184 protein-coding genes, 4 tRNA genes, 5 pseudogenes and 2 riboswitches (1 of these 195 running past the window's edge) are annotated in these 230,686 nt (G+C 68.5%); of the genes and pseudogenes, 77 read left to right on the top strand and 116 right to left on the bottom strand.

Features of this window, described 5'->3' with window-relative positions:
- The first annotated feature begins 96 nt into the window (after window positions 1–96).
- The 5 genes from ABH915_RS07760 to fdhF all read left to right on the top strand — a co-directional run bounded on the left by ABH915_RS07760 (window position 97) and on the right by fdhF (window position 7,691).
- Window positions 97–1,278, top strand: a complete 1,182-nt coding sequence (locus ABH915_RS07760; RefSeq protein ID WP_370119612.1) for a ferritin-like domain-containing protein — start codon at window positions 97–99, stop codon at window positions 1,276–1,278.
- 79 nt (window positions 1,279–1,357) lie between these two features.
- Window positions 1,358–2,086, top strand: a complete 729-nt coding sequence (locus ABH915_RS07755) for a VIT family protein (protein ID WP_018774506.1) — start codon at window positions 1,358–1,360, stop codon at window positions 2,084–2,086.
- A 68-nt stretch (window positions 2,087–2,154) separates the two neighbouring features.
- The gene (locus ABH915_RS07750) at window positions 2,155–3,243 is read left to right on the top strand and encodes an aminoglycoside phosphotransferase family protein (RefSeq protein ID WP_370119609.1); all 1,089 of its coding nucleotides are present in this window, start codon (window positions 2,155–2,157) and stop codon (window positions 3,241–3,243) included.
- A gap of 84 nt (window positions 3,244–3,327) precedes the next feature.
- Window positions 3,328–5,028 carry an NAD(P)H-dependent oxidoreductase subunit E gene (locus ABH915_RS07745; protein ID WP_370119606.1) on the top strand — a complete coding sequence of 567 codons (1,701 nt, stop codon included), beginning with the start codon at window positions 3,328–3,330 and terminating at the stop codon, window positions 5,026–5,028.
- Window positions 5,016–7,691: a formate dehydrogenase subunit alpha gene (gene fdhF / locus ABH915_RS07740; protein WP_370119603.1), complete on the top strand. Its 2,676-nt coding sequence runs from the start codon at window positions 5,016–5,018 to the stop codon at window positions 7,689–7,691. Before ABH915_RS07745 ends, fdhF begins: the two co-directional genes overlap by 13 nt.
- Before the next feature lie 17 nt (window positions 7,692–7,708).
- Here fdhF and ABH915_RS07735 read toward each other — a convergent pair.
- From ABH915_RS07735 to dxr, 11 genes and pseudogenes are all read right to left on the bottom strand, one after another.
- Window positions 7,709–9,122 (bottom strand): annotated as a pseudogene (locus ABH915_RS07735) (aspartate aminotransferase family protein).
- A 66-nt stretch (window positions 9,123–9,188) separates the two neighbouring features.
- The gene (locus tag ABH915_RS07730) at window positions 9,189–9,983 is read right to left on the bottom strand and encodes a sulfite exporter TauE/SafE family protein (RefSeq protein ID WP_370119601.1); all 795 of its coding nucleotides are present in this window, start codon (window positions 9,981–9,983) and stop codon (window positions 9,189–9,191) included.
- Window positions 9,984–10,011: 28 nt separating this feature from the next.
- The gene (locus ABH915_RS07725) at window positions 10,012–11,823 is read right to left on the bottom strand and encodes a proline--tRNA ligase (protein ID WP_370119598.1); all 1,812 of its coding nucleotides are present in this window, start codon (window positions 11,821–11,823) and stop codon (window positions 10,012–10,014) included.
- Between the two features lie 436 nt (window positions 11,824–12,259).
- A complete protein-coding gene (locus tag ABH915_RS07720; RefSeq protein ID WP_370119595.1) occupies window positions 12,260–13,030 on the bottom strand; it encodes a hypothetical protein in 771 nt (256 codons plus the stop codon).
- A 41-nt stretch (window positions 13,031–13,071) separates the two neighbouring features.
- Complete coding sequence (locus ABH915_RS07715; RefSeq protein WP_026266620.1) at window positions 13,072–13,959, bottom strand: GNAT family N-acetyltransferase; 888 nt, start codon at window positions 13,957–13,959, stop codon at window positions 13,072–13,074.
- Entirely contained in the window at window positions 13,922–15,088 is a 1,167-nt protein-coding gene (ispG, locus tag ABH915_RS07710; RefSeq protein ID WP_026266621.1) for a flavodoxin-dependent (E)-4-hydroxy-3-methylbut-2-enyl-diphosphate synthase, read from the bottom strand. The genes ABH915_RS07715 and ispG overlap by 38 nt, the downstream gene beginning before the upstream one ends.
- A gap of 49 nt (window positions 15,089–15,137) precedes the next feature.
- Complete coding sequence (locus tag ABH915_RS07705; protein WP_018774516.1) at window positions 15,138–15,428, bottom strand: YciI family protein; 291 nt, start codon at window positions 15,426–15,428, stop codon at window positions 15,138–15,140.
- Between the two features lie 58 nt (window positions 15,429–15,486).
- On the bottom strand, window positions 15,487–16,014 hold the full coding sequence (locus ABH915_RS07700; RefSeq protein ID WP_370119591.1) for a hypothetical protein: 528 nt from the start codon (window positions 16,012–16,014) through the stop codon (window positions 15,487–15,489).
- On the bottom strand, window positions 16,011–16,700 hold the full coding sequence (locus ABH915_RS07695) for a MarR family transcriptional regulator (protein ID WP_370119588.1): 690 nt from the start codon (window positions 16,698–16,700) through the stop codon (window positions 16,011–16,013). Before ABH915_RS07695 ends, ABH915_RS07700 begins: the two co-directional genes overlap by 4 nt.
- 119 nt (window positions 16,701–16,819) lie before the next feature.
- A complete protein-coding gene (locus ABH915_RS07690; protein WP_370119585.1) occupies window positions 16,820–18,151 on the bottom strand; it encodes an RIP metalloprotease in 1,332 nt (443 codons plus the stop codon).
- An 18-nt stretch (window positions 18,152–18,169) separates the two neighbouring features.
- On the bottom strand, window positions 18,170–19,354 hold the full coding sequence (dxr, locus tag ABH915_RS07685; protein ID WP_370119582.1) for a 1-deoxy-D-xylulose-5-phosphate reductoisomerase: 1,185 nt from the start codon (window positions 19,352–19,354) through the stop codon (window positions 18,170–18,172).
- Between the two features lie 121 nt (window positions 19,355–19,475).
- Here dxr and ABH915_RS07680 point away from each other — a divergent pair, with 121 nt between their 5' ends.
- On the top strand, window positions 19,476–20,978 hold the full coding sequence (locus tag ABH915_RS07680) for a lipase maturation factor family protein (RefSeq protein ID WP_370119580.1): 1,503 nt from the start codon (window positions 19,476–19,478) through the stop codon (window positions 20,976–20,978).
- A gap of 135 nt (window positions 20,979–21,113) precedes the next feature.
- Here the strand turns inward: ABH915_RS07680 and ABH915_RS07675 are convergent, their stop codons facing one another.
- From ABH915_RS07675 to ABH915_RS07665, 3 genes are read right to left on the bottom strand one after another with little or no spacing between them, the layout of a single operon-like run.
- Complete coding sequence (locus ABH915_RS07675) at window positions 21,114–22,646, bottom strand: tripartite tricarboxylate transporter permease (protein WP_370119577.1); 1,533 nt, start codon at window positions 22,644–22,646, stop codon at window positions 21,114–21,116.
- Window positions 22,639–23,178 carry a tripartite tricarboxylate transporter TctB family protein gene (locus ABH915_RS07670; RefSeq protein WP_370119574.1) on the bottom strand — a complete coding sequence of 180 codons (540 nt, stop codon included), beginning with the start codon at window positions 23,176–23,178 and terminating at the stop codon, window positions 22,639–22,641. The genes ABH915_RS07675 and ABH915_RS07670 overlap by 8 nt, the downstream gene beginning before the upstream one ends.
- Window positions 23,179–23,180: 2 nt before the next feature.
- Window positions 23,181–24,212 (bottom strand): Bug family tripartite tricarboxylate transporter substrate binding protein, encoded by a 1,032-nt coding sequence (locus ABH915_RS07665; RefSeq protein WP_370119571.1) that lies wholly within the window; start codon window positions 24,210–24,212, stop codon window positions 23,181–23,183.
- A gap of 172 nt (window positions 24,213–24,384) precedes the next feature.
- Here ABH915_RS07665 and ABH915_RS07660 point away from each other — a divergent pair, with 172 nt between their 5' ends.
- Window positions 24,385–25,965: an ATP-binding protein gene (locus ABH915_RS07660; protein ID WP_370119568.1), complete on the top strand. Its 1,581-nt coding sequence runs from the start codon at window positions 24,385–24,387 to the stop codon at window positions 25,963–25,965.
- On the top strand, window positions 25,962–26,708 hold the full coding sequence (locus ABH915_RS07655) for a response regulator (protein ID WP_370119565.1): 747 nt from the start codon (window positions 25,962–25,964) through the stop codon (window positions 26,706–26,708). The genes ABH915_RS07660 and ABH915_RS07655 overlap by 4 nt, the downstream gene beginning before the upstream one ends.
- A 554-nt stretch (window positions 26,709–27,262) precedes the next feature.
- Here the strand turns inward: ABH915_RS07655 and ABH915_RS07650 are convergent.
- The 7 genes from ABH915_RS07650 to ABH915_RS07620 form a co-directional block, all read right to left on the bottom strand.
- Window positions 27,263–28,105 carry a CoA ester lyase gene (locus ABH915_RS07650; protein ID WP_370119562.1) on the bottom strand — a complete coding sequence of 281 codons (843 nt, stop codon included), beginning with the start codon at window positions 28,103–28,105 and terminating at the stop codon, window positions 27,263–27,265.
- Window positions 28,102–28,674, bottom strand: coding sequence for a MaoC family dehydratase (locus ABH915_RS07645; protein WP_370119559.1), 573 nt, complete (start codon window positions 28,672–28,674; stop codon window positions 28,102–28,104). Before ABH915_RS07645 ends, ABH915_RS07650 begins: the two co-directional genes overlap by 4 nt.
- Window positions 28,671–29,432, bottom strand: a complete 762-nt coding sequence (locus tag ABH915_RS07640) for a CoA transferase subunit B (RefSeq protein ID WP_370119556.1) — start codon at window positions 29,430–29,432, stop codon at window positions 28,671–28,673. Before ABH915_RS07640 ends, ABH915_RS07645 begins: the two co-directional genes overlap by 4 nt.
- A gap of 2 nt (window positions 29,433–29,434) precedes the next feature.
- Complete coding sequence (locus ABH915_RS07635; RefSeq protein WP_018774530.1) at window positions 29,435–30,235, bottom strand: CoA transferase subunit A; 801 nt, start codon at window positions 30,233–30,235, stop codon at window positions 29,435–29,437.
- A gap of 19 nt (window positions 30,236–30,254) precedes the next feature.
- Entirely contained in the window at window positions 30,255–31,418 is a 1,164-nt protein-coding gene (locus ABH915_RS07630) for an acyl-CoA dehydrogenase family protein (RefSeq protein ID WP_018774531.1), read from the bottom strand.
- Window positions 31,419–31,530: 112 nt separating this feature from the next.
- Complete coding sequence (locus tag ABH915_RS07625) at window positions 31,531–33,822, bottom strand: biotin carboxylase N-terminal domain-containing protein (RefSeq protein ID WP_370119551.1); 2,292 nt, start codon at window positions 33,820–33,822, stop codon at window positions 31,531–31,533.
- Window positions 33,823–33,829: 7 nt separating this feature from the next.
- Window positions 33,830–35,437, bottom strand: a complete 1,608-nt coding sequence (locus tag ABH915_RS07620) for a carboxyl transferase domain-containing protein (protein ID WP_370119548.1) — start codon at window positions 35,435–35,437, stop codon at window positions 33,830–33,832.
- Between the two features lie 158 nt (window positions 35,438–35,595).
- Here ABH915_RS07620 and ABH915_RS07615 point away from each other — a divergent pair, with 158 nt between their 5' ends.
- A complete protein-coding gene (locus tag ABH915_RS07615) occupies window positions 35,596–36,264 on the top strand; it encodes a TetR/AcrR family transcriptional regulator (RefSeq protein ID WP_370119545.1) in 669 nt (222 codons plus the stop codon).
- Window positions 36,265–36,500: 236 nt separating this feature from the next.
- Here ABH915_RS07615 and ABH915_RS07610 read toward each other — a convergent pair whose 3' ends face one another.
- The 3 genes from ABH915_RS07610 to pdhA are packed head-to-tail and all read right to left on the bottom strand — an operon-like array spanning window position 36,501 to window position 40,104.
- Window positions 36,501–37,919 carry a dihydrolipoamide acetyltransferase family protein gene (locus tag ABH915_RS07610; protein WP_370119542.1) on the bottom strand — a complete coding sequence of 473 codons (1,419 nt, stop codon included), beginning with the start codon at window positions 37,917–37,919 and terminating at the stop codon, window positions 36,501–36,503.
- Window positions 37,916–38,926 carry an alpha-ketoacid dehydrogenase subunit beta gene (locus ABH915_RS07605; protein ID WP_370119539.1) on the bottom strand — a complete coding sequence of 337 codons (1,011 nt, stop codon included), beginning with the start codon at window positions 38,924–38,926 and terminating at the stop codon, window positions 37,916–37,918. The genes ABH915_RS07610 and ABH915_RS07605 overlap by 4 nt, the downstream gene beginning before the upstream one ends.
- Window positions 38,926–40,104, bottom strand: coding sequence for a pyruvate dehydrogenase (acetyl-transferring) E1 component subunit alpha (gene pdhA, locus ABH915_RS07600; protein WP_370119536.1), 1,179 nt, complete (start codon window positions 40,102–40,104; stop codon window positions 38,926–38,928). The genes ABH915_RS07605 and pdhA overlap by 1 nt, the downstream gene beginning before the upstream one ends.
- 195 nt (window positions 40,105–40,299) lie before the next feature.
- Here pdhA and ABH915_RS07595 point away from each other — a divergent pair, with 195 nt between their 5' ends.
- Together ABH915_RS07595 and ABH915_RS07590 are read left to right on the top strand one after the other, a co-directional pair.
- Window positions 40,300–40,773 carry an Lrp/AsnC family transcriptional regulator gene (locus tag ABH915_RS07595; protein WP_026266622.1) on the top strand — a complete coding sequence of 158 codons (474 nt, stop codon included), beginning with the start codon at window positions 40,300–40,302 and terminating at the stop codon, window positions 40,771–40,773.
- Between the two features lie 134 nt (window positions 40,774–40,907).
- A complete protein-coding gene (locus ABH915_RS07590) occupies window positions 40,908–41,621 on the top strand; it encodes a hypothetical protein (RefSeq protein ID WP_370119533.1) in 714 nt (237 codons plus the stop codon).
- An 88-nt stretch (window positions 41,622–41,709) separates the two neighbouring features.
- Here the strand turns inward: ABH915_RS07590 and ABH915_RS07585 are convergent, their stop codons facing one another.
- Window positions 41,710–43,326 (bottom strand): cation acetate symporter, encoded by a 1,617-nt coding sequence (locus ABH915_RS07585; RefSeq protein ID WP_026266623.1) that lies wholly within the window; start codon window positions 43,324–43,326, stop codon window positions 41,710–41,712.
- Window positions 43,323–43,703 (bottom strand): DUF485 domain-containing protein, encoded by a 381-nt coding sequence (locus ABH915_RS07580; RefSeq protein WP_026538258.1) that lies wholly within the window; start codon window positions 43,701–43,703, stop codon window positions 43,323–43,325. The genes ABH915_RS07585 and ABH915_RS07580 overlap by 4 nt, the downstream gene beginning before the upstream one ends.
- Window positions 43,704–43,963: 260 nt before the next feature.
- On the opposite strand from ABH915_RS07580, the gene ABH915_RS07575 reads away from it, so the two are divergent.
- The 4 genes from ABH915_RS07575 to ABH915_RS07560 all read left to right on the top strand — a co-directional run bounded on the left by ABH915_RS07575 (window position 43,964) and on the right by ABH915_RS07560 (window position 47,889).
- A complete protein-coding gene (locus ABH915_RS07575; protein WP_370119530.1) occupies window positions 43,964–45,181 on the top strand; it encodes a sensor histidine kinase in 1,218 nt (405 codons plus the stop codon).
- A 41-nt stretch (window positions 45,182–45,222) separates the two neighbouring features.
- Entirely contained in the window at window positions 45,223–45,942 is a 720-nt protein-coding gene (locus ABH915_RS07570) for a LytR/AlgR family response regulator transcription factor (protein WP_370119527.1), read from the top strand.
- Entirely contained in the window at window positions 45,939–46,331 is a 393-nt protein-coding gene (locus tag ABH915_RS07565) for a hypothetical protein (protein ID WP_370119524.1), read from the top strand. The genes ABH915_RS07570 and ABH915_RS07565 overlap by 4 nt, the downstream gene beginning before the upstream one ends.
- A gap of 91 nt (window positions 46,332–46,422) precedes the next feature.
- The gene (locus ABH915_RS07560; RefSeq protein ID WP_370119521.1) at window positions 46,423–47,889 is read left to right on the top strand and encodes a cation acetate symporter; all 1,467 of its coding nucleotides are present in this window, start codon (window positions 46,423–46,425) and stop codon (window positions 47,887–47,889) included.
- A 60-nt stretch (window positions 47,890–47,949) separates the two neighbouring features.
- Here ABH915_RS07560 and ABH915_RS07555 read toward each other — a convergent pair whose 3' ends face one another.
- The 6 genes from ABH915_RS07555 to rpsB all read right to left on the bottom strand — a co-directional run bounded on the left by ABH915_RS07555 (window position 47,950) and on the right by rpsB (window position 53,000).
- Entirely contained in the window at window positions 47,950–48,576 is a 627-nt protein-coding gene (locus ABH915_RS07555) for a DivIVA domain-containing protein (protein WP_370119518.1), read from the bottom strand.
- A gap of 30 nt (window positions 48,577–48,606) precedes the next feature.
- The gene (locus tag ABH915_RS07550; RefSeq protein WP_018774547.1) at window positions 48,607–49,527 is read right to left on the bottom strand and encodes a phosphatidate cytidylyltransferase; all 921 of its coding nucleotides are present in this window, start codon (window positions 49,525–49,527) and stop codon (window positions 48,607–48,609) included.
- On the bottom strand, window positions 49,527–50,084 hold the full coding sequence (gene frr, locus ABH915_RS07545) for a ribosome recycling factor (protein WP_018774548.1): 558 nt from the start codon (window positions 50,082–50,084) through the stop codon (window positions 49,527–49,529). Before frr ends, ABH915_RS07550 begins: the two co-directional genes overlap by 1 nt.
- Before the next feature lie 134 nt (window positions 50,085–50,218).
- Window positions 50,219–50,956, bottom strand: coding sequence for a UMP kinase (gene pyrH / locus ABH915_RS07540; RefSeq protein WP_018774549.1), 738 nt, complete (start codon window positions 50,954–50,956; stop codon window positions 50,219–50,221).
- A gap of 174 nt (window positions 50,957–51,130) precedes the next feature.
- On the bottom strand, window positions 51,131–51,967 hold the full coding sequence (tsf, locus tag ABH915_RS07535) for a translation elongation factor Ts (RefSeq protein WP_026538253.1): 837 nt from the start codon (window positions 51,965–51,967) through the stop codon (window positions 51,131–51,133).
- Window positions 51,968–52,100: 133 nt separating this feature from the next.
- The gene (rpsB, locus tag ABH915_RS07530) at window positions 52,101–53,000 is read right to left on the bottom strand and encodes a 30S ribosomal protein S2 (protein WP_370119513.1); all 900 of its coding nucleotides are present in this window, start codon (window positions 52,998–53,000) and stop codon (window positions 52,101–52,103) included.
- Window positions 53,001–53,464: 464 nt separating this feature from the next.
- Between rpsB and ABH915_RS07525 the strand changes: the two genes are divergently transcribed.
- Window positions 53,465–54,103, top strand: coding sequence for a M23 family metallopeptidase (locus ABH915_RS07525; protein ID WP_370119510.1), 639 nt, complete (start codon window positions 53,465–53,467; stop codon window positions 54,101–54,103).
- Window positions 54,104–54,180: 77 nt separating this feature from the next.
- Here the strand turns inward: ABH915_RS07525 and ABH915_RS07520 are convergent, their stop codons facing one another.
- The 6 genes from ABH915_RS07520 to ABH915_RS07495 form a co-directional block, all read right to left on the bottom strand.
- Window positions 54,181–55,371, bottom strand: coding sequence for an acyl-CoA dehydrogenase family protein (locus ABH915_RS07520; protein ID WP_370119507.1), 1,191 nt, complete (start codon window positions 55,369–55,371; stop codon window positions 54,181–54,183).
- A gap of 214 nt (window positions 55,372–55,585) precedes the next feature.
- Window positions 55,586–55,659 (bottom strand) — tRNA-Ile (locus ABH915_RS07515).
- 195 nt (window positions 55,660–55,854) lie between these two features.
- A complete protein-coding gene (locus tag ABH915_RS07510) occupies window positions 55,855–57,051 on the bottom strand; it encodes a glycosyltransferase (protein ID WP_370119504.1) in 1,197 nt (398 codons plus the stop codon).
- A gap of 106 nt (window positions 57,052–57,157) precedes the next feature.
- Window positions 57,158–58,060: a DMT family transporter gene (locus tag ABH915_RS07505; protein ID WP_018774555.1), complete on the bottom strand. Its 903-nt coding sequence runs from the start codon at window positions 58,058–58,060 to the stop codon at window positions 57,158–57,160.
- A complete protein-coding gene (locus ABH915_RS07500) occupies window positions 58,060–58,683 on the bottom strand; it encodes a CDP-alcohol phosphatidyltransferase family protein (protein ID WP_370119501.1) in 624 nt (207 codons plus the stop codon). Before ABH915_RS07500 ends, ABH915_RS07505 begins: the two co-directional genes overlap by 1 nt.
- A gap of 55 nt (window positions 58,684–58,738) precedes the next feature.
- Window positions 58,739–59,617: a phage holin family protein gene (locus ABH915_RS07495; protein WP_370119499.1), complete on the bottom strand. Its 879-nt coding sequence runs from the start codon at window positions 59,615–59,617 to the stop codon at window positions 58,739–58,741.
- A 184-nt stretch (window positions 59,618–59,801) separates the two neighbouring features.
- On the opposite strand from ABH915_RS07495, the gene ABH915_RS07490 reads away from it, so the two are divergent.
- Window positions 59,802–61,025, top strand: a complete 1,224-nt coding sequence (locus ABH915_RS07490; protein ID WP_370119496.1) for a multidrug effflux MFS transporter — start codon at window positions 59,802–59,804, stop codon at window positions 61,023–61,025.
- Between the two features lie 474 nt (window positions 61,026–61,499).
- A complete protein-coding gene (locus tag ABH915_RS07485) occupies window positions 61,500–61,907 on the top strand; it encodes a hypothetical protein (RefSeq protein WP_026266625.1) in 408 nt (135 codons plus the stop codon).
- A 122-nt stretch (window positions 61,908–62,029) separates the two neighbouring features.
- On the opposite strand, the gene ABH915_RS07480 is transcribed toward ABH915_RS07485, so the two are convergent.
- The 7 genes from ABH915_RS07480 to ABH915_RS07450 form a co-directional block, all read right to left on the bottom strand.
- Window positions 62,030–62,102, bottom strand: a tRNA-Asn gene (locus tag ABH915_RS07480).
- A gap of 135 nt (window positions 62,103–62,237) precedes the next feature.
- Window positions 62,238–62,310 (bottom strand) — tRNA-Asn (locus ABH915_RS07475).
- Window positions 62,311–62,363: 53 nt separating this feature from the next.
- Window positions 62,364–64,322, bottom strand: a complete 1,959-nt coding sequence (dnaG, locus tag ABH915_RS07470; RefSeq protein WP_370119493.1) for a DNA primase — start codon at window positions 64,320–64,322, stop codon at window positions 62,364–62,366.
- 52 nt (window positions 64,323–64,374) lie between these two features.
- The gene (locus ABH915_RS07465) at window positions 64,375–65,664 is read right to left on the bottom strand and encodes a deoxyguanosinetriphosphate triphosphohydrolase (RefSeq protein WP_370119490.1); all 1,290 of its coding nucleotides are present in this window, start codon (window positions 65,662–65,664) and stop codon (window positions 64,375–64,377) included.
- Window positions 65,657–66,835, bottom strand: a complete 1,179-nt coding sequence (dusB, locus tag ABH915_RS07460) for a tRNA dihydrouridine synthase DusB (RefSeq protein WP_370119488.1) — start codon at window positions 66,833–66,835, stop codon at window positions 65,657–65,659. The genes ABH915_RS07465 and dusB overlap by 8 nt, the downstream gene beginning before the upstream one ends.
- Window positions 66,836–66,932: 97 nt before the next feature.
- Window positions 66,933–68,426, bottom strand: coding sequence for a YibE/F family protein (locus ABH915_RS07455; RefSeq protein WP_370119485.1), 1,494 nt, complete (start codon window positions 68,424–68,426; stop codon window positions 66,933–66,935).
- A gap of 69 nt (window positions 68,427–68,495) precedes the next feature.
- Window positions 68,496–69,869, bottom strand: coding sequence for an FAD-binding oxidoreductase (locus ABH915_RS07450; protein WP_370119483.1), 1,374 nt, complete (start codon window positions 69,867–69,869; stop codon window positions 68,496–68,498).
- Window positions 69,870–70,126: 257 nt separating this feature from the next.
- On the opposite strand from ABH915_RS07450, the gene ABH915_RS07445 reads away from it, so the two are divergent.
- The 4 genes from ABH915_RS07445 (at window position 70,127) to ABH915_RS07430 (ending at window position 74,117) form a co-directional block, all read left to right on the top strand.
- Window positions 70,127–70,891, top strand: coding sequence for an alpha/beta hydrolase (locus ABH915_RS07445; protein WP_370124963.1), 765 nt, complete (start codon window positions 70,127–70,129; stop codon window positions 70,889–70,891).
- A complete protein-coding gene (locus tag ABH915_RS07440; RefSeq protein WP_370119480.1) occupies window positions 70,891–71,703 on the top strand; it encodes a DUF1295 domain-containing protein in 813 nt (270 codons plus the stop codon). The genes ABH915_RS07445 and ABH915_RS07440 overlap by 1 nt, the downstream gene beginning before the upstream one ends.
- A gap of 46 nt (window positions 71,704–71,749) precedes the next feature.
- Window positions 71,750–72,607 carry a lysophospholipid acyltransferase family protein gene (locus ABH915_RS07435; RefSeq protein WP_370119477.1) on the top strand — a complete coding sequence of 286 codons (858 nt, stop codon included), beginning with the start codon at window positions 71,750–71,752 and terminating at the stop codon, window positions 72,605–72,607.
- A 70-nt stretch (window positions 72,608–72,677) separates the two neighbouring features.
- A complete protein-coding gene (locus ABH915_RS07430; protein WP_370119474.1) occupies window positions 72,678–74,117 on the top strand; it encodes a short-chain fatty acid transporter in 1,440 nt (479 codons plus the stop codon).
- Between the two features lie 99 nt (window positions 74,118–74,216).
- Here the strand turns inward: ABH915_RS07430 and ABH915_RS07425 are convergent, their stop codons facing one another.
- From ABH915_RS07425 to ABH915_RS07415, 3 genes are all read right to left on the bottom strand, one after another.
- Complete coding sequence (locus tag ABH915_RS07425; protein ID WP_370119471.1) at window positions 74,217–75,233, bottom strand: GNAT family N-acetyltransferase; 1,017 nt, start codon at window positions 75,231–75,233, stop codon at window positions 74,217–74,219.
- A gap of 2 nt (window positions 75,234–75,235) precedes the next feature.
- Window positions 75,236–76,621, bottom strand: coding sequence for a glycine--tRNA ligase (locus ABH915_RS07420; protein WP_018774570.1), 1,386 nt, complete (start codon window positions 76,619–76,621; stop codon window positions 75,236–75,238).
- 192 nt (window positions 76,622–76,813) lie between these two features.
- Window positions 76,814–77,779 (bottom strand): DMT family transporter, encoded by a 966-nt coding sequence (locus ABH915_RS07415; RefSeq protein WP_370119468.1) that lies wholly within the window; start codon window positions 77,777–77,779, stop codon window positions 76,814–76,816.
- Window positions 77,780–77,812: 33 nt separating this feature from the next.
- Here ABH915_RS07415 and ABH915_RS07410 point away from each other — a divergent pair, with 33 nt between their 5' ends.
- On the top strand, window positions 77,813–78,049 hold the full coding sequence (locus ABH915_RS07410) for an RNA-binding S4 domain-containing protein (RefSeq protein WP_370119465.1): 237 nt from the start codon (window positions 77,813–77,815) through the stop codon (window positions 78,047–78,049).
- 59 nt (window positions 78,050–78,108) lie between these two features.
- Here ABH915_RS07410 and ABH915_RS07405 read toward each other — a convergent pair whose 3' ends face one another.
- A complete protein-coding gene (locus ABH915_RS07405; RefSeq protein ID WP_018774573.1) occupies window positions 78,109–78,765 on the bottom strand; it encodes an alpha/beta hydrolase in 657 nt (218 codons plus the stop codon).
- Between the two features lie 94 nt (window positions 78,766–78,859).
- Between ABH915_RS07405 and ABH915_RS07400 the strand changes: the two genes are divergently transcribed.
- The gene (locus ABH915_RS07400; RefSeq protein WP_370124962.1) at window positions 78,860–79,729 is read left to right on the top strand and encodes an SGNH/GDSL hydrolase family protein; all 870 of its coding nucleotides are present in this window, start codon (window positions 78,860–78,862) and stop codon (window positions 79,727–79,729) included.
- A 113-nt stretch (window positions 79,730–79,842) separates the two neighbouring features.
- Window positions 79,843–80,451 (top strand): hypothetical protein, encoded by a 609-nt coding sequence (locus tag ABH915_RS07395; protein WP_370124961.1) that lies wholly within the window; start codon window positions 79,843–79,845, stop codon window positions 80,449–80,451.
- 2 nt (window positions 80,452–80,453) lie between these two features.
- Here ABH915_RS07395 and ABH915_RS07390 read toward each other — a convergent pair whose 3' ends face one another.
- The 3 genes from ABH915_RS07390 to mmsB form a co-directional block, all read right to left on the bottom strand.
- Window positions 80,454–81,014 carry an isochorismatase family protein gene (locus ABH915_RS07390; RefSeq protein WP_370119461.1) on the bottom strand — a complete coding sequence of 187 codons (561 nt, stop codon included), beginning with the start codon at window positions 81,012–81,014 and terminating at the stop codon, window positions 80,454–80,456.
- A 138-nt stretch (window positions 81,015–81,152) separates the two neighbouring features.
- On the bottom strand, window positions 81,153–82,637 hold the full coding sequence (locus ABH915_RS07385) for a CoA-acylating methylmalonate-semialdehyde dehydrogenase (protein ID WP_018774576.1): 1,485 nt from the start codon (window positions 82,635–82,637) through the stop codon (window positions 81,153–81,155).
- 38 nt (window positions 82,638–82,675) lie between these two features.
- Window positions 82,676–83,578: a 3-hydroxyisobutyrate dehydrogenase gene (gene mmsB / locus ABH915_RS07380; RefSeq protein WP_018774577.1), complete on the bottom strand. Its 903-nt coding sequence runs from the start codon at window positions 83,576–83,578 to the stop codon at window positions 82,676–82,678.
- Between the two features lie 205 nt (window positions 83,579–83,783).
- On the opposite strand from mmsB, the gene ABH915_RS07375 reads away from it, so the two are divergent.
- Window positions 83,784–84,683: a LysR substrate-binding domain-containing protein gene (locus ABH915_RS07375; RefSeq protein WP_018774578.1), complete on the top strand. Its 900-nt coding sequence runs from the start codon at window positions 83,784–83,786 to the stop codon at window positions 84,681–84,683.
- 217 nt (window positions 84,684–84,900) lie between these two features.
- Here ABH915_RS07375 and ABH915_RS07370 read toward each other — a convergent pair whose 3' ends face one another.
- The 3 genes from ABH915_RS07370 to ABH915_RS07360 form a co-directional block, all read right to left on the bottom strand.
- Complete coding sequence (locus tag ABH915_RS07370; RefSeq protein WP_370119457.1) at window positions 84,901–86,283, bottom strand: MFS transporter; 1,383 nt, start codon at window positions 86,281–86,283, stop codon at window positions 84,901–84,903.
- Window positions 86,284–86,449: 166 nt separating this feature from the next.
- Window positions 86,450–87,589 (bottom strand): homoserine O-acetyltransferase, encoded by a 1,140-nt coding sequence (locus ABH915_RS07365; RefSeq protein WP_370119454.1) that lies wholly within the window; start codon window positions 87,587–87,589, stop codon window positions 86,450–86,452.
- 11 nt (window positions 87,590–87,600) lie between these two features.
- Window positions 87,601–87,716, bottom strand: a riboswitch (SAM riboswitch).
- 103 nt (window positions 87,717–87,819) lie between these two features.
- A complete protein-coding gene (locus ABH915_RS07360) occupies window positions 87,820–89,136 on the bottom strand; it encodes a bifunctional o-acetylhomoserine/o-acetylserine sulfhydrylase (protein WP_026537684.1) in 1,317 nt (438 codons plus the stop codon).
- 63 nt (window positions 89,137–89,199) lie between these two features.
- Window positions 89,200–89,315, bottom strand: a riboswitch (SAM riboswitch).
- A gap of 170 nt (window positions 89,316–89,485) precedes the next feature.
- Between ABH915_RS07360 and ABH915_RS07355 the strand changes: the two genes are divergently transcribed.
- Window positions 89,486–90,124 carry a VOC family protein gene (locus tag ABH915_RS07355; protein WP_026266630.1) on the top strand — a complete coding sequence of 213 codons (639 nt, stop codon included), beginning with the start codon at window positions 89,486–89,488 and terminating at the stop codon, window positions 90,122–90,124.
- A gap of 184 nt (window positions 90,125–90,308) precedes the next feature.
- Here ABH915_RS07355 and ABH915_RS07350 read toward each other — a convergent pair whose 3' ends face one another.
- Window positions 90,309–91,076: a CPBP family intramembrane glutamic endopeptidase gene (locus tag ABH915_RS07350; RefSeq protein WP_018774584.1), complete on the bottom strand. Its 768-nt coding sequence runs from the start codon at window positions 91,074–91,076 to the stop codon at window positions 90,309–90,311.
- A gap of 110 nt (window positions 91,077–91,186) precedes the next feature.
- Here ABH915_RS07350 and ABH915_RS07345 point away from each other — a divergent pair, with 110 nt between their 5' ends.
- Complete coding sequence (locus ABH915_RS07345) at window positions 91,187–91,867, top strand: histidine phosphatase family protein (protein ID WP_026266631.1); 681 nt, start codon at window positions 91,187–91,189, stop codon at window positions 91,865–91,867.
- A 22-nt stretch (window positions 91,868–91,889) separates the two neighbouring features.
- Here the strand turns inward: ABH915_RS07345 and hutI are convergent, their stop codons facing one another.
- The 5 genes from hutI to tdh form a co-directional block, all read right to left on the bottom strand.
- The gene (hutI, locus tag ABH915_RS07340; protein ID WP_370119448.1) at window positions 91,890–93,107 is read right to left on the bottom strand and encodes an imidazolonepropionase; all 1,218 of its coding nucleotides are present in this window, start codon (window positions 93,105–93,107) and stop codon (window positions 91,890–91,892) included.
- A gap of 11 nt (window positions 93,108–93,118) precedes the next feature.
- Window positions 93,119–94,258 carry an NAD(P)/FAD-dependent oxidoreductase gene (locus ABH915_RS07335; RefSeq protein ID WP_370119445.1) on the bottom strand — a complete coding sequence of 380 codons (1,140 nt, stop codon included), beginning with the start codon at window positions 94,256–94,258 and terminating at the stop codon, window positions 93,119–93,121.
- Between the two features lie 25 nt (window positions 94,259–94,283).
- Entirely contained in the window at window positions 94,284–96,647 is a 2,364-nt protein-coding gene (locus ABH915_RS07330; protein ID WP_370119443.1) for a SulP family inorganic anion transporter, read from the bottom strand.
- A gap of 658 nt (window positions 96,648–97,305) precedes the next feature.
- A complete protein-coding gene (locus ABH915_RS07325; protein ID WP_370119440.1) occupies window positions 97,306–98,520 on the bottom strand; it encodes a glycine C-acetyltransferase in 1,215 nt (404 codons plus the stop codon).
- Window positions 98,521–98,617: 97 nt separating this feature from the next.
- Window positions 98,618–99,664, bottom strand: coding sequence for an L-threonine 3-dehydrogenase (tdh, locus tag ABH915_RS07320; RefSeq protein WP_370119437.1), 1,047 nt, complete (start codon window positions 99,662–99,664; stop codon window positions 98,618–98,620).
- Window positions 99,665–99,831: 167 nt separating this feature from the next.
- On the opposite strand from tdh, the gene ABH915_RS07315 reads away from it, so the two are divergent.
- Window positions 99,832–100,740, top strand: coding sequence for a LysR family transcriptional regulator (locus ABH915_RS07315; protein ID WP_018774590.1), 909 nt, complete (start codon window positions 99,832–99,834; stop codon window positions 100,738–100,740).
- A gap of 3 nt (window positions 100,741–100,743) precedes the next feature.
- On the opposite strand, the gene gatB is transcribed toward ABH915_RS07315, so the two are convergent.
- The 4 genes from gatB to ABH915_RS07295 form a co-directional block, all read right to left on the bottom strand.
- Window positions 100,744–102,249, bottom strand: a complete 1,506-nt coding sequence (gatB, locus tag ABH915_RS07310; RefSeq protein WP_370119435.1) for an Asp-tRNA(Asn)/Glu-tRNA(Gln) amidotransferase subunit GatB — start codon at window positions 102,247–102,249, stop codon at window positions 100,744–100,746.
- Complete coding sequence (gene gatA / locus ABH915_RS07305) at window positions 102,249–103,802, bottom strand: Asp-tRNA(Asn)/Glu-tRNA(Gln) amidotransferase subunit GatA (RefSeq protein ID WP_018774592.1); 1,554 nt, start codon at window positions 103,800–103,802, stop codon at window positions 102,249–102,251. Before gatA ends, gatB begins: the two co-directional genes overlap by 1 nt.
- Before the next feature lie 4 nt (window positions 103,803–103,806).
- Window positions 103,807–104,103 carry an Asp-tRNA(Asn)/Glu-tRNA(Gln) amidotransferase subunit GatC gene (gatC, locus tag ABH915_RS07300; protein ID WP_026537696.1) on the bottom strand — a complete coding sequence of 99 codons (297 nt, stop codon included), beginning with the start codon at window positions 104,101–104,103 and terminating at the stop codon, window positions 103,807–103,809.
- Between the two features lie 177 nt (window positions 104,104–104,280).
- Window positions 104,281–105,753 carry a CitMHS family transporter gene (locus ABH915_RS07295; RefSeq protein WP_370119430.1) on the bottom strand — a complete coding sequence of 491 codons (1,473 nt, stop codon included), beginning with the start codon at window positions 105,751–105,753 and terminating at the stop codon, window positions 104,281–104,283.
- 168 nt (window positions 105,754–105,921) lie between these two features.
- Between ABH915_RS07295 and ABH915_RS07290 the strand changes: the two genes are divergently transcribed.
- The gene (locus ABH915_RS07290) at window positions 105,922–107,721 is read left to right on the top strand and encodes an ATP-binding protein (protein ID WP_370119427.1); all 1,800 of its coding nucleotides are present in this window, start codon (window positions 105,922–105,924) and stop codon (window positions 107,719–107,721) included.
- On the top strand, window positions 107,714–108,385 hold the full coding sequence (locus tag ABH915_RS07285) for a response regulator (RefSeq protein WP_018774596.1): 672 nt from the start codon (window positions 107,714–107,716) through the stop codon (window positions 108,383–108,385). The genes ABH915_RS07290 and ABH915_RS07285 overlap by 8 nt, the downstream gene beginning before the upstream one ends.
- Before the next feature lie 93 nt (window positions 108,386–108,478).
- Here the strand turns inward: ABH915_RS07285 and ABH915_RS07280 are convergent, their stop codons facing one another.
- The 10 genes and pseudogenes from ABH915_RS07280 to ABH915_RS07235 form a co-directional block, all read right to left on the bottom strand.
- The gene (locus ABH915_RS07280) at window positions 108,479–110,194 is read right to left on the bottom strand and encodes a SulP family inorganic anion transporter (protein WP_370119424.1); all 1,716 of its coding nucleotides are present in this window, start codon (window positions 110,192–110,194) and stop codon (window positions 108,479–108,481) included.
- 61 nt (window positions 110,195–110,255) lie between these two features.
- Window positions 110,256–110,639 carry a RidA family protein gene (locus ABH915_RS07275; protein ID WP_026537701.1) on the bottom strand — a complete coding sequence of 128 codons (384 nt, stop codon included), beginning with the start codon at window positions 110,637–110,639 and terminating at the stop codon, window positions 110,256–110,258.
- Between the two features lie 114 nt (window positions 110,640–110,753).
- Complete coding sequence (locus tag ABH915_RS07270) at window positions 110,754–111,257, bottom strand: GNAT family N-acetyltransferase (RefSeq protein WP_370119421.1); 504 nt, start codon at window positions 111,255–111,257, stop codon at window positions 110,754–110,756.
- A 123-nt stretch (window positions 111,258–111,380) separates the two neighbouring features.
- Window positions 111,381–112,217, bottom strand: a complete 837-nt coding sequence (locus ABH915_RS07265; RefSeq protein WP_370119418.1) for an inositol monophosphatase — start codon at window positions 112,215–112,217, stop codon at window positions 111,381–111,383.
- Window positions 112,214–114,458, bottom strand: a pseudogene (gene ligA / locus ABH915_RS07260) (NAD-dependent DNA ligase LigA). Before ligA ends, ABH915_RS07265 begins: the two are co-directional and overlap by 4 nt.
- Before the next feature lie 180 nt (window positions 114,459–114,638).
- Entirely contained in the window at window positions 114,639–115,427 is a 789-nt protein-coding gene (locus ABH915_RS07255) for a PP2C family serine/threonine-protein phosphatase (protein ID WP_370119415.1), read from the bottom strand.
- Window positions 115,428–115,580: 153 nt separating this feature from the next.
- Window positions 115,581–116,840 (bottom strand): adenylate/guanylate cyclase domain-containing protein, encoded by a 1,260-nt coding sequence (locus ABH915_RS07250; RefSeq protein WP_370119412.1) that lies wholly within the window; start codon window positions 116,838–116,840, stop codon window positions 115,581–115,583.
- Window positions 116,830–117,429, bottom strand: a complete 600-nt coding sequence (locus ABH915_RS07245; RefSeq protein ID WP_018774605.1) for a PH domain-containing protein — start codon at window positions 117,427–117,429, stop codon at window positions 116,830–116,832. The genes ABH915_RS07250 and ABH915_RS07245 overlap by 11 nt, the downstream gene beginning before the upstream one ends.
- Window positions 117,422–118,360 carry a biotin--[acetyl-CoA-carboxylase] ligase gene (locus ABH915_RS07240; RefSeq protein WP_370119408.1) on the bottom strand — a complete coding sequence of 313 codons (939 nt, stop codon included), beginning with the start codon at window positions 118,358–118,360 and terminating at the stop codon, window positions 117,422–117,424. The genes ABH915_RS07245 and ABH915_RS07240 overlap by 8 nt, the downstream gene beginning before the upstream one ends.
- 185 nt (window positions 118,361–118,545) lie before the next feature.
- Complete coding sequence (locus tag ABH915_RS07235; RefSeq protein ID WP_370119405.1) at window positions 118,546–119,436, bottom strand: SDR family oxidoreductase; 891 nt, start codon at window positions 119,434–119,436, stop codon at window positions 118,546–118,548.
- A 204-nt stretch (window positions 119,437–119,640) separates the two neighbouring features.
- Here ABH915_RS07235 and ABH915_RS07230 point away from each other — a divergent pair, with 204 nt between their 5' ends.
- The 5 genes from ABH915_RS07230 (at window position 119,641) to ABH915_RS07210 (ending at window position 127,082) form a co-directional block, all read left to right on the top strand.
- Window positions 119,641–121,224 (top strand): acyl-CoA carboxylase subunit beta, encoded by a 1,584-nt coding sequence (locus ABH915_RS07230; RefSeq protein ID WP_018774608.1) that lies wholly within the window; start codon window positions 119,641–119,643, stop codon window positions 121,222–121,224.
- Window positions 121,221–121,436, top strand: a complete 216-nt coding sequence (locus ABH915_RS07225) for an acyl-CoA carboxylase subunit epsilon (protein ID WP_026537708.1) — start codon at window positions 121,221–121,223, stop codon at window positions 121,434–121,436. The genes ABH915_RS07230 and ABH915_RS07225 overlap by 4 nt, the downstream gene beginning before the upstream one ends.
- Window positions 121,437–121,557: 121 nt before the next feature.
- Complete coding sequence (locus tag ABH915_RS07220; RefSeq protein ID WP_370119400.1) at window positions 121,558–123,258, top strand: DUF885 domain-containing protein; 1,701 nt, start codon at window positions 121,558–121,560, stop codon at window positions 123,256–123,258.
- 544 nt (window positions 123,259–123,802) lie between these two features.
- Window positions 123,803–125,359 carry a glycoside hydrolase family 71 protein gene (locus tag ABH915_RS07215; RefSeq protein WP_370119398.1) on the top strand — a complete coding sequence of 519 codons (1,557 nt, stop codon included), beginning with the start codon at window positions 123,803–123,805 and terminating at the stop codon, window positions 125,357–125,359.
- A gap of 256 nt (window positions 125,360–125,615) precedes the next feature.
- Complete coding sequence (locus ABH915_RS07210; RefSeq protein ID WP_370119396.1) at window positions 125,616–127,082, top strand: dicarboxylate/amino acid:cation symporter; 1,467 nt, start codon at window positions 125,616–125,618, stop codon at window positions 127,080–127,082.
- A 103-nt stretch (window positions 127,083–127,185) separates the two neighbouring features.
- On the opposite strand, the gene ABH915_RS07205 is transcribed toward ABH915_RS07210, so the two are convergent.
- Window positions 127,186–127,752 carry a hypothetical protein gene (locus ABH915_RS07205; protein ID WP_370119393.1) on the bottom strand — a complete coding sequence of 189 codons (567 nt, stop codon included), beginning with the start codon at window positions 127,750–127,752 and terminating at the stop codon, window positions 127,186–127,188.
- A gap of 204 nt (window positions 127,753–127,956) precedes the next feature.
- Between ABH915_RS07205 and ABH915_RS07200 the strand changes: the two are divergent.
- The 7 genes and pseudogenes from ABH915_RS07200 to ABH915_RS07170 form a co-directional block, all read left to right on the top strand.
- Window positions 127,957–128,052 (top strand): annotated as a pseudogene (locus tag ABH915_RS07200) (heavy metal-binding domain-containing protein); the annotation flags it as partial.
- An 88-nt stretch (window positions 128,053–128,140) separates the two neighbouring features.
- Entirely contained in the window at window positions 128,141–128,356 is a 216-nt protein-coding gene (locus tag ABH915_RS07195) for a heavy metal-binding domain-containing protein (RefSeq protein WP_370119390.1), read from the top strand.
- A gap of 82 nt (window positions 128,357–128,438) precedes the next feature.
- Window positions 128,439–129,140, top strand: coding sequence for a TetR/AcrR family transcriptional regulator (locus ABH915_RS07190; RefSeq protein ID WP_370119387.1), 702 nt, complete (start codon window positions 128,439–128,441; stop codon window positions 129,138–129,140).
- A gap of 1 nt (window position 129,141) precedes the next feature.
- Window positions 129,142–131,688 carry an MMPL family transporter gene (locus ABH915_RS07185; protein WP_370119384.1) on the top strand — a complete coding sequence of 849 codons (2,547 nt, stop codon included), beginning with the start codon at window positions 129,142–129,144 and terminating at the stop codon, window positions 131,686–131,688.
- Between the two features lie 112 nt (window positions 131,689–131,800).
- Window positions 131,801–132,487: a nucleoside triphosphate pyrophosphatase gene (locus ABH915_RS07180; RefSeq protein ID WP_370119381.1), complete on the top strand. Its 687-nt coding sequence runs from the start codon at window positions 131,801–131,803 to the stop codon at window positions 132,485–132,487.
- Window positions 132,488–132,655: 168 nt separating this feature from the next.
- Window positions 132,656–134,509 carry a biotin carboxylase N-terminal domain-containing protein gene (locus ABH915_RS07175; protein ID WP_370119378.1) on the top strand — a complete coding sequence of 618 codons (1,854 nt, stop codon included), beginning with the start codon at window positions 132,656–132,658 and terminating at the stop codon, window positions 134,507–134,509.
- A 96-nt stretch (window positions 134,510–134,605) separates the two neighbouring features.
- Entirely contained in the window at window positions 134,606–135,337 is a 732-nt protein-coding gene (locus ABH915_RS07170; protein ID WP_018774622.1) for a glutamine amidotransferase, read from the top strand.
- Window positions 135,338–135,438: 101 nt separating this feature from the next.
- Here ABH915_RS07170 and ABH915_RS07165 read toward each other — a convergent pair whose 3' ends face one another.
- Window positions 135,439–136,851: an MFS transporter gene (locus ABH915_RS07165; RefSeq protein ID WP_370119374.1), complete on the bottom strand. Its 1,413-nt coding sequence runs from the start codon at window positions 136,849–136,851 to the stop codon at window positions 135,439–135,441.
- Window positions 136,852–137,168: 317 nt separating this feature from the next.
- On the opposite strand from ABH915_RS07165, the gene ABH915_RS07160 reads away from it, so the two are divergent.
- Genes ABH915_RS07160 through ABH915_RS07150 form a run of 3 tightly spaced genes read left to right on the top strand, consistent with a single transcriptional unit; the run spans window position 137,169 to window position 142,409 of the window.
- Window positions 137,169–138,560, top strand: coding sequence for an MFS transporter (locus ABH915_RS07160; RefSeq protein WP_370124960.1), 1,392 nt, complete (start codon window positions 137,169–137,171; stop codon window positions 138,558–138,560).
- Between the two features lies 1 nt (window position 138,561).
- Window positions 138,562–140,853, top strand: a complete 2,292-nt coding sequence (locus ABH915_RS07155) for a molybdopterin oxidoreductase family protein (RefSeq protein ID WP_370119371.1) — start codon at window positions 138,562–138,564, stop codon at window positions 140,851–140,853.
- Window positions 140,850–142,409, top strand: coding sequence for an FAD-dependent oxidoreductase (locus ABH915_RS07150; protein ID WP_370119368.1), 1,560 nt, complete (start codon window positions 140,850–140,852; stop codon window positions 142,407–142,409). The genes ABH915_RS07155 and ABH915_RS07150 overlap by 4 nt, the downstream gene beginning before the upstream one ends.
- Window positions 142,410–142,412: 3 nt before the next feature.
- Here the strand turns inward: ABH915_RS07150 and ABH915_RS07145 are convergent, their stop codons facing one another.
- Window positions 142,413–142,565, bottom strand: a complete 153-nt coding sequence (locus tag ABH915_RS07145; RefSeq protein WP_370119365.1) for a hypothetical protein — start codon at window positions 142,563–142,565, stop codon at window positions 142,413–142,415.
- 483 nt (window positions 142,566–143,048) lie between these two features.
- On the opposite strand from ABH915_RS07145, the gene ABH915_RS07140 reads away from it, so the two are divergent.
- Together ABH915_RS07140 and ABH915_RS07135 are read left to right on the top strand one after the other, a co-directional pair.
- The gene (locus tag ABH915_RS07140) at window positions 143,049–143,687 is read left to right on the top strand and encodes a hypothetical protein (RefSeq protein WP_370119362.1); all 639 of its coding nucleotides are present in this window, start codon (window positions 143,049–143,051) and stop codon (window positions 143,685–143,687) included.
- 76 nt (window positions 143,688–143,763) lie between these two features.
- Entirely contained in the window at window positions 143,764–144,471 is a 708-nt protein-coding gene (locus ABH915_RS07135; RefSeq protein WP_370119359.1) for a hypothetical protein, read from the top strand.
- Window positions 144,472–144,487: 16 nt separating this feature from the next.
- Here the strand turns inward: ABH915_RS07135 and ABH915_RS07130 are convergent, their stop codons facing one another.
- From ABH915_RS07130 to ABH915_RS07120, 3 genes are all read right to left on the bottom strand, one after another.
- Entirely contained in the window at window positions 144,488–145,033 is a 546-nt protein-coding gene (locus ABH915_RS07130) for a flavodoxin domain-containing protein (protein WP_370119356.1), read from the bottom strand.
- Window positions 145,034–145,241: 208 nt separating this feature from the next.
- Window positions 145,242–145,940, bottom strand: coding sequence for a hypothetical protein (locus ABH915_RS07125; RefSeq protein ID WP_370119354.1), 699 nt, complete (start codon window positions 145,938–145,940; stop codon window positions 145,242–145,244).
- Between the two features lie 28 nt (window positions 145,941–145,968).
- Window positions 145,969–147,384, bottom strand: coding sequence for an NAD(P)H-quinone dehydrogenase (locus ABH915_RS07120; RefSeq protein WP_370119351.1), 1,416 nt, complete (start codon window positions 147,382–147,384; stop codon window positions 145,969–145,971).
- Window positions 147,385–147,491: 107 nt separating this feature from the next.
- On the opposite strand from ABH915_RS07120, the gene ABH915_RS07115 reads away from it, so the two are divergent.
- The gene (locus tag ABH915_RS07115; protein ID WP_370119348.1) at window positions 147,492–148,310 is read left to right on the top strand and encodes a purine-nucleoside phosphorylase; all 819 of its coding nucleotides are present in this window, start codon (window positions 147,492–147,494) and stop codon (window positions 148,308–148,310) included.
- A gap of 67 nt (window positions 148,311–148,377) precedes the next feature.
- Here the strand turns inward: ABH915_RS07115 and ABH915_RS07110 are convergent, their stop codons facing one another.
- Window positions 148,378–148,857, bottom strand: a complete 480-nt coding sequence (locus ABH915_RS07110) for an Rrf2 family transcriptional regulator (protein WP_018774638.1) — start codon at window positions 148,855–148,857, stop codon at window positions 148,378–148,380.
- Between the two features lie 127 nt (window positions 148,858–148,984).
- Between ABH915_RS07110 and ABH915_RS07105 the strand changes: the two genes are divergently transcribed.
- Window positions 148,985–150,724 carry a phospho-sugar mutase gene (locus tag ABH915_RS07105; RefSeq protein ID WP_370119345.1) on the top strand — a complete coding sequence of 580 codons (1,740 nt, stop codon included), beginning with the start codon at window positions 148,985–148,987 and terminating at the stop codon, window positions 150,722–150,724.
- Here the strand turns inward: ABH915_RS07105 and nirD are convergent.
- Window positions 150,721–151,101, bottom strand: coding sequence for a nitrite reductase small subunit NirD (gene nirD, locus ABH915_RS07100; protein ID WP_370119342.1), 381 nt, complete (start codon window positions 151,099–151,101; stop codon window positions 150,721–150,723). The genes ABH915_RS07105 and nirD overlap by 4 nt on opposite strands.
- 256 nt (window positions 151,102–151,357) lie before the next feature.
- Here nirD and nirB point away from each other — a divergent pair.
- The 7 genes and pseudogenes from nirB (at window position 151,358) to ABH915_RS07065 (ending at window position 158,540) form a co-directional block, all read left to right on the top strand.
- A pseudogene (gene nirB / locus ABH915_RS07095) lies at window positions 151,358–154,040 on the top strand (nitrite reductase large subunit NirB).
- A 2-nt stretch (window positions 154,041–154,042) separates the two neighbouring features.
- Window positions 154,043–155,077, top strand: a complete 1,035-nt coding sequence (cobA, locus tag ABH915_RS07090; protein WP_018774642.1) for a uroporphyrinogen-III C-methyltransferase — start codon at window positions 154,043–154,045, stop codon at window positions 155,075–155,077.
- 8 nt (window positions 155,078–155,085) lie between these two features.
- A pseudogene (locus ABH915_RS07085) lies at window positions 155,086–156,126 on the top strand (uroporphyrinogen-III synthase); the annotation flags it as partial.
- Between the two features lie 37 nt (window positions 156,127–156,163).
- Window positions 156,164–156,313 carry a hypothetical protein gene (locus tag ABH915_RS07080; protein ID WP_370124959.1) on the top strand — a complete coding sequence of 50 codons (150 nt, stop codon included), beginning with the start codon at window positions 156,164–156,166 and terminating at the stop codon, window positions 156,311–156,313.
- A 196-nt stretch (window positions 156,314–156,509) separates the two neighbouring features.
- On the top strand, window positions 156,510–157,409 hold the full coding sequence (locus tag ABH915_RS07075; protein WP_370119339.1) for an FAD-dependent oxidoreductase: 900 nt from the start codon (window positions 156,510–156,512) through the stop codon (window positions 157,407–157,409).
- Window positions 157,410–157,569: 160 nt separating this feature from the next.
- A complete protein-coding gene (gene deoC, locus ABH915_RS07070) occupies window positions 157,570–158,268 on the top strand; it encodes a deoxyribose-phosphate aldolase (RefSeq protein WP_018774645.1) in 699 nt (232 codons plus the stop codon).
- Window positions 158,269–158,321: 53 nt separating this feature from the next.
- Entirely contained in the window at window positions 158,322–158,540 is a 219-nt protein-coding gene (locus ABH915_RS07065) for a hypothetical protein (protein WP_018774646.1), read from the top strand.
- A 73-nt stretch (window positions 158,541–158,613) separates the two neighbouring features.
- Here ABH915_RS07065 and ABH915_RS07060 read toward each other — a convergent pair whose 3' ends face one another.
- The 3 genes from ABH915_RS07060 to mfd form a co-directional block, all read right to left on the bottom strand.
- Complete coding sequence (locus tag ABH915_RS07060) at window positions 158,614–159,126, bottom strand: TspO/MBR family protein (protein ID WP_370119336.1); 513 nt, start codon at window positions 159,124–159,126, stop codon at window positions 158,614–158,616.
- A 227-nt stretch (window positions 159,127–159,353) separates the two neighbouring features.
- Window positions 159,354–160,184, bottom strand: coding sequence for a metal-dependent hydrolase (locus tag ABH915_RS07055; RefSeq protein WP_370119333.1), 831 nt, complete (start codon window positions 160,182–160,184; stop codon window positions 159,354–159,356).
- Window positions 160,185–160,188: 4 nt separating this feature from the next.
- On the bottom strand, window positions 160,189–163,905 hold the full coding sequence (mfd, locus tag ABH915_RS07050; protein ID WP_370119330.1) for a transcription-repair coupling factor: 3,717 nt from the start codon (window positions 163,903–163,905) through the stop codon (window positions 160,189–160,191).
- Between the two features lie 274 nt (window positions 163,906–164,179).
- Between mfd and ABH915_RS07045 the strand changes: the two genes are divergently transcribed.
- From ABH915_RS07045 to ABH915_RS07025, 5 genes are all read left to right on the top strand, one after another.
- Window positions 164,180–165,745 carry an SDR family oxidoreductase gene (locus ABH915_RS07045; protein WP_370119327.1) on the top strand — a complete coding sequence of 522 codons (1,566 nt, stop codon included), beginning with the start codon at window positions 164,180–164,182 and terminating at the stop codon, window positions 165,743–165,745.
- Window positions 165,746–165,793: 48 nt separating this feature from the next.
- Window positions 165,794–166,291, top strand: a complete 498-nt coding sequence (locus ABH915_RS07040) for a DUF2505 domain-containing protein (protein ID WP_026537737.1) — start codon at window positions 165,794–165,796, stop codon at window positions 166,289–166,291.
- A gap of 4 nt (window positions 166,292–166,295) precedes the next feature.
- Complete coding sequence (locus tag ABH915_RS07035; RefSeq protein WP_018774651.1) at window positions 166,296–166,517, top strand: SCO4848 family membrane protein; 222 nt, start codon at window positions 166,296–166,298, stop codon at window positions 166,515–166,517.
- Between the two features lie 110 nt (window positions 166,518–166,627).
- Window positions 166,628–167,071, top strand: coding sequence for a VanZ family protein (locus ABH915_RS07030; protein WP_370119323.1), 444 nt, complete (start codon window positions 166,628–166,630; stop codon window positions 167,069–167,071).
- A gap of 29 nt (window positions 167,072–167,100) precedes the next feature.
- Window positions 167,101–168,414 carry a UDP-glucose/GDP-mannose dehydrogenase family protein gene (locus ABH915_RS07025; protein WP_370119320.1) on the top strand — a complete coding sequence of 438 codons (1,314 nt, stop codon included), beginning with the start codon at window positions 167,101–167,103 and terminating at the stop codon, window positions 168,412–168,414.
- A 10-nt stretch (window positions 168,415–168,424) separates the two neighbouring features.
- Here the strand turns inward: ABH915_RS07025 and sufU are convergent, their stop codons facing one another.
- The 16 genes from sufU to ABH915_RS06945 all read right to left on the bottom strand — a co-directional run bounded on the left by sufU (window position 168,425) and on the right by ABH915_RS06945 (window position 193,872).
- A complete protein-coding gene (sufU, locus tag ABH915_RS07020; RefSeq protein WP_370119317.1) occupies window positions 168,425–168,880 on the bottom strand; it encodes a Fe-S cluster assembly sulfur transfer protein SufU in 456 nt (151 codons plus the stop codon).
- Window positions 168,881–168,891: 11 nt separating this feature from the next.
- Window positions 168,892–170,199 carry a SufS family cysteine desulfurase gene (locus ABH915_RS07015; protein ID WP_018774655.1) on the bottom strand — a complete coding sequence of 436 codons (1,308 nt, stop codon included), beginning with the start codon at window positions 170,197–170,199 and terminating at the stop codon, window positions 168,892–168,894.
- A gap of 889 nt (window positions 170,200–171,088) precedes the next feature.
- Entirely contained in the window at window positions 171,089–173,812 is a 2,724-nt protein-coding gene (locus tag ABH915_RS07010; protein ID WP_370119314.1) for a LuxR C-terminal-related transcriptional regulator, read from the bottom strand.
- Between the two features lie 71 nt (window positions 173,813–173,883).
- On the bottom strand, window positions 173,884–176,625 hold the full coding sequence (locus ABH915_RS07005; RefSeq protein ID WP_370119311.1) for a LuxR C-terminal-related transcriptional regulator: 2,742 nt from the start codon (window positions 176,623–176,625) through the stop codon (window positions 173,884–173,886).
- Window positions 176,626–176,911: 286 nt separating this feature from the next.
- A complete protein-coding gene (locus tag ABH915_RS07000) occupies window positions 176,912–179,587 on the bottom strand; it encodes a LuxR C-terminal-related transcriptional regulator (protein ID WP_370124958.1) in 2,676 nt (891 codons plus the stop codon).
- A 25-nt stretch (window positions 179,588–179,612) separates the two neighbouring features.
- On the bottom strand, window positions 179,613–182,357 hold the full coding sequence (locus ABH915_RS06995; protein WP_370119308.1) for a LuxR C-terminal-related transcriptional regulator: 2,745 nt from the start codon (window positions 182,355–182,357) through the stop codon (window positions 179,613–179,615).
- Between the two features lie 239 nt (window positions 182,358–182,596).
- Window positions 182,597–183,184, bottom strand: a complete 588-nt coding sequence (gene pth, locus ABH915_RS06990; RefSeq protein WP_370119305.1) for an aminoacyl-tRNA hydrolase — start codon at window positions 183,182–183,184, stop codon at window positions 182,597–182,599.
- A 138-nt stretch (window positions 183,185–183,322) separates the two neighbouring features.
- Window positions 183,323–183,922: a 50S ribosomal protein L25/general stress protein Ctc gene (locus tag ABH915_RS06985; RefSeq protein ID WP_018774661.1), complete on the bottom strand. Its 600-nt coding sequence runs from the start codon at window positions 183,920–183,922 to the stop codon at window positions 183,323–183,325.
- Between the two features lie 277 nt (window positions 183,923–184,199).
- Window positions 184,200–185,180, bottom strand: coding sequence for a ribose-phosphate diphosphokinase (locus ABH915_RS06980; protein WP_018774662.1), 981 nt, complete (start codon window positions 185,178–185,180; stop codon window positions 184,200–184,202).
- A 5-nt stretch (window positions 185,181–185,185) separates the two neighbouring features.
- The gene (gene glmU, locus ABH915_RS06975) at window positions 185,186–186,730 is read right to left on the bottom strand and encodes a bifunctional UDP-N-acetylglucosamine diphosphorylase/glucosamine-1-phosphate N-acetyltransferase GlmU (RefSeq protein ID WP_370119300.1); all 1,545 of its coding nucleotides are present in this window, start codon (window positions 186,728–186,730) and stop codon (window positions 185,186–185,188) included.
- A gap of 43 nt (window positions 186,731–186,773) precedes the next feature.
- A tRNA-Gln gene (locus tag ABH915_RS06970) sits at window positions 186,774–186,845 on the bottom strand.
- A 709-nt stretch (window positions 186,846–187,554) separates the two neighbouring features.
- Window positions 187,555–189,384 (bottom strand): ABC-F family ATP-binding cassette domain-containing protein, encoded by a 1,830-nt coding sequence (locus ABH915_RS06965; RefSeq protein ID WP_026537750.1) that lies wholly within the window; start codon window positions 189,382–189,384, stop codon window positions 187,555–187,557.
- A gap of 72 nt (window positions 189,385–189,456) precedes the next feature.
- The gene (locus ABH915_RS06960) at window positions 189,457–190,419 is read right to left on the bottom strand and encodes a 4-(cytidine 5'-diphospho)-2-C-methyl-D-erythritol kinase (protein ID WP_370119296.1); all 963 of its coding nucleotides are present in this window, start codon (window positions 190,417–190,419) and stop codon (window positions 189,457–189,459) included.
- A 70-nt stretch (window positions 190,420–190,489) separates the two neighbouring features.
- A complete protein-coding gene (gene rsmA / locus ABH915_RS06955; protein ID WP_370124957.1) occupies window positions 190,490–191,329 on the bottom strand; it encodes a 16S rRNA (adenine(1518)-N(6)/adenine(1519)-N(6))-dimethyltransferase RsmA in 840 nt (279 codons plus the stop codon).
- A gap of 204 nt (window positions 191,330–191,533) precedes the next feature.
- Window positions 191,534–192,679 carry a ubiquitin-like domain-containing protein gene (locus ABH915_RS06950; RefSeq protein ID WP_370119293.1) on the bottom strand — a complete coding sequence of 382 codons (1,146 nt, stop codon included), beginning with the start codon at window positions 192,677–192,679 and terminating at the stop codon, window positions 191,534–191,536.
- 305 nt (window positions 192,680–192,984) lie between these two features.
- Window positions 192,985–193,872, bottom strand: coding sequence for a TatD family hydrolase (locus tag ABH915_RS06945; RefSeq protein ID WP_370119291.1), 888 nt, complete (start codon window positions 193,870–193,872; stop codon window positions 192,985–192,987).
- Window positions 193,873–194,049: 177 nt separating this feature from the next.
- Between ABH915_RS06945 and ABH915_RS06940 the strand changes: the two genes are divergently transcribed.
- Genes ABH915_RS06940 through ABH915_RS06930 form a run of 3 tightly spaced genes read left to right on the top strand, consistent with a single transcriptional unit; the run spans window position 194,050 to window position 199,294 of the window.
- A complete protein-coding gene (locus tag ABH915_RS06940) occupies window positions 194,050–195,204 on the top strand; it encodes an AAA family ATPase (RefSeq protein ID WP_370119288.1) in 1,155 nt (384 codons plus the stop codon).
- 14 nt (window positions 195,205–195,218) lie between these two features.
- Window positions 195,219–196,748, top strand: coding sequence for a DUF58 domain-containing protein (locus tag ABH915_RS06935; protein WP_370119285.1), 1,530 nt, complete (start codon window positions 195,219–195,221; stop codon window positions 196,746–196,748).
- Entirely contained in the window at window positions 196,745–199,294 is a 2,550-nt protein-coding gene (locus ABH915_RS06930; RefSeq protein ID WP_370119282.1) for a DUF3488 and DUF4129 domain-containing transglutaminase family protein, read from the top strand. The genes ABH915_RS06935 and ABH915_RS06930 overlap by 4 nt, the downstream gene beginning before the upstream one ends.
- Before the next feature lie 9 nt (window positions 199,295–199,303).
- On the opposite strand, the gene ABH915_RS06925 is transcribed toward ABH915_RS06930, so the two are convergent.
- On the bottom strand, window positions 199,304–200,803 hold the full coding sequence (locus tag ABH915_RS06925; protein ID WP_370119275.1) for an NAD-dependent succinate-semialdehyde dehydrogenase: 1,500 nt from the start codon (window positions 200,801–200,803) through the stop codon (window positions 199,304–199,306).
- A gap of 319 nt (window positions 200,804–201,122) precedes the next feature.
- The gene (rsmI, locus tag ABH915_RS06920) at window positions 201,123–201,944 is read right to left on the bottom strand and encodes a 16S rRNA (cytidine(1402)-2'-O)-methyltransferase (RefSeq protein WP_370124956.1); all 822 of its coding nucleotides are present in this window, start codon (window positions 201,942–201,944) and stop codon (window positions 201,123–201,125) included.
- A gap of 156 nt (window positions 201,945–202,100) precedes the next feature.
- On the opposite strand from rsmI, the gene ABH915_RS06915 reads away from it, so the two are divergent.
- Both ABH915_RS06915 and ABH915_RS06910 read left to right on the top strand, forming a co-directional pair.
- Window positions 202,101–203,858, top strand: a complete 1,758-nt coding sequence (locus ABH915_RS06915; protein ID WP_370119272.1) for a dolichyl-phosphate-mannose--protein mannosyltransferase — start codon at window positions 202,101–202,103, stop codon at window positions 203,856–203,858.
- Between the two features lie 61 nt (window positions 203,859–203,919).
- Window positions 203,920–205,749 (top strand): long-chain fatty acid--CoA ligase, encoded by a 1,830-nt coding sequence (locus tag ABH915_RS06910; RefSeq protein WP_370119270.1) that lies wholly within the window; start codon window positions 203,920–203,922, stop codon window positions 205,747–205,749.
- Window positions 205,750–205,768: 19 nt separating this feature from the next.
- On the opposite strand, the gene ABH915_RS06905 is transcribed toward ABH915_RS06910, so the two are convergent.
- The 5 genes from ABH915_RS06905 to ABH915_RS06885 all read right to left on the bottom strand — a co-directional run bounded on the left by ABH915_RS06905 (window position 205,769) and on the right by ABH915_RS06885 (window position 210,907).
- On the bottom strand, window positions 205,769–207,061 hold the full coding sequence (locus ABH915_RS06905; protein WP_370119268.1) for a TIGR01906 family membrane protein: 1,293 nt from the start codon (window positions 207,059–207,061) through the stop codon (window positions 205,769–205,771).
- A 112-nt stretch (window positions 207,062–207,173) separates the two neighbouring features.
- Window positions 207,174–208,400, bottom strand: coding sequence for an Ig-like domain-containing protein (locus ABH915_RS06900; RefSeq protein WP_370119265.1), 1,227 nt, complete (start codon window positions 208,398–208,400; stop codon window positions 207,174–207,176).
- A gap of 158 nt (window positions 208,401–208,558) precedes the next feature.
- Window positions 208,559–210,046 (bottom strand): adenosylhomocysteinase, encoded by a 1,488-nt coding sequence (gene ahcY, locus ABH915_RS06895; RefSeq protein ID WP_018774678.1) that lies wholly within the window; start codon window positions 210,044–210,046, stop codon window positions 208,559–208,561.
- A 129-nt stretch (window positions 210,047–210,175) separates the two neighbouring features.
- Window positions 210,176–210,424, bottom strand: a complete 249-nt coding sequence (locus ABH915_RS06890) for a hypothetical protein (RefSeq protein WP_370119261.1) — start codon at window positions 210,422–210,424, stop codon at window positions 210,176–210,178.
- 93 nt (window positions 210,425–210,517) lie between these two features.
- Complete coding sequence (locus ABH915_RS06885) at window positions 210,518–210,907, bottom strand: DUF3499 domain-containing protein (protein ID WP_026537763.1); 390 nt, start codon at window positions 210,905–210,907, stop codon at window positions 210,518–210,520.
- A gap of 144 nt (window positions 210,908–211,051) precedes the next feature.
- On the opposite strand from ABH915_RS06885, the gene ABH915_RS06880 reads away from it, so the two are divergent.
- Window positions 211,052–211,603 (top strand): metallopeptidase family protein, encoded by a 552-nt coding sequence (locus ABH915_RS06880; protein WP_370119257.1) that lies wholly within the window; start codon window positions 211,052–211,054, stop codon window positions 211,601–211,603.
- Between the two features lie 52 nt (window positions 211,604–211,655).
- Here ABH915_RS06880 and ABH915_RS06875 read toward each other — a convergent pair whose 3' ends face one another.
- Genes ABH915_RS06875 through ABH915_RS06865 form a run of 3 tightly spaced genes read right to left on the bottom strand, consistent with a single transcriptional unit; the run spans window position 211,656 to window position 217,274 of the window.
- Complete coding sequence (locus ABH915_RS06875) at window positions 211,656–213,311, bottom strand: DUF5719 family protein (protein WP_370119254.1); 1,656 nt, start codon at window positions 213,309–213,311, stop codon at window positions 211,656–211,658.
- Window positions 213,304–216,702, bottom strand: a complete 3,399-nt coding sequence (locus ABH915_RS06870) for a glycosyltransferase family 2 protein (RefSeq protein ID WP_370119251.1) — start codon at window positions 216,700–216,702, stop codon at window positions 213,304–213,306. The genes ABH915_RS06875 and ABH915_RS06870 overlap by 8 nt, the downstream gene beginning before the upstream one ends.
- A gap of 29 nt (window positions 216,703–216,731) precedes the next feature.
- Window positions 216,732–217,274 carry a WhiB family transcriptional regulator gene (locus ABH915_RS06865; RefSeq protein ID WP_081801649.1) on the bottom strand — a complete coding sequence of 181 codons (543 nt, stop codon included), beginning with the start codon at window positions 217,272–217,274 and terminating at the stop codon, window positions 216,732–216,734.
- 359 nt (window positions 217,275–217,633) lie between these two features.
- On the opposite strand from ABH915_RS06865, the gene ABH915_RS06860 reads away from it, so the two are divergent.
- A complete protein-coding gene (locus ABH915_RS06860; RefSeq protein WP_370119248.1) occupies window positions 217,634–218,338 on the top strand; it encodes a TIGR03089 family protein in 705 nt (234 codons plus the stop codon).
- Window positions 218,339–218,415: 77 nt separating this feature from the next.
- Here the strand turns inward: ABH915_RS06860 and ABH915_RS06855 are convergent, their stop codons facing one another.
- On the bottom strand, window positions 218,416–218,982 hold the full coding sequence (locus ABH915_RS06855) for a GtrA family protein (protein WP_370119245.1): 567 nt from the start codon (window positions 218,980–218,982) through the stop codon (window positions 218,416–218,418).
- Between the two features lie 268 nt (window positions 218,983–219,250).
- Between ABH915_RS06855 and ABH915_RS06850 the strand changes: the two genes are divergently transcribed.
- The 5 genes from ABH915_RS06850 to ABH915_RS06830 all read left to right on the top strand — a co-directional run bounded on the left by ABH915_RS06850 (window position 219,251) and on the right by ABH915_RS06830 (window position 225,024).
- The gene (locus ABH915_RS06850; protein ID WP_370124955.1) at window positions 219,251–220,399 is read left to right on the top strand and encodes a 5-(carboxyamino)imidazole ribonucleotide synthase; all 1,149 of its coding nucleotides are present in this window, start codon (window positions 219,251–219,253) and stop codon (window positions 220,397–220,399) included.
- 83 nt (window positions 220,400–220,482) lie between these two features.
- Window positions 220,483–221,007, top strand: coding sequence for a 5-(carboxyamino)imidazole ribonucleotide mutase (gene purE / locus ABH915_RS06845; RefSeq protein ID WP_370124954.1), 525 nt, complete (start codon window positions 220,483–220,485; stop codon window positions 221,005–221,007).
- A 22-nt stretch (window positions 221,008–221,029) separates the two neighbouring features.
- On the top strand, window positions 221,030–222,676 hold the full coding sequence (locus ABH915_RS06840; RefSeq protein WP_370119242.1) for an LCP family protein: 1,647 nt from the start codon (window positions 221,030–221,032) through the stop codon (window positions 222,674–222,676).
- An 82-nt stretch (window positions 222,677–222,758) separates the two neighbouring features.
- On the top strand, window positions 222,759–224,048 hold the full coding sequence (gene manA, locus ABH915_RS06835) for a mannose-6-phosphate isomerase, class I (RefSeq protein WP_370119239.1): 1,290 nt from the start codon (window positions 222,759–222,761) through the stop codon (window positions 224,046–224,048).
- 4 nt (window positions 224,049–224,052) lie between these two features.
- Complete coding sequence (locus ABH915_RS06830; protein WP_370119236.1) at window positions 224,053–225,024, top strand: lipid II:glycine glycyltransferase FemX; 972 nt, start codon at window positions 224,053–224,055, stop codon at window positions 225,022–225,024.
- A gap of 81 nt (window positions 225,025–225,105) precedes the next feature.
- Here the strand turns inward: ABH915_RS06830 and galE are convergent, their stop codons facing one another.
- The gene (galE, locus tag ABH915_RS06825; RefSeq protein WP_370119233.1) at window positions 225,106–226,077 is read right to left on the bottom strand and encodes a UDP-glucose 4-epimerase GalE; all 972 of its coding nucleotides are present in this window, start codon (window positions 226,075–226,077) and stop codon (window positions 225,106–225,108) included.
- 151 nt (window positions 226,078–226,228) lie between these two features.
- Entirely contained in the window at window positions 226,229–227,251 is a 1,023-nt protein-coding gene (glpX, locus tag ABH915_RS06820; RefSeq protein ID WP_370124953.1) for a class II fructose-bisphosphatase, read from the bottom strand.
- Window positions 227,252–227,556: 305 nt separating this feature from the next.
- Here glpX and ABH915_RS06815 point away from each other — a divergent pair, with 305 nt between their 5' ends.
- From ABH915_RS06815 to ABH915_RS06805, 3 genes are all read left to right on the top strand, one after another.
- Window positions 227,557–228,192, top strand: a complete 636-nt coding sequence (locus ABH915_RS06815; RefSeq protein WP_370119230.1) for a DUF4245 domain-containing protein — start codon at window positions 227,557–227,559, stop codon at window positions 228,190–228,192.
- A 9-nt stretch (window positions 228,193–228,201) separates the two neighbouring features.
- The gene (locus ABH915_RS06810) at window positions 228,202–228,816 is read left to right on the top strand and encodes a carbonic anhydrase (RefSeq protein ID WP_018774696.1); all 615 of its coding nucleotides are present in this window, start codon (window positions 228,202–228,204) and stop codon (window positions 228,814–228,816) included.
- Window positions 228,817–228,912: 96 nt separating this feature from the next.
- The gene (locus ABH915_RS06805) at window positions 228,913–230,349 is read left to right on the top strand and encodes a class II fumarate hydratase (protein WP_018774697.1); all 1,437 of its coding nucleotides are present in this window, start codon (window positions 228,913–228,915) and stop codon (window positions 230,347–230,349) included.
- A 102-nt stretch (window positions 230,350–230,451) separates the two neighbouring features.
- Here ABH915_RS06805 and ABH915_RS06800 read toward each other — a convergent pair whose 3' ends face one another.
- On the bottom strand, window positions 230,452–230,686 hold the 3' portion of the coding sequence (locus ABH915_RS06800; protein ID WP_370119224.1) for a VWA domain-containing protein. Its footprint extends 434 nt past the window's final position; 235 of the gene's 669 nt are visible here — the last part of the coding sequence; its start codon lies beyond the right edge, outside the window — the gene reads right to left on this strand; the stop codon is at window positions 230,452–230,454.

The raw sequence follows: 230,686 nt of genomic DNA, 5'->3' as shown, positions 1-230,686 counted from the left end.
CGCCTCCCGCTAGATGATGTTGTGTGTACTAGCCTAGCGATTTTCCGGGCGGCGTGGTGCACGCAGTTCCGGGCCGGCATGACAACATGGTCTGTTGTGAAAGACGACACCAGGGAAAAGCGATGGCAGGATCACTTTCCCCGGTCGCTCCCCCGCTACGTGCTGATGGCGTGCCTCGCCCTGGTGGTGGTGAGCCTGGGGGTGGTCCTGACGCCGGCCAGGCCGCCGGAACCTGCGGAGCCGCCCTTTTCCGACCAGGCGCGCGCCGCCGCATTGGCCGAAACCCGGCAACTGCTGGACGCCAGCAGCCAGCTTGGCACCGCGGCCCGGAACGGCTCCAAAGACAACTCGGCGGAGAGCGCGGATGCCCGTTCCGCCGCCGCCGGGAATCCCGCCGTCGAGCGGACTGTGACCTTGCTGACACTTCAGGCGCAAGCGCTGCTGGCGCCGGGCGAAAGTCCTGCAGACGCGGCCAGCGCAGCGTCCGCCTCCGGCGGGGCAACGTCCCCGGCAACGTCCCCGGCAACCTCCTCCGCCGCACCCCGGCCGGCGACCGCCGCCGGGCTGGTGTTGGCTCTGGCGGACAGTGGCCGCCAGCGCCTCGCGGACGCTGCCAAAGCCGACGGCGGCATGGCACGGCTGCTGGCCGCCGTCGGCACCGCGCAGCTGCTGCAGACGTCCGCCCTCGCCGCCGAAACCGGAACCGAGGCCCCGGCGGCCGACGTGACCCCGCCACAGCTGTCCGGCACCTGCCCGTCGCCGTCCGCGTCCCCGGCGGTGCCAGCCGCTGGGGAGTCCGCAGCAGAGCCGTCTGCGGCCGCGGCCAGCCTCAGCGGTGCCCTGGCGGCGGCTGTCCGGACCGAAGCGCAGACCATCTACGGCTATCAGGTGGCGCTGACCCGGCTGGGCGGCGACGCGGCGAAATCCGCGGCCGAGGAACTCGCCCGCCACGACGCACTCCTCGACGGCGCGGAATCCCTTAGCCGGCTGCACTGTTCCGCGGTGCCGCCACGCGAGGCGGGCTACGCGCTGGGCCCGTCCTTCCTGGCCTCCCCCGCCGACGGCCTCGCCGACCTCGAAGCCGCCGCGCTGCCGGTCTATGGCGACCTCGTGGCGCTGAGCGAGGGCGGGACCCGGCAGTGGGCCATTGCGGCCCTGTTCGGGTCCGCGAAGCGGGCGGTGCGGTGGGGTGCGGATCCCGGCGCCCTGCCGGGCCTGGACAGGGCGTCGACGCCAACGCAGCCGGCCGCCGAAACGCCGTCGCAGCCCGCAGGCTGAACGCCGGAGAAAGCCTCGGCTAATTTTGGTAAGCCTTGGAATACTGGCGGGGCCCCGGCCCGGGTGGTTTGCTGTAGGCATGGACACGACCGGCCCCGCAACCCTTCATGAGAACGAGCCCCACCACAACGACCTCGCGCACCGCCTCAACTGGCTCCGCGCGGGCGTCCTGGGGGCCAACGACGGCATCGTCTCCGTCGCCGCGATCGTCGTCGGCGTCGCGGGCGCCACCACCGACACCGGGGCAATCCTGCTTGCGGGCGCCGCGGGGGTGGTGGGCGGCGCGATCTCGATGTCGCTCGGTGAATACGTCTCCGTCAGCAGCCAGAAGGACAGCCAGCATGCCCTGATCGAGAAGGAACGCCGCGAACTGCAGGAACAGCCGGAGGAAGAGCTCGAGGAACTCGCGGCGATCTACCAGGGCAAGGGCCTCAGCCCCGCGACAGCACGGACGGTGGCCAAGGAACTAACGGCCCACGATGCCCTCGGCGCCCACCTCTCTGCCGAACTCAACATTGACGAGACCGACATCGTGAGTCCATGGCACGCGGCGTTCGCCTCCGCCCTCGCGTTCCTCATCGGCGCGATCCTGCCCATGCTGGCCATCCTGCTGCCGCCGGAAAACATCAGGATCCCCCTGACGTTCGTGGCCGTGCTCGTGGCCTTGGCGGCCACCGGGGCCGTGGGCGCGTGGATTGGCGGCGGCTCAAAGCTCAAGGCAGCCATCCGCGTGGTGATTGGCGGCGCCGCGGCGCTGGTGGCCACATTCGCGATCGGCAGCGCCCTCGGCGCGAGCGGCATCGTCTAACGGCTCCCGCGGCCCACCAGGAGCCCGCCAACGCGGCGGCATCTGTTCGGGGACCTACGATAGGTCCCGTGAGCCCGATCCCAGACGTCCCCATCCCGCATGATCTCTCCCGCCGCTACGCCCGGACCCCTGCGGGACGCGCCTGGCTGGCGTCACTTCCTGGCCTGATCGGACAGTTTCTCGATCAGTGGGACCTGGAGCCGGACCTGGAACCGGGCGCCCTTCCCTGGAACGGTCACGGCGGCGTCGTCATCCCCGTGCGGCGCCGGGACGGGGACGGGTCCCCCCGCAAGGGCGACGCAGCGGTGCTGAAGCTGGCGTTTCCGCACGAGGAGGCCACCCGCGAACACCATGCCCTCACCCTGTGGGGAGGCCATGGCGCCGTCAGGCTGCTGGCCGCCGATGCCGGTTCCTGCGCCCTGCTCCTGGAGCGCCTGGACGCCTGCCGCTCCCTCCTGGATGTCCCGCTGGACACAGCGGTGACGGTGTGGGGCGGCGTGGTCCGCCAGCTCAGCGTGGTCCCGGACGGCCGGCCGGAGTGGCTGGAAATCGACCACGTGGCGGCACAGGCCGAGCGGTGGAGCGATGAATTCCCTGAGGCGTGGGAGCAACTGGGGCGGCCGTTCCCGCGATGGTTGCTCGAGGCGGCGCTGGAGGTCTGCCAGACCCGCGGTGCCGTGGGCCGGCGGTCCGGCAAGGACGTCCTGGTCCACGCGGACCTGCACTACCTGAACGTCCTGGCCCGTCCCGGCGTGCCGGACCCGGGAACCCGGAAGGAAACACCGGCGCCGCTGGAGTACGCCGCAATTGATCCCCAGCCCATGATCGGGGAGGCGGAGTTCGCGGTGGCCCCGGTGCTGTGGAACAGGCTCCGGGAACTGCCGCAGCAGGATCCCGGGCGGGCCCTGCTCGCGCGGTGCAGGGATTTCAGTGCCGCAGCCGGTCTCGACGCCGAGGCCGCCCGGCAGTGGAGCCTGGCGCGCGAGGTGGAGAACGCCCTCTGGTATGCCTCGCAGCGCCACCATGACGGCGATCTGGCCCGATCGCTGTGGGTGGCGAGCACGCTGGCGGGCCGGACGCTTCCCGGCCTGCCCGCCCCGCAGGAGCTGCCCGATCCGGGCCAGGACATCGCCCACTGGGCGGCGGACCAGCGCTAGCCGCAGCCGGCTCCTTCAGCACTTGGCGATCCGGGGACTTTTGGCTCTTCCCCGACCGGGGGTGCCGGGGAGAAGGCTGGACACATGCACGAACCCCGTGGCGGGCGCTCAGCCGCCGAACCTGCTGGGCACGAGGGTCGGGACAATGACGATCCTTTCCTCCGGTATGCCGCCCGCTTCGAGCGGCCCATCGTGGACATCAAGAATCTGCTCCGCGGCTCCGTTGCCTCCCCGGCCGAGATCGCCCGTGCGATCGGCTTGCCCGCCGCAGCGGCCGAGGGACCGGCATCGTTTTTCGCCGACTTCTCCGCGCCGCGCGGAACCCGGCACATAAGGGCCTGCGGTGCAGCCGCCTGCTTCGCGGCGTCCGGCGGCAGGCACATGGCGGAAGTGGAAGCGGCACTGGGCGTGGAGGCGGGAAGCCGAAGCGCGGACGGCGCCGTATCGCTCCAGGAAGTGCGCTGCCTGGGCTACTGCTTCGGCGGACCGGCAGCCCTCGACGGCGAGGACGCGTGTGCAGGGGCCGACCTGGCGGCCCAATTGCAGGGGTCGTCACCGCGGAAGGCTCCGCCCATCCCGGTGTCCTGCGACAGTGCGCTCCCCGTGGTGACCGCCGGACTGCTGGGAGCCTCGACGCCATGGTCGGCCTGGCCCGGCGTCGTCGCCGCAGGAACACCTGCAGATGTCCTCAGCCAGGTCGAATCCGCCCGGCTGAAGGGGCGGGGCGGAGCCGGCTTCCGCGTCGCCGCCAAATGGCGGGCCGCACTGGACCACCCTGCACCGCGGGTGGTGGTGGCCAACGGTGATGAGGGCGACCCCGGTTCCTTTGCGGACCGCTTGCTCATGGAACAGGACCCGCACCGTGTGCTCGAAGGCCTCGCCCTGGCATGCTTCGCTGTCCGCGCGGAAACCGGCGTCGTGTTTGTCCGCTCAGAGTATCCCCGCGCCGTCGCCCGCCTGCAGGAAGCGCTGCTTGAGGCACGCGCTGCCGGGCACCTCGGCCCGGACGCGGGAGGCAGCGGATTCAGCCTGGAGATCCACGTAGCTGTTGGCGCGGGCTCGTATGTCTCCGGCGAGGAAACGGCCCTGTTGAACGGGCTCGAAGGCCTGCGCGGCGTCGTGCGGCCCCGCCCGCCGTTTCCCACCGCACGGGGGCTCCACGGACGGCCCACCGTAGTCAACAACGTGGAAACACTCAGTGCGGTGCCGTGGATAATGCAGCACGGCGGAGCCGCATACGCGGCGATGGGGACCGCGGACGAGGCCGGCACGGTAATCGCCTGCCTGTCCGAACGGTTTCTCCGGCCCGGCGCCTACGAGGTGGAGATCGGCACGCCGGTACGGCGGATCGTCGAAGATCTCGGCGGCGGGCTTCGGGACGGGGCAGCGATGCGTGCACTGCAAATCGGCGGCCCCCTGGGCGGCTTCCTCGGCCCCGCCGACCTGGACGTGCCCCTGAGTGATGTCGCCCTGACCGGCCGGGGAGCGGCCCTCGGCCATGCAGGGATCGTCGCCTTCGATGACAGGCTTTCGGGCGAGCAAGTGCTGCGGAACCTGTGGGACTTTGCGGCGGCGGAGAGCTGCGGGCAGTGCTCGCCGTGCCGGGTGGGGACATGGCGCGGCCGGGCCCTGTCGGAGCGGCCTGACGGGCCGGATATCCGCCGGGAACGCGGCGAGGTGCTGCGCACGATGGCGGCGGGCAGCCTGTGCGCTTTCGGCCGCCGGGTGCCGGCCGCGGTGCTAAGCCTCGCCCGCGTCTACGGCCTGGACGGATGGCCGTCGTGAGACTCGTTGTCGACGGCCGGCTGGTCGAGGTCGCGGCCGGCGCCACGCTGCTCGATGCTGTGCGGGCGGCCGGCCTGGCCCTCCCGACGTTGTGCCACGATGACCGGCTCACCACCGTGGCCTCGTGCCGGACGTGCCTGGTCGACGTCACCGGCCGGGGCCCGGCCGCCGCCTGCAGCACCCCGGCGGAGAACGGCTTGCGCGTCGCCGTCGAGGCGTCCCGGGCGTTGCGGCGGGATGCCCTGCGGGCCATCGTCGCGGGGCTGCCGACGCGGGCGCTGGATGTCCCGGCCGACCGCAGCGAACTGGCCCGGCAATGCGCCGACTATGGGGTGACTGCCCCGTCTGGTGCCGTCACGCCGCCGGAGCGCGGACTTGACCACTCCCACCCGTACGTCAAGCTTGACCGCGATCTCTGTATTGCCTGCGGGCGGTGTGTCCGCGCCTGCGCGGAGATCCAGGGCACGTTCGCCCTGACCCTCACGGGCCGCGGAGCCGGCACGGTGGTGGCGCCGGGCACCGGTGGTCCCTGGGCGGAGTCCGACTGTGTCTCGTGCGGGGCGTGCGTGGATACGTGTCCCACCGGCGCCCTGTCCGAGCCCGGGCTGCTCAACATGCTGCCGATAGAACGGCAGACCCGGACCACCTGCGGGTACTGTGGCGTCGGCTGCAGCCTGGAGGTCTCCACCCGTGACAACGTGATCATGACCGTCCGGCCCGCCGGTGAGGGCTCAGTGAATCGCGGCCACGCGTGTGTCAAGGGACGGTTCGCCCACGGGTTCCTGGGTTCAGCAGAGCGTCTGACAACCCCGCTGATCCGCAGGAACGGAACCCTGGCGCCCGCGTCGTGGGAGGCCGCCACGGGTTACGTGGCCGCCAGGCTTGCCGGGATCCGGGACACGGACCCGGGCGGATTCGCCGTCATTTCCTCGGCCCGGGCCACCAACGAGGAGAACTATCTGGCCCAGAAATTCGCCCGGGCAGTCATGGGGACAAACAACGTGGACAACTGCGCCAGGCTCTGTCACGCCCCCTCGGCGGCGGGCCTGGCCGCCACGTTTGGCCTGGGCGGCGGCACGAATGCATTCGATGACCTCGACCGGTGCGACGTGATCCTCCTGGTTGGCGCGAATCCGACGGCGGCGCACCCCGTCGTCGGTTCACGGATCTTCCAGCGGGTCATGGACGGCGCCCGCCTGGTGGTGGTGGATCCCCGGCGCACGTTCCTGGCCCGGCACGCCGACGTCCACCTGCGGCCCCGGCCGGGAACCAACGTGGCCGTGTTCAACGGCCTGGCCCACCTCCTGGTCCGCGAGGGGCTCGTGGACACCGCCTTCCTTGAAACCCACACCAGCGGCTACGACGAGTTGCTCGGATTGCTCGAGGATTACCCGCCGGAACGCGTGGCCGAAATCTCCGGTATCCCGGCGCGCGACCTCGTGCGCGCCGCCGTGATGTACGGGCAGGCGCTGGTCCCGGCAATCTTCTACGGACTCGGCGTGACCGAACACCGGCACGGCACGGACGGTGTCCGGACCCTGTCCAACCTGGCACTCCTCCGTGGCGCTGTGGGGCCGGGTGACGGGGGCGGGGTGAACCCGCTGCGCGGGCAAAACAACGTCCAGGGTGCGTCTGACATGGGGGCTCTGCCCGACCTGCTGCCCGGCTACCAGAAGGTCATGGACCCGGCAGCGCGGACCCGCTGCGCCGAGGCCTGGCAGGCCGATGTTCCGCCGCGGCCAGGGCTTCGGATCCCGCAGATGTTCGCGGCCGCCCGGGACGGGGCGTTGCAGGCGCTGTGGGTGATCGGGGAGGACGTGCTCGCCACCGATCCTGACAGCGCTTCGGTGCGGGCGGCCCTGGAAGCCTGTCCGCTGGTGATCTGCAACGATCTGTTCCTCTCCCCCACGGCCGCCGCAGCGGACGTCGTCTTTCCCGTGGCCGCTTGGCTTGAGAAGGACGGCACGTTCGTCAATTTCGACCGGCGCTTCCAGCGGGTCAGGGCCGCCGTGGCGCCCCCGGCCGGCGTCCGCACGGACTTCGCGGTGCTGCACGCCGTCGCGGCCGGCATGGGGGTGGACCTTGGATGCCCCACACCGGAGGAGGCCATGGCGGAGTGCGCCAGCCTGGCGCCGCTGTTCGGCGGAATATCCCACGCACGCCTGGACCGGGACGGCCCGCTGCATTGGCCGTGCGGGTCCGCCGGTTCGCCCGGAACACCACGGCTCTATCAGGACCGGTTCGCCACCCCGGACGGCCTGGCACACCTGGCCGCGCGTCCGTACCTGCCGCCGGGCGAGCAGTGCGACGCGGCGTATCCGTACCTGCTCGTCACCGGGCGCCGGGCGGAGCATTACAACTCCGGCAGCATGACCCGCCGGACCGACAACCTGGTCCTGCTCACCGATGAAACGATCGACGTCGAGCCCGGGGACGCGGCGGCGCTGGGACTGAAAGACGGCGATACTGTCCGGCTGGACAGCCGGCATGGCATGGCGGTCCTGCGGCTCAGGATCACGGACGATGTGGAACCCGGCCAGGTGTTCGCGGGCTTCCACTTCCCCGGCGCAACAGTCAACAGCCTCACCTCCGCCGTGGAGGACGAGGTAACGGGGTGCCCTGAATACAAGGTGACCGCGGTCCGCATCTCCGCACACGCGTAACCGGACAACCCCCGCAGTCAGCCCCGCACGGCCGCCAAGGCGTCGCGGACGGCGTCGACGGCGACGCTGACATCGGCGTCGTCCGTGCTCCAGTTGCTCACCGAGATCCGCAGGATGTCGCGGTCCTGCCAGCGTGACCCGGACATCCAGACCCGGCCGTCGCCCATGATCGTCTCCGTCACGGCGCGGGTCACGGCGTCGTCGCCGAACGCCAGGGACACCTGGGTGTAGTCGACGTCGTTGAGCACCTCGACGCCGTCCAGCGCCGCGAGCTGTTCGGCCAGCTGCGTGGCCCGGTGCACGAGCGTGCGGACCTGGCCGGCGACGCCGTCGCGGCCCAGGGATTTCAGCGCCGCCCACACCGGCACGCCGCGTGCCCGGCGGGAGAGTTCGGGCACTCGCTCGGACGGGTCCCCGGCCCCGTCCGCGGCCTGGATCAGGTAGCTGGCGTGCAGCCCCATCGCCGAGCGCAGCGCCTGGGCGTCGCGCACGATCACGATCCCGCAGTCGTAGGGGACATTGAGGGTCTTGTGCGCGTCCGTTCCCCATGAATCGGCCAGGCCGAGTCCCGCGGTCAGGGCGGACAGTTCGGGCACCGCGGCCGCCCAGAGCCCGAACGCCCCGTCCACGTGCACCCAGGCGCCGTGCGCCTTCGCGACGGCGATGGCCTCGGCGAAGGGGTCGAAGGCACCCGAATGGAGGTTGCCGGCCTGCAGGCACACGAGGGCCGGGGCGGGGCGCCCGCCCTCCCCCGTGCTGAGCGCAAGGTCCAGGGCACAGTCCAGCTCGGCCGGGATGATGCGCCCCTGGCGGTCGGAGGGCACCACGGTGGGATGCCCGAGGCCCAGATAGCGCAGGCCGAGGTCTATGGTTTCGTGGCGCTCCTGGCCCACGAAGCAGCGGATCCGGGGCGCGCCGGCGAGGCCCGTCGCCGTCGAGGTCCCAGCCGGCATCGGCCATGAGCCGCCAGCGGGCGGCGGCGAGTCCGGTGAAGTTGGCCATGGTGGCGCCGGTGGCAAAGCCGACGTCGGACTCCTTGGGAAGACCCAGCAGCTCAAGGATCCATTTGCCGGCGGCTTCCTCGATCGCGGCGGTGGCGGGCGTGGCGAAGCGCAGCCCCGTATTTTGGTCCCAGGCGCTGAGCAGCCAGTCCGCCGCCAGGGCGGCCGGCAGTGTGCCGCCGATGACCCATCCGAAGAACCGCCCGGACGGCATGGCCATTAGCCCGGGTTCGGCCTTGGCCGCGAGATAGTCCACCACCTCCGCGGCCGGCATCCCCGTTTGGGGCAGCGGGCCGCCGAAGTCGGCCGCGAGCCCGGCCGCCGTGGCCCGCGGCCCGATCCGGCGTGTTCCCTGGCTCTCGAGCCACCGGCGTGCGTGCCCGGCCGCGGCCTCGAGGGCATCCCGGTAGCGTTCCTCACTTGCCGACATAGCTGCATGCTACGCCCGCCACCAGCGGACCGGGAGTCCCGTGCGGGTGCTGCGGGATCAGGCGGCTTAGGACAGGTTGTCCTGCCAGACGTCGGAGCCGAGCTTGATGATCAGCGCGCCCACCACCACCAGGAACACGATCCGGATGAACCTGCTCCCCTGCCGGACCGCGGTCCGGGCACCGAGGTAGCCGCCGGCCATGTTCGCCATGCCCAGCAGCAGCCCGAGCCCCCACAGCACGGCGCCGTGCGGCACGAAGAACAGCAGGGCACCGGCGTTGGTGGCCACGTTCACGATCTTGGCCTTGGCGCTGGCCTCCAGGAAGGCGTAGCCCATGGCCGAGACGAGGGCGATGATCAGGAACGAACCGGTGCCGGGACCGATCAGTCCGTCATAGAAGCCGATCACCCCGCCGATCAGGCAGGCCACCACATAGTGCCGGTGCCCCGCGTGGCGCAGTTTGGTCAGCTGACCGATGCCGGGCTGGAAGGCGGTGAAAAGCGCGACGGCGATCAGGGCCACCACGATGATCGGCTTGAACACGCTGGCCGGCAGGTTGGCGGCCAGCGCCGCCCCGCCGTAGCTGCCCGCCAACGCGATGGCGGCCGTGGGCAGGGCGGTGCGCAGATCGGGCCGGACGCGGCGGTAGTACGTGGCCGCGCTCGTACTGGTTCCGAAGATGGAGCCCATCTTGTTGGTCGCCAGCGCCTGGACCGGGCTGATGCCCGGCACCAGAAGCATGGCCGGCAGCTGGATGAGCCCGCCGCCACCGACGACGGCGTCGACCCAGCCCGCCGCCAGGCCGGCCACGACGATCAGGATGACAGTTCCGAGCTGGATCGACTCGAGTCCGGAGACCATTACCTAGTTCGGCCGGGACGGCGCGGCATCAGCTGTTGCGCACGGCGTTGACACAAAAGTCAACAGCCTTGTCAACGGCTACATTCTCGGCATTGCCGCTGCGGCGGTCCTTGATCTCCACGACGCCGTCCACGAGTCCGCGCCCGACGGCGAGGATGGTGGGGACGCCGACGAGTTCGGCGTCGCCGAACTTCACGCCGGGGGAAACCTTGGGGCGGTCGTCATAGATGACGTCCAGGCCGGCAGCCTCGAGCTCCAGGGACAGTTTTTCGGCGGCGGCGAAGATTTCCTCGCCGCGGCCCACGGCCACAACGTGGACGTCGGCCGGGGCGACGGCGCGCGGCCAGACCAGGCCCTTGTCGTCATGGTTGGACTCGGCCAGGGCGGCCACGGCACGGGTGACGCCGACGCCGTAGGAGCCCATGGTCACCACCACCTGCTTGCCATTCTGGTCCAGGACCTTCAGGTCCAGGGCAGCGGCGTACTTCCGGCCCAGCTGGAAGATGTGGCCCATTTCGATGCCGCGGGCGGTTTCGAGGGGACCGGAACCGTCGGGAGCCTCGTCGCCGGCGCGCACCTCGGTGCACTCAATGACACCGTCCCAGCCGAAGTCGCGTCCGGCGACGAGGCCGAAGACGTGCTTGCCGGCCTCATTGGCGCCGGTGACCCAGGCGGAGCCGCTGACGACGCGGGGATCCACGAGGTAGAGCAGCTTCGCGGCGCCCTCGCTGCCCAGCAGCGGCGCGTCCAGGGACATGCCGGGGCCGAGGTAGCCCTTGACGATCAGGGGCTGCTTCTTGAGGTCGTCCTCATTGGCGGCTTCCAGCGTGATCTCGCCCGCAATCGGCAGGAAGGACCCGATGTTCGCTTCGACGCGCTTGAGGTCGACGCCGCGGTCGCCGGGGAGGCCGATGACGACGATCTGGCGTTCGCCGGTCGGCAGCGTCACGGCGAGGACGACGTTCTTGAGCGTGTCGGCCGCGGTCCAGGGACCGCCGTCGGCTTCTGTGCGCGGAACCAGGACGTTGGCGGCGTCGACGAGGGTTTCGATGGTGGGGGTGTCCGGGGTGTCCCGGACTTCGGCGGCCGGGGCGTTGCTGAAGTCGATGTCCGCGGGGACCACGGTGGTGACGGCCTCGACGTTGGCGGCGTAGCCGCCGGCCGAGCGCACGAAGGTGTCCTCACCGATCTCGGTGGGGTGCAGGAATTCCTCGCTCTTGGACCCGCCCATGGCGCCGGCGGTGGCAGCAACCGGAATCACTTCAAGGCCGAGGCGTTCGAAGATCTTCAGGTACGCGCCGCGGTGGGCGGCGTAGCTGTCGTCCAGGCCGGCGTCGTCGACGTCGAAGGAGTAGGAATCCTTCATGATGAATTCGCGGCCGCGCAGCAGGCCCGCGCGGGGTCGCGCCTCGTCGCGGTACTTGTTCTGGATCTGGTAGATGCTCAGCGGCAGGTCCTTGTACGAGGAGTACAGGTCCTTGACCAGCAGGGTGAACATTTCCTCGTGCGTGGGGGCCAGCAGGTAGTCGTTGCCCTTGCGGTCCTTGAGCCGGAAGATGCCCTCGCCGTATTCGGTCCAGCGGTTCGTGGCCTCGTAGGGTTCCTTGGGCAGCAGCGCCGGGAAGTGGACTTCCTGGGCGCCGATGGCGGTCATTTCCTCGCGGATGACCTGCTCCACCTTGCGCAGCACACTCAGCCCCAGCGGCAGCCAGGTGTAGATGCCGGGCGCGGCCCGCCGGATGTAGCCGGCGCGGACCAGAAGCCGGTGGCTGGCCACCTCGGCGTCGGCGGGATCTTCGCGCAGGGTGCGCAGGAACAGCTTGGAGAGTCGAAGGACCACAGGTGGGGTATCCGTTTCTGGGGAAGTGCGGGCAAAGCCTAAGAAAAGCATCTAGGTACTAATCTACCGTCCAGAGGGCACGCCTTTGCCGCGCCGGCCCTGTCGCGGCCCCGCTGCGGTAAGGCGCGGGCGATGCGCAGCACATGGAAGAGCCACGCCATAACTGATGGAAGCCCCTGGCCGTTTCCGGCTGGTCATCCCGTCATGGCGTGGCTCCCGTGGCCCCAGCACCCCCAGATCTCAGGCTGCGAGCTACTTGGTGTCGCCTCCAGGCGTCGCCTTCCCCGGAATTTATACCGAGGTATAGACAGCAGGATGTGCGCGCCTGTGCGACACGGCTAGGTAGAACCTATGTGACATGGTGTCCGGAATCAATAGTCTGCAACCGGATATTTTCGGCATGTCGTTGCGTGTCCTCTGCGCGGCGGCAATCGGGCTACTTCCCGACGAGCGCGGCGGCCTGATCCAGTAATTTTCCGGCCCGGGAGATGGCATCGGCCTCGCTGCCGCCACCCACCGCGCTGACAGTGATGAGAACGCCGCCCTGGATCACCTGTCCGGTGATCGCGGACTGCTTCCGGCCGCCCGGCAGGGCGGTGTCTGTCCGGTACGCAACGGTGCCCGGCGTTGAGCCCAATCCGGCCAGCTTCGTCAGTTTGAGGTCCACTTTGGTGCCATTGGTCGTGAATGAAAGGGCTGAGCACTTTTTGAAGTCCTCGCCCTGGGCGAGTCCCTTCTCGAGGAGCTTGGCGTCAGCCCGGAACGCCAGAGAGACACCCGTGGAAGCTCCCGTCGCGGCATCTTGGGCCACCCCCGCCGCGACCGCTGTGCCCTCGGTCGAGGCCGCCTGACCGCCAAGGGCCAAAGCTGCGCACTCCGCGGGTTCCACCGAGATCGATGCCAGCAAGGACTTTGCCTGTTCGACCGACTTCTTGAGGTCGGCAAGCGGCATCACCGTGAGCGGCTTGCCCTGGGCATCCTTCAACTGTGCCACGAGGGCCGTCAGTTCAACGCTCGTGTAAGCCTTGGCTTGCGTCTGGGTGGGCGTAGGCGTCGTGGTCGCGCCGGGAACCGTGGTTGCGGCCTGGGCTTGGGCACTCTTGGCTGTGTCCGGCGAGCCGGTTGGGGTGCCACATGCGGCCAATCCCACGGCGCCCCAGGCAAGGAGCGCCGAGGCCCCGAAAATGCGCAGCACTGATGTCTTCATGTTTCCCCCAAAAAACTAGACCGGCAGCCGGCATTTGCCCGCTAGAAGAGCACTGTAGCGAACGTGCCCACCTGGCGAAAGCCCACCCGATCGTAGGTGGCGCGCGCCTTGGCGTTGAACCCGTTGACGTACAGGCTGGTCACCGGAGCGAGGGTCTGGGCGAGGACGACGACGGCGGCCATGTAGCCCGCGCTCAGTCCCAGTCCGCGGAACTCGGGATTCATCCAGACGCCCTGGACCTGGGTCACTTCCGGCGTGACGGCGCCGAGTTCGGCCTTGAAGACCACTTCGCCGGCGGCGTTCACGTGCACCAGGGAATGGCCCTGGCGGATGAGGCTCTTGACGCGCCGGCTGTAATACTCCCTGCCGCCAAGGTAGGGCGAATAGCCCACCTCTTCCTCGAACATCGCGGCGCAGGCGGGCAGGATCTTGTCGAAGTCGGCCAGCTGGCCGAAGCCGAGTGCGGGTTCGGGCCGGACAGCGGGCGGGCCCGAGATCGTCAGCAGGGGCTGGTGGTCCCGGACCTCGTGGGCGGTCTGGCCGAGCTGCTCCAGTGCCGCGTAGACGGCCAGGACAGTTTCGGCGGGGCCAAAGATCGAGGCGTAGCGGCGCCCGGAGCGGTGCGCGGCCATGGCAATGAGGCCGGCGAGCTCGGGCGCCAGCTCGATCGGCACCAGGTTGGCGCCGGCCCAGCAGGCACCGAGGAGGGTGCCGCCGTCGAACACGCCGAGAATGCTGGCGCCCCCGGCCGTGGGAGACGCCGTGCCGGCGGCTTCCAGGTGCGAGAGGATGAAGACGTTGGCGACGGCGTCCCGGTGCGCCAGCGCCAGCAGTTGTCCGGTGTCCGCGCCGCCAAGGACCCGGACGACGACGCCGGGAGCGGCGTCGTCCCTACGAGACGCTAACCACGGGGCTACCCTTGACAGCATCTTCGCCATCGCCGTCCCCCATCTCTTCCGCGATACGCATGGCTTCTTCGATCAGTGTCTCAACAATCTGATCCTCCGGGACAGTTTTGATGACTTCGCCCCTGACAAAGATCTGGCCCTTGCCGTTGCCGGAGGCAACGCCGAGATCGGCCTCGCGGGCCTCGCCGGGACCATTGACCACGCAGCCCATGACTGCCACGCGCAGCGGCACCTCCATGCCTTCCAGGCCAGCGGTGACCTGCTCGGCGAGCGTGTAGACGTCCACCTGGGCGCGGCCGCAGGACGGGCAGGAGACGATTTCCAGCTTGCGGGGGCGCAGGTTGAGCGACTGCAGGATCTGGTTGCCCACCTTGATTTCCTCGACCGGCGGCGCCGAGAGGGAGACGCGGATGGTGTCGCCGATCCCGCGGGAGAGCAGGGCGCCAAACGCCGTGGCGGACTTGATGGTGCCCTGGAAGGCCGGTCCGGCCTCGGTGACGCCGAGGTGCAGGGGCCAGTCGCCCTTTTCAGCCAGCATCTCGTAGGCAGCAACCATGATGACCGGGTCGTTGTGCTTGACGGAGATCTTGAAGTCGTGGAAACCGTGCTCTTCGAAGAGCGAGGCCTCCCAGACGGCGGATTCCACGAGGGCCTCCGGGGTGGCCTTGCCGTATTTCTTCATGATGCCCGGCTCCAGGGATCCGGCGTTGACGCCGATCCGGATGGAGGTGCCGTGGTCCTTTGCGGCCCGGGCGATCTCCTTGACCTGGTCATCGAACTTGCGGATGTTGCCCGGGTTCACGCGCACGGCGGCACAGCCGGCCTCGATCGCGGCGAAGACGTACTTCGGCTGGAAGTGGATGTCCGCGATCACCGGGATCTGGGACTTCCTGGCGATGATCGGCAGCGCCTCGGCGTCGTCGGCGGACGGGCAGGCGACGCGCACGATGTCGCAGCCGGAGGCCGTGAGTTCCGCGATCTGCTGCAGGGTGGCGTTGATGTCGGTCGTCGGCGTCGTGGTCATGGACTGGACGCTGATGGGCGAATCGGAGCCGACGCCCACTGATCCCACCTTGATCTGGCGCGTCTTCCGGCGGGGGGCTAGGACGGGGGGCGGTGCTGACGGCATTCCCAGGCTGACCGAGGTCACATGGACTCCCTTGTAGAATTCGAAGTTGCGAAGGTGCGGGCGGGACGGGCTAGGCGTGCCCGGCCAGAAGACCGGTCAGCGGCGCCCACACGGTGGTGCGGGTGCCCGAAATGGCACCGGCGGCTGCGAAAGGGTCCTGCCGCAGAAGGTCATTCAAGGCCGCCTCATCGGCCGCCTTGAAGATGAGCAGCGCGCCTGCGCCGTCGCCGTAGGGGCCGCTGGCCAGCAGGGCGCCCTCGCGGGCAAGTCCCGCCGTCCATTCGCGGTGTGCCGGGCGGCTGGCATCGCGGACCTCGGATGATTCGGCGTCGTACACGTACTCCACAGCAAAAACAGTCATATGGATACACTATCGCCCTGTTTGCCCGCTTCCCATCCGGAGGCGCCGGGGCACGCGGTCAGCCGAGGAAGAGGACCTTGGCCAGGGCGGCGACACCGGCTGCCCAGAGCATGGACGTGAGGGTTCCGATGATGAACCGCTCGGCGGCCACCGGCGTGGCTTTCAACTCGGCAAACCGGCCGAGGCCCTTGATGGCCACGACATAAGCGATGGCGACAGGCTGGCCGGCCAGGATTGCCAGGCACACGGCGAACCGTTCCAGGATGCCGATAATCGCCCCGCCGCGCAGGATGCGCACGCTGCTGACGGTCTCGGCGGACGGGGCGGCGGCCGCCGCTGCCGGGGTGGGCGTTGCGGTGTCCGGCCCGGCCGGCTCCGCGGCCGGCTGGATGTCGGGGTCCGTGGTGGAGTCCGCGGAGGGGTCCTCGGCCGCGTCCCCGCCGGCGGCGGCGCCGCTTGCGTCGGCGCCGCTTCCGGCGTCGGCCCGGTCATCAATGGTCCGGGCGAGGCGGAACACCCAGGCAGTGACCGGCCAGCCGACGAATCCTGCGGTGAGCAGGGCCAGCGTGATCCAGAGGGCGTTCACTTCTCTCCTTCGATGCTGTCGTGTGCGAGGGTCAGCAACAATTCTGCGGCCGGCCTCGCGGCCCATTCTTCCTGCCAGCCCGAGCGAAGGACTGCGCGGCTCACCGACTGCTCCGTGATTCCGAGCTTCTGTGCCGCTATTTTTTGGCTGCCGTGGGTTCCGTGGGTGTCGTGCCGCACCGAGCGCAGCACGTCCACCACCTTCCATTGCGCCGCGGTCCGGTCCTGGACCAGGCGGCCAATCAGCCGGAGCACCGCCTCCGCGTTGGCGCAGGCCCTGGCCGCCTGGGACCCGTTAGCGCCGTCCGCGGCCGCATTCGCTGCATGTGCCCGACGGCGGTCGCGGCCGGCGACCACGGCGAGGGGCACATGGGCGGCCGCCCCCTTGGCCCGGTCAACGGCGGCCCGGGCCGCCACGAAGGCGGGACCGGAGCCTTCGCGCGGGCTGGCGGGCAGCGGCAGGTCCACCTCCCCCACCCCGATTCCGACATACCAGCGGCCGCTGCGCAGGGCGTGCAGGGCGATCTCCACCACCTCGTCGGCCCGTTCCACGACGCCCTGGACCTCGTCGCCGACCGAACGCTCAAAGCGCCCGGCGGTGGAGAGCGCGCTGAGCCCCTTCAGGAGGCCGGGGACCCGGTCGATGTCGCCCGTGCTGCCCCGCTGGTCGATCGTCATGACGTACATGACCCCAGCCTAGGGAGGTGATCGTGAATAATCAACCATTTTCAACTGATTATTTAAAATCAGCCGAAATAGGCTTATGAATGATAGTCAGCGTGATTTGGCTGGAATGCCGGCCGGCACTATCCGAAGAGGTTGACCGGCTTGACGATGTCGGCGTAGATCAGCAGCGCACCCATGCCCATCAGCAGCACCGCCACGACATATGTCACCGGGAGCAGCTTGGCGATATCGAAGGCACCGGGATCCGGGCGGCCGAACAGCTTGGCGATCTGGCGGCGGGCCCCCTCGTACAGCGCGCCCGCGATGTGGCCGCCGTCGAGCGGCAGCAGCGGAATGAGGTTGAAGACGGCCAGGGCGAAGTTGAGTCCGGCCAGCAAACCCACCAGGGCGGCGAAGCGGGACTGCAGCGGGACCTCCTCCATCGCGGCGACCTCGCCGGCCACGCGGCCCACGCCCACCACGCTGATGGGGCCGTTGGGATCCCGGGGTTCCTCGCTGAAGGCTGCCTTGGCCACGCCGGCCACGCGCTCCGGCAGGTTCACCACGACGCCGGCAACCTGCTTGATGTTCTCCCCCGCCATGGGCAGCACGGACGACGCCGGCTGCTGCACGAGTGCCGTCTGGGCGCCGATGCCCAGGAAGCCGACGTCCTGGTACTGGAGGCTGCCGTCAGCGGCCTTGGCCTGACGGCCGTCGGGGCCGAGGACCGGGCGGGCGGAGAGCACGGGCGTGACAGTGGTGGAGACGGCGGCGCCGCCGCGCTCCACGGTGATGCTGACCTGCCGGCCCGCCGAGGCGCGGATCCAGCCGGTGAGTTCGTCCCAACTGGTGACGGCCTTGCCGTCGAAGGAGGTGATGGTGTCATTCGGCAACAGTCCCGCGGCCGCGGCGGGGGTGGGCTTGCAGTCGGCGGAGTCCGGGTCCACGGTCTCGCCGGCCTTGACCTGGCACTTGGAGACGTCCGCGATGGTGGTGGTTTGGCTGGCGGTGCCGAATCCCATCAGCAGCACCGCGGTCAACACGACGCCGATCAGCAGGTTCATCGCGGGCCCGCCGAGCATGATGATGATCTTCTTCCAGACCGGCAGCCGGTAGAAGACCCGGTTTTCGTCGTCCGGGCCGATTTCCTCGTGGGCCAGGGAGCGGGCATCGGATGCCAGCGACTGGAACATTCCGGTGCTGGAGGTGCGGACGGTGCCGTCTTCCTTGTTGGGCGGGTACATCCCGATCATGGACACGTAGCCGCCCAGCGGGATGGCCTTGAGTCCGTACTCGGTTTCGCCCCTCCTCTTGGACCAAACGGTGGGTCCGAAACCGATCATGTACTTGGTCACGCGGACCTTGAACAGCTTGGCCGGGAGCAGGTGCCCGACTTCATGCAGGGCAATGGACGCGGCGATGCCGATCGCCACGAAGACGACACCGAGGATAAAGAGGAGGACGGGGCTCATACTGTGATCTGCTGCTTCCTAGACGCTTCTGACGGCTAAACGTTCGTGGGTGCGTGCGCGTGCCCATCTTTCAGCATCCAGTACGGACTCCACCGTCAGCCCGGAGGAGCCTGTGTGTTCGCTGAGGACGGCATCGATGGTGTCCACGATGTCGGTGAACCGGATCTGCCCGGCGTGGAAGGCCATCACCGCTTCCTCGTTCGCGGCGTTGAACACGGCCGGGAAGGTGCTGCCCTGCGTGGCGGCAGCCTTGGCGAGGGCGACGGCGGGAAATGCCACGGCGTCCAGCGGCTCGAACGTCCAGCTGGTGGCCTTGCTCCAGTCGCAGGCGCTGGCGGAACCGGGCACGCGCTCCGGCCAGCCGAGGCCGAGGGCAATGGGCAGGCGCATGTCCGGCGGCGAGGCCTGGGCGATCGTGGAGCCGTCGACGAACTGGACCATGGAGTGCACCACGGACTGCGGGTGGACCACGACGTCGATCTTCTCCAAGGGGATGTCGAAGAGCAGGTGTGCCTCGATCACCTCCAGGCCCTTGTTGACCAGGCTGGCGGAGTTGGTGGTGACCATCAGGCCCATGTCCCACGTGGGGTGGGCGAGGGCGTCCTGCGGCGAGACGTCGTGCAGTTCGTCCCGGGTCTTGCCGCGGAACGGCCCGCCCGATGCCGTCAGGATCAGCCGGTCCACTTCCGCGGCGGAGCCGGAGCGCAGGCATTGGGCAATGGCCGAGTGCTCCGAATCCACAGGCACGATCTGCCCTTCGCGGGCCGCTGCCTTGACCAGGGCACCGCCGACGATCAGGGACTCCTTGTTGGCCAGCGCCAGGGTGGCACCGGATCGGAGCGCGGCCAGGGTGGGGGCAAGCCCGATGGAGCCGGTGATGCCGTTGAGGACGACGTCGGCACTGATTTCCGCGATCCGGGTGGAGGCATCCGGGCCGGTGATGATCTCGGGACGGTAGCCCGTCACTGAAGCCGCGCGGGCGGCGTCGTCGATCATGTCCCGGAGGGCGGAGGCATCCCCGGAGGCGACACCGACGGCCCAAGCCCGGGTATGGACGGCCTGCCGGGCCAGGAGTTCGAGGTTGCCGCCGCCGGCGCTGAGCGCGACGACCTCAAAAAGGTGCGGGGCGCCGTCGACGACGTCGATCGCCTGTGTGCCGATGGAACCGGTGGACCCGAGGAGGACGATTTTGCGCGGCTGCATGATTCAAGTATCCCGCACCGTTATCCCATACTGCGTTCGGTGCTCGGGTTGCCGCTTTCCCCGCGCTGGGGGGTCGCCGCCACTCGTTGACGCAGCAGAGCGGAGGCGTAACGTGGAAAACGTGGAGTGGACCGCGTGGTTCGACGCGCCGGAGTACGAGTTCGCCCGGCAGGTGCTGCAGCGCAGCACCGCCACCCTCTACTTCGTGGCCTTCCTCTCCTCGCTCAACCAGTTCCCGGCCCTCCTCGGCGAGCGCGGCCTGTTGCCGGTGCCGGCGTACCTCGACGGCTTCAACCGCCTGGGCCGGCCGAGCCTGTTCCGCTGGCGCTACTCGGACCGGCTGTTGCGGACAGTGTGCTGGAGCGGCATGGCCATTGCCGCCACGCTGGTCGCCGGGCTGCCGCAGCTCGGGCCGCCCTGGGTTCCGCTCATCGCGTTCCTGGCCCTGTGGCTGCTGTACATGTCGATCGTGAACGTGGGGCAGACGTTCTACGGCTTCGGCTGGGAGATGCTGCTGCTGGAGGCCGGGTTCACGGTGGCCTTCCTCGGCTCCGACCAGACTCCCCCGCCGCGGACCATCCTGATCCTGCTGGTCTGGCTGGTGTTCCGGCTGGAGTTCGGCGCCGGCCTGATCAAGATCCGGGGCGGCCCGGAATGGCGGGACCTGACGGCCCTGTATTACCACCACGAGACCCAGCCGATGCCGGGGCCGCTGAGCCGGCAGGCCCACCTGCTCCCCAAGGCCTGGCACCGGCTGGAGGTCCTGGGCAACCACTTCGCCCAGCTGGTGGTGCCCTTCTTCCTCTTTGCCCCGCAGCCCCTGGCCAGCGCCGCCGCCGGGATCATCATTTTCACCCAGCTGTGGCTGGTGGCGAGCGGAAACTTCGCCTGGCTGAACTGGCTGGCGATCATCCTGGCCTTCGCGGCGGTCAGCGATCCCGTGGCGCACGCCGTGATCCCGGCGATCCCGCTGGACTGGCATGCCGCAGCCGCGTCCGCAGGAACCGGGGCCGAAGGGGCCGGGGCGGGCAGCCAGGCGCCGGTTGCGTGGCTCGTGGTGGTCCTGGTTGCCACCGTGCTGCTGGTGGTGCTCAGCTACCGGCCCATCGAGAACCTCTTCTCCCACCACCAGTTGATGAACGCATCCTTCAACCGCTGGCAGCTGGTGAACACCTACGGCGCGTTCGGCAGCGTCACGAAGCGGCGGATCGAGATCGTGGTGGAGGGGACGCTCGACTCGGATCCCGGCGACGACGCGGACTGGCGGGAGTACGGGTTCAGGGGCAAGCCCGGCGACGTCCGGCGCATCCCGCGCCAGTACGCCCCGTACCACCTGCGGCTGGACTGGCTGATGTGGTTCCTGCCGCTGCGTACCGTGCATGAGGAGTGGTTCTACGCATTCCTGGCCAAACTGCTGGCGGCGGACCGGCCCACGCTGCGGCTGCTGCGCCACGACCCGTTCGACGGCGAACGGCCGCACTGGGTGCGTGCCACCAGCTACCTCTACCGTTTCTCCACCCGGGCCGAGTTCCGCGCGACAGGCCAGCGCTGGATCCGGACCCCGCTGTATGTCGTCATCCCGCCGTCGCGGCTCCCGTCGTCGCGCCCGACGCCGGAGCGCTGAGGGCCGACGGAGGCGTGCGACCGGTCGGAGCGCTGAGGCCCGGCGCGGTGCGTCCTCCTGGGCCGTTTGCCGCAAATGGCCGGAATGAGGGTCGTCATTCCGGCCATTCGCGGCAATCCAGTGGCACGCCCGCGCCTAGACGGACACCTCTTCCTTCGCCGGCGCAGCCTCCAACGTCGCCTGGCGGCGGCGCAGCCACCACGAGGCAACGAAGATCAGCGCCATGGAGACGTACACCACCAAGGCGAACGGCGAGGAGAACAGGGCCATGGGGTCGTTCTGCGAGAGCTGCAGCGAACGCCGCAACTGCACCTCGAACATCGGTCCCAGGATCATCGCCACCACCATGGGCGCCACAGGGTAGCCGTAGCGGCGCATGAAGTAGCCCAGGATGCCCACCACCAGCAGGATGCCGACGTCGCTCGGGGAGAAGTTCACCGAGAAGGCGCCCAGGGCGGCGAAGACCAGGATGCCGGCGTAGAGGTAGGGCCGCGGGATCTGCAGGATCTTCACCCACAGGCCCACCAGCGGCAGGTTCAGCACCAGCAGCATGAGGTTGCCGACATACAGCGACGCGATCAGGGTCCAGACAAGCGCCCCCTGGTTTTCAAACAGAAGCGGGCCGGGCTGGATCTGGTAGCGCTGGAACGCCGTGAGCATCATGGCCGCCGTCGCCGTCGTCGGGATTCCGAGCGTCAGCAACGGCACCAGGACACCGGCGGCCGCGGCGTTGTTGGCCGCTTCCGGTCCGGCGACGCCTTCGATCGCGCCCTTGCCGAACTGGGCCTTGTTGGCGCCCTTGGCCAGCTTCCGCTCGGCCGCGTAGGACAGGAACGTGGAGACGTCCGCGCCGCCGGCCGGGACGGTGCCGATCGGGAACCCGATGAAAGTTCCGCGCAGCCACGGCTTCCAGGACCGCTTCCAGTCCTCCTTGGACAGCCAGGCGTTCTTGCCCTTGCTGACCGGGATGAGCTCCACGGGGCCGTGCCTCAGCTTGGAAGCGACATAAAGCGCCTCGCCGAGGGCAAAGAGGCCGACGGCAACGAGGACCATGTCGACGCCATCCACCAGGGTGGGGTTGTCGAACGTGAAACGCTGCTGCGCCGTGCTGTCATCGATGCCGATCAGGCCGATGAACAGCCCGAGGGCCAGGGATGCCAGGCCGCGCAGGACGGAGGCGCCCAACAGCGCACCGACGGTCAGGAAGGCCACCACCATGAGGGCCACATAGTCCACGGGGCCGAGGCCGACGGCGAACTCGGCCACGACGGGCGCCAGGAAGGTCAACAGGACCGTGGCGATGGTGCCCGCGATGAAGGATCCGATCGCCGCCGTCGCCAGGGCTGCCGCTCCCCTGCCGGCCTTGGCCATCTTGTTTCCTTCAAGCGCCGTAACGATCGAGGAGGACTCACCCGGCGTGTTCAGCAGGATGGAGGTGGTGGAACCGCCGTACATGCCGCCGTAGTAGATCCCGGCGAACACGATCAGCGCGGCCGCGGGGTCCAGGGCGTAGGTGATGGGCATGAGCAGGGCCACGGTCATGGCGGGGCCAATGCCGGGCAGCACCCCGACGGCGGTGCCGACGAAGACCCCGCCCAGCGCGTAGAGCAGGTAGACGGGCTGCAGCGCGGTGCTGAATCCTTCGAGCAGGAGCATGAAGCTATCCATGGAAGAACGGCACCCCCTCAAGCAGCGGCCCCGGCGGCAGGGACACGCCCAGCAGGCCGCCGAAGACGTACTGCAGCACCAGCGCCAGGATCACGGACACGGCGATCGCCTTCCAGAGGGGTTTGGCGTCCAGGGACCAGGCGGCACCGCTGAAGAGCACGGCGGCGGCCACCGGCCAGCCGGCCGGCTCGATCAGGAAGATGTGCAGCACCACGAAGCCCACCAGTTTGGCCAGGGCCACCCAGTCGGTCTTGGCGGTCTCGTCCAGGTCTTCACTGTCCTCGGCCTGCCCGACCTTGCCGCGGAGGACCTGCAGGACCACCCCGGCGCCGCACAGCACCAGCAAGCCGCACACGATGTAGGGGAAGGCGCGCGGGCCGATGCCAGTCTCCGACGGCGGAATCGGAATGGATCCCGCCGTCGCCAGACCCGCGACGCCCACGCTGACGAACACCAGGGCGAACAGGATCTCCCCGGTCGGCCGTTTGGCGGGCGCCGCCGCGGAAGACGACTTTGATGCGAGGGACGACACTGCTACTTGACCAGGCCGATCTGGGTCAGGGTGGTCTTGACCTTGGCGATGTCCTCGGTCAGGAACGTCTTGAAGCCGTCGCCGGCCAGGAACGCGTCGTCCCAGTTGTTCTTGGTCAGGGTGGACTTCCAGGCCTCGGACGCGTGCAGCTTGGTGACGACGTCGGTCAGCTTCGCGCGCTGGGCGTCATCGATGGACCCGGGAGCCACCACGCCGCGCCAGTTGGTCAGCACGACGTCGATCCCCTGGTCCTTGAGCGGCTTGATCCCGGGAAGGGCCGGGGCCTCGGCCTTTCCGGAGACGGCGAGCGCCCGGACCTTGCCGGCCTTGACCTGTTCGGCGTACTCGCCCACGCCGGAGATGCCGGCCTGGACCTTGTTGCCGAGCAGCGCCGCGATGGACTCGCCGCCGCCGGAGTAGCCGATGTAGTTCAGCTTGTCCGGCTCCACGCCCTGGGATTTCAGGATCTGCCCGGCCAGGATGTGGTCCGCGCCGCCGGCCGAGCCACCGGTGATGGCGACGCCCTTGCCGTTGGCCTTGATGTCCGCGACGAGGTCGGCGACGGACTGGTACTTCGACGACGCCGGCACCACGAGGACCAGCGGCTCTTCGGTGAGCCGCGCGATCGGGGTGGTGTCTTCGAGCCGGGTCTTGGCGCCGTTGGTCTCGACCGCACCCACCATGACGTAGCCCATCACCATGAGGGTGTTGACGTCCTTCTCGGTGGCGAGCTTGGCGAGGCCGTTGGTCCCGCCGCCGCCGCCGATGTTGGTGACCTGGGCGGAGGAGACGAGCTTGTTCGTCTGCAGGTCCTGCTGCATGGCGCGACCGGTCTGGTCCCAGCCACCGCCGGGGTTGGCCGGGACGATGATGCTGAGCTTCTTGATGGGGTCGGCGCCCGCGGACGCGCCGGCAGCCGTGCCGGTCCCGCTTCCTGCGCAGGCGGACATGGCCAGGACGACTCCGGCGGCGCCGGCAATGAGGGCGGCGCGGCGGGTGTGGGTGGGCCGGGTGAAAAAGTTCTGGGCAGTCATGGTTTCTCCTTGAGCGAATGTGATGCACATCATTGGAATCACGTCACCGACCCTAGGAGCGCCCGGAGAAGGGCAACAGCATTTGGCCTTAGAGGTAGTAGTGGTCATATTGGTCACGGCCCCGGCCGCCTATTTGGCGGGCGGACCGCGCTGCCAATGGCAAACTTGTGACATGTTTCACAGGATTCCCCTTCGGTACCAGCTGGTCGCGTTGCAGCTGGGCATCGTGCTGGCCGTCCTCACGGCGGTGGGGGTGGTGACCATCCGGATGCAGGAACAACAGCTCCGGGACGCCTACAAGGGCCGGCTGATCGGCGTGGCCGAAAGTGTTGCCCAGCTGCCCTCGGTCATCAACGCCTTCGGAACGCCGTCGCCGGCCCAGACCATCCAGCCGATCGCGGAAGTCATCCGGCAGGCATCCAATGTCACCTATGTGGTGGTGACAGACCGGCACGGGGTCCGGCAGTCGCACCCCAATCCGGCGGAAATCGGCCGGCCGGTCTCCACCGATCCTTCCGTGCCCCTGTCCGGTGAGATCTACGTGGGTACCCAGACGGGCACGCTCGGTGAGTCCTGGCGGGTGAAGGTTCCCATCTTCGATGCGGCCGGCGCGGTGATCGGCTCCGCATCCGTCGGGGTGCTGGAGAGCACCCTGGCCGCCGACCTCCTTGAGGACATGCCGCAGCTGTTCGGCTGGCTGCTCGGGGCGGCCCTGCTGAGTTCCCTGGGCGCGATGTATGTCTCGAAACTGGTGTGGCGACGGATCTACAAACTCGAGCCGGAGGATATTGCTGCCCTGCTGGAAACACGCGACGCCATGCTCCACGGCCTGGGTGAAGGACTGGTGGCGGTGGACGCCGACGGCAGGATCGCGCTGGTCAATGATGAGGCACGCCGCCTGCTCGCCCTGGCAGGGGACATCACCGGGACCCCTGCAGCGGCAAACCTGGAACCGGCGGTCCTCCGCTTGCTCTCGGCCGGATCCGCCACGGAGGAACTGGTGCTCTCGGGTGAGCGGATCCTGCTGGGCAAGGTCAATGCGGCCACCGTCGACGGCCGCGAGGTCGGCAAGGTGCTGATCCTGCGCGACCGCACGGAACTGCACGCCGTCCTGCGTGACCGCGACGGCGCCGTGGACGTGACGCAGGCACTCCGTGCCCAGGCGCACGAATTCGCCAACAAACTGCACGTCATCTCCGGGCTGCTGGAGCTCGGAAAGCAGGACAAGGCCATCGAATACCTGGGCCGCAGCCACAACGACGCCGTCTTCGCGAACCGGCCGCTGGCGCCCGGAATCACCGATCACGGGGTCCAGGCTCTGCTGATCGCCAAGTCCACGGTCTGCGCCGAGCGCGGCATCGAGATCATCGTCAGCCCGGATTCGCTGTGCTCGGCCGATGACTCGGGCGACGTCATCACGGTGCTGGGCAACCTGATCGACAACGCTGTGGACGCTGCGGGTTACGACAGCACTGTTGCCATCCGGCTGGGCGAGAGCGCTGACGGCGGGCGGACCATCGTGGTGGAAGACGACGGACCCGGCGTCCCGGTTCCCGAACGCGCTAAAGTGTTCGAGCCCGGCGTGACCAGCAAGGAGGCCGAGGGAATCAACAGCCGCGGGTTTGGGCTGGCCCTGGTCCAGCGGGTTGCCCTCCGGCGCGGAGGCCGGGCGGCGGTGTCCTCATCGGCGTTGGGTGGAGCCTGCTTCTCGGTAGTGCTCAGGACAAAAGAGGCGGAACTACAGAAGCAATGAGCGCCATACGCACCCTCATCATCGACGATGACGTAGCAGTGGCCGGGATCCATCACGGGTTCCTGCTGGCACGCGGCGGATTCGACGTCGTGGCCATGGCCCACACCGGGCAGCAAGGCCTCGATCTGGCCGCGGAGCTGGGGCCGGAGCTGGTATTACTGGACATCCATTTGCCGGACATGTCCGGCCTGGACGTCCTGCAGCGGCTGCGCGGGCGCCGGCGGCCGGTGGATGTCCTCGTGATCACCGCATCGAGGGAACTTGATACCGTCCGGGGCGCGATGGCCGGCGGGGTGCTGCACTACCTGGTCAAGCCCTTCTCCTCGCAGGCATTGATCGAACGGCTGGACGAGTACGTCATGCTGCGGGAGGAACTGGCCTCCGGCGGCACCGGAGAGCTGGACCAGGCAAGCATCGACCGCCTGGTGGCCCCCTCCCGCCGGTCCGCGCTGGCGGAAACTCCGGCGCGCACCCCGGCGGGACAATCCGCCCAGCCGGAACCGGGCCAGGCTGCCCTGCGGCTGCCCAAGGGACTCTCCCGGCCCACCCTGGACGCTGTGGTCGAGGCACTGAAGGCCAGTCCGGAGGATGTCTCCGCGGCCGGCCTGGCGCTGCAGCTGGGCCTGTCCCGGGTCAGTGCCCGCCGTTACCTCGAGTACCTCGTGGTTCACGGCCATGCCCGGCTGACGCCCCGCTACGGAGCGGCGGGCCGGCCGGAGAACCGGTATCTCTGGCGCCGCTGAACATGTCTGGTTCTTCAAGGCCGCACTGAGCATGTCCAGTTCCTGAAGGCAGCACTGAACATGTCCAGTTCATGAAGGCAGCCCGGGACACGTGGCACCAATGCGGGGCACAGGGCCTCGGAGACGGGTCGAGGATTCCGAGCCACAGGGCACCCATTAGCCGCAGATGGCCGCAATAGGACCAGCCAATCCGGCCATCTGTGGCGAATGACGAAGTCCAGCCCGGCAGGGCCCGACCTCGGCACGCGCGACGATTTCCGGCCAGCCCCGGGACGCGGCAGCCGCCCAGGAACCCATCGGCACAGGGACTCGGAGACTGGTCGAGGATTCAGAGCCACAGGGCACCCATTCGCCGCAGATGGCCGCAATAGGACCAGCCAATCCGGCCATCTGTGGCGAATCGACGAGTTTCACACGGCAGAGCTTCACCCGAACCCGGCGTCCAGGACCCAACGGTCAGGACCTGGTGGGCACGGGACGGCGTCCAGGACCCAACGGTCAGGACCCGGTGGGCACGGGACGGCGTCCAGGACCCGGCGGTCAGGACCCGACGGTCAGGACCCGACGCGGCCCGCGCGGCGCAGTGTGGACGCGGCGTGCTTGAGGATGGGCCCGTCGATCATCTTGCCCTTGAACTGGAACACGCCCGCACCCGCCGCGGAAGCGGCGTCGAGCAGCTCGGCGGCCGCTGAGACGTCGGCCTCGGTGGGTGCGTAGGCTTCGCGGACCACGGCCACCTGGTCCGGGTGAATGCAGGCCTTGGACGAGAATCCGGATGCCACGGCGTCGCGGGATTCGAGGGCCAGCCCGGCCAGATCCGGGATGTTGACGTACACGGCGTCGATCGCGTCCTTGCCGAAGGCGCCGGCGGCCAGCAGGACGGACGAGCGGGCGTGCAGCGCGACGGCCCGGTAGCTGCCGTCCTCCGATCGGCTGGAGGTTCCGCCGAGCGACGCCAACAGGTCCTCCGCACCCCACATCAGGGCCACCACATTGGGCTCGGCGGCGATGGCGGCGGCGTTGAGGACGCCGGCGGCCGTCTCGCAGAGGGCAATCACGCTGTAGCCCTCGAGTTCCCTCAGCTGGGCCGCGCTCTCCGCCTTGGCCAGCATGATGTGCCGGTAGGGCGTGTGCTTGAGGCAGTGCATGTCCTTCTCGAACTCGTCCGTGCCCGCCGGGTTGACCCGGACGATCGTGCGGGAAGGATCCAGTTCCGGGACGTCGCCGGTGGCGCCGAGTTGGGCGAGGATGGCGCCGCGGGCCCGCTGTTTGTCGGCGGGGGCGACGGCGTCCTCGAGGTCCACGATCACGGTGTCGGAGCGTTCGGCGGCTTTCTGGTACCGCTCGGGGCGGTCGGCGGGGCAGAACAGCAGGGCAGGGCCCATCAGGAAACTCATGTCTCTATTGTCCCCTTTTGCGCCGCTTCCAGCTCGGCAGCGGCGTGGGCCTCGCGTGTCCACATCAGGCAGCTGCGGGCGGCGAGCGCCACGACCTCCCCACGCTGGTTCCGTCCGGTGTGCTGCATGGTCACGATGCCCTGGCCGGGGCGGGACGCGGACATTCTCTTCCCGGTCACCACCGTCTCCGTGTACAGGGTGTCCCCGTGGTACAGCGGGCGCGGAAAAGACACATCCGTCAGGCCCAGCTGGGCGATGATGGTGCCCTGGGTCAGCTGCGGCACGGACTGGCCCACCACCGTGGCAAGGGTGAACATCGAATTCATCAGCCGCTGGCCGAAGGGCTGCCCGGCGCTCCAGGCCGCGTCGAGGTGCAGGGCCTGGGTGTTCATGGTCATGGTGGTGAACAGGACGTTATCCGTCTCCGTGACCGTCCGGCCCGGCCGGTGGGCGTAGACCACGCCCTCCTGAAGCTCATCGAAATAGAGGCCGCGCTGCTCGATCACCCGGGGAGTGCCGGTACCCGGGTGTGCGCCTGTGCCCGATGAAGTCGTGTGTGCGTCGCTCATACGGTCAGTTCCTGGTCTTCCTCAAAAAGTTCGGCTCCGGTGGCCGCCACCACGTCCTCCACGGACACGTTCGGCGCCAGCTCCCGCAGCACCAGCCGGGACTTCCCGCCCTCGGTCACGACGTCGATCACGGCGAGGTCGGTGATGATCCGGTCCACGCAGCCCTTGCCGGTCAACGGCAGCGTGCAGGTTTCCACGATTTTCGGTTTGCCGTTGCGGTCCACGTGATCCATCATCACGATCACCTTCTTGGCCCCGAACACCAGGTCCATCGCGCCGCCCATGCCCTTGACCATCTTGCCCGGGATCATCCAATTGGCGAGGTCGCCGTTGGCGGCGACCTCCATGGCGCCGAGCACGGCCACATCGACGTGGCCGCCCCGGATCATGCCGAAGGAGGCGGCGGAATCGAAGAACGCCGCACCCTTGTTGACCGTGACGGTTTCCTTGCCGGCATTGATCAGGTCCGGATCGACCTGATCCTCGGCCGGGTACGGCCCGACGCCCAGGATGCCGTTTTCCGAATGCAGCACCACCTCGACGCCGGCCGGAATGTAGTTGGGTATCAGCGTCGGCATGCCGATGCCGAGGTTGACGTACTGGCCGTTGTGCAGTTCCTGCGCCACCCGGGCCGCGAGTTCGTTGCGGGTCCAGCCCTTGCCCTCAATGCCGGCGGCGTGTTCGACGGCGGAGCGCCGGTATTCGTGGCGCACGGCCTCGGGACGGGGCGGGGCCTCGGGGGCTTTGTTCGTTTCCACGGCTATGCTCCTGCCTGCTCCGGCGACAGTTCTGGTGTGCCGGAGGCGCCGGTGGCCACCGCAACGGTCCGCTTCTCAATGCGTTTCTCGCCCTGCGGGGCGAGGACCACGCGCTGGACGAAGATCCCCGGGACGTGGACGTGCTCCGGGTCCAGCTCCCCCGGCTGCACGAGTTCCTCGACCTCGGCGATGGTGATCTTCCCGGCCATGGCGCACAGCGGGTTGAAATTCATGGCCGTGGCGTGGAAGACGAGGTTGCCGTGGCGGTCACCCTTCCAGGCGTGCACCAGCCCGAAGTCGGGCGTCAGCGATTCTTCCAGCACGTAGTCGGCGCCGTGGAAGCTGCGCACTTCCTTGGCGGCGGAGGCAATCGCGACGTTGCCCTCGGCGTCGTACTTCTGCGGCAGGCCGCCGTCGGAGACCTGGGTGCCGACGCCGGCCGGGGTGTAGAACGCGGGGATGCCCGCGCCGCCGGCGCGCAGCTTTTCCGCCAGCGTGCCCTGCGGGGTGAGGACCACCTCCAGCTCGCCGGAAAGGTACTGCCGGGCGAACTCCTTGTTCTCCCCCACGTAGGAGCTGATGGTGCGCCGGATCCGGCCGTCCTTAAGCAGGATCCCGAGCCCCCAGTCGTCGACGCCGCAGTTGTTGCTGACGGTTTCCAGATCAGTGGCACCGCGCTCGTGCAGGGCCTCGATCAGCGTCACGGGGATGCCGCACAGCCCGAACCCGCCGACGGCGAGGGAGGCGCCATCGTGGATGTCGGCGACAGCCTCGGCGGCGCTGGCAACAACTTTGTTGATCATCGGTGATCCTTCCGGCCGGCTACAGTCCCAGTTCGCGGGCGATCAGCATCAGCTGGACCTCCGTGGTGCCCTCGCCGACTTCAAGGATCTTGGAGTCGCGGTAGTGGCGTGCCACGGTGAATTCGTTGATGAAGCCATAGCCGCCGAACACCTGGGTGGCGTCCCGCGCGTTGTCCATGGCTGCCTCGCCTGCGACCATCTTAGCGATGGCCGCCTGCGTCTTGAACGGCTTGCCGGCGAGCATCCGGGCGGCCGCGTCGTAGTAGGCCAGGCGGGCCGTGTGGGCGCGGGCTTCCATCCGGGCGATCTTGAAGGCGATGGCCTGGTACTTGCCGATGTTCTGACCGAACGCGCTGCGTTCCTTGGCGTATTTCACCGACTGGTCCACGCAGCCCTGCGCCGCGCCGACGGCGAGTGCCGCGATCGCGATCCGGCCTTCATCGAGGATGGAAAGGAAGTTCGCGTAGCCGCGGCCCCTGGTGCCGAGCAGGTTCTCCTCGGGGACGTGCACGTTGTCGAGGGTCAGCGGGTGCGTGTCGGAGGCGTTCCAGCCAACCTTGTTGTAGGCCTTCTCCGCTGTGAAGCCGGGCGTGTTGGTGGGCACCAGGATGGTGGAAATTTCCTTCTTGGTGCTGCCGTCCGCACGCTCCTCCTGGCCGGTGACGGCGGTGACGGTGACGAGCCTGGTGATGTCCGTGCCGGAGTTGGTGATGAACTCCTTGTTGCCGTTGATGACCCACTCTCCGCCGCCCAGCTTGGCTGTGGTCTTGGTGCCGCCGGCATCGGAGCCGGCTTCCGGCTCGGTCAGGCCGAAGCCGGCGAGCGCCTTGCCGGAGGCCAGCAGCGGCAGCCACTCCTGCTTCTGCGCCTCGTTGCCGAAGCGGTGGATCGGCATCGCGCCGAGCGAGACGCCGGCCTCAAGGGTGATGGCGACGGACTGGTCCACCCGGCCGAGCTGCTCCAGGGCCAGGGCCAGGGCGAAGTAGTCCCCGCCCATGCCGCCGAACTCTTCCGGGAACGGCAGGCCGAAGAGGCCCATGTCCGCCATCTGGGAGACCACTTCGTAGGGGAAGCTGTGCTCTTCGTCGTGCTTGGCGGAGACCGGAGCCACCACCTCGTCGGCGAATTCGCGGACGGTGTCGCTAAGGATCTGGTAGTCCTCGCTGAGTTCAAAATCTGGCATGGGGTGACTCCTTTGTCTGAGGTGCATCTGTGGTCTGTTGAAAATGGGTGTTGGCTCGGCTGGGACTGGCCGGCCCGCGGTGGATCAGTCGCGGTGGATCAGTACGGTGCAGTCATTCGGCCGCACCCATCGCGATGACGGCTTCCTCGATCGTGTCCTCCGCTGCGTTCTCCGCCGAGGGCGGCCCGGCCTGGACGGCGGGGTGGATCGTCGCCAGCACCTGGTCTGCCTTGACGAGGTCGCCGGAGCCGACGCTGATGTGGACGGTTCCGTCCAGGGGCGCCACAAGCTGGTGCTCCATCTTCATCGCTTCCACCGAGACAAGGACCTGGCCGGCCTCCACGGTGTCGCCGTTGCTGACGGACACCGACACCACGGTGCCGGGCATCGGCGAGCGCACCGCCGGGTCGGCGGCGCCTTCCTCGCGTTCGATCGCGGCCAGCACCCGGACCAGCCGGGCCTCCCGGGTGAGCACCTCGAGCCGGCAGGACCAGCCCTCGTTGCCGAGGAAGAGTGCCGATAGGACGCGGGGATCGGGAGCCATCCAGCTCTGGGCTTCAGGACCGGTGCGAACGGGTGCAAGTGCATAGCTGCTGGCCTCGCCATCGAGGGTGAGCACCGGGCGATCCCGCGCGGTGAACTCCAGGATGGCGGTGAGCTGCGGCCCTCCGTTAACGCTTACAGTGACCTGTTCCCCCGCGGCCGGGCCCCTCACTTCCACTGTGGCGACACCGCCGTCGGGGGTTCCCAGGCTGATCCGGCGCGGCGCCGGCGCACCGATCCGCCAGCCGTCGCGGCGCTGCCACGGGCCGCCTTCACGCTCTTCCTGCCTGGCTTCCTCCGCCATGGCCAAGGCGTACAGTGCGGCGACCACAAGTTCGCTGTCGCCCACCCGCCGGAAGCTGAAGTCCGGCATCTTGCGTTCGATCAGGCCGGTGTCGAGCCGGCCGGCGCGGACGTCGGCGTCGTTGACCAGCAGCCGGAGATACTCAACATTGGTGTCGACGCCCAGCACTGTGTACCCGGCGAGCGCCTCGTCCAGGTTATCGAGGGCAGTGGTTCGGCCTTGGCCCCAGGCGATGACCTTGGAAATCATCGGATCGTAGCTGGAGGAGATCTCGAGTCCGTGGATGAGGGCGGAGTCCACCCGGACGCGGCCGCGGGCCGTTTCGACTTCGTTGCGGGCCGGAGCGCTCGGGCGCTGGGCCGGGCCGGGCAATTCGTCCAGGAGCAGCACTTCACCACCTGAGGGCAGGAAGTTCTTCTCCGGCACCTCGGCATAGACGCGCGCCTCCACCGAGTGGCCGGTGAGCACGACGTCGTCCTGGGCCACGGTGAGTTCCTCGCCGGCGGCGATGCGGACCTGCCATTCGACCAGGTCGATGCCGGTGACCATCTCGGTGACCGGGTGTTCGACCTGCAGGCGGGTGTTCATCTCCATGAAGAAGAACTCGTCCGGGGCGGTGTCCGAAACCAGGAATTCCACGGTGCCGGCGCCGGAGTAGTTCACACTGCGCGCGGCCTGGCAGGCAGCCTCGCCGATCCGGGCCCGGACAGCCGCCCCATCGGGGAGGGACTCCAGCAGCGGGGACGGGGCTTCCTCGATGACCTTCTGGTGGCGGCGCTGCAGGGAACACTCACGCTCGCCGAGGTGGATGACGTTGCCGTGGTTGTCCGCGAGGACCTGGACCTCGATGTGCCGCGGGGTGGTGACGAGCCGTTCCAGGAACAAGGTGTCGTCGCCGAAAGCGCTCGCCGCGACCCGGCGGGCGGTGGCCAGGGTGGCTTCCAGGTCCTCGGCGCGTTCGACGATGTGCATGCCCTTGCCGCCGCCGCCGGCGGAGGGCTTAATCAGCAGCGGGAAGCCGACGCCGGCCGCTGCTTCGATCAGCTGCGCGTCGGTCATGCCGGGTTCGGCGATGCCCGGGACCACCGGGACACCGTAGCCGGTGACGTGGTTCTTCGAGCGGATCTTGTCGCCCATGACGTTCAGGGATTCGACGCCGGGGCCGATGAACGTGATCCCGGCTGTTTCCAGGGCGCGGGCGAAGTCGACGTTTTCGCTCAGGAAGCCGTAGCCCGGGTGCACGGCCTCGGCGCCGGTGTCGCGACAGGCCTGGATGATGGCGTCAATCTTCAGGTAGCTCTCGGTGGCGGCGGCGGGGCCGATCCGGACCGCCAAGTCGGCTTCCCGCACGTGCCGGGCACCGGCGTCGGCGTCGGAATAGACGGCCACCGAACGGATCCCGAGGGCGCGCAGGGTCCGGATGACGCGGCAGGCGATTTCGCCGCGGTTGGCGACGAGGACGGTGCCGAACAGCGGGGTGCCGGTGGTGGGGGCGGCTGGCGGGGTGGCCACGGCAGGCGTGGTGGGCGAAGAGATGGTCGACGAAGAAAGATTCATTGCTGGCTCACATCCGGAACAGGCCGAAGGAGGTCTCCGGCAGTGGGGTGCGGGAGACGACGTCGAGCGCCAGTCCCAGCACGGTGCGGGTGTTCGCGGGGTCGATCACGCCGTCGTCCCAGAGCCGGGCGGTGGAGTAGTAGGGGCTTCCCTGGTCCTCGTACTGGGCCTTGATGGGGGCCTTGAACGCGTCCTCGTCCGCGGCGGACCATTCCTCGCCGCGGGCCTCGTACTGGTCCCGCTTCACGGTCGCGAGCACGCTGGAGGCCTGGTTGCCGCCCATCACGGAGATCCGCGACGCCGGCCACATCCACAGGAAGCGCGGCGAGTAGGCCCGTCCGCACATGGAATAGTTGCCGGCGCCGAAGGACCCGCCGATCACGACGGTGAGCTTGGGGACCCGGGCGGTGGCGACGGCCGTGACCATCTTGGCGCCGTTCTTGGCGATGCCGCCCTGCTCGTAGTCCTTGCCGACCATGAAGCCGGAGAGGTTCTGCAGGAAGATCAGCGGGATGCCGCGCTGGTCGCAGAGTTCGATGAAGTGCGCGCCCTTGAGGGAGGACTCGCTGAACAGCACGCCGTTGTTCGCCACGATGCCCACCGGGTGGCCGTGCAGCTTGGCGAAGCCCGTGACCAGGGTGGTGCCGTAGTTCTTCTTGAACTCATGGAACCGGCTGCCGTCGACCAGCCGTGCGATGACCTCGCGCACGTCGTACTGGGCGTTGACGTCCGTGGGAACGGCACCGTAGAGCTCGTCCGGGTCGGCAACGGGCTCGACGACGGTGTCCACGTCCCAGACTGGTGCGGAAGGCTTCGGCAGGGTGGAGACGATGTCGCGGACGATCTGGAGGGCGTGCTGATCGTTCTCGGCCAGGTGGTCGGTGACGCCGGAGATTTTCGAGTGCACGTCGCCGCCGCCGAGTTCCTCCGCCGTGACGATCTCGCCGATCGCGGCCTTCACCAGAGGCGGGCCGCCCAGGAAGATGGTGCCCTGGTTGCGGACAATCACCGTCTCGTCGCTCATCGCGGGGACGTACGCGCCGCCGGCGGTGCAGGAGCCCATCACGGAGGCGATCTGCGGGATCTTGGCCGCGGACATCCTGGCCTGGTTGAAGAAGATCCGGCCGAAGTGTTCCTTGTCCGGGAAGACCTCGTCCTGTTTGGGCAGGAATGCCCCGCCGGAGTCCACGAGGTAGATGCAGGGCAGCCGGTTCTCCAGGGCGATCTCCTGGGCCCGGAGATGCTTCTTCACCGTCATCGGATAGTAGGTGCCGCCCTTGACGGTGGCGTCGTTGGAAATGACGAGGACCTGGCGGCCGTGCACCAGGCCGATCCCGGCGATGACGCCGGCGCCCGGGGAGTCATCGTTGTACATGCCGTTGGCCGCGAGCGGCGCGATTTCCAGGAAGGGGCTGCCGTCGTCGAGCAGCTGGTCAATGCGCTCGCGCGGAAGAAGCTTGCCGCGCGCCACGTGGCGTTCCCGGGACTTTGCCGGCCCGCCCAGTGCGGCGGTGGCGAGCCGTTCCCTCAGCTCGCCGGCCAGCCCCAGTTGGGCCTCCCGGTTCGCGGCAAAGGCGGTGCTCGTCGCATCCACCCGGCTGGCGATTGTCTCCATTGACTGCTTCCGTTCCCTGACCTGCGCGGACCTACGCGCCGGACCGGCAGCTCAGCCGCCCGGCTATTTCGGTTAGTACCGCATAACTGAGATTTAGGTTAGTCTCTATTAACTGTGATGTCCAACACAGGGATCATTTGCAACGAGGGGATGCTCCGGTGACCGAGCCCAGCCAGACTGCCCAGCTTCCGTCAGCCCAGGCAGCCTCGACACACGCAGTCTCGACCCAGCGCAGCCAGGCCAAGGCCAACAGGCGGCAGGCCCTCCTGTCCGCCGCCGCCGCGCTCTTTGCCCTGGAGGGCTTCAACCGCGTTTCCCTGGAGGATCTCGGCGCCGCTGCCGGTGTCAGCGGGCCGGCCGTCTACCGTCATTTCGCCGGCAAGCAGGCCGTCCTGGGCGCCCTGCTGCTCAGTGTCAGCCAGGACCTGCTCGAGGGCGGCCGCAAGGTGGTGGCCGATTCCGACGGCGACTTGGCGGCGCTGGGCGGGCTGGTGGCCTTCCACGTCGATTTTGCCCTCAGCAATCCGGACGTCATCCGGGTCCAGGACCAGGACTTCAGCAACCTGGCCGGCGAGGACCAGACCGAGGTCCGCACGCTCCAGCGCAACTACGTTGAGCTCTGGGTGGACGTGTTGGCCGGACTACACGAGGGCACGGAGGCCGCCGAACTGCGGATGCGCGCGCACGCCACGTTCGGCCTGATCAACTCGACCCCGCATTCGGTGCGCAGCCACGGGCGCCGGATCGGCGTCCGACGCGCCAGGCCGCTGCTGGAAAGCATGGCGATGGCCGCGCTCCTGGCACCGGCGACGCTGCCGGAAGACTGACGCCCCGCCGGACTGCACCCCTTCCGGGGCCGCGGGACCCGCCCACCACGCTCCAGCCGGCGCTCCGGGGGGACTTTGGCGCGGACACGCCGTCAACTGGGCCGCCGCCGTCGAAAATTATCCTCAATGTGCCCCCGGACGGATGCAACCCCGCGCCCAACGTAGCCCGCACACAAAAAGCTGCCGGCTGCCCCTTCCTTTCGGACCGAGCAGCCGGCAGCTGTGTACAAGGGGGCCTAAACCATCGCGAGCACCATGCCCGGATCGGCCAGCATGGCGCCGAGGTCCTGGAGGAACCGCGAGCCCTGTTCGCCGTCGACCAGCCGGTGGTCGAAGGAGAGGCTGAGGGTCATGACCTGGCGCAGGGCGACCTCGTCCTGGTACTCCCACGGCATCTTCCGGACCGCGCCGAGGGCCAGGATGGCTGCCTCGCCCGGGTTCAGGATGGGCGTGCCGGCGTCGATGCCGAAGACGCCGATGTTCGTGATGGAGATCGTGCCGCCGGAGAGCGCCTCGGGGCTTGTCTTCCCGGCCCGGGCCGTGTCCGTCAGGTCCGTCAGGGCGGTGGAGAGATCCATGAGGGACATCCGGTCCGCGTCCTTGATGTTCGGAACCGTCAGCCCCCGCGGGGTCGCGGCCGCGATGCCCAGGTTCACGTAGTTGAACTGGACGATCTCCTGGTTGGTCTCGTCCCACCGGGCGTTGAGCGTCGGGTGGTTGCGCAGCGCAATCAGCACCGCCTTGGACACGAGCGTCAGCGGGGTGAGCTTGTACCCGGCGAACGCGCGGCTGGCTTTGAGCCGTGCCAGCAGCTCCATGGTGGGCGTGACGTCGACGGTCAGGAACTCGGTGACGTGCGGTGCGGTGAAGGCACTGGCCACCATGGCGGCGGCCGTGAACTTCCGCACTCCCTTGATCGGCGTGCGGGTCTCCCGCTCGCCCCGGGCCTGGACTAGTCCTGCGGCCTGCGCTGTCGCGCCGGCGGCTTCCTGGGCCCCAAGTCCCTGCATTGTCGCGGGCAGGTCCCCGCCGCCGACGAACTTCAGCACATCGTCGCGGGTGATGAGCCCGCGCTCCCCCGAACCGGTCACGGCCTCAAGGTCGACGCCGAGATCCTTGGCCAGCTTGCGCACCGGCGGCGTGGACCGCGGGCGCTCCCCCGGCGCGGAAGCGGCCGGCTTGGTTTCGACCGGCTCTGGTGCGCGGACGGGTGCGACCGGCTCTGGTGCGCGGACGGGTGCGACCGGCTCGGCCGCGGCTGGAGAAGCCGCCGGGGCAGCGAACGTGCGGGCCCGGCGGGTGGGCCGGCCGGAGGCTTCGAGGACGGCGCCGTAGCCCACGAGGTTCGGCTCACGTTTGCCGCCGGCCTCAGCACCGCCGCCTGAGCCGTCGGCGCCGTCGTCACCCTCAATTTCGAAGGAGACGATCGGCTTCCCGACCTCCACGACGGTGCCGGGCTGTTCGTGCAGGGCCGCGACAACGCCGGCGAAAGGCGAGGGCAGCTCGACGACGGCCTTGGCCGTCTCCACCTCGGCGATGATCTGGTTGAGGGTGACGGTGTCCCCTACCGCGACCTTCCAGGCCACGATTTCCGATTCCGTCAGTCCTTCGCCGAGGTCCGGGAGCCTGAATTCCTTGATCATGGTGGCGCTCATCCTTCCAGCCCGCTGAGGGAGTTGGGGCGGCCGAGGGCACGGTCGACGCCGTCGAGAATCCTGTCAAGGCCCGGCAGGTGGTGCATTTCCAGCTTGGAGTAGGGGTAGGGAACGTCGAAGCCGGTCACGCGGACGGGAGCGGCCTCGAGGTGGTAGAAGCAGCGCTCGGTGATGCTCGCGGCGACTTCGGCGCCGAGGCCGCCGGACTGGCTGGCCTCGTGGGTGATGACCAGCCGGCCGGTCTTGCGGACCGAGGCCTCAAGGGTGGCGAAGTCCAGTGGTGCCAGTGAGCGGAGGTCGATGACCTCGACCGAGATGCCTTCGTCGGCGGCCGCCAGGGCGGCGTCGCGGGCGGTCTTGACCAGCGGGCCGTAGGCCACGAGTGTGACGTCCGTCCCTTCCGTGACCACGCGGGCCTTTTCCATGGACAGGGCAGTGTTCAGGTCGACAGTCTCGTCCACCTCGCCCTTGTCGTGGTAGCGCCGCTTGGGCTCGAAGTACAGGACGGGATCATCGGAGGCGATGGCCTGCTGGATCATGGTGTAGGCGTCCTGGGGGTTGGACACGCTGATCACGCGCAGCCCCGAGGTGTGGGTGAAGTAGGCCTCGGGCGATTCCGAGTGGTGCTCCGGCGAGCCGATGCCGCCGCCGAACGGCACGCGGATGGTGATGGGCATCTTGACCGCGCCCTGGGTGCGGTAGTGCATCTTGGCGACCTGGCTGACGATCTGGTCGAACGCCGGGTAGATGAACCCGTCGAACTGGATCTCCACCACCGGACGGTAGCCGCGGTATGCCAGGCCGACGGCGGTGCCCATGATGCCGGACTCGGCGAGCGGGGTGTCCACGACGCGGTGCTTCCCAAAGTCTTTCTGCAGCCCGTCCGTAACACGGAAGACACCGCCAAGGGCGCCGATGTCCTCCCCCATCAGGACCACCTTGGGATCGTTTTCGAGGGACTTGCGCAGGCCCGAATTGATGGCTCGGGCAAAGGTCATCTGCGTCATCAGCGTGCACCTTCTTCAGAAGCGGCTTCTGCGGGATCGCCGAAGGAAGCCAGGTAACGGGAGTAGTGCTCCTGCTGGCGGTCCAGCCAGGAGTGAGGCGTGCTGTACACGTGCTTGAAGATATCCAGCGGCTGCGGCTCGGGCATGTTGATGGTGCCGGCCCGGAGTTCCTTGGCCACGGCGTCGGCCTGCGCGGCAACGGCGGCCTCGAAGTCCGCGGTCAGCAGCCCCTTGCGCTCCAGCAGCGATTTCATCCGGCTGATCGGGTCCTTGGCGGCCCAGTCCTCGAGCTCGTTGGCATCCCGGTAGCGGGTGGGGTCATCCGCCGTCGTGTGCGGGCCCATCCGGTAGGTTACGGCCTCGATGAAGGTGGGGCCGCCGCCGCGCCGGGCGCGGTCCAGGGCGATGCGGGTGGCTGCCATGACGGCGAGGACATCGTTTCCATCGACCCGCATGCTGGGGATGCCGAAGCCGGATGCCCTGTCCGCAAGCTGGATGTGGGACTGCAGCCGGACGGGCTCGGAGATGGCCCAGTGGTTGTTCTGGCAGATGAAGACGACCGGCGCCTGGAAGCTCGCGGCGAAGACCATGGCCTCGTTGACGTCGCCTTCGCTGGTGGCGCCGTCGCCGAAGTACGCCACGGCGACGCAATCGGCGCCGTCGTTCTGGATGCCCATGGCGTAGCCCGTGGCGTGCAGGCTCTGCGCACCGATGATGATCTGCTGGGTGGCAACGTTGACGGTGAACGGGTCCCAGCCGGCGGAGGCGTTGCCACGCCACGCGCGGACGAGGTCCTCGGGCTTCACTCCCCTGCAGTAGGCGACGCCGTTGTCGCGGTAGCTCGGGAAGACAAAGTCGTCCTCGCGCAGGGCGCGGGCCGAGCCGATCTGGGATGCTTCCTGGCCGAGCAGCGGCGGCCACAGTGCCAGTTCACCCTGCCGCTGGAGGGCGGTGGCTTCGGCATCGATCCGGCGGATGACCACCATGTCCTCATAGAGCGCGCAAAGCTGCTCATCGCTGACGTCCTGGAGCCAGGGATCGAACTCGGGATGGCTGATGCGCTCGCCCGCCGGGGTGATGAGCTGGACGAGGTCGCCGCCCGTCCGCCTCATAGAATTTTCACTGTTTCCGGGGCCCCCGGCGGCAGTGCCGCCCTTGCCCGCGTCGTCGGTAAACACTGTTGTCCGCACCTTCTGACGTCGTCTGACCGGAACGCGCAGGACTCGTGATCCCGCGGCGCGCCAGCCGCCCGGGCGCCGTTGCCCCGGATAATTGTGACCCTACTCACAATGCTCATCGGGTACAACCACCCGCAAAAAAATTGAGCATTATGCACTGTTTGGCCTCCGCCAACCGTGCTAATCTTGCGCATTATGCAAACCTTGGATGGCACTGACACCCGCCTGCTTTCGGCCATGGCGCGGGACCCCCGGCGGACCGTGGTTGCCCTCGCCCAGAAGCTCGGGCTCTCGCGCAATACGGTGCAGGCCAGGATGGCCCAGCTGGAGAAGAAGCACGTGTTCCTCTCCTTCGAGCGGCGGATCAATCCGGTGTCCCTGGGGTACCCGCTGATGGCTTTCATCTCCGTCCACGTCCAGCAACAGAAGCTCGGCCCCCTCGCCGTCGAGCTCGCCGGGATTCCGGAAATCCTGGAGGGCTACGGCCTCACGGGCTCGGCCGATCTGCTCCTGCGGGTGGTGGCGCTCGACGCCGAGGACCTGTTCCGGATCAACGGCAAGATCCTGGCCTGCGACGGCGTGGACCGGACCGATACGGCACTGGCGATGGGTGAGCTGATCCCGTTCCGGATCCAGCCCCTGCTGGAGCGCGGATCCGCCGATAACTGATCCCCTTTTCATCTGTGCCGTGGGCGGCCGCGGCGCTAGGCTGTGTCCGTTGGGTCCCCCTGAGTCCTTGGTCCGCGCACGCGGCCCAGTGCAACAGGCAGTGGCTTGTCTGGACTGCCGGAAAGGCTTGAACCGTGAGCAGTCCCGAGGAACCACGCCGCCCGGTACCGCCGCAGCCCGGGCATGAGCCTGCAGCCGGCCACCCGGCGCCCGGCCAGCCGCCCGTTCCGTACTACGCGCCCCCGCCCGGGCCACCCGCCGACGCCGCGGCACCCAACTACCCGCCACCCAACAACCCGCCACCCGCCAACGGCGCGGCGCCCAACTACCCGCCACCCGGGAACGGCGCGCCTCCGTACTACGGAGGCCCGGGCCAGCCGCCGCCCTACTACGGCGGAGCCGCCCAGCCGCCGCCGAAAAGGAGCCGCAAGGCCCTGTGGATCGTCCTCGGGATCGTCGGCGGTGTGCTCCTGCTGGTGAGTGCCGGCGTCGTCGTCCTCCTCAACGTGGTGGGCGGAGCCACCAACCAGGCCCGGGGCATCGCGGACGATTTCACCAAGCTGCTCATCGCCGGCGAGGTCAGCACCGCCTACGAGAAGTACCTGGATCCGGCCCTCATGCGGAAGATTTCCCCGGAGGAGTTCGCCGCGGGGGTGCAGAGCCTGGAGCTTGACGGCAGCTGTAAACCAAACTTTTCAAGCCTCAACGTCAGCTCCAACAACGGCGCCAACGCCGCCGACGTCGCCGGAACGATCGACTGTGACACGAAGAGTGTGGAGCTGGCCTACCGCTTCGAGGGCCACGACGAGCTGAAGATGGTGAACATTCGGCTGAGGCCACAGCGCTGATCCAGGAAAACACTTTCGTAGGAGGCGCCCTTCCACGGGAGGGGCTCCCGTGCTGCTGCACGGGAGCCCCTCTGGTGGTGCGGCCTTCCTAGTGGTTGGTAGCCTTTTCGGCGCCCACCCCGGTCAGGGAACGAACCTCCATTTCGGCCTGCTTCGTGGCGTCTTCCTTCCGCTTGTCCAACACGGTGCCCAGCCAGCCCAGGAAGAACGCGAGCGGGATGGAGACGATGCCGGGGTTGCTCAGCGGGAAGATGGCGAAGTTGGCGCCGGGAATCATCGACGTCTTGGCCCCGGAAACCACCGGGGAGAGCGCAATCAAGATGATGGCCGCGGACAATCCGCCGTACATGCTCCACAGGGCTCCCTGGGTGGTGAACCGGCGCCAGAACAATGAGTAGAGGATGGTCGGAAGGTTGGCGGAGGCAGCCACGGCGAAGGCGAGCGCCACGAGGAACGCGACATTCTGTCCGTTGGCGAAGATGCCGCCGGCGATGGCCAGCAGGCCGATCACCACCACGGTGCGGCGGGCAACCTTGACCTCGGTGGCGGCGTCGGCCTTCCCCTTGGCGATGACGCTGGCGTAGATGTCGTGTGCGAAGGATGCTGCCGCGGTGATGGTGAGGCCGGCGACGACGGCCAGGATGGTCGCGAAGGCCACCGCCGAGATGAAGCCCAGGAGCAGCGGACCGCCGAGGTGGAAGGCGAGCAGCGGCGCGGCCGAGTTGACGCCGCCGGGGGCTGCCTTGATGGTGTCGGCGCCCACCAGCGCAGCTGCGCCGTAGCCCAGGACCAGGGTGAACAGGTAGAAGATGCCGATGAGCCAAATGGACCACACCACCGACTTGCGGGCTTCCTTTGCGGTCGGAACCGTGTAGAAGCGCATGAGCACGTGCGGCAGGGCTGCGGTGCCGAGCACCAGGGCCAGGCCGAGGGACAGGAAGTCGACCTTGGAGGTCTCGGTCTTGCCGTACTGCAGTCCCGGGTTGAGCAGGTTCGGGTTGCCCGAGGTTTCCACCGCGCCGCCCAGCAGGTCCGAGAGGTTGAAGCCGTAGATCGCGAGGACCCAGAAGGTCATGACGGCAGCTCCGGCGATCAGGAGCATGGCCTTGATGATCTGCACCCAGGTGGTGCCCTTCATGCCGCCGATCAGGACGTACATGATCATCAGGGCGCCGACGACGATGATCACCAGGGCTTGTCCGCCCCAGTCGCTGATGCCCAGGAGCAGTGAGATGAGGCTTCCGGCACCGGCCATCTGGGCCAGCAGGTAGAAGAAGCAGACGGCCAGCGTGGAGATGGCGGCCGCGATGCGCACGGGGCGCTGCTTGAGTCGGAAGGAGAGGACATCGGCCATGGTGAACTTGCCGGTGTTGCGGAGCAGTTCGGCGACGAGCAGCAGGGCGACGAGCCAGGCGACGAGGAAGCCGATGGAGTACATGAAGCCGTCGTAGCCGTTGATGGCGATGGCTCCGGTGATGCCGAGGAAGGACGCTGCGGAGAGGTAGTCGCCGGCGATGGCGGTGCCGTTCTGCGGACCCGTGAAGGACCGTCCGGCTGCGTAGTAGTCGGCCGCCGTCTTGTTGTTGCGGCTGGCCCTGATCACGATGACCATGGTGATCGCGACGAAGAGGGCGAAGATGCCCATGTTCAGCAGGGTGGTGTCCTTGAGATCCGCAACGTTTACTGCGGGAACCATGAGTGTCATTTTGCTGTCCCCCCAACCGGGTTGCCGTGCTTGTCGAATTCGTGCCCCTCGATTTCCTGGCGGATCTCGGAGGCAATGGGGTCCAGCTTGCGGTTCGAATAGCTGACGTACCAGCCGGTGATCGCGAACGTGGAGACAAACTGCAGCAGGCCCAGGATCAGGCCAACGTTGATGTTGCCCCAGACCTTGATCGACATGAATCCCACCGCGTAGTCGGCCAGCAGGACATAGGCGAAGTACCAGAGCAGAAAGGCAATGGACAGTGGGAAGACAAAGCTGCGGTGACGTGTGCGCAGTTCCTGGAACTGCTCCGTCGACTGGACTTCCTTGAAGTCCACGGCCGCCGCAGCGTCCGTTTCTTGGGCGTCGTGACCCATCGGTTCCTCCTCATTGAGACTGGTGAGCCCACACCGGTTGCCGTGGTCTGCGCGGGACCCGCCCTACAACCCAATCTGCCGATGTGACTGCCATCACTGTGCACCGTGGCGTGGGTTGCCTACTACGGCCGGGGCGGGGTGCGTCGCTCAGCGGTCCCGGCGTTGCGCCAAACGGCGACCGATACACCGGTTTCGCGGCCATCGGGGTCCGGGCACGTGCCAGAGCCGTCAGCCCCGGCACCGGCGGTAGGCTGGGCACCATGCCGGACTCTCCCCTGTTCACCGCCGCCGCTGTCGCGGTGATCGCCATGGCGATCGCGGTGGTCGTCGCCGTCGGGCTCCAGGTCCTCCGCTCCTTCCGCGACCTCGGCACCGATGCGGAGCGCGCCACGTACAAGACGCTCCACGCCGCCTCCCGGGCCGGCCAGTACCTGCGGACCGGCCTGAACCCTGCCGGTGCGGCCAAGGCCAGCCGGCAGCTGCGCAGCATCTTGGGCTGCGATGCCCTCGCCATCACCGACACAACCGGCGTGCTCGCGTGGGACGGCGCCGCCGAGGAGCTCAAGCCTGCCCTGATGGGGCTCGCGTCAAAAGTGTTCGACGGCGGCCACCTCGCCGTCATTCCGGCGGGCGAACTCGAGCTCCTGGCCGCTGGCGACGGCGGCGTGATGCTGGCGCCGGAGGTGGAGCGCGCCGTCGTGATCGCCCCGATCAAAACCGGCACGCGTGTGGTGGGTGTGGTGGCCGCCTTCGCGCCGGCCGCCGGGGCGGGACTGGTCCGTGCCACCGGCGAGGTGGCTGACTGGGTGGCCACGCAGGTGGAACTGGCCGAGCTCGACGCTTCCCGCACGCTCCTGATGGAAGCCGAGGTCCGCGCCCTCCGCGCCCAGATCAGTCCGCACTTCATCTACAACTCGCTCAACGCGATCGCATCCTTCATCAACACGGATCCGGTCCGGGCGCGGGAACTCGTGGTGGAGTTCGCCGATTTCACCCGCTACTCCTTCCGCCGCCACGGCGACTTCACCACCCTGGCCGAGGAACTGCGCTGCATCGACCGCTACCTGCTCCTGGAGCGCGCCCGGTTCGGGGACCGCGTCCAGGTCAGCCTGCGGATCGCTCCCGAGGTGCTCAGCACCGTGATCCCCTTCCTGAGCCTGCAGCCGCTCGTGGAAAACGCGGTCCGGCACGGGCTGGAGGCCAAGGAGGGCCCGGGCCACATCTCCATCACGGCGAACGACTCCGGCGCCTTCGCGGAAGTGACGATCGAGGACGACGGCGTGGGCATGGACCCGGACCAGCTGCGCTCTGTCCTTGCCGGGCACAGCGACGGCGACCACGTTGGGCTGCGCAACGTCGACGCCCGCCTGCGCCAGGTGTACGGCGACGACAACGGCCTCGTGATCGAGACCGCGCTCGGCGAAGGCACCCTGATCACGATGCGCGTCCCCAAGTCCCAGCCCCGGCACGACGCCTGATTCCGGTCGGGCAAGAATGCCCGCGGCAGTACGCTAGAGCCATGATTAACGTCCTCGTCGCCGACGACGAGCTCCCCGCCGTTGAGGAACTGGCCTTCCTGCTCGGCCGGGATGACCGGATCGGCGCCATCCACCGGGCCTCCTCGGGCGCCGAGGCCTTGCGTGCCCTCGAAGCCGAAGACGTCGACGCCGTGTTCCTCGACATCCACATGCCGGCGCTGTCCGGGCTGGACATTGCCCGGGTCATCGCCCGCAGCGCCCGCCCGCCCGCCGTCGTTTTCGTCACCGCGGACGAGGACTGCGCGCTGGAGGCCTTCGAGCTCGCGGCCGTGGACTACCTGCTCAAGCCCGTGCGGGCCGAAAGGCTGGCCAAGTCGATCGGACGCATCAGCGAACTGCTCAAGGACGGTGCTCCTGCACCCGAAATGATCACCGTGGACCTGGGCGGGACCACCAAGATGATCCGTCGCGAAGACGTGACCTACGTCCAGGCGCAGGGTGATTACGCCCGGCTGCACACCGCCGATGCCAGCTACCTCATCAGGGTTCCGCTGGCGGACCTCGAACAGCAGTGGGCCGACGCCGGATTCCTCCGCATCCACCGCTCCTACCTGATCGCGCTGAGTCACGTCAGCCACTTGAAGCTCGCCGCAGCGCGGCCCAGCGTCACAGTGGCCGGAGCCGAATTGCCTATCAGCCGCCGGCACCTGCCTGCTGTCCGGGAAAAGCTTGGCGCAACCCGTATCCGGCCGCAGGCATGACAAGGGTCCGGGTCACGGCGCCGCGCAGCGTCACACCAAACAGCGTGACGCCAAACGGCACCGCCCTGAACGGCGGGCGCTCCGCGGCAGCCTCCCTCGACGCGGAGGAGGAGACCGACGCCGGGCAGCTGTTCGTCCGTTCACTCATCCGGTCCCAGCTCCGGCTGGGCCTGGTGGTGGCCCTGGGATTCCTGCTGATCATGCTCGCCTTCCCGCTGATGCTGGGGCTGGTCCCGGGCCTGGCGGACTCCACGATTGCCGGCCTTCCCTTCGACTGGGTCCTGCTGGGGGCCGGGATCTATCCCGTGATCGGCCTCAGTGCCTGGCTGTACGTGCGGACCGCGGCCAGGAACGAGGCCCGCTACCGGGACCTCGCCGGCGACAAATGACCGAACAGGTGAGGGCCCACGTGAACGGCCCGGCGGGCGGCCACGTGAACGGCCCGGCGGGCGGCCACGTACGGGATCCGGCGGGCGGCCGGTGAACCCCGTCGTCGGCGTCGCGGCATTCGCCGCCGTCTCCCTCGCCACGGCTGTGATCGGTTTCTACGGGTTGCGGATCTCGCGCACCACCGGGGACTTCTACGTCGCGTCCCGGACGGTCAAGCCCTGGTGGAACGCCTCAGCAATCGGCGGGGAGTACCTCTCGGCCGCGAGCTTCCTGGGTGTCGCCGGGCTCATCCTGCTCTCCGGCACCGACGCCCTGTGGTATCCGGTGGGGTACACGGCCGGATACCTGATGCTGCTTCTATTCGTCGCCGCTCCCCTGCGCCGCTCGGGCGCCTACACGATCCCGGACTTCACCGAGGCGCGCCTCGATTCGCGTGCCGTCCGCCGCGTCACAAGCCTGGTGGTGGTCCTGGTCGGCTGGCTCTACATCGTCCCGCAACTCCACGGCGCCGCACTGGCCATCCGGATCACCACCGGGCTGCCGGCGTGGGTGGGCCCGGTGGCGGTGGTCGCCGTCGTCTGCATCACCGTGGTGGCGGGCGGGATGCGCTCCATCACATTTGTCCAGGCGTTCCAGTACTGGCTGAAGCTGACCGCGGTGGCGGTGCCCATCGTGTTCATGCTGCTGGTGCTGGGCGGCAACACCTCCCCGGCGGAGGCAGCCCCCGCGGTGAATCCGACGGCGCTGGCACCCTCGGGCCCCTATCAGGTCATTTCCCTGCTCGTGGCCCTGCTCTTCGGAACCCTCGGCCTGCCGCACGTGCTGGTCCGGTTTTACACAAATCCGGACGGACAGTCGGCCCGGCGCACCACCCTGATTGTCCTGGGCCTGCTCTCGGTCTTCTATCTGTTTCCCACGGCCTACGGCATGATCGGCCGGGCCTACGCCCCGGACCTCGCCCAAAGCGGGCCGGCCGACGCCCTGGTGCTGCTGCTGCCTGGCCGGCTGGTGGGCGGGGCGGCCGGCGACCTGCTCTCTGCGCTGGTGGTGGCCGGGGCGTTTGGGGCGTTCCTGTCGACGACGTCGGGCCTGGTGGTCTCGCTGGCCGGCGTGATCAGCCAGGACGTGTTCGGCGGCAGCGTGCGCGGCTTCCGGCTGGCAGCGCTGATCTCGGCGCTGGTGCCTCTGGGAATCGCGTCGATGACCGAATCGCTGGCTCTGGCCGGCAGCGTGGGGCTCGTGTTTGCCTTTACCGCGTCCACGATCTGCCCGGTCCTGCTGCTGGGCATCTGGTGGCGGGGACTGACGGACGCCGGGGCAATCGCGGGCATGGCGACCGGCGGCGTGCTCTGCGGCAGCGCGATGGTGGCCGGTTCGGTGCTGGGGGCGGCACAGACGCCGTCGTGGCTGGCGCAGCCGGCCGCGTGGACGGTGCCGGCCGCGTTCGCCGTCACGATCCTGGTGTCGCGGGCCACGCGGGGCCGGGTGCCGCGGACGATGACGCGCCTCATGACCCGGCTGCACACCCCGGAACGGCCGCTCGCGACGGAACGGTGACCCGGGCGGGTGGGGATCCGGGGTGAGGCTCCGGGCCGGTGGGCTCCGGGTGGCGCGTTACTAGTCGATGGCCGCCATGAGCTCGACGGCGCGCTCCAGGAACGCGTCGACCTGGCTTTCCTCGTAGCCCTCCCGGCCCACGGCGGGGCGGAACACCGCGCGCCGGACGTTGTCCACGCTCAGCGGCTGGTCCTCCTCGAGGTAGCCGATCAGCTCGTGGCAGAGGTCGTCGACGTCGGTGGTGTTGTAGCTGCGGGCCTTGGTCTTGGACGGGCGCCGGAACCGCTGGCCGTCCGGGCGGTGCAGGCGCCCCCGCAGGACGCCCGCGAGCCGGCCGATTTCGCGCAGCCAGGCTTCCTCACCGCGTTCGGCAACCAGCTCATCGCGCTCGCGCCGGGCGAGGGCGTCCTCGAGCCGGTCCAGCGCGGCATCCACGCCGGCCGCCGCGTAGCCGCCCTTCACGGGATCGAAGGACACTGCGCGGACGTCCGAGCTCTTGATGGCGCGGGAGGCCGAGGACGGAGCTTCGAATGACACCCGTGCGCGCTGCAGGAAATCGTCGACCTGCCTGGCGTTGTAGCCATACTGGTTCCGCTGCACGCGGTCAAAAGACGCAGGAATCTGCCGTTGAATGTCCACTGTTACTTTGTTCCTTTGATGCCGTTCGGCTGGTTTGCTCGGCACCATTCTAGGCGCCGGAAGTGCTGGCCTGTGCTTCTAGGCGGCCGTGAGGGCCGAGAACAGGATGAACGCCACCGGCGAGGCGAAGACAATCGAGTCCAGCCGGTCCATGACGCCTCCGTGTCCGGGGAGGATGCTGCTCATGTCCTTGATGCCGAGCTCGCGCTTGACCATCGATTCGGCCAGGTCGCCGGCGGTAGCGGCTGCCACCATGCCCACCGCGAGCACGACGCCGAACCACCACGGCTCGCCCAGCACGAAGATCATGGCGAGCACGCCCACGACGACGGCCCCGGCGATCGAGCCGGCGAAGCCTTCCCAAGTCTTCTTGGGGCTGATCTTGGGGGCCATCGGATGCTTGCCCAGGGAGGCGCCCACGAGGTAGCCAAAGGTGTCGTTGGCCACCACCAGGAGCAGCAGGGTCGCGATCTGCCATGCACCGGCCGGAATCACCCCGTCAGGCCACAGGCCTACCGGTGTCTCGCCGTCGGCGGTGTGCAGCAGCAGCGTCGCAAAGCTGATCAGGAACGGCACCCAGGACAGGGTGAAGACCCCCGCGAAGATGCTCCGCGCCGAACCGGCCGCGCCTTCCAGGGTCCGCCACAACAGCACCGCCACGCTGCTGACGAGCATCGCAAAGAGCAGGCTTTCGAGGCCGCCGAAGTAGGCGGCGATCGGCATGGCGACCGTGCCGACCATCACCGGCACGATCGGCAGGCGCGTGCCTGCGGCCTCCAGCGCACGAAAGATCTCCCAGACGCCGAAGATCGCAAAGGTGGCGGTCACCAGGACGAAGCCCAGCGGGAGGAACAGCAGGCCGCCGAGGACGCACACCAGCATGCCAACGCCCACCACGGTGGCGGCGGGCAGGTTCCGGCCCGCTTTAGGCGTCGGGTTCTCGCGTTGCTTCCCCCGCCTCCGGGCGCGCGGCCCGGAGGCCTCCTGTGCCTGACTCATCAGACCTCGAGCAACTCAGCTTCCTTGCGCTTGAGCAGCTCGTCGATCCCGTCCACGTGTGCCTTGGTCATGGCGTCCAGTTCCTTCTCGCCGCGGGCGCCTTCGTCTTCGCCGGCGTCGCCGTCCTTGACGAGCTTGTCCAGCGTCTCCTTGGCCTTGCGGCGGATGTTGCGGATGGACACCTTCGCGTCCTCACCCTTGGACTTGACGATCTTGACGTATTCCTTGCGCCGTTCGCTGGTCAGCTCGGGAATGGTGATCCGGATGACGTTGCCGTCGTTGGACGGGTTGGCGCCCACCTCGGAGTCGCTGAGGGCCCGTTCGATGTCGCGCAGGGCCGTCTTGTCGTACGGGGTTACGAGGATGGTGCGGGCGTCCGGGACCGCGAAGGAGGCCAGCTGCTGCAGCGGCGTCGGCGTGCCGTAGTACTCGACGATGACCTTGTTGTACAGGCCAGGCGTCGCGCGGCCGGTCCGGATCGAGGCGAAGTCTTCCTTGGCTACCTCAACTGCCTTGTCCATCTTGTCCCCGGCTTCGAGCAAGGTTTCTTCGATCACGGTCTCTCCTCAGAAATTGGTGCGTCCCGGGGGCCGGGGCGCGGCACGTCATCTTGGTGCGCCTGATGTATTCCGCCGGGCGCTTTTGTCTTCCGCCTGGCGGCGGAAAGGTCCTGAAAACATCCTAGCCGTTGCTAGGGGGTGACGACGGTGCCCAGGTCCTCGCCCCGGATGGCGCGGGTGACGTTGCCCTCGCCTTCCATGCCGAAGACCACCATCGTGAGGTTGTTGTCCTTGCACATGGTCATCGCGGTCTGGTCCATCACACGGATGTCGCGGCGGAGGGCGTCGTCGTAGCTGAGGCGGTGCAGCTTCTCCGCCGTCGGGTCCTTCTTCGGGTCGGCGGTGTAGACGCCGTCGACGCCGCTCTTGGCCATCAGGACGACGTCGGCGTGGACCTCCATGGCGCGCTGGGCGGCCACGGTGTCCGTGGAGAAGTACGGCAGTCCGGCGCCGGCGCCGAAGATGACAACCCGGCCCTTTTCCATGTGGCGGATGGCGCGGCGGGGAATGTAGGCCTCGGCAACCTGGCCCATGGTGATGGCGCTCTGCACGCGCGTTTCCACCCCGGCCTGCTCCAGGAAGTCCTGTAGCGCGAGGCAGTTCATGACGGTTCCGAGCATGCCCATGTAGTCGGCGCGGGAGCGGTCCATGCCGCTCTGGGACAGTTCGGCGCCGCGGAAGAAGTTGCCTCCGCCGACGACGATTGCGACCTCGACGTCGGGAACTGCGGCGGCGATCTGCTTGGCCACGCCACGGACGGTATCCGGGTCGACGCCCAGTTTCCCGCCGCCGAAGACCTCGCCGGAGAGCTTCAAGAGGACGCGGCGCCTGTTCTTCTTTGGCTGGGCTGAAGTGGTGACGGTTTCCATGGTGCCTTCCCGTTGGTGAACTCTGAGTTAGGTTATCGTGCTGGGCGCCCAGGGCGGCATTCCGGCCGTGACCGGAACCGGTGCCTCACGGGTGCATGCAAAAGGGGTGGCCACCGTGGTGACCACCCCCTTAGCGTGTCTTGCTAGTGCCTGACTGGTGTCTGGCCAGTCTGACTAGGAACCGACGCGGAAGCGCGTGAAGGCAGTTGCCTTGACGCCGGCCTCTTCGAGGACCTGGGCGACAGACTTCTTGGCATCCTTGGCGAATGCCTGGTCAACGAGGACCTCGCCCTTGTAGAAGCCGGTAACGCGGCCTTCGACGATCTTGGTCATCGCAGCTTCGGGCTTGCCCTCGGCCTTGGCCGTTTCCTCGGCGATGCGGCGCTCGGACTCGACGAGCTCGGCCGGAACGTCCTCACGGGTGAGGTAGTTCGGAGCCATGGCGGCAACGTGAACGGCGACGTCGTGGGCTGCGGTGGCAGCCGCTTCGCCTTCGCCGTCAACAGCGAACAGCACGCCAACCTGGGCCGGGAGGTCCTTGGAGGTCTTGTGCAGGTAAGCGTCGACCGTAGCGCCCTCGATGCGGGAGATGCGGCGGACAACAACCTTTTCGCCCAGAACGGCGCCCTCTTCGATGACGACCTCGGACAGCGGCTTGCCGTCGACCTCGGTGGCCAGCAGGGTCTCGAGATCGGCAGCACCGGACTCGACAGCCACGGCCAGGACCTTGTCGGCCAGCTGGATGAACTTGTCGGCCTTGGCAACGAAGTCGGTCTCGCAGTTGACTTCGATCATCACGCCGACGCCGTTGGCGACCTTGGCAGCAACCAGGCCTTCAGCGGTGGAGCGGCCTTCGCGCTTGGTGGCGCCCTTCAGGCCCTTGATGCGGATGATTTCGATGGCCTTCTCGGCGTCACCGTTGGCTTCGTCAAGAGCCTTCTTGACATCCATCATGCCGGCGCCGGTGCGCTCGCGCAGAGCCTTGATATCAGCGGCAGTGTAGTTCGCCATGTGAACCCCTCTGTCTAGAAATTTATGTGGTGTACGGACCGACAGGACGGCTGCTCACCGAGTGAGCGGCCATCCTGTCGGTACCCCCTATGCAGCTGAGCGCATGTGGGGAGATCCAGATTTACTTGTCTGACTACTTGGCTTCGTCGGCGGCCGGTGCTTCTTCAGAAGCGGGTGCCTCTTCAGCAGCCGGAGCAGCTTCAGCGGCCGGTGCCTCTTCAGCAGCCGGTGCAGCCTCAGCGGCGGGCGCTGCAGCAGCTTCAGCCTTGTTGCCTTCGAGGAGCTCGCGCTCCCACTCGGCCAGCGGCTCTTCCGGAGCTTCCGTGGTGCCGGTGGCGCGCTGGTTACGGGCGATGAGGCCCTCAGCAACGGCGTCGGCGACAACGCGGGTCAGCAGGTTGACGGAGCGGATGGCGTCGTCGTTACCCGGGATCGGGAAGTCGACTTCGTCGGGATCGCAGTTGGTGTCCAGGATGGCCACAACCGGGATGTTCAGCTTCTTGGCCTCGTCGACAGCAAGGTGTTCCTTCTTGGTGTCAACGATCCACAGCGCGGACGGCGCCTTGGTCAGGTTGCGGATACCACCGAGGTTGGTTTCCAGCTTGGTGAGTTCGCGGCGAAGGAGCAGCAGTTCCTTCTTGGTGTAAGCCGAACCGGCGACGTCGTCGAAGTCGATCTCTTCGAGTTCCTTCATGCGCTGGATGCGCTTGGAGACCGTCTGGAAGTTGGTCAGCATACCGCCGAGCCAACGCTGGTTGACGTAGGGCTGGCCAACGCGGGTGGCCTGCTCGGCGATGGATTCCTGCGCCTGCTTCTTGGTGCCGACGAAGAGAACGGTGCCGCCGTGTGCAACGGTGGCCTTCACGAACTCGTAGGCACGGTCGATGTAGGACAGCGACTGCTGCAGGTCAATGATGTAGATACCGTTGCGCTCCGTGAAGATGAAGCGCTTCATCTTCGGGTTCCAACGGCGGGTCTGGTGTCCAAAGTGGACGCCGCTGTCAAGCAGCTGGCGCATAGTTACGACGGGCATGCCGACGCTCCTTCCGGCAGGTCATTCATGAGAGAGCCCATGGCCCTCTTACCCTGCCAATAGTTGACGGTTGTTTAGCATTCGCCCGGGATGGGCGTTGCTCCTGGCATCCACTGCACTTCCCATCCGCGCCATATGGAACGGACCGCAGGAGGCGCAGTCCTCCGCAGCCGAAGTTTGTGGCTTCTTTTGAGGAGGGCTGGATACGCGTAGTCAGCTGCTGTTCCCCCGCACCCCTGAATGAGGCGTGCCGGCTTCGGCAATCACGAAGTATCGCGACTTACAAGCGTGAGGGCACAGCAAACTGCTCCACCAAGTGTACTACAGCGGCCCCGCCCCGGAGGACGGTTTTGCCACGGCAGCGGGGCGGGGTTCCGGGGCTTGGGCGGGGGTCGGCGGGCACCTTATCCACATAGCCATGGCAGGAGATTCCGTCCGGGGTGCTGCTTAGGCAGGCTGGGGCCATGAAGCTCCCCCTTGGCCTGCCGGCACCCTTCCTGGCGGCACTGTTCCTGCCGGCACTGTTCCTGCCGGCACCGTTCCTGGCGCTGTCCCCCATCGCCGCCGATGCCCATATCTCCGCCGCTGCCGATGCCGCCGCCGACATCGGCGCCGGCGCCGCCGGGGCTGCGATTTCACCCGGCCGGGGCTCCCCAAGGGCAGGCCCGGTCCCGGAACCTGCCTGGAGCTGGCCGCTTAGCCCGCGGCCGGCGGTGCTGCGCGCCTTCGATCCCCCGGCCAGGCCGTGGCTCAGCGGTCACCGCGGTGTCGATATTGAGGCGGCCTTCGATGGCGCCCCGCTCCTGTCGCCGGCCGCCGGGACGGTGAGCTTTGTCGGGACGGTGGTGGACCGGCCAGTCATCACGATCGATCACGGCAACGGGCTGCGCAGCAGTTTCGAGCCGGTGGCCAGTTCACTGACGGCTGGGGCCGCGGTGGCGGAAGGCGAGGTCCTGGGGCGGGTGCAGGCCGGCCACTGCGGCCCGGCCCCGCCCTGCCTCCACTGGGGCGTCCGCCGCGGCGAGGACTATGTCAACCCGCTGGTGTTCGTGATGGACCTGAGGCCATCCGTCCTGCTCCCGCCCCTGGAGCCTGGTCCATGATGCAGCATTTGGCGCCGCCTTTGATGCGCGGCTCCTCCGTTGAGGCACGCGGGCCTCCGCGGCGGCCGTTTGGCGCATCAGACGATCGCGGAAATGCCCGTGATCGCCCGGCCGGTGACCAAGGTGTTGATTTCGTGCGTGCCCTCGTAGGAGTAGATGGCTTCGGCGTCCGCAAAGACCTTGGCCATTTCGAAGTCCGTCACGATCCCGTTGCCGCCGAGGATGCTCCGGCCCAGTGCCACGCTTTCGCGCATGCGCGCGGTGGTGAACGCCTTGGCCAGGGCTGACTGCTCGTCCTTCGCCTCCCCCGCATCCTCCAGCTGGGACAGCCTCACCATCATGCCCATGGAGCTGACGGCATTGCCGAGGATCTGCACGAGCTGGTGCTGGATCAGCTGGAAGGAGGCAATCGGGCGGCCGAACTGGCTGCGTTCCACGGCGTAGCGCCGGGCGACGTCGAAGGCGGCGAACTGCTGCCCCACCGCTTGCCAGGCAACGGCCAGGCGGGTGACTTTCAGGACCTTGTTCGTGTCACGGAAGCTGTTGGCATTGGCGAGCTTGAAGAACTCCGGCACCACAACGTTATCGAGCGTGATGTCGGCGTTCTGAACCGTGCGCAGCGAGATCTTGTTCTCGATTTTCGAGGCACTGTACCCCTCGGCCTTGGTGTCCACGAGGAACCCTTTGACCTGGTTGTCCTCGAGATCGCGAGCGTAGATGACCACCCAGTCGGAGAAGGTTGCGTTGCCGATCCAGCGCTTGGCTCCATTGAGGATCCAGTTCCCGCCGTCGCGCCGCGCCGTGGTGCGCGTACCGCCGGCGACGTCGGAGCCGCCAAGGGGCTCGGTGAGGCCGAAGGCGCCGATCTTCTTGAGCGAGTAAATCTCGGGAAGCCACGCGTCCTGCTGCTCCTGGGAGGCAAGGGCTTCGATGGAGCCGGTGAAGAGTCCGTCATGGACGCCCATGAACGTCGCGATCGACGTGTCGGCGCGGGTGACTTCCGCGTGCAGGATGCCGGCGAAGAGGTTCGAGTAGCCCTGCCTCCGGACGGGGCTGACCAGGTCGATTTCTGCCAGCTTCGGGATCAGCTCCATGGGGAACTCCGCGCGATTCCAGCAATCGACGGCGATCGGCCGGACTTCGCGGGCAAGGAACTCGCGGACTTCGGCCAGCCTGTCCTGCTCCTTGGCGCTGAGCAGCTGCTCGAACGCAAAGAAGTCGCCATCGGCGTAGGGCAGGTTATGGATGTCGATGGCAGCTTTGGACATGGTGTTCCTTCACTCGATCAGCGGGGACCAAAGGGGCGCGGGCTTCGCGCCGACGATAAGTTACTCATGAGTAACATATCGCAGTGTCGAGACGCCTGCAAGCGTCGGACCCGACAAAGGCCCGACAAAAAGGGAGCCGTGGCCGACGTCGGACGTCAGCCACGGCTCCCGTGGTTGCGGGCCCCGGATGAGGAGGCTGCCGCAGAAATGAATGTAGGGCTACTCGGACTTGAACCGAGGACCTTAGGATTATGAGTCCCGCGCTCTAACCAGCTGAGCTATAGCCCCCTGCGCCCGGAGCCGGACCTGGCCCGCTGGGGGCCGGATTGGTTCCGGGCAAAAATACTCTAGCAATAGTAGACGCATCACGTGCGCGCGCCGCCACCGGCAGGCGGCCTGGCGCAACTGACCTGGATGCTGTTGGACTGGACGCACTGGGACTGGACGCGTTCGGAGTGGACGCATCCCTGCCAGGCGGCGTGCCTAAAGGACCAGGTCGTCGTAGCTGGCACCCCGGTAGATGTCCTCAAATGTCTGCAGAGTGCGCGCGATGCCGTGGCTTTCCACCATTTCGCGGCTGGTCTTGCCCATCGCATCACGCTCGTGGTCCGGCAGCGAGAACACGCGCGTCAGCTTGGCGGCGAGGTCGTCGCTGTCGTTGGGGATAAAGAGGTAGCCGTTTTCCCCGTCGCGGACCAGGTGCGGCAGCGCCATGGCGTTGGCCAGCAGGACTGGCGTAGACGCCGACATCGCCTCCAGGGTCACAAGGGACTGGAGCTCCGCCGTGCCGGGCATGCAGAACACGTCGGCCGTGATGTAGGCCTTGCGAAGCTCGGCGTCGCTGGCCAGGCCGAGGAACCTGACCCGGTCCGCCAGTCCGAGCCGGGCGACCTGTGCCTCGAGGGCAGGACGGACTTCGCCGCCGCCGACGATTTCGAGGTGGATGTCCAGCTCCTGGGGCGTCTTGGCGACGGCGTCGATCAGGACGTCCACGTGCTTCTCCTCCGCCAGCCGGCCGGCGAAGAGCACGGTGGGGCTGGCGTGGCGTTCCGCGGTTTCGCCGGGATGCAGCTCGTAGGCGGCGGCGTCGATGCCGTTGGAGAGGGGCAGGACCTGGCGGAGGAAGGCGTGCTGGTGCATGGCCTTGGCGGCAAGCGGTGTGGGTGTGGTCACGACGTCGGCCTGGCCCATGACCTTGCCCATGTCACGCCAGGAGATCCGGCCCACGATGTCTTTGAACCACTGCGGGAACGGCAGGAAGGGGTTCAGGTTTTCGGGCATGAAGTGGTTGGTCGCCACCACCCGGATGCCGCGCTTTACGGCCTCGTAAAGGACGTGCTCGCCGATCATGTAGTGGCTCTGGATGTGCACCACGTCCGGCTGGATGCGATCGAACAGCAGCCCGATTTCCTTCTTGATCTCCCAGGGGAAGGTGACCCGGAAATACTCGTGCGTGGGCACGGAGTGGGAGCGCAGGCGGTGGACGGTGGCCTCGTCGCTGAACTCGCTGTAGCTCGGGCCCTTGCCCGGGCGGCATGCCAGGACGTGGACCTCGTGACCGCGGGCCGTCATCCCCTTGGCCAGGCGGTAGCCGAACTGGGCGGCGCCGTTGACGTGGGGCGGGTACGTGTCAGCGGCAATCAGGATGGTCAGCGGCGGCTGGTTGTCGGACGTGGTCACGTGGAGAGCTCCTGGTGGTCGCTGTGCGGTCAGCTGGATCAACGGTGGCCGGCTGGCCATCGGCGGCACGGGCGCCGGGCCTGCAGCCGAAGTCTGGGCGGACGCCCTAGGACCTGCCCGCAGTCTTCCGCGCGTCCTTCTTGCGCTTGGTGACTTCCGGGTGGTGTCTGGAAAGGGCTATTACTCCCACGATAGCAAGTGATGCGGCCGTCCCCATGGCGATAGCCATCACAGGCTGGACGTCGGGACGCAGTTCTCCCAGAATTACGATGCCGATTGCGATGCCCACAATGGGGTCGATCACGGTCAAACCGGCGATCACGAGGTCCGGCGGTCCGCTGGAGTAGGCATTCTGTACGAACCACGATCCCAGCACGCCTGCAGCCACGATTGCCACGGCGCTGTACCACGGCACATTCAGCAGGAACTGACCGTTCGGGTCCAACAGATGCCGGCCGATGATGCGGGTCAGGACCGCCACGAAGCCGAACAGGACGCCGGCGCCGAGGATGTAGACGAAGGCGCTCATGCGGTGCTTGAACAGGACGGCGAGCGTGCCGAAGAGCCCGACCGCCAGGGCCAGGAGCAGCACGATGGTCAGTTCGTCCGAGCTGCTGACGTTGTGGTTTTCCTGGGTGACATTGACGGCCAGCACCACAAAGAGTGCTGAACCTGTCACGCAGAGCGAGATGGCCACGATGGTGGCCCGGTTCATGCTCAGGCCCTGGTCCTTGGTGTTGACCACGGTGGTGATGACCAGGGCGATCGCGCCGATCGGTTGCACCACCGTCAGCGGGGCCATGACGAGCGCGACGGCGTTCATCGCCATCCCGACGCACAGCAGCATGAACCCGAAAAGCCAGCGCGGATTGCGCGCGAGCCGAAGCAGGCCGTGGGTGCTCAGCGCCAGGCCGCCGGTATCGGCCTTGACCGCGCTGCCCTGGCGCTGGGCGCCAAAGGCCAGGCAGAAGGCACCGAGTACCGCAAGCAGTACCGCAACCCAGACCATCAGTGGGAGCCGCCGTCGTGCGCGCGAAGTTGCCTGCCCTTGCCGATGATGGCCCAGACGTAGTTGTAGGCCGCGATCCAGTGCCCGACGAGGCCCAGGCCCAGGAAGATCCACGCGACCGTGGCGTACACGTCGGCAGCGGGCACCGGAAGTTTGGACAGCACCAGCAGCGGGGTGCCCACCAGCAGCAGGCCCGTCCGGATTTTTCCGATCCGGCTCACCGGCAGATCCGGGTGGCCGTGGAAATAGAACAGTGACAGGGCCAGCAGGACCGCGTCCGGGACCAGCAGCGCGGCGAGATACCACCACTCGACGACGCCTGCGATCACGAGGGTCACGGCGACGGCGATCAGCGAGAGTCTGTCCGCAATCGGGTCCATGACCCGGCCGAGGTTGGACATTTGATTGAAGCGGCGGGCGATGTAGCCGTCCACCCAGTCGGTGCTGGCCATGATGGCGAGCACGAGGGCACCGTAGCCGTACTTGTGCTCCGAGAGAACCAGCCAGATGAACACCGGAACACCAAGGAAGCGCACCACAGTCAGGACATTGGGGACCGTGAAGACCGCGTCGCGGTGGACGAGGGGCTGCCCGGGGCGGGCGCCAGCGCCGATGAACTTCATCGATTCCCCCCTTCCGTGGACGGCAACGGTTTGGCGTTTGGGTTCAGGGATCTGCCTAGCCCTTTAGCAGCCGGCGCACAAGGACCGCGAGGGCGGCTCCCGACGCGGCGAGCACAGCCAGGGGCTTCCAGCGCTGCTTGATCGTGTCGGCCAGGCCCTGCCCGTCAGCGGATGTGGAGGACCCCGTCGAGGTGCGGACTGAGGAGCGGAAGCCTGCGATCTTGTCGCTGAGCTGCTCTTTGCCGTCCTGGAGTCGGGCCTGGGTGGCGGCCAGCAGGGTTTGGGCCTGGGTCTTGACGTCGAGTTCGCGGCCGAGGTCGTCGCGCACGCCGGTGAGATGCGTGCGCCGCTGGTCCACCCGGCGTCGGAGTTCGGCCTCTGTGGGGGGCGGCCCGAAGTCGGGCTTGGCGGCCGCTTTGGCTTCCTTCTCATCCTTCGCCTTGGCGGCGGCGGCTTCCTTGGCGGCCTTGGCGGCTTTGTACTGTTCGGAGTTCGGATCCAGGATCGCCGCGTCGAAGGCGGAGCCCTCCTTGGCGATGCCGAGGTCGTACTTGAGCCCCCGGATGGTCTCCTCGGGGACCAGCGGCATGAGCTTCTTGAACTTATTCAGACCGATGAGCGCCCCGATCGCGGCGATGACGAGGAAGACTGCGCAGACCAGCAGGGCGGCGAGCCACGCGGGCATGATCGTGGCCAGTCCCATGATTGCCGCGACGACGAGTCCGACCAGCAGGAACGCAACGAACACCAGGGCGACGGCGAAGAAGGCGCCTGCGACGCCGAGCTGGATCCCCTTGCGCTTGATTTCGGCCTTGGCCAGCGCAATCTCGTCACTGAGCTGCCGGGGCGCCAGCTTGAAGATCATCTTCAGGGTTTGCGGCAGCGCGGAAATGCGCAGCCCACCGCCTGTCCCGCCGCTGTGACGTCCGCTCATCGGTCCCGCCTAACTGGTGCCATCCGTCGATCCGCTCGCGCGGGCTTGCCGGGTCTGGACAGCTTCGCACAGACCCCGGTGTCAAAACTATCATTTAGGCTCTTGGGAGGCCCTTTCGGGCAAGGTGTGGCGCGCCTGCCCAGCCACCGGCCGGCTATCCCGGCGGGCCCTAGGATGGACCTCTGTGAGCACACCCCACAATCCCGGTGATTCCCTGAGCCGCCGTCGTAAATTCCTCTACATCCTGACGCTCGGCGCTTTGACCGCCCTCGGGCCGTTCACGGTTGACCTCTACTTGCCCGCATTCCCGGCCCTGGAAGAAAGCCTGGGCGTCTCCGCGGCCGCGGTGCAGCTGACGCTCACGGGGACGACCATAGGTTTCGCGCTGGGACAGCTGGTAGTGGGTCCGCTGAGTGACAAGTTCGGCCGGCGGCTGCCCCTGATCGTGGCGACGGCGGTTCACATCGCGGCATCCCTGGGCGCCGCGCAGTCCACGGACATCGCCACGCTGGGCTTCTTCCGCGTCCTCATGGGCGTCGGGGCTGCCGGAGGCGGTGTGGTGGCCATGGCCATGGTCCGCGACCTGTTCAGCGGCTACGCGATGGTGCGGATGTTCGCGAGGATGGCCCTTGTCAACGGTCTGGCCCCGATCCTCGCCCCGGTGATCGGCTCCCAGCTGCTGTTGCTGGTCCCCTGGCCCGGCATCTTCTTGTTCCTGGCCGCCTACGGGACCTGCGTCATCATCGCGGCCCTCTTCGTGATCCGGGAGACCCTGCCGCCGGAGCTGCGCGGCAAATCCGGGATGACCGCGGGCCAGCGTTACAAGGTGCTCTTCTCCGACCGGATCTTCGTGGGCCTGCTGCTTGTGGGCGGGATGAACTTCGCGGGCCTCTTCACTTACCTCTCGGCCTCGCCGTTCCTGTTCCAGAATGTCTACGGGTTCACGCCCCAGCAGTACGGCCTGCTCTTTGGCGTCAACTCGCTGGGCATCGTGGCAGGCGTGCAGACCAGCGCAAGGCTCATCAAGCGCGTCCCGCCGCAGTGGATCCTGGCCTGTTCCACGGCCTGGATGTTCGTCATGGCCGTCCTGATTGTCGTCTTCGACCAGCTGGGGTTGGGGCTGTGGGGCGTCCTGGTGCCGCTGTGGTTCTACATCCTCGGCGCCGGTTTCACCTTCCCCACCGTGCAGGTCCTGGCCCTGTCCAAACATGGCGCCCAGGCAGGAACCGCGGCTTCACTTCTCGGCGCGGCGACCTTCCTGATGGCGGGCCTTATCTCGCCGGTGGTCGGCTGGCTCGGCGTCAGCTCCGCAACCCCGATGGGCGCCGTCCAGGCCGTCTGCATCCTGCTGGCGGCCGCTGCGCTGTGGCTGGTTGTACGGCCCAGCACGGTGCCACCGATCCAATAGCCGGGCTCCCCCGGCGGGACATGCCCATTCTTCGCGGCTTCCCCGGCGGGACATGCCCATTCTTCGCGGCCTCCCCGGCGGGCATGCCCATTCTTGGCGCCCAGGGCTGGACATATTGGCACTATGTCCACCCGTCAGGACCACCACTGGACATGTCCCCCGGGCAGCCGCGCTGAGCGGACCACATGCGGGACATGCCCATTCTTCGCGGCCTCCCCGGCGGAACATGCCCATTCTTGGCGCCCAGGGCTGGACATACTGGCACTATGTCCACCCGCCAGGACCACGACCGGACATGTTCCCACCGGCATCCCGCCAGCACTGGACATGTCCCCCGGGCAGCCCGAATAGCGTGTACACCCCGCACAGCCGCACCCGCAGCCCTGTCACTCACCCGCAGCCCTATCCCTGGCCCGCAGCCCTGCGCCCCGTCGCACCCTGTTCGACGTCCGCGGCGGGCGATAAAGTTATTTCATGCCCGACAGGCAGGATCACCCGCCCCTTCCGGCCACTTGGCAGCGGTGCGACGCCGGAATCCTGCCCCTGTGGTGGGATCGTTTGTGCAGCCAGACCAGTCCGCAGTCGGCGGCCCTGTTCGCCGCCGGCCTGTTCACCGAAGACCGCCGGCGCCCAATTGCCCAGTGGTACAACCCTGCCTATGACTCCGCCCTCCTCGTGGCACCGGAATCTTCCCCGGAGTGGCCGGTGCAACGCTTCGGCATCTTCTATGCGCCCCCGGGCGGCGGATTCACCCAGGTGCACTCGGCGCCGCATGAATGGCACCCGCGGGAGCCCCGGAAGTCCCCCACCGAGCAGGAGGCCTTCCAGGCAGCGGTCGCCGAAGCCCAGCGCTTCCTCCAGGTGGAAATGTACTTCGTCTGATCCCGCCACCTGAACTGCCCCCTGGGACGTCCGGCTGGAAGCCCAGACCGCTGACGGAGCAACGAAACGGAGAAACAAAAAAGGCCCCGCGGCTGGTTTTCACCGGCCGCGGGACCTGTCCGCTCCTCCTGCTGGACTTGAACCAGCAACCCTTCGATTAACAGTCGAATGCTCTGCCAATTGAGCTAAGGAGGAATGAAGCAGGTACGACATTAGCAAAGGTTTTGCCGGTAGGGAAATCGGCCGCGGAGCCGGCGCCAGCCAGTCACGAAATACCCCCTCCGGGTATAAAAAAGTCCCCGTTCCGGAACCCGGAACGGGGACTGCGCGCTCCTCCTGCTGGACTTGAACCAGCAACCCTTCGATTAACAGTCGAATGCTCTGCCAATTGAGCTAAGGAGGAATGAAGCGGGTATAAGCCTAGCAAACACCAGCCCGGGAAACGAAATCGGCGGCTCAGGCGTCCGAGCGCAGGGACCGCCGCTGCATCTCAAGTTGCATGAGTTCGCGATTCAGCCGCTGGAATTCCTCGGGGTCAGCCGAGGCGTCCAGGCGCTGCAGCTGGCCCATCTTCTCGGCCTTGACCCGGGTGATCTGGAGTTCGAACAAGCGGGCGAGGATGTCCTTGCAGTAGCGCAGGACGCCTTCTGGAGTGTTGGCCGGCAGGGGCACCACGGAGAGCTCGGACACGAGCGGGCGCAGCGGTTCAGGGACCTCCTGCAGCAACTGCTCGACCCAGCGCACCGGGTCGCCGGAAAACCCGAGTCCGGTGGCCCGGATGGCCTCGTGGATGGCGAGATAGGCGGGTGTGGAGAACCGCGCTTCCGAGAAGCGCTGCCAAGTCTCGCCCTCGAGCATGCCGGGTTCCTGCAGCGCGACCTCGAGCGCCTGACGCTCCATCGCTGCCACGGGGTCCCGGGGATCAGGGCGATTGAAGGACGGGAGTACGGCCGACGGCGGCAAGGGGGCCACGCCGGGCGCGGTCCCGGCATAGCCGCGGCCGGACCCGGCATAGCCCTGCCCGCCGCCCTGCCCATGGCTCTGGGTCTGGCCGCCGCCGCCCGGCGGAGCCGATGCGGCCTGCGCGGCGCGTTTGGTCGCCGCACCGACGGCCCTGCTGACTTCCTCGACCGGCATGCCCAGCCAGCCGGCGAGCTCCCGGGCATAGGCCGGCCGGATTCCGGCGTCGCGGATCTGCGCCACCACGGGCGCGGATTCACGCAGGGCCGCGATCCGGCCCTCGACGGTGTCCAGATTGTGCCGCTTCAGGGTGGCCCGGATGGCAAACTCAAACAGCGGGCGGCGGCTCCCGATCAAGTCCCGGACGGCGGAGTCGCCCTTGGACTGGCGCAGTTCGCAGGGGTCTGCGCCATTGGGTTCGACTGCCACGAAGGTTTGCGCGACAAACCGCTGGTCCTCTTCGAAGGCGCGCAGGGCCGCTTTCTGCCCGGCGGCGTCGCCGTCGAACGTGAAGATGACCTCTCCCCCGCTGCCGTCATCGGAGAGCAGCCGGCGGGCGATCTTGATGTGCTCGGTGCCGAAGGCGGTCCCGCACGTGGCTACGGCCGTCGGAATTCCGGCCAGGTGGCAGGCCATGACGTCGGTGTAGCCTTCGACCACCACGAGCTGGCGGTCCTTGGCGATGTTGCGCTTGGCGAGGTCGATTCCGTAGAGGACCTGGGACTTCTTATAGAGCGCGGTTTCGGGGGTGTTCAGGTACTTCGGACCCTGGTCGTCCTCGTAGAGCTTGCGTGCGCCGAAGCCGATGGTGTCGCCCGCGATGTCCCGGATCGGCCAGATCAGCCGGCCGCGGAAACGGTCATAAATCCCCCGGCCACCTTCTGAAAACATGCCTGTGAGCTTGAGCTCGGCGTCCGTGTAGCCGCGGCCGCGAAGGTGTTTGAGGAGCGAGTCCCAGCCCTGCGGTGCGTAGCCCACACCAAACTGTTCGGCCGCCGCACGGTCGAAGCCGCGCCCGTAGAGGAAGTTGCGGCCCTCCGCGGCGCCGGGGGTGAGCAGCTGGGCGCGGAAGAACTCGTCGGCCACCTTGTGCGCGTCCAGGAGACGCTGGCGCCGGCCGATGTCCTCCCGGTTGGGCCCGGAGCCGCCGTCCTCGTAGTGGAGCTCGAAGCCGATCCGGTGGGCCAGCTTCTCGACGGCCTCGTGGAAGGAGATGTGGTCCAGCTTTTGGACGAAGGAGATGACGTCGCCGTCCTCGCCGCAGCCAAAGCAGTGGTACCGGCCAACCTGGGGGCGAACCGTGAAGGAGGGTGAGCGTTCGTCGTGGAAGGGGCACAGACCCTTGTAGGACCCCAGCCCGGCACCCTTGAGCGTCACATAGCCATCGACGACTTCCTTGATGTCGGTGCGCTGGCGCACTTCATCGATGTCTTCGCGTTTGATCAGGCCGGCCACAGTGCCATCCTAGTCCCCGGGTACGACGCCGACGGGCAGGTCATGGTGGTCCTCACCACAGCGACGGCAGGCTGCCCACGAGACGCTCGTACATGGCCAGCGCCGAGCCGTCCGTCAGCGACGCGACCTGGTCGATGACGACGCGCAGCCGCGCGGCGTCATCGCCCGCGTCGAGCCAGTCGGCGGCGAACATCGGCTCCAGGTGGCGCTCCCCCGTGGCGCTGAGCGCAGTGACGAGGGCATGCAGGACCTCGCGCTGGCGCTCATAGATGGGCTGCCGGTGTTCGGTGGTCATCACGAAGGTGGTGGCCAGGCCCTTCATCACCGCGATTTCCATGACGGTCTCATCCGGGACGATCAGCTCCGCGTTGTAACGGGTCAGGTTTTCCGGGCCGTAGACCGTGCGGGTGGCCTCCAGCGCGCTCTGGCAGAAGCGGCCGATGAGCTGGCTGGTCATGTCCTTGAGCGCCGCCATGGCCTTACGGCTGCCGTCGGCCTCGCGCACCCAGACGTCCGTGGCCTCCAGCCGGGCCAGCGCTGCATCGATCGCGGCGGGATCGTTGTGCGGCAGATACCACTGCTTGGCGTAGCCGACGACGCGGGCGCGGTGGTCCGGGTTGTCCATCCAGCGCAGCTGGAAATGCCCTGCCACGATCGCGTCCTCGACGTCGTGCACCGAGTAGGAGATATCGTCCGCCAGGTCCATGACCTGCGCTTCGAGGCAGGACCGGCGTTCCGGGGCGCCGTCGCGGATCCAGTCGAAAATGGGGAGGTCGTCCTCATAGGCGCCGAACTTGCTGGTCCGCTCCCCGTGGATGACCGGGGCGTTCACAGCGGACCACGGGTATTTGGCAGCGGCATCGAGGCTGGCCCGGGTCAGGTTCAGGCCGGCCGGCTGGCCGTCGGCGGCCAGGACTTTTGGCTCCAGCCGGCTCAGCAGCCGCAGCGTCTGGGCGTTGCCTTCGAAGCCCCCGATCCCGTGCGCCACCTCGTTGAGGGCCGCTTCGCCATTGTGGCCGAAAGGCGGGTGGCCGAGGTCGTGGCTGAGGCATGCGGTGTCCACGACGTCGGGGTCACAGCCCAGCGCACGGCCCAGTTCGCGGCCCACCTGGGCAACTTCGAGGCTGTGGGTGAGCCGGGTCCGGACGAAGTCGTCGGTATCCGGGGCCACCACCTGGGTCTTCGCGCCGAGCCGGCGCAGCGCCGAGGAGTGCAGGACCCGTGCACGGTCACGCTCGAAGTCAGACCGGTAGGTGCTCTTGGGCGGCTCCTCAACCCAGCGGGCCCAGTCGCGGGAGGTGTAGCCGTCCAGGACGGGGGCGGTGGTCCGGGTCTCAGCCACCGGAGACGTCCAGCTCGGCGAACGAGATGTCGCGGGTCTGCGCGTCGTCCAGCGTCCGGTTCAGCAGCCAGTCTTTCGGCAGTGCCGGTTTTTTGGGCGAGCCGGCGCGGCCGCGCGGACCCTCGGCGTCGCCTCCGGGATACGGCGAGTCGAGGTCCAGCTGGTCCAGAGTCCCGCGCAGCACCTCCAGGCTGGTGACGAGCGCCAGCTTGGTCCGCAGTTCGCTGCCGACCACGTAGCCCTTGAAGTACCAGGCAATGTGCTTGCGGATTTCGCGCAGGGCCTTGCCCTCGTCCCCGAACGTCTCGACCATGAGCTCGGCGTGCCGGTACACGCTCTCGGCCACCTGGCGCAGGTCCGGCCGGTGCCGCTGGTCGCTGCCTTCGAACGCGGCCATGAGGTCGCCGAAGAGCCAGGGCCGGCCCTGGCAGCCGCGGCCGACGACGACGCCGTCCACACCCGTTTCGCGGACCATCCGGACCGCGTCCTCCGCGGACCAGATATCTCCGTTGCCGAGGACGGGAATGTCCGGCAGCGCCTCACGCAGCCGGGCGATGGCGGACCAGTCGGCCTGGCCGGAATAGAACTGGGCGGCCGTGCGGCCGTGAAGGGCGACGGCGGCGACGCCGGAATCGCGGGCGATCCGGCCGGCATCGAGGTAGGTCAGGTGGTCCTCGTCGATGCCCTTGCGCATCTTGATGGTCAGCGGGACGTTGCCCTTGGAGGCTTCCTTCACCGCCGTCTGGACGATCGTGGTGAAGAGGTCGATCTTCCACGGCAGGGCCGATCCGCCGCCGCGCCGGGTGACCTTGGGCACGGGGCAGCCGAAGTTGAGGTCGATGTGGTCCGCCCGGTCCTCCTCGACCAGCATCCGGACGGCCTGTCCGACAGTGACGGGATCCACGCCGTACAGCTGGACGGAGCGGACTTTTTCGTCGTCGTCGTGCGAAATGATGCGCAGCGACTCCGGCGTGCGCTCGACGAGGGCGCGGGAGGTGACCATCTCCGCCACATACAGGCCGCCGCCGTATTCACGGCACAGCCTGCGGAAGGCGGAGTTGGTGATACCCGCCATGGGAGCCAGGATCACGGGGGTGTCCACCGTGATCGGGCCCAGCTTCAGGGGCGGGAGTTCCAGCTTGGGGGCGGGAGGGGTTGCTACAACAGTCACCCGACCATTGTCTCAAAGACGGGCAAATCGGCCCGGTCCGCTCCGGCTATGTGGAAATCTCCCTCTGCGGCAGCGTTCGGGAGCCGGCAGATCCCCGTCAGCCGCGCAGTGCGGCCCGCCGCCCGCGGCGCGTGGCAGCACCGGCGCCGTCGGACCCGCCCGGTTCGGACCCGCCCGATTCGTCCCCGCCCCAATCCGGTCCGCCCGCGTCTGGCCCGATCCGTTCCGGCCGGCCCCGTTCCGGTTGCGTCCGACCCGGCCCGGCCCCTTCCGGCTGAGTCCTTTCCGATGCGACCCGTGCCACCACACCGCCCCTGATGCCGGTGGCCTTGACCACCAGCACAGCGATGAGGGTGGTGACCGGCACGGCCAGGACGAGTCCCACGGAGCCGACGAGGGTGCGGATGACTTCCTCGGAGAGCTCGGCGCTGGTCAGGGCGTCCCCGAGCGGCCGCTCGTAGAGCATGACCAGGATCAGCACCGGCAGGGCCGCACCGGCGTAAGCAAACGCGATGGTGTAGACGGTGGAGGCGATGTGGTCCCGGCCGATCCGCATGGCGGACGTGAAGAGCTGCCGGGCGCTGGTTTCGGGGGCGAGTTCCCACAGTTCCCAGACGGCCGAAGACTGCGTGATGGTGACGTCGTTGAGCACGCCCAGCCCGGAAATGATCAGTCCGCACAGGATGATGCCGGAGATCGAGATGTTGTCCGAGATGTTGGTCAGTGTGGCAGCGTCGTGGCTGCCCACACCGGCGAGGTTGGCGGCGTCGGTGGCCCAGGCCGCCAGCAGCGCTGTGATGGCGAGGCCGAACATCGTCCCGAGCAGCGCCGTCGACGTGCGGGCGGAGAAGCCGTGGGCGAAGTAGAGCACCCCGATCATGATCACCGTGGATCCCACGAGCGCCAGCAGCAGCGGCGGCTTGCCCTCGACCAGCCCGGGCAGCATGAATGAGACAAGGACGACGTAGGCGCCGACAAGTCCGATCAGGGCCCGCAGGCCGCGCCAGCGCGCCACGGCGATCACGACGACGGCGTAGAGCACGGCCAGGAAGATGATGGGCAGTGTCCGGACAAAGTCGACGAAGACGTAGGCCGGCGCACCCTGGCCCGCGGCTCCCTGCACCTTCGAGAGGTTCAGGTAGCGGATGTTGTCCCCGGGCTTCACGCCGTGGGACTTCGCGACGTCAGGGTTGATGACCACCTTCACCGGGTTGCCGCCCTTGTCCGGCTCGGTGTAGGCGAACGTGCATTGCGAGCCCGCGTTCGGGGGCTGCGGCGCGGCGCCGGAACCGGGGGCGCCCTGCTGGGCCGCGGCGTCGCCGCCGGCCTGGACATCCGAACAGCTGCCGACGACGACCCGCTGGATCTTGCCGGTATCAAACGTCACACCCGGGGCCGCCGCGTACGGGCTGGCCAGCGTGATGCCTTCCTTGCTCCCGGACGGCCACATGAAGGCCATGGCCGCCAGGGTCAGCAGCGTCAGCGGGATCAGGATGGCAGCCAGGATCCAGTTGGCCTTCTTCCGCGCCGCCAGCATTTGAGGCGTGGGCTCCGGATGTTCGTTGTGGGAGTGCGAGTGTCCGGCGCCCATCAGCAGTTCAACCTCATGCCGAAAACTCTACGGCGTGGGCGGGGCAGCCCCGGACCGATGGCGCCGCGCTTACGCCGGCTCGATGTTCTGGTTGACGTGGAAGAGGTTCTGCGGATCGTACTTGGCCTTGACCTCCCTCAGCCGCTTGTAGTTCTCCCCGTAGTTCTCCGCAATCCTGGGCAGATCATCCCCGTCCATGAAGTTGATGTAGCCGCCGGGAGCCGAATAGGGCCGCAGGGCGGCCGCGTAGTCCCGTACCCACGCGATGTTTGCCTCGTTTTCCGCGGGGTCCAGCCACTGCGCCGCGATCACGGGCGAGAACTTCACGTTCCGGTTGGCGAACGCCGTGTCCGTGGCGCCCACCCGCTGGACCGCACCATCGATGGGGTAGAGGTGTACCGCGGTCTGCACACTGGGGACCTTGCTGCCGTGTTCGATGTGCGCGGCGATGGCGCCGTCGTTGAGCTCGGCCAGAAAATCCGCTTTCCAGTAGGCCTGCATGCCGGGGGGCTGCAGCGGGTCGAAAGCCGTGTTCAAGGCGGGGTACGGCATCGACCCCACCATGGATCCCGCCGCCGGCGCGGCGTCCAGGAACGGCTGCCAGCGTGCCGGACCTTCCGCCGGATCGCCGGTCCACATGCCGACGACGACGCACACCGGTTTGCCGTGCCACTCCTCGGGTAGGAACGGAACTGGCGGACCTTGGTGGAAGCCCAGGAACGCGCCAAACTCTTCGGGCGCGCTGGCCATGTGGTCCCGGTAGAACCTTGCCACCGTCTCAGCATGCTCGATGGGGTAAATGATGATGCCGGCGTGGACCATGTCCACGGGGTGCATCCTGTACTCGAACGACGTCACGACGCCGAAGTTCCCGCCGCCGCCGCGCAACGCCCAGAACAGGTCCTCGTTCTCGCTTTCGCTGGCGGTAAGGAACTTGCCCTCGGCTGTGACGACGTCGGCGGAGAGGAGGTTGTCGCAGCTGAGGCCGTACTTGCGGCTCAGGTACCCGATGCCGCCGCCGAGGGTCAGCCCGGCGATGCCGGTCGAGCCGACAATGCCGCCAGGAGTTGCCAGCCCGAAGGCATGGGTCGCGTGGTTGAAGTCGGCCCACGTCGCACCCGCCTCCGCGCGCGCCGTCGCGGCTGCGGGATCGACCCGGACGCCGGTCATGTTGGAGAAGTCGATGACCAGGGCGTCATCCCACGTGCCAAAGCCCGGGGCGCTGTGTCCTCCACCGCGGACCGCCAAGTCCAGGGAGTTGTCCCGGGCAAAGTTGACGCACGAGATGACATCGGCCACCTGGGATACCTGGGCCACCGCTGCCGGCCTCTTATCGATCATGCCGTTGAAGACCGCACGTGCCGCGTCGTAGCCGGCGTCGCCGGGCGTGATGATCTGTCCGCGGACTTGCCCGCGCAGGCTATCGAACTGTGTTCCGTTCATTTTCTATACCGTCGATTTCGTCGTGAGATTCGACCGGACGGTCCTCTGCGCTCCCAGCCGGCGTGGCGCCCGGAGGTTTACCTGCACATGCCTACTCTTACCGGATTCCCACGTCAAGGGTTCACGGCAAGCCGCACCCATCACCGGGAGCGCCGGCTCCGAATGCACACTAGGGGACCACCTGTCTTGACGGGAGAGGGCCGCAACCTATGGTTGGTAATTGACGGACGAAGGACCGGAAGGACACATACGTGGCTATGCGCAAACTCGACGACCGCGAGCCGGAGGCGGGCCGTTCCGGGCCTGCCGCCAAAGCCGTGCTGACCATCGCCGAAGCCGCCGGGGAGACCCGCGGAGTCGCGTTGATCCTGCACGGCGGGCGGGCCGACAGTTATGACGCCGTCCGCGGCCGGCACCTGAGCCCGGCCCGGATGGTGCCTTTCGCCCGGGCGCTTCACAGGCAGGGCGGCCCGCATGGGCTGGCCGTGTGGACCCTGCGCAACCGGTACCGCGGCTGGAACGGGGAGGACATGTCCCCCGTTCACGATGCCCGCTGGGCGCTCGCCCGGATCAACCAGGAACATCCCGGCGTGCCGGTGTACCTGCTGGGCCACTCCATGGGCGGTCTCACGGCGCTGTGCGTGGCCGACGCCCCGCAGGTCGAGGCCGTCGTCGCGCTCGCCCCGTGGCTCAATCACAAAACCTCGGTCCAGCCTATCGCAGGCCGCCGGGTCCTGATCGTCCACGGGACCGAGGACCGCTGGACCAGCCCGGCGAAATCCCTGGACTATGCCCGGCGCGCCGAGGGCGTCGCCGCGTCCGTTGACTACGTCTCGCTCAAGGCTGCCGGCCACTTCATGGTCCGCCGGCTGGCGCTGTGGAACGTGCTGGCGAACGGCTACGTCCTGGATGCCTTTGGCGAGGCAACGGGCGCCGAGATCTCCGGCGCCAGGGACGCATTGCGCGGCGCCCTCGGCAGCGCCCCGCCGGCAGCCGGAACACGTATGCCGGTGGTGTTGTGATGCCGCCGTTCCCGCTCGACGCTTTCCTGGCCAGCCTGCCATGGGTCATCGCGGGACTCGTGCTGCTGCTGGGAGTGACCTTCGCGGTTGCCGTGCGGCAAAACCGGCACTCGGTCATCGACACCGTCTGGGGCCTTGGCTTCGTGGTGGTGGCCGGCATCTCCTGGGGGCTTTCCGCCGGATACGGCGACGCCGGCAGGCGGCTGCTGCTGCTCGCCCTGGTCGCGGTGTGGGGCATCCGCCTCGCCGTCCACATCGGGGCACGCGCGCGCGGCGGCCACGAGGACCCGCGCTATGTGGACATGCTTTCCGCGGCGCCCGGATCACGCAACGTCTATGCCCTGCGGCGGGTTTACCTGCCCCAGGGACTGGTGATGTTCTTCGTCTCACTCACCATCCAGGTCGGCATGTTCGCCACGGGAGGCCTGGGCTGGCTGGCCGTCGCCGGCGTCCTGCTCTGGATCCTGGGCTTCGTGTTCGAGACGGTCGGCGACTGGCAACTGGCGCAGTTCAAGGCCGATCCCGCCAGGCGCGGCACCGTCCTCAACACCGGCCTGTGGCGCTACACCCGCCACCCCAACTATTTCGGCGACGCCGCCGTCTGGGCAGGGCTCTTCCTCGTGGCCGCCGATTCCTGGCCGGGGGTCCTGACCATCCTCTCCCCCGCCCTGATGATCTGGACTCTTGCCGGCAAGACCGGGAAGCCGCTGACGGAAAAGGCAATGTCCGCCCGTCCCGGTTACAGGGAATACATCGAATCCACCTCCGGCTTCCTGCCCTGGCCGCCCCGGCGGCGGGTGGGCGGGCACTGACATGCGGGGCCCGGGAGGTGCCCGGCATGGGCTGGGCTGGCGGCCCGTGAAGTGGCGGCCGGAGCCCAGCGACCGGTTCTACCGTTTCATCGTCCGCACCGGGCTGGCGCTGCGCTGGCTGTTCCGGATCCGTGTCCTCGTCACGGGCCGGGAGCATCTGCCGCCACCCGGGCCGCCCGGCGCATCACCACGCGGCGCATCCACCCGCGCCCCGTCGCGTCCGGTGGTGCCCGGCCGGGGCGCCGTCGTCGCGATCACGCATTTCGGCTACCTCGACTTTGCCTTTGCCGAGATGCTGCTGTGGTGGCACAGCCGGGCCCAGCTGCGTTTCCTCGTCACGCAGGGCGCCGCCGACCACTGGTTTGCCGGCCCCGCGGTCAGCGCCGCCGGGCATGTGGTGGTCGGTTACGGGTCGGGAGCACACGCCTACGACGCCGCCGTCGCCCGGCTGAGGGAGGGCGAATACGTCGCCGTCCTGCCCGAGGCCGGCGTGAGCCGCAGCTTCACGGTGCGCGAATGCAAGACCGGTGCGGTGCGGATGGCCGCCGAGGCCGGCGTGCCGATCATCCCGGTCTCCATCTGGGGCGCCCACCGGCTGATGACCCGCCACCATGCCTTCTCGCCGCGGCGCGCGTGGCGCGCCCCGGTCCGCATCCACGTCGGCGAGCCGATCCTTCCCGGCTCGCTCCCGGACCCGGCCGACGACGCCCGGACGGCGACGGCGTGCCTGGCCAAGACGCTGCAGGACGGGATCGACGCCGGCATTGCCGACTTCCCCCTGCAACCGGCCCCCGGGGCCTGGTGGATGCCGGCCGGTCTCGGCGGCGGCGCCCCGACGGAGGAGGAACGACGCCGGCTCGACGAGGCCGACGGCCCCCGGCGCGCGGGTGCCCGGCGCCGATAAGCCCTACTTCCGCTATCGTCTTGACTAAACTCCATGGGGTACAAAAAGCACTCAATGGAGAGGGACACCTGTGGCAAGCACAGTCGTGACCAAGAGCGAAACCGAAGAACGCGGTCTCGCCCGGATAGCCCAACGAATGGCGGCGTGGACGGAGCGGTGGTTCCCGGACGCCTACATCTTCGCCCTCGCCGGCGTCGTCATCATCGCGGTGGCCGCCTTGGCCATCGGCGCCACGCCCCAGGCGATCGCCGACTCGTTCGGCAACGGCTTCTGGGACCTGACGGCCTTTACCCTGCAGATGGCCATGGTGGTCCTCACCGGCTACGTCGTAGCCACCTCCCCGCCCGTCGCGGGGCTAATCAACAGACTGGCCCTCGTGCCGTCAACCGCTCGAAGCGCCGTGAGCTTCGTGGCCGTGCTGGCCATGTCCGTGTCCTTCCTCAACTGGGGGCTCAGCCTGATCTTTGGCGGGCTGCTGGCCCGCGCGATCGCCCGCCGCAAGGACCTGACGGTGGATTACCGCGCCCTGGGCGCGGCGGCCTTCATGGGCCTCGGCGCCGTCTGGGCCCTGGGGCTGTCCTCCTCTGCCGCGCAGCTGCAGGCCACGGCCGCGTCGCTGCCGCCGGCGCTGCTGAAAATCACGGGCATCCTGGACTTCGGCACCACGATCTTCACCTGGCAGTCGCTGCTGACGCTGGCCATCCTGATGGCCCTGACCACGGTGATTGCGCACTTCTCCGCACCCCAGGGCGGCTCGATCCGCACCGCAGAGGACCTGGGCGTGGACCTGGACGATGAGCCGGCCGAGTCCGCGCCGCGTTCCCGGCCGGGCGAATGGCTCGAATACAGCCGGGTCCTGCCGATCCTGGCCGGCGTCCTCACGCTCGGCTGGCTCGTCTCGCAGTTCCTCACCAAGCCGTTCCTCAGCGTGGTCAGCAGCCTCAACGGCTACCTGCTGGTGTTCCTCATCCTGGGCCTGGTCCTGCACGGGACGCCGCGGAACTTCCTGCAGGCCGTCACGAAGGCCGTCCCGGCCACCGCGGGCATCCTCGTGCAGTTCCCGCTGTACGCGGCGATGGCGGCCATCCTGACCAAGGCCACGGGAGCCGGCGGCATGAGCCTCTCCACGCACCTCGCGGCGTTCTTCTCGGACATCGGCAGCGGCGGCGGCTTCGCCGTCGTCATTGCCCTGTACACGGCCGTACTGGGCATCCTGGTCCCCTCCGGCGGCGGAAAATGGCTGGTGGAGGCGCCCTACGTGATGCAGTCAGCCACCGACGTGCAGATGAACCTCGGCTGGACCGTGCAGATCTACAACATCGCCGAGGCGCTGCCGAACCTGGTCAACCCGTTCTTCATGCTGCCGCTGCTTGCGGTGCTGCGCCTGCGCGCCCGGGACCTGGTGGGCTTCACCTTCCTGCAGTTCGTCTTCCACCTGCCAGTGGTCCTGCTGCTTGTCTGGCTGCTGGGCATGACCTTCGACTTCGTGCCGCCGGTGATGCCCAAATAACTGCGCCCCCAACAACTGGGTCTTAACGCAGACTGACCCGCAGCTGCGGCCGTTATCAAGCTTTATACGGCCACAGCTGCGGGTCAGTCGGGGTGAAGCCTAGGCCGGGTCGGAGACCACGAGCGTTTCCGAGCCCTGGACGTGGGCCTTGCCGCTCTCGAGCAGCGGTTCGACGACGGTGCGCAGGGCGGTCATTGCGTCGTCCAGTTCGAGCATCACCGGGTGCTGGTAAGCGATCAGGGCCAGGAGGTCCCGGACGGCGGCCCGGGCTTCGTCCGCGCCGAGCTTGGGTTCGTGCCCGAGGAAAACCTCAGTGGGCCCGGCCGAGCCGCCGGCGCCGGCGCCGGCAGCATCGGCGCCGCCGTCGGCCCCCGGAGTTGCCGCCGCGTAGCTGATGGCGAACCCCTCCAGCCGGCCCTTGCGGCTGGCCGCGATGCCGTGGCCGAAGGCGCTGGCCTTGGGCGCCCGCAGCACGATCGCTCCGTGGGCGCCGCTGAGGTCATCGAGGAACAGGCGCTGCACCGCGGCGACGCTCAACTCCCCCGGGCTGTCCCAGCCGTGCACGGCGGTGTAGTAGCGTCCCACGACGTCGCTGAGCTCCACCGAGCCTGTGGCCAGGTCTTCGACCTGGTCGGTGGCCGCGGACTCCGACCCGTCGCCGAACACCGGCAGCTTGAGCGGTGCCGGGTCAACGACGACGAGGCGAGAACGCTGGATCGGGGCCAGGCCCGCGGCCTCGGCAAACGCCGCCCCGGGGGTGCCCGGCTCCACTTTGCAGCGCAGTCTGGACACGCCCGACGGCGCCTGGGCGGCCTCGTGCCGCAGCATGGTCAGCAGCGTGGACCCGAGGCCGGCGCGGCGGTGGTCCCGGGCGACCTCGACATACGCCCAGAGCCGTTCCGGGTGCAGCGAGGCCTCGTGGACCACGGCGGCCGCCACGGGAATGGCGACACCGTCCACGACGTCCTCGGCCACGATGCAGCGGCGCCACGGCGAGTTCCCCGAGGGCGCCAGCGTGCCGCGGAACTGTCCGGCCTGGACGGTCTCAGGGCCGCCCCAGATTTCCAGCAGCGCGAGGTCGTCGCCCTCCCGCCATTCCCGGTATGCGATGGCCATGATCAGGCGCCGATCAGCCGTGCGGCCAGGTAACCCTCCACCTTGTCCAGGGAGACGCGTTCCTGGCTCATGGTGTCGCGTTCGCGGATGGTAACGGCCTGGTCCTCGAGCGTGTCGAAGTCCACGGTGATGCAGAACGGTGTGCCGATCTCGTCCTGGCGGCGGTAGCGGCGGCCGATGGCGCCGGCGTCGTCGAACTCGATGTTCCAGCTCTTGCGCAGCTGCGCTGCGAGGTCCTTGGCTTTCGGGGACAGGTCCTCGTTGCGGCTCAGCGGCAGCACGGCCGCCTTCACCGGCGCCAGGCGCGGATCGAGCTTGAGCACGGTGCGGATGTCCACCCCGCCCTTGGCGTTGGGGGCCTCGTCCTCGGTGTAGGCATCGATCATGAAGGCCATGAACGAGCGGGTGAGGCCGGCGGCGGGCTCGATCACGTACGGGGTGTAGCGTTCGTTGGTGGCCTGGTTGAAGTAGCTAAGGTCCGCGCCGGAGGCCTTGGCGTGGGTGGAGAGGTCAAAGTCGGTGCGGTTGGCGATGCCCTCGAGCTCGCCCCACTCCGAGCCCTGGAAACCGAAACGGTATTCGATGTCCGTGGTGCCCTTGGAGTAGTGGCTGAGCTTGTCCAGCGGGTGCTCGAAGAAGCGCAGGTTCTCTTCGCGGATGCCCAGGCCCGTGTACCAGGACATGCGTTCCTTCATCCAGTACTCGTGCCACTGCTCGTCGGTGCCGGGCTCGACGAAGAATTCCATCTCCATCTGCTCGAACTCACGGGTGCGGAAGATGAAGTTGCCAGGCGTGATCTCGTTGCGGAAGGACTTGCCGATCTGGCCGATGCCGAAAGGCGGCTTCTTCCGCGAGGTGGTCAGGACGTTGCCGAAGTTCACGAAGATGCCCTGGGCCGTCTCGGGCCGCAGGTAGTGCAGGCCTTCTTCGCTGGCGACGGGGCCAAGGTAGGTCTTGAGCAGCCCGGAGAATTCGTGCGGCTCAGTCCACTGGCCGCGGGTGCCGCAGTTGGCGCAGGCGATGTCCTTGAGGCCGTTCTCGGCGGGACGGCCCTTCTTCTCCTCGTACTCTTCTTCGAGGTGGTCCGCGCGGTAGCGCTTGTGGCAGGACAGGCACTCCACCAGCGGGTCGGAGAACACATCCACGTGGCCGGAGGCCTCCCAGACCTGGCGGGGAAGGATGACGGAGGAATCCAGGCCTACGACGTCTTCGCGGCCGCGGACCACGGACTGCCACCACTGGCGCTTGATGTTTTCCTTGAGCTCGGCGCCGAGCGGCCCGTAGTCCCAGGCAGAACGGGAGCCACCATAGATTTCACCGGCCTGGAAAACGAATCCCCGGCGCTTGGCGAGGGAAATGATCTGGTCGAGGACGGATTTTGCTGCCATGGGAACTCCAATTTTCTACAGGGCCGCTGGGTGCGGTCCGTGGTGTTGGCCCCGGGACGCCGGCTGGTTGCCGGCCGGGACGATACGAACAAAGCGGTACGAACAGTGCAAGACGAACAAAGCAATGCAAACAGTGCGATACGAACAAAGCGGTACGAACAGTGCGATGTAAACTCCAAGCCTACCGGCCCGCTACCGCTTCAGCGCGCCCTTGGGCCAGGGCAGGGTGGCCAGGACGATGGCGCCGAGCGTCAGGACGGTGCCGAGGACTGTCGGGAGGGTGATCACCGTTCCGGGTACCGGCAGTATCAGGTCCAGCCCGAGGGACCCCAACAGCTGGCCGGCGATCATCCCGAGGCCGGTGACCAGCACGCCCAGGCTGCGGACCAGGAGGGCGCCGATGCCGATGAAGATGCAGCCGAGCGGGCCGCCGAGGTAGTACCACCACTGCGCCGGGAGGGGGTTGCCGGCCCCGGCCACGGCAAGTTTGATCAGCCACGCCACCCACAGCAGTGCCGCCCCGGCGATGAAGTTCACCAGTGTCGCGGCGATGGGGGTGCCGTAGTGCACGGTGGCCGTGCCGTTCATGGCCTGCTGGAAACTCATCAGGAACCCGGCCAGGAGCGGAAGCAGCACGGGAACCAGCAGCTGCAGCCCGGATTCCCCGGCGCTGAACCTGGGCGACACCGCCCAGGCGACGGCGGCGACGGTGAGCCCACTGCCGAGCACCCGGATGCCGGTAATGGGCCTCTTTCCCGCCGGTCCGATCCCCATCCGGTCCACCAGCAGGCCGCTGAGGGTCTGCCCCGTCACGGCGGCCACCGTGAAGAGGGCGACGCCGAGCAGTCCCACGGTGAAGGACTGGGCGAAGACGAAGAGGGCGCCGATGCAGCCGGCCAGGACGTAGTACGGCGGAAACTGCCGTTCGCGCACGGCCGGCAGGATCCGCGCCAGCCCGGCCCGGCCCCGGGGCAATGCCAGGGAAATGGCCACCATGACGGCCAGTCCGGTGCTGAAGCTGACGACGGCGGCACCGATTCCGTCCCCCAGCGCCACCCCGAGCGCACCGTTGATCCGGCCCTGGATCGGGATGAACAGCCCGGTTGCGACGGCCATGGGCAGGCCGACGATCAGCGGGAGACGGGGGGTGTGGGTCATTGGTGTCACCTTAGGTCAGGCATCATTGCTTGTATGAGCAATCCGGAATTCGAAGACATCACCATCCGCGACAGCATGATCCGGCTGGGCCAGCTGCTGAAACTTGCGAATCTGGTGGAGGACGGCGTGGAGGCCGCGGAGCTGGTCAAGAACGGGCTGGTGAAGGTCAACGGCGAAATCGATGAGCGCCGCGGCCGCCAGCTGCACGACGGCGACACCGTCACCGTGAACGGCCGGACCGTGCGGATCAGCGCGCCCCCGGCCGCCTAGCCCGCCGCCCGCTTCTCCGGTGCGGCTGCTTCTCCGGTGCGGCTGTTTCTACGGCGCGGCTACTTCTTGGAGTTGAGCACCACGTGCGTGAGGAACTCCGAGACGTGACCGATTTCCTGCTGGTTGATGCCGTGCCACATGCCCGTGTAGAGGACTTTGGTGAGCTTCACATGCTTGCGGACCCAGCCGATGGTGTAGTCGATCTTGTCCTCGGTGATCACGGGGTCCTGCTGGTCCCGGCCCCAGAACAGCGGCACAGTGCCGTCCAGTTCGCCGTCGCGGAAGCTGGGGTCGTCACCGGCGTCGACGACAAACCCGGACAGGCCGACGACGGCGGCAAAGTCCGCCGGGCGCTGCCGCAACAACGTGGTGGCCATGGCCATGCCCATCGAGAATCCCAGCAGTGTCACCGACGGGTGGTTGGCTTTGACGCCGTCGAGCCAGTCCTGGACATACGCTGCGGCGCCCTTGACGGCGTCGAGCGAATAGTCAATGGACGCTGTCAGCGGGAACCAGGTGAAGCCCGGACCCATGGCGATCGGGGCGCGCAACGAGGCCACCGCGAAGTCCTGCGGGAGCATTTCCGCCAGGCTGAGCAGATCCTGTTCGTTGGCGCCGTAGCCATGCAGCAGGACAAGAAGCGGCTTGCCGGCCCGTTCCTGCTCCGGCTGGGACCATTGGACGACAGGGGCGGGGAAGGCGTCAGCGTGAGTCATGGAACTATTCTTACAGTTACCCGTCGGTAACAACTGACGGTGGCGCAGCTTATCGGGAACGGTGCAGGATAAGGGGGTGAGCAATACCGATCCCATGGAAAATTCACCGGGCACCTCAGCCGCCGCCGCAGACACCGTCACCCACCCCTGGACCCGCTATGTGGCGATGGGCGACTCTTTCACGGAGGGCATCGGCGACCCGGAACCAGCCAGTCCGGGCGGCCACCGGGGCTGGGCAGACCGCGTGGCCGAAGAACTCAGCCGTGGGCACAACGACTTCGCTTACGCCAACCTGGCCGTCCGCGGCCGGCTCCTGCAGCAGATCGTGGACCAGCAAATGGCGCACTGCCTGTCCCTCAAACCGGACCTCATCACGCTCTCCGCAGGCGGCAACGACCTCATCCGCCCCGGCGGCGATCCGGACGTGCTGGCCGAAAAGCTGGACTCGGTGGTGCAGATCCTCAGCCTGGGCGGCGCCACAGTCGTCCTGTTCAACGGCCCGGATACCGGCTCCACGGTGCTGGGCCGGATCCGCAGCAAGGTGGCCATCTACAACGAGAACCTGCGCACGATCGCCGCCCGCCACGACGCCGTGATCGCGGACATGTGGTCGCTGCGCCAGCTCAATGACCCGCAGATGTGGGACGTCGACCGGCTGCATTTCTCACCGCTGGGCCACCACACGATCGCGGCCATGGTGCTGGATTCGCTCAACGTCGAGCACACCCTCCAGCCCCTCTCCCCCAAACCGCTGCCACAGCGCAGTTGGCGCGAGGCGCGCAGCGGGGACCTGGTGTGGGCCAGGGAGTATTTTGTCCCCTGGGTGGTGCGGCGGCTGCGGCACCGCTCCTCCGGCGACGGCATGACGGCCAAGCGGCCGCTGGCCGGCCCGGTGTTCGGTCCCGGCGTTCCGCTTGGCTCCGGCGAAGGCCCGCCCGGCGCCGAGGACCCCGTACGATCCTGAGGCTGCGGTCCTAAGCCTGCGGGGCATAAGCTGGAGGAACACTTCTCCGGCCCTACCGATGAGCCCGCAGATGAGAAGGCCCAGCAGCTGAAAGGCCCAGTACCGTGAGCAGTATGTTCTTCTGGATCATCGTGTTGTCGTTCCTGGTTCCCGTGGCGATGCGCCTCTACCGCAGGTCTGCCCGCGGCCGGAACCAGGGCACGCCGGGACAGTTCGGCAGGTTCCCCGGCAGCCAGAACAACCCCGGCCAGAGCAACCAGCCGCGGGACGGCTACACCCAGCAGGACTACTTCGGCGGCTTTGGCCAGCTGGGCGCCCCGAAGCAGTCGGGCCCGGCCAACGAGCCGTACCCCAACCCGCAGTACCCCAACCCGCAGTACCCCAACGCGGAGTACCCGCAGCACCCCAGTCCCCGGTTCCCCGACCAGCCGTTCCCGAACCAGCCGTATCCCGGCCAGCAGTACCCGAACCCGGCCGGTTACCAGTCCCCCGTCCCGTATGAGGACAGCCCCGAGTACTTGAACAACCCGCCGCAACCGCAACGGCATGAACCGGCGCCAGGCGCGGGACAGCCGCAGGCGCCGCAGACTCCCCCGCCGCCGCCGTCGGCCGGGCAGGGCTACCGGGCCCGCAAGCTGGCCGAACTCGACCAGCAGTACACCGACGGCAAGCTGTCCATGGAGGACTACATGGCCCAGCGCGCCGAAATCATGAAGGGCTAGGATCATGCAGTGCCGGCGAAGTTGACGTCGGCCGCGTTGACCGTTCCCGCCGTCCGCCCCGGCGCTTTGTGGTATTGCCAGTACAGATTGGTGTGGGCCACCACCAGTGCCGGCGGCGGCGCGCCATAATCGGTCAGGTCCTCGGTGGTGTGGGCGTCCGCGACCAGCGTGACGTCGTAGCCGCGGGTGATCGCGCCGTGCAGGGTCGAGCGGATGCACTCGTCGGTCTGCGCGCCGGCCAGGAAGACGCGGCCGATGCCCCGCCCGGCCAGTACGGACTCCAGGTCGGTGCCCTCGAAGGCGTCGCTGTATTCCTTGGCCACGAGCGGCTCCGAACCGCGGCGCACGAGCTCCGGCACATACTGCCAGCCGTCGCTGCCGCGCGGCAGGTCCTCGCCGCTGTGCTGGACCCAGACGACCTCCACCCCGGTACCGCGCGCCTTGTCCACGAGGGCGGCGATGGTCGCGACGACGTCGTCGCGGCGGTAGGCCTCCGCGACGACGCCGACCTGCATATCGACGACGAGCAGTGCCGTGTTGGGGCGGTTGACGAGCGTGGTCATGGTGCCTCCCGGATCGTGGCTGTCCCTGCCTGCCTACTCTAATCCCCGCCCCTAAAGCAACGCGGGGTCACTTACGGCCCATGATCCGGTGTCGGATGGGCGCGAAGTGACCCCTCGTTGCTTGGAAGGGGTGAGGCGTCAGTCGACCTGGGGGAAGCCGAGGTCGATCACCGAGGTGGACGGGTCCGGCCAGCGGGTGGTGACCACCTTGCCGCGGGTGTAGAAGCGGATGCTTTCGGGCCCATACATGTGGGTGTCGCCGAAGAGCGAATTCTTCCAGCCGCCGAAGGAGAAGGTGCCCACCGGCACCGGGATGGGCACGTTGACGCCCACCATGCCGGCCTCGACGTCGAACTCGAACTGCCGGGCGGCGCCGCCGTCGCGGGTGAAGATGGCCACGCCGTTGCCGAACTCGTTGTCGTTGACCAGCTTCACGGCGTCGGCGTAGGTCTCGACGCGGACCACCGAGAGGACGGGGCCGAAGATCTCGTCGTCGTAGACCTTCATCCCGGGCTTGACGTGGTCGATCAGGCTGACGCCAATGAAGAAGCCGTTGGAGTCGAATTCGTGCTCGCGGCCGTCCACCACCACAGTCGCGCCCTCGTTGGCCGCGCCGGCAACGTAGGAGGCCACCTTGTCGCGGTGCTCGGCCGTGATGAGCGGGCCCATCTGGGAGGCCGGGTCCGTGCCCGGGCCGATCGTGAGGGCAGCCATGCGGGTGCTGATCGCCTCCACGAGGTCGTCGGCGATGCTGCCGACGGCGACGAGGACGCTGACCGCCATGCAGCGCTCCCCGGCGGAGCCGTAGGCGGCCGAGACGGCGGCGTCCGCGGCCATGTTGAGGTCCGCGTCCGGCAGGACCACCATGTGGTTCTTCGCACCTCCCAGGGCCTGGACGCGCTTGCCGTGATCGGCGGCGCGCTTGTAGATGGACTGCGCGATCGGCGTGGAGCCGACAAAGCTGACGGCCTTGACCGCCGGGTGTTCCAGCAGGACGTCCACGGCTTCCTTGTCGCCGTGGACCACGTTGAGCACGCCGGCCGGCAGGCCGGCCTCGGCGAAGACCTGGGCGATGAAGACGGCGGAGGACGGGTCCTTCTCGCTCGGCTTGAGCAGCACGGTGTTTCCGCAGGCCAGGGCGCTGCCGATCATCCACAGCGGCACCATGGCGGGGAAGTTGAACGGCGTGATGCAGGCGACGACGCCGACCGGCTGGCGGACCGAGTGGACATCGACGCCGCCGGAGACCTGCTCGGAGCGCTCGCCTTTGAGCATGTGGGAGAGCCCGGTGGCGAATTCGATGTTCTCCAGGCCTCGGGTGATTTCCCCTTCCGCGTCCGAGAGGACCTTGCCGTGCTCACTGGTAAGCAGGGCCGCGAGTTCGGGCCGGCGCTGCATGAGCAGTTCACGGACCTTGAAGAAGATGGCGGTGCGCCGGGCCAGGCTTGTGGCTCGCCAGCCGGGCAGGGCGGCGCGGGCGGCCTCGACGGCCTCCTCGACGCGGGCGGCGGAGGCCAGGGCGACCTCTTTCTCCTGCTCGCCGGTGGCCGGGTTGAACACGGGGCCGAAGCGCTCGGCGTCGGAAATCAGGGCGCCGTTGATGAAGTGCGGAATGCGTTCCATGGGTGGGTCTCTTTCGTGAAGGGGAGGGCCGTGAAGGGCTAGTTGGCGGACTCGAGGGTGCCGTCGACGAGCTTGACGATCATCGAGCAGTCCTGGCCGGACTGGCCGGAGTCGATGAGGCGCTGGAAGAGCTGCTGGACGTGCTCGCCGAGTTCCAGCGGGGTGCCGGTGTCCCGCGCGGCGCTGATGGCCAGGCCGATGTCCTTGTTGGCGAGTTCGGTGGTGAACGTCGGGGCAAAGTCGTTGTTGGATGCCGCGGTGGGCACAACGCCGGCCACGGGGTACCAGGTGCGCAGCGCCCAGCTGTCGCCGGAGGAGACCGACGCAATGTCCCAGAAGACCTGCTTGTCCAGGCCGAGGCGGTCGGCGAGGACCGCGCCCTCGGCGGTGGAGGCGAGGTTGATGAAGAGCATGAGGTTGTTGCAGATCTTCGCGGCCTGGCCGGTGGTGGCGCCGCCGGTGGGGATGATGTTCGCGGCCATGGGGCGGATATATTCGGTAGCGTCGGCGACGGCGCCGGGCTCGCCGCCGATCATGAACGTCAAAGTGGCGGCCTTCGCGCCGCTCATGCCGCCGGAGACGGGAGCGTCGACGAAGCGGAAGCCGGCGGCAGCGGCGGCGTCGTGCAGGGCCTGCGCGGAGGCGATGTCGATGGTGGAGGAATCCACCAGGAGGGTCCGGGTGTCCGCGTGGGCAAGGACGCCGTCCTCGCCGAGGTACACGGCGCGGGCGTGCTCACCCTTGGGGAGCATGGTGAAGACGACGTCGGCGCCGGCGACGGCCTCGGCGATGCTGCCGGCGGCCTTGACTCCTCCGGCCTCGGCGGCGGCGAGGGCTGCGCTGTTGAGGTCGAAGCCGCGGACCTCGTGTCCGGCGTTTGAGAGGTTGACGGACATGGATCCGCCCATGTTTCCAAGTCCGATCCAGGCGATGACTGCCATGGCTTAAGCTCCTTTGCTTGATGTGCTACCGGGCACCTAGACGCTCCGGCCTGAAAGCCGAAACCCCGACGCCCCGGTGTCCACCATCACATCCTGTTAGAGTGCAATCAAGGTAAAAAATCACAGATGCCATGTGCACAGATGCACATTCATGGCTCTGGCTTCCTCATCCGCCACACTCGCTGCAAAGGGGACATGAGTGGACTTGCGCCGGCTTCCGAGCCCCGATGACCTGCTGATCCTGCTGACCGTGGCACGGCTGGGCCGGTTCAACGCCGTGGCGGAGACGCTCGGCACCACCCACACCACCATTTCCCGCCGCGTCCTTGCCCTGGACAAGCAGCTCGGAGGCCGGACGCTCGAACGCAGCCCGCACGGCTGGGAACTGACCGAACTCGGCAGCCAGGCGGTCGCGGCGGCGGAAGCCATCGAGGGCACTCTCGGTGCCCTCTCCAGCAGCATTGCCCGCTCCGGCGATGTGGTCTCCGGCCTGGTCCGGATCAGCACACCGGACGGCTTCGGCGCCGAATTTCTGGCCCCGGCCCTCGTGCGGCTCCAGCGCGCGAATCCGCTGCTCAACGTCGAGCTGCTCAGCGCCACCCGCAAGGTAAGCCAAAACCGCTCCGGCGTGGACCTGGAAGTGGTGGTGGGCAACATGGAGGTCACCACCGCCCGCGCCATCTTCCTGAGCAACTATTTCCTCAGGCTGTACGCCAGTCCCGGCTATGCGCAGGAGCACGGCCTTCCGGCAACGCTCGACGACGTCCGGCAGCACGGCTTTGTCTCCTACGTGGAATCGGCGCTCCAGGTGGCCGAGCTGGGCCACCGTTCCACGCAGCTGCCGGTGCCGCGGTCCAGCTTCCAGGCCACAAGCGTCTTCGCCCAGCTGGAGGCCGTCCGGCGGGGCGCCGGGATAGGCCTGCTCCCCAATTTCCTCGTGGCGGGCCGGCCGGGGTTCCTGCCCGTCCTGCCGGACGACTTCCAGCGCCAGCTGCCCATCTGGGCTGTGGCCCGGCCCGAGGCGCTGCGTTCGGCCCCGGTCCGTGCCGTGCTGGAGGCGATTCGCGGCGAAATCCGGGAGCGGCAGGATGTGCTGTCCGCCTGAGGCCGCGCCAGCGCAGCCGGACGTGGGCATGCGGCGACAGCCTGCCGCGTTGGCCTGCCGCGTTGGCCTGCCGCGTTGGCCTGCCGCGTTGGCCTGCCGCGTTGGCCTGCCGCGTTGGCCTGCCGCGTTGGCCTGCCGCTTTAACGCAGACTGCCCGGTCCGCGCCGTGCGCGGATCCGGGCAGTCTGCCCCAACGGTTTGATGGGGCCGGTGAGGATTACCGCTTGCTGGCGGCGAGGAGGTCAGCGGTGCCCTGGGCGTCGGCGGCGTCGACGTCCCGGAGCGAGATGCCGCGGGTTTCCTTAAGGAAGAAGACCGCAACCAAAGTGACCACACAGGCGCCGAGGAGGTAGATGGCGACCGGGACGGAGGACTTGTACTGGCCCAGGAGGGCGACGGCGATGATCGGAGCCAGCGAACCGGCCACAATCGAAGTGACCTGGTAGCCCAGCGAGACACCGGAGTAGCGCATCCGGGTCGGGAACATTTCGGCCATGAGCGCCGGCTGGCCGGCGTACATCAGGGAGTGGAACAGCAGGCCGATGGTGATCGCAGCGAGGATGATGAAGTCGTTCTTGGTGTCCATCATCGGGAAGGCGAAGAAGCCCCACGTGCCGCCGAGGATGGCGCCGGCCATGTAGACGGGCTTGCGGCCGACGTTGTCCGAGAGCCTGCCGACCATCGGGATCACGGCGAAGTGGATGAAGTGGGCCACGAGCAGCAGCAGCAGGATCCGGGAGGTGTCTGTCTGGACGACGACCTTCAGGTACGTGATCGAGAAGGTGACCACGAGGTAGTAGAGGATGTTCTCGGCGAAGCGCAGGCCCATCGCGGTGAAGACGCCCCGCGGGTAGCGGCGGAAGACTTCGGCCACGCCGTAGCCCTTGTTCTCGACTTCGACTTCCTTTTGGGCTTCCAGGAAGATGGGGGCGTCCTGGACCTTGGTGCGGATGTAGTAGCCGACCAGCACGATCACGGCGGAGAGCCAGAAGGCGACGCGCCAGCCCCAGCTGAGGAAGTCGGCGGAGGACAGCACGGAGGACAGCGTGAACAGCACGGCGGTGGCGAGCAGGTTGCCGAGCGGAACGGCCGACTGCGGCCAGCTGGACCAGAACCCGCGGGACTTGCTGGGGCTGTGCTCGGCGACGAGCAGGACGGCGCCGCCCCATTCACCGCCGACGGCGAAGCCCTGGGCAAAGCGCAGGAAGACCAGCAGCGCCGGGGCCCAGTAGCCGATCTGCGCGAAGGTGGGCAGACAGCCCATCAGGAAGGTGGAGACGCCCACCAGGAGGATGCTGACCTGGAGCAGCTGCTTGCGGCCGAACTTGTCGCCGAAGTGGCCGAAGACGATGCCGCCGATCGGGCGGGCCACGAATCCGACGGCGTAGGTCAGGAACGCGGCGATAATGCCGTCGAGTTCCGTGCCCGAATTGGGGAAGAACGTTTTGCCGAAGACCAGCGTGGCGGCGGAGGCGTAGAGGAAGAATTCATACCACTCAACCACTGTGCCGGCCATGGAGGCCGTTACTACCTTCTTCAGTCCGGACGTTTGGACGTCCGGCTCGTCTGCGCGCGTTGTCGCGGCGTTTTCCGTGCTCATGAGAACTCCTTCGGTGTCGCCTTCGACACCCTGCGGACCATTGGACTGAGGACGCCCGTGATGTAGGGCACATGGCGTCATTCCCCATGAGTATGGACGCTCCCGCGCTGAGCCTCAACGGCCATTAGTGCAGAGCGCGTCTGCAAAAATGCACAAGCAGGCGGGCCTAGTGGCCGAAGAAGGTCTCCCGGAGCTGCCCGCTGAGCTGGCCGATTTCGGTCAGGAAGCCGTCGTGGCCGATCGGCGCTTCGATGATGTGCAGTTCCGCTCCGCCCGGCAGGGCCTCGGCCAGCTGGCGGGACTGGGCCGGGAAGTACAGGCGGTCCGAGTCCACGGCCGCCACGAGGAACTCTGCGGTGGCCGGGGCCAGGGCCTCCGCGAGGCTGCCCCGCCCGCGGCAGACATCGTGGCTCATGAGGGCTTCGGTAATGGCGATGTAGCTGTTGGCATCGAAGCGCCGGACCAGCTTGCTGCCCTGGTGGTCCAGGTAGCTTTCCACCTGGTAGCGCCCGCGTCCGGCCAGCGATCCGGCTTCCAGGGGCGTCTCGGACTCCTGGGCGTTCCGGCCAAACCGGCCGTCCAGTTCGGCCGCGGAGCGGTAGGTGATGTGCGCGATGCGGCGGGCGAGGGCGAGCCCAGCCTCGGGCTCGGGGCCGCCGTAGTAGTTCCCCCCGTTGAAGTGGGGATCCTGGCGGATGGCCAGCGTCTGGGCCTGCGCAAAGGCAATCTGTTCGGCCGTGCTGCTGGGGCCGACGGAAATCACGGCGCAGCGTCGGACCCGGCTGGGGTAGGTGACGGCCCATTCAAGGGCGCGTGCGCCGCCAAGCGAGCCGCCCACCACGGCGTACCAGCAACCGATGCCCAGGGCGTCGGCCAGCCGCGCCTCGGCAGCGGTGGTGTCGCGCAGGGTGACGAGCGGGAAGCGCGATCCCCAGGGGCGCCCGTCGGGGGCCGGGGTGGAGGGTCCCGTGGAACCGTAGCAGCCGCCCAGGATGTTGATCGAGACGACGAAATACTTGTCCGTGTCCACGGGCGCTCCGGGTCCGGCGAGCTGTTCCCACCAGCCGGGTTCCCCGCTTTCGCCGCGGGTCACATGCGTGTCGCCGGTCAGGGCGTGTTCAATGAGGACAGCGTTGGAGGCGTCAGCGTTCAGGGTCCCCCACGTCTCGTAGGCGAGGACCACATCCGGCAGCAGGATCCCGGATTCGAGCTGCAGATCACCGATCCTGACGGACTGGACGGTCCCGTCCGGGGTCCGGGATGGTTTGGTTTCGGGTACACCCGTGCGGGTGACGGCAATCGTCATGTGAGGACCTATCTTCGCGCTTGCCTGCCGTCAGCTGACCGGCAGGCCAGGTCTTCACCCGGGGCACCCCGCCGCAAAAGGAGGGTTGCCGGCCAGCAAGCCGGGGCTGTCGCTGGCACTCATGACCTGGTACGAGTCTACGAAACACGGTGCGGAAATCACGAAGATTGTGACTTCCATGTGACAGCCCCCTGGCCGGCCGCCCCTTGCGGGGAGGCCGGCCGGGGTGACTAGGCGGACTTGGCCGCGCGGAATCCGGCGTCGAGGTCCGCGAGGATGTCGTCGATGTGCTCCAGTCCCACCGACAGCCGCACCAGCCCGGGGTTCACGCCGGCGATCGTCTGCTGTTCGGGCGAGAGCTGGCTATGGGTGGTCGACGCCGGGTGGATCACCAGGGACCGGACATCACCGATGTTCGCGACGTGCGAGTGCAGTTCGAGGGCATCGACGAACCGCTTGCCGGCCTCCGCTCCCCCGGCGATGTTGAACGCCACGACGGCGCCGGTCCCCTTGGGCCCATACTTGCGGCCGCGCTCGTACCAGGGGCTGGACGGCAGCCCGGCGTAGGCGACCGATTCGACGTCGTCCCGCCCCTCCAGCCATTGCGCCACCTTGGTGGCGTTGGCCACGTGGCGCTCGACGCGCAGGCTCAGCGTTTCGATGCCCTGGGCGATGAGGAAGGCGTTGAACGGGGACACCGCGGAGCCGAGGTCGCGCAGGAGCTGGACCCGGGCCTTGAGGATGTAGGAAAGGTTCGCGCCCAGTGCGCCGTCGGCGCCGAGGTCGCGGGCGTAGACCAGGCCGTTGTAGGTGGGGTCCGGGGTGTTGAAGCCGGGGAACCGCTCCGGGTCCTTCCCGAAGTCGAAGTTGCCGGAGTCCACGATCACGCCGGCGATTGCGGCGCCGTGCCCGCCGAGGTACTTGGTGGCGGAATGGACCACGATGTCCGCGCCCCACTCGATCGGCCGGATCAGGTAGGGGGTGGAGAGCGTGTTGTCGACGACCAGCGGCACGCCGGCCTCGTGCGCCACGCGGGAGACGCCCTCGATGTCCAGCACGTCCTGGCGGGGGTTGGAGACCACTTCGCCGAAGAACAGCTTGGTGTTGGGCTGGACGGCGTCCCGCCACTGGTCCAGGTTGTCCGGGTCCGCCACGAAGGTCACGGAGATGCCGAACTTCTTCAGCGTGTGGGCGAGCAGGTTGTAGGTTCCGCCGTAGAGGCTGGGGCTGGCCACCACGTGGTCCCCGGCCTCGGCGATATTGAGGATCGCGAACGTCTCGGCGGCCTGGCCGGAGCTGAGCAGCAGGGCCGCGAGGCCGCCTTCCAGGCTGGCCACGCGCTGTTCGACGGCGTCCTGGGTGGGGTTGCCGATCCGGGTGTAGATGGGCGCGAGTTCGGCGAGCGCGAAGCGGTTCGCGGCGCTTTCGGCGCTGGGGAACACGAACGACGTCGTCTGGTAGATGGGCAGGGAACGCGCGCCGGTGGCGCTGTCCGGCTCCTGGCCGGCGTGGATCTGGCGGGTTTCAAAGGACCAGGCGTTGGACATTGATGCTCCTCGAGTCACTGGGCACAGCACCGGCCGGGGCTTTTTTGGCCCGGACCGGGACAGGCGCCGCGCTTGCCCTCCGGCGGGCGCCGGACGGCCAGGTCTTCACCCGGGGCACCCCACCGCGATACGAGGGTTGCCGGCCAGCAAGCCGGGGCTGTGCGCTGGCACTCATGACCTGGGTTAAGTGTAGGAATGGCGGCGCAGCCCTGGATAGCTTTATGACGAAGATGAAGACGGCCTCCGTGGCGGCGCGTCCCGGGCCGCCCCGATCAGCGCGCCGGGACGTCCCATGACGGTTAGGGGAGCCTAAGCTGAGAGGTCCATCACAAAGTGCCAAGATGATGGCATGCGCATGGATCACGTCTCTTACGCCTGTGAACACGATGGCTTGGCAGCCACCACTGAACGTATTGCGTCTGCCCTCGGCGTTGAAGCCGTGAAGGGTGGAGTGCACCCCCGTTTCGGGACACGCAACATGATCATCCCGCTCGCGGGACACAAGTACCTGGAAGTCGTGGAGGTCCTGAACCACCCGGCCTCCGACAAGGCCCCGTTCGGCCAGGCCGTCCGGGCACGTTCCGAGGCCGGCGGCGGCTGGATGGGCTGGTGCGTCGAGGTTGACGACCTGGCCCCGTTCGAGGAGCGGCTCGGCCGCGCCGCCGTCAACGGCAACCGGAAGTTTCCCGACGGCCGCGAACTGGTCTGGAAGCAGATCGGCATCCTGGGGCTCATCGCCGACCCCCAGGTGCCCTACATGCTCAAGTGGGAGGGTGACCCGGAACTGCACCCGTCCAACGCCTACGCGAGCGATGTCAAGATGTCCGCGCTGACCATTGCCGGTTCGGCAGCCCGCGTCACGGAGTGGCTGGGCGAACCGGTTGAAAAGCCGCTGGAAGACGTCGCCGTGAACTGGATCGCGCCGCACGGTACTCCCGGCATCCTCTCCGTCACCTTCGAGACCGCCTCCGGAGCGGTCACGATCTAACGCTCCATCTGCCCCACGCTTCGGCCGCCATCTCCTAGGTGCCAACGATGTCACCCAGGAGACGGCGGCCGAGATCATTTAAGGCCGGTCAGGGTGCCGGCCCCTAAACGCAACGCGGGGTCACTTCTGGCCCATCCGGGGGATCCGGATGGGCCAGAAGTGACCCCGCGTTGCTGTGTGAGGCTCAGCCCAGGCCCACGGCCTTGCCGAACAGGCTGAACCCCACGAACGCCACGGTGTCCAGGATGGCGTGGGCGATCACGAGCGGCATCACCCGTTTAGTCCGCGTGTACACCAGCGCGAAGACGACGCCCATCACCGCGTTGCCGATGAACGGCCCGAACCCCTGGTACAGGTGATAGCTGCCGCGGAGCAGGGCGCTGGCGGCAATGGCTGCCGGCACGCTCCAGCCCAGTTTCCCGAGCCGGTCCAGCAGGTACGCCACCACAATCACTTCCTCGACCACCCCGTGCCGGATCGCAGACAGGACCAGCACCGGCACGGTCCACCAGTACGCGTCCAGGGCGCTGGGGATGATCGCCGTCGTGATCCCCATCGCCCGGCCCGCCGCGTAGAGCCCCAGGGACGGAATGCCGATCAGCGCGGCGAGTCCCAGGCCCTGCAGCAGGTCCTTGCCGGGCCGGGCGAAGTCGAAGCCGATCCTTCGGAACGCCGAGGTCCCGCGCTGACCGGCCGGCCAGTGCTCGGTGAGGAAATAGATCACGAGGGCCACCGGCACCAGGGCGAAGACGATGTCCAGCAACTGGTACGTGAGGTCGAAGTATTCGCGCGCGCTCTGCGAACGGTTCAGGGTGGACGTCCCCTGGGCCAGCGGCGCCGTGGTCATCTTGTCCAGCAGCTGCACCAGGGAGTAGACCGCGGACTGCCCCAGCGACAACCCCAGGACAATCAACACTTCGAACCGCAGCCGACGGCGGGAGGGAACCAACATGGTTCTATCTTGCCTGCACTTGCCGATAGTTTGCTGGTGCCCGCGTGGTGCCGGCCGCGCGGGGTTCTGCCTGCGGCACCTGCCTTTTTGGAGCCCTATGCTTGGGGACTATGAGCGCGCCCCGGAAAATCATCATGATCCGGCACGGCCAGTCTGCCGCCAATGCCGACACCTCGATCTACAACCGTGTTCCGGACTACCGGATCCCGTTGACACCCCTGGGCCTGGAGCAGGCCACCGCGGCCGGGGAAGAGGTCCGGCGCCAGCTGGACGGCCGCCCGGTGTGCGTCTACGTCTCCCCGTACCTGCGCGCCTACCAGACCCTGGAGGCGCTGAATCTCGGCCCGCTCGTGGAACGGGTGATCGAGGAACCGCGCCTGCGCGAACAGGACTGGGCCAACTTTCAGATCGCCGGCGACATTGAGGACCAGAAGGAGCTCCGCAACGCCTACGGGCACTTCTTCTACCGCTTCCGCGAGGGCGAGTCCGGTTCCGATGTGTACGACAGGATTTCCTCCTTCATGGAAACCCTGCACCGGCACTGGTCCAAGCCCGGCTATGCCCCAAACGCGCTGTTCGTGACGCACGGCTTGACCATGCGGCTGTTCTGCATGCGCTGGTTCCACTGGTCGGTGGAATACTTCGAATCCTTGAACAACCCGGAGAACGCCGAGGTCCGCACCCTGCTGCGCACCGCGCGCGGGAAGTACGAGCTCGACAAGCCCTTCACGCAGTGGGAGAAGAGGCGCGTGGACGAGACCGTCCTGGACGCGCCGCCCATGATGTTCTAGGGCCCGTCAGCGGACCGGCCGGCTAACGGGTGGGCTGCGCTACACCGGCCCGCCACACCGCGTGCGTCAAGGGGATGCCGGGCCGGTAGGCCAGGTGCGTGGCGGAAGGCGCGTTGAGCAGGTGCAGGTCCGCCCGGTGTCCGACGGCGACCGAACCCACCGCGCGTTCGCCGTCGACGTCGTTCCCGGACTCCCGGCCCAGGGCCAGCGCGCCGCCGTACGTCGCGGCGCGCACCGCCTCGTGGACGCTGAGCCGCATCTGCAGCACAGCGGTGGTGACGCAGAACGCCATGGAGCTGGTGTAGGACGTGCCGGGGTTGCAGTTGGAGGCCAGCGCCAGCTGCACGCCGGCGTCGAGCAGTTCCCGGCCGGGGGCTAGCGGCTGCCGGGTGGAAAGATCGCAGGCAGGCAGGCAGGTGGCAACCGTGCCGCGCGTGCCGCTGCCGCCGGCGGCGTCCCACCCGGACCAGCTGGCGGCGAGGGCATCGACGTCCGCGGCCGAAAGGTAGTTCACGTGGTCCACGCTGGCGGCGCCGACTTCCACCGCCAGCCGGACGCCCGGGCCCTCGCCGAGCTGGTTGCCGTGGACGCGCAGCCCCAGCCCGGCGGCCTTGCAGGCCAGCAGCACCCGGCGGGACTGGTCCTCGTTGAAGGCGCCCTGCTCGCAGAAGACGTCGGCCCAGCGGACGTAGGGCCGCACTGCGGTGAGCATCGGCCCGCAGACCAGCTCCGTGTATTCCTCCGCGTCCATCCCGGCGGGCACGAGGTGCGCCCCCAGGTAGGTCACCTCGTCCGCCACGGTGGAGGCGATGCGGGCGCTGCGGGCCTCGTTCTCGAGGTCCAGGCCGTAGCCGGTTTTGGTCTCCAGGTAGGTGGTGCCCTGCGACACGGCCTCCGCGACACGGCCCATCGCCAGCCGGGTGAGGTCGAAGTCGCTCGTGCTCCGGGTGGCGCCGGTGGTGACAGCGATCCCGCCGGCGCTGTAGCTTTGTCCCGCCATCCGGGCCTCGAACTCGGCCGTGCGGTCCCCCGCGAAGATCAGGTGCGTGTGCGAGTCGACCCAGCCCGGCAGGAGCGCCCGGCCCCCGGCGTCCACCCGTTCGTCCGCGGCCGGGGCGTCGGCTGCGGGGCCGAGCCAGGAAATCCGCTCCCCCTCGATCACCACCGCCGCGTCGCGGAGGACGCGGTGTTCCGCGTCCTGGGTCATCAGTTCGGCGATATTGGTGATGAGGGTACTCATGGATCCATTCTTCAGCGCCGGATGGACCAGCGGGTCGCGGCCAGCGCCTCCGCTGTCCGGGATGCCGGACTGGCGTCGGTGGACCGGGACACAGTCGGGGTCTGGGCCGCGGCGGCGGGGCCCTGACCGGCCAGGATCAGCCCGGCGGCCAGTTCCGCGATGGCCGAGGAGGTCTGGAATCCGTACCCGCCCTGGCCGGCGAGCCAGAAGAATCCGGTGGCCTCGGCGTCGAAACCCACCACCGGGACGCCGTCGGCGGCCTCCGTCCGCAGCCCCGTCCACGCCGTGCGGACGTTCCGGATCCCGAGTGTCGTGATCGTGTTGAGCCGGGCGACGAGCCGTTCGACGTCGCCCGGGTACGGCTGTGCGTCCTCCGGACCGCTCGGGACGGATTCCGACGGCGAGATGAGGACGTGCGTTCCGTCCGGGCGGAAATAGAAGGATTCGTCGGCAGCGGCCACAAAGGGGCTGGACTCCGGGAGCGGATTCTCGACGTCGACGATCGCCGCGGTGCGCCGGTACGGCTGCAGCTGGACTTTTTCGACGCCACTGAGGACGGCGAGCTCGTCAGCCCAGGCACCGGCGGCATTGACCACGACGGCGGACTGGAAGCCTTCCTGTCCGGCGCCCAGTTCCCAGCCGGTGCCGAGGCGCTGGGCCGAATGGACCCGGGCGCCGGTGATGATGTCCACGCCTCCCGCTTCGGCACGGCGGCGGTGGTCCTCGAGCAGCACGGGGGCGTTGCAGGCGAAGGATCCGGTGTCCAGGCCGGCGGCGCTGAACGAGTCCGGGACCAGAGCCGGGCACAGGTCCAGTGCCTCGGCGTGGGTGATCCGGCGCATGTGGCCGCTGGCCTGCGCCCGGACGGTGGCGTCGTCCCCGATCAGCATGAAGCTGCGCGGGGTAAGCACCGGTTCCGGACGTTCGGCGTCCTCGGCGGCGATGAGGTCGAGCGTCCGGACGGTCAGTTCCTGGACCACGGGCGGGCCGTAGCTGGGAATCAGTTGCCGGGCCGAGCGGGCCGAGGTGTGGTAGGCCAGGGTCTGCTCGGCTTCGATCAGGGCCACGCGGCATTGCCCCGCCAGGGTGGAAGCAAGGGACAGGCCGGCGATCCCGCCGCCGACAATTACGACATCGTAATGAGCTGACATGCTCCCATCCTTGCAGATTCTCGGGTCAGCCCGTGCCGCGACCTGTGCCCGGGCGGCCGGCGCCGTCGGTGGCCCGCGGAAGCGGGTCCAGATGGCTGATGCCCGCCGGAGTCACCTGCAACACCTGGGCCGTGGCGATGTCGTAGAACAGGCCCGTCAGATGCAGCTCGCCCGAGCGCAATGCCTGCCGCAGGCTGTGATGCCGCTGCAGTTGCTCCAGCTGGATGGCGACGTTGACCATGGCCAATTGATCCGTCTCCCCATACCCGGCATTCGCCGCCTCGGCCTGCACCGTGTGACCCGCGCGGAACGCTGCCATGCTCGGCCGGGCGTGGTCCAGCCAGACGTCGACGGGGTCGCGCCCGGTCCCTGCCATGGCAGTAGAGCGCTCCGGCGCCGTTGCCGCCTCGGCCATCAGGGCGGACATCGCTCCGCAGCCAGAGTGTCCGCAGATGACCACGGACTTGACGGAGAGTTCCTTGAGCGCGAATTCGAGGGCGGCCTCCACTGACGGATCGAGGCTGTCACCGCCCCCAGCGTTACCGACAACGTTGCCCACGTTGCGAACGGTAAAGAGGTCTCCGGGGCCGCTGCTGGTGATCAGGTTCGGCACCAGCCGGGAATCCGCGCAGGTAAGGAACAGCGTGTCCGGGTCCTGCCCGGCGGAGAGTTCCTGCACGTGGGGACGGAGCAGGTGAGCGTGGCGGCGGTGGTAGTTGTCCACGCCGGCCAGCACCGGACTGAGCGGGCCTGGCACTTCGGGCGTCGGGCCGGTGTGTCCGGTCCGCCCATGCCGCTGCCAGCTGCGCCAGGGGGCAAACCCGCCGCGAAGAGCCGAGCGTGAACTGCCGCGCGCCGGCGGGCGGTCTTGGGCCTCGCGAAGGGTGGCGGTGCCGCTTTCCTCGATCTCCACGGTGCCGCCGTTGCTGACGTGGCGCCGGCGCCAGGCGTCCAGGGTGTCCTGGACCGGGTGATCAAGGAAGTCCACCTCCAGCTCGACGGTCACGTGCGATCCTGACGGCACGGACGCGAGCACGTGGCTGAGGCGGGGAAGCGCCAGGAAGCTGCAGGAGCCGTCAATGACCACACGCCAGCGCTGTTCGTCCCGCGCGCCGAGCGGTTCGGCGTGGATCCCGGCCCGGACCACGCGCCACAGCACAGCTGCCATGGCCAGGGCGAGCCCGGTGACCACCCCGGCCAGGAGGTTCACGAACACGACGGTCAAAACCGTGACAACGTAAATGGCCAGGTCTCCGGTTATGCGTGCCGTGGTGAAGTCAGCCACCTTCACCAGCCGCACGCCGATGATGATCAGCAGACCCGCCAAAACAGCCACCGGAACCAGTTCAATGACACCGGCCAGCAGAAGCGAGAAGAACAGCACCCAGACGCCGTGAAAAATAGCGGACTTGCGGGTCCGCGCCCCGGCTTCCAAGTTCGTGGCGCTGCGCACGATCACCCCGGTGATGGGAAGGCCGCCCAACATGCCGGAGGTGAGGTTTGCCGCGCCTTGGCCAACGAGTTCACGGTTGAAATCGGTGCGTTCGCCCTGGTGCATCCGGTCCACGGCCACCGCGGAAAGCAGCGACTCGACGCTGGCCACCAAGGCGATGGTCACGATTCCGACGGCGACGGCGCTCCAGTGTCCGGCCGGCAGTTGCGGCAAGGACAGCGCGTCCAGCAGGGACCCGTCGAAGGTGATTCGGTCGACATCGGACGCCAACGGGAGCGACAGCGCCGTGGCGGCGACTACCGCCACCAGCGGTGCGGGGACACGCTGCAGGGGTGCCGGCATGTACTTCCAGCCAAGCAGCAGCAGGATCACGGCGACGCCCAGAACCGCGGTCTGGGCGTCCAGCGAGGCGAAGCTGGCCGGGAGGGCTTTGACGTTCTGCCAGGCTGATTCCCCGGCCTCGGCGCCGAGCAGCACATGGGTCTGCTGCAGCACGATGATGATGCCGATTCCGGCCAGCATGGCGTGCACGACGACCGGTGCGATGGCCAGGGCGACACGGCCAACCCGGGCGAACCCGAAGAGCGCCTGCAGGACGCCTGCAGCCGCGGTGATGGCGCAGGTGGCCGGCCAGCCGAACTGTTCTATCAGGCCGGCGACAATGACGGTCAGGCCTGCGGCGGGGCCGCTCACCTGCAGGGGCGAGCCGCCCAGGGTGCCCGCCACGATCCCGCCGATGGCTGCTGCGATCAGGCCGGCCATCACCGGCGCGCCGGACGCCGCCGCGATGCCCAGCGACAGCGGGACCGCCACGAGGAACACCACAAGGGACGCCGGTAAATCCCAGCGAAGCCCGGAGGTCAGGACTGTTCGGAGGGGAATCCGGCTGCCGGTGGCAGCAGGAGTGCGTGGATCCGTGACGGCAGGTGCGGGCATGTCAGTCCTTGGCTCGTGGGGCGGGTCCTGATCCACGCTATTGACGCCGCCGCCGGGGCCGCAAGGACGTCTGTCGTGAGAAGAAACACGAGGTCAGAGCCGTAAGAATGCCAGTAACAGAGCCATATTGCCCGGTCCGGGCAGCGGCTCCGGCGCGGCCTCCGGCGGCCGCCACGGCCCCGAAGAAATCACGGACAAATCCAAGTCACATGGGAAACCGGGCGCCTTTATGGGGCCAGGCCTCAAAAAGAATTCACGTGCGCGGCGGCTGTTTACGGGAAATGAGCAGGGTGGCACACGGCGGGACACTAATCCGCGTCGTCCTTTACGAAGCACGAGCCGCCGGGACGCACTCCCTCACGACAGCGAGTCTGATCCGGTCCCGGGGGGTGACGCGCCCAGTGGCCCACGGTGGTTTCGTCCTTCCCTGGTCCGCACGACTGGACATGTCCCCCTTTGCCGCGGGCCAGCCCGGGACATGCCCGTCGTTGGTCGTCGCCATTGGACATAGTGGCATTATGTCCAGTCCTCGCTGCCGGAGCTGGGCATGTCCCGCGGACAAGGCAGTGCAGGACGCCGGGATGAACGAGTGGAGCCGGGCCCCTGGAGTGGGGCCGGACCCCGTGCTGAAAGTGGGGCCCGGCCTCAGGGATCCGGACTAGGAGGCTGCGGCCACCGCAGCGCGGCTGCGCACGAACGCCTGGACGCAGGCCTCGACGTCGTCGGCGCTGTGCGCGGCCGAAAGCTGGACGCGGATCCGGGCGGCGCCCTTGGGCACCACCGGGTAGCTGAACGCCGTGACGAAGACGCCGTTGTGGAGCATGGCGTCGGCCACCTTGGCCGCCATGACGGCGTCGCCGAACATCACCGGGACAATCGCGTGCTCGCCGGGGAGCAGGTCGAAGCCTTCCTCGGACATGCGGTTCCGGAAGAGCTCCGCGTTCGCGAAGAGCTTGCCGCGCAGTTCGCCGGAGCTTTCCACGAGGTCCAGGGCCTTGAGCGTGGCGGCGACGATCGCCGGGGCCAGCGAGTTGGAGAACAGGTACGGGCGGGCCTTCTGGCGGAGCATCGCCACGACCTCGCCGCGGCCGGACACGTAGCCGCCCGAGGCGCCGCCGAGGGCCTTGCCGAAGGTGCCGGTGTAGATGTCCACACGGTCCGAGACGCCGGCGTGCTCCGGGGTGCCCGCACCGGAGGCGCCCATGAAGCCGACGGCGTGGGAATCGTCCACCATGACCAGGGCGTCGTACTTTTCGGCGAGGTCGCAGATCGCTTCGAGCGGGGCGAGGAAGCCGTCCATCGAGAAGACGCCGTCCGTGACGATGATCTTGCGGCGGGCCGGGTTCTCCTGCGTGGTGGCTTCGATCAGCTTCGATTCGAGGTCTGCCATGTCCTGGTTGGCGTAGCGGAAGCGCTGGGCCTTGCAGAGCCGGATGCCGTCAATGATGGACGCGTGGTTCAGGGCGTCCGAGATGACGGCGTCTTCCGGGCCGAAGAGCGACTCGAACACGCCGCCGTTGGCGTCGAAGCAGCTGGAGAACAGGATGGTGTCCTCGGTGCCGAGGAACGCCGAGACGCGCTTTTCCAGTGCCAGGTGCAGGTCCTGGGTGCCGCAGATGAAGCGGACGCTGGCCATGCCGAAGCCGCGCTCGTCCATCGCGGTCTTCGCCGCCGCGATGATGTCCGGGTGGTCGGCGAGGCCCAGGTAGTTGTTGGCGCAGAAGTTCAGCACGTCGGCGCCGGACTCGCCGATCTGTCCGGCCTTGATGCGGTTGGCCTGCGGCGAGTCGATGTGCCGCTCGGTCTTGAACAGACCGGCGCTGCGGATCTCATCGAGTTCGTGCTGCAGCTGGTCCTTGATGGCTGAATACATGGGTTGGCTCCTCGGCTGGTTGGATGCGGGGGCAGAATGCTGTGCGTGGAAGACGGTGTCTGGCAGGGGCCCGGAAGCGGGCGGTCAGGAATGGGGCCTAGAAAACGGTCCAGTCGAGGACCACCTTGCCGCCGACGCCGGCGCGGGCCACCTCGAAACCCTTTTCCCAGTCGGTGGCCGGCAGCGTGTCCGTGACCACGGCCGAGATGTTCGCGTGCAGGACCGGGTTGGAGGAGAGCATGGCGCTCATCGCGTACCAGGTCTCGAACATTTCGCGGCCGTAGATGCCCTTCATGGTCAGCATGTGTGTGACCACCTTGCCCCAGTTGATGTCGATGGACTGGCTGGGCAGTCCCAGCATCGCGATCCGGCCGCCGTGGTTCATGTTGTCGATCATCTCAGGCAGCGCGGTGGGGTGTCCCGACATTTCCATGCCGATGTCGAAGCCTTCGCGCATGCCGAGTTCGCGCTGGGCGTCCTTGACCCGCATCTTCGACACGTCGATCGCGAGGTCGACCCCGAGCCGGCGGGCCAGTTCCAGCCGGGGCGCGGAGACGTCGGTGATCGCGATCTTGCGGGCGCCCGCGTGCCGGGCGACGGCGATCGCCATCAGGCCGATGGGTCCGGCGCCGGTGATCAGGACGTCCTCACCGACCAGGGGGAAACTCAGGGCCGTGTGGACGGCGTTGCCGAAGGGGTCGAAGATGGCGCCGAGCTCCGGGGTGACGGAGGGGTCCTGGTGGACCCAGACGTTGGTCTCGGGGATCACCACGTACTCGGCGAAGGCGCCGTCGCGCTGGACGCCGACGCTGACGGTGTTGATGCACATCTGCCGGCGGCCGGCGCGGCAGTTGCGGCAGATTCCGCAGACAATGTGGCCTTCGCCGGAGACCCGGTCCCCCACCTTGACGTCCAGGACGTCCTCGCCGGTCTCCACGACCTCGCCGTAGAACTCGTGGCCGGCGATCAGGGGGGCGTTGATGATGCCCTGCGCCCAGGCGTCCCAGGCCTGGATATGCAGGTCCGTGCCGCAGATGCCGGTGGTCATGACGCGGATCTTAACGTCGCCGGGGCCGGTCTTCGGCTCGGGACGGTCGACGAGCTCGAACCCTGCGTGGGCGCCGGCCTTGTAGAGAGCCTTCATGGGCCTTCCTAACTGTGCTTTTGGTGTTCTGCTCCGCGCGTTCTGTTCCGCCGTGCGGCGCGGGCGTGTGGGACAACTCACCCCATTAGACCCATCGGAAAGCATTAGCACAACCGAATTTTTCTCAATCGACGAATTAGGAATTGCTGTTGCATAGAATGGCTGGCATGGAAATCCACCAGCTGGAGATGTTGCGCGAACTCGGGGCCCTGGGCAGCGTCAAGGCCGTGGCCGAAACTCTCCTGGTGACGCCGTCGGCCGTGTCCCAGCAACTGGCCGCGCTGCAGAAGACCGTGGAGGTGCCGCTGACCCGCAAGGAGGGCCGGAACCTCGTGCTCACGGAGGCCGGGCAGGTCCTGGCGGACGCCGGGGCCGCGGTGGTCAGCGCGATGGCGGATGCGAAGATGGCGATCGGCGCCTACCACGGCTCGCCGGTGGCGCCGGTGACGCTCAGCGGTTTCCACAGTGCCGGGCAGGCGCTGTTCGCGCCGCTGGCACGGCTCTTGGATGGCCCGGGCCAGCCGCGGATCCTGCTCTCCGACGAGGACGTCGCCCAGCAGGATTTCCCCGCCCTGACGGCACGCTATGACCTGGTCCTGGCGCACCGGATGGATCACAGCCCCCGCTGGCCCGAGGAACGCGTCGCCGTGATCCCGCTCGCGCACGAGCCGCTGGACGTGGCACTGCCCGCCGGGCACCGGCTGGCCGGGCAGCGCGCGGTGACGGCCGACGACGTCGTGGGCGAACCGTGGGTGACGAGCCGCGCCGGCTACTCCCCCGCCGACGTGCTCTCCGCCGTCGCGGCGGTCTCCAGCCGTGAGCTGAACATCGTGCACCGCATCAACGACTACTCGACCGTGGCCGCGCTCGTGGCGGCCGGCGGCGTGATCGGCCTGCTGCCGCGGCACACCGCGCGGCCCGTGCTGAACCCGGACATTGTGCTGCGGCCGCTGGAGGGCATCAGCACCCGGCGCCGGATCGACGTCCTGGCCCGGCCGGAGAACCTTAAACGCACATCGGTCATGATGGTCTGCGAAGCGCTGCAGACCATCATGACCGATTTAGTGGGCGGCTAGGGGCTAGCCCTCGACGCCGAGGCGCTGCAGGATCAGCTCCTTGACGCGGCCGGCGTCGGCCTGCCCGCGGGTGGCCTTCATGACGCCGCCGACGATCGCGCCGATCGCCTGGACCTTGCCGGCGCGGATCTTGTCCGCGACGTCGGGCTGCGCGGCGAGGGCCGCGTCGATGGCTTCGAGGAGCGGTGCGTCGTCGGAGACCACGGCGAGGCCGCGCTTCTCGACGATTTCCGCCGGGGTGCCCTCGCCGGCGAGGACGCCGTCCAGGACCTCGGAGGCCATCTTGTTGTTGATCTTGCCGTCCTCCACCATCTTGTTCAGTTCCACGATGGTGGCCGGGGCGACGCCGAGCTGGCCGGGATCGACGTCGGCGTTCTTGGCACGTCCGACGATCTCGCCCATCCACCACTTGCGGGCCACGGTGGCGGTGGCGCCGGCGGCGATGGTTTCCTCGATCTCGTCCATGACGCCGGCGTTGACGACGTCGCGGAACTCCAGGTCCGAGTAGCCCCAGTCGGCCTGCAGCCGCTTGCGGCGGGCGGCCGGCGGCTCGGGCAGGGTGGCCCGGAGTTCCTCGACCCATTCGCGGGACGCGGTGATGGGGACCAGGTCCGGTTCCGGGAAGTAGCGGTAGTCGTCGGCGTCGGACTTGGCCCGGCCCGACGTCGTGGTCCGTGTGTCCTCGTGCCAGTGGCGGGTTTCCTGGATGACCGGCTCGCCGGCGTCCAGCACGGCGGCGTGCCGCTGGATCTCGTAGCGGACGGCGTGTTCGACGGCGCGCAGCGAGTTGACGTTCTTGGTCTCCGAGCGGATGCCGAAGCGTTCGCGGCCGTGCGGGCGCAGCGAGACGTTGGCGTCGCAGCGGACGTTGCCGCGTTCCATCTTCGCGTCCGAGACCCCGAGGTTCTTGACGATTTCGCGGACGGCGGCCACGTAGGCCTTGGCGAGTTCGGGGGCGCGGCTGCCGGCGCCTTCGATCGGCTTGGTGACGATCTCGACCAGCGGCACGCCGGAGCGGTTGTAGTCCACCAGGGAGTAGTCCGCGCCCTGGATGCGGCCGGTGGCGCCGCCCATGTGGGTCAGCTTGCCGGCGTCTTCCTCCATGTGCGCGCGTTCAATTTCGACGCGGAACACGGTGCCGTCGGAGAGTTCGATGTCCAGGTAGCCGTCGTACGCGATGGGCTCGTCGTACTGGGAGGTCTGGAAGTTTTTCGGGGTGTCCGGGTAGAAGTAGTTCTTCCGGGCGAAGCGGCACGTCTCGGCGATCTTGCAGTTCAGCGCCAGGCCGATCTTGATCGAGGACTCGATCGCGGTCTTGTTCACCACCGGCAGCACGCCGGGCATGCCAAGGTCGACCTCGTTGACGTTGGTGTTCGGCTCGTCGCCGAAGACGTTCGGCGCGGAGGAGAACATCTTGGTCTTGGTGTTGAGCTCCACGTGGACCTCGAAACCCAGGACGGGATCGTACTTGTCCATCGCCTCTTCGAAGCTGAGGGTTGCGTCAGTCATTAGTGTGAGCCTCCGTGGCTTGAAACGGCAGAATCAGTGAGCGAGGGGGCCTTGTCCAGCAGCGGGCCGCCCCACTGCGCCTCGAGCAGGGATTCCAGGACCGCGCCGACGCGGTACAGGCGGGCGTCCTGGCGGGCCGGTGCCAGAAGCTGGATGCCCACGGGCAGTCCGTCCTCGTCGGCCAGGCCGCCCGGCAGGGACAGGCCCGGGACGCCTGCCATGTTCGCCGGGATGGTGGCGACGTCGTTGAGGTACATCGCCAGCGGGTCGTTGAGCTTCTCGCCGAGCTTGAACGCCGTGGTCGGCGCCGTCGGGGAAATCAGCACGTCGGCCTTTTCAAACGCGGCGTCGAAGTCGCGCTGGATCAGGGTGCGCACCTTCTGGGCCGAGCCGTAGTAGGCGTCGTAGTAGCCGGCGCTCAGGGCGTAGGTGCCCAGGATGATGCGGCGCTTGACCTCATCGCCGAAGCCGGCGGCGCGGGTGGCGCCCATGACCCGCTCGATGGTCATGGGACCGTCCTTGGGCAGGACCCGCAGGCCGTACCGGACGCCGTCGAACTTGGCCAGGTTGGAGGACGCCTCCGACGGCATGATCAGGTAGTACGCGCCCAGGGCGTACTTGAAGTTGGGGCAGGAGACCTCGACGATCTCGGCGCCCGCGCCCTTGAGCAGTTCGAGGGATTCGTTGAAGCGGTTCTCGACGCCGGCCTGGTAGCCCTCGCCGTGGAGCTCCTTGATGATGCCGATCTTCATGCCCTTGACGTTGCCGGTCCGGGCCGCGGCCACGAGGTCCTCGAGCGGGTCCGGCAGCGAGGTGGAGTCGCGGGGGTCGTGCCCGCCGATCACCTGATGCAGCAGGGCCGAGTCGAGGACGGTGCGCGAGACCGGGCCGATCTGGTCCAGCGAGGAGGCCATGGCGATGGCCCCGTAGCGGGAAACGCCGCCGTAGGTGGGCTTGACGCCGACCGTGCCGGTGACGGCGCCGGGCTGGCGGATGGAGCCGCCGGTGTCCGTGCCGAGGGCCAGCGGGGCTTCGAAGGCCGCGACGGCGGCGGCGGAGCCGCCGCCGGAACCGCCGGGGATGCGCTCCAGGTCCCACGGGTTGTGCGTCGGGCCGTAGGCGGAGTGTTCGGTGGAGGAGCCCATCGCGAACTCGTCGAGGTTCGTCTTGCCCAGGATCGGCATCTTGGCGGCGCGCAGGCGCTCGACGACGGTGGCGTCGTAGGGGCTGTGCCAGCCTTCGAGGATCTTCGAGCCGGCCGTGGTGGGCTGCCCGATCGTGACGATGAGGTCCTTGACGGCGATCGGGACGCCCGCGAGGACGTGGAGCTCCTCGGCGGCGGCACCGCCGGCGGCGCGGATCGCATCCACTTCGGCGGCGACGGCAAGCGCCTCGTCGGCGTTGACGTGGAGGAAGGCGTGGACCTTGCCGTCGACGGCGGCGATGCGGTCCAGGTAGGCCTGGGTGACCTCGACGGCGGTGATCTCGCGGGCGGCCAGCTTCTCGGCGAGCGCGGCGGCGGAGAGGCGGATCAGTTCGTTGTTCTCAGTCATGGTCTTAGTCCTCATCCAGGATTGCCGGGACCTTGAAACGGCCTTCGTACGCGTCGGGGGCACCGGAGAGGGACTGCTCGGCCGTAAACGTGTGGCCCACCACGTCCTCGCGGAACACATTGGTCAGCGGAATCGGGTGGGACGTGGCCGGGACGTCATCACCGGCGGCTTCACTGACGGACTTCACTGAATCCACGATGACGGCGAGTTCGCCGGCCATCCTGTCCAGCTCTTCAGCACTCATCTCGATGTGCGCGAGTTGCGCGAGATGCGCGACGTCGTCGCGGTTGATCGCAGCCATGGATCTCCCCTGCAAGGTATGGATAATTTTCCGTCCCAGTCTACGTGGGTTGAACTGCTGTTACCGTCCGGCGCCGAGAAGGACGACGACAAACAACGCGGGGTCACTTACGGCCTATCCGGAGGTCCGGGATGGGCGGTAAGTGACCCCGCGTTGTTTGGTGCAGGGGCGGGCTGGTCAGCCGATGCCGATGGCTCCGGTGAGGACGCCAACGCCGAGCATGACCAGGGAGATCACGGCCGTGCGCCACAGGACCTTCTTGTGGTGGTCGCCCAGGTCCACCTTGGCGAGGGACACCAGAAGCAGGATCGCCGGGACCAGGGGGCTCTGGAGGTGGAAGGGCTGGCCGGTGATGGAAGCGCGGGCCATGTCGGCGGCGCTGACGCCGTAGTGCGCCGCCGTTTCGCTCAGGACCGGCAGGACGCCGAAGTAGAAGGCGTCGTTGCTCATGAAGAACGTCATCGGGATGCTCAGGACGCCGGTGATCACGGCCATCAGCGGGCCCATGTCGGACGGGATGATCTGGACCAACCATTCCGACATGGCCTTGACCATGCCCGTGCCGTTGAGGACGCCGGTCAGGACCGAGGCGGCCATGACCATGCTGACGACGGCGACAATCGAGGGAGCGTGCGCGATCAGCTGGGCGCTCTGGTCCTTGACCTTGGGGAAGTTGACCAGCAGGGCGACGGCGGAGCCGACCATGAAGACGAACGGGAGCGGAATGACGTTGGCGACGAGCGTCACCATGACCGCGACCGTCAGGCCGAGGTTGAACCAGAACAGCTTGGGCCGGAGGGTCTTGCGGTTGGGGTCCAGGGCGGTGTCGGCCATGGCGGAGTCGCGGTCGTCAACGAGGGAATCGGCGCGCTCCAGCACTGCCACGGAGGATCCTTCCGGGGAGAGCCCGGCGGGCGAGGCTCCGGGGCCCTTGCGGCCGCGGCGGATTCCGGTACCGCCGGCCGTGCTGCCGCCGGCTGAGTCGCCGTCGAACGCTGCAGCTGTATCCGGGACGCCCCAGATCTCGGGGGCAACGGCGCGGAGGCGGTTGCGTTCCTGCAGGCCGAGCAGCCAGGAGAAGACCAGCACGACGATAAGTCCGGCGATGAGGGACGGGACCATGGGCACGAAGACATCGTTGACGTCGAGCTTCAGCGCGGAGGCGGCGCGGGCGGTGGGGCCGCCCCAGGGCAGGATGTTCATGGTGCCGTTGGCCAGGCCGGCCACGCAGGTCAGGACCACGGGGCTCATCTTCAGCCGCAGGTAGACCGGCAGCATCGCCGCGGTGGTGAGGATGAAGGTGGTGGAGCCGTCGCCGTCGAGGGAGACCGCTGCCGCGAGGATGGCCGTGCCCAGGACCACCTTGGCGGGGTCGTTGCCGAGCTTGCGCAGGATGAACCGGACCAGGGGGTCGAAGAGCCCGACGTCGATCATCAGCCCGAAGTAGATGATCGCGAACATCAGCAGCGCGGCGGTGGAGGTCATCGACTTCATGGAGTCCATGACCATCGGGCCGATGCCGAGGCCCGCGCCGGCGAAAAGCCCGAAGACTGTGGGAACAATGATGAGCGCCAGCACCGGCGTCAACTTCTTCGTCATGATCAGCACCATGAATACCGCGATCATGGCGAATCCTAGTAATACCAGCACGGCCGGCTCCTTCTTCGTTGAATGACACCACTCCGGTGTGATGCGCACTACAGACGTTAGAGTGGCGCCCGTCACGACTGGGCCTTTGGCTCAATTGATTGGCATACTGCTTATTGGATGCATTTTGCGCATTTTGCTCACGTCCGTTCCAACCCAGGCAGGAGTCCGATGAAGCGCCGCACAGCTCTGCCGGTCCTGCGCTTTTCGACCCAGACACTGTTGCTGCAGCTCGGCGTCGTGGCGCTGGTGGTGCTGCTGAGCGGCGCCGTCCACGCCTGGCTGAGCTATGACCGGCTGGGCCGCGAGGCGGAGAACCAGGCGCTGACCCTGGCCCGGACGGTGGCCTCGGACCCCTCGGTGCGGGCAGAGGTCCAGTCCATCAGCGCCCTTCCCGCTGCTCCCCCGCCCGCCGAGCTGTTGGCCGGTCCGTTGATGGCTGCCGCGGAGGGTGCCCGGACCCGCACCGGGGCGCTGTTCGTGGTCATTACGGACGAGACCGGCATCCGGCTGGCGCACCCGGACGCGGAACGGCTCGGCGAAAAGGTCAGCACCGACCCCTCGGAGGCCCTCGCGGGCCGGGAGGTCACCACGCGGAACACGGGCACGCTGGGCCCGTCCGCCGGCGCCAAGGTCCCGGTGTACGCCCCGGGTTCGACGGCGGTGGTGGGTGAGGTGAGCGTGGGCTACTCCACCGAGACGATCAGCCAAAGCCTAGCCCGGGACATCATCCCCATCGCCTTCACGGCCGCCGGCGCGCTGCTGGCCGGCGTGCTGGCCTCCTTCCTGCTGCGGCGGCGGCTCCAGCGGCTGACCCTCGGGCTCGAACCCGAGGAGATCGGCACCCTGGTGCACGACCAGGTGGCCGTACTGCAGGGCGTCGACGACGGCGTGATCGGCGTTTCGGCCGACGGCAGGGTCAGCGTGTTCAACGCCGCCGCCCAGCGGCTGCTCGGTGTCCCGGACCTCGCGGGCACGGCGTGGGCCGCCGCCCCGGTGCCGGAGCAGCTCAAGGCCCTGACCCGGGCCGATGCGGCCGAGGGTGAGGCGGTGGAACTCGTGGCCGGTGGCCGGGTGCTGGTGGTGAGTGCCCGCAAGGCCCTGCACGGCCGCGAGGACCTGGGCTGGGTGGTGATGCTGCGGGACCGGACCGAGCTGCAGCAGCTGACCCGCCAGCTCGACGCCGTCGGCACCATGTCCGCGGCCCTGCGGGCGCAGCGCCACGAGTTTGCCAACCAGCTGCACACGATCGCCGGCTTCATGAGCATCGGCCAGCCCCAGCAGGCCCAGGACTACCTCGCCAAACTGGCCGGCACCGGGCCGCTGGCGTTCCCGGTGGACCAGGCCGAGCTGCTCCAGGACCCTTACCTGCAGGCCTTCCTCGGTGCCAAGGGCGTCGAGGCGGACGAGCGCGGCGTGAGCCTCCGCCTCGGCCCGGAGTCCGTGGTCCGCGGCCACGTCACCGAACCCCAGGACGTCACCACAGTCCTGGGGAACCTGATCGACAACGCCGTGAACGCCGCCGTCGCCGGTTCCGCGGCCGAGCGCTGGGTGGAAGTCGAAGTGCTGGACGAACCGGGCATCAACGGAGGCGCCGGCACACTCCACATTGTGGTGGCCGATTCCGGCGACGGCCTGGGCGCCGGTATGACGGCCGCCGAGGCCGAGGCGGTGTTCGCGGAGGGCTACACGACCTCGGTCCGGCCGGCGCGCCCTGGCGCAGGGCAGGGCCTGGGGCTGGCGCTGTCCCGGCAGCTCGCGCGCCGCCGCGGCGGAGACGTGCGGGTGCTCGAAGCGGGCTCCCCCGGCGGCCCGGGCGCCGTTTTCGTCGCCACGCTTCCGGGAACCACCGAACCGGGGCCAACGCTGCCGGGACCCGCCCAACCCGGAACCCCCGACCTGCGAACCCCCGAACTGCGAACCCCTGACCTGCTAACCCCCGAAACACGCCGAGAGGACAACGATGTCTGAGGATTTCAGGGTGCTGATTGTCGACGATGATTTCCACGTCGCCAAGCTGCATGCCGCCTACGTGGATTCGGTGGCCGGCTTCCTGGCGCTGCCGCCGGCCGGCTCGGCGTCCCAGGCGCTGCAGGCCATCCACAGCCTGCGCCCGGACCTGGTGCTGCTGGACGTCTACCTGCCGGACGCCTCGGGCCTGGACCTGCTGCACCAGCTGGACGTCGACACCGTGATCCTCAGCGCGGCCTCGGACACGGCCTCGCTGCGCCTCGCGTTCCGCCGCGGGGCACTGGGCTACCTGCTCAAGCCCTTCACGGCCGAATCCCTCTCGCAGCAGCTGCGCTCCTATGCACGCTACCGCCGGATCCTGGCCCAGCCGGGCTCCGTCAGCCAAGAGACGGTGGAGCGCGCCAAGCGCGCCCTGATCCCAGGCGACGTTGTCGCCTCGGCACGTCCCCGCTCCGCCACCGAGGCCGCGGTGCTGGAATCCCTGGTGCCCGGCGAGCAGTATTCGGCCGCCGACGTCGCCGCCCGGGTCGGCGTGTCCCGGGCCACCGCCCAGCGGTATCTGTCCGCGCTGGCGGACGACGGCGCCGTCGACATCCAGCTGCGCTACGGCACCACCGGGCGGCCCGAGCACCGCTACGGGATCCCCGCCGGAACCGGCCACTAGTCCGCCCTCCAGCCTCGCCAGCAGAAGCAACGCGGGGTCACTTACGGCCCATCAGGACCGCCGGGATGGGCCGTAAGTGACCCCGCGTTGCTTCTAGGCGCCGTCGGGCTCCTTCTGTGCCGCCGCCTGCTCCGCCTGCACGGCCCTGTGGATGTTGCCGTGGATCATGTCCGCCCCGATGCGCTCGATCACGCCGTCGCGCTCCAGGACCGCCCGGACCGCGGGCTTGAGCCGGGTCAGGCGCAGGTTGACGTCCGACTCGCGGGCGAGGTTCGCGATGTCCGCCATCTTCGTTGCCCCCTGCGAATCGACGAAATTGATCCCGCCGCAGTCGAGCACAATCCCTGTGAGCCCCGGCGTTGAATGAATGACCTCGCGCAGGCGGTCCTCCAGCGCGTCGGCCGTGGCGAAGAACAGGCCGCCGTCGAACCGGATCACGGCAATGCCGGGAACGATCTCGTCGCCGGGGTGCCCATCGGCTTCACGGAAGACCTGGGTGCCCGGTTCGCGGCCGAGGAACGGCATCTCCGGGTGGGTGGCCACCCGGACGAGCCAGAAGAGCGAGAGCACGATCCCTATCACGACGCCCGCCAGCACACCGAAGATGAGGGTGCCGATGATCGCCGCGATCGCAATCCAGAAGTCAAACTTCTGCACCCGGGCAAGCCGCCGCATCTCGGGCACGTTCATCATGCCCATGACGACGGCCTCGATGATCAGCGCCGCCAGCACGGGCTTGGGCAGGTTCGAGAACAGCGGCGCCAGGAAGAGCAGCGTGAGCAGGACGGTGACCCCGGAAGTGAGGGAGGCAAGCCCGGTCTTCGCCCCGGAGTGGTCGTTCAACGAGCTCGCCGACAGGCTCGTCGAGACGGGCATCCCCTTGAAGAGTCCTGCGGCAATGTTGGCCAGCGACTGGGCAATCGATTCCTGGTTGATGTCGATCTGGTAGCGGTGCTTGGCAGCGAACGCCCGCGCATCCCCGGCGGTCTGGGAGAAGCCGATCAGGACAACTGCCACCGCCGCGAGGGCCACGGTGCCCACGTGATCCCACATCAACTGGCCGTCCGGGACCTGAAGCGAGGGCAGGCCGCTGGGCACCTCGCCCACCAGTGCCACGCCTTTGGCCCCGAGATCGAACAGCGCCGCAGCCAGCAAGCCGCCCACCACCAGGACCAGGGCGCCGGGGACTTGGGGAGCGACAGCTTTCAGCCCGAAGACGACAGCAAGCGCGATTACCCCCACCACAACGGTGGTCGGCTGCGCCTCGCCAAGGGTCCCCAGCCATGACCACAGCTCCTGGATGGGGTTCGAGCCGGTGACCTCGGTCCCGGTGAGCTTGGGGAGCTCCCCGATCACGACGTCGATCGCCGCGCCGAAGAGGAAGCCGGTGACCACGGCCTTCGAGAGGAACTGCGCGATCCAGCCCATCTTGAGGACGGCAAGGAGCAGGAACAGGATCCCGGAAGCGAGCGTGATTCCCGCAACGAACGAGGCGACGTCCTGCTCTCCCGTGATGCCCGCCGCGAGGACGGCACTGGCAGCCACTGCCGCCAGGCCCGAGCTGGGGCCCATCGAGATCTGCCGGCAGGTGCCGAAGATCGCGTAGACGATGGCGCCGGCGGCCGCGGCATACAGGCCGTTCTGCAGCGGTATGCCGGCGATGCCTGCGTACCCGAGGTTCTTCGGAACGATCAGGGCCGCGACGGTGACCCCGGCGATCAGATCGCCGCGCAGCCACGAGCGGTCATAGGAGCGGAACTGGCCGATGAGGGGTACCCTGGTGGGCCCCTGCCCGGGCGCCTTGGTCATGCGCCAGTCATACTCCGAGTCCGGAAGTTCCGCCAGAGTCCATGTGACCCCGCGCCGGTTTCTAGGTGGCGCTCTTCTGGGCGACGAGTTCGATCTCGACGAGCATCTTGGGGTCCAGGAACGGCAGCACGTGAACGAGGGAGAGCGTGGGACGGATGTCGCCGAAGACCTCGCCGTGGGCCCGGCCGGCCTCTTCCCACTGGCTGATGTCCGTCAGGTACAGCTTGGACTGCACCACGTCCTCGAAGCCGAAGCCGGCGTCGGCCAGCACGGCGCCAAGCTTCTGCAGGATGTAGCTGGTCTGGGCATAGAAGTCCTCGCCCACGATTCCGTCCTCGCCGCTGGCGGCCGTCGCGGAGATGTAGAGGGTGTTGTCCACCTGGACAGCCCGGGAATAGCCGAGGGCCTGTTCCCAGGTGGAGCCGGTACCGAAGGTCTTGCGCATGGTGGGCCTTTCGCAGTTGCCGCAGGGATCGGCACAACTGTAGGGCGCCGGGCGCCTGGGCCGCCAAACCGGGTTGTTTTGTGTCGGCAGGACTGCGCGGGGCCTCCGCCCGGACTAGAGTTCCTGGCGGTAAACGAGCAATTTGATGTCCGTGCCCGGCACGAGCCAGTCGCGCTCCGGCGCCCGGAGGAAGCCGGTCTTCTGGTAGAGGCCGTGGGCACTTTCCCAGCTCTCGCCCGTGGTCAGGGCCACGGCGCGGATACCGGGCAGGGCCCTGGCGTGCTCGATGATGGCCCGGACCATGGCCTTGCCGGCACCGCTGCGCTGCACAGACGGGTCCACCACGAGCATGCGGAACTCGAGCTCGTCGCTGAAGGCGATGTCCGCGTAGGGCTCGCCGGCGACCGCCAGCGTCACGGAGCCGAGGATCCGGCCCTCCCGCTCCGCGACCCAAACCGTCGCGGCCGCCGCGCGCTGCCCGACATTCTGGATCTGCTGCATGTAGGGGTGGTCGGCGCTCTCAAAGTAGCCTGCCGCCAGGTAGGCGTCCCGGGTGATGCGCGCTATGGCGTCGAAGTCGGCCGGAACGGCGGGGCGAATGAGGATCTGCGAAGGCACCTGTCAATGGTACGGGCGCCCGGCCCGGGCCGTGCCCGGAAAAGCCGTTTCCGTGACTGAACTATCACTCAGGCCTATCACTCAGCCCCGGAACCGGCCCGGTGCCGGCCCGGTGAGAGGACTCTAGAGCGGGAATTTGCCGGAGAGTTCCAGCGGCCCGGCGCACGTCCATGCGGCCAGGCGCTCATCGTCGGAGGGGCCGCCGGCCAGGGGGCTGGTGAGCCGCGGCCGGCGCACCCAGCAGCCTGCCTCCTCGGCGATCAGGGCCCCGGCGGCGAAGTCGTGTTCGTTGAGCCCGCGCTCACCGTAGGCATCGTGCGTGCCGTCCGCCACGAGGCACAGGTCCAGTGCCGCGGACCCGAGCCGGCGCATGTCCGCGAAGCCGTCCATCAGGCTGCCGAGGCCCTCGGCCTGTTCCGCCCGCACGCCGGGATCGTAGCTGAAGCCCGTGGCCAGGATCTGGCCGGTCCGTCCGGGGACCGGGCCGAACAGGGCGGTGAGCTGGCCCTGTTCCTGGAGCCAGGCGCCCTCGCCGCGGGACGCGTAGTAGGTGCGTCCCAGCGCCGGTGCGCTGACGACGCCGGCCAGCCAGACGCCGTCGGCGTCGGCCACCGCCACGGAGGTGGCGTAGTAGACGATGTTGCGGATGAAATTGGTGGTGCCATCGAGCGGGTCGATCGACCAGCGGAAGCCGCTGGGCTCCGCCGGCAGGACGGTGCCTCCCTCCTCCCCCGTGATGATGTCCCACGGCCGGGCCGCGGTAATGACGTCCCGGACAGCGGCTTCGGCGGCGAGGTCGAAGGCGGTCACCCAGTCGCCGGAGTCGCCCTTGTTGCTGACATCCAGGGCGGCAGTCTTCCGGGTGGCCAGGACGGCGGCCCCCGCCGCCGCGGCCGACTTGGCCAGTTCAAGCAGCCCGGGAATGCCGGGGGCGGGAGAACCCGCGGAGTGGGAACTCATTCGACCGCCGCACCATCGGCGCCGGGAGCCTCGCCGTCGCCGGCCAGGACCGGGACACCGTCCGCGCCGGTGGTCTCGCCACCGTCCGCGCTGGCGTCCGCTCCGCCGCCGGCCGGCCCGTTCGCCAACAGGGCGCGGAAGCCGTCCTCATCCAGGACCGGGACGCCGAGCTGTTCGGCTTTGTCCAGTTTGGTGCCGGCGTTCTCGCCCGCCACCACGTAGCTGGTGTTCTTCGACACCGATCCGGCCGCCTTGCCGCCGCGGATCAGGATGGCTTCCTTGGCCTCATCGCGGCTGAAGCCCTCGAGGCTTCCGGTCACCACCACGGTCAGCCCCTCCAGCGTCCTGGGCGTCGACTCGTCGCGTTCGTCCGCCATCCGGACGCCGGCGTCCGCCCCAGCGGTCCACGATGTCGCGGTGCCAGTCCTCGGCGAACCATTCGGTCAGCGCCTGGGCGATGACCGGGCCCACGCCGTCGACGTGGGCGAGCTCCTCCTCGGAGGCCTGCCGGATGGCGTCCATGCTGCCGAACGCGGTGGCGAGGGCGCGCGAGGCCCGCGGGCCGACGTGCCGGATGGACAAGGCCACCAGGATCCGCCACAGCGGCTGGGATTTCGCTTTTTCCAGCTCCCGGAAGAGCTTCTCCGTCGTGGCCGTGGGCTTGGACGGGGTCTTGGTGGTGGCCTTGGTGAAGAAGTAGGGCACCAGCTCAAACTCCCCGGTGCCGACGCCCCTGGAGCGCTTCTCCCGGCGGACTCGGACGTCCGCGAGCTGCTCCGGGGTCAGGTCGAACAGGGTCGCCTCGGTGGTCAGCGGTGGTTCCGCGGGCTCGGCCGGCTGGGTCAGTGCGATGGCGGCTTCCCAGCCGAGGGCCTCGATGTCGAAGGCGCCGCGGCCGGCAAGGTGGAAGACGCGTTCGCGCAGCTGCGCCGGGCAGGACCGGGAGTTGGGGCAGCGGATGTCCACGTCCCCTTCCTTCCCGGGGGCCAACGGCGTGCCGCACGCGGGGCATGCGGTGGGCATGATGAAGTCGCGGACGGGAGGGTCCTGCTGGTCCCGCAGCGCCAGCACCGGGCCGACAATTTCCGGAATGACGTCTCCGGCCTTGCGCAGCACCACGATGTCGCCGATCTTCACGCCCTTGGCCTTGACCACCTCCTGGTTGTGCAGGGTGGCCATTTCCACGGTGGAGCCGGCAACCTTGACCGGTTCCATCACGCCGTACGGGGTGACCCGGCCGGTGCGGCCGACGTTGACGGCGATGTCGAGCAGCTTGGTGTGGACCTCTTCGGGCGGGTACTTGTAGGCCACGGCCCAGCGCGGCACCCGGGTGGTGTAGCCCAAGGCCCGCTGGGTGGCGAAGTCGTCCACCTTGATCACAATGCCGTCGATCTCGTGGGTGAGGCTGTGCCGCTTGTCGCCGTAGCGCTTGATGAATTCGAGCACGTCGGCCAGCCCGGCCAGGACCTCGAAATACGGGCTCGTGGGCAGTCCCCACTCGGCGAGCTTCCGGTAGGTCTCGGACTGGCTGGCAGTGTCGAGTCCCTCGCGGGCGCCGATGCCGTGGACGTACATCCGCAGCGGCCGCTTGGCCGTTTCCGCGGGGTCCTTCTGCCGCAGCGAACCTGCGGCGGCGTTGCGCGGGTTGGCCAGCGGCGCCTTGCCGGCCTCGATCAGGGCTTCGTTGAATTCCGCGAAGGCCTGCGACGGGATGAAGACTTCGCCGCGGACTTCCATCTCAGCCGGGAAGCCGGTGCCGCTGAGCTGTTGCGGGATTTCCTTGATGGTCAGGACGTTGTGCGTGATGTCCTCGCCGGTGGTGCCGTCCCCCCGGGTGGCGGCCCGGACCAGCGCCCCGTCGCGGTAGAGCAGGTTGACGGCCAGGCCGTCGATCTTCAGTTCGGTGAGCCAGGACGGCGGGTTGCCGCCGTTGCCGAGCTTGGCGATGCCCGCCTCGGCCTTGACCATCCAGGCCTCCAGCTCCTCGAGCGAGAAGACATCCTCCAGGCTGTACATGCGCTGCAGGTGTTGGACGGCGGCAAACGCCGCTGACACCTCGCCGCCGACTTCCTGCGTGGGCGAGTCGTTGGCCACCAGTTCCGGATGCAGGGCTTCGAGCGTTTCCAGCCGCCGGTAGAGCTCGTCGAACTCGGCGTCGGAGATGATCGGCGCGTCCTGCTGGTAGTAGGCAAAGCGGTGCTTGCGGACCTGCTCCACAAGGTCTTCGTACTCCGCACGGATGTCCCCGGAGGGAACCTGCTCCCCCGCGGGGCCTTGCGAATCCGTGCCATGCCGGGGGGCTGCTTCGGCTGCTTCGTCAGTCCCTGCTGCGGTCTCTGCTGCGGTCTTCCCTGTGCTCACAGACCTATCCTGCCCTAGATCACCGCCGTTGTCCGGTCAGGGGTCCGGTCAGGGGTCCGGTCAGGCGGGCGCGTCCCCGCTTGCAGTCCGGGCATCGACAACGATCGCCGTGATATTGTCCCGGCCGCCGCTGCGCAAGGCCGCCTGGATCAGCTCGTCCACGGCAGCCTGGGGGTCGGCCTCGGCCGCCAGGATGCCGGCGATCTTCTCGTCGGTCAGTTCGCCGTTGAGGCCGTCGGAGCACACCAGGATCCGGTCGCCGTCTTCAAGGGGAAGCAGCCAGAAGTCGGCCTCGGAGTCGTCCCCGGTTCCCAGCGCCCGGGTCACAACGTGCCTGCGCGGATACACGGCGGCCTCGGCCTCGGTGATCTGGCCGGTGTCCAGGAGTTCCTGTACCTCGGAATGGTCGACGCTGATCTGGGCGAGCCGGCCGTGGCTGTAACGGTAGGTGCGGGAGTCTCCGATGTTGAGGACAAGCCAGTACGGAACGTCGTGTTGTTCCACCACCACGACGCCGGACAGCGTGGTGCCGGCGCGCGATCCGGTGGCGTGACGGATGCCCGCATCAGCCATGAGCAGGTACTCCTGCAGGATGTCCGCCGTCGCGTCCCGGCTGCCGGTCTTGAACTGTGGCAGCTCGGCCAGGGTGCGCACGCAGATGCTGCTGGCAACTTCGCCGGCCTCGTGCCCGCCCATGCCGTCCGCCACGGCGAAGACGGGGTCGGCGGCAAGGAAGGCGTCCTCGTTCGCCTCGCGGCGCAGTCCCCGGTCAGTGCCGTACCCACAGCGCAGCCGCGGTCCCTGTTTGCCGTCCGATGGCGGGATGGGGGCGTCTGGCGTTGCGTTCATGGCGGTCCTCAATACAGTGGTGCGCGGCTTCAGCGGTGCGCGAGCTAACGGCGGTCACAAACCCGGCCGGATCGCAACTGCCGGTCCGACTATTGCATATGCGCCGCTCAACTGAGAAGCCCGCCACGGGCTACCGCCGGGCTGATCCGGTGCTCAGTCCAGGATCAGGCCCCGGCCGCTGCCGGGCTGCAGCTGCACCGGGTGGATTTCGCCGAACCCTCGGACGTCCTCGGCCGGGCGGGGCACCAGGACGAAGCGTTCGTCCTGCTCCAAGGCGGCCGCGGTCATCGAATCCACCAGCACGGTTCCGGGGTCCGCGAGGGCCGTGAGGCGGGCGGCGAGGTTGACGGTGGGTCCGTAGATGTCACCGAGGCGGGAGAGGATGCGGCCCCAGACCATAGCCACGCGGGCCTGGGGCAGGATCTCGTCGTCGGTGAAGGCTCGGGACAGGGCCAGGGAAATCTCGGCTCCCGCCGCCGGAGTCTCGGCAATGTACAGGACTTCGTCGCCGACGGTCTTGACCAGCCGGCCGCCGCCGACCGAGATGATTTCGGCGCACTTGTTCTCGAAGCGCTGCACCAGCTGGGCGAGCGTCTTCTCGTTCATCCGGCGGGACAGGCTGGTGTAGGAGACAAGGTCGGCGAAGCCAACGGCCCGGGCCAACGGCAGGGGCGCATCGTCCTCGTCGCCTTCGCGGCCCTCTTCGCTGGACTGCAGCCCGGCTTCGGCCCGGACGGCCAGGCGCTGCACAGCGGCGTTGAGCTGGCGGCGCCAGGAGTAGGCGAGCATCTCCTCGAGGGGGTCGATCAGGTTCGGCAACTCGCTGACGAGCCGCTTCCGGGCGACGGCGTCGCTCACGCCCTGTTCCTGGACCATGTCCTCCACGAGGGCCTCGATCTGCCACACCACCATCCGGTCGGTCATCTGGCCGATGGCCCGGGTGATGGAAATGGCGGCTTCCTCGGTGAGCTTGCCGTCGCGCACCAGGTCCACGATGGTGGACAGGGCGGCCTGGTCACGCTCGGTGAAGGCCACGTCTTCATCCCCGAGGTTGGGAAAGCCGAGGGCGCGCCAAAGTTTCCGGGCAGAGAGCAGCGAGAGCCCGGCACCGGCGGCGACTTCACGACGCCGGAGCTTGCGCTCACCGCCCAGCAGCCGCGCTTCCAGGGCCTTGGCGGCGAGCCGTTCAGCGGACATCGTGCCGGTGGGCGGGGCCACAGGTTCGGCTTCGGCGGCTTCGGATCCGGGTTCGGCGGCGGGTTCGGCGGCGGGTTCGATGAGCGCGCCTGCCTCGGTGTCGAAGGCGGTCCCGGCGTCGCTGTCGGCGGCAGCCGAACCGGCGGCGTCCTCGGCCTCCCGGGGCAAATCCGGGGCAGCGAGGTCGGTGTCCTGGTGGACGTTCTCAGCGTTCATCTCTTCCACCTTCTCTCGTCTCCCACGGCCAGGCCTCGCCTGGGTTGTAGGTCATGCCGTCGGCCCCGGACGCCTCGCCCTGGGGGAGGTCGTCGATGGCGTCCAGCAGGAAATTGCGGAATGTCGCCACCTCGGGGACATCGGGGACCACCGTTCCAAGGGGGTACCCGGTCTCCAAGGATATATTCCCGGAGTGCAATAGGCGCTGCAACAACGATTGCTCAATGGCCACATGGCGGACGGCGGCGAGGGGGATCTGTTCATCGCGCCGCCTTAACATGCCGTAGCGGGTAACTAAACGCTGGCTGGTGAGGATGTAGCGGGTGGCGTGCCATGCAATGACCCGGGGGAGGCAATAGCCCAGCAGCACCCACGCCGCCAACGCCAGGCACACGGCGACCAGCCAGGGAGTCCACTCCTTGGGGATGAGGGGAAGGAGCCGCGTCGGGCCGCCCTTGACAACCCAGGCGCAGGCGTACGCGGCCGCGGCAGGAATAACAACGAACGTCAGCGCCGGGACAATGAGCATCCTGGGCTGGGGCCGGGTCACCACAATTACTTGCTCTCCCGGCAGGAGCACTTTACGCATAACCGCTTTCTGCCCCGCCGCTGCCGTTGCCCTGGCCGCCGGTCCCGGCCGGGTTCCACGGCCTCAGGTGCACGACGTCGCCGGCGGTCACCACGTGTTCATGGCCCGCGGCATCGACCACCAGGAGCGAGCCGTATTCGTCCAGCCGCGTGGCGTGGCCAATGATCTCGTGGTCGCCCGGGAGCTGGGCCCGGACCTGCTTGCCGAGGGTCGAGAGGAAGTGCTCCACCCGTTTGTGCAGCGACGGGCCACCGGCCATGCCGGCGGTAGGGTCGCCGTCGGCGTTGCAGAAACTCCGGTAGAGGGTGGCGAAGCGGGACAGGTAGCTCTTCAGGAGCTCCGTCCGGTCCACGGTGTCCGGATTCTCCAGCAGCACGGAGGTGGCGGTGGGAACCGGGAGTTCGGGTTCTGTCAGCGTGACGTTCAGGCCGGTGCCGAGGATGACCGGCGGCGCGCCGCCGGCGCCGAGCGGGCCGAGCTGGGCCAGGATGCCGGCGATCTTCCGGCCCCGGACCAGTACGTCGTTGGGCCATTTGAGTTCCGCCGGAAGGCCTGCCGTTTCCGCCAGGGCCTCACGCAGGGCGAGGGCGGCCAGGAGGGACAGCCAGGAGTACCTGTGGGTCGGCAATGGCCGGCCGGCCCCGTTGACCGGCAGGAGCACGAGCGAGACGGAGACCGAGCTGCGGGCCGGCGCTTCCCACCGGCGGTCGAGCCGGCCGCGGGCGGCGCTCTGGTACTCGGCGGTCAGCACCGACAGGTCCGGCCACGCACGGGGATCCTCGGTCACACCGCGGAGGAGATCGGCGTTGGTGGAGCCGGTGGATTCAAGCACCGTCAGGCGCGGAATTCCGTTGGCGGACAGGAACGCCTCATCGCTGAGGGCACTCAGGTCCAGCGGCGGACGGTCCGGGGTTTCCTGCACGGCTTCCATCCTTGAATCCTACCGAGGAAAGCGCGCCGGGGCCCCGGCCGGCCGACTCATATGCCTCCGCCGAAACTCCCCACCTTTGGCCGGGACGTCCGGCGTGTCGGCCGGACACGCCGCTGATTCCGGCGTCCGGCCCTCAAACGAGGGGAAATTCCGCAGGGCAGGCGTGCGCAAAACACCCAGCAAGTTCAGAGGAAGATGTCCGGGACCAGCTGGGCCTCCGGCGCGCCGAGGCTGTACGGGCTGAAGTCCGTCACCCCTGCCGCCGCGAGAACCTGTTCATCGGTGTAGAAGTTGCCGCTCCGGCTCCCGCCGGCGGGGACCGCGTTGCCGCCGGTCAGCACGGCGTGGGCGGCGTCGGCCATGATGCCGGGGCTGCGGGCGCCCTTGACGATCATGTCGCCCCCGGGCATGTTGCGGATCGCCGCGGTGTCGATCAAGGTACGCGGCCAGAGTGAGTTCACGGCGACGCCGTCGGCCTTGAGCTCCTCGGCCAGCCCCAGCGTGGTCAGGCTCATGCCGTATTTTGCCATGGTGTAGGCCAGGTGCAGGCCGGCCCACTTCGGATCCAGGTTCAGGGGCGGGGAGAGCGTGAGGATGTGCCCGGCCGCGGAGGCGCGCAGGGCCGGCAGCGCCATCTTCGAGAGCAGGAACGTGCCGCGCACGTTGATGTCCTGCATGAGGTCGTAGCGCTTCATGTCCACGTCGTCGGTGCTGGAGAGGTCAATCGCCGACGCATTGTTGATGACGACGTCGATCCCGCCAAAGCGGTCCACGGCGGCGCCGACAGCCCCGGCGACGTCGGCGTCGTTGCGCACGTCGCCGACCAGCGGCAGGGCCCGGCCGCCGGCGGCCTCGATCTGTTCGGCGGCGGTATACACGGTTCCCTCCAGCCTGGCGTGGGGCTGACCGGTCTTGGCCATCAGGACGATGTTGGCGCCGTCCCGGGCTGCGCGGAGCGCGATGGCCAGGCCGATGCCGCGGCTGCCCCCGGAGATGAGGACAGTGCGGCCCTGGAGGGAACCGGCGGCCTGGTACGGCCCTGCGGCGGTGCCCGAAGCATCGTTGCTTGAAGTCATGCCCACACTCTAGCGGACCAATGTTACTCGCGGGTAACAAAGCGGTGCGGGAGCTTCGCGGCGGGAAAATTGTAGGTTCCCTACAGCGGCACCGGCCAATACCGTCACTAGACTTGCCAGCAGAGCCCTGCTTTTGTGGATTCCAGCCAAAGGACCCCACATAACGGGCACCGTACAACCTTGCGACAGAGCCGGAGAAACTTGATGAGCCACGATCTGACCACGACTGCGGGAAAGATTGCAGATTTCCGCGACCGCCAGGCCCGTGCCGAGCAGCCCTCCGGTCCGGAAGCGATCGCCAAGCAGCACGCGCGCGGCAAGAATACCGCCCGCGAGCGCATCGACCTGTTGCTGGACGCCGGCTCCTTCGTCGAATTCGACGCGCTGGCCGTGCACCGCTCCACCGCGTTCGGCATGGAGAAGAAGAAGCCCCTCGGCGACGGCCTCGTCTCCGGCTATGGCACGGTGGACGGCCGCCCGGTCGCGGTCTACAGCCAGGATTTCTCCGTCTATGGCGGCTCGCTGAGCCAGGTCAACGGCGAAAAAATCGTCAAGGTCCAGGAGTTCGCACTGCGCAACGGCTGCCCCGTGGTCGGCATCCTTGACGGCGGCGGTGCCCGTATCCAGGAGGGCGTCGCCTCCCTGGCGATGTTCGCGGACATCTTCCGCAACAACGTCCACGCCTCCGGCGTCGTTCCGCAGATCTCGCTGATCATGGGCCCGTCCGCCGGCGGCGCGGCCTACTCCCCCGCCCTGACCGACTACGTGGTCATGGTGGACAAGACCTCGCACATGTTCATCACCGGCCCGGACGTCATCAAGACCGTCACCGGCGAAGACGTGGACATGGAAACCCTCGGCGGCGCCCGGCAGCACAATGCCAACACCGGCACCTCGACTTACCTGGCCTCCGACGAGGCCGACGCCGTCGAGTTCGTCCGCGAACTGCTCGACTTCCTGCCCTCCAACAACCTCGCCGAGGCCCCGGTGCTGGAGCACCAGCAGGAGCTGGAAATCGACGACGACGACCTCGCCCTGGACGCGCTGATCCCGGACTCGGCCAACCAGCCGTACGACATGCGCAAGGTCATCGAGCAGATTGTCGACGACGCCCACTTCCTCGAGATGCAGTCCCTCTATGCCCCGAACGTGATCATCGGCTACGGCCGGGTCGAGGGCCACACCGTGGGCATCGTGGCCAACCAGCCCATGCAGTTCGCCGGCACCCTGGACATCGCGGCCTCGGAAAAGGCCGCCCGCTTCGTCCGGCACTGCGATGCCTTCAACATCCCCATCATCACGCTCGTGGACGTGCCGGGCTTCCTGCCCGGCAAGGACCAGGAGTTCCAGGGCATCATCCGCCGCGGCGCCAAGCTGCTCTACGCGTACGCCGAGGCCACCGTGCCCAAGCTGACCGTGATCACCCGCAAGGCCTACGGTGGGGCCTACATCGTGATGGGCTCCAAGAAGCTCGGCGCGGACCTGAACCTCGCCTGGCCCACCGCCCAGATCGGCGTCATGGGCGCCCAGGGTGCCGTGAACATCCTTTACCGCCGCGAACTCGCCGCGGTGGCGGAGGACGGCGGCGACGTCGAAGCCAAGCGCGCCGAGGTGATCCGCCAGTACGAGGAAGAGCTGCTCAACCCCTACCAGGCCGCCCAGCTCGGCTACGTGGACGCCGTCGTCGCACCGTCCGAAACCCGGGTGCAGATCATCAAGGGCCTGCGCGCCCTCCGGGACAAGCGGGCCGCCCTGCCCGCCAAAAAGCACGGGAACATCCCGCTGTGAGCCCTGAGACCCCAGACGCACCTCTGCTTGCTGTCGTGAAGGGCGAGCCGACGCCGGAAGAGCTGGCCGCGCTGACCGCCGTCGTGCTGTCCCTGGGGCAGAGCCAGCAGGCGGCACCGGAAAGCCCCGGCGTCCGGCACTGGGTCCGCCGGCAGCAGCTTCGGCTGGCGCCCAGGCCTGGTCCGGAGGCCTGGCGCCGCAGCCTGGGCTGAGACGACCTGGTTGAGCGTCCTGGCTGGGCCAGCCCGCAGGCTAAATCTGCACGGAAAAAGTTGCGCGCGAAAAAGTTCAGTGACTCTTTCATAACCACGGCGGCCGGGCTAGTCTCGTCGGGTGACTACCGAAATCATCGCCTCAGACAACACTGCCCCCGCGCGCCAGCAGACGGCTATTGACGCCGTCGCCGACGCCTACACGGACACGCTGATCCGGCTCAACCCGAGCTTCGCCACCGAACTCGGCCTGCCCGGGCACGAGACCGAGTACCAGGACTTCTCCCCCGCCGGCCACGAGAAATTCGCGGCCGCCGCCCGCGAGGCACTTGCGGCGCTGGACGGACTGGAGCCGGTTGACGACGTCGACGCCGTCACGCTCGACGCCATGCGCGAGCGGCTGGGCCTGCAGCTGGAAATCCACGAATCGGGCTGGGACACGGCCGAGCTGAACAACATCGAGTCCCCGTCCCAGCAGATCCGCGCCATCTTTGACCTCATGCCGACCGATACCGCCGGGCAGTGGGAGCACATCGCGGGCCGGGCCCACAACGTCCCTGCCGCCATCGACGGATACATCGAGTCGCTGCGTTCGGCGATGCAGGACGGCAAAGTAGCCGCGGCCCGCCAGGTGTCGATCGTGATCGAGCAGGCCACCAAGCACGCCGCGGACGACGGCTTCTTCGCGAAGCTCGCCGCCGGCGCCAAGACTGCGGACGGCCCGCTCCCGGCGGAACTGCAGGCCAGGCTCGACGCCGGCGTCGCGGACGCCCGGGTGGCCTACTCCCGGCTGGCAGGATTCCTCGAGTCCGAGCTCCTGCCGGTTGCCCCCGCTAAAGACGCTGTGGGCCGAGAGCGCTACGCCCTGGCCTCGCGCGCCTTCCTCGGTGCCACCGTCGACCTGGAAGAGACCTACGCGTGGGGCGTGGAGGAGCTCGACCGCCTCATCGCCGAACAGGAACGGGTGGCCGGCGAAATCCGCCCCGGCGCCTCGATCGAAGAAGCCAAGGAGATCCTGAACAACGATCCCGCCCGCCAGCTCAAAGGCACCGACGCCCTCCAGGCCTGGATGCAGGAACTGTCGGACAAGGCCGTGGCCGAGCTCGCCGGCGTCCACTTCGAGATCCCGGACATCATGAAAACGCTGGAGTGCCGGATCGCGCCCACCGATGAGGGCGGCATCTACTACACGGGACCCTCGGAGGACTTCAGCCGCCCCGGCCGAATGTGGTGGTCCGTGCCGGCCGGTGAAGACACCTTCACCACGTGGGCCGAAACCACCACGGTGTACCACGAGGGCGTTCCCGGCCACCACCTCCAGGTCGCCACCGCCACCTACCGCCGCGAGCTGCTGAACAAGTGGCGCCGCAGTGTGTGCTGGACCTCGGGCCACGGCGAAGGCTGGGCTCTCTACGCGGAAAAGCTCATGCAGGAACTCGGCTACCTCAACGATCCGGGCGACCACATGGGCATGCTGGACATGCAGCGCATGCGCGCGGCCCGCGTGGTGTTCGACATCGGCGTGCACCTGGAACTTGAAGTTCCCGAGCGCTGGGGCAGCGGCATCTGGACATCGGAGAAGGGCTTTGACTTCCTCCGCGCCAACCTGCCGATCAGCGAGGGGCAGCTGAAGTTCGAGTTCACCCGCTACCTGGGCTGGCCGGGACAGGCCCCGTCCTACAAGGTGGGCCAGCGGCTCTGGGAGCAGATCCGGGCGGAACTTGAATCCCGCCCCGGCTTCGACCTCAAGGCGTTCCATACGAAGGCCCTGAACATCGGCTCGGTGGGCCTGGACACCCTCAAGCGCGCGCTCCTGGGGTAATCCGGGTTTTCGGGGGCTGACCTGCACCGTCAGTGGCCAGACGGCCGGTTGGGGCGACTATTCGCGCAGCGAAGCCGCCGCAACCGGCCGTTCGCCTGTCCCGCGCCAAAATGGACCTTGGACCAATAGTCGACTATTCTCTGGGGGACACATTTAGTGGGCTTTTGACGGCCCGGGTCGGCGGCTGGGGCTGCGACGGAAGTGTCCGGTGTACTTTGCTCTCCTGCAGGGCGCCGGTCATGCAAGTACCTCCGCAACTGCGGCATGGTCTTGCTGACCGTCCAGTATGCGCGCGTCGGTCCTGCGGCACTTACGCGGGACGACGCCTATGAACCAGGCGCATGCTTAGAGGTACCAGCACCTTGGTCTCCGGTGCGAGCTATTGACAATAGAAACCCGCGTGAACGAATAGCGCCAGCATTTCGGCGCTCCCCGAGGAGCGCAGCGGAAAGCTGTGCGCTGGGCTTCTGCCGAAACCTCGCTGAGGCTTCCTGCAGCGGCTGACGATTGCCGGGCACAAACAAGACCCCATATTGGAGCCCTTATGAGGAATATCGCCTCATTCCTAAGACCACCGACCAATGACGCCGCGAAAGCGCGGACGCGGATCCGGAAGCGCACGGCGGCATCCGCGGTTGCGACGGCCGTCGTTGTGGCCGCCGCCACGATGAGCGCCCCGGCACCCCTGAACGCCGCGACGCCGACTGCCACGCCCACGGCCACGGCAACGGCCTGCAATCCGCTGCCCTTCAACCTCCCGGCGCCCGCGAACAGGCACACCTCGGCGAAGAAGGCGTGGGCCTACTACTTCCCGCCGTTCCCGCTCGCAGTCGACAGCCCCGACCCCACCCGCGACGTCTACCCGCGCTGGATGGACACCCACAACTCCATCAACGGCGCGTACGACCTCCGGGATCGTCCGGTTGCTCCTCAGCGTGCAACCCAGACCACCTGGCGACAGGCCGATTTCGAGAAGGAGGTCCGGCAGGCAGTCGGGGCAGGCCTGGACGGTTTCATCTGGGAATACAACAGCTCCACCGATATCCGCTGGCAGCAGCTGCCAGCCATGCTCGCCGCTGCCAAGGCCGTGGACCCGGGCTTCAAGATCATGCTCAGCCCGGACTTTAATACGGCCGCCGGATCCACCTCTGACAGTGTCTACAACAACGTCATGAAGGTGAAGGACGACTCGTCGATCTACCGGAACAGTGCCGGCATCGTGCTCGCCCCGTTCTTCCCGGAGCGCAAGACACCCGCATGGTGGGATGGGCTCCGGAGCCGCCTCGCCTCCTCCGGTGTCAAATCCAACCTCGTACCCATCTTCATTTCCTGGGGCGGAGGAACACAAAAGACGGACTGGAACAACTCGGTGTCCGGGTATTCGCAATGGGGCACCCGCACCGCCAGCGGCGTTCCGACCCTCGCCAAGGAAAGCGCTGAAGCCCACCGCCGCGGCAGGACCTACATGCAGCCGGTGGCGTTCGAGGATTCACGGTCCTACGACGGGCGATACTGGGAGTCATCCAACAGCTCCACCCTGCGCGATTCCCTGGCCTCGGCGGTCACCAGCAACGCCGACTCCATTGCGCTCATCGCCTGGAACGACTACACCGAGTCCTGGGTGGCACCTTCCAAGCAACGCGGCTATGCAGTGCTGGACATGGCTGCCTACTACATTTCCTGGTTCAAGAACGGGGTCAAGCCCGCGATTACCCAGGATGCCTTGTACTGGAGCCACCGCTCGCACCCCACGAACGCTCCCTACTCGATGACCCCCATCGGTCGCAACGGCAAACCCGCACCGATGTACATCCCGAACGGTGACGCGGCGAAGAACGAAGTAGAACTCGTGGCCGTGCTGAAGACGCCGGGGCGTCTGACCATCACGCAGGGAAGCAACGTCAAGACCATGGACGCGCCGGCCGGGCTGACGTCCTTCAAGGTTCCGCTCGTGGCCGGGACCACGCCGTCCTTCAAGCTCGCGCGCAGCGGAGTGACGGTCCAGACAGTCACGAGCAACACCCCGGTGCGCTCCTCCGTGGCGTACCAGGACATGATTTACCACGCAGGCGGCGGCGTCGCAGGCACCTGCGCACGCTAGGCCTTCCTGCACGAGAAGGCAGTTCGCGGCAGTGTTTCGCATGAGCATTGCCGCGAACTGTCATCTCGCGTGGCCGGAGGCGGCCTGACCCGCCCGGCGACGAGACAATCGCCACACCGCTTGCTGGAATAACTTCACAAAAGCCCCCGCCCGCGCGGAAATCCCGGGCATTCCGCGGCGCAGGGCCAGCTGTGGCGCCGTAACATTTCTCAACATCCGTTCGTCATGCTATGCGTAGCGGTCCTAGCGTGTTCCGGTGACCACTCAGACAAGCACCCCCGCACCCGCTGGAAAGACCGGGTTCCAGCTGCCCAAATGGGCCGGCTCGTTCGGCTTCCAGATCATCGCCGCCCTGATCGTCGGCCTGGGCCTCGGCCTGCTGGCCAAGTACACCGGCAGCACCAAAGCCAACCCCAACGCCCTCGGCACCACGCTGCAGACCATCGGCTCGAGCTACGTCTCGCTGCTGCAGACCGCCGTGGTCCCCCTGATCTTCACCGCCGTCGTCAGCTCCATCTCCAACCTGCGAGCCGTTTCCAATGCCGCCCGGCTGGCCTGGAACACACTGCTCTGGTTCGCGATCACCTCGCTGATCGCCGTGCTGATCGGCATCGGCCTGGGCGTGCTGCTGCAGCCCGGCGCCGGAACCGGCATCAACCAGGAAGCCAAGTACGCCGGCAAGTCCGGTGACTGGTGGGCCTTCCTGACCGGGCTGTTCCCGAAGAACTTCCTGGGCCTCGGCGCGACCACCACCGTCACTGACGGCGTCGCCACCACAGCCGTGAGCTTCAACGTCCTGCAGATCCTGGTGATCGCGATCGCCGTCGGCATCGCCGCGCTGAAAGTGGGCAAGGCCGCTGAACCGTTCCTGGCCCTGAATGCGTCCGCCCTCGCCGTCATCCAGAAGGTCCTCTGGTGGATCATCCGGATCGCGCCGCTCGGCACCGTCGGCCTGATCGGCAACGCCGTGGCCGTCTACGGCTGGGACACCATCGGCTCGCTCGGCAAATTCACCGTGGCGATCTACATCGGCCTGGCGCTTGTGCTGTTCGCGGTCTACCCCGCCCTGATCCGCAGCCACGGGCTGTCCGTCAGGCAGTACTTCTCCGGCGTGTGGCCGGCCGTGCAGCTGGCCTTCGTCTCCCGCTCCTCGATCGGCACGCTGCCGCTGACCCAGCGCGTGACCGAACGGAGCCTGGGTGTCCCCCGCGCCTACGCCTCCTTCGCGGTGCCGCTCGGCGCGACCACCAAGATGGACGGCTGCGCGGCGATCTACCCGGCCGTGGCGGCGATTTTCGTGGCCCAGTTCTTCGGCATCCAGCTCGACTTCTCCCAGTACCTGCTGATCGCGCTGGTGTCCGTGCTCGGCTCGGCCGCGACCGCCGGCACCACGGGCGCCGTCGTGATGCTGACGCTCACGCTCTCCACGCTGGGACTGCCGCTGGCCGGCGTCGGCCTGCTGCTGGCCATCGACCCGATCTTGGACATGGGACGCACCGCCGTCAACGTGGCCGGGCAGGCATTGATCCCGGCGATCGTGGCCAAGCGCCAGGGCATCCTGGACGAAACGCTGTACAACGCGCCGCGGAACGGCGATCCGTTCAGCGAGGACCGCGAAGACAGCGACAACAGCAACGACGTCGATGGCACCGTCGACCCCTCCGCCGCCGCAGCTCCCGTGGCCGGACGGGACGACCGGGACCTGGCTGACGCCAGGGCGTAACGGCTGAACGAGTGTTAACCAGAGAAGTCGCCGGCAATCCCCGGGGACTTCTCTGGTTTAACCGGCATCGGCTTCAACCTGCGTCGGCTCCAGTCCGCACGGGCTAGTGTCCGCCGATCACACCCTTTTCGGCGGCTTTGGTGACGGCGTCCGCTTCTGCCTGGGTCAGGGTGCCGTCCTTGACGGCCTGGTCCAGCCGGGGCTTCAGTGCTGCGGCGTGCTTGGTCTGTTCCGCGGTGCGCAGTTCCGCCAGGGCAGCGGTGACCCTGGCCTCATCGATGCCGAGCGATTTCGCCAGGGACGCTGCCAGGGCCTTCTCCACCGCGGCACGGTCCGGTTTCTGCCCCGCGGCAGGTGGAGTGGCCGGCGGGCTGGTCGGCCTGTTGGCTTCGCGGAAAGTCTTCAGGGCCTCGGTGACCTTGGCCTCGTCGACGCCGAGCTTGGCGGCGAGCTCTTTGGCGCGGGCGCCGGACTCCGCACCGCCGTGGCCGCGGTGCCCACCGCGCATGCCGTGGCCGTCGGCGAAGTTGTTCCCCGGGGCACTCGAGCTGGGTGTCGGGGTGGGCGTCGGCGTCGTGGTGGCGGATGCCATCCCGGCGACTCCGAGCCCTGCGCCCAGCGCCACGGCCGCGGCCCCGACGCCCAGCGCGATTTTGGTTGTGCGTGACATCTGCTGTCTCCTGGATCTGCCGCGCGGTGACGGCGCTTGAAGCTGATGGTACTTCGGGGGAAGGCTGCTCCACGAGCACCTCCAGTCTGCACCTGCCCCAGCAGAGATAGCTGTTTCCCAGCTTTCACTTTCCTGTGAATCCGGCAGGACGCCCAGAAGGGGAAAAGACGGCAGGAAGTCGACAAAAGTGGATAGGCTCTGGGCATGCTGATCGTCACCTCGAACGACATTCCGGGCCACCGGATCGACGCCGTCTTCGGCGAAGTCATGGGCCTGACCGTCCGTTCCCGGGACATCACCGCCCAGGTCATGGCGGGCTTCCGTTCCCTGGGCGGCGGCGAGGTGCTGGAAATGACGCGGGCCCCTCCACGACAGCCGGCAAGATGTCATGGCCCGGATGGTGGCCGAGGCCGAGCAGCGCGGCGCCAACGCCATCATCGCCATGCGCTTCGATACGTCAGCGATCGGGCAGAACTGGACGGAGGTCTGCGCTTACGGCACAGCCGTATTTGCCATTCCGCTCTCGCAGAACGAGCCCGGGGCCACTGGCCAGTCGATCTACCTGACCAATTCCGGCGACGGGGCAGCCCGGCTCAAGCCCTGAGCGCCGGGCCCCCTGCCAGCCCTACCGCCACCCGCTTCGAAAATACTTGCCCAGAGTGCAAACATGCACGTAGTGTAAGCGCGTGTACCCCTCGCCTCCCCCCTCCGCCGCCCAGGCCGCCGCATCCGGCGACCCCGGTGTCCCCTCGCGCCGCGAACTGAACAAGGCCGCTACCCGGCAGGCCATCACGGACGCCGCCATGGACCTGCTCCGCACGCGGGGACCCGGAAACTTCACCGTGGAGGACATCGCCGCCGCCGCCGGGATCTCCCGCCGCACCTTCTTCAACTACTTCGGCAGCACCGAGGCGGCGCTCGCCTCGGTGACGTTCGGCTTCCTGGACACGGCACTTCAGCAGTTCCGGCTCCGCCCGGCAGGCGAGCCCATCCTGGAATCTGCCCGCGCAGCCCTCGTTGAACTGGCCGATCCCATGACCGTGGCACCGGTGGCCGAGCTCTACAGCCTGGGCCAGACCAACCCCCAGCTCAGCCGCTCCGAACTGGAAGCCTGGGACCACTGCACCGAACAGATCATCGACGCCGCCCGCGAACGCTTTGCGCTGACGGCGGCCGGCGACGTCGACGAGCTTTACCTCCGCGCCCTCGCCGGCTCCGTCATCTCGTGCGGAAAAGCCGCCATGGATGTCTGGTTTGCCCGCTGCGGCGGCGACCTGACCCCCGAGTCCCTGTCCATCCTGCGCCAGCTCCTGATCGATTCCATGGGCCTTCTCGGCTCCGGATTCGCGTCCCACTCCCCCACCACCCCTTCCCAAGATCGGCACTGACATGGCCCTGTTGCTCTACCGTCTCGGCAAGTTCTCCTACCGCCACCGCTGGCTCGTCATCTCCCTCTGGCTCGCCGTCCTGGTGGCCGTCGGCGGCGCGGCTGCGGCCTTCCACGGCACCATGTCCAACAACTTCCAGATCCCCGGCACTGAAACCCAGCAGATGGCGGACAAGCTTAAGCAGGAGCTGCCCAAGTCCGCCGGCGGCTCGGCCGGCATCGTGTTCGAGTCGCAGGACGGCCAGTTCACGCAGGCCGGCAAGGACGCGGTCTCGGCTGCGCTGACCAAGTTGAAGGCCCTCCCCGACGTTCAGGGCACCGTGGACCCGTTCGCCACCCAGGCCCAGCTGGACAAGGCCGTGACGGACCTTGCCGCCGGCGAGCAGCAGGCATCCGCGGGACGGGCGCAGTTGGATGCGTCGGCCGCCCGGCTGGCTGCTGGCAAGGCCCAGCTGGGCGCGGCCGAGCAGCAGATGTCTGCGGCCGGCATGTCTGCCGAGGCCATCGACGCCCAGCTTGGCCAGCAGAAGGCTGCCCTCGCCGCGGGCCAGGAAAAGCTCGACGCCGGGACCAGGGAACTCGAGGCCGGCGCGGCCAAGCTCGCCCTGGCCAAGCGTCAGCTGGAGGCCTCGCAGGGCATGCGGTTCGTGTCCGAGGACGGCACAGCGGCAATCGCCCAGGTCCAGTTCAAGACCTCGATCAACGGGCTGGCTCCCGCTGTGCGCCAGCAGGTCCAGGACATCGCCCACGAGGTCTCCTCTGCCGGAGTGACCGCCCTGGCCAGCAAGGAAATCACGGAGGACGTCTCGGAGCTGTTCGGCATCTCCGAGATCCTCGGCATCGCCATCGCGGCGCTGGTGCTCATCGTCATGCTGGGAACCCTGATCGCAGCCGGGCTCCCCCTGCTGATGGCCCTGGTCGGTGTGGCAGTGGGCGTCGGCGGCACCTTCGCCCTCAGCGGCGCCGTCGACATGAGTTCCATCTCCCCGATGCTGGCGCTCATGCTGGGCCTCGCTGTCGGCATCGACTACTCCCTCTTCATCGTCAACCGGCACCGCGGCCAGCTCCTGGCCGGCATGGACGGCGAGGAATCCGTCGCCCTCGCGACCGGCACCTCCGGCAACGCGGTGCTGTTCGCCGGCCTGACCGTCATCATTGCCCTCGCGGCCCTTGTCATTCCGGGCCTTCCCTTCCTGGCCGTGATGGGCCTGTCCGCCGCCGCGACGGTGGCAGTCGCCGTCGTCGTCGCCCTGACCCTCACCCCTGCCGTGCTGTCCCTGATCGGACCCCGGCTGATCTCCCGCCGGGCCTGGGCGAAGGCGGAAAAGCACAACGCCGCCCCCGGCCACGAGAGCGCGGACCGTGCCCGGGACGAACGCCGCAGCCAACAGGGCTGGGGCGGACTCGTCACCCGGCACCCGGTCCTGGCACTGCTGGCCGGTGTCCTGCTGCTGGGCATCGTGGCGCTGCCGGCCAGCCAGTTGCGGCTCGCGCTGCCCGACGGTGGGTCCGAACCCGTGGAGTCGCAGGCGTTCAAGGCCTATGACGTCACCGGCCGCAGCTTCGGCGCAGGCATGACGGGCCCGATCGTGGTGGTGGGCGACTTCCCGGCCGGCCTGAGCGCGGACGAAGCCACGACCAAGCAGCTCGACGTCGCCGACATCCTCCGCGGCACGGGCAACGTCACAGCCGCCGTTCCGGTGGCCCTGAGCGAGGACCGCCGCACCGCGGTGTTCCAGGTCATCCCCCGGGAGGGCCCGGCCAGCGCGAGCACGGTCCAGGTGGTCTCCGAGCTGCGCGCCGAAAAGGACCGCATCAAGGAATCCACCGGGGTCAGCATCGGGCTCACGGGGCAGACGGCCGGCAATGTCGACGTCTCCACCAAGCTCGGCGATGCCCTTCCCCCGTACCTGGCCATCGTCGTCGGGCTGTCCCTGATCCTGCTGCTGCTCGTGTTCCGCTCCATCGTGGTGCCGCTGCTGGCCACGGGCGGGTTCCTGCTCTCGCTCGCGGCCGCCTTCGGGGCCGTCGTCGCGGTCTACCAGTGGGGCTGGATGGGGACAGTGTTCGGCGTCGAAAACCCGGGCGCCGTGCTGAGCTTCCTGCCGATCATCCTGATCGGCGTGCTCTTCGGGCTGGCCATGGACTACCAGGTGTTCATCACCTCGGGCATGCGTGAGTCCTTCATGCACGGAGAATCCGCCAGGCACGCCGTCCGCACCGGCTTCAGCCATGCCGCGTCCGTGGTCACCGCCGCCGCCATCATCATGGTCAGCGTGTTCGCCGGCTTCATCTTCTCGCACCTGAACATGGTCCGGCCGCTGGGCTTCGCGATGGCCTTCGGTGTCCTGGTGGACGCGTTTGTGGTCCGCATGACGATCGTCCCGGCCGTGATGTACCTGCTCGGCGACAAGGCGTGGTGGCTCCCCCGCTGGCTGGACCGGATCCTGCCGGACGTCGACGTCGAGGGCGCCAAGCTCCGGCCCGGGGCTTCAGCCTCAGCCTCAGCCGACAGCGAGCCCGAGCCCGAAGAGGTCGCCGCACGCTGACGCTGCCGCCGCTCACTAAACCAACGCGGGGTCACCTAGCGCCCATTAATCCCTTCCGGATGGGCGCTAAGTGACCCCGCGTTGCTTTGTTGCGGTGGATTAGGCTGGAGCCGTGACCCGCCTCATTCTTGCCTCCCAGTCCCCCGCCCGCACCAAGCTGCTCCACAACGCCGGTATCGCCCACGAGGTCCTCGTCTCGGACGTGGATGAGGACGCCGTGCAGGCCCGCTACGGCGTGACGGATCCGCATGACACGGCCCTGCTGCTTGCCCGGGCCAAGGCCGAGGCCGTGGCGTCCCTGCCCGAGGCGGACGGCGCAATCGTGATCGGCTGCGACTCGGTCTTCGAGTTCGACGGCGAGGCCCACGGCAAGCCCTACACGGCCGACATCGCCCGGGAGCGCATGCTGCGCATGAGCGGCGGGATGGGCGTCCTGCACACCGGCCACTGGCTGGTCGACTGCCGCGACACTGACACCGACACAGAAGACGGCGACGGCGACGCGCGCGGCACCGGCGCCACCCTGGGCTCGGTGTCCTCGGCCGAGGTGCACTTCATGGAAATGAGCACCGAGGAAATCGAAACCTACATCGCCACCGGCGAGCCGCTCCAGTGCGCCGGCTCCTTCACGATCGACGGCTACGGCGGGGCGTTCATCCGCAAGGTCGACGGCGATCCCCACACCGTCGTCGGGCTCTCCATCTCCACCCTGCGGGCCCTGCTCGGCCAGGCGAACGTGGGGATCACCGAGCTCTGGACCGGCGGGGCCGTGGACCCGGCGGACGTCCGCGCCGAGTAACGACGGAATGGGTGCCGCAGGAAAGACTGAGCGGGGCGGAGTGGGCCAATTCGCCGCCCTTTGTGGCAACCCTACAAAGGAAGGGCCGTATACGCGCGGAATCCGCAAGTAATATCGGCGGAACCCTCAAAACCGCGCTAGGCTCCCTGAAGGAAAGAAGGAGACGCCTTGTCAGCAAATTCGGAGCAGTCCGCACCCACCGTGCCGGGATCAACGCAGTCATCTACAGCCGCGGGCATCCGCCGGCTGACCAAGGTGCTGATCGCCAACCGCGGAGAAATCGCGGTGCGCATCATCCGCGCCGCCCGCGATGAAGGCATCGCCTCGGTGGCTGTCTACGCGGACCCCGACCGCGACGCGCTGCACGCCCGGCTCGCGGACGAGGCCTACGCGCTCGGTGGCAACACCGCCGCGGAGTCCTACCTGGTGATGGACAAAATCATCGACGTCGCCCGCCAGTCCGGCGCGGACGCCATCCACCCCGGGTACGGGTTCCTGGCCGAGAACGCCGAATTCGCCGCCAAGGTGATCGATGCCGGCATCACGTGGATCGGCCCGTCCCCCGAGGCGATCTCTGCCCTGGGCGACAAGGTCCAGGCCCGCCACATCGCCGAGAAGGTCGGCGCCCCACAGGTCCCCGGCACCGCCGACCCGGTCGAATCCGCCGAGGAAATCCTCGACTTCGTGGACAAGTTCGGCCTGCCCGTCGCCATCAAGGCGGCCTTCGGCGGCGGCGGACGCGGCATCAAGGTGGCCCGCACCCGCGAAGAGATCCCCGAACTCTTCGAATCCGCCGTGCGCGAGGCCACCGCCGCCTTCGGCCGCGGCGAGTGCTTCATCGAGCGCTTCCTGGACGCCCCGCGCCACGTCGAGACCCAGTGCCTGGCCGACGCCCACGGCAACGTCGTGGTGGTCTCCACCCGCGACTGCTCGCTCCAGCGACGGAACCAGAAACTCGTCGAGGAGGCCCCGGCCCCGTTCCTCACCGAGGAACAGAACCGCCGGCTCTACGAATCTTCCAAGGCCATCCTCAAGGAGGCCGGCTACCTCGGCGCAGGCACCTGCGAATTCCTGGTCGGCCAGGACGGCACCATCTCCTTCCTCGAGGTCAACACCCGCCTTCAGGTGGAGCACTGCGTCTCCGAGGAAGTCACCGGGATCGACCTCGTCCGCGAACAGTTCCGGCTGGCCCGCGGCGAGGAGCTCGGCTACGGCGACCCGGAAGTCCGCGGCCATTCGATCGAATTCCGCATCACCGGCGAGGACCCGGGCCGGAACTTCATGCCCGCCCCCGGCACGATCACTCGGCTGTTGAACCCCACCGGTCCCGGTATCCGCGTCGATTCGGGCGTGGAGCAGGGCGATGTCATCAGCGGCAACTTCGACTCCATGCTCTCCAAGCTGATCGTCACCGGCGCCACCCGCGCCCAGGCCCTGCAGCGCTCCCGGCGGGCGCTGGAGGAAATGGTGGTCGAAGGCATCCCCACCGTCATCCCCTTCGACCTCGCGGTGGTTTCCAATCCCGATTTCGCTCCGGCCGAGGGCCCCTTCAAGGTCCACACCCGCTGGATCGAGACGGCCTTCGTCAACGACATTCCGGCCTGGACCCCGGCCGGCACCGAGGCTGATGCGGCCGACGCCGGTGACCGCCAGCGCGTCGTCGTCGAGGTCGGCGGCAAGCGCCTGGAAGTCGTGCTGCCGGCATCGCTGGGCTCGATCAGCAACGCCGCAGGCGCCAAGCCGGCCAAGGCCAAGAAGCGCACCCGCGGCGGCGGCGCACCCGCGGCCGCAAGCGGCAACGCCCTGACCTCCCCCATGCAGGGGACCATCGTGAAGGTGGCCGTCGCCGAAGGTGACACGGTCGCGGAGGGCGATCTCGTCGTCGTGCTCGAGGCCATGAAGATGGAACAGCCACTCACCGCCCACCGCGCCGGGATCGTCATCGGCCTCGCCGCGGCGGCCGGCGAGACCGTGTCCGCCGGCGCCATCATCGCCATGATCGAGGACGGCGCCGCGGAGTAAGCGGCTCACAGTACGGCGACGGCGGACGGTAACCGCCACTGCCGGTCGCGGGCGCGCCTCTGGCGCCTCCGTGACCGGCCAGTAGAGACTTGGGGTGTGAAGCCATTCCTGCTCCTCGCCTCGCGCGCGGAAGACACCGCCGCCGAGGACGAATATCGCGCCTACCTTCGCTACTGCGGACTCCAGCCGGAGCAGCTGCACAGGATCCGGATGGAAGCCGCCCCGCTGCCCGAGCTGGAACTGTCCGACTATTCGGGCGTCATTGTGGGCGGCAGTCCGTTCACCTCCAGCGACCCTGCCGAGCACAAGAGCGCCACCCAGCACCGGGTGGAGCGCGAACTCGCCGGGCTGCTGGACAGGATCGTGGCCGAGGACTTCCCGTTCCTCGGCGCCTGCTACGGCGTCGGCACCCTTGGACTGCACCAGGGCGCCGTGATCGACCGGACCTACGGCGAGGGCCTCGGCGGCGTCACCATCAAACTGACGGCGGAGGGGCTGCAGGATCCCCTCCTGCGCGGGCTGCCGGAGAGCTTCACGGCGTTCACCGGCCACAAGGAAGCCTGCACCGTGCTGCCCTCCCATGCGGTGCTGCTGGCGAGCTCGGCCGCCTGCCCGGTGCACATGTTCCGGATCAAGACCAACTTGTACGCCACCCAGTTCCACCCCGAGCTCGATGCCGAAGGGCTCGTCACCAGGATCGACATCTACCGCCACGCCGGCTACTTCCCGCCGGAATCGGCCGAAATGCTCATGGCCGACGCCCGGCAGTTCACCGCGACGGAACCGATGAAAATCCTGCGGAACTTCGTGCAGCGCTACGCGCGCTGAGCCCCCCGCTGCCCCGCCCGCTGCCCCCGCCTGCGAACGAAGAAGCCCGGCGTGTTCACTGAACACACCGGGCTTCTCCCGTCAGGAATAGGGAACGGACGTTAGGCCACGTTGTTGGTGTAGTCGAGGTCCCGGGTTTCCTTGCTCACGAACAGGGCGATCAGCGTCAGCACCGCCATGGCGGCGAGGTAGACACCGACCAGCCCGGGGCTGCCCTTCCCCATTTCCCAGAGCCAGACGGCGATGAACGGGGCGACGGCCGCACCCAGGATGCTGGAGAAGTTGTAGCTGATGGCCGAGCCGGTGTACCGGACGTTCGTCGGGAACAGCTCCGGCAGGAGCGCACCCATGGGCCCGAAGGTCAGACCCATCAGGGAGAAGCCGATGATCAGCAGGGCCATGGTGCCCACGAACCCGGCGCTGAACAGCGGAACGAAGAGCAGGCCGAAGGCGATGATGCCGAAAGTTACAACGATCAGCATCTTGCGGCGGCCGTATTTCTCGGCCAGCGGGCCGGAGACCAGCGTGAAGATACCGAAGAATACGACGCCGGCGATCAGCATCCAGAGGAAGTCGTTGCGGGTGTAGCCCAGGCCCGGGACGAATGCGGCGGCGGCGGCCTCGGTCATCGGCTTGCCGGCCTTCTCCGCTGCGGCCTTCGCGGCGTCCAGGCTGGAGGCCCGGGTGCCGTAGGTCAGCGTGAACGTGGTCATCAGGTAGAAGAGCACGTAGGTGGCGAGCATGATGAACGTGCCCAGGATCAGCTTGCGCCAGCTGGACTTGAAGACCCGGGCGAGCGGCAGCTTGGCGACCTCGTTGGATTCGATGACCTTGGTGAAGGCCGGGGTTTCGATCAGCTTGAGCCGGACGTAGAGGCCGATGACCACCATGACGGCGCTGAGCAGGAACGGTACACGCCAGCCCCAGGCCATGAAGGCGTCCGGCGTCAGGGCGTAGCTGAAGACCAGGAAGATCACGTTGGCGATGATGAAGCCGATCGGGGCACCCAGCTGCGGGAACGTGCCGTAGATGGCGCGCTTGTTCGACGGGGCGTTCTCGGTGGCGAGCAGGGCCGCGCCGCTCCATTCGCCGCCGAGCGCCAGGCCCTGGGCGAAGCGCATCACGACCAGCAGGGCCGGGGCCCAGAATTCCCAGCCCGGGACGGTCGCCGTCGGAAGGCAGCCGATCAGGAAGGTGGCAATACCCATCGTCAGCAGCGAGGCCACAAGCGTGCCCTTGCGTCCGAACTTGTCACCGAAGTGGCCGAAGACCACCGAGCCGAGAGGGCGGGCGATGAACGCCACGCCGAACACGGCGAAGGATGCCAGCAGCTGGGTGGTCTCGTTCTGCCCGGGGAAGAAGAGCTTCGGGAAGACGAGCACAGCCGCGGTGGCGTAAACGTAGAAGTCATAGAACTCGACGGTGGTACCGATCAGGCTCGCGACAATCACGCGGCCGCGCGAATTCACCTGCTTGGTGGACCCATGCTCCGCGGAGGTTGCAGTGGATGACATGTAGTAGCGCTTTCATGAAGACCGGTCGGATATTCCCCTAGAGCCCGATGCCCGGGGCCGCCGGCTAGGGATTCGTATACGTCTGATAATAGGTCCCACCGTCCATTCAGTGGACAAATAGTCCGTCATTTGGACTTCGTGTCGCCGTCTCACGTGGTGGTCGTCACACCTATTCTCACACCGTCATAAAAGCCCCGATAGGCAAAAGTCACAGCGCGTTAATAAACCGCGTCCGTCCCGGAAACGCGGCGTCCCTACCTTTGAAGGACATCACCCCCAAGGAGGTCTCCCAAGTGACTGCTGAACGCACCGCCGAAATCGGCACCGCAGAGGTCGGCGCCGCCAGTACCGGCGGCACCCTTACCCTCGACCACCGGCCCGGCCGCTGGATCGCCAACTGGGACGCGGAAAACAAGGAACAGTGGGAGTCGGCCGGCCGCTCGATCGCCCGGCGCAACCTGAACTGGTCCATCTTCGCCGAGTTCCTGGGCTTCGTGGTCTGGCAGCTGTGGTCGATCGTGGTGGTCCAGCTTCCCTCCGCCGGCTTCAAGTTCTCCACCAACGAGATCTTCTGGCTGATCTCCATGCCAAGCCTCGTCGGCGCCACGCTCCGGATCCCCTACACGTTCATGGTTCCCCGCTTCGGCGGCCGCAACTGGACCATCGTCTCCGCCCTGTTGCTGCTGATCCCGACGATCGGCCTGGGCCTGTGCGTCGCCAACCCGGCCACCCCGTTCGGCGTCATGCTGTTCGTGGCCGCGCTGGCCGGATTCGGCGGCGGCAACTTCGCCAGCTCGATGGCGAACATCACCTTCTTCTACCCCGCACGGGAAAAGGGCTGGGCCCTGGGACTGAACGCCGCCGGCGGAAACCTCGGTGCCGCCGTCGCACAGCTGGCCGTGCCGATCGCCATCACGCTGCTGGCAGCCGGCAGCGTGAACCTGCCCGTCGCAGGGTTCATGTGGGTTCCGCTGATCCTGCTGGCGGCCTTCGGTGCCTGGAAGTACATGGACAACCTCACCAGCGCCAAGGGCGACGTCGCAGGTTCGCTGGCCGCGATCAAAGAGCCGCACCTGTGGATCATGGCGCTGCTGTACATCGGCACCTTCGGCTCCTTCATCGGCTTCGCCGGCGTCTTCCCCAAGCTCATCAAGGACTACTTCCCGGCATTCTCCTCGATCTCCGTCGGCGCCGTGGCCCTGTCCCTGGCCTTCCTCGGCCCGCTGGTCGGATCCCTGGCCCGCCCCTACGGCGGGCGCATGGCAGACCGGATGGGCGGCGCCCGCATGACCGTCGCAGCCTTCGCCGCCATGGCCGTCATCACCCTCACCATGCTCTGGACCCTGCCGCTGAAGAACTTCTGGCTCTTCCTCTTCCTGTTCCTGCTCCTCTTCACCGCCAGCGGCTTCGGAAACGGCGCCACCTACCGCATGATCCCGATCATCTTCGCCACCTCCAGCCGGGCCGCCCGCTCCGGAGCCAGCACGCACACCACCCAGCGGCTCGCGTCCTCGGCCCTCGGCCTGATCTCGGCCATCGGCGCCTACGGCGGATTCATCATCCCCCAGGTCCTCAACGCCTCCAACACGGCCAGCGGCTCCTACACCTCGGCGTTCTACGGATTCGTGGGGGCCTACGTCCTGATGCTGGTGGTCTGCTGGTTCTGCTACATCCGCAACGCCAACCGAAACGCGATGGGACACGTCTAACATGACCAAAAGCGCCGACACGCACTGCCCTTACTGCGCCCTGCAGTGCGCCATGACGCTCACATCTCCAGCGGCTCTGACCCCGGCTGTCCAGCCGGGGTCAGACCCCGTACCGGCCACGCCGGCGCCCGACACCGCCCCCACGTCCGCGCCGCTCCTGACAGTCGCCGGACGCGACTTCCCCACCAACCGCGGCGGCCTGTGCCGCAAGGGCTGGACCTCCGCCTCGCTGCTGGACCACCCGGGCCGCGTCACGGAGCCCCTGCTGAAGGGCGCCGACGGCGTCCACCGCCCGGTCAGCTGGGACGAGGCCCTCACGCGGATCGTCTCCGCCGTAAAGCGGGCCCGCCTCGAGCACGGGGCTGACGCCGTCGGCGTGTTTGGCGGCGGCGGCCTCACCAATGAGAAGGCCTACCAGCTGGGCAAGTTCGCCAGGCTGGCTTTGGGCACCTCACGGATCGACTACAACGGGCGGTTCTGCATGTCCTCGGCCGCCGCGGCCGGCATGCGCGCCTTCGGCCTGGACCGCGGGCTCCCGTTCCCGCTCGCGGACCTCGACACCGCCAGCACCATCCTGATGCTCGGCTCCAACGTTGCCGAGACCATGCCGCCCTTCGTCCAGCACCTCCAGGGGGCCCGCGACGCCGGCGGGCTGATCGTCGTCGACCCCCGACGCTCCGCCACCGCCGCGTTTACGTCCGACGGCGGCGGGCTGCACCTGCAGCCGTTGCCCGGCACCGACCTCGCCCTGCTCCTGGGCATCTCCCACGCGGTGATCCACGAGGGCCTCGCCGACGCCGGATACATCGCGGACCGGACCACCGGCTACGACGCCGCGCTCCGCAGCGTCGCCAGCTTCTGGCCCGAACGGGTCCAGTCGATCACCGGCGTGCCCGCCGGGCTGATCCGGGAAACCGCCCGGCGGCTGGCCGACGGCGCCCGCAAGGGCGGCAGCTACATCCTCACCGGCCGCGGCGTCGAACAGCACGTGGACGGCACTGACACCGCCACGGCCGCCATCAATCTCTCCCTGCTGCTGGGCCTGCCGGGCTCCGCGCGCAGCGGCTACGGCACGCTCACCGGCCAGGGCAACGGCCAGGGCGGGCGCGAACACGGCCAGAAGGCGGACCAGCTCCCCGGCTACCGGAAGATCACCGACCCCGCCGCACGCGCCCACATAGCCACGGTCTGGGGCGTGCCCGAACCCCTGATTCCCGGCCCCGGCCTCCCCGCCGTCGAACTCCTGAAGTCCCTGGGACAGCCCGACGGCGTCCGGTGCCTCTTCGTGCACGGCGCCAACGTGGCGGTGTCCGCCCCGGATGCGAACGCCGTGATCGCGGGCCTGCGCAGCCTGGACTTCCTGGTGGTGTGCGATTTCTTCCTCTCCGAGACCGCCGCCGAGGCGGACCTGGTCCTGCCGGTGACCCAGTGGGCCGAGGAAGAAGGAACCCTGACCAACCTTGAGGGCCGCGTGCTCCGCCGCCGCCGGGCCCTCACTCCCCCGCCCGGTGTCCGCAGTGAGCTGTGGATCATGACCCGGCTGGCCGAAATGCTGCACGCGCCGTCCACCTTCAGCGAGGATCCGGAAACGGTGTTCGAGGAGCTCCGGCTCGCGTCCTCCGGCGGCCTGGCCGACTACTCCGGGATCGACTACGCCATGCTGGACCGCGGCGAGGCCGCCTACTGGCCGTACCCCGCCGGGAGCGCGGGTACGCCACGGCTCTTCCTGGACGCCTTCGCCCACGCGAACGGCCGGGCCGTGTTCACGCCGGTGACGCCCCGGCGTCGTTCTTCCTCTTCGGGCTCCACGTCCGCGGCAGAACGCCGGGCGGACCAGCGGGCCGACCGCGCCGGCGCCGATCGTCTCGGCACGCCGATGACCCTCATTACCGGCCGCCTGATGGAGCACTACCAGTCCGGGGCGCAGACCCGCCGGGTGGCCGCCCTTGCCGAAGCCCAGCCGGAGGCGCGGCTGCAGCTCCACCCCGCCGCGGCCGCCGCCCAGGGGATCGCCGACGGCGACTACGTCTCGATTTCCAACGAACGCGGAGTGGTCAGCTGCCGGGCCGAGCTGAGCACGGATATCCGCCCGGAGACGGTGTTCCTGCCGTTCCACTTCCCGGAGCTCGGGAGCGCCAACCGGCTCACCGAGGCGGCCACGGACCCCATTTCCGGGATGCCCGAGTTCAAGACCAGCAAGGTGTGGATTCGGCCGTCAGTTTCCCTGGATCCCTTGGCCGGCAATCACAGCGGTGTTCAAGCCCGTGTTCTTCAAGCAGAGGAGACCTCATGACTGAGCGGATTGTGGTGGTGGGCTTCGGGCCCGTCGCCGCGAGGCTGATTGACGAGCTGCTGCCGGCCGTGCGCAGCGGCATCGCACACCTGACGGTGATCGGTGAAGAGTCCGAGGCGGCGTACAACCGCGTGCTGGTGGCGGATCTTGGCGTCGGCCGGACGACGCCGGCCGCGCTGGCCCTCGCGGATGCGGCGGCACTGGTGGCCGACGGCGTCGATGTCCGGCTGGGCGTCCGCGTCCGCCGCGTGGACCGCGCCCGTCAGCGGGTTATGTTGAGCGACGGCACCTCGCCCGGCTACGAGCGGCTCGTCTTCGCCACCGGTTCACGTCCGGTCATCCCCAACCTGACCGGGCTCAACCCGGACCCGGCCGCTCCGGTGTTGCCGCCGGGCGTGACCGCCCTGCGCGATCTCCGCGACGCGTCCGTGCTCCACTCGGCCGTGGCGGGAGGCAAGCGAGTAGTGGTTCTGGGCGGCGGCGTGCTGGGCCTGGAGACGGCCCTCGCCGCGGCCGAGGAAGGCGCCACGGTGACCGTGGTGCACAACGGCCCGCATCCCCTGGGCCGGAACATCGACCGCGGCGGAGGCGCCGTGCTCGCGGCGTCCCTGCGGAACTGCGGCGTGCGGGTGGCCGGCAACGCCCGCTCGGTCGGCGTCGAACACAATGCGCCCGACGGCGGCTTCTCCGCTTTGCTGCTGGACGACGGTTCCGCGATCGACGGCGACCTCCTGGTCCTCTCCTGCGGTGTCCGGCCGCGGACCGAACTGGCGGAGGGCTGCGGGCTCTCCACCGGTGCCGGGATCCTGGTGGACCACAAGCTCCGCGCCCACCACGAGCCCCACATTTTCGCGATCGGCGACTGCGCGGAGGTCCGCTGCCCGGACCCCGAGTGTGTGGAGTGCCGGACGGCGCGCGGCCCGTCCGGGCTGGTCGGCCCGGGCTGGCGGCAGGCCGAATGGCTCGCCGACTACCTGACCCTGCTGGCGTCCGGCGCCGCTGCCGACGCGGAAGCGTTGCCGTCCCTGCCGGCGGAACTGCCGGGCGTGATCGTGCTCAAGGCCCGCGGCATGAACATGGCCGTGGCCGGAGACGTGTCCGCAGACCCCTGGGACGAGGAAGCCCTGACGGCCGGGGCAGTGAACGGCCGGGCCCGGCTGCAGATCGCGCAGTGGGCCGATCCCGAGCACGGCCGCTACGTCAAGATGACCACCCGCGCGGGCGTTCTGGAGGGGCTGGTGGCCGTGGGCATGCCGCGCACCTCGGCGGAGTTGGTGCAGCTCTTCGAGCGCGGTGCCGAACTGCCCGCCGACCGGTCGCTGCTCCTGCGCCTGGACGGACCGGACCAGCTCGCTTCCGCAGGTGCCGCCGACCCCGCCCGGACGGTCTGCCGTTGCGCCGGCGTCAGCGGAACGGCCATTGCTTCTGCCGTCTCCGAGGGCTGCGGGACGGTGCCCGAGGTATCGGCCTCCACCCGCGCCGGCACGGGCTGCGGCGGCTGCCACGACGACATCAGGGGGATCATCGAAGCCCATTTTCAGGGGGCGGCTGCCTGAATTCTAGTTCGCCGCGTTGTCGAAGTTCTTCTGCCACTGGGCATGCTCCCGGCCGGCTTCCAGCCGGCGGTTCGCAGTCCATCTGGGCAGATACGCGGGCGCCGGCAGCTCACGGACAGGCTTGGACTTGGGCGTGGGCTCTGGCCGGGTGTGCACGGGCTTGGGTCTGGGGCGGGTCTGGACCGGTTTGGCCACAGGCCGGCTCTGGACGGGCTTCCGGGGGTAGCTCGACCGTGTGTCGGCGGCGTGGTGCCTCTTCCAGGCCACAAGCCCCCAGATGAAGAGTCCTGTCAGAGTGAGTTGCCAGTAAGTGACCAGTATCCCGATGACGACCAAAATTAGAAATAGAGCGGGGATCCACATGGCGACATTATGCATTCCTGACATGCCCGGAGGTAGAGGCCTTGCTCCCGCAGTTTAGGCACTGCGGCGCTTGAGCCGTGAGGGCTCTGGCCAGTTCCGCTCCGCTAAGGCTAAGCGACCTTCCAAGCGCCACCGGAATGACCACATACCGGGGAGTCCTGAGTTCAGGGCACTCAGCAATTCCGCTAGCCCCGAAGCGGGCCTTTCTCCCCTTGGCATAGCCGAGGGCCGGGGATGCAATGAACGTAGGTTCCGTTCAGGCGCAGGAGGCACCCCATGAACGTCCCGGTCATTTTGGCGCTCGGCGCGATTGTTGTGTTCGCCGCCGTGATGGGTGTTGTCATGTCCCGCGAAAAGGATCCGCAGCGGCGGGCGGCCGCGCTGACGCGCACCGGAGCGGCCGTCATGGCGGCGTTCACCGTCATCGGGGGAATCTTCATCGGCGGGTTCGTGATGCAGGACCCGGGCGGAACAACCGGAATGCTGATGACGCTCGCCTGGGTGGTGCCGATGCTCATCCTCGCGGTTTCGGCCTGGTTCTGGCCGGCGGCAACCGCTCCCCTGCTGCTCGCCCTCGCTTCTGCCTTCATTGCCGCGTGCGTGTGGCTCGCCTTCGACCCCGCTGCCCTGAGCGCCTTCCTCAGCGACAACGGCCCCGTCATCGCCGTCAGCGTGCTCGCGCTGGCTTTTCCGGCCGCCGTTCTCGGCCTGAAAGTTACCGCGCTGGCTGGCTGGCTGCTGGTGGCCCTGGGGGTACTGCCGCTGTTGATCACGATCATCGGAAGGTCGGGCGCGGTCGGATCGCTGATCGCGGCCAGCCTGGTTCCCCTGGCCTGCGGGATCGCCTATCTGCTGTCCGTCCGGATGGCCCGGGCCGGTTCGACGTCGGGAACCATTCACCCGGCGGCAGCCTGAGACTGCCGCGCCGCCGCCAAAGGCGGCCGCGTAACGCAAATCGGGCCACGGCCAAACGGCGGGTAGCATCGGGGCCATGAGCGCCGACGACGACGACATCACCGAAGAGCTTCTGGCTGACGCCGGGAAACTAACCGGGCTGAGCCTGGAACTGCTCGGGCTCGACCCGCACCCGGACGACATGACGGCCGAGCAGCGGCTCCAGTTTGATCCCGAGGACCTGGCCGAGATGGCCGCCGTTTCCCCGGACGACCGGCGCAAAGCCGTGGGCCAGACCCGCCTGCTGGCCGGTCTCCTGTGGAACTCGGCGAGCATCCTCATCGACCAGCTGTTCCGCGATCTCGGCACGATCAGCGCTCTGGATGCAGTCACGCCGGCCGACATCGCCGGGACCTCGGTCCTGTCCTCGCTGCCGCCACAGTTCGCCGCCGGTTGCGACGCGAAATTCACCCAGAAGTTCATCGTGGTCGCAGCCGACGTCACCGCGTGCCTGGTCAGGGGCTGGACCGCCCCCGGCTGCCTCGCGGCGGAACTCGCCGTGCGCTGCCTGCTCGATCAGGCGGAAATCACCGAGGACATCTACGAACTCGACCTCCCGGACGACTGGCGGGCCGCCGTCGAGGAAGTCCTGCTGGAGGACGCCGAAAGTAACGCACTGTACTCCGACGACGCCGGCCCCCACAACGGCGGCGCTGACGGCGCCGGCGGCGGGAGCCTGGCTTTCGAGCACTGGTTCCGGCCCTTTGCCCCCGGCGACACCGTTCCGCCCTACGCCTACTCCTGAGCCCTGCTGCTGAGCCCTACTTCTGGCTTCCTGGCTCGGCCAACTGGGCCAGGAAGTCCTCCGTGAAGCGCCGGACGCCGTCCCATTCGGTGTAGACATAGTCACGGGACGTGTCCGTGTCCAGGGAGCCCTTGTCGCTGGCGATCTTCTTCATGACGTGCTTCTTGATGAAACCGTAGTGGGTATAGAGCACGGCGCCGGCGAACAACCCGACGTGCGCGGGCCGCCACCCCGTGTCCTGCTCAAACTTCTCCACGTAGCCCTCCGCGGTGTGCTCGTCTCCGTGTGCGGCCATGCTCACCGAGACCAGGGCCGAAGGCAATCGTTCGAGCTCAGCGAGGTTCTTCTTGACGAAGTCCGCGACGGATCCCTCGTGCTTGCCCACGTGCACCGAGGCCGCCACGATCACGCCGTCGTAGCCGCCCGGAAGCGGGTTTGGGGAATGCTTGAGGTCCGCCGTCTCCGCCTGGTGCCCGTTCGCCCGGACCACCTCGGCGATGTACTCCACGATATGGGCGGTTTGTCCCTCGACGGTCCCGTAGGGGATATAGATTTTGGCCATGTTCCAGTGTGGAGCCGTGCGGGTCGGCGTCGTAGGGTCTAAGGCCCCCGCACGGCGATGCACCAGACTGCTGAAAACGAAGAATCCCTGCCCGGATTCCCGGCCAGGGATTCTTCGCTCATCGGAAGCGCGCTAGTAGCCGGATGGCTGGACGAACCGCTGGCCGGCCGGGCTGGCTGTCGCGCCTCGGAACTTTCAACGCACCGTCCTAGCCTCCCGGTTGGAACACGGATGAGCCGATCATGAAGATGCCGCGCTGCGGGATCCAGAAGTCCCCGAGCCTGTCCTGGACAGGAAGGGCCGCGGCCTGTCCCAGGCTTCGGCCCAACAGGTGTGCTGTGCTTTCGCGGACAATCCACATCCGGCGCGGGCGCGCACCGAAGCTTTGCCCGTTGGGCACCCTGCCCGTCAACCCGATGTGCCCCGCCCCCAGCACCGGGCCGGCGACAGCCCCCATGGCCCGCAGGAACGTCCGGCTGCGCCACAACCGGTCCGGAACGGCACCGGACACGGCGGACAGGAGCCGGGTGACCGGGGTCGCCGCCAGCGTCAGGTCCCAGCTCAGGTCCACCCCCTCCCCGACTTCCACGGTGAAGGAGTAGTCGTTGCGCCACCGGATGGAGATCCCGCCCGTCGAGACGGCTCCGAGGGCGCTGCCGAAGTAGCGGGGGCACGAGAACCCGGGGTCGGTGGTGCTGTGCATCGTCCAGATGCCCGCAGGGTCACGGATCCAGACCGAGCTGTAGCCCGGGCCGACGGAGGAGGCCGGAAAATGCCGCAGGGCCAGGATGTGGCCGGAGCTGAACGGAACGCCCATCACGCCGTAGCCGGCAAAACGTTCCTCCGGGCCGGAGGGCAGCCCGGGGTGCTGTTCCACGGAGTCAACAATGGCGCGTGGACTCTGCATGGCTACGGCCTCCGTCTTAGCAGCAGGACTACATGTGGACGTGGAGCCGCCGGGCCGCTTCAGAGATGGAGCCGCTCAGCGACGGGTACACAGTGAAGGTGCTGGCGACGTCGTCGACGTGCAGTTTTTGGGTGACGGCGAGGGAGATCGCGAAGATGAGCTCGGAGGCGTTCGGGCCTACCACTACCCCGCCGATCACGGTGCCGGATCCCTTGCGGGCGAAGATCTTGACGAAGCCGTCGCGGTGGTTGCGCATCTTGGCGCGGGCGTTGCTGCGCAGGGACAGTTTGATGACGTCGGCCTGGTACTTGCCCGAATCAATCTCGGCCTCGGAGACGCCCACGTTCGCAATCTCGGGCGAGGTGAAGATGTTGGATGCGACCTGGTGCAGCTTCAGGGGCATGACGCTGTCGCCCAGGAAGTGCGCGATCGCGATCCGGCCCTGCATCGCGGCCACGGAGGCGAGTGCCAGCACGCCGGTGCAGTCGCCCGCGGCGTAGATGTTCGGCGCAGTGGTGCGCGAGACGCCGTCGACCTTAATGTGGCCGCTCTCGGTCAGCGCGACGCCGGCTTCCTCCAGGCCGATGCCGGCCGTGTTGGGGATAGAGCCGACGCAGACCAGGCAGTGGCTGCCGGTCACCTTCGAACCGTCGCCGAGGGTGACCACGACGCCGTCGTCCGTGCGCTCGACGGTCTCGGCGCGGGCGCGCGAGAGCACCTTCAGGCCGCGGCGTTCGAAGACGCCCTCGAGGACCTCGGCGGCGTCGGTGTCCGAGCCCGGCAGGACGCGGTCGCGGCTGGAAATCAGGGTGACCTTGGAACCCAGGCCGTTGTAGGCCGAGGCGAATTCCGCACCCGTGACGCCGGAACCCACCACGATCAGCTCTTCGGGGAGCACGTCCATGTTGTAGATCTGGGCCCAGTTGAGGATGCGCTCACCGTCCGGGCGGGCCGTGGGCAGCTCGCGCGGGTGGGCTCCGACCGCCAGCAGGATGGTGTCGGCTTCCACCGTCTCGGTGCCCTCGGAAGTGAGGACCTCGATGGTGTGGTTGTCCAGCAGCCTGCCGGAGCCGATCAGGATGCGGACGTTCTGGTGTTCCAGCCCGGCCTGGATGTCTTCCGACTGCTTCCGCGCCAGCCGCAGCAGGCGGTCGTTGATGTGCTTGAGGTCCGCGCGCATCGTGGGGGTGCAGTCGCCGCCGTCGAGGTCGAATTTAACGCCGAGCTCGCCGGCCTCGCCGACGCGGGTCATCAGGTCTGCCGTCGCGATCAGGGTTTTGGACGGAACGACGTCGGTCAGCACCGCGGATCCGCCCAGCCCCGCACGCTCGATGATGGTGACTTGCGCCCCCAGCGAGGCGGCGACCATGGCGGCTTCGTAGCCACCGGGTCCTCCGCCGAGAATTGCGATACGGGGTGAGCTGAAGTCAGGATGCGTAGTCACAATCAACCATTGTCCACCATCCGAACCGGAGCCACCAAGAATCCTGGCCGCCGCGGGTCCGGCCGCGCATGCTGGGCAGCGGGCGCCGGCCGCGATAACTTGTACCGGTGAGTACAACAGAATTCCTGAACACGGACCCTTTCGACGCCGCCCGCGCCGCCGCCGACTACATCGCCGAAGAGACGGGCGTCGACTCCCATGACGTCGCGCTGGTCCTCGGCTCGGGCTGGGGCGACGCCGCCGGGCTCATCGGCGAGACCACCGCCACCTTGTCCGCCGCCGAAATCCCCGGCTTCTCCGCACCGTCAGTGGTGGGGCACGTGGGCACCATCCGTTCGGTCCTGACCAAAGAGGGCAAGCGGGCCCTGGTCCTGGGCGCACGCACGCACTACTACGAGGGCAAGGGCGTCCGCGCCGTGGTGCACGGCGTGCGCACCGCCGCCGCCGCCGGCTGCAAGACCCTCGTGCTGACCAACGGCTGCGGCGGGCTCAACGAAAACTGGACGCCCGGCACGCCGGTGCTCATCAGCGACCACATCAACCTCACCGCCACCTCGCCGCTCGAAGGCGCCACGTTCGTGGACCTCACCGACCTGTACTCCTCGCGGATCCGCGGCCTGGCCCGCGAAGTCGACCCCTCGCTGGACGAGGGCGTCTACGCCCAGTTCACCGGCCCGCACTACGAAACCCCCGCCGAGGTGCAGTACGCCAAGCGGATCGGCGCGGACCTGGTGGGCATGTCCACCGCACTCGAGGCCATCGCCGGCCGCCACGCGGGCATGGAGGTCTTCGGCATCTCGCTCGTGACCAACCTCGCCGCCGGCATCAGCCCCGTGCCGCTGAGCCACGAGGAAGTCCTCGAGGCCGGCCAGGCCGCAGGCCCGCGCATCTCCAAGCTGCTCGCGGAGATCATCGCGAAGCTCTGATCTGGGCCGAATCCGTGCTCTGGGGCGAGAGTGGCCCCGCGACAGGTCCCGGACTCCCCGGCTGCGGCTATTCCGCGGCCAGGTAGTCCAGGACCTTTGCCTTGTCCGCCGGGAACCGCCGCTCCATCGAGTCCGCGATCCCGGCGATGCTCTGGCGCGCCAGCGCCTGCCGCCACGCGAGTTCGGCCTGGCGCATGGTTTGGGAAATGAGGCATGTCCGCGCGAAGTTCTCCTGCCGGTCCGGCTCCGGGACGTTCCCGAGGATCGCCTCGCACCGGAAAGCCGGCTCCTGGCCCTCCAGCGCCAGCACGATGTCCAGCACGGTGATGTTTTCGGGCCGGCGCGCCAAAAGAAATCCGCCGCGGGGACCCGAAACCGAGTCCAGGACGCCGGCCCGGACCAGCGACTGAAACTGCTTGTTGAGATAGGCGGCCGGGAGTTTGTAGTACTCGGCCAGCCGGGCGCTGTTCACCGGTTCACCGGGCGGTGTCCAGGCCATGTTGACGCAACTGTGCACGGCCCATTCGATCCCACGGCCCATCTTCATATTCCAGACGCTACGTGTCCGGAAATTTGGGTGTCAAGGTCCCGCGAAAGGTCCCGAGATGGAACTGAAACCCGAACTCTCGATTGTCTGGGCAGGAATCGCCCACGTTTGGCGATAGTTTGGTTCCATGACGTCTTCTGATGCCGAACTCGCCCGACTCCTGAGCGATGCCCGCGATTGGGCAAGCCAGGACCCGGACCCCGCCACCGCTGCTGCCCTCTCCGAACTGATCCGCCTCACCGACGGGGGCGTGGCCGCGGCCCGCCAGGACCTGGCCGACAGCTTCAGCGGCACCCTCCAGTTCGGCACCGCCGGACTGCGGGCGGCCCTCGGCCCGGGTCCAAACCGGATGAACCGCGTGGTGGTCCGCCGCGCCGCGGCCGGTTTCACCGCCTTCCTCACCAACACCGTCGAGCAGGCCTCCCCCGGCACCCGGCCCCGCGCCGTCGTCGGCTACGACGCCCGCTACAACTCCGATATTTTCGCCCAGGAAACCGCCGCGATCCTTACCGCGGCCGGGGTTGAGACCTTCCTGATGCCGGCCCCGCTGCCCACCCCGCTGCTCGCCTACGCCGTGCGGGCGCTGGACTGCGACGGCGGCGTCATGGTCACCGCCAGCCACAACCCGCCCCAGGATAACGGCTACAAGGTGTACCTCGGCCGTCATGCCGTCGAGGAGAGCGGCCGCGGCGCCCAGATCGTGGCACCCTACGACGCCCTGATAGCGGCGAAGATCGACGCCGTCGGCGCCCTCGATTCCATCGTTCTGGCCGCGGACGGGTGGACCGTGCTGGCGCCCTCTATCGCGGCCGACTACCAGCGCGCCGTCGCAGCACTGGCGGTTCCTGAGCACTTCCCGGCCCGCGGGCTGAAGATTGTCCTGACCCCCATGCACGGCGTGGGCGGGGAAACGGCCGTCGCGGTGCTGAACGCCGCCGGATTCGACGACGTCACGCTCGTCACCGAACAGGCGCAGCCGGATCCGGACTTCCCCACGGTGAACTTCCCCAACCCGGAGGAACCCGGGGCGCTGGATCTGGCCCTCGAGGCGGCGACACGCACGGACGCCGACATCGTGATCGCCAACGACCCCGACGCCGACCGGGCAGCCGTGGCGGCGAAGGACCCTGACACCGGAGCGTGGCGCATGCTGCGCGGCGACGAGGTGGGCGCCCTGCTCGGTGCCCACGTCGTGGCGCGTCAGGCCGCCGCCGGCGAAGCGCCGGCCGGCGTGTTCGCCAACTCGATCGTCTCGTCCCGGCTGCTGGCGCGGATCGCGGCCGTGGCAGGCTACGCCCACGAGGAAACCCTGACCGGCTTCAAGTGGATTGCCCGGGTGCCGGGGCTGGTCTACGGCTACGAGGAGGCGCTGGGCTACTGCGTTGCCCCGTCGCTGGTGCGCGACAAGGACGGCATTTCGGCCGCGGTCCTCATCGCCGAACTCGCGGCGGCCGCCAAGGCCGAGGGCAAGACGATCTTTGACACCCTGGACGAGCTGTACCTGGTGCACGGGCTGCACGCCAGCGACCAGCTCAGCATCCGGGTGGCGGACCTCGGCCTGCTGGACGCGATGATGAACCGGCTGCGCGTCAGCCCGCCGGAATCGTTCGGCGGCTCCGCCGTCGAGGCCGTCACGGACCTTGCCGAGGGCAGCGAACTCCTCCCGCCCACCGAGGGCCTGCTGTACCTGACCCGGGACCTCAGCCGCGTCATCATCCGTCCCAGCGGCACGGAACCGAAGCTCAAGTGCTACCTGGAAGTCATCCGCAGTGTCGGCTCGGCCGCCGAGCTTCCGGCAGCCCGGGACGAGGCCCGCACGGCCCTGGACGGCGTCCTTGCGGACGTCCGGGAGGCACTGGGCCTCTAGAGCTGCACCTCAATGTACCCGCCCACAATCCGGGTACCGAAGGTGGGGAGGCGGAGTTCCGGGCTGCCGAGGCATTCCCCGGTGGCGAGGTCGTAGACCTCCTTGTGCAACGGCGATGCCACCGTGGGCCGGTCCCCGCGGGATCCGGTGATGCCGCGTGCCATGACGTGCGCCCCGGTGGCCGGGTCCTCCTGTGCGACGGCGAAAACCTCACCGGACAGGGTGCGGAACAGTGCCACCTGGCGGCCCGCAATCAGTGCCGCCTCGCCCCAGGCGGGTTCCAGGTCCGCCACGGCGCACACCCGGTGCCAGCCGGCTGCGGCTCCAGCAATTTGGTCCTCAACGTCGTGTACGGCGGTTTCAAGTACGGCGGTCATCCCGGCCCCTCTCTGATACATCCCTTACGGGCTCAACCGCTGCTGCGGCCACATATTCAAGTTAGGCCCGCGGTGTTTCATCCGGACGCGCCGGATGTGTCCGGCGCGTAAAAGAGAGCTCACACGGCCGGAAATGCATTCGTGATGCAGAAGTTAAGATCACGAAACATAAGGGAAACTGAAGCGAAATTCCGGTTGCCTAGTCTGGGACGACAAGCTGCAGAGCACCGTCTGCGGCCCATGCGAAAGGCCCACCGTGACCGGACACCCCTCAAGCCACCCGAACCAGGGCGCAACCAGCGCCGCCCCGCGCCGCATTGTGGTGGCCGGCGGCGGCCCCGCAGCGCACCGGTTCGCCGATGCCATGCACGCCCGCGGACTCGATGGCTGGCACGTTACCGTCCTCACCGAGGAAGCCCATCTCCCCTATGACCGCGTCGCGCTGAGCAAGGCACTCACCGACAGCGACGTCGACCTCACCCTGGGCAGCGCTTCCATGTGGGACCACACGGCCCCTGAACCTCAAGACCGGCGAGCGCGTCACCAGCATCGACGCCGCCGGCAAGACCGTCCAGACCGCGGCGGGAACCATCTATCCGTATGACGAGCTGGTGGTCGCGACGGGCTCGGACGCTGCCCGCCTGCCCATCCCGGGCGCCGAGCTCACCCACGTGTACCGCACCCTTGAGGACGTCTGGTCCATCAACAAGGCCATCGCGGACCTCACCGCGAAGCTGGGCCGGAAGGTCAACGCGGTCACCATCGGCGGCGGTCTGCTGGGCCTGGAATCCGCCGCCGGCACCGAACAGCTCGGCGCCACCCCGATCGTCATCAATGGCTCGCCGTGGCTCATGAACACCCAGCTGGACGAGGGTGCCGGGCAAGCACTCGGCCGGCTGATCGAGGCCAAGGGCTTCACCGTCCACGGCGGCGTGTTCCCCTCCGAGGTCCTCTCCGACGACGACGGCCAGGTCACCGGCGTCCTCATGGCCGACGGCAGGATCATCGACGCCGACATCGTGATTGTCGCGATCGGCGTGCGGCCCCGCGACGAGCTGTTCCGGGCCGCAGAGGGCGCACCGCAGCAGTTCCAGCTCGGCCAGCGCGGCGGCGTCGTCATCTCCGACGACTGCTCCACCGAGGTTCCCGGCATCTGGGCCATCGGCGAGGTCGCCAACTTCGGCGGCATGTGCCTGGGCCTCGTGGCCCCGGCCAACACGATGGCCGAAATCGTAGCGGACCGGCTGCACGGCGGCGACGCGACCTTCCCCGGCTTCGACACCGCCACCAAGCTCAAGCTCTCCGGCGTCGACGTCGCCAGCTTCGGTGACGCCTTCGCCCGCACGGAACACGCGCTCGAAATCGTCTACGCCGACCCCGCCCGCGGCGTCTACCAGAAGATCGTCACCACCGACGATGCCAAGACCCTCCTCGGCGGCATCTTCGTCGGCGACGCCTCGCCCTACACGTCCCTGCGCCCCATGCTGGGTCGCGAACTGGCCGCCGAGCCCGGCGCCTACCTCACCGCCGCCGGCGGCGGCGACGCCCCGGAGACCGAACTGCCGGACGACGCCATCCTGTGTTCCTGCAACAACGTCTCGGCCGGAACCATCCGCGACACCGTCAACGGCTGCGGGAGCTGCGACGGCAACGCGCCCGTCCAGGAACTCGGCGAGCTCAAGGGCTGCACCCGCGCCGGCACCAGCTGCGGATCCTGCGTGCCGATGCTCAAGAAGCTGCTCGAGACCGAACTGACCAAGTCCGGCGTCGAGGTCTCCAAGGCCCTGTGCGAGCACATCGAGCTGTCCCGCCAGGAACTCTTCGACGCGATCCGGGTCCTGGAACTGACCTCCTTCGAGGAGATCATGGCCAAGTACGGCACCGGGGCCGGCTGCGATATCTGCAAGCCGACCATCGCCAACATCCTCGCCAGCCAGAACAGCGCCTACGTCCTGGACGCCGGCCGCGGCACCCTGCAGGACACCAACGACCGCGCCCTGGCCAACATGCAGAAAGACGGCACCTACTCGGTGGTTCCGCGGATCGCCGGCGGCGAGATCACCCCAAAGAAACTCGGCGTGATCGCCGCGGTCGCCGAGCAGTACGGCCTCTACACCAAGATCACCGGCGGGCAGCGGATCGACATGTTCGGCGCCCGGCTGGAGCAGCTGCCCGAGATCTGGAAGATCCTGGTGGATGCCGGCTTCGAATCCGGCCAGGCCTACGGCAAGAGCCTGCGCACGGTGAAGTCCTGTGTCGGCTCCACCTGGTGCCGCTTCGGCGTCCAGGACTCGGTGGCCATGGCCATTCAGCTTGAACTGCGCTACCGCGGCCTCCGCAGCCCGCACAAGCTGAAGATGGGTGTCTCCGGCTGCGCCCGCGAATGTGCTGAGGCCCGGGGCAAGGACGTCGGCGTCATCGCCACCGCCGACGGCTGGAACCTGTATGTCGGCGGCAACGGCGGCGCCACCCCGGCGCACGCCCAGCTGCTGGCCAAGGACCTCGACGACGAAACCCTGATCAAGTACATCGACCGCTACTTCATGTACTACATCCGCACGGCCGACCGCCTGCAGCGCACCGCGCGCTGGCAGGAAGAACTCGACGGCGGCATCAAGCACGTCGAGGATGTGGTGGTGCACGACACCCTGGGCATTGCCGAGGACCTGGAGGCCGCCATGGCCAAGCACGTTGACACCTACGTCGACGAATGGGCCGACACCCTGAAGGATCCCGAGCGCCTCCGACGCTTCCGCTCCTTCGTCAACGCCCCGGACCAGAAAGACGATTCGATCACTTTCGTCTCCGACGAGCGCGGCCAGATGCGCCCCGCGACAGCGGAGGAGAAGGCGCTGGCCGGTCAGCAGCCGGTCCTGATTGGGGCTTCCATTCCGGTCCGTGCCACCACCCCGGGACTGTCTGACGAGAACGAGGTATAGCCATGCAGCTCACCATTGACCTCACCGGACGCGAAGTCCTGGTCACGGGCGCGGACCACGCCGCACGCCAGGCCGTGCGGCGCTATGAGGCGGCCGGCGCCGTCGTGTTCCGCCTCAGCACCCCGCAGGGCGCGGGCATCGACGGCCCGCTGCCCGAGCGCCCGTTCCTGGTGGCGGCGGTCGACGACGGCCAGCCGGGCTGGGAGGCCCTCCTGGGCCGGTGCCGCGCCACGGGCATTCCGGTGGCGGCCGAGCCCCCGGCCGGTCCGGCGGGCCACGTCACGCTGGTGGGCGGCGGCCCCGGGACCACCGAACTGCTCACGGTCGCCGCCGTCGCCGCGCTGCGCGATGCCGACGTCGTCTTCTACGACCGGCTCGCCCCGTACCAGGATCTGCCGTCCCTGACCTCAGCAGAGCTTGTGGATGTGGGCAAGAAGCCCGGCCACCACAAGGTCAGCCAGGCCGACATCGAAAGGCTCATGGTGGAAAGCGCGCTGGCCGGCAACAACGTGGTCCGCCTCAAGGGCGGGGACCCCTATGTGTTCGGCCGCGGCGGCGAGGAAGTCGCTTCCTGTGTCGCGGCCGGGGTTCCGGTCCGCGTGATCTCCGGAGTCACCAGCGCCATCTCGGTTCCGGCCGCCGCCGGCATCCCGGTCACGCACCGCGAAGTCAGCCACATGTTCACCGTGGTCTCCGGCCATGCCCCGCTGACCGAGAACGAATTGACGCACCTCGCCGGGCTCGGCGGAACCATTGTGGTCCTGATGGGCATCGGCACCCTGCACCACCTCGCAGCCGGACTCCGCCGGGCCGGGATGCGCGCCGACATGCCGATGGCGGTCGTCGAACGCGGCTACCGCCCCGGCCAGCGCACCACTATCGCCGAGCTGGGCACCATCACCTCCGCAGCCGCGGGTTGCAGCAACCCCGCCGTCCTGGTGATCGGGGACGTTGTCCGGGTGGCCGAGGCCAACCGGGGCTGCGCCGGGGCCACGGCGGAGCTCGACCGTCTGGCCGCATCACTGATGGAGGCGTAAGGATTCCCATGAGCGCACTGAACGCCGTCGCCGCAGCCTTCCCGGAGCCCGGCGCACCCCTGTCCCCGTTGAACCCCGCACTAACCCCCGCATTAACCGCCGGCGCACCCGCGGCGGAACCCGCCGAGGACGCGACCGACCGGGACCTTCCCCTGGACGGCTTCCGGATCGGCGTCACCTCGCACCGCCGCTCGCAGGACCTCATTGAGGCCCTAGAACGCCGCGGCGCCGAGGTGCTTCACGCCCCGGCCCTGAAGATCGCCCCGGTCCGGGAGGACCAGAGCCTGATCGAGGACACCCGGGCGATCATCGCCGCCCGGCCCGACCTTTGCATCGCGACCACCGCCTACGGCATGCGCCGCTGGTGCGAGGCCGCGGACACGTTTGGCATTGGCGACCAGCTGTTAGAGACCCTCTCCGCCACCCGCATGTTCGTCCGCGGGCCCAAGGCGCGCGGCGCCGTGCGCGCCGCAGGCCTCGCCGACGTCGGAATCAGCAGCGACGAAACCACTGCCACGCTCGTGGACATGCTCCTGGCCGAGGGTGTGCGCGGCAAGACAGTCGCGGTGCAGCTGCACGGCTACACCGATGTCCGCCAGCTCGAGCGGCTGCGCATGTCCGGCGCCACCGTCCTGACCGTCACCCCGTACCGCTGGGTCAAGCCCGACGGCGCGGACCGGCTGCCCAAGCTCATCGAAGCCGCGTGCAGCGGCAACCTGGATGTCCTGACGTTCACCAGCGCGCCCGCCGTGGACGCCATGTGGAGCACGGCGCACGAGATGGGCGTCTACAAACAGCTCGTGGAGAGCCTGAAGACCACCGTGGCGACCGCCGTCGTCGGGCCCATCACCGCGCAGCCGCTGCTCGATGCCGGGCTGCACCCGCTGATCCCGGAACGGTTCCGAATGGGCGCCCTGATCCGGCTGGTCTGCGAGCATCTGGCGCTCAACCACGTCCGCCGGCTCGATACCGTTTCCGGCAGCGTGGAGCTGCGCGGCCGCTCGCTGCGCATCAACGGCGAGGCGGTCGAGATGGCGCCCCGCACCGCTGTTGCTGCTGCGCGCGCTGATCGGCGCCGGCGGGGCTGTGTTGTCCCGCGAGGCGCTCTCGGACCTGCTGGAGCTGCGCGGTTCCGTGCATGCCCTGGACATGACCGTCAGCCGGCTGCGGTCCGCGCTGCCGGACACCCGGCTGGTGGAAACCGTGGTGAAGCGCGGCTACCGGATCCGGGTGTAGCGGAGGCGACCGAGCTGTCTGCACGAAGTGCCCTCCGCAGGGTGTGACCCACGGCATTACCGGCCGGTAAATACTGGCGAACAGGCAGGGCAGAAGCGGCAACACCCGGGAAACACCCCGGAAAAATCGGACGCCTACGCTGGGGTTCATCAAGCACACCGGCCACACGATGGCCACCCAGCGAAAGGGCCAGCACATGTCCGCTCCGGCAATGTCTCCCACCTCCACCTCCTCCCTGGCAGGCGCTTCGGCCGCCGCCGCCACAACGGCCGCCCGGCCCAGGATCGTCATCGCCGGCGCCGGCCGGGCAGCCCAAGCGCTCGTCCGGCAGCTCGCCCGGACCCCGTTCGCCGGCGCCATCACGGTCCTCAGCAACCGGGACGACGCCCCCGAGGAATTGCTGGAGCTCGCCGTCCTGCCCCAGGTATCCGTCCGCTTCGGCCAGCCCGCCAGCTACATCGACGCGGACAACCGCCGCGTGACCACCGCCGACGGGATGGAGTTCGACTACGACGAGCTCGTCATCGCCACCGGTTCCGCGCCCGCCGAGGCGCCGGTGGAGGGTGCGGCCCGGTGCCTGAGCTATTCCACGATCGATGACGCCGCCGGGCTGGGCGAGGCCGTCAAGGACGTCACCCGGGTCCTCGGCCGCCGCCCCCTGGGCATCCTGGTCGGCACGGGTTCGGCCGCCGGCCAGGCGGAGGCCGTGCTCCGGTCCCGCGGCGTCCGCCCGGTCCGCACCACAGTCCGTCCCGCCGCCGTCGTTCCCACCGCCGCCGGGTCCGTCCTGCCGGCGTCCGGCATCGTCTTCGAGGACGGATCCAGCATGAACGGAGACCTCGTGATCCTCGCCGAGGAGCGCATCGCCCGCGACGAACTGGCCGCCACGGCCGGGCTCGCCACCGCTGCCGGCGGCGGGATCGTCATCGGCCAGGACTTCCGCACCTCCGTGCCGGGCATCTGGGCGATCGGCGACGCGGCAGCTTACGACGGCGTCCGTCTCGGGCTGCTCGTGGCCTCCGGTTCCGCGGCGTCGGTGTGCGCTTCCCAGTTGCTTCAGGCCACTATGGCCCGGCCCCTGGCGGCCGCCGCCTAGACGCGCTGGAGAGGCCCGGCCGGGGCATCCGCCGGGCACATTCCTATGGCAAGATGGTTCCCTGATAAGCCGCGCACCACGCGGCGCCGCCAGGGCCCGCAGGCCCACAAGGCCCGGGAAGGGACCGCCGCGTCCCAGGCCCGCCACGAAAGGGACCACCATGAGCCAAGAAGCCGCCACCGGGGGGACGCCCAACATCGCCTCCTACATCGACCACACCCTGCTCAAGCCGGAGGCCAGCGAGGCGGAGATCCTCAAGGTCTGCGCCGAGGCGGCGGAGTACCACTTCAAGTCGGTCTGCGTGAACCCGGTCTGGGTCAAGACCGTCAAGAAAGCGCTCAAGGGCTCCGGCGTCCTGACCTGCTCCGTGGTGGGATTCCCGCTGGGCGCCACGCCGAGCGACGTCAAGGCCTTCGAGGCCCGCGGCGCGGTCCTGGACGGTGCCGAAGAAGTGGACATGGTCATCAACATCGCCGCGGCCCGTGCCAACGACAAAGGCGCGCTGGTGGATGACATCGCCGCCGTCGCGGCCGCCGTGCACGAGGGCGGAGCCATCCTGAAAGTCATCATCGAAACAGCGCTGCTGGGCGATGACCAGAAGGTGCTCGCCTGCGAGGCCGCGGTGGAAGCCGGGGCGGACTTCGTGAAGACCTCCACGGGCTTCAACGGCGGCGGGGCCACGGCCGACGACGTCGCCCTCATGCGCCGCACCGTCGGCCCGGACCTGGGTGTCAAGGCCTCCGGCGGCGTGCGTTCCCTGGCCGATGCTCAGGCTATGATTGCTGCAGGTGCAACACGTATTGGCGCCAGCTCCGGTATCGCGATCGTCAAGGGTGAACAGGGTTCGTCCGCGTACTGACCGTGCCGGCACCGCCCACAGTTTTTGAGCCCCCCGGGGCCGAGGAGGAACGAATGTCCAGCAACACCACCCCGCAGACCGAAAACAGCCTCGGCTCGACCATCGTCATCTTTGCCGCGATGATGGTCCTGTTCCTCGGTGCGATCTACTCGCTGTCCTTCCTGACGCTGGACAACACCTGGCCGATGGCTGTCTGCCTGGTCCTCTTCGCCGCAGCGTTCTGGATCCCGCAGACCCTGCTGGGCCGCTCGGATTCGGCCGGCGAAAACTAAGCTTTCCCAAAATGACTGAAGCCCCGGAACATCCGGGGCTTCAGTCATTTAAGGGAGGCCCGGCGGACCGGGCTCAGATGGTAGCGGTCCGGGGGTTGCGTTTCGCGATTGCCGTTGACAAGGCGGTGGCGAATCCGCACCACACGGCGTAGGGGGAAAGGGCCACGCCGGCGCTGCGGTTCAGTTTGTACGTCCGGCGCACCAGGTCGGCACTGCTCACCGTCAGTACGGCGCACTCCGCCGCCGCCAGCCACGGCCGGCGGGCGCGCCAGAAGAGCCAACTCCACGACGCATTGAGAATGAGGTTCGCCGCCAAGGCACCCCGGTAAGCGGCTATTTCCCGCCGTCGGGTTTTGCGGGCGGCGGTGTCGGGCGGCGCATCGCTGCTGTCCAGCGCGGCGGCGGAACTCACGGCGAGGTCCGCGTAAAGTGCTGTCCAGACCACGGGAAACGCGATGGCGGGCGGCTGCCAGTCAGGTTTGCGCAGCCGCCGATACCACCCGCCGTCCGGATCCGTCGCAACTCCGCCGGCCGCGGCCGTTGCGGCTGTCGCGGCCGCCGTCCACACCACTGTCATCAGTTTCATCGCTACTCCCAGGTTCGCTATCGGTTCAGACGTGCATCCCTGTCATCAGGAGGAGTGGCACCCTGGTGACCCCGCGGTTGGCATCCGGTCACCGGCGCCCGGACAGCATCATGAAGCATCTCCATGCGGCTCAGAGTACCGCCGCGCAACCAGACGGTAACGAGGCCCGGCGCCGTTGACGTTCTCTGCGCGGTCATCATTTGGCTACGCCGGTTAGGAGAGGCACCCTAGCCGGGCACCAGCGCGAACAGGCCCTTGACCAGCCCCGTGCCGAGCGCCAGGGCCGCGGGGAAGTGCGCTTTGGCCACCGCCAGGCCGGCGCCAAACATCCCCACCATGGCGTAGCCGCTCACCGGGATCAGGACGAACCATTCCCGCCGCGATCCCGCCCGGCCCAGCAGCGGGATGGAGAACGCCCCGTTGGCCCTCCAGACGTTCTTCAGCAGCGGCAGTTTGCGCAGGACCTTCGGCGGCTTGATCACCAGGGGCCAGAGCAGCGGCACTCCCCCGGTGGTGATCATGTCCCCCACAATGTGCACCAGCACCCCGGTGAGCATCGAAACCGGCAGCCAGGTCCACTGGTGCGGCGCGAACCACGTCACGAGCCCGGCCATGAGCAGCCCGACGATCCAGTTGCTGATCCAGCCGAATTTCGGGAAGAGTTTCAGCGCCTTCGCGGCGATGTTGATCATGAACATGCACAGCAGACCGGCCCCCACGGACAGCAGCCCCCACTGGGTCTGCACCTGCCACTGCCCGGCAATCGTGGCCAGCAGCACGAAGAACGCCGCGCCCAGCACCGAATGCGTGCCCTGCCGGTGGCCCCCGCTGGCGTTCTCAATGCCGCGCGCCACCAGGTTGGACAGCGGCGGCAGCGCGTGCGCCACCGTGCTGGCGCGGTGGTCCCAGTCGCAGACCAGCGCGGTCCCCGCCGTCGCCATCGCGCCGATCACGATTCCGGTGGGATCCAGGGGGTACCAGCCGAGCGCGTACGGGCCGGTCGAGGCAATGGCTACCCACGCCGCGGCTCCCGACGCGGCGTGATGTCCTCCCATCATGCTTCTATTTCACCGCCGGCGTGGCAGAGACAGGGGCGTCGGAGAAGATGTTGCGGATCACGCCGTTGGCCCACTCCAGGATCTCGGCGTCCTGCAGGTCCCGGCCGCCGATCCTGGCGGTCTTGGGCTTCGGGACGAGCACGGCGTCCAGGGCCGGCTTCGCCTGCGCGCCGGGGTACATCCGGGTCAGGCGCATGAGCTTGGACTCGGGCAGCTGCGCCGGGGAGAACTTGATGAAGTTGCCCTGCAGCGCGACGTCGGACAACCCGGCCTCGCGGGCGCCCACCCGGAACCGGGCGACGTCGATCAGGTTGGTGGCCGGCAGCGGCAGTTCGCCGTAGCGGTCCACGAGCTCCGCGAGGACCTCCTCGATCGCCTCGTAGGTGATGGCGCTGGCGAGTTTGCGGTAAGCCTCCAGGCGCAGCCGCTCGCCCGGCACGTAGTCGTGCGGCAGGTGCGCGTTGACCGGCAGCTCGATCTTCATCTCGGCGGCCTTCTCCTCCGCCTCGCCCCGGTATTCGGCCACGGCCTCGCCGACCAGCCGGATGTAGAGGTCGAAGCCGACGCCCTGGATGTGGCCGGACTGCTCGCCGCCGAGCAGGTTGCCGGCCCCGCGGATTTCCAGGTCCTTCATGGCCAGCTGCATGCCGGCGCCGAGCTCGTTGTGCGTCGCGACGGCCTTGAGCCGTTCCAGCGCCACCTCGCCGAGCGGCTTTTCCGAAGGGTAGAGGAAGTAGGCGTAGGCGCGTTCACGGCCGCGGCCCACACGTCCGCGCAGCTGGTGCAGCTGGGAGAGGCCGTACTTGTCCGCGCCGTCCACGATCAGGGTGTTGGCGTTGGAGATGTCCAGGCCGGTCTCAATGATGGTGGTGCAGACCAGGACGTCGAAGCGTTTTTCCCAGAAGTCCACGATGATCTGTTCCAGCCGGCTCTCGGACATCTGCCCGTGCGCCACCTCCACCCGGGCCTCCGGGACCAGTTCGCGGATCTTCGCCGCGGTGCGGTCGATCGTGGAGACCCGGTTGTGGACGAAGAACACCTGGCCTTCGCGCATCAGCTCACGGCGGATCGCGGCGGAAGTCTGCTTGTCCGTGTACGGGCCCACGTACGTCAGCACGGGGTGCCGTTCCTCCGGCGGGGTGGCCAGGGTGGACGTTTCGCGGATGCCGGTCAGGGACATTTCCAGCGTGCGCGGAATCGGGGTGGCGCTCATGGCCAGGACGTCGACGTTGGTGCGCATCTTCTTCAGCGCCTCCTTGTGTTCGACGCCGAAGCGCTGCTCCTCGTCCACGATCACCAGGCCAAGGTCCTTGAACCCGAAGTCCTTGGACAGCAGCCGGTGCGTGCCGATCACGACGTCCACTGAACCGCTCTTGACGCCGTCGGCGGTTTCCTTGGCCTCCTTGCCGGTCTGGAAGCGCGACAGCGGCTTGACGACGAGAGGAAAGCCGGAAAACCGTTCGGTGAACGTCTCGTAGTGCTGCTGGGCGAGCAGCGTGGTGGGCACCAGCACGGCGACCTGCTTGCCGTCCTGGACCGCCTTGAACGCGGCCCGGACCGCAATCTCGGTCTTGCCGTAGCCGACGTCGCCGGAGATCAGCCGGTCCATCGGGATCTCCCGCTCCATGTCGGCCTTGACCTCGTTGATGGTGGTCAGCTGGTCCGGGGTCTCCACGTACGGGAAGGCCTCCTCCAGTTCCCGCTGCCACGGGGTGTCCGGGCCGAAGGCGTAGCCGCGGGAAGCCATCCGGGCCGAGTACAGCCGGATCAGCTCCCCGGCGATCTCCTTGACCGCCTTGCGCGCCTTGGACTTGGTGCTCGCCCAGTCCGCGCCGCCCATCTTGCTCAGCGCCGGAGTGTCGCCGCCCACGTACCGGGTGACCTGGTCCAGCTGGTCGGTGGGCACGAACAGCCGGTCGCCCGGGGCTCCGCGCTTGGACGGGGCATATTCCAGGACCAGGTACTCGCGCACGCCCTCGCCGCCGCCGGCAACCCTGCGCTGGATCAGCTCCACGAACCGGCCGATGCCGTGCTGTTCATGCACCACGGAGTCCCCGGCCACCAGCTGCAGCGGATCGACGGCATTCCGCCGCTTGGACGGCATCCGGCGCATGTCCTTCGTGGACCCGGCCGAGGTCCGGCCCAGCAGGTCAGCCTCGGTCAGCAGCGCCAGCTTGAGCGGATCCAAAACAAAGCCGCGGCCGACGGCGGCGGTGGTCACCTCGATCAGCCCGGCCTGCGGATCCGCCTCGAGCGTGTCCACCCGCGCGCACGGGATGTCGTTGTCGTGGAAGAGTTCGGCGAGGCGCTGCGCCGGGCCGGGGCCCTCGGTGACCACGACGATCCGCCACTGGTCCCGGACGCGGGAGCCGATGAAGTCCATCATTTCCGCCACGTCGCCCTGGTAGCCGCGGGGTTCCCGGGCGTGCAGGTTCAGGACATCGACGTCGGGCAGCAGCTCTTCGTCGCTGGCCAGCGACGTGATGGACCACCAGGAGACGCCATGCTCGAGGGCGGCGGTGCGGGTATCGGTCAGCGAACGGAAGCTGGCCGAGTGCAGGGCCTCGGACGCCGCGGAAGTCAGGTCGAGCGGCGCCGTGCCGCCGTCGGACGCCGTGGACCAGGCAGCCTCGAGGAACTCCTCGTTCGTTGCGGCGAGGTCGTGGGCCCGGGTGCGGACCTTCTCCGGCTCGATCACCACCGCGATGGAACCCGCCGGGAGCTGGTCCAGGAACGGCACCATGGCGTCCACCAGCACGGGGGCCAGCGATTCCATGCCCTCGACGGCGATGCCGCCGGCGATCTTCTCCAGCATGTCCGCGGCGGCCGGAAGCTGGGACTTCAGGGTGGCGGCGCGGGACATGACGGAGGGCGTGATCAGGATTTCGCGGCACGGCGGGGCATGGAGTTCGGTGGGATGGTGCAGGCCGGGCGCGGTCAGCGAGCGCTGGTCGGCGACGGCGAACCAGCGCATCTGGTCCACCTCGTCGCCAAAGAACTCGACCCGGATGGGGTGGTCCTCGGTGGGCGGGAAGACGTCCAGCATGCCGCCGCGGACGGCGAACTCGCCACGACGGGTCACCATGTCCACCCGGGCGTACGCGGCGTCGGCAAGGCTCTTGACGACACCGCTGAAGGGGGCCTCCTGGCCGACCTTCAGGGTCACCGGCACCAGTTCGCCCAGACCCGCGACGATCGGCTGCACGACGGCGCGGACGGGGGCCACCACCACGCGCAACGCACCGGCCGTGGACGATTCGGGGTGCGCGAGCCGCCGCAGCACGGACAGCCGCCGGCCCACGGTGTCCGAGCGCGGGGAGAGCCGTTCGTGCGGCAGCGTCTCCCAGCTGGGGAACTCCGCGACCGCGTCGGCCGGCAGGAAGGCGCGCAGGGCCTCGGTCAGGTCCTCAGCCTCGCGGCCGGTCGCGGTAACGGCCAGTACCACGGGCACTCCCCGGCCCGGCCCGGCAGAGCCGGGTTCGGCCGGGCCAGCTTCGGCAGAGCCGGGTTCGGCAGGGCCAGCTTCGTTCCCCGCCAGGGTCGCGAGTCCGTCCGCCATTTCCGCGAGCAGCGTGGACCGCATTCCGGCCGGGGCGCTGATCTGGTAATCCTCGCTGCGGGCGGCGAACCCGCGGGCGGCCTCGGCCTGGATCCGGGCGTAGTTCCGGTCTTCGGCGAGGACACGGCGCAAACCGGTGAGAGAGGGGCCGTTGAGGCTCATAGCTGTTGCTCCTGATGGGATCACGGGGTGCAGGCAACACGAATAGCCGAAATTCGTGAGAATCCCGGGCCCTCCAAGCCTACCGCGGAGCCCCGGGGCCCGCCGACGGGCCCGGCCGACGAGGCCTGCCCACGTGACCTGCCCGAGGCCCCGCCGACGGGGCTAGGCTGGCTGGAGGAGCGCGTGCCCATCCAACGCCGGCCCATCCAACGCCGGCCCCGCACCGAATGGCTTGGTAGGCCACCCGCCAACCGCTGGCTGACAAGGAGTCACCATGAACGGCACAACCGCAACACCTGAACCCGCTGGAACTCCTGCTCCAGCGCCGCAGGCAACCACCGCAAAGGCCGCATCCCCGAAGACGGTGCTCGTCACCGGGGCCACCGGCTACATCGGCGGCCGGCTCGTCCCCCGGCTCCTGGAAGCCGGACACAGGGTCAAAGTCGTGGTCCGCACCCCGGCCAAGATCGCCGGCGTGCCGTGGCTGGACGACGTCGAGGTGATCCACAGCAGCCTCGACGACGGCGACGCCCTGAAGGCGGCGCTCGACGGCGTCGACGTCCTGTACTACCTGGTCCATTCCATGGCGGCAGGGGCCGGCTTCGAGGCCAAGGAAAAGGCGATGGCCGGGACGGCTGCCCGGGCCGCGGCCGCCGCCGGAGTGGACCGGATCGTCTACCTCGGCGGCCTGCACCCGGCCGGCGCCGAACTGTCCACCCACATGCGCTCCCGCGAGGCGGTGGGGAAGGTGTTCCTGGACAGCCCGGTGGACGCAGTGGTCTTCCAGGCCGGCGTTGTGATCGGCTCAGGCTCGGCGTCGTTCGAAATGATCCGGCATTTGTCCGAGACGCTCCCGCTGATGCCGGCCCCGAGCTGGGTGCGCAACAAGATCGAGGCGATCGCCGTCCGCGACGTCCTGTACTACCTCGTGGCCGCGGCGTCGCTGGAAGGAACCATCAACCGGACCTTCGACATCGGCTGCCGCCAGGTGCTCAGCTACGCCGGAATGATGCAGGAATACGCCGCCGAGGCCGGCCTGCCGCACCGGGTGGTGCTGGCGCTGCCGGTGCCTGCCCCCAAACTGGCCGGTCTGTGGGTGGCGCTGACCACCCCGATCCCGCTCTCCATGTCCCTGCCGCTCGTCGAATCGCTGCAGCACGACGCCATCGCCGCCGAGCACGACATCGATGCGTACATCCCCGTGCCGGAGGGCGGCCTAACCCCCTACCGGCGGGCCGTGGCCCTCGCCCTGGGCAAGGAACGCGACGGCCAGGTGGAGACCACGTGGGCCAGCGCCGGCGTCGACGCCGATCCCCTGCCGAGCGACCCGGACTGGTCCGGCCACGCCGTGTACGTGGACGAGCGCAGCTTCCAAAGCGACGTGGACCCCAAGTATGTGTGGACCGTCATCGAAGGAATCGGCGGCCGGAACGGCTGGTACTCCCTGCCGCTGGCCTGGCAGGTGCGCGGCTGGCTGGACAAGCTCACGGGCGGGGCGGGGCTGCTGCGGGGCCGCCGGCACCCGCACCTGCTGGCCGAGGGCGAGGTGGTGGACTGGTGGCGGGTCGAGAGGATCGACCGGGGCCGGCTGCTGCGGCTGCGGGCCGAAATGCGGGCCCCGGGCCGGGCCTGGCTCGAACTTTCCGTGGAGCCAGAGGGGACGGGCAGCCGCTACCGCCAGCGCGCCATTTTCTTCCCCAAGGGCCTCAGCGGCCGGCTCTACTGGCTCGCGGTGCTGCCGTTCCACAGCATCATTTTTCCCGCCATGTCACGGAATATCACCGCCGCCGCCCGGGATCTGGAAAACCTCGAATCGGAGCCAGCCGGGCACACGACGTAGGATGTTGGAGCCCGAAACGTCCAATTCCACATCACGGAGGACCCCCCTATGGCCCTGAGTGCATCCACCACCGTTCCGCACAGCGTTGACCGCGTTACCGCGGTTTTCGTCAATGAAGACTTCCTGCGCCACACGAGCGAACTCGTTGGCGGCACCCTGGAATCCTTCGCCATCGACGGAGACCCCGCCGGCGCTTTCAGCACCACCACCGTGCGGACCATCCCCACCACCCGGATGCCCGACATCGCCCGGAAATTTGTCGGCGCCAGCCTGAAGGTGACGCAGCTGGAGGCCTGGGAGGCCCCCTCCGCCGACGGTTCCCGGCAGAGCACGATCTCCCTGAAGGTCTCCGGCGCACCGCTGGACGTGAACGCTGTCCAGCGTCTCGTGTCCGACGGCGGCAGCACCCGGATCGAGCTCGAGGGCGACGTGACCTCCTCGGTGCCGTTCCTCGGCGGCAAGATCGCCGACGCCGCAGAACCGATGGTCGGCAAGGCCCTGAACCTGCAGTCCCAGCAGGCCCAGGCCTGGCTCGAAAGCCACTGACCCAGTGGAACTGCCCGCGGTCCTCGCCGTCGTCCTGATCGTCGCCGGCGTCTGGTCCCTGGTTGTCTGGCCGCAGTTCCTGCGCCGGGTCATGAAGGATCCGCGTGCCCGCGATGCCAACGGCAAGGCCACACGCTTCCTGACCGTCCATGTGGTCCTGGTCAGCATCTCCATGCTGCTGGGGGCCGCGACGGCGGCGATAGGCGTGGCCGGGCTGCTCAGCTAGCAACCGGCACACCGGCGGTCATATGCCCGCCGGTGTGCCGGTTTCCTGCTTTCGGGGCGTGCCGGCCGCTAGAATCAGCAAAAAGGTGCACCGCTGAAAGGGGACGCCAGTTGCTACCCCGCCGCGTCGCCATCTGGGGCCTGTGCGCGTGTGTTCCGGTCCTCGGCCTGATTGCCTTCTGGCCGGTGCCCGTTGACCGGGGTGCGGCCACTTACCTCAATCGGTGGCTCCGGCAACTGCACCGCTGGGGCGTCCCTCCCTGGTTCGACTACGGGGTCGTGGAATTTTCCTCGAACGTGGTCCTGTTTGCTCCGCTGGGCGCCCTGGTCGCCATCGTCCTGGGCCGGCGGCTCTGGTGGGGCGGGGCCGTCGCCGGGTTCATGCTCTCCGTCGTGATCGAACTCGGCCAAATGGCATTCCTGCCGGCACGCTTTCCCTCCGCGGTCGACGTCGCCGCGAACACGATCGGCGCCATGGCCGGCGCGCTGGCGGCCAGGCAGTTCATGGCACGCCGAGAGGCTGTTCGATCCCGACGTCCACCACGTACCCTGTGAACAGGGCCCGACGGGAGGAAATCGGAACTATGCGGATTTCGGTCATTGGTTGCGGTTACCTGGGCGCGGTACATGCTGCATGCATGGCGAAGCTGGGTCACGACGTTGTCGGAATCGACGTCGACAAACACAAGGTGGCCCAGCTTTCAGCAGGCCACGCCCCCTTTTACGAACCCGTGCTCGACGACCTGTTGTCCCAACTTGAGGAGTCGGGCCGGTTGCGGTTCACCACCGACATGGCGGCCGCCCGCGGCGCCGAGGTCCACTTCATCTGCGTCGGAACGCCGCAGAAGCGCGGCGAAAACGGCGCCGACCTGCGCTTCGTCGACGCCGCCGTCGCCTCGCTCGCTGAATACGTCTCCCCCGGCGATGTCGTCGCCGGGAAATCCACGGTACCTGTGGGAACCGCCGCGGGGCTGGCCGAGGTGCTGGCTGACGCGGAGCCCGGCGCCTCGCTGGTCTGGAATCCCGAGTTCCTGCGCGAAGGCCATGCCGTGACGGACACCCTGAACCCGAATCGGTTTGTCTACGGCACGCCGGACGGCAGCGAAGACCATCCCGCGGTGGCCGTCCTCGACAGGGTCTACGAGACGCCCCTCGCAGGCGGGACACCCCGGTTGGTGACGGACTACGCCACGGCGGAACTGGTGAAGACGGCAGCCAACTCGTTCCTCGCGACCAAGATCTCCTTCATCAACGCCATGGCCGAAGTCTGCGAAGCCAGCGGCGCTGACGTCACCCGGCTGGCTGATGCGATCGGGCTCGACGAGCGGATCGGGCGGAAGTTCCTGAACGCAGGCATCGGATTCGGCGGCGGGTGCTTGCCCAAGGACATCCGTGCCTTTATGGCCCGCGCCGGCGAGCTGGGAGCGGACCAGGCCCTGACATTCCTGCGGGAAGTGGATGCGATTAACATGCGGCGCCGGACCCGGGTGGTGGAGCTGACGCGCGAACTGTGCGGCGGGTCCCTGCTGGGCCAGCGGGTCGCCGTCCTGGGTGCGGCGTTCAAGCCCGAAAGCGACGACGTCCGGGACTCCCCCGCATTGAGCGCCGCCGCGCAGCTGCAATTGCAGGGCGCAGTGGTGACGGTCACCGATCCCCAGGCCCTGCCCAACGCCGCCAAGCGGTTCCCCGAGCTCCAGCTGGAACCGGACCTTGAGACGGCGCTGCACCGGGCCAATGCCGTGCTGCTGCTGACCGAGTGGCAGGTGTACCGGGAGCTGGATCCGCACGCGGCCAAAGCGCTCGTGTCCGCGCCGCGCATCCTGGACGGCCGCAACGTCCTGGACCCTGCCAAGTGGCGGGCCGCCGGGTGGACCTACAAGGGCCTGGGCCGCCCCTGACGTGTTGCCGTCAGGCCGTCAGCGCCTGGCCGAGGGCGTCCTCCGCGGCCACCCAGGAGAGCATGGCGCATTTGACCCGGGCAGCGTAGCGGGACACGCCCTCGAACGCCGCGGCGTCGCCGAGCACCTCGGGGTCGGCCGGCACCTTGCCGCGCGAGCGCAGCACCTCGCGGAAGCTGTCGATGACGGTACGGAGTTCCTCGACGGTCATGCCCTCGGCGAGGTCCGTCAGCACGGACGCCGAGGCCATCGAGATTGAGCAGCCGTCGCCGTCCCAGCGCAGCTCACTGACCTTCCCGCCGGCCACGGACACCCGGACCGTGATTTCGTCGCCGCAGGTCGGATTCAGCTGGTGCGACTGGCCGGAGCTGGCTTCCTTGGGTGCGTCCACGGCGGCCAGGCCGCTGCCGTGCCGGGCCTTGGCGTGTTCGAGGATGATCTGCTGGTAAAGCTGGTCAAGACTCATGGATGTCCGTCCTAGGCTTGGAAGTAGGCACGGACGTCGGCGGCCGCGTTCAGGAACGCGTCCACATCGTCCGTGGTGTTGTAAAGGTACGTGCTGGCGCGCGTCGTCGCCGTCAGCCCGAGCCGGCGGTGCAGGGGCTGGGCACAGTGGTGGCCGACGCGCACGGCGATGCCGCGGCTGTCCAGGAACTGGCCGACGTCGTGCGCGTGGACGCCCGCGACGTCGAATGCCGCCAGGCCAATCCGTTCCTGCCCGGCCGCGGGACCCAGCACCCGGATCCCGGGGATGGATTCCAAGCCGCGCACGAGGCGCTGGCCGAGTTCGGCTTCCCAGGCGTGGATGCGGTCCATCCCGGTTTCGCTGAGGTAGTTTACCGCCGCGGCGAGAGCCACCGCCTGCGAGATGCGCTGGGTGCCGGCCTCGAAGCGTTGCGGGCTGGGCAGGAAACCCGCCCGTTCCATCGTGACGGTGGTGATCATGGAGCCGCCGGTCAGGAACGGCGGCATCGCGTTGAGCAGCTCCGAGCGGCCATAGAGGGCGCCGATGCCGGTGGGGGCGAGCATCTTGTGGCCGGAGAACACCGCGAAGTCGACGTCGAGCGCCTTGACATCCAGGGGCAGGTGCGGCGCGGACTGGCAGGCGTCGAGCACCACGAGGGCCCCGGCGGACCGGGCCAGGGCCACCAGGGCGGCCACCGGGTTGATGGTGCCGAGCACGTTTGACGCGTGCGTGAACGCCAGGACGCGGGTGCGCGGGCCGATGATGCCGGCGGCGGCCTCCAGGTCCAGGGCGCCGGCGTCGTCGATCGGGATGAACTTCACGACGGCGCCGGTCCGGGCTGCCAGCTCCTGCCAGGGGATCAGGTTGGCGTGGTGCTCCATCTCCGTGACGACGAGCTCGTCGCCCGGGGCCAGGGCGAACCGGGCCGCTTCGGGTCCGGCACCCGGCAGGGACGCGTTGAGGAAGGAATACGTGAGCAGGTTCAGGCCCTCCGTGGCGTTGGAGGTCCAGATGAGCTCATCCCACTCCGCCCCGACAAAGTCCGCCACCGTTTCCCGGGCGTTTTCGAACGCCTCGGTGGCCTCGACGGCGAGGTGGTGTGCCCCGCGGTGGACCGCGGAGTTCCGCTGCTCATAAAATTCCTGCTCGGCCGCGAGCACGCTGAGCGGGTTCTGCGAGGTGGCACCGGAGTCCAGGTAGACGAGCGGCCTGCCGTTGACGTGCTGCTGCAGGATCGGGAAGTCGTTGCGGATCCTTAGGACCTCCTCGTTTCCGAGTGCGGCAGCAGAGCGGCGGAGGTGGGCTGGGGTGGCAACCATGGCGGAGACTCCTGGATCGGCGTTCGCTGCGGCGTACGCCGCGCCGGCCTGGCAGCCAACGCGGAAAATACGTCACACAGATTAAGCCTAATTATCCCATGTTCCCGCAGCCCTCCTGCGCGGCCACCGTGCGGACCCGCACACCGCGGAGCCCGGAGGGAGGTTGACATCCAACGGCGGCGCCGAATCTCTAGCCGGCGCTCATTGCGGTGGCGGGGGCTTGCCCGACGTGCCGCCGCCGCGGGTGGCCTGCCGGCTCGCACCGCGGTGGCGGGGGCTTGCCCGACGTGCCGGCGCTTATTGCCGGGACCGGCGGGGGAATGCCCACAAGGCGTCGTCACACGCCGCTACCCCTGCGGCGATGCCCGACGGCGCACCTGCCAGGTTCGCGCTTCTCGATGGCGCGGACCCGCGTTCAGACCGATTAAGGGAGCCGGCGGCGGCTGGGGGGAGAGCCTCGGTCTCAGAAGGCTCTGACGCCGCCGGCTCCGACCTTGGCGTGTGGCTGCCCGTTGGGGCACCGCACGGTTCCAATGAAGGAGTTGGTGGAAAAGATTACGGCCCGATCACCTCTAATGGTGGCAGTGGCTGCATCCGCAAGCAAGGAATTCGAGACCACACTTTCCTCGGTCCATGCTTGCGGTTGATAACCGCCCTCAAGTTCCTCATTTTGAGACCTTTGTGAGCTGTTCGGGTTGGAGCTGTTCGGGTTGGAACTGTTCGTGGGACTGGGTTAAGTCAATCGCCCGGACCGGCTCTGCACACGAGTAGCGTTTACCCGACTTCTGACGCCCTACTCGCCTTGGCACTACTTGGAGCTACTCCCGCTGCTCCCGCGGCCACCCGTGCTGTACGCAGCCATAGCCAATTCATGTTGTGCCCGGTCCGGTCAGGAGTGCAGGGGGCCGAGGTCCAGGAGGTCCGCCCGCCGGCCAACGCCGAGCTTGGCGAAGATCCGGGACAAGTGCCCCTCCACGGTCCGTAGGGACACACAGAGCGCGGTGGCGATCTCGGCGTTCGTGGCCCCGCCCGACACCAGTTCCAGGACTTCGGTCTCACGGGCAGTCAACGGGGCGCCTTGATCGCTGCGGACGACCTCTAATTGCGCGGCCATTCCGGCCTCCACGAGGCGGTGATGGACCCGGCGCTGGACCGCGGTAAGCCTCCACCGCTCCGGGTCGTCTGCCAGGATACGCTCTGCCTGCTGGGCGGCTTCAAGGGCAAGGAGCCCGTGCCCTGCATTGAGCGCGTCGTCGCTGATGCCAATGAGGTCGGACGCATCGGACGCCGACACCGCTCGCGCGTAGGACTCCACCAGCCGGGCCTCCGGGCCGTCGACCGCTCCGCTGCTGAGAGCGAGGGCCTCGGCGCCCGAGGTGTCACCGCCGCGGAGCGCGAGCCGCCTGATATCGGTTTCAACGCCCCGCAGGCTCTCGTGCAGGGCCTCGTCCGCCAGCCGCGCCAACGCCCCGTCACCGCTCCCTCCGGGCCCCTCTCCGGGTTCAGCCGCCCGGCAGTACGCCTCTGCCAGCAGGTGAAGGGTTTTCGGCTCCCGGTACACCGAAAGCCGGTAGGCCAGCACATGCTGGCGGGCCTCATGGTGGCGACCGACGGCGCCTGCGGCATAGGCCGCGACGGCGCGTGCAAACGGCAACAGGCCCAACGGGTCGGCGATAGTCAGTTCCTCCACACCCAGCCGCAGTTCGGCCAGGCTTTCACGCATCCTGCCCTGCCGCAACCGCGAATATCCCCGCATGAGGTGCAGCATGCCGCCGCTGTACAGCAGCCGTCCAGGCTCACGGGCCGCGTAATCGTCCAGGACATTTCCGAGCCGGTCCCAGTCGCCGGCCGAGATCAGGTTCAAGCAGTGGCGCACCACGAGGTCCTCGTAGACCAGGGGGAGCTCCAGGCTCGCGTTTCGGGCCCCGCCCCATGCCTCGCCGTCCAAACGCAGCCCGGCCCGGAGTTGGCCTTGGGCGGTCAAAAGTTCGGCGAGGAGGGAAACTGCCGGTACCCGGATTTCGGGATAGGCGCCGGCCGCGTCGATGAGTTCGCGCAGCACAGTTCCAACTGCCGTGAACCTGCCATCCCACGGGCGGCTCAAAAGCTCTGTGGCCAGTCCCCCGGCGGCTGTCCCGTCCGACGGCCGTCCTGCCGGAGCGTGTCCGGGACCGCCCGTGCAAGCTGCGATTTCCGCAGACAGCGAATCCCGTGCCCGCGATTCCAGGAGCCCTGGTTCCATGGGCAACACCAAGCCTGGGCGTTGCGTGCCGGCGTCGGCATGCTGTTGCCGGGCCGGCGTCGCAGACCCGAGCCGGGCTGCGAGCAGGGCAGCCAGGTAGGACGGCCGTCCGGAGGGCACCGGCCGCGCGGCCTCGAGACACGCGACAGCGGCCTCGGTGTGCCCGGCGATGAAGTGCGAATAGGCCAACTGGATCCTGGCCTCGGGGAGGAACCGGGCGTCCCGGATGGCGCCAGCCGCCCGGGCCGCGGTCGCAGGGTCCAAGTCCGTGTTCGCGGCGACAGCGGCCTGCAGGAGCTGGAGCGGAGGGATCTCTACGCCGCAATCCATGGACCAGCGCAGCCGGTTGAGGGCCGCTCCCGGCGCCGCGGCCCGCGCCGACGGAAGCGACAACACGCTCGAACGCAGGGCCGAACTGCGGCCGGCCGGGACCCGGTGGCGGATGATCTCGCCAAGGATCGGGCTGGCGGGCCGTACCAGCCGGTCCTGCCCCTTGGAGACAGCGATGATGCCCGCCGTGTCCAGGGCATCGACGGCCTTGGGGCCGCTGATCCGCAGAATCTGGGCCAGGGATAGGGGTCCTGCCAGGGCGACGATCGTCGCTGCCGTCTTTTCCTCCGGTGTCATGGAGCGCAACTGCCGGTCCACAACGTCGGCGGCCGGCACTTGGGCCATGTCGGGGTTGGCCAGTAGGAACCACACACCGTGCCGGAGACCCAATGCGCCGCTGGCACGGGCATGCTGGATCAGGGACATCAGCATGAGCGGATTGCCGTCGGCCGCCTTATGGAACAACGCACTGACCCACGGAGATACGTCGGCCCGCAGGACCTGCTCGCACAATTGGTGTGTTCCGGTCCGGCTCAGCGGGTAAAGGTCGAACTTGGCGATTATCCCGTCGTCCCAGAGCGCGAGGAACTCTTCCGGAATCATCGGCCCGGGACGGCAGGCCACGAGGATTCCCGCGGCGCCAGTCGCCGCCGCCTGCGCCAACTGCCGGACGGTTCCATGGTCGAGGCAATGCGCGTCGTCGACCACAAACAGAGGGCGGTCCGCCTCGGATTTCAGGCTGCCCGCCATCGCTTCTACGACGGCGGCGTTGGAGTCGAGTTCCCGGTCAGGAAGCCGGGACAAGTACGGCGCCAGGGCACCGAAAGGAACGCTGGCCAGGGCCGGGGTGGCGGTCAGCCGAATCAGGCGGCGGTGGGGCTCGAGTTCGCGGATGGCGGCTTTGACGATGGCGGTCTTGCCCGCGCCTGCGCCGCCGATGATGAGCGCACCTGATCGGGTGTCGTCACGCAGGCAACGCACCAGGTCCTTGACCAGCGCCGAGCGCTCGATCAGCGCTGAGGTCTCAGCCAGGCTTTCCATCGCCGGTTCTTCCTGCCAGCTTCTGCCCGTCTTGAATAGCCGCCCGGGCTGCCGCCTGCAGCCTGCCGGGGTCAGCCGAGCCGGGCGCTGTCTGCCGGAGTCGAGATGACATCTTTGAGTTCCGATCGGCTGGCGACGTGCAGCTTCGAATACACCTGATAGAGGTGTCCCTCCACAGTGCGGACCGATACGTGCATCTGTTCCGCGATTTTGCGGTTGGACGTACCGGCAGCGGCCCGGACCGCCACTTCACATTCCCTCGCCGTCAGGGTTGAGGTTGTGAGTGAACGCAGACCGTTCTTCGGACTGCCGAACTTGTCATCGAGGGACTGCTGCGCCCGCTGGGCGATCCGCAGCGCGATCCGGTTGCCGGCGTCGTTCGCGCAGCCGACGGCTTTCCGCACCGCGTCCCTGGCGAACACGGTGTTGCCGAATGCCTCAGCGTCCTTGGATGCCCCCAGCAACTGTTCGCTGTCAGCCTCCCGCATGCCTTCGGCCAGCCGCGAGCACAGGGCCGCGAATTGTCCGGTCACCCTCCCGCTCAGGCTGCCGAGCTTCTGGCCCGCCTGGCGGTCCCCCAGCCGGGCGGCGGCGGACTGGAACAGGAGCGCGGGAGCCAGTGCTGAGGTTTCGGCGTCGTTGCCCGCTTCGGCCGAGAGTGCGCGGATGGACATTGCCCTCTGACCGAGCTCGGCCTGGGCCGACAGTTCGAAATAGCGTGTGAGCCGTTCCACCAGCCAGGCCGCGGGCCGCCGGACCTGGGCAAGATCGCCAAGTAGCAGGCCGGCCATTTCCTCTTCGCCCTGGAGCGCGGCGGCATAGGCGCACACGGCCGCGGCCAGGCCGCCCAAAGCGTCGGGGTCCTGCGCCCGAAGCTGCCAGCGGCCTGCCTGAAGCCGGGACAAGGCGTCGTCGAGGTGTCCGGCATGCAGATCCATGACGCCGTGCCCTATCTCAAACATCCCTCCCAGCCTGGTCTGGGGCTCTCCACCGCTGTACGTCTCCTCGAGATAGTCGGACGTTTCCTTGAACTTGCCCGAGAGCAACAGGAGGAGCAGGAACCTGCCTCTGATCTCACGAACCGCATGGTCCGTGAGACGCACGCTGGCTGTGGCCGCCAGGATCTGCTGGCCCAAGGCCAGCGCCCGCACCACGTTGCCGGTGACGGCCAGGGCCTCGCTGCGCACACTGGCGGTCAAAATCCTTGGTTCGCTGCCCAGGTCCGCCGCGTCCACGCCGTCTGTTATGGCCAGGACTTCGGCGTAGCGTCCACGGAAGGCGGCGAGCCCAGCCTCGGCCAGCCGCAGCCGCTCCCGGGCTGCAATTACGACTGAACTCTGCGCCGCGGGCTCGGCAGCCAGCCGCTCTGCGAACTCCTGAATCCGCGCCTCGGGATCGGCGCCCGGCGCGGTGCTGCGTTTGTCCAGTTCCACGCGCAGGAGCTGCAAGGCGGTCCACTCGCTCAAGGGAAGCTTCGCGCACGCGTCGTCATCGAGTGCCTCCAGCACCCGGCGCGCGGACTCCTCGTTGTTCACCGAGATGTGGGCATTTGCTGTTTCGATGGCGATCAGGGCGGCCGGTTCGCTGCCTTCGACCTCCTGGACAAATCGCAAGGCGGCGGCGTGGTCGGATGCACCGTTCGCGGCGCGGGCGGCCGCCAGGGCCACCCCGGTGCTCACCTCTTCCCCGCAGTCCAGAGCCCAGGCGACACCGGCCGAGCCGCCCGTGTCGGGTGTGTCCGACTCCTGGAGCACGGCCGTGAGCCGGCGGCGGAGTTCGGCGCTGCGCCCGGGCGGGACCACGTTAGCGACAATGCCGGCGGTGACCGGGTTGGCGACGCTGACCATCGGCGGATGGTCATGGGTGACCCGGATCAGGGCCCGTTCCTGGAGCGCGTCCATATCCTGCGGGTTGGCGATGAGCATGAGGGTCTGCAGCGGGACCGCCCCGGCGAGGGCCAGCAGTTCAAAGACGTCGCGCTGGCCGTTGCCGAGCCGGTTGAGTCGTGCCTTCACGACGTCCCGGATCTCTCCGGTCAAGGCGATGGGGCCGTTGCCCAGGAACCATACACCGTCCTGGCGGACGACTGTGCCCAGCTTGATCTGCTCCCGGGCCAGGGAATGGAGGAACAAGGGGTTGCCACCGCTCGCGCTCCAGAGCGCCCGGGCGGCGGTGAGTGAGAACCGGCCGCCGTATTCGTGGTGCAACGTTGATGCCGTCTCTTCGAAGTCGAACGGTCCGAGGTCCACCCTTCGGAGCAGGTCATCCTTCCACAGGCCCATGATGTCGCCGCCGATATGGGGCATGTCCACGCACGCCGCCAGCAACGTGACATGGGACCCGGCGCTCAACTGGGCCACCATCATGCTGGAGAGCTCGTCGAGGTCGTGGGCGTTGTCCACGAAGAGGACGATTTGCCGGCCCTCGGATTTGGTGTGGAGCAGCTGGGTCAGTCCGCGCAGCACCATCAGCGGGTGCTCGAGGTGGGAGGCGTCGAGGTCGTTGAGCAGGACGCTCAGGGCCCCGTAGGGAAGCTTGGAGGATATGGAGCTGCCCCTGACCTGGACTACCAGATACTCGTCGCCGAGTTGCTCAAGGGCACGCTGGGCGATAAAGGACTTGCCGGCCCCGTGGTCGCCCACGAGTACTATGCCGCAGCCGGAGCCCGACGTCAGGGTCCCGACGATGTCGGCAACGACTTCCTGGCGGGTGAAGGGTCTGTCCTTACTGCGGCCGTAACCGCTTCTTTGCGCCGGAAAAACTACTTCTGTCTGGCCGCTGCCCGCAGGCAAGCCGGCGTCTTGCTGGAACATATGAGAGACCTTCGCAATCAAAGTGTGAGCGGTGATACCTCAACGGTAGGGACTACGCGTATTTTCCGGATGCGTAAGTAGTACTCGATTACTTAGCGAGTATTCGGCCCGCTCTACGTAGCTGTACTCAGTTGGACCGGCGCCGCCGCAAGGCCCAAACCAAGTAGTCGCAATCCCGCTGCACGTGTCCGGCGGCCGTAACGGCCCGGACACGGGAGCTACGGCACGCCAGGGGCCGCCGTTGCTCCGGATACGGCCCCAAGGGCCATCTTCCCTTTGCCTGCCGCTAGTGCCCGCCGATGCCGGGAAGCTGTTCACGGCCCTTGACGTTGAGCTTGGCGTAGCTGCGATAGAGATGGCCTTCAACCGTGCGCACGGACACCTGCAGCTCCGCGGCAATCTGCCGGTCGGTGAGGCCGCGTACCGCAAGCGCCACAATGTCGCGCTCGCGGCGGGTCAGTATGCCGAGTGAGTCATCGCTCTTGGCCGCTTCGTCACCGGGAAGGTCGTCGGCCCGGTCCAGGCACCGCTTCCGCTGGGAGTTGGCCATGCGCTCCCTGAGGGTGTCGCCCGCGGCCCGGTAGGCGTGCGCCGCGGCGTCGTAGGCAAGGGCGGCAAAGGCCCACAGCTCCGCCGCCTCACAGGTTTTCGCGGCCTCAAGGAGGTCGGCGGCGTTGTCTGTGCTGATGGCTGCAGCGTAGGCGCAGATCGCGGCGGGCCGTGGGCCCTCAAGCCCGGCCCGGAGTTCGAGCAGCCTCGGCGCGGAGTCCGTGTCCCCCAGGGCCAGGCAAAAGGCCAGCGCGTCGAGCTCAAGGCCGGCGGTGTCCACCTCCGGGTACGGGCGGCCGAGCCGCTTCAGTTCCGCGATGGCACCGGGATAGTTCCCGAGCCGGGCTTTTCCATAGACCACGGCCATCGCGGCCAGCGAGCGCATGTACCTTGGCAAGGCCGCGGGGGCTGCCTCGAAGTCGGCGAGGAGAAGCTCCGCCTTCGTCTGGGCACCGACTTCGGCGGCTGCCGCGAAGGCCATGGCCGCCGTGAGCGCGAAAAGCTGCTGAGGGTCGGTCAACCGCAGCGCTTCGAGCGCGGCACTCAGCGTGTTCAGGGCCTGGGCAGCCTTGCCCTGGTAGAGCAGGATGATGCCGTGAGCCGCGTGCACTCCCCCGCCGAAGGAAATCAAGTTCGGCCCGGAACCGGCGACGAAGCCGGTCAGGAGGTTCTCCGCCGCCTGCCAGTCGCCGGAGTGGATTGCGGCGGCTGCGGACCGGACCACGAGGAAGTCGGTGAGGAAGTAGAGCTCATCGTGATCGGTCCCGGCCGCCTCCATGGCCCGGGTCATCGCGGCGAGGGCGCTCAGTCCCTTGCCGCCGGCCAGGAGCCGCTCCGCGTCGAGGCAGAGCCGGAACGCCTGCACGAGGGTGTTCGACGGCGGGGTGCCGGCAGCCGCGTCCCCGGCGGACGCGGCCGCGGCCGGAGCGGCCGCGTACTCGCCTGCCAGCGCCAGGACCATGGCTTCCATGGTCTCCAGCCGCTCTTCCGTGGCACGGTGAATGGCTTCGGCGTCGTCCGGCCGGGCGGCGGCGAGGCGTTCGGCGGCGCGTCGGAGCGCCTGTGCCCGCTTCATGATCTCTGCCGGCGTGTGGCCCAGCGCTGACATCGCTGCGGCCCACAGGAGGGATCCGGTCAGGAGCCCGGGGATACTGTTTCCCTGGCCGAAATCGGCGTCGAGGATATCCCGGGCCGCCACGTAGTCAGAGGCGTTGTAGCGGGTCCGTGCTATCACGGCGCGGGCCGCCATCTTCAGTTCAGGATCCTTGACAAGGACGGCAGCCTTGCGGGCGAGCTCGTCCTCGTAAAGCCGGCTTGCCAGCACGGCGGCCCTCAGGAGCTGCCGGTCCTCGACCTCCGCGCCGCATTCGATCGACCAGCTCACATGCCGCAACAGTCCCTCGGCCGACGTCGGCTCGCTGTCCATCTTGCGCAGCAGGCTCTGCCGAAGCTGTAGGCTCCTGGCCGGCGAAATCAGGTTCCGCAGCGTGTCGCCGTACACGGTATGCCACAGCCGCAGCTCACCCGACCCGGTGTCCGTGACCCGGATCAGTTCGCTGTCGATCAGCGATCCCACGGCCTCTTCGCCGGCCACAGATTCGATCAGTTCCCGGGACACGGGTTCGGCCAGCGCCACCAAGTTCAGCGCCTGCCGTTCTTCCGGCGAGCGCATCAGCAGCTGGCGGCGCACGACGTCGGTCAGCCGGTCGCCGTGGCTGTTCAGGTGCCGGGTAAACAACCAGACACCGTTGCGCCGCAGCAGCGTCCCGTCGTTCCTGGCATCGTCCAGGAGCCCGTTGAGGAGCATTGGGTTGCCGCCGGAAGCCTCCCAGAGGATCTCGGCGACGTTTGGCAGCACTTGCGAGCCGAGCTCGCCCTCCAGCATCTCTGTGGTCTGCGCGAGGGTGAGCGGGCGGAGGTCGTGCCGTTCGGCGATCCCTTCAAACCAGAGCTGCAGGAGCGGTTCCGGCAGTCCGGGCCGGGCGGCGGCGCCCACGAGCAGTTTCGCCCAGCCGGCCGCCGCCAGCTCCGCAAGGATTCCGGCCGTCGCCTCGTCGAGATCGTGCGCGTCGTCGACGACCAGCAGGAGGGGCTTCTGGGTGGCCCGCTTCTGCTCCTCCAGATGCGCCCACAGCGTCCTCAACACGGCCAGCTGCGATGTTGCTTCCTGGACCGGCAGTCCGACGATGAAGGGGCCGAGGACACCGTAGGGCACCTTGGTCAGCGACGCGCTGCCGTGGATCGGCACCGGCGTCACTTCCGGGCCCAGCTCCCCGACAACGGCATCGATGAGCCGTGACTTGCCCATCCCGCTGTCGCCGAGGACGAACACGGCCACATGGCTGCCGCCCCGAAGGGCCTCCACTGCTGACATCAAATCTTCCGACCTCCCGGTCAAGGCGCGGTTCGGCACCGTGCCGGGAGTTCCCGCCGGCCCCTTAGATGAGTCCAAGCAGATCACTTCGCGAAGAAACGCCGAGCTTCGTGAACACCTGGTACAGGTGGCCCTCCACAGTCCTGACGGAAATGCCCACTTCCAGGGCGATGTCCTTGTTGGAGACCCCGTTCCCGGCCAGGGTGGCGATTTGCCGCTCCCGGTCTGTCAGCAGCGGGCCCTTGTTGCGCGGCATGACGGGCAGCGCCGGTACGGACTCCGAGAGGCTCTCAAGCATGCTGTAGGCGGCGTTGGCGCTGGCGGTCAGCCCGGCGCCCTTGGCGAAGTCGAATGCGAGCGCGGCGCACCGCGCCTGGACGGCGTCCAGTTCGAGGCCCGCGGCCTGCTCGGCGGCTTCGAGCATGATCGCGGCGTCCTTCTTCCGGCTGCCGACGGCGACCGTCCGGGACAGCTCGGCAAGCGGTCCCTGCCGCAACCCGGCGATTTCCTCCATGAAAAGAAAATCCTTGACGGTTCCGTTCACGGTGGCCCCGAGCATGCAGATGCCGGCCAGCGTGTAGCGGCCCTTCCGGAAATGTTCCTCCGCGGACCGTATCAGCCGGTCCTTGGCCTCGGGGTCACCGAGCCACCGCGACGCCATATCCATGCAGAACTCGGTGGAACTGCCAACCGTGAAGCGGGCCGGGCCGTCAGCCGAGCGGGCCCGGTCCAGGTAGACCGTGGCCTGGACCGAGTTGCCGGTCTGGGCGTAAGCAAAAGCCGTGGCGGCGTACGCCTGGCGCAGGGACTGCAGGCTCGCCCGGACCTCCAGCTGGGCGATCGCGGCCAGCAACGGATCCAGTGCCATGTACCCGCGGCCGGCATAGACATAGGCGAGCCCGACGGCGAGGTCTGTTGCGGCGCTGCCGGAATGCAGCCCGTGCCCGGCCCGGCCGCTCGCGTCCTTGAGCATGTCGATGGCCTGGCGCCACAGGCCCGAGAGGAGCAGCACGTTAAAAGAGCGCCACGCGAAGTTTTCGCGGATGCGCGGCACGTTGGACCACTCGCCCAGCTGCCCACCGATTTCCCGCATGAGTGCGCGGGCATCGAGTTCGTGACCCGTCATGGACCAGGCCTCCATCAGGATGATGGCCGACCTGAGCCGGTGCACGGGATCGGCCCCCGGGACGTCCGTGGTGGCCGCGGTGGTAAGCCGTTCCATCATGGGCCCGAAATCCCCTATGAAGGAGAAATAGTTGAACTCGCACAGATCCAGGCAAAGCCCGGCCCGGGCCAGCGCCGCAGGGGCGGGGGACGGCTCGTCCAGGCTCAGGTCCTGGAGCCGGACCCTGGCCTGCTGGAGCAGTTCGGGGACCTGGCCGGAGCGGTCGTCCAGCCAGGCCATGCAGTCGGCCTTGGCCGCGATGAATTCGGCAAAGTTCTCGGCCGCGAGGTCGTTGACCTGCCGCTCGGAGACGTCGTCCAGCGCGGACATGGCCTGCAGCGGCAGACCGAGTTGGAGGTAGGCGGCCGATTTCTGCAGCTGGCCTTCGGCCCACTCAGGGTCCGAGGGAGAGAGGCTGCCGGCGCATTTGAGGGCAAATTTCGGGTCGAAGAGCTTGACGGCGGCACTTGCAGCCGCCACGGCATGGGCGGGTGCCAGCTGGGCGTGGCAGTCGTGGGTCCACGCCGCGTAGGCCAGCAGGTCTTCCACGGTGAGCTCGTCCAGCTCGTGTTCCTGGTGCCCGGGGACCTTGTCCCGGAGCTCCAGCCGGCGCTCCACGCTGAGCCAGTTGCGGACAATGTCGCCGAGGTAGCGGTCGCCCAGCGTGACGAGGTGCCGGTCCGCGCGGTCGACCACGATCTGGCCGGCCTCTTCCATGTCGGCAATAACGCCGGGGCTGTACATCCTGGCGAGCCGGGACAGGGGCAGGGTCCGGGCGCAGGAGAGGACGTCGATGACTTCCCGGGCCTCGGGTGTTTCCCTGGCATACCTGGCCCGGACAATATCCTCCAGCGCCGTGCGGCCATCCAGCACAACCTCATCGAGCAGTGTCCACACGGATCCGGACAGGACCAAGTTTCCGCGTTCGATTTGTTCGGAGACGACGGCCTGCAGGAGCGTGGGGCTGCCGCCGACCAGCTGGTGCAGCTGGCTTGCCAGGGCTGTCGAGACCCGATGGCCCAAGGCTGACTGCAGCACCTCCAGGGTCTCGAGTTCGGTCAGGTTGGCGAGCCGGACCTCGGCAAGCTGGCCCGAGGTGATGAGCCAGTAGAAGTCGGGCGGAAGGTCGGTTGTGCGCTGGGCAGTTGCGATCAACCGGGCGGTCCGGGTCTGCAGCAGGTTGAGCAGGACCCCGGTGCTGAGTTCGTCGAGGGCGCCGGCGTTGTCCAGCAGGATCACGCACTGGCGGCCGGCGGCGTCGTCGCGTATCAGCGAGGTAATGCCGTGCAGGATGGCGGTCGGCGAGCCCAGGGAACTCTGCGGGAGCCGCGCAAGGGTGAAGGCGAGGCAGCCGTACGGCGTTGCCGAACCCGGCCCTGAACTGCGGAGCTGGATGGTGTACACCTCGGGCCCGAAGCCGGCGAGGGCAGTCCTGCCGACAAGCGTCTTGCCCACACCGCGGTCGCCGGTGATGACGACGCCCATCCGGTCGTGGGCAAGCAGTTCCTGGCGGACACGCTCGGCATCAGCGTTCCGCGCCAAACCGGACCAGCCGTGTCTCGCGACCTGGCCGGCAGCATGTTCTTCTTCGGCGGGTGCCAATGTAGTGGAAACATTCCCCCAGCCCAGCGAATCCCTCGACATGTAGTTTCCTTCGTACCGCTTTGCAGACAGCAACCCCGGACTGCCCACTTAGAAGTAGCGTATCCCTATCCCCCGACATGAGAGTAGACAGATCATAGCCGGAATGCGGAAAGCTTGGAAAGGAAACCCGTAATCCGCATGCAACTTAGCCGTCCGGCGCCTGCCGGGGGCCCGGGCCGGCCCGCCGTCGGGGCATTTTGGCCGCGTGCTATTTTGCCTGCGTTGACGTCCGAGAGGCGCTACGTCGCCTTGGCGGGGTGGAACTTTTGCTGGGCGGCGGTGAGGCCGTCCCGGACCAGAACTTCGACGGCGTCGGCGGCTGAGTCGATGAGGAAGGGCAGTTCCTTCTTCTCCGGCGCGGAAAAGTCACGCAGGACAAAGTCCGCGGTCTCCATCCGTCCGGGCGGACGCCCGACGCCCACCCGCACGCGCAGGTAGTCCTTGGTGGCCAGGGCCTTGGAGATGTCGCGCAGTCCGTTGTGGCCGCCTTCGCCGCCGCCGATCTTGAGCCGCACGGTGTCGAAGGGGATGTCGATCTCGTCATGGACGGCAATGACACGGGCCGGATCGATCCCATAGAACTGGGCCAGGGCAGACACCGGGCCACCGGAGACGTTCATGTATGACAGCGGCTTGGCCAGCACAATCCGGGGCCCGCCGATGCCCAAGCGCCCTTCGAGGACCTGGGCTCGCGATTTGTGGGACTTGAAGCCGCCGCCGACGCGCGAGGCGAGTTCGTCCAGGACCATCTGGCCGACGTTGTGCCGGTTGTGGCTGTACTCGGATCCGGGGTTGCCAAGGCCTACGATCAGCCAGGTGTCGGTCATGGATCAGTCCTTCGGTGGGACGCGGTCAGTGGGACGGGGCGAGGGGGGCGCGGCGAGCGGGGCCAGCGCGGGATACGGCACCGGAGACGACGGCGGCCGGGCCCCTGAGGGACCCGGCCGCCGGTAAATTCGCCGGAATTACTCGGCTGCTGCTTCGGCTGACGAGGCAGCGGCTTCGCCCTCTTCGCCCTCTTCGACGTTTTCGGTGGCCTCGGAGATGTTGACGACGAGTGCTTCGGGGTCGGCCAGCAGGGTGGAGCCCTTCGGCAGGACGAGGTCGGAAGCGTGGATGTGCTCGCCGGCGCTGCGGCCTTCGATGCTGACCTCGATGGCGGTCGGCAGGTGGGTTGCCTCGGCCTCGACGGAAACGACCGTCATTTCCAGGTTGTGGACGTTGCCCGGAGCCAGTTCGCCGCTGAGGTGAACGGGCACGTCAACGGTGACCTTCTCGCCGGTGCGGACGGTCAGCAGGTCGAGGTGCTCGATGATCTGCTTGATCGGGTTGCGCTGGATGTCCTTGACGAGGGCCAGGTGCTGCTCGCCGTCGATGTCCAGGGTCAGCAGGGCGTTGGCGGTGCGGACGGCCAGGGTGGTGGCCTTCGCCGGCAGGGTGATGTGGATCGGCTCGGCGCCGTGGCCGTAGATGACGGCCGGGATCAGGTTGGCCATGCGGGCGCGGCGGGCGAAGCCCTTGCCGAATTCGGTGCGGACTTCTGCTGCGAGCTTCTGCTCAGACATGGATATCTCCTCGTGGGATTTCAAGCTGTGGGACTAAACGGTGTTCAGCAAGGGCGGAGGTCTGTTTACGACCTTCAACGCCGGGCTGCCGTGCGGCTGCCCTTCAGAAGGAGATTCAGACCCAGTCGATTACGGAGACCAGCAGACCGGGTTCCGATTAATTTCCCATCAATACGGAATTCAATACGGAATGCCGGCGCTCTCCCTCGCCAAGGTTTCGGTACAAGGCTACCAGCGGAGGGCCCGGTTTCTGAAACCGGGCCCTCCGCCGGCCGGCTCAGGCCTGGCCGTCGAACAGGCTGGTGACGGAGCCGTCGTCGAACACTTCACGGATGGCGCGGGCGATCAGCGGCGCGATGGACAGCACGGTCAGCTGCGGGAAGCGCTTGTCCGCGGTGATCGGCAGCGTATTGGTGACCACCACTTCGCGGGCGCCGGACTCGGACAGCCGGCGGGCCGCCGGATCGGAGAACACGGCGTGGGTCGCGGCGATGATGACATCCTTGGCGCCGGCGTTTTTGAGCACCTGGACGGCGCCGGAAATGGTTCCGCCGGTATCGATCATGTCGTCGATCAGGACGCAGGTGCGGCCTTCAATCTGGCCCACGACCGTCTTGGAGACGGCCTGGTTGGGCACGGTGAGGTCCCGGCTCTTGTGCACGAACGCCAGCGGCGCGCCGCCGAGGCGCTCGGCCCACTGCTCGGCCACGCGGACGCGGCCGGTGTCCGGCGAGACGACCGTGACCTTGTCCGAGCCAACCCGGGTGCGGATGTAGTCGGCCAGGAGCGGAATGGCCATCAGGTGGTCCACGGGGCCGTCGAAGAAGCCCTGGATCTGGGACGTGTGCAGGTCCACGCTCATGATGCGGTCGGCGCCGGCGGTCTTGTACAGGTCGGCGACGAGGCGTGCCGAGATCGGCTCGCGGCCGCGGCCCTTCTTGTCCTGCCGGGCGTAGGGGTAGAACGGGGACACGACAGTGATGCGCTTGGCGGAGGCCCGCTTGAGCGAATCGATCATGATCAGCTGTTCCATGAGCCAGTTGTTCAGCGGGGCCGGGTGGGCCTGGATCACGAAGGCGTCGGTGCCTCGGACGCTCTCGCCGGCCCGCACGTAGATCTCGCCGTTGGCGAAGTCGTAGGCGTCCAGGGGCAGCAGTTCGGTGCCGAGCTCCTTCGCGATCTCCTTCGCCAGCTCAGGGTGCGCGCGCCCCGCGGCCAGCACCAGCTTCTTCTCGCCGTGTGCCGTAATTTCGCTCATGATTGCTAGCCCTCTTCTGTCGGTGCCGGAGTAGTGGAGGATGTTGGGGCGGCGCCCGCGGCGACTGTAGCGACCGCGGCGGCGGATTGGGCCGGGGTTGATCCGGCCCGGGCGGACTCGGCCAGGGCGGCGGAGACGGAACCGGGGCGGTTGGCCGCCACCCAGCCTTCGGAGTTCCGCTGCTTGGCCAGGGTGACGGCGAGGGCGCCGGCCGGGACGTCCTGGCGGATGATCGCGCCGGCGCCGCTGTAGGCGCCGTCGCCCACGCGCACGGGGGCCACGAACACGGTGTTCGAACCGGTGCGCACACCCGAGCCGATCACCGTACGGTGCTTCTTCTCGCCGTCGTAATTGGCGGTGATGTTGCCGCAGCCGATGTTGGTGTCCTCGCCGATTTCCGCGTCCCCGGCGTAGCCGAGGTGGGACAGCTTCGAGCCGCGGCCGATCGTGACGTTCTTGGTTTCGTAGAACGCGCCGATTTTGCCGGTCTCGCCCAGGACGGTGCCCGGGCGCAGGTAGGTGAAGGGGCCCACGCTGGCGAGCGCCCCGATCGTGGAGCCGGAGCCGTGGGTGCGGATCACCGTGGCGCCGGTTCCCACCGTGACGTCGGTCAGCGTGGTGTCCGGGCCGACGACGGCGTCGCGCGCCACCCTGGTGCTGCCGTGCAGCTGGGTGTTGGGCAGGAGGCGGACGTCCTCGTCGAGCGTCACCGTGGCGTCGATCCACGTCGTGGCGGGATCCACGACGGTCACGCCGGCGCGCATCCAGGCTTCGAGGGTGCGGCGGTTCAGTTCAGCGCCGAGCGCCGAGAGCTGGACGCGGTCGTTGGCGCCCTCCACCTGCCAGCGGTCTTCGGTGACGACGGCGGCGACGCGGCCGCCCGCAGCGCGGGCCAGGGCCAGGACATCGGTGAGGTACTTTTCGCCCTGGGCGTTGTCCGTGGTGACGTGGACCAGCGCGTCGCGCAGCACGGCGGCGTCGAAGGCGTAGATGCCGGAGTTGACCTCACGGATGTCGCGTTCGGCGCTGGTGGCGTCTTTGTGTTCGCGGATTCCCGTGACGGTTCCGTCTTCTGCGCGGAGGATGCGTCCGTAGCCGGTGGCGTCGTCGAGCACGGCGGTGAGGACGGTGACGGCGTTGCCCTCGGCCTCGTGGGCGGCGACGAGCTCGGCGAGCAGGCCGCCGGTGAGCAGCGGGACGTCGCCGTACGTGACCACGACCGTTCCGCCCAGCCGTCCTTGGGGGTTGAGCGTGTCGAGCGCTTCCAGTGCCGCTTCGACCGCGCGGCCGGTGCCGGGTACATCGTCCTGGTCCACAATCAGGGCCTGCGGATCGAGGGCGGCGACGTGGGCGGCGACGAGGTCGCGTTCGTGCCGGACCACGAGGGCCAGCTCACGAGGGTTAATGCTGCGGGCCGCCTGGAGCGCGTGGCCGACCAGGGAGCGGCCGCCGATCTCGTGGAGAATTTTGGGGGTACGGGATTTCATCCGGGTACCGGCCCCTGCAGCTAGGACGATCACGGCGGCTGGGCCAGTATTCTCGGGGCTCACGTATTGGCTCTCCTTGCTTGGTTGCGCAGTGTGTCTCGCCAAGTTCCGCCCATAGGACTCGAACCTATACTCCACGGCTCCAAAGGCCGGGGTGCTGCCATTACACCAGAGCGGACCGTGCACAGGCTTGACCTGTGGCACGAGAATCAATTCTGCCACGAAGGTTGATGCTCGTGCGACTCAGGGCCGCGGGAGGGCGGCTGGCAGGTGCGGGAGGGCGGCGTGGGTGGCAGGCGCGGCCGGTGCCACGGGACATGCCCATTCTTGGTTCGCGCGAAGATACATGTCCTGCAAGATCCCTGCACTCCGCGGGACATGCCCAGCGCTGGTCCCCAGCAATGGACATAGCACCAATATGCCCAACCCTGGCCCGCACCGACGGACATGTCCTGCGGGAAATCGGCCCTGCAGTGGACATGTCCAGTGTTGGCCTCCGCAGCGGTACATGTCCTGCAGGATGCGCGTACTCCGCGGAACATGTCTTCCTGGGCGTGCCGAGACCCGTTCCCTATGCGGGACATGTCCAGTGCTGGTCTACGCGGCGGGACATGTCCTGCAGGATTCACGCACTCCGCGGAACGTGCCTTCCTGGGCGCGCCGAGACCCGTTCCCTAGGCGGGATATGCCCAGCGTTGGTCCCCAGCAGTGGACATGTCCAGTGGTGGCCTCCGGAGCGGAACATGCCCAGCGGGATCTAGGCCCTGCCGGGGACATGTCCAGTGCTGGCCCGCGCCACGGGACATGTCCTGTGGGTTTTGGGGGCTACGAGGGACATGTCCAGCGGTGGGTGCACACACTGGGCATGTCCCGGGGAGGGCAGGAGGCTACTCCCCCAGCACTTCCAGGGCCTCAAGCCACTCGAGTTCGAGGGCTTCGCGTTCCCCGGCCAGTTCCTGGAGTTTCGCGTTGAGCCCGGCGAGCTCGTCGAACTTGCTGGCGTCCCCGGCACCGGCCGTCATCTGGGCGTGGATCTTGTCTTCCTGCTGCTTGAGTTTGCCCAGCTGGCGGTCGATCCGGTTCTTGGCCTTGCGGGCGTCGCGCTTTTCGGCCTCGGAAGGGCCGCTGGCGGCGGGAGCGGAACCCCCGCCGGCGGACGTGACGGGATTTCCGCCGCCGGTGATCGTGGAGCCGGCCAGGGCCCCTTCGCGCAGTTCGAGGTACTGGTCCACGCCGCGCGGCAGGGCGCGGATCTTGCCGTCGCCTAGGAGCGCCATCTGGTGGTCCGTGACGCGCTCCAGCAGGTACCGGTCGTGGCTGACCACAACGAGCGTGCCGGGCCAGCCATCGAGCACATCTTCGACGGCTGCGAGGGTATCGGTGTCGAGGTCGTTGGTCGGCTCGTCAAGCATCAGCACGTTCGGCTCCCCGACGAGCAGGCGCAGGAGCTGCAGCCGCCGGCGTTCGCCACCGGAGAGGTCCTTGACCGGGGTCCACTGCTTCTCGTTGGTGAAGCCAAGCTGCTCCACGAGCTGTCCGGCGGTGAATTCCTTGCCGCCGACGTTGAAGGAGCGCTTTTCCCGCTCGATCACTTCGATCACGCGCAGGTCCGAGACGTCGTCGAGTTCCTTGACCTCCTGGGTCAGGACCGCGGTGACCACCGTCTTGCCGCGCTTGACCTTCCCGGAGGTGGGCTGGATCTCGCCGTTGAGGAGTTTGAGCAGGGTGGTCTTGCCGGCGCCGTTGACGCCCACGAGGCCCAGACGCTCCCCGGGAGCGAGGCGCAGCGTGATGTTGTCGAAGAGCTTCTGCCCGGCCTCGCCGCCGACGAAGTCCAGGGAGACGTGCTCGAGGTCCAGGACGTCCTTGCCCAGCCGGGCGGTGGCCATCTTGCTCAGCGCCGTCGAGTCGCGCGGCTCGGGGACGTCCGCGATCAGGGCGTTGGCTGCCTCAATCCGGAACTTGGGCTTGGCGGTCCGGGCCGGGGCACCGCGCCGGAGCCAGGCGAGCTCCTTCTTCACCAGCTGCTGGCGCTTGCTTTCCATCACGGAAGCGGACCGGTCGCGCTCCGCCCGGGCCAGGACGTAGGCGGCATAGCCGCCGTCGAACGGGTCCATGATACCGTCGTGGATTTCCCAGGTCTTGGTGCAGACTTCATCGAGGAACCAGCGGTCGTGGGTAACCACGAGGAAGGCGCCCTGGTTGGCCCGCCAGCGGGTCTTCAGGTGCCGTGACAGCCACGCGACGCCTTCGACGTCGAGGTGGTTGGTCGGCTCGTCGAGCATGATGACGTCGTGGTCCTCGATCAGCAGCTTGGCCAGCGCCACACGCCGCTTCTGCCCGCCGGAGAGCGCATGGACGTTGGCGTGCCAGTCGACGTCGGACACGAGTCCGCCCATGACTTCGCGGATCTGGGGATTGCGGGCCCACTCATAGTCGGCCTGGTCCCCCACGATCGCGGCGCCGACGGTGAGGTCGCCGTCGAGCACGTCGCTCTGGTCCAGGTAGCCGATGTTGACCTCGCTGCGCTTGGTCACGCGGCCGGAGTCCGGGGTGGAGCGCATGGCCAGCAGCCGCATCAGGGTTGACTTGCCGTCGCCGTTGCGGCCCACCATGCCGATCCGGTCGCCCTCTTCAAGGCCGAGGGTAATGCCATCGAGAACGGTACGGGTTGCATACGAGACCGTGAGGTTCTCGCCGCCGAGCAGGTGTGCCACTGGGAACTGCTTTCTTAGGTGTATCGGTGAAGTGTTGCTGTGAAGTCATGAGATGCGGTGCGTCAAAAGCTCCTAAAGGAGCGTATCGGAGATGATGCGGGCCCCGTGCACCGGTCCGTGCACGGCCATGGCGTCGAGGCTGTGGTGGCGGAGCTCTTCGGCGAGTCCGGCGGCCGCGGCGGGGCTGTGCGCGAGGAACGCGACAGTGGGCCCGGAGCCGGAGACGATGCCTGCGATCGCGCCGCAGGCCTCGCCGCGGCCCAGGGTCTCGCGCAGGCCCGGGGCCAGTTCGATCGAGGCGCGTTGGAGGTCGTTGACCAGGACGCGGCTCAGGGCGTCGGCGTCGCCGCTGCGCAGGGCGGTGAGCACGCCTGGGTCGACGGCGTCGGGTTCGTCCACCGCCACGCCCTCGGCCGCGCGCAGGCGGTCCAGGGTGCGGTAGACCTCCGGGGTGGGCAGGCCGAAGTCCGCGGTGACCAGGACCCAGTCCGTCTGGGCCTTGACCAGCGCCGGTGAGAGCTCATCACCCATGCCCAGTCCGACGGCGGTGCCGCCCAGCAGCGCGAAGGGGACATCGGCGCCGAGCTCGGCGGCCAGGTGGGCCAGCTCATCGCGGGAGAGCCCGCTGTTCCACAACGCGTCGCAGGCCAGCAGGGTGGCGGCGGCGTCGGCCGACCCGCCGCCCATGCCGCCAGCGACGGGCACCCGTTTGGTGATCTCCAGGTGGACACCGGTGGAGCGTTCCGAGACGTCGGCCATGATGGCTGCGGCCTTGTACGCCAAGTTGCGGTGATCGAGCGGAATGTCCACGCCATCGAGGTCCACGGTGCTCGCATCGCTGATGCTGACGGTGATCTCGCCGGTATCGGTGCTGGTGGCGGCAATTTCCTCGTAGAGCGAGACAGCCAGGTAGACGCTGGCCACGGAGTGGTAGCCGTCCGGCCGCAGCGGTCCGACGTCCAGTGAGACGTTAACCTTGCCTGGAGCTTTCACCCGGACAGTCCTCGCGGCAAAGCGCCCTCTCACTGCGTTCATGGCTCCACGCTATGGCATCGCGGCCCGGGCTCCAAGCACGCACCGGCCCCCAGGGGAACGCAGGAGGAGCTCAGGAGTCCGGCTGCCCGTGGGCTTCGGCGATCCTGGCGAACGCCGCGATGTCGATCACTTCACCGCGTGCGGTGGGGTCGACGCCGGCGGCCCGCAGGCAGCGTTCGGCCTCGGCGGCACTGCCGGCCCAGCCGGCCAGCGCGGCCCGGAGCGTCTTGCGGCGCTGCGCGAAGGCGGCGTCTATCACGGCAAAGACCTGCTCCCGGGTGGCAGTCGTGACGGGCGGTTCCCGGCGCGTGAAGGCGACGAGCCCGGAATGGATCTTGGGCGCGGGCCAGAAGACGTTCATGCCGATCACGCCGGCCTTGCGCATGCTGCTGTACCAGGCGGCCTTGACTGATGGAACGCCGTAGGTCTTGGAGCCGGGCCCGGCCGCGAGCCGGTCTGCGACTTCATCCTGGACCATGACCAGGCCGTGCTGCAGGCTCGGGAAGTGCTGCAGCAGGTGCAGCACCACCGGAACGGCCACGTTGTAGGGAAGGTTCGCCACGAGCGCGGTCGGCTCGACGGGAAGCTCGGTGACCCGCATGGCGTCGGCCAGGACAAGGTGGAAATTCCCGACGGCGTTCGGCCGCCACGCGCCGACAGTGGCCGGCAGCCGCCCGGCGAGGACCGGATCGATTTCGACGGCGACCACGCTGCGGGCGGCGTCCAGCAGGCCAAGGGTCAGGGACCCGAGCCCGGGGCCGACTTCCAGGACGGTCTCATCGGCCCGGATGTCGGCGGTGTTCACGATCCGCCGGATGGTGTTGCCGTCGATGACAAAGTTCTGGCCGAGGGTCTTCGTGGGCCGCACGCCGATTTCCTCTGCCAGCCGGCGGATATCGGAGGCACCCATCAGCGGTGCGGGCGCCGCTCCGGGCAGGCTTTCGGGGGCGGAGGGGCTCGGTTCAGTCACCTAGGTATCCTATCCCGGCGCCGGTACGCCGCAGGCCGGGTCCGGAGGGAATCCGGACCCGGCCTGTGCTCTCCCCTGGCTGTGGTCGGCAGCCGAGGGAGTCGGGCGGTTCAGCAGCGGGCGGTCAGCCGCCGGCCTGGCCTGCTAGCTGGAGGCCGCCCAGCCGCAACCCCAGGGCTGCAGGCCGCGCTGCGCGTAGACGCGGTTGGCGATGTCGATCTGCTGGGCCTTGGTGGCCGCCGCGGCGTTCGGGGCGTAGGCGCCGCCGCCGGAGCCGAGCCAGGTCCTGACGTCGAACTGCAGGCCACCGTAGTAGCCGTTGCCGGAGTTGATGGACCAGTTGCCGCCGGACTCGCACTGGGCGATCTTGTCCCACATGCCCTGGTTCATCATGGCGGGGGCGGATGCGCCGGTGTTGGCGGCGGGCTTGGGCTTTTCCTTGGTGCCGACAGTCACCTTTTCGGTGACCGGCTGGGCGGTGACGGTCTCGGACACCAGGGTCCGGGAGGCTTCGCGGCCGTCCACGAGGACCAGCTTGAAGCTCTTGCTGGTGGTGCCGGCGACGCCGGCCTGGGTGACCTTCTTCTCCCCCTTGAACATGTCGGCACTCTCGGTGGTGAGCGTTTCGAAGGCGACCGGCTCGGTGGTCTTGGCGGTCTTGCTGACGTCGACGCGGGAGACCTTGATCACCATGTCGTTGACCACGGGGGCGTTCCCGGGCTGGGAGACGCGGTCGCTGGCCCCGAGCTTAAGCCCGGCATCCTCGAGCACCTTGGCCACTGTGGCCGCCGTCGTGGTGGTCGCCGCTGCCTTGCCGTCCGCAACGAGGCTGACCTTTTTCGGCGTCGAGATGGCGACGAAGGAACCGGAGACGGCGAGCTGGGCGTCCTTCGGCACGGAGACCTGCGAGGCGCTGGCCACGCCGAGTTCGGTCACGAGCCCTTCGACGGTGGGCGAGGTGGTGGAGATGGTCCGTTCGGCGCCGTCCAGGCTGACCTTGACGGCCTTGGCGAGGTTGACGTTGATGACTGACCCGTCCTGCACATGGGCGTCCGCCGAAGGCGACACCCTGTCAGATGGCTGCAGTTCAACCTTGGCACTCTTGATGACTTCCCCGACGGTTCCGCCGAAGGTCTGGACGGAGCTGACTTTGCCATCCACGTTGAGTGTGATCGTCTTGTTGTTGCCGACGAAGGCCACGAGACCCAGCACCAGTGCCACCAGCACCACGAGCTGCGTGCCGACCTTGACGAAGCTGAACTTGCCGTCCGATGTGAAGAACTTGACCACAATTGCCCGAATCTCTTGGACCTTCCGGGCACGGGGAAAAGTGCACGTGGCCATCCTCCGCGAGCGCGCCAACGGCGGCTCCAGACTGCGTCCGGAGCGTCACGGAACATGCGTGCACTGCCTCACTCAAAACGAGAGCGCGCATGTGGTTTGTTGGCCACAATGCACGCCCTGCTGGAGTGAAATTATCCGTAGGCCTTCCCCGACCCCGGCTAATAGTTGACCACTGTAATCTAAGCGTTATAAAGGAACCAAGAAATTGTGCATACCCGGTATCCATGCCGGGGAGCTGGATAAGGGCGGTTTCAGTCCCAGGATCCGTACGCCCGCACCGTATTTGCGGCGATCTGCGCGCACAGCCCGGACAGCTCCGACCCAGTCACATGGGCCATGGCCCGCACCGTATACGGCACCATGTAGCTCGCGTTCGGGCGGCCGCGATGCGGGTGCGGGGTGAGGAAGGGCGCGTCGGTCTCGACCAGGATCCGGCTCGGCTCCGCGATGGCCAGCGCTGCCCGCAGATCCGTCGCGTTCTTGAATGTCACGGTTCCGGCAAAGGACATATACCAGCCCTCCGCGTTGCAGGTCCGGGCGAGCGCCTCGCCGCCGGAGAAACAGTGGAAGACCACCCGCTCCGGGGCCCCCTCTTCGCGCAGGACCTGGACGACGTCGTCATGGGCGTCGCGGTCGTGGATTTGCAGCGTCAGCCCGAGCCGTTTGGCGATGTCGATATGGCGGCGGAACGAATAGCGCTGGTGGGCCAGCCCCTCCCCCTCGGTCCGGAAGAAGTCGAGGCCGGTCTCCCCGATTGCCCGGATCCTCGGATGGGCGGCGAGCGCCTCAATCTCGGCCAGGGCCTCCTCCAGGCCGCCGCGCCGGGCGTAGCCGGGGGCATCGTTGGGGTGGAGTGCAACAGCGCCCAGGAGCCGCGAATCGAGGTCGACCGCATTGACCGTAAACCGGGACGATTCGAGGTCGCAGCCCACCTGGACCGCACCTTGGACGCCCACCGCGGCGGCGGCGTCGAGGGCGTCCTTGACGCCCACCTCGAGTTCCGCGTCGGGAAAGTCCAGATGCGTGTGGTTATCCATGACCGGCACGGGGAGCGGTTCCGGTGCGGGCGGATACCCGCTGCGTCCGGTACCGTCGTTGCCAGGGGACCGGAACGGAACGGGGGTGAGGGGATTGAGCATCCATCCACCCTAACCGGAGGCCAGATTTCCCCGGAACTCTCTGTCAGGGCCGGCAGTTGTGTTAGTAGTCTGTTAATACTCTGTAATTTCCCCGTTAGGAAACAGGTGAACGCCACTGCGGGGCCCGGCCGCCGCGGGCGGCCAGATCCGGGACCCACCAGGGCTGAAAGGCTGCCGATGGACTACCACCGCACTTCCGTAGACGACATCCTCCCCCAAGGACAGAGCCTCCCGGGCCGCGCCTCCACGGACCCAAACCCAGCCGGACAGCGGCCCCCGCGGCATGAACTGCCGGCCATGGACGCCGACGCCTTCCACTCAGCCAGCACCCGGATCCTGACGGCGATCAATACGGTCATCGACGGCAAAGCCGAAGCGGCCAAACTGGCGCTCACCGTCCTCCTCGCCCAGGGCCATCTGCTCCTGGAAGACGTCCCGGGGGTGGGCAAGACGCTCCTGGCCAAGACGCTGGGCCGCACCATCGACTGTTCCGTCAGCCGGATCCAGTTCACCCCGGACCTGCTCCCGTCCGACGTCACGGGCGTGTCCATCTACAACCAGGCGACCCGGACCTTCGAGTTCCGGCACGGCGCGGTGTTCGCCAACATCGTCATCGGGGACGAAATCAACCGCGCCTCGGCCAAGACCCAGTCAGCCCTGCTGGAGTGCATGGAGGAGCACCAGGTCACGGTGGACGGCACGTCCTACCGGCTGGATGAACCCTTCATGGTGGTGGCGACGCAGAACCCCATTGAAATGGAGGGCACGTACCCGCTGCCGGAAGCGCAGCGGGACCGCTTCATGGCCCGGATTTCCATGGGCTACCCGGACCGCGAGTCCGAGATGGAGATGCTCGAAACCCACCAGGCCTCCTCTCCGCTGGCCCGCGTGACGGCAGTGGTCACCGCGGCGGAAGTGGCCGCCATGATTGCCACGGTGCAGCAGGTGTACGTGTCCCGGTCTATCAAGGAGTACACGGTGGCCGTGGGCCGGGCCACGCGGGAAAGCGGATATCTCCGGCTCGGCGCCAGTCCGCGGTCCATGCTGCAGCTCCTGCGTGCGGCGAAGGCCACCGCCGCGCTGGAGGGCCGGGACTTCGTGCTGCCGGACGACGTCGTCAGCGTCGCCGAAGCGGTGCTCGCCCACCGGATCATCCTCGACCGCAAGGCGGCCAGCGCGGGTGAGACGCCGCAAAGCGTCATCCGGGCCATTATCGCCAAGATTCCCGTCACCCCGGACGTGACGGCCTCACCCAACGGAACCGGCCGCCCGGCCCGGAAGGCCTCGGCCATGGCCGCCGCGCCGTCGCCCAAACTGCCCAATCCGCGCTAGGGAGTGGATCCGCCGTGGCATTGAGCGATCGGTTCCCCGGGCACTTCTTCAGCAGCCGCGGCTGGGGCCTGCTCGGCGCGGGTGCGGTGTCGCTGCTAGCCGCGCAGATCATGGGGCGCCGGGACCTGCTGGCACTGGCCGTCCTGCTGCTGGTGCTGCCGCTGCTGGCCCTGGCCGGAACCCGGGTCCTGAAGCCAAGGTTCCGGGTCTACCGCGAATTCAGCCCGTCGCCGGTTGAAACGTCTGCGCGTGCCACGGTACGGCTGGCCGTCGCGCGGACCGGGGCCGGTGCAGGCCACGCGGTCATGGAGGAACACCTGCCGGCCCGGTTCGGCGAATCGCCCGTCTTCCGGTTCCCGGCCCGTGCGGCCGCCGGCGGCACCAGCCGCTATGAGTACCACCTCCGCTCGGCCAGGCGCGGCCAGTTCCTGATCGGGCCCGTCACGGCGGAATTCAGCGATCCCTTCGGGCTCTCCTTCCACCGCCACGCGATTGACGACGGCGACCTCCTCACCGTGACGCCCGCCGCCATCGAGCTCCCGGAGACGGGGCTGGCCGGTGCCCGCGGACACGACGGTGTCACACCCACGCGGGCCCGCGCCAACCCCAGCGACGACGACGTCATGACCCGCGAATACCGCCACGGGGATCCGCTGCGCCGGGTGCACTGGGCCGCGACCGCCCGCCACGGGGCCCTCATGGTGCGGCAGGAGGAATCCGTCACCACCCCCGAGGCGACCATCATCCTGGACCAGCGGCTCTCGGCCTACCCCCACGGTGTGTTCGGCCACAGTGCCCATTCCTCCGGCGGCCACCCTGGGAGCGGGGAGGGGGACGGCCATGACCTGCTGACCTCTGATGCCTTCGAATGGGCTGTCACGGCGGCGATGTCGATCGGGGCGCACCTCGCGGAACGCAACTACTCGCTGCGGTTCCTGGACACCGCGGGTGCGCCCGCCTTCCGGAATTCGCCGTCCGCTCCCGACCCGGAAGCCGAGGAATATACCGGAACGGCCGGGCTGCAGTCCATCGCCGAAAGCCTGGCCGCCATCGAGCTTTCCGGCCCGCTCCACACGCACCCGCACCGTGACCGCACGGCGCCCCGCCCCCAGGCCCGCCCGCAGGAGGCCGCGGCGGGAACCAACACCGGATCCTCCGCGCCGGGCGGATTCCGGTCCGGGGCCGCGGCGGGCACCGGGAATGCCCCGCAGGCCTTCGACGACACCCTGATGGACAAACTCTCCGCCCACCGGCTGCGGGGACCGGTCCTGGCAGTCCTGGGCGGCCTGACCCCGGCCGAGGCCCGGGCGCTGTCCCCGGCCGCCGGGTTCGGCGCGAACGCCTTCGCGCTGCTGGTCACGGACCATGCACAGGATTCCGGCGAAATGCCCGAGGTGCTGGAGGCGCTGCGGCGGGGCGGATGGCGGGCCCTGGCGGTATCCGCCCAGAGCCCGCTGCCTGACGCCTGGGCAGCCTTCGACCGGGCAGATACGGCGATGTCCGCCGCGGCTGACGTCCGCCGCGGCGTGGGAGGCCGGCCATGACGCTCGCCCCGCAGCGCAGCCACGGATCCGGCACAGGCACGACCGGCACGGAAGAACCGACAGTCCTGCCCTCCGGCGCAGCGTCCCGGCCGGACACACGCGGCGCCCAGCCCTGGGTGATGGCGGCCGCCGTCGCGGTGGCCGTCGCGGGCGCGGCCCTCGGATTCAACGGCGTTCTGCGTGGGTGGGCCTGGTACTCCCCGGTATTCAGTACGGTCCTCTCCGTTGCGTTCTCCCTCGCGGTGCTCCGGTCCCTGCGTGCCCGGCCCTGGCTGGTGACCGTCGGCGGCCTGGGGACGCTGATCGTGGCCGTGACCTTCATTTTCTTCCGGCAGCACAGCATTGCGGGGTTCATCCCGTCCGCGGAGACCATGAACTACCTGGGGAAGTTCCTCCGGCGGGCCAGCGAGACGGTCCTGGCCGAGAGCACCCCGGTGGCCCCCAACGCCGGAATCGTCATGCTGATCTGCGCGGTCCTCGGGCTGCTGGTGATCCTGATCGATGCCCTGGCGTTCCCGCTGGCACTGCCGGCCACGAGCGGGATGGGGATCCTGGCAATCCTCGTGGTGCCGGCCATGGTCAAGCCGCAAAGCGTGGGGGTGCTGGGGTTCGTGGGCGCCGCCGTCGGGTACCTGTTGATCCTCGGGTGCAGCCATTGGTACACGCCGGATACCCGCACGCTGGCCGACACCGCCCGCAACCCCGGCCAGCTTCGGCGCGGCGCGGTCACTGCCGTCGCGGCGCTGACCCTCACGCTGGTGCTGCAGCTGGTCATCCCGGGTTTCGATCAGGGCACGTTCCCGCAGGGCTCGCGGCTGAACCCGTTCGGCGGCGCCACCGGCCTGAATCCGATGATCAGCCTGGGCAACAGCCTGCGCAGCCCTTCCGGCGAGGGCCGGATCACCTTCGCCACGAACGCGCCGACGACGCCGTACCTGCGCTCGGTGACGGTGGACAACTTTGACGGCGATTCCTGGTCACCCGATGACCGGGAGTCAAGCCGGCAACCGGGAACCGGCAGGATCGAGGCCGGGCATGAGGCCGCCCCGGCCGAGATCCGCGTGCTTACGGCTGTCAACACCGGCCAGTACACGAGCCCCTACCTGCCGGCACCGTATGCGCCGGAAGCTGTCAACGGCCTCTCGGGTCGCTGGAGCTGGGATCCTGCCACGCTGAGCATCAAGGGGGTGGACACAAATTCCCGCGACCAGCAATACGTGGTCTCGTCCGTCACTCCCCAGCTCACGGCAGCACTGCTGGCGGGTGCTTCCGGGCCGGTGCGCGGTGTCCCCGAGCAGTTCCTCCGGGAACCGTCGAATGTTCCGGAGGTTGTGCGCAGCACGGCCAACACGGTGACGGCGGGTGCCAACTCGCCGTATGCGCGGGCCATGGCCATCCAGAGGTACCTGCGCTCCACCGAGTTCAGCTACTCCCTGCAGTCCCCCGTGCAGGGCGGCTACGACGGCAACGGCCTGTCCGTGCTGGCGGACTTCCTGACCCAGAAGAGCGGCTACTGCATTCACTTCGCCTCCGCCATGGCCGTGATGGCCAGGCTGGAGGGCATTCCGAGCAGGATCGCCGTGGGCTACGCGCCGGGGCGCCCCACGGGGGCCACAGTGGCGGTCTCGGGCCAGGGTCCCCTTCCGGAATTCGAGGTCGATGCCCGGGACGCCCACGCCTGGCCGGAACTCTACTTCCAGGGCATCGGCTGGGTCGCGTTTGAGCCGACACCGTCCCGCGGCGTCGTTCCGGCGTACGCCACGGATGCCTCCGCGCCCAGTGGTGCCAGCACCAATGATCGCAACGACGCCCTGACCCCCGGGGACGGCTCCACCCAGGCACCGTTCCCCGTCCCCGTCCCGGTCCCAGTGCCGGGAGCGGGCACGGCGGCGCCCGGCGGGGCGCAGGCAGCACAGGTGCTGTACGGCGTTGCCGCGGTGCTGCTGCTGGCGCTGCTGGTGGCCTCCCCCCGGCTGGTGCGCAGCGGCGTGCGGCGGCGCAGGCTGAGGACCGCGGACCGCGGCTATCCCGGCGCCACGGGCGGGACGGCCCTGCCGGCCTGGGCGGAACTGCGGGATCTGGCCACGGACTACGGAATGGCGCCCGGAGCGAGCGAGACGCCGCGGCATTTCTCCGAGCGGTTGCGCGCCTCGGAGGCCATGGCGGAACCCGGCGTTGCGGACGGGCCCGGCCAGCGGGCCGCGGCCGCCCTGACCGAGGACTTTGAACGTGAGCAGTACGGCCGCCCGGGCGGCGCCGCCGGTCCGGCGCGGAACGCAGGCTCCGCAGACGCCGCAGACGCCGAGGGTCTTGCCGACTCCGCCGCGGCCAGGGTCGCCCTGGTGCAGGCCTCACTGCGCGCCAACGCGGGATTCCTGGTCCGGCTGCGCGCGGCCTGGCTGCCGCCGTCGGTCATGTCCGGCTGGCGACGGTCCCTGCAGCTGCCCCGCGGGATCCTCTCCCGGACAGCACAACGCACCCGGCGGGGGTTTGCGGGATCCTGGGGGAAGATCCGCAACTCCGTCCGCCGGGTGCGCCGCCGCTAGCGTGTGTGGCTAGCCTGCGTAGGGGTCGGCGATGCCGATGTACTGGGTGTAGAGGTATTCCTCGATGCCCTCGAGGCCGCCTTCGCGGCCCAGGCCGGACTGCTTGACGCCGCCGAACGGGGCGGCCGCGTTGGAGACCACGCCGGCGTTCAGGCCCAGCATGCCGGTTTCGAGCCGTTCGCCCATCCGGATGCCCCGGTTCAGGTCCCGGGTGAAGACGTACGCGACCAGGCCGTACTCGGTGTTGTTCGCGAGCCGGACGGCCTCGTCCTCGGTGTCGAAGGTGATGATCGGGGCGACGGGTCCGAAGATTTCCTCGGACAGGATCCGGCTGCCCTCGCTCACGCCGGTGAGGATCGTGGGCTTGTAGAAGTAGCCCGGGCCCTCGACGGCGGAGCCGCCGGTCACGGCGACCGCGCCGGAGTTCACGGCGTCGGTGACGAGTTCGTGGACCTTGTCCCGGCTCTTGGCATCGATCAGCGGGCCGACCTTGGACTCGGCCTCGGTGCCCCGGGCCGTGGTCATGTCCGCCATCTTCGCGGCGAACTTCTTCGCGAACTCGGCCGCGACGGACTCGTGCACGATGAACCGGTTCGCCGCGGTGCAGGCCTCGCCCATGTTCCGCAGCTTCGCCAGCATGGCCCCGGCGACGGCGGCGTCGATGTCGGCGTCCCCGAAGACCACGAACGGGGCGTTCCCGCCGAGTTCCATCGAGGTCCGCAGCACCGTCTCGGACGCATCGGCCAGCAGCCGGCGGCCGACCTCGGTGGAACCGGTGAAGGACAGCTTCCGCAGGCGCTGGTCCTTGATCAGCGGACCCGTGGTGGCGCCGGCGGTGGAGGTCGGGATGACGTTCAGGACACCGGCGGGCAGGCCGGCCTCGACCATCACGGCCGCGAACAGCTGGGAGGTCAGCGGGGTCAGGTTGGCGGACTTGAGCACCATCGTGCAGCCGGCCGCGACGGCCGGGGCGATCTTGCGGGTCGCCATCGCCAGGGGGAAGTTCCACGGCGTGATCAGCAGGCACGGGCCCACCGGCTTCTTGGTCACCAGCAGCCGGGACTTGCCGTCCGGGGAGACCGAGTAGCGGCCGAACGCACGGACGGCCTCCTCGGAGAACCAGCGCAGGAACTCGGCGCCGTAGGTGACCTCGCCACGGGCCTCGGCCAGCGGCTTGCCCATCTCCAGGGTCATCAACAGGGCGAAGTCTTCGGCCCGTTCGGTCACCAGCTCGAAGGCGCGGCGCAGGATCTCGCCGCGTTCCCGCGCCGGGACCTTGGCCCAGGACTCCTGCGCGGCCGCGGCGGCGTCCAAGGCCGCCTTGCCGTCCTCGGGACCTGCGTCGGCGATGCTGAGCAGGACCTTCCCGGTCGCGGGGTCCTCCACGTCGAAGGTCTTCCCGGACGCGGCCGGACGCCACTCGCCGTTGATCAGCAGGCCCGTCGGAACGGACGCCAGCAGGGCGCTCTCCCGCTCCGCGGAAACAATAGGCTGGGCAGTTACAGTCACAATGACTCCCTCGTCAGCAATTCGGTTCAACTAGTTTGGGCACAAGTCTTTTGAATTAGTTTTCGGTGTAGGCGCTCGTTCCCACAGGCAGGCACGGGCGTCTGGATTACTGCCACGGTACTGCCGCGCTCACTGGCAAGTCTATGCATCTGCGCACTACCCGATCCAGAATATGCTGTGCAGCTGCACAACCGATCTGCGTGAGCCCGGAGTCCGGTTCCAGCCGGCCGCTGAAGCCCGCCGACGCGTGGAAACCCGCCGCCCGGCACCCGCCACCTGAAACAGCGCCCGGCACCCGCCACCTGAAACGGCAGGCGGCTCAGCGCGCGGCGAGGACCGCGGCATACAGTTCGCGCTTGCTGACCTTCGCGTCATCGGCCACTGCGGCGACGGCCTCCTTCAGCCGGATGCCCTGGGCTATCAGCCCGTTGACGGCAGCCACGTGGTCCTCGGGACGGCCGGGTTCGCGTTCCGGAGCGCCGCCCACCACCACGGCAATTTCGCCGCGCACCTCGCTGGACTCGGCCCATTCGAGCAGTTCGCGCAGGGTCCCGCGGATGACCTCTTCATAGGTCTTGGTGAGTTCACGGCAGACGGCGGCCCGGCGGTCCGCGCCAAAGCTTTCGCGCAGGGCCCTGAGCATGGGTTCCAGCCGGTGCGGCGCCTCGAAGAACACCATGGTGCGCCGCTCGGCGTCGAGATCCGCCAGCCGCGAGGAGCGTTCCCCGGCCTTGCGCGGCAGGAAACCCTCGAAACAAAAGCGGTCCGTGGGCAGGCCCGACAGGGCCAGGGCGGTCAGCACGGCGGAGGGTCCCGGCGCCGCGGTGACGGTGAGGCCGGCCGCCACGGCGCCTTCGACCAGCCGGAACCCCGGATCAGAGACGGAGGGCATGCCGGCGTCGGTCACCATCACGAGGGTCTTTCCGGACCGGACCTGGTCCAGCAGGTCAGCTGTCTTGGCTGCCTCATTGTGCTCGTGATAGCTGATGATCCGGCCGGCCACGGTGACGCCGAGGCTCTGCACGAGGCGGTGCAGCCGCCGGGTGTCCTCCGCGGCGACGATGTCCGCCGTCGCGAGCAACTCCACCAGCCGCGCCGAGGCATCACCGGTATTCCCGATCGGCGTCGCCGCCAGGACGATCCTGCCTGGGCCGCCAGGGGCGGGAACGCCGGCGACGGCATCGCCGTCGAGGAGAGGATCGAGGGAAGGAAGGCGGGAGGTGCTGGGTTCGTGGTCCACAGGACCAGCCTACTGCCGCCGGGGCGGAGCCCTGCGAGCACAGCTGCGAACGGTAGCATGGGCAACGTGACCCAGACCCCCACGCGGCAGCCCGAGACCGGCCCTGATGCCTCGCCGACGTCAGGCCCTGGCCGTCCCCACGGCCGGGCCGGCGGCCAGGACCGGGGCCGCGTCAGCACCGGCCGCAACCTTGAAGGGCACCGCTGGATCGGCCGCCCCGCCGAGTCCAACACCCCGGAGGCCCTCAGGGAACGCCTGATCGGCGGCCTCCAGACCTGGCGGGACTACCCGGCGTCGCTTCGGCTCTGGTACTGGCTCATTCCCGTCCTGACCGCCGCGCTGGGCGGCGTGCTGCGGTTCGTCCGGCTGGACACGCCGCGCAACCTGGTCTTTGACGAAACGTACTATGTCAAAGACGCGTACTCCTTCCTGGTCAGCGGGTACGAGCGCAGTTGGCCGGACCGGGCGAACGACTCCTTCATCGCCGGCAACCCCGGCATGCTCCTGAACACGCCGGAGTACGTGGTCCACCCGCCGGTCGGCAAGTGGATGATCGCCGCGGGCATGTGGCTGTTCGGGGCGGACAACCCCTTCGGCTGGCGGTTCGGTGCGGCCCTGACGGGGACGCTGTCCATCCTCCTGCTGGCCCTGATCGCGCAAAAGCTCTTCCGCTCGCTCACCCTGGGTGCTGCGGCCGGCGTCCTGCTCGCCGTGGACGGCCACCACCTGGTCATGTCCCGGACCTCGCTGCTGGACATCTTCCTCATGTTCTGGATCCTCGCCGCGTTCGGGGCCCTGCTGATGGACCGCGACGACGGCCGGAGGCGGCTGGCAGCCCGGCTCGGCCGGCAGGCCGCGGCCTCCGCCACGGGGCGGCCCTCGGCGCTGCAGCTCACCTCCGGGCCCTGGCTCGGCATCCGGTGGTGGCGCCTCGCGGCGGGCGTCTGCCTGGGCCTGGCGGTCGGCACGAAATGGTCCGCCCTGTTCTTTCTGGCCGGATTCGGCCTGCTGACCGTCTTCTGGGACCTCAGTGCACGGCGCATAGCCGGAGTGCACGCCTGGATCAGCGGCGGCATCCTCAAGGACGGCGTCCCTGCGTTCCTCAGCATCGTTCCGGTGGCCGCACTGGTCTACGGCGCCACATGGACCGGCTGGTTCCGTTCCACGGACGCCTACTTCAGGCACTGGGCCGAGACCAACCCCTCGGCCGAGTGGGGCTGGCTGCCGAACGCCGTCCGTTCCCTGGCGCATTACCACCTGGAGGCCTACAAGTTCCACCAGGGCCTCAGTGCCGACCACCCCTACGAGGCCAGCGCCTGGAGCTGGCTGGTCATGGGCCGGCCCACGTCCTTCTTCTACGAATCCCCCGGGCAGGGCACGCCGGGGTGCGAACTGACGAACTGCACCACCGCCATCCTCTCCGTCGGCAACCCGCTGATCTGGTGGAGCGCGGCCGTGAGCCTGGGCGTCCTGCTGTTCTGGTGGGCGGGCCGCCGCGACTGGCGCGCCGGCGCCGTCCTGGCCGGAGTGGCCGCAGGGTATCTCCCCTGGTTCCTGTACCCGGAGCGCACCACCTTCTTCTTCTACGCCGTGTCCTTTGAACCGTTCCTGGTGCTGGCGCTCGTCTATTGCCTGGGGCTGGTGCTCGGCCAGCGCGGCGATCCCCTCTGGCGCCGGCGGTCCGGGTTCTACCTGGTGGCGCTGTTCGTGGTGGCGGCCGTGCTGGTGTCCGCGTTCTTCTACCCGGTCTGGACGGCCGAGGTGATCCCGTACCAGGACTGGCGTATCCGGATGTGGATGCCGTCCTGGATCTAGGGCAGGATTGCAGGGGAATGTCCGCCGACCTCCGGGCGGACCAGGAAATGGAGACTCGGCTGTGAGAGAAGCAAGCACCGGACTGCTCGTGGAGCTGGACCCGGAGAGCAACGTGACCGACCTGCTCCTGGAGCAGCACGCGAAGGATCCCGTGCACGCCCTCTACTCCCGCAAGGGCCCCGGCGGCTGGACCGATGTCTCCGTCCAACACTTCCTGGAGCAGGTCACGGCCCTGGCCAAGGGCCTGATCGCCGGCGGACTCACGCCGGGCGAAACCGTCGCGGTCATGTCCGCCACCCGGTACGAGTGGACGGTGGTGGACTTTGCCATCTGGTTCGCCGGCGGCGTCACCGTCCCGATCTACGAGACCTCCTCCGCGGCCCAGGTCGAGTGGATTCTCCATGATTCGGGGGCCCGGCGGGTGTTTGTCGAGGACCACGCCAGGGCCGCCCTCGTCCAGGGCGTCCTGGACGCCTCCACCGTCCTCGGCGACCGGCTTGTCGCCGTCGTGCGGATGGAGCACGACGGCGCCGCACCGAACCTGGCGAGCCTGGCCGCGGCCGGCGCCGGGGTGACGGACGCCGAGCTGGAACGCCACCGCACCGCCGCCTCCCTGGCGGATGTTGCGTCGCTGGTCTACACCTCGGGCACCACCGGCAAGCCCAAGGGCTGCGAGATCACCCACGCCAACTTTGCCCTGGTGGCCAAGAACATCGTCCTGTTCCTGCCTGAACTCCTCATGCAGCCGCGTTCCCGGACGCTGATGTTCCTGCCCCTGGCACACGTCCTGGCCCGGGCGGTGCAGGTGGTCTGCCTGAGCGCCGGATCCACCCTCGGCCACACTGCCAGCGCCAAGGAGCTGCTGGAAGACCTGGCCAGCTTCAAACCCACCTTCCTGCTGGTGGTCCCGCGGATCTTCGAAAAGGTCTACGCCGGAGCCGAGCAGAAGGCTGCCGCCGCCGGCAAGGACCGGGTATTCACGGCCGCAGCGGCGGCCGCGATCGACTACTCCAAGGCCCTCGACGCCGCCGCCCGGGGCAACGGCACGGGCCCAGGGCTGCTCCTGCGTGCCCGGCACGCAGTCTTCGACCGGCTCCTGTACCCCCGGCTCCGGCAGGCCTTCGGCGGCCAGCTGCGGTACACGGTCTCCGGCGCCAGCCCGCTGAGCTCCAACGACGCCCATTTTTTCCGCGGCGCGGGCATCCCCGTCCTGGAAGGCTACGGCCTGACCGAAACCACGGCGCCCTGCACGGCCAACACCCCGGCACGGACCAAGGTGGGCACAGTCGGCATCCCGGTGCCGGGCACCACGGTCCGGGTGGCCGACGACGGCGAGATCCTGGTCAAGGGCATCGGAGTCTTCAAGGGCTACCACGCCAACGAGGCCGCCAACGCTGAGGCGTTCGTGGACGGTTTCTTCCGGACCGGTGACCTCGGCTCCCTCGACGAGGACGGATTCCTGACCATCACGGGCCGGAAGAAGGACCTGCTGGTCACGGCCGGCGGCAAGAATGTCGCCCCGGGCCCGCTCGAGGAGAAGATCCGGGAGCACCAGCTGGTCGGCCAGGCCGTGGTGGTTGGCGACGGCCGGCCCTTCGTCTCGGCACTGGTCAACCTGGACACGGAAGGACTGCGCAACTGGTGCACGGCCCGGAAGGTGCCCGTCATGGCGCCGGCCGAAGCCGCCGCGGACCAGACGGTCCGGGCCGCAATCCAGGAAGCCATCGATGCGGCGAACCTCACGGTCTCCAAGGCCGAGTCCATCCGCAGCTTCGTCATCCTGGACGCCGACTTCACCGTGGAATCAGGGCACCTGACCCCCTCGCTCAAACTCAAGCGGGCCGCCGTCGTGCGGGACTACGAACAGCACATCAACCGCATCTACGGCTGACCTGGCAACTGGCCCGTCGTCAGACGGTGTGCCGGGTGCGCGCCCCGCCCTCTGCGTCGCTGCCGGCTGTTCCGTCCGCCGCGGGCGCAGCCTCGGCGGTGGCGTCAGTGCCGGCGCCTGCATCAGGGTCCGTGCCCTTGGCCGTGCTGGCAGCCTTCTTGCCAAGGCCGCGGCGCCGGCGCGTGGGCCAGGTCAGGACAAGGGTGACCAGGGCCGCAAGCAGCACGAGGCTCCCGATCGCAATCCCGGCGTCCATCCAGAACTGGCCCGGGAAAAGCCGGATCAGGGTGTCCTGAAGCGTAAAGGTCCAGGTCCCGTTGGCGAAGAAAATACGGTGGAAATCGGTGAAGAACTGCTCCCAGCCGAGCACGGCGAGGGTCCCGAGGCCGATGATGAGCGCAAGGGTGACGAGCGAGCCGGCGAACAGGCCGCGGCGGACTCCCCCGCTGTGGCGCCGCTTGAGGTAGATCACGGCAGCCAGGCCCAGCAGGATCAGCAGGGTACCGGCGCCGAAAGTGGACAGGATCACGGCCTTGACGTCGGCCATGTGGCTGACTTCGCCGTCCTTGAACAGCCGCTCCCCGCTTTGGTCCACAAGGTCGCCGAGGTAGCGGGGGCCAGACCAGTTGCTGAGGTAGTCCACCGCGTAGGAACCGTAGGTCATGCGGTCATCGGCGCTGAAGCCGTAGCCGTCACCGGGGAAGCCCGGACGGTTGTATTCCACCCAGAGGAACAGCGGGCTGGTCACGGCGCGGACGGCGAGCACCAGCAGGATGACCGGGTAGAACACGGCGAGCAGCACCTGAAGCACCCGCGGGAGGACGGGCTTGGCCTTGGCCGCCTGCTCGCGTTCGGCAGTCCGGCGTTCGGCGTTGCGGCGTTCGACTTCGTCCTCGGCGGCGGAGTCCGGACGTGCGCCGGCTGATGCACCGGCTCCTGCCCCGCGCTCGTCGTCATCCGTGAGGGAATCCGAGGGGACAGCATCCGGCTGGGCAGCATTCGACGGGGCGGCATTCGTCTGGCCACCGTTCGTCTGGCCTGTGGCGGCGGCCTCGGCCGCCTTGCGGTCGGCACGGCTCTCCGGCTGGCCGGCGGTGGTCGCTTCCGACGGCGCTGCCGTGCCCGCTGGTGCAGCTGAACCTGCCGGGCCGGCTGCCGGGCCCGCTGCTGCGGCTGAACCTGCCGGACTGCCGGCCGTGGGCTTGCCGGCGGAGGCCGGCTTCATCCAGTCGAACGCCGGCTCGTCGGTGTCGTCCGACGGGTCCAGGTGCGGATCCGGACGGTCGGGAGGGGTGGGACTCTTGTCAGTCACGTGGAGCTTCGCTTCCGTAGGCTTCTGCGCTGCCCGGCCTGCGCCCGGCTGCGCAACTTATCTGGCTCTGAGCCTACCGTCAGAGGATTGGGCTCAGCGAGGTGCCACCCCGTCAGTTGGCGTATTGGGCCCAAGGGATGTTCCAGTCCCCGAAACCGTCATCGAAGTTGGCGTACTCCCCCTCGGTGTTCACCACCTGGACGACGTCGCCGGTGGTCATATTGTCAAAGACCCACTTCGCGCCGTCCGGGCCCAGGCCGATGCAGCCGTGGGAAAGGTTCAACTTGCCGATGTAGGGCATCGCGGACTCCGTGGCCTGGTGGATGAATTCCCCGCTGGGCGTCAGGCGTGTGGCGTAGTTGACGTCAAGCTGTCCGTAGTAGGCCGGGTCCCCCGGCTTGAGCCCGATCGTGGAGGCATCCATGTGCTCCACACGGTGCTTCTCCATGAACACCAGGAAGCCCCGTGCCGACGGGAACCGGGTGTCGCCCATGGTCGCCGGCCAACGCCCGGCCGGCTTGTCGTTGACGCTGACCGAGAACGTATGGGCCTTGGCGTCGGCAACGGCCACCTTCTTGTCCCCGATGTGGACCGTTACCGTCTTGTTGAAGTTGCCGACCTGCCCGTTGCCGAGCTCGACGCCGAACAGCTTCATATCCATGGTGATGGTGCTGTTCGCGGCCCAGAAGGCCTCTGGCCGGTACCTGACAGTGTTGTTGTTGAACCAGTGGAAATCACCCACCTGGCCGGACGTCGAGGTGATCTTGATGGCCTTTTCGACGGCGTTCCGGTTCAGGACCGGCTCGCTGAAGGTGATCTGCAGGGGCTGGGCCACACCCACCTTCATCCCGTCCAGGGGGTAAATGGCGGCGTCGGCCTCGTTGGCGGTGGAGACGGTGGTGAACGCGCGCGTGCTGTGGGTCTCGCGTCCCGCGTCGTCCACCACGGAGTAGGTGAAGTTGTACCGCGTGTTGAACGTCAGGTGGCCGGAAGACGTCCAGGCGGACCCGTCCGGCCCCAAGGTGCCGTCGACGGTGTCGCCGCCGTCGCTCGTCAGGGCCACCCGGTCAATCCGGCCGTTCGTGACCTTGAGGGAAACCGGCGCCGCAGGGTTGACTTGCTTGGCGCCGTCGGTGGGCGTGACGGCCAGTTCCGCGGGCGCCACCACCGGGACGGCGAGTCCCGGCGTCGTCCGGGCCGGGGACCCGGCCTCAGAGGAAATCCCGGACTGGGCCAGCCCCGGAGCCGCCGCGGCGAAGGCTCCGCCGCCGGCTGCCAGGGCGCAGAGCACCCCCAGCAGGGCGATCTTTCGGCCGGTGCTCCAGGTCTTCAGGGCCATCACAGGACCCGGGCGTTTCCACACGTCATCTTGCCAGCATAAGCGAATTACCTTGGAACCCCGGCCAGATTCGACCACGATCCGGTTACAAAAGTGCCCCCAAAACGGTCACAACAAAGGGCCCCGGACCTTCGTCCGGGGCCCTCTGGGAGGGTTTCCTAGTAGCGGTAGTGACCGGGCTTGTACGGTCCGGCCACGTCGACGTCCAGGTACTCGGCCTGCTCCTTGGACAGCTCGGTCAGCTCCACGTCGAGGGCACCCAGGTGCAGGCGGGCGACCTTCTCGTCCAGGATCTTGGGCAGGACGTACACCTGGTTCTCGTATTCACGCTCGCCCTCGGGCTGGCCGGCCTTCGTGAACAGTTCAATCTGGGCGATCGTCTGGTTGGCGAAGGAGTTGCTCATGACGAACGAGGGGTGTCCGGTGGCGTTGCCCAGGTTCAGCAGGCGGCCTTCGGACAGGACGATGATGGACCGGCTGCCCTTTCCCGTGGCCGGGTCTGCTTCGAAGACCCACTCGTGCACCTGGGGCTTGATCTCGACCTTCTTGATGCCGGGGACCCGCGCCAGGCCGGCCATGTCGATCTCATTGTCGAAGTGGCCGATGTTGCCCACGATCGCCTTGTCACGCATCGCGGCCATGTGCTCGGCCATGATGACGTCCTTGTTGCCGGTCGTGGTGATGAAGATGTGGCCTTCGCTGAGGACGGATTCCAGCTTGGCGACCTGGTAGCCGTCCATGGCTGCCTGAAGCGCGCAGATGGGGTCGATCTCCGTGACGATCACGCGCGAACCCTGGCCGCGGAAGGCCTCCGCTGCGCCCTTGCCCACGTCGCCGTAACCGCAGACGACGGCGACCTTGCCGCCCATCAGGACGTCGGTGGCGCGGTTGATGCCGTCCGGCAGGGAGTGGCGGATGCCGTACTTGTTGTCGAACTTGCTCTTGGTGACAGAGTCGTTGACGTTGATGGCCGGGAAGAGCAGCTTGCCCTGCTCCGCCAGCTGGTACAGGCGGTGCACGCCCGTGGTGGTCTCCTCGGTGACGCCAAGCAGGAGGGCGCCGATGCGGGTCCATTTCTGCGGGTCGGCCTCGAGGGAGGCGCGCAGCACGTCCAGGAACACCCGGCCTTCCTCGGACTCGTCCTCGGCGGCGGCGGGGACGGCGCCGGCGGCCTCGAAGTCGACACCCTTGTGCACCAGCATGGTGGCGTCGCCGCCGTCGTCCAGGATCATGTTCGGACCCAGCTCAGGGTTGGCGTCGGCGCCCGGCCAGGTGAGGATCTGCTGGGCGGTCCACCAGTACTCCTCCAGCGTCTCGCCCTTCCACGCGAAGACGGGGACGCCCTGGGGGTCCTCGACGGTGCCGTTGCCGACCACCACTGCGGCGGCGGCTTCATCCTGGGTGGAGAAGATGTTGCAGGAGGCCCAGCGGACTTCGGCGCCGAGGGCGGTCAGGGTCTCGATCAGTACCGCGGTCTGGACTGTCATGTGCAGCGATCCGGCGATCCGGGCGCCCTTGAGCGGCTGGCTGGCGCCGAACTCCTCGCGCAGGGACATGAGTCCGGGCATCTCGTGCTCGGCGAGGCGGATCTGGTGGCGGCCCGCCTCGGCCAGGGAAATGTCCGCAATCTTGTAATCGAAAGTCATGTGCATCCTTTGTTGTGGCCGGTGGCATTGCGTGCCTGGAGCTGGTGATTCTGGATTCAGAAGTATCTAAGCAGTCATTCGGTGCCGCGGGCCTCCCCGATGGGTGCCCGGCAGCGATCTTGCGGGCCGCTATTCGGCGGCGTGGCGCGGGGCGGCGGTGTGCGGGCCGGCGTCGTGCTGATCAGCGGCTGCGGCCGCAGCGGCGGGCAGCAGTTCCGGCGGCAGCAGCAGCGGGATGCCGTCCTCGATCTTGTACCGCAGCTTGTTTCCGGCGCCATCTGCCGTGACGGTGACGAGCTCGTCGCCTTCCTGCACCAGGCCGGAGCCGGTGACGGGGCATCGCAGGACAGACAACAGTTCGGAACTGAGCTTGGGCATGGTGAACGCTCCCTGATGGGCGCCGCAACAGGGCGCCGGTGGCTAAGTGGCTGACGGCTTTTTGCAGTTTCCACCCTACCGCCAGTTGGCGCCTTAGGAAGGTTCGCGCAGGACGCGCAGATGTCCGCGCCGGGCGCCCTCGGCCGGGGCCGGGGCTTCCAGCGCCGGGTGCAGCGTGCGCTGCCCCTTCGCCGTTTCCGCCGCAGCCGGACGGGAGGCCGCCTCGCGGACTGCGTTGGCGAGGGCCAGGAGGTCGTCGGGGCCGGGGCCGGCCGGGGTCGCGGGCATCGCCAGCCGCATGACTTCCCAGCCGCGCGGCACGGTCAGCGAGTCCGCGTGCTGTTCGCACAAGTCGTAGCAGTGCGGTTCGGCGTACGTCGCCAGCGGGCCCAGGACGGCTGTGGAGTCGGCGTAGACGTACGTCAAAGTGGCCACCGCAGAATTGCGGCAGGCAGACCTAGAACAAATACGAATTGCACCCACGACATCACAGACTACTCCCCCTCGGACCGGGGGCTGTGCATTGAAACGTCTGTGGTTCTGCCGCGGCGGGGCCGCGGCGGCGCGGCGGCGGATCGCCGTCGGGGCTGTATCGCGTATTTCATTGCGCGGGTTTAGAGTCAAGATATGCAGTCATCGCACCACGATTCGGGTTTCACGGTCCGGTTGGCTGACCCCGACGCCGGACGCACAGGCGCCGGTTCCGGCCCCGCCGGCGCGCCTCTGGCCGGGTCGCCCGCCACTGTCCAGGGAAAGAGCTTCCGGCAGCGCCGCAGGAACCGGCACGGCCGGGGCCTTCGCGGCGAGCTCATGCTCCCCACCCTGCCCGGGTACCGGACCCGTTCCGACCGCTTCGATGACTTCGTCCTGGACTCAGCCCAGCGGCTGCACGACATCTGGGGCAAGCCGCTCGACGGCGTCCGTTTCGCCGTCGACGAGATCCCCCCGGGCCTGGAGCAGCTCGTGGCGGACCGCACGCCCGCGCCGATGGGCGCCTTCACGGCCGCGACGGCCGAGGACGGACCGGTCATCACGCTGTACCGCCGGGTTGTGGAGCAGGCGTGCGGAACCCGGGACGAGCTGCAGGACCTCGTGCACGACGTCGTCGTGGAATACACCGCCGAAATGCTCGGCGTACCCCCGGAGTCCCTCGACCCCGTCTATCGCCGCCGGTATTAGCCGGAGCCTCGCCCGACGTCCTGCCCTAGTAGCCCTAGTAGCCCTAGTAGCCCTAGTAGCCCAGCGTGACGGGTACCTGCCGCTGTCCTGCCGCTTCCGGTGCCAGCGGCACCGCGGAAATGTCCTCCCGGCCGTCCCGCGCCAGCACCAGTGCCCCGTACGCCGGTTCCCCGGCGGCGGACACCACATAGCCCACGAGCGGCGAGCCGCCCACGTCCGCGGGGATCTTGATGGACGTGGTGGTTCCGCCGGCAATATCGGCGGTGCCTGCGGTCCGGATCTTGCCGTCCGCCGTGATCGGGGTGTAGGTCACTGCCGCACCGCCGGCAGGGGCACCGAGGACGAGCTGCCGGTCTCCGGTGCGCGGAACCGCAACGATGTGCTGGCTGCCCAGCCGGGCCGAGGCGGCGGAAAACGCGATGTCCGCAGCGTCCCCGGACTGCAGTCCCCGCGTGAGCCGGGCTGTGGCCGCGAACGAGACGTCAGAGCTCGCCGCCACGGTGTAGGTCCCGGCCGGGACCCCGGCCAGGGAAACTTCCGTGACCGCGCCGGCCTTCGCCGTGACCACCCCGCCGCCGGGCAATGCTTTCTGGCCGTCCGGACCGTACAGCTTGATCTCGACCACGGCGTCGGCGGCACCCGGCACGGCGACTTCCAGGGCCGGGCCCGCGTCGGCGAAGCCGGGCTTTGCCTTGAGCGCGGCCAGCGCCGCGGGGTCCTGGATTTCGAGACCGGTGGCCACCTGGCTGACGGATGGGGCGGTGCCGGGAGTGATGAAGTCGACGCCGCCGGGCGTGAGGCCGCGGAGCACGCTTTGCTGGATCACGGCGGCCACCGGGCCGCCGGTGCTGCGGACCCGCACGCCGAGCCGTTCCTGTCCCGGCGCGAGCCCGGCCAGGATTATGGAGCGGGTGGTGCCGGGCGCCACCAGCAGGCCACGGCTCCCGGGAGCCTGGATCGGGCCCTCGGCGCCAAAGAGGTCCAGGCTCACCGTCGCCGGCGTGCTGGAGGCATTGGTCAGGTTCAGGACGGCCGACCGGCCGAGGGCCGTGTTGGCGCCGACCAGCCAGAGATCGTTGCCGGGTTGCTGGCAGGAGGCGGCCGCGGAACCTTGCAGGTCCCCGTCCTCGGCCGTGTAGCTCAGGACGGCGCCGGCAGCTGCCTGGTGGTTGTTTTGGGCATCCGCGCTGAGGACGCTGATGTTGTCCACCTCGCGCTGGGGCACGACGCCGGCGATCAGCACGGGCGTGCGGGCCGCAGCCGCGGAGGCTGGGGGCGCGGAAGCTGTGGGCGCTGCGCCCGGCGCGATTTCGGCGAGGGCAGCACCCTTCAGCGGGGCGAGCCGGCTGCCGGGGATGATGCCCGCGCTTGAGCCGAGCACGGCAGCGCTGACGGCCGTCTTCGCGGTGGCGGATTCCGGACTGAACTGGGGGTCGGTGCCCACAGGGGTACCCTCGAGCAGCCGGGCCGGACCCGGGCAGACCCCTACGCTGCTGCCGGCCGGAACCGCGGCAACGGGGGCCTCAAGCTGCCTGCTGGCGGGGCTTTGGGGCGTCAGCGACGCCGCCGACACCAGGCCCCCGCCCGCGGCAACGAGGGCGGCCGCGGAGAGGATCCCGCCGATCACTCCGACCCGAGGCAGGCCCCGCTTCCGCCGCGACGGACCCGTCTCGGTTTCGGTTTCTTTTTCGTTGTCGGCCTTAGACATGCTGGTGTTCCTTACGCAGGGAGGCTTCGTCCCTGGACAGGCCGGTGTTGGACCGGCGGGCAGGCATGGGCACGGCCAGGAGGACGGTCAGCCCGATCATCACGGCCTGCGCAAGTCCGATCAGGACAGCCCACGGCGCTTCATAACGGATGCTCAACTGGCCGCCCTGGGCCGGCAGCGTGAAGGCCTGGGACCATCCCGACGTCGTTGAGGTCAGGCGGCGCCCGTCGAGCCAGGCGCTCCAGCCCGGATCAGCCCGCTCGGCGAGCACCACCAGGCGGCCCTCGGGGCCGGCCGGGACAGTGCCGGCGGCCGAGACTTCTTCCGATGGGAGCAGGCCGATGGCGGCGCCGCTGCCGTCCACCACACGGACCCGGTGCGCGACGTCGGAGTCCGTGATGCCGGGCCGGCCCAGCGGGCTGACCCGCCAGAGCCAGCCCGTCCCCGTCTGGCCGACGGCGACGAGTCCGGGGACTGCGTCCATGCGGCTGGCCGTCAACTCGGAGGCGGAATCGGCAACCCGGAGCACGACAAAGCCGACGCCAAGCCGCTCGAGGTCTGCCCGCGGATCCACGCCCTCGCCGGCCACGATGGTGGCCACGACGTTCCGGAGCGATCCGGCGACGGCGTCGTCGTCGCGGACCGTCTCCTGGCCCGGCGCCCCCATGATGTTGCGGGCAGCGGCAATCGTTGAGAGAGCGTCCAGGGTGGTCCCGGCTCCGCGCATGAGTGTTGCGTCGAAGCTTCCGTCCTCGTTGCTGGCAATCAGGAGCGTCCTGGACTGTTCCGGGCCCTCGCCGCGGTCAACCGCCGTGGCGGGCAGGGTGCGGGCCTGGGCAGGCTGGACGAGCCTCGGGGTCCCGAGGCCGGCCGGTGCTGCTGCGGCGGCCAGTGCCTGTGTTGGTGTCTGTGTTGGTGTCTGCGACGTGGGCTGCAGCAGGTTTTGTGCGGTCCACACGGTGAACCCCGCCAGTGGCGCGGCCAGCAGCAGGACCATGGATGCCGCGGCCGCGCCGCGGATCAGAATCTTCCGTGCCAGTCCGGTACCGGCGGTCCGGCCGGCGGCGTCCAGGAGTCCTTCGGCGGCGATCAGGGCAGCGCCCAGGAACGCGAACCCGGCCGCCGAAACAGCGGGGCCGGGGAACGGCGTGACCAGCACCTCGGCGCTGGCGCCGGAGGCGACATGCCCGGCGAGCCAGCCGCCGGCCAGCATCAGGACCGCCACGGCCCACAGGCAGCGTGCCGTCCGGGTGCGTCCGGCCAGCACAAGCCGGCGCGGCATGAACAGTGCGGCGAGGGCCAGCAGGAGCACGGGCAGCCCGAACAGCAGGGCCAGCAGCAGCGCCCACGGCAGACCGGCCAGCCCGGCGGAGCCCGCGGCGGACCCGCCGAAGGCGCTGAGCCCGGTGAGTCCGGCGCCGGCGTCGAAGTTCAACGGCTGGCCCAGGGCCTGTTGCCACAGTGGGGCGGCGTCGAAACCGAGCGGCAGGCCCGGGTCGGCCAGGAGCGCGCGCGGCCGGTCCAGGACCGAGAAGGCGAAGGGCAGGAACAGTGCCAGGCTGGGCAGGAGCGCCCACCACACCGTGCGGCCGCGCCGGCCCAACAGCACCCCGCAGAGGGCCACGACGGCCATGGACGGCAGCAGCAGCGAGGGCGCAGCGGCGGTGACCACGGCCAGGGCGAGGCCCGCGGCGGCCGCAGCCGTCCACGACGGCGTCCCGTTGACGCCGGGACGGGCGGCCGGCTTGGGGGTGAGCCGTCCCTGGCCCGGGGCCGGTACGGCATGGACGCCGCGGCCCGCGGCGGTGCCGGTCGCCCGGAGCAGCGCCAGGACGAGCACCGGGATCATGACGTGCGCGGCCAAGGCGCCCAGCCGGCCCTGGTTAAGGGAAACCTGGAGTGCCGGCGCCGCGGCCCACAACAGGGCGGCCGCCAGTCGCAGCCGCCGGCGTGTGGTCAGGGCGCCGGCAGCGAACCACGCGCCCAGCGCGGACAGCGGCATGGCGAGGATCAACAGCCAGCCGACGCCGCCGTTGGCATCGCCGGCGCCGAGCACACCCAGCACCCACAGCAGGTAGCCGAAGGGGTCGCCGTGGCCCGGAAGGCCAGCGCCGAGACTGATCCACCAGGTGGAGGCATGGTTCCAGATTTCGGAGAGGCGCACTGAGACGGGGATCAACGCGCCGCCGGAGACGGCCGGGGCCCGAAACAGGCTGAGCAGTCCCGTCAGGGAGACCGCCAGGGTCAGGAGGATGGCCAGCACCGCACCGCTGCCCACCCAACCGCGGTCCGGGGTGGCGATGGCGGCGAAGTCGTCGGCGTCGCCGGTGGGCTGCTCGGTCAGCGGACCAGGGCCTGTGAGTTCGTCGCCGAAGTCGTCGGCGCCGAGCGCCTCAATCAGGGAGCGCCGGTGTGCCCAGACCTCACGGCGCGGCGTCTGCAGCCCCTTCATGACGGAGCGCCTGATCCGGCGGGTGCGCGCGGCGTTGCGGCGTCCGCGGATCACCGCCGCCGGGCGGCCCAGCGCGCCAAAGGTTGCCAGCAGTTGGGAGAACCCGTGCCCCGGGTCCTTGACCGCAATGCTGAGGACGAGTTTGAACAGGCTGCCCAGCAGGGCGCCGACCGCGTGCAGCGGGACTTTCCAGCCGGCCGCGTGCTTGAGCCGCAGGTGCACCTGTGCCTTGCGCGCGGCGGTCGCGTTGCCCAGGGCGTGGGGACGGTGCGAGACATGGAACATCCTGGCGCTGGGGACCACCACCACGCGGTGCCCGGCGAGGCGGTTGCGCCAGCAGAAGTCGACGTCGTCGCCGCTTCCCGGCAAGGCGGGATCGAAGCCCCGGAGCTCCTCCCAGATGTCGCGGCGGACCAGCATGCCGGCGGAATTGACCGCGAAGGTATCGCTGCGGCCGTCGTACTGGCCCTGGTCGAGCTCGTCGGCGTCGATCAGCGTCAGCCGCTCGGCCCAACGGCTCGTGGAGAGTCCGACGTCGATCAGCCGCCGCTCGGCATGCCAGTCCAGCTGCTTGCAGCCTGCCACCGTGACCGACGGCGCCCGTTCGACCGCACGGAGGAGTTCGGCCAGGGCCTCGGGTGCCGGTGCGGCGTCGTCGTGCAGCAGCCAGATCCAGTCGGCTCCCGGCACGGCATCGGCGGAGCCCTCCGCAGGCCACGGCGCGAGGGCCCTGAGCCCGGCCATGACCGCCCCGCCCATGCCGGATCTGGGCTGGTCGAAGACAGTGACGTTGGCCTTGCCCAGTTCCTGTTCGAGGAGGGCGGCGGAGTGGTCGCGGGAGCCGGTGTCGACACCGATAACGGCGTCGGCCGGCCGTGTCTGGGCCGCCAGCGCCGCAAGGGTCCTGGGGAGAAAATCACCGCCGTCGTGGGCGACCACGACGGCGGTGACTCGTACTTCTTGAAGAATTAGACTGCTCGCTTCCTAAGCCGGCGCCGCTCGCGCTCGGAGAGGCCTCCCCAGATCCCGAAGCGCTCGTCGTTGGACAAGGCGTATTCGAGGCACTGGGAACGCACGTTGCAGGCGCCGCAGACTTTTTTGGCGTCGCGGGTAGAGCCGCCCTTCTCAGGGAAGAAGGCTTCGGGATCAGTCTGGGCGCACAGGGCATCGGTCTGCCAGCCGAGCTCGCCCTCGTCGTCGAATTCCTGCCGGGACGGCAGACCGATCCAGACGGGCTGCGCGGAGGTACCGGTACCGGGCGACTGGAGCTCCATCGGCGGGTCGAGGGGATCGGCGTCCAGGTCCGGGCCGGCCAGGAGTTCGTCGTGCGCTGCGAGGAAGGCCGTGGCGGCTTCCTGCAGGGAATCCTGGGTGTGTTCGTTATAGCGGTCAGCCGCGTCCGGATCCGCCGGATCTACGTACCAGTCAGTCGGCACGCCGCGCGACCGGTATTTCGCCGTGGCCTGGCCGGCAACTACGGCATCTTCATGGATACGCTCTGCTAGCCCCATGGCGTCCCCCTCCTGATTTGCAGCCACTGCAAGACCCCCTTGGACACTCGGTTGAGTGCCGGTTTTTGTGCAGTGGCTTTAGATAACTAATTACACGCGTGTAAGTATCCGGGAGTCAAGCCACGGCGGAGATAATAATCAACTTGATACACAAAGTGGAGGCACGCCACGCCCGGAATTTTTTCGCCTCTCCCGCGAGAACCCGCGGAATAATCAGGGTACTGAGCACTTTCGGGGCTTTTCATTGAATTTTCGGGAAATTTTCCCACGCCCCGCGCGGAGCCCCCCGGACGCGGGAGCCGCCGGAGTGACGGACGTCACGGAGCGGGCGGTGGGATGGGCCGTGGCAAGATGAGGGCATGAGCATTCCGGCAATCGAACTGATGACAGCGCTGCGGTCCGGCCAGGCCACGGCGCCCCGGCTGACCTGGTACGGCCCCGATTCGGAGCGGGTTGAACTCTCTGGCCGCGTGCTGGACAACTGGGTGGCGAAGACTTCCAACCTGCTGCAGGACGAACTCGACGCCGAACCGGGCATGCGGCTGCGCCTGGACCTGCCCGCGCACTGGAAGTCGGTGATCCTGGCCCTCGCGGCCTGGCAGCTCGGCATGGAAGTGGTTTTCGATGACGCGGAGGCGGACCTGCTGGCCACCGCGGACCCGGGTCCGGGCGCTGCCGCGGGCGGGTTCGACGCCGTCCTGGCCGTGTCGTTGCCGGCGCTGGCCATGCGGTGGACGGGCGAGCTGCCCAGCGGCGTCCTCGACTACGCCGCCGAGGTCCGTTCCCATGGCGACATTTTCATGCCCCACGTGGACCCTGAGGCGGAACGTCTCGCGGTCCGCACCTCCGACGGCGCAGTCCATGCGCACGCGGCACTCCTGGACGGTTTTGCCGCGGCCCAGGACCCCGGCCTGCGGCTGCTTGTTCCGGCGGCCGACGGCCTCGAAGCCGTCCTTGCGCTGTCCTTGGGAACCTGGAAGGCCGATGGTTCGGTGGTCCTGGTACACCCCGAGGTTGAAGTGACCGGCAAGCTGCGGGACGCCGAGCGCATCAGCGGGGACTGATCCCCAGACACTGACCCCCGGGCCACCGATCCCCAGCCGCCGATCCCCAGACGCTGATCCCCCGGGCCGGCGGCTCCTTAGGACGGCGGGCCGGGCAGCTCCGAATCGTTGACGGCTTCCCTGACGGCCGTCGTGGCAACGGGATGAGCGTGCGGGTGCCGTTCGATGATCTCGTGGTCGTGCGAGAACTCCGGCTCTGCGTCGAGTTCCTGGTTGAACACCAGGAAGCGGTAGGCAAAGAACCGGACCACGGTCGCGACCAGGATGCCGACCACCCCGGCCAGGAAGAGCATGTTCTTGTCGGTGACCCCCATGCCGTACTTCGCGACGGCGGTAAGGCCGGTGGAGATCCCGATGCCGATCCCGTTGATAATGAGGAACATCACGAACTCGCGCAACACGTTGGCCTGCCGGCGGTGCCGAAACGTCCAAAACCGGTTCGCAACCCACGAGAACACCGTCGCCACGCTGGCCCCGAAGAACCGGGCCTTGGCCTCGCTGTCGGTCATGGGACCGTGCATCAGGTAAAACGTCAGTCCGTTATCGATGACGAACGCGATGCCGCCGACGGCACCGAACTTGGCCACTTCGCGCCAGAACAGCGAGGCCAGCCCGCGCATGCGCTCGTTAAGTGTAGTAATCATGACCCTCCGTGGCCTTCTGGAACTGTCGGCCATTGGGCCAAACGCCCATTTTAGCGCCGTTTCCCGGTAGTCCGCCCTCAGCGGCCGCTCAGGCGGCCCGCTGCGCACCCGGCGCCAAGCGCCGGGCGGGAGGGTACGAAACCCACGCTCCGGCACCGTTCCCGCGCTTGCCAATCCCCAAAAGCCGGGTTCCCGTGAGGTTTTCGGTAGGCTGGGACTTGTGACTTTTCCTGTAATCGGTGTTGTTGGCGGCGGCCAGCTTGCCCGAATGATGGCCCCTGCCGCGACCGCCCTTGGCTTCGAGCTCCGTGTTCTCGCCGAAGGCGAGGACGTCTCCGCTGTCTCTGCCGTGGCTAACGCCCCGGTCGGAGACTACAAGGACCTGGAGCATCTGCTCGAGTTCTCCCGCGGCCTCGACGTTCTGACCTTCGACCACGAACATGTCCCCACGGCGCACCTGCGGTCCTTGATCGATGCCGGCGTGAACGTCCATCCCGGCCCGGATGCCCTGGTCAACGCCCAGGACAAGCTGGTGATGCGCGCCGCGATCGACCGGCTCGAGCTTCCGAACCCCACGTGGGCCGCCGTCGCCAACGTCGCGGACCTCGTCGCCTTCGGCGAGCAGACCGGCTGGCCGGTGGTTTTGAAAATGCCCCGCGGCGGCTACGACGGCAAGGGCGTGCGCATCGTGTCCTCGGCCGAGGACGCGGCGGCCTCCGCCGACTGGTTCGAGGCCATGTCCCCCCTGCTGGCGGAAGCCAAGGTGGAATTCAGCCGGGAGCTCTCGGCCATGGTCGCGAGGACGCCGGACGGTGAAACACGGGCCTGGCCGGTGGTGCACACCATCCAGGTGGACGGCGTGTGCGATGAAGTCATTGCCCCGGCCCTGGACATCCCCGTCGATGTTGCCGCAGCCGCGGAGAACGCCGCGGTCCGGATCGCCAGCGAACTCGGCGTAACCGGGGTCATGGCCGTCGAGCTCTTCGAGACCCCGGGCGTGGGCGCCGGCTTCCTGATCAATGAACTCGCCATGCGCCCGCACAACACCGGGCACTGGACCCAGGACGGCTCGGTGACCAGCCAGTTCGAGCAGCACCTGCGGGCCATCCTGAACCTGCCGCTGGGAGCCACCGACCTGCTGGGGCCCGTCGTGGTGATGAAGAACTTCCTCGGCGGCGCCAACCAGGACCTCTACTCGGCTTTCCCCGCCGCCCTCGCGAGCGAGCCTGCCGCGAAGGTGCACTGCTACGGCAAGTCCGTCCGGCCCGGCCGGAAGATCGGCCACGTCAACCTGGTCGGAACCTCCACCGCCGACGTCGACTCCGTGCGGCAGCGGGCCACCACCGTGGCCGACATCATCCGGAACGGCCGGACCCACGCCGGCGCAATGCCGGCAACCTCCGAGGAGACCGCATGAGCACCGCACGCAACGCCGACGCCAACAACGCAGGAACCCCCCTCGCCGGCACCCGCGCGGACACCCCGCTCGTGGGCCTCGTGATGGGCTCGGATTCGGACTGGCCGGTCATGGAAGCCGCCGCCGAAGCCCTCGCCGAGTTCGGAATCCCGTTCGAGGCCGACGTCGTCTCGGCCCACCGGATGCCCACGGAGATGATCCGCTACGGCCAGACGGCCCACGCGCGCGGTCTTCGCCTGATCATTGCCGGCGCCGGCGGTGCCGCGCATCTTCCCGGCATGCTCGCCTCGGTCACTCCCCTGCCGGTGATCGGCGTCCCCGTGCCGCTGAAGACCTTGGACGGCATGGACTCCCTGTTGTCCATCGTGCAGATGCCGGCCGGCGTTCCGGTCGCCACTGTCTCAATCGGCGGCGCACGCAACGCCGGCCTCCTGGCCGTGCGCATGCTGGCCTCCGGCACGGACGAACTCGCCGTCCAGCTCCGGGCGGACCTCCTGGAGTTCGCCCAGGAACTGAACGACGCCGCAACCCAGAAGGGCGCAAACCTGCGGCACAAGGTCAGCGAAGTGTTCGCCGCCGGAAACGTCACCCCGCGTAGCAGCAATTAAGGCAGCCATTAGGAATCCCGGCATGAGCAGCAGCTACGCCCCCACACACCGCACTGACAGCCCTGGGCAGTCCGGGCGGCCATTGGGCGACCCGGTCCGGCACCCCTCCGGCGCCCCGTCCCCGGTGCTCACCAAGCGGGCGTTCGTCCTGATCCTCATGACGCTGCTGGTTCCCGGCAGCGCCCAGATCGTCGCGGGCAACCGCCGGCTTGGACGGGCTGCGCTGCGCGTGACCCTCACGGTCTGGGCGCTGGCCCTGCTGGCCGTGCTGCTCCTGCTCGTGTCCCGCTCCACGCTGATCAACCTCCTCACCGGCACGGTACCCTCACTCTTGCTGGTGCTCGGCCTCGGGTGCCTGGCCATCGGCTGGGCCGCCCTGTTCCTGAACACCTTGCGGCTGATCCGGCCCGGGCTGCTCGCCCCCAGGGTCCGGCCCGCGGTGGTGCTGGCGCTCGTGCTGGCCATGATCCTCAGCAGCGGATCCCTGGGCTACGCTGCCTATCTGCTCAACGTCGGCCGCGACGCCATCGGCAGCATCTTCTCCGGCTCCGGCCCCACCCTGGAGCCGTCCGAGGGCCGGTACAACTTCCTGATGATGGGCGGCGACGCCGGAGCGGACCGCACGGGCCGCCGGCCGGACAGCCTCTCAGTGATCAGCGTCGATGCCAAGACCGGCAGCACGGCCATCATCTCCGTGCCCCGCAACCTGCAGAACGCCCAGTTCAGCGCCGAATCGCCGATGCGCCAAGTGTACCCGGAAGGCTACAACTGCGGCGACGAATGCCTGATCAACGCGATCAACACCGAGGTCACCAACCAGCACCAGGACCTCTATCCCGGCGTGGCCGACCCCGGCGCTCAGGCCACCCTCGAAGCGGTGTCCGGAACGCTGGGCATCAAGGTCCAGGCCTACGTGCTCGTGGACATGGACGGCTTTTCCAAGCTCATCGACGCCATGGGCGGCATCCGGATCAAGGCCGGCGGCTGGGTCCCCATCAGCGGGCCGATGGTGGATGAGGCCAACGGCATCCACGGCATGCCGGACGGCTGGATTCCGGCGGGAGACCAGACGCTCGACGGCTTCCACGCCCTCTGGTACGGCCGGTCCCGGGAATTCGTGGACGACTACGCCCGCATCCAGCGCCAGCAGTGCGTGCAGCAGGCAATGCTGAAGCAGCTCGACCCGGCAACACTGCTGGCCAAGTTTGAGGACATCGCCAAGGCCGGCACGAAGGTGGTCGAATCGAACATCTCCTCCGGCCAGCTCGGCAGTTTCGTGGACCTGGCCATGAAGGCCAAGGGACAGGACGTCAGCCGCCTGACCATCGGTCCGCCCGACTTCGACGCTGCCTTCTCCACGTCCCCGGACTTCGACGTCATCCACGAGCGGGTGGCCAAACTGCTGGCCAGCCCGTCCGCCGGCGCAGCCGGTGACACCGCCGGTGACGATGCCGTCCTGCAGCCCGGAACGGCCGCCGGGCCGCTCTCCGCCGCCGGCCCCGCCCCGGCCACCGAGCCCCCGCCCGCGCCGTCGGACTTCACCCCGGTAACCACCACGCCGGACGGCGAGCCGATCACCGAAGAGATGCTGAACCAGTTCAAGCGCAACGGCGACGAGCAGTCCATCCGCGACCTCGTCGCCACCAATGGACAGTGCGCGCCGCTCTAACCGCCGGGCAGCGGTTCTGACGGCAGAACCGCGACCACATTTCGTTGACGAGACATTTCATTCATCAGACAGGGACCAGGCCATGTACGAACTTGAGAACGTCCTCCGGCCCTACGCCTGGGGCTCCCCGACGGCCATCGCCGAGCTGCTGGGCAGGCCGGCTTCCGGCGGTCCCGAAGCGGAGCTCTGGATCGGCGCCCACCCGGACTCCCCGTCTGTCGCGCTGACGGCGGCGCCCGGCGGTTCCGGCCGGCACGCACCCGAAACGCACGACGGCGGACGGCTGGCGCTGGACGCCTTGATTGCCGAGGATCCGGAACATTGCCTGGGCGGCGCGAGCGTGGCCGCTTTCGGTCCGCGCCTGCCGTTCCTGCTCAAAGTCCTCGCGGCCGAGGCGCCCTTGTCCTTGCAGGTGCACCCGACGCTCGCCCAGGCCCGGGAGGGCTTCGCACGCGAGGAAGCCGCCGGCGTCGACCCTGCCGCGACGGAGCGCAACTACAAAGACGATAACCACAAGCCCGAAATGATCTTCGCGCTGACCCCGTTCGAGGCGCTCTGCGGGTTCCGGCCGGCCGCGGAATCCCGGGCGGTCTTCGAGCACCTGGCGGCGTGCTTCGAGCTCGCCGGGCTGGAGCTGCCGCCGCTGGTCCCGCTGCTGCTCGAAGACCTGGCGCAGCCGGATGAACCCGCGGCCCTGCGCTCCGCCTTCGAGCGTCTCATCACCGGCGGCGGGGACGTCGCCGAGGCGACGGCGACGATCGTCGGAGTCCTCATCTCCGGTGCCCCCATGGCTGGGTACGAGGCGGAACTGTCCACCGCGGTAAGCCTGAACGGCCGGTACCCCGGAGATCCGGGCGTGCTGATTTCCCTGCTGCTGAACCGGATTTCCCTTGCCCCGGGTGAGGCCGTCTACCTCCCGGCCGGCAACGTCCATGCCTACCTGCACGGCCTCGGCATCGAGGTCATGGCGTCCTCGGACAACGTGCTCCGCGGCGGGCTCACGCCGAAATTCGTGGACGTGCCGGAACTGCTGAAGACTGTCGCGTTCGAGGCGGTCGCCGTGCCCATGCTTCCCGCCGAGACCTCCATGCTGGGCCAGGAACTCTTCCGGCCGCCGTTCCGGGAATTCCAGCTGCAGCGGATCGAACTGGCGCCCGGGGCGGAGCCCGTCCCGCTGGCGCAGTCCGGCGCCGCCGTCGTCATTGTCACGGCCGGCTCCGTCCGCCTCGACTCCCCCAAGGGCGAGCTGCGGCTGGAACGGGGCGCCAGCGCCTTCCTGACCGCCGCAGAGGCCCCGGTCAACGTCCACGCCGTCTCCGGCGCCACCGGCACCGCCCTGGCATTTGCCGTTACCACCGCATTGGAAGCCTGACACCATGGATTATTTCCTGCAGAGCCCGCAGTGGGCACAGTTCCAGCGTTCGCTCGGACGCACGGTCCACGAACAGTCCGGCCCCGGGTGGCGCTTCCTCGCGGTCGAGGAATCCAATCCGGCCGGAAAGCTGCTGTACTCCCCGTACGGCCCGGTCGCCGAGTCGCTGGCAGCATTCGACGCCGCACTGGCGGCCCTGACGGACCTCGCCCGGAGCAGCGGGGCCGTGTTTGTCCGGGTTGAACCGGTCACCGCAGGGTTCGCCGCCGCCGAGGCTGACGCCGTGCTCCGCAGCCGCGGCCTGCAGCCGGCGCCGGCCAGCCAACAGCCCGAGCTCAGCTGGATCGTGGACCTCGACCGGGATTTCAAGGACGTCCTGGCGGACATGAAGCCGGCGAACCGGAACCTGTTCCGCAACATCCACAAGAAGGGCGTGACCTTCCGCTCCAGCCAGGACCCGGCCGAGATCGCCGTTCTCCTGGAGTTCCTGCACATGACGGCCGCCCGCAACGGCTTCAAGCCGCAAAGCGACGAGTACCTGAGCCAGGTGGCGCACTCGCTCATGCCGGCCGGAGCCGCGACGCTTTTCATCGCGGAGCTCGAGGGCCAGCCCATCGCCGCGGCCCTGGCCTACGATTCGGCCGACACCCGGACCTACGCCCATGCCGCCCTTGACGACACCCACCGCAAGCTCAGCGCGGGCATTCCCCTGCTCATCACCCTGATGGCGGACGCCCAGGCGAAGGGCCTCAAGCACGTGGACCTCTGGGGCGTGGCGCCGGCGGACCAGCCCGACCACAAATGGGCCGGGTTCACGGCGTTCAAGAAATCGTTCGGCGGCCGCGGGATCGCGTATCCCGGAACGTGGGACCTGCCGGTCCGGAAGGTGCGCTACGGCAGCTACCAGCTGGCCCGCAAAGGCGCCCAGCTCGCGAAGAAGCTGCGCGCCCGGTCCCGGGCCCTCGTTAACCGCTAACCGCTAAGGGCCAGCAGGCGGCACCGGCCAGCCGGGGCCACCCGGCCCGCCGCGTCCCGGCGGCAGGTGTTGGTGGCGGTGTTAGTTGGCCGTAATGGCGTGCCGCTGGGCGTCGTAGGCGCTGGCCACCATCTGCTCCACGGAGTGGCGCATCTTCCAGTCGAGATCGCGGGCGGCCAGCGTGCCGTCGGCGACGATCCGGTCCGGATCCCCCGCCCGCCGCGGACCGATTTCGGGTTCGAAATCGATTCCCGTGACGTCGGCCATCGCCGTCATGATCTGGCGCACGGACAGCCCGTCCCCGGATCCGAGGTTGTACACCCGCTCCAGCGGCTTGCCCGCCTCGAGCGCCTGGGCGGCAGCCACATGCGAGGTGGCCAGGTCGGCCACGTGCACGTAGTCGCGCACGCAGGTTCCGTCCGGCGTGTTGTAGTCGATGCCGTTGATGCGCGGGGTCTTACCGGCTGTGAGCGCCCGCAGCACGATCGGGAAAAGGTTGTGGGGGCTGGTGTCGTACAGCTCGGGCGCACCGGAGCCGACCACGTTGAAGTACCGCAGCGAGGTGTGCTTCAGGCCCCGGGCCCGGCCCTGGTCACGGATCAGCCACTCGCCGATGAGTTTGCTCTCGCCGTAGGGCGATTCCGGGTTGGTGGGCGTCGCCTCGGTGACGACGTCGCCGGTGGGCGTGCCGTAGGTGGCCGCGGACGAGGAGAAAACCAGTTTGTCGACGCCGGTGACCTCCATGGCCTTGAGCAGCTGCGCGGTGCCCGTGACGTTCTGTTCATAGGTGAGCAGCGGCTCCTGGACGGAGACCCCGGCGTACTTGAAACCGGCCAGGTGGATCACCCCGGTCACCGCGTGCTCCCGCAGCGTACGGGCCACGAGGTCGGCGTCGAGGATGCTGCCATGGATGAACGGCACGTCGGCCGGCACGAATTCACGGTGCCCGCTGGAGAGGGAGTCAATCACCACCGGCTGGATCCGGGCACCGCGCAAAGCGGAAACCACATGAGAACCGATATATCCTGCACCGCCAGTTACGAGCCACGTCATGGCTCCACCCTATCTAATCCCACGGGCCCCGGCCGCCCGCGGCCATGGACACGTCATCATGCACCGGGTTTAAGACGACGAATCCCGGGTCGCGGTGGCGGCCCGGGATTCGCTGTGCTCAATGGTGCAGTTCAGTGGTGCCGCGCAGGTGCTAGCTCTTGCGGGCGTAGCCTTCCCACTTGCTGGCCTGGTGTTCGCCGTCGACAAAGCGGATGGTGCCGGACTTGGAGCGCATCACGATGGACTGGGTGAGGACCTTGTCCTTGGAGTAGCGGACGCCCTTGAGGAGGTCGCCGTCGGTGATGCCGGTGGCCGCGAAGTAGCAGTTGTCGCTGGAGACGAGGTCGTTGGTGGAGAGCACGCGCTCCAGATCGTGGCCGGCGTCGATCGCCTTCTGCTTCTCTTCGTCGCTCGTGGGCCACAGCCGGCCCTGGATGACGCCGCCGAGGGACTTGATGGCGCAGGCCGCGACGATGCCCTCCGGGGTTCCGCCGATGCCCATGAGGGCGTCGACTCCGGTGCCGGCACGCGCAGCGGCGATGGCCCCGGCGACGTCGCCGTCCATGATGAACTTCGTGCGGGCACCGGCTTCGCGGATTTCCTCCACGAGGGGGCGGTGCCGGTCGCGGTCCAGGATCATGACGTTGAGCTGGTTGACCTTGACGCCCTTGGCCTTGGCGATCAGGTGCAGGTTCTGCTTGACCGGCAGGCGCAGGTCAACCATGTCGGCCGCCTCCGGGCCGGTGACGAGCTTTTCCATGTAGAACACGGCAGAGGGATCGAACATGGAGCCGCGTTCGGCCACGGCCAGGACCGCGAGCGCATTGTTGATGCCAAGGGCGGTCAGGCGGGTTCCGTCGATGGGGTCGACGGCGACGTCGCATTCGGGGCCCGTGCCGTCACCGACGTGCTCGCCGTTGAACAGCATGGGGGCTTCGTCCTTCTCGCCCTCACCGATGACAACGACGCCGTTGAAGTGCACGGTCTGCAGGAAGGAGCGCATGGCGTCGACGGCGGCGCCGTCGGCCTTGTTCTTGTCGCCGAACCCTACCCAGTGGCCGCCGGCGATGGCCGCGGCTTCCGTGACGCGGACAAGTTCCAGCGCGAGGTTGCGGTCAGGCTCGTCGATCCCGACGGCGAGCGAGGGGGAAAGCGTGGAGTACTTCTGGGACATAGGCGCTGGTGTCACGTGAACCTCTTCTTCGAGTGGCGGTCGTTGAACCCGTACGGCCAGGATCGATCCGTCGCGGTGATTCGTCTGTTATTGATCATAGTCGGGGCGGGGCCGCAAGGTCATGGGATGACCGGCGCGTGACGCACTTCACCGCTGGGGGGCCGATGCGCCGCGAATGTGAGATCGGCCCGGACATGCGCGACTATAGAGGGGTGAGTGAATTGCAGGACGCTTCCCCCGCCGCCCCCGGCTCGCCGGCTGGCAGCTCCCCCGCGGCAGGCCCGTCCCCTTCCGGACAGCCGCCAGTGAAGCCCGTTATCGCCGCCGCTGCGGCCAAACGCGCCAATGCCTCCGTGATGGGCATGATCATCGCGCTGGTGGTGAGCATCGCCGCGTTCCTGCCGATCGTGCTCATGAACCCGTCTCCGAAGACCGACGGCTACCGGCCCAACGTCAATGTCAGCGCCACCGCGCAGAACGCGGCGGGTGTGGCGGGGTTCACACCCGTGGCGGCCGATACCGGCGACACATTCCGCGCCAACTACGCCCGCTGGGAGTCCGGCGCCGGCAGCGGCGTTCCGGCCTGGGAAGTCGGCTACCTGACGCCCAAGGAATCCTTCATCGCCCTCGTGCAGACCCGCGCGGCCAATCCCACCTGGCTCCTGCAGCAGACCAAGAACGCGCCCGTGACCGGCACCCGCAACGCCGGCGGCCGGGACTGGGAACTGCGCGACAGCGGCAAGGGCGAGAAATCCCTGGTGCTGACCGAACGCGGCACCACCGTCATCCTCTCCGGATCCGCGACGCTGGAGGAGTTCTCCGCCCTGGCCGCCGCCGTGGTGAAGTCGCTCGAAAGTAATCCTCCCGCCGGGGCACAGCCCAGCACGCCGGCACCGACCCCCGGCGCAACAGTTTCCCCATCGGCGGCATCAACCAAGTAAAGTCGGGGCGTGGCCACATATCTCACCCCTGCCCTCGCCTGGCGGCGTCTCCGCGAAGGAAACGAGCGTTTTGTCGCCGGAGCCTCCTCACACCCCAACCAGGACGCATCACGGCGCTCGTCGCTTGTCGAAAACCAGCACCCGTTCGCCGTGATCTTCGGTTGCTCCGACTCCCGCCTCGCCGCCGAGATCATCTTCGACCTCGGCCTGGGGGACGCGTTCGTCGTCCGGACCGCCGGCCAGGTTATTGACGACGCCGTCCTCGGCTCCCTGGAATACAGCGTCAGCGTCCTCGGCGTGCCGCTGATCGTCGTCCTGGGACACGACCGCTGCGGCGCCGTGACCGCCACCAAGGCCGCCGTGGAGACCGGCCAGATGCCGGTCGGATTCATGCGCAGCCTGGTTGAACGCATCACCCCGTCCGTGCTGACCTCGCTCCGCAACAACCAGGACGACATCAACGACATGGTGGTCGAGAACGTCAAGCAGACCTCGCAGCGCCTCGTGGACAGCTCCCGTGTGATTTCGGACGCAGTGGAAGGCGGCCGCGCCGCCGTGATCGGCCTCGCCTACAGCCTGGCCGACGGCAAGGCCGGCCTGGTGTCCGGAATCGGCGAGCTCTAGGCTCAACTCTTCAAGTCCGGGTTCCCGCCGCGGCTGCCGCGGCGGGAGCCAGTTCACGGTTTTCGGTGGGACCCTCCCTCCCAATAAGCTAGCCCCATGACTTCCACAGATGAGTTGAACACCGAAGAGTTCCGCATTGAACACGACACGATGGGCGAAGTCCGCGTTCCCGTGAACGCCCTGTACCGCGCGCAGACGCAGCGGGCAGTCGAGAACTTCCCGATCTCCGGCAAGACCCTGGAGCGCGCCCACATCGAAGCCCTGGCACGGGTGAAGAAGGCAGCCGCCCAGGCTAACGCAGAACTGGGGGTGCTCGACGGCGAGCTCGCCCAGGCGATTGCCGACGCAGCCGACCAGGTTGCGGCCGGCAAGTATGACGGCGACTTCCCGATTGACGTCTTCCAGACCGGATCCGGCACGTCCTCGAACATGAACACCAACGAGGTCATCGCCGAGCTCGCCACGCGGGCCCTCAAGTCTGCCGGGAGCGACAAGGTTGTCCACCCGAACGACCACGTCAACGCCTCACAGTCCTCCAACGACGTCTTCCCCACCTCCGTCCACGTCGCCGCCACGTCCGCCCTGATCAACGACCTGATCCCGGCCCTCGGATACCTGGCGGAGTCGCTGGAGCGCAAGGCCACCGAATTCAAGGACGTCGTAAAGTCCGGCCGCACGCACCTCATGGACGCCACGCCCGTCACGCTGGGCCAGGAGTTCGGCGGCTACGCCGCGCAAGTCCGCTACGGCATCGAGCGCATCAACGCCTCCCTCCCCCGCGTCGCCGAGGTCCCGCTTGGCGGCACCGCCGTGGGCACCGGCATCAACACGCCGGCCGGATTCCCGGAGCGCGTCATCGAACTGCTGGCAGCCGACACCGGACTGCCCCTGACCGAGGCCCGCGACCACTTCGAGGCCCAGGCCAACCGGGACGGCCTCATCGAAGCGTCCAGCCAGCTGCGCAACATCGCGATTTCCTTCATGAAGATCAACAACGACCTGCGCTGGATGGGTTCCGGCCCCAACACCGGCCTCGGCGAAATCGCCATCCCGGACCTGCAGCCGGGCTCGTCGATCATGCCGGGCAAGGTCAACCCCGTCATCTGCGAAGCCTCCATCATGGTCTGCGCCCAGGTGATCGGCAATGACACCGCCATCGCATGGTCCGGCACCAACGGCGCCTTCGAACTCAACGTCGGCATCCCCGTAATGGCCGCCAACCTCCTTGAATCCGTGCGCCTGCTGGCCAACACCAGCCGCGTCATGGCCGACAAGATGATTGACGGCATCACCGCCAACGTGGAACGCGCCCGCTTCCTCGCCGAGGCTTCGCCGTCGATCGTGACCCCGCTGAACAAGTTCATCGGCTACGAGAACGCCGCCAAGATCGCCAAGAAGGCCGTGGCCGAGGGCCTGACCATCCGCGAGACCGTCGTCTCCATGGGCTTCCTCGAGCGCGGCGAACTGACCGAGGAGCAGCTGGACACCGCCCTGGACGTCATGTCCATGACGCGCCCGCCGCACAAGGCCTAACGGCTCCGGGCGGAGTCGCCCCCGAAGAGAACATCCGCCGCCGGCCGGCATCCTTCCGGGAAGGGTGCCGGCCGGCGGCATGTCTGCGCCGCATGCCAGAACTTAGACCCTGGGCGGCTCCCCGCCCGCGGCCTCCCGCTCCTCCGCCGTGTAGGCCGCGGCAGCAGCGGCGTCCGCCATGCTGGCACCGCCGATCCGCGCCTCCCGCAACCGCCGCGTCTTGGCGGACTGGACGGAGAAAGCAGCATCGACGTTCCCGGCGGCATAGGTCAGGGCGTCTTCGGCGCGGATGCCGAGGCCGCCGGCGGTCAATACCGCGTCCTGGTTGGCGCCCAAA

This window comes from Arthrobacter sp. MW3 TE3886 (genome assembly GCF_041262145.1).
Lineage (GTDB): Bacteria > Actinomycetota > Actinomycetes > Actinomycetales > Micrococcaceae > Arthrobacter.
Note: the sequence above shows the minus strand (reverse complement) of the source record. Positions and strands in the feature narration are given on the sequence as shown.

What these genes read in the sequence shown, in the direction of transcription:
- ABH915_RS07400 (WP_370124962.1), top strand. Translation starts at nt 78,860, where the DNA reads ATGGAAAATTCACCGGGCACCTCAGCCGCCGCCGCAGACACCGTCACC.
- ABH915_RS07280 (WP_370119424.1), bottom strand. Translation starts at nt 110,194, where the DNA reads ATGACCAAGGCGCCCGGGCAGGGGCCCACCAGGGTACCCCTCATCGGC.
- ABH915_RS07565 (WP_370119524.1), top strand. Translation starts at nt 45,939, where the DNA reads ATGACAAGGGTCCGGGTCACGGCGCCGCGCAGCGTCACACCAAACAGC.
- ABH915_RS07230 (WP_018774608.1), top strand. Translation starts at nt 119,641, where the DNA reads ATGAGCCACGATCTGACCACGACTGCGGGAAAGATTGCAGATTTCCGC.
- tsf (WP_026538253.1), bottom strand. Translation starts at nt 51,967, where the DNA reads ATGGCGAACTACACTGCCGCTGATATCAAGGCTCTGCGCGAGCGCACC.
- ABH915_RS07325 (WP_370119440.1), bottom strand. Translation starts at nt 98,520, where the DNA reads ATGTATTCAGCCATCAAGGACCAGCTGCAGCACGAACTCGATGAGATC.
- galE (WP_370119233.1), bottom strand. Translation starts at nt 226,077, where the DNA reads ATGACGTGGCTCGTAACTGGCGGTGCAGGATATATCGGTTCTCATGTG.
- pyrH (WP_018774549.1), bottom strand. Translation starts at nt 50,956, where the DNA reads ATGGAAACCGTCACCACTTCAGCCCAGCCAAAGAAGAACAGGCGCCGC.
- ABH915_RS06930 (WP_370119282.1), top strand. Translation starts at nt 196,745, where the DNA reads ATGACGCTCGCCCCGCAGCGCAGCCACGGATCCGGCACAGGCACGACC.
- ABH915_RS07715 (WP_026266620.1), bottom strand. Translation starts at nt 13,959, where the DNA reads ATGCTGTCAAGGGTAGCCCCGTGGTTAGCGTCTCGTAGGGACGACGCC.
- ABH915_RS07635 (WP_018774530.1), bottom strand. Translation starts at nt 30,235, where the DNA reads ATGATCAACAAAGTTGTTGCCAGCGCCGCCGAGGCTGTCGCCGACATC.
- ABH915_RS07620 (WP_370119548.1), bottom strand. Translation starts at nt 35,437, where the DNA reads ATGGAGACAATCGCCAGCCGGGTGGATGCGACGAGCACCGCCTTTGCC.
- ABH915_RS07485 (WP_026266625.1), top strand. Translation starts at nt 61,500, where the DNA reads ATGCCCGACAGGCAGGATCACCCGCCCCTTCCGGCCACTTGGCAGCGG.
- gatB (WP_370119435.1), bottom strand. Translation starts at nt 102,249, where the DNA reads ATGACTGACGCAACCCTCAGCTTCGAAGAGGCGATGGACAAGTACGAT.
- ABH915_RS06860 (WP_370119248.1), top strand. Translation starts at nt 217,634, where the DNA reads ATGAGCATTCCGGCAATCGAACTGATGACAGCGCTGCGGTCCGGCCAG.
- ABH915_RS07330 (WP_370119443.1), bottom strand. Translation starts at nt 96,647, where the DNA reads ATGCCCGCACCTGCCGTCACGGATCCACGCACTCCTGCTGCCACCGGC.
- ABH915_RS07660 (WP_370119568.1), top strand. Translation starts at nt 24,385, where the DNA reads ATGTTTCACAGGATTCCCCTTCGGTACCAGCTGGTCGCGTTGCAGCTG.
- ABH915_RS07150 (WP_370119368.1), top strand. Translation starts at nt 140,850, where the DNA reads ATGACTGAGCGGATTGTGGTGGTGGGCTTCGGGCCCGTCGCCGCGAGG.
- ABH915_RS07385 (WP_018774576.1), bottom strand. Translation starts at nt 82,637, where the DNA reads ATGGAACGCATTCCGCACTTCATCAACGGCGCCCTGATTTCCGACGCC.
- ABH915_RS07525 (WP_370119510.1), top strand. Translation starts at nt 53,465, where the DNA reads ATGAAGCTCCCCCTTGGCCTGCCGGCACCCTTCCTGGCGGCACTGTTC.
- ABH915_RS06995 (WP_370119308.1), bottom strand. Translation starts at nt 182,357, where the DNA reads ATGTCGAGGGATTCGCTGGGCTGGGGGAATGTTTCCACTACATTGGCA.
- ABH915_RS07580 (WP_026538258.1), bottom strand. Translation starts at nt 43,703, where the DNA reads ATGGGTCACGACGCCCAAGAAACGGACGCTGCGGCGGCCGTGGACTTC.
- ahcY (WP_018774678.1), bottom strand. Translation starts at nt 210,046, where the DNA reads ATGACTTTCGATTACAAGATTGCGGACATTTCCCTGGCCGAGGCGGGC.
- gatA (WP_018774592.1), bottom strand. Translation starts at nt 103,802, where the DNA reads ATGACTGAGAACAACGAACTGATCCGCCTCTCCGCCGCCGCGCTCGCC.
- ABH915_RS07720 (WP_370119595.1), bottom strand. Translation starts at nt 13,030, where the DNA reads ATGAAGACATCAGTGCTGCGCATTTTCGGGGCCTCGGCGCTCCTTGCC.
- ABH915_RS07755 (WP_018774506.1), top strand. Translation starts at nt 1,358, where the DNA reads ATGGACACGACCGGCCCCGCAACCCTTCATGAGAACGAGCCCCACCAC.
- ABH915_RS06840 (WP_370119242.1), top strand. Translation starts at nt 221,030, where the DNA reads ATGAGCAGCAGCTACGCCCCCACACACCGCACTGACAGCCCTGGGCAG.
- sufU (WP_370119317.1), bottom strand. Translation starts at nt 168,880, where the DNA reads ATGAGTCTTGACCAGCTTTACCAGCAGATCATCCTCGAACACGCCAAG.
- ABH915_RS07135 (WP_370119359.1), top strand. Translation starts at nt 143,764, where the DNA reads ATGAGCGCCGACGACGACGACATCACCGAAGAGCTTCTGGCTGACGCC.
- ABH915_RS06960 (WP_370119296.1), bottom strand. Translation starts at nt 190,419, where the DNA reads ATGAACGCAGTGAGAGGGCGCTTTGCCGCGAGGACTGTCCGGGTGAAA.
- ABH915_RS07235 (WP_370119405.1), bottom strand. Translation starts at nt 119,436, where the DNA reads ATGACTTCAAGCAACGATGCTTCGGGCACCGCCGCAGGGCCGTACCAG.
- ABH915_RS07275 (WP_026537701.1), bottom strand. Translation starts at nt 110,639, where the DNA reads ATGCGCAAGACCTTCGGTACCGGCTCCACCTGGGAACAGGCCCTCGGC.
- ABH915_RS07665 (WP_370119571.1), bottom strand. Translation starts at nt 24,212, where the DNA reads ATGACTGCCCAGAACTTTTTCACCCGGCCCACCCACACCCGCCGCGCC.
- ABH915_RS07335 (WP_370119445.1), bottom strand. Translation starts at nt 94,258, where the DNA reads ATGTCAGCTCATTACGATGTCGTAATTGTCGGCGGCGGGATCGCCGGC.
- pth (WP_370119305.1), bottom strand. Translation starts at nt 183,184, where the DNA reads ATGACCGACACCTGGCTGATCGTAGGCCTTGGCAACCCCGGATCCGAG.
- ABH915_RS07415 (WP_370119468.1), bottom strand. Translation starts at nt 77,779, where the DNA reads ATGACCCACACCCCCCGTCTCCCGCTGATCGTCGGCCTGCCCATGGCC.
- ABH915_RS07055 (WP_370119333.1), bottom strand. Translation starts at nt 160,184, where the DNA reads ATGATGGGAGGACATCACGCCGCGTCGGGAGCCGCGGCGTGGGTAGCC.
- ABH915_RS07355 (WP_026266630.1), top strand. Translation starts at nt 89,486, where the DNA reads ATGCGCATGGATCACGTCTCTTACGCCTGTGAACACGATGGCTTGGCA.
- ABH915_RS07550 (WP_018774547.1), bottom strand. Translation starts at nt 49,527, where the DNA reads ATGAGTCAGGCACAGGAGGCCTCCGGGCCGCGCGCCCGGAGGCGGGGG.
- ABH915_RS07405 (WP_018774573.1), bottom strand. Translation starts at nt 78,765, where the DNA reads ATGACTCACGCTGACGCCTTCCCCGCCCCTGTCGTCCAATGGTCCCAG.
- ABH915_RS07140 (WP_370119362.1), top strand. Translation starts at nt 143,049, where the DNA reads ATGAACGTCCCGGTCATTTTGGCGCTCGGCGCGATTGTTGTGTTCGCC.
- ABH915_RS07445 (WP_370124963.1), top strand. Translation starts at nt 70,127, where the DNA reads ATGCGCAAACTCGACGACCGCGAGCCGGAGGCGGGCCGTTCCGGGCCT.
- ABH915_RS07730 (WP_370119601.1), bottom strand. Translation starts at nt 9,983, where the DNA reads ATGGTCTCCGGACTCGAGTCGATCCAGCTCGGAACTGTCATCCTGATC.
- ABH915_RS07045 (WP_370119327.1), top strand. Translation starts at nt 164,180, where the DNA reads ATGAACGGCACAACCGCAACACCTGAACCCGCTGGAACTCCTGCTCCA.
- ABH915_RS07690 (WP_370119585.1), bottom strand. Translation starts at nt 18,151, where the DNA reads ATGAGCCCCGTCCTCCTCTTTATCCTCGGTGTCGTCTTCGTGGCGATC.
- rpsB (WP_370119513.1), bottom strand. Translation starts at nt 53,000, where the DNA reads ATGCCCGTCGTAACTATGCGCCAGCTGCTTGACAGCGGCGTCCACTTT.
- ABH915_RS07215 (WP_370119398.1), top strand. Translation starts at nt 123,803, where the DNA reads ATGAGGAATATCGCCTCATTCCTAAGACCACCGACCAATGACGCCGCG.
- ABH915_RS06980 (WP_018774662.1), bottom strand. Translation starts at nt 185,180, where the DNA reads ATGAGCGAAATTACGGCACACGGCGAGAAGAAGCTGGTGCTGGCCGCG.
- ABH915_RS06830 (WP_370119236.1), top strand. Translation starts at nt 224,053, where the DNA reads ATGGATTATTTCCTGCAGAGCCCGCAGTGGGCACAGTTCCAGCGTTCG.
- ABH915_RS07255 (WP_370119415.1), bottom strand. Translation starts at nt 115,427, where the DNA reads ATGAACGCAACGCCAGACGCCCCCATCCCGCCATCGGACGGCAAACAG.
- ABH915_RS07625 (WP_370119551.1), bottom strand. Translation starts at nt 33,822, where the DNA reads ATGAATCTTTCTTCGTCGACCATCTCTTCGCCCACCACGCCTGCCGTG.
- ABH915_RS07420 (WP_018774570.1), bottom strand. Translation starts at nt 76,621, where the DNA reads ATGGCAGCAAAATCCGTCCTCGACCAGATCATTTCCCTCGCCAAGCGC.
- ABH915_RS07455 (WP_370119485.1), bottom strand. Translation starts at nt 68,426, where the DNA reads ATGGGCGCCGGACACTCGCACTCCCACAACGAACATCCGGAGCCCACG.
- ABH915_RS07110 (WP_018774638.1), bottom strand. Translation starts at nt 148,857, where the DNA reads ATGAAGATGGGCCGTGGGATCGAATGGGCCGTGCACAGTTGCGTCAAC.
- ABH915_RS06865 (WP_081801649.1), bottom strand. Translation starts at nt 217,274, where the DNA reads ATGGGGCTAGCAGAGCGTATCCATGAAGATGCCGTAGTTGCCGGCCAG.
- ABH915_RS07655 (WP_370119565.1), top strand. Translation starts at nt 25,962, where the DNA reads ATGAGCGCCATACGCACCCTCATCATCGACGATGACGTAGCAGTGGCC.
- ABH915_RS07595 (WP_026266622.1), top strand. Translation starts at nt 40,300, where the DNA reads ATGCAAACCTTGGATGGCACTGACACCCGCCTGCTTTCGGCCATGGCG.
- ABH915_RS07675 (WP_370119577.1), bottom strand. Translation starts at nt 22,646, where the DNA reads ATGGATAGCTTCATGCTCCTGCTCGAAGGATTCAGCACCGCGCTGCAG.
- cobA (WP_018774642.1), top strand. Translation starts at nt 154,043, where the DNA reads ATGCAGCTCACCATTGACCTCACCGGACGCGAAGTCCTGGTCACGGGC.
- purE (WP_370124954.1), top strand. Translation starts at nt 220,483, where the DNA reads ATGGGCTCGGATTCGGACTGGCCGGTCATGGAAGCCGCCGCCGAAGCC.
- ABH915_RS07345 (WP_026266631.1), top strand. Translation starts at nt 91,187, where the DNA reads ATGAGCGCGCCCCGGAAAATCATCATGATCCGGCACGGCCAGTCTGCC.
- ABH915_RS06985 (WP_018774661.1), bottom strand. Translation starts at nt 183,922, where the DNA reads ATGTCTGAGCAGAAGCTCGCAGCAGAAGTCCGCACCGAATTCGGCAAG.
- ABH915_RS07500 (WP_370119501.1), bottom strand. Translation starts at nt 58,683, where the DNA reads ATGAAGTTCATCGGCGCTGGCGCCCGCCCCGGGCAGCCCCTCGTCCAC.
- glpX (WP_370124953.1), bottom strand. Translation starts at nt 227,251, where the DNA reads ATGTCCCAGAAGTACTCCACGCTTTCCCCCTCGCTCGCCGTCGGGATC.
- ABH915_RS07360 (WP_026537684.1), bottom strand. Translation starts at nt 89,136, where the DNA reads ATGTCCAACGCCTGGTCCTTTGAAACCCGCCAGATCCACGCCGGCCAG.
- ABH915_RS06940 (WP_370119288.1), top strand. Translation starts at nt 194,050, where the DNA reads ATGGACTACCACCGCACTTCCGTAGACGACATCCTCCCCCAAGGACAG.
- ABH915_RS06880 (WP_370119257.1), top strand. Translation starts at nt 211,052, where the DNA reads ATGCAGTCATCGCACCACGATTCGGGTTTCACGGTCCGGTTGGCTGAC.
- rsmA (WP_370124957.1), bottom strand. Translation starts at nt 191,329, where the DNA reads ATGGGTGCCTCCGATATCCGCCGGCTGGCAGAGGAAATCGGCGTGCGG.
- ABH915_RS07025 (WP_370119320.1), top strand. Translation starts at nt 167,101, where the DNA reads ATGCGGATTTCGGTCATTGGTTGCGGTTACCTGGGCGCGGTACATGCT.
- ABH915_RS07555 (WP_370119518.1), bottom strand. Translation starts at nt 48,576, where the DNA reads ATGGTGCCGAGCAAACCAGCCGAACGGCATCAAAGGAACAAAGTAACA.
- mfd (WP_370119330.1), bottom strand. Translation starts at nt 163,905, where the DNA reads ATGAGCCTCAACGGCCCCTCTCTCACCGGTTTGCGCCGTGTCCTCGCC.
- ABH915_RS07395 (WP_370124961.1), top strand. Translation starts at nt 79,843, where the DNA reads ATGTTCTTCTGGATCATCGTGTTGTCGTTCCTGGTTCCCGTGGCGATG.
- ABH915_RS06875 (WP_370119254.1), bottom strand. Translation starts at nt 213,311, where the DNA reads ATGTCTAAGGCCGACAACGAAAAAGAAACCGAAACCGAGACGGGTCCG.
- ABH915_RS06900 (WP_370119265.1), bottom strand. Translation starts at nt 208,400, where the DNA reads ATGGCCCTGAAGACCTGGAGCACCGGCCGAAAGATCGCCCTGCTGGGG.
- ABH915_RS07285 (WP_018774596.1), top strand. Translation starts at nt 107,714, where the DNA reads ATGTCTGAGGATTTCAGGGTGCTGATTGTCGACGATGATTTCCACGTC.
- ABH915_RS07040 (WP_026537737.1), top strand. Translation starts at nt 165,794, where the DNA reads ATGGCCCTGAGTGCATCCACCACCGTTCCGCACAGCGTTGACCGCGTT.
- ABH915_RS07505 (WP_018774555.1), bottom strand. Translation starts at nt 58,060, where the DNA reads ATGGTCTGGGTTGCGGTACTGCTTGCGGTACTCGGTGCCTTCTGCCTG.
- nirD (WP_370119342.1), bottom strand. Translation starts at nt 151,101, where the DNA reads ATGACCGCCGTACTTGAAACCGCCGTACACGACGTTGAGGACCAAATT.
- ABH915_RS07610 (WP_370119542.1), bottom strand. Translation starts at nt 37,919, where the DNA reads ATGAGCGCCACCATGATCAAGGAATTCAGGCTCCCGGACCTCGGCGAA.
- ABH915_RS07060 (WP_370119336.1), bottom strand. Translation starts at nt 159,126, where the DNA reads ATGAAACTGATGACAGTGGTGTGGACGGCGGCCGCGACAGCCGCAACG.
- ABH915_RS07495 (WP_370119499.1), bottom strand. Translation starts at nt 59,617, where the DNA reads ATGAGCGGACGTCACAGCGGCGGGACAGGCGGTGGGCTGCGCATTTCC.
- ABH915_RS07705 (WP_018774516.1), bottom strand. Translation starts at nt 15,428, where the DNA reads ATGACTGTTTTTGCTGTGGAGTACGTGTACGACGCCGAATCATCCGAG.
- ABH915_RS07350 (WP_018774584.1), bottom strand. Translation starts at nt 91,076, where the DNA reads ATGTTGGTTCCCTCCCGCCGTCGGCTGCGGTTCGAAGTGTTGATTGTC.
- ABH915_RS06805 (WP_018774697.1), top strand. Translation starts at nt 228,913, where the DNA reads ATGACTTCCACAGATGAGTTGAACACCGAAGAGTTCCGCATTGAACAC.
- ABH915_RS07390 (WP_370119461.1), bottom strand. Translation starts at nt 81,014, where the DNA reads ATGACCACGCTCGTCAACCGCCCCAACACGGCACTGCTCGTCGTCGAT.
- ABH915_RS06890 (WP_370119261.1), bottom strand. Translation starts at nt 210,424, where the DNA reads ATGCCCAAGCTCAGTTCCGAACTGTTGTCTGTCCTGCGATGCCCCGTC.
- hutI (WP_370119448.1), bottom strand. Translation starts at nt 93,107, where the DNA reads ATGAGTACCCTCATCACCAATATCGCCGAACTGATGACCCAGGACGCG.
- ABH915_RS07585 (WP_026266623.1), bottom strand. Translation starts at nt 43,326, where the DNA reads ATGACACTCATGGTTCCCGCAGTAAACGTTGCGGATCTCAAGGACACC.
- ABH915_RS07105 (WP_370119345.1), top strand. Translation starts at nt 148,985, where the DNA reads ATGACGTCTTCTGATGCCGAACTCGCCCGACTCCTGAGCGATGCCCGC.
- manA (WP_370119239.1), top strand. Translation starts at nt 222,759, where the DNA reads ATGTACGAACTTGAGAACGTCCTCCGGCCCTACGCCTGGGGCTCCCCG.
- ABH915_RS07015 (WP_018774655.1), bottom strand. Translation starts at nt 170,199, where the DNA reads ATGGTTGCCACCCCAGCCCACCTCCGCCGCTCTGCTGCCGCACTCGGA.
- ABH915_RS07290 (WP_370119427.1), top strand. Translation starts at nt 105,922, where the DNA reads ATGAAGCGCCGCACAGCTCTGCCGGTCCTGCGCTTTTCGACCCAGACA.
- ABH915_RS07425 (WP_370119471.1), bottom strand. Translation starts at nt 75,233, where the DNA reads ATGGCCATCGCATACCGGGAATGGCGGGAGGGCGACGACCTCGCGCTG.
- ABH915_RS07195 (WP_370119390.1), top strand. Translation starts at nt 128,141, where the DNA reads ATGGCCCGGATGGTGGCCGAGGCCGAGCAGCGCGGCGCCAACGCCATC.
- ABH915_RS07650 (WP_370119562.1), bottom strand. Translation starts at nt 28,105, where the DNA reads ATGAGTTTCCTGATGGGCCCTGCCCTGCTGTTCTGCCCCGCCGACCGC.
- ABH915_RS07570 (WP_370119527.1), top strand. Translation starts at nt 45,223, where the DNA reads ATGATTAACGTCCTCGTCGCCGACGACGAGCTCCCCGCCGTTGAGGAA.
- ABH915_RS07125 (WP_370119354.1), bottom strand. Translation starts at nt 145,940, where the DNA reads ATGCAGAGTCCACGCGCCATTGTTGACTCCGTGGAACAGCACCCCGGG.
- ABH915_RS07695 (WP_370119588.1), bottom strand. Translation starts at nt 16,700, where the DNA reads ATGTACGTCATGACGATCGACCAGCGGGGCAGCACGGGCGACATCGAC.
- ABH915_RS06915 (WP_370119272.1), top strand. Translation starts at nt 202,101, where the DNA reads ATGGGCAACGTGACCCAGACCCCCACGCGGCAGCCCGAGACCGGCCCT.
- dxr (WP_370119582.1), bottom strand. Translation starts at nt 19,354, where the DNA reads ATGCAGCCGCGCAAAATCGTCCTCCTCGGGTCCACCGGTTCCATCGGC.
- ABH915_RS07645 (WP_370119559.1), bottom strand. Translation starts at nt 28,674, where the DNA reads ATGAGCGACGCACACACGACTTCATCGGGCACAGGCGCACACCCGGGT.
- gatC (WP_026537696.1), bottom strand. Translation starts at nt 104,103, where the DNA reads ATGGCTGCGATCAACCGCGACGACGTCGCGCATCTCGCGCAACTCGCG.
- ABH915_RS07575 (WP_370119530.1), top strand. Translation starts at nt 43,964, where the DNA reads ATGCCGGACTCTCCCCTGTTCACCGCCGCCGCTGTCGCGGTGATCGCC.
- tdh (WP_370119437.1), bottom strand. Translation starts at nt 99,664, where the DNA reads ATGAAGGCTCTCTACAAGGCCGGCGCCCACGCAGGGTTCGAGCTCGTC.
- ABH915_RS07165 (WP_370119374.1), bottom strand. Translation starts at nt 136,851, where the DNA reads ATGTCATCCACTGCAACCTCCGCGGAGCATGGGTCCACCAAGCAGGTG.
- mmsB (WP_018774577.1), bottom strand. Translation starts at nt 83,578, where the DNA reads ATGGCAGTCATCGCCTGGATCGGACTTGGAAACATGGGCGGATCCATG.
- ABH915_RS07520 (WP_370119507.1), bottom strand. Translation starts at nt 55,371, where the DNA reads ATGTCCAAAGCTGCCATCGACATCCATAACCTGCCCTACGCCGATGGC.
- ABH915_RS07450 (WP_370119483.1), bottom strand. Translation starts at nt 69,869, where the DNA reads ATGAACGGAACACAGTTCGATAGCCTGCGCGGGCAAGTCCGCGGACAG.
- ABH915_RS07245 (WP_018774605.1), bottom strand. Translation starts at nt 117,429, where the DNA reads ATGCGTAAAGTGCTCCTGCCGGGAGAGCAAGTAATTGTGGTGACCCGG.
- ABH915_RS07370 (WP_370119457.1), bottom strand. Translation starts at nt 86,283, where the DNA reads ATGAGCACGGAAAACGCCGCGACAACGCGCGCAGACGAGCCGGACGTC.
- deoC (WP_018774645.1), top strand. Translation starts at nt 157,570, where the DNA reads ATGAGCCAAGAAGCCGCCACCGGGGGGACGCCCAACATCGCCTCCTAC.
- ABH915_RS07185 (WP_370119384.1), top strand. Translation starts at nt 129,142, where the DNA reads ATGGCCCTGTTGCTCTACCGTCTCGGCAAGTTCTCCTACCGCCACCGC.
- ABH915_RS07365 (WP_370119454.1), bottom strand. Translation starts at nt 87,589, where the DNA reads ATGACGATTGCCGTCACCCGCACGGGTGTACCCGAAACCAAACCATCC.
- ABH915_RS07440 (WP_370119480.1), top strand. Translation starts at nt 70,891, where the DNA reads ATGCCGCCGTTCCCGCTCGACGCTTTCCTGGCCAGCCTGCCATGGGTC.
- ABH915_RS07250 (WP_370119412.1), bottom strand. Translation starts at nt 116,840, where the DNA reads ATGAACGCTGAGAACGTCCACCAGGACACCGACCTCGCTGCCCCGGAT.
- ABH915_RS07155 (WP_370119371.1), top strand. Translation starts at nt 138,562, where the DNA reads ATGACCAAAAGCGCCGACACGCACTGCCCTTACTGCGCCCTGCAGTGC.
- ABH915_RS07410 (WP_370119465.1), top strand. Translation starts at nt 77,813, where the DNA reads ATGAGCAATCCGGAATTCGAAGACATCACCATCCGCGACAGCATGATC.
- fdhF (WP_370119603.1), top strand. Translation starts at nt 5,016, where the DNA reads ATGGCCGTCGTGAGACTCGTTGTCGACGGCCGGCTGGTCGAGGTCGCG.
- ABH915_RS07205 (WP_370119393.1), bottom strand. Translation starts at nt 127,752, where the DNA reads ATGTCACGCACAACCAAAATCGCGCTGGGCGTCGGGGCCGCGGCCGTG.
- ABH915_RS07265 (WP_370119418.1), bottom strand. Translation starts at nt 112,217, where the DNA reads ATGAGTTCCCACTCCGCGGGTTCTCCCGCCCCCGGCATTCCCGGGCTG.
- ABH915_RS07130 (WP_370119356.1), bottom strand. Translation starts at nt 145,033, where the DNA reads ATGGCCAAAATCTATATCCCCTACGGGACCGTCGAGGGACAAACCGCC.
- ABH915_RS07010 (WP_370119314.1), bottom strand. Translation starts at nt 173,812, where the DNA reads ATGGAAAGCCTGGCTGAGACCTCAGCGCTGATCGAGCGCTCGGCGCTG.
- ABH915_RS07315 (WP_018774590.1), top strand. Translation starts at nt 99,832, where the DNA reads ATGGAAATCCACCAGCTGGAGATGTTGCGCGAACTCGGGGCCCTGGGC.
- ABH915_RS07605 (WP_370119539.1), bottom strand. Translation starts at nt 38,926, where the DNA reads ATGACGCAGATGACCTTTGCCCGAGCCATCAATTCGGGCCTGCGCAAG.
- ABH915_RS07240 (WP_370119408.1), bottom strand. Translation starts at nt 118,360, where the DNA reads ATGGAAGCCGTGCAGGAAACCCCGGACCGTCCGCCGCTGGACCTGAGT.
- ABH915_RS07630 (WP_018774531.1), bottom strand. Translation starts at nt 31,418, where the DNA reads ATGCCAGATTTTGAACTCAGCGAGGACTACCAGATCCTTAGCGACACC.
- ABH915_RS07075 (WP_370119339.1), top strand. Translation starts at nt 156,510, where the DNA reads ATGTCCGCTCCGGCAATGTCTCCCACCTCCACCTCCTCCCTGGCAGGC.
- ABH915_RS06945 (WP_370119291.1), bottom strand. Translation starts at nt 193,872, where the DNA reads ATGCTCAATCCCCTCACCCCCGTTCCGTTCCGGTCCCCTGGCAACGAC.
- ABH915_RS07005 (WP_370119311.1), bottom strand. Translation starts at nt 176,625, where the DNA reads ATGTTCCAGCAAGACGCCGGCTTGCCTGCGGGCAGCGGCCAGACAGAA.
- ABH915_RS07065 (WP_018774646.1), top strand. Translation starts at nt 158,322, where the DNA reads ATGTCCAGCAACACCACCCCGCAGACCGAAAACAGCCTCGGCTCGACC.
- ABH915_RS06855 (WP_370119245.1), bottom strand. Translation starts at nt 218,982, where the DNA reads ATGATTACTACACTTAACGAGCGCATGCGCGGGCTGGCCTCGCTGTTC.
- ABH915_RS07745 (WP_370119606.1), top strand. Translation starts at nt 3,328, where the DNA reads ATGCACGAACCCCGTGGCGGGCGCTCAGCCGCCGAACCTGCTGGGCAC.
- ABH915_RS06850 (WP_370124955.1), top strand. Translation starts at nt 219,251, where the DNA reads ATGATGGCCCCTGCCGCGACCGCCCTTGGCTTCGAGCTCCGTGTTCTC.